The sequence below is a fragment of the Shinella zoogloeoides genome (genome assembly GCF_033705735.1).
GTDB classification, from domain to species: Bacteria; Pseudomonadota; Alphaproteobacteria; order Rhizobiales; family Rhizobiaceae; genus Shinella; species Shinella zoogloeoides_A.
Map to the genome: position 1 here is coordinate 1,298,795 of NZ_CP131130.1, position 220,796 is coordinate 1,519,590.

Consider the following 220,796-nt stretch of genomic DNA (forward strand, 5'->3'; position numbering starts at 1 on the left):
CGGCCCCGCTTCCTTTTCTGGCGTCATGGTCGGATCAGGCCCGACCATGACGAAGGAGAAGTGAGCGGACCTGCGACAGGCCCGGATTTACTCGGCCGCTTCTGCGTAATCCTCCAGCGGCGGGCAGGAGCAGACGAGGTTGCGGTCGCCGTAGACATTGTCCACGCGGTTGACCGGCGACCAGTACTTGTCGACCCGGAAGGCGCCCGGCGGGTAGCAGGCCTGTTCGCGCGAATAGGGGCGATCCCATTCGCCGACGAGGTCTTCCACCGTGTGTGGCGCGTTCTTCAGCGGGTTGTTGACCGGATCCATGCGGCCTTCCTCGATGGCGCGCGCTTCCTCGCGGATCGCCAGCATCGCCTCGCAGAAGCGGTCGATCTCGGCCTTGGTCTCCGATTCCGTCGGCTCGATCATCAGCGTGCCGGCGACCGGCCAGCTCATGGTCGGGGCATGGAAACCGCTGTCGATCAGGCGCTTGGCGACGTCGTCGACGGTCACGCCCGCGCTCTCGGCGAGCGGGCGCGTGTCGATGATGCATTCATGCGCCACGCGGCCCTTTACGGACTTGTAGAGCACGTCATAGGCGCCCTTGAGCCGGGCGGCGATGTAGTTGGCGTTGAGAATCGCCACCTTCGTCGCCTGCGTCAGCCCTTCGCCGCCCATCATCAGGCAATAGCTCCAGGAGATCGGCAGGATGGAGGCCGAGCCGAAGGGCGCTGCCGAGACGGCGCCGGCCTCGCCGGTTGTCGGATTTGCCGGCAGGAAGGGCGCAAGATGCGCCTTGACGCCGATCGGTCCCATGCCGGGACCACCGCCGCCATGCGGGATGCAGAACGTCTTGTGGAGGTTGAGGTGCGAAACGTCACCGCCGATATCGCCGGGACGGGCAAGGCCGACCATGGCGTTCATATTGGCGCCGTCGATGTAGACCTGTCCGCCGTGCCTGTGCACGATCTCGCAGACCTCGCGCACGTTCTCCTCGAAGACGCCGTGCGTGGAGGGATAGGTGATCATGCAGCATGAGAGGCTTTCCGCGTACTGCTCTGCTTTCGCGCGGAAATCCTCCATGTCGATATCGCCGTTGTCCGACACTTTCACGACGACGACCCGCATGCCGGCCATCTGTGCGGAGGCGGGGTTGGTGCCGTGCGCGGAGGTCGGGATCAGGCAGACGTCGCGATGGGTGTCGCCGTTGGCGAGATGGTAGGCGCGGATCGTCAGGAGGCCGGCATATTCGCCCTGCGCGCCGGAATTCGGCTGCATGGAGACGGAGTCATAGCCGGTGATGTCGCAGAGCTTCTGCGACAGGTCTTCGATCAGGTGCCGGTAGCCCAGCGCCTGGTCGGCGGGAACGAAGGGGTGGATCTCCGAAAATTCCGGCCAGGTGATCGGCAGCATTTCCGCCGTGGCGTTGAGCTTCATGGTGCAGGAGCCGAGCGGGATCATGGCGCGGTCGAGCGCGAGGTCCCGGTCGGAGAGCCGGCGGATGTAGCGCACCATCTCGCTTTCGGCGCGGTTCATGTGGAAGATCGGATGCGTCAGGTATTCGCTGGTGCGCAGCAGGTCGCTCGGCAGGCGGTAGTCCGGCTCGAAGGCCGACACTTCGAAATCGCCGCCAAAGGCGCGCCAGACGGATTCCAGCGTGATCGGCCGCGAGCGCTCGTCGAGGCTGATGCCGATGCGGTCGTCGCCGATCCTGCGCAGGTTCACGCCTTCCGCGACGGCCGTCTTCAGGATGATGCCTTGCAGCTTGCCGACATGGACGGTGATCGTGTCGAAGAACACCTCCGGCTCGACGGTATAGCCGAGCTTTTCGAGGCCCTTGGCAAGAAGCACGGTCTTCTGGTGCACGCTCTGGGCAATCGCCTTCAGGCCCTGCGGACCGTGGAAGACGGCATACATCGAGGCCATGACGGCGAGCAGCACCTGCGCGGTGCAGATGTTCGACGTCGCCTTCTCGCGGCGGATGTGCTGTTCGCGCGTCTGAAGCGACAGGCGATAGGCGCGATTGCCGCGGGCGTCGATGGAGACGCCGACGAGGCGGCCGGGCATGGAGCGCTTGTAGGCGTCTTTCACGGCCATATAGGCCGCATGCGGGCCACCATAGCCGACCGGCACGCCGAAGCGCTGGGTGCAGCCGATAGCGATATCCGCATCCATGTCGCCGGGCGACTTGAGCAGGGCGAGCGCCAGCGGATCGGCCGCCATGACGGCGATGGCGCCGGTCTGGTGCAGGCGGGCGATGAGGCCCGTGAAGTCACGCACATGGCCGTAGGTGCCCGGATACTGGAAGATTGCGCCGAAGACGTCGACCGGATCGAGATCGGTGAAGGGATCGCCCACGACGATGCTCCAGCCGAGCGGCTCGGAACGGGTCTTCAGCAGCGCGATCGTCTGCGGATGGCAGTTCTCGTCGACGAAGAAGGCGGTCGCCTTGGATTTCGCCACGCGCTGCGCCATGGCCATCGCCTCGGCGGCGGCGGTCGCCTCGTCGAGCAGCGAGGCATTGGCGACGTCGAGGCCCGTCAGGTCGCAGACCAGGGTCTGGTAATTGATGAGCGCTTCCAGGCGCCCCTGGCTGATTTCCGGCTGGTAGGGCGTATAGGCCGTGTACCAGGCGGGGTTTTCCAGGATATTGCGCTGGATGACCGGCGGCGTGATCGTGCCGTAATAGCCCTGGCCGATCAGCGAGACGAGCTTCTTGTTGCGATTGGCGGTCTCGCGCAGCTTGTCGAGCGCTTCACGCTCGGTCATCGGCGCGCCCCATTCGAGCGGCTTGGTCTGGCGGATCGATTTCGGCACGGTGTCGTCGATCAGCGCGTCGAGGCTCGGATAGCCGATCACCTTCAGCATCGCCTCCATCTCCTTCGGCGAAGGGCCGATATGGCGACGGTTGGCGAAGTCGTAGGGCTGGTAATCGGTAAAGGCGAAATCCTTGGGCAGGTTCATCAGCCGACAAGCTCCTTGTAGGCGGCTTCATCCATCAGCGCATCCGCATCGGCCGGGTTGGCGAGCTTCAGCTTGAAGAACCAGCCGGCGCCCTGCGGGTCGCTGTTGACGAGGGAAGGATCGGCCGTGATGGCCTCGTTGACTTCAACGATCTCGCCGTCGAGCGGACAATAGACGTCGGAAGCAGCCTTCACGGATTCGACCGTGGATGCATCGCCGCCCTTGGAGAAGGTCGCGCCGACTTCCGGCAGTTCGACGAAGACGAGGTCGCCGAGCTGTTCGGCCGCATGCGTCGTGATGCCGACGGTGGCAACGCCGCCTTCGATCTTCAGCCACTCGTGTTCTTCGGTGAATTTCAGCATGTGTGTTCCTCTCAATGAAGTTGTAGTTGGCGGCTGTTGTCAGCGTTTGAAGGTGTTCTTGACGAAGGGCATGGCCGATACGGTGACCGGCAGGAATTTTCCGCGCACGCCTGCATAAAGCTGCGTGCCGGGGGCGATGGCGGATTTGGTGACGTAGCCCATGGCGACCGGGCCATCGACATTCGGGCCGAAGCCGCCCGAGGTGACCGTGCCGACGACGTCCGCGCCCTCGGGGTCTGTCGCCAGCACCGCGCCGGCGCGCACGGGCGCACGGCCTTCGGGCTTCAGGCCGACACGACGGCGGCCGGCGCCGTTTTCGAGCTGGTCGAGAATGACGGAAGCGCCGGGGAAGCCGCCTTCGCGCTCGCCGCCCTTGCGGCGAACCTTCTGCATGGCCCATTCGAGCCCGGCCTCCACCGGCGTCGTGCCGGTGTCGATGTCGTTACCATAGAGGCAGAGCCCAGCCTCGAGGCGCAGCGAATCGCGGGCGCCAAGGCCGATCGGCAGCACGTCCGGATGGTCGAGCAGGCGGCGACAGACAGATTCCGCAAGGTCGGCCGGGATGGAGATCTCGAAGCCGTCCTCGCCGGTATAGCCGGAGCGCGAGACAATGCAGTCGGCATCGTGCAGGTCGCAGGCGCGCACGTCCATGAAGCGCATGGAGGAGACGTCGGCCCACAGTTCCGCAAGCACTGCCTCGGCATGGGGGCCTTGAAGCGCAACCAGCGCGCGGTCGTCGTGCAGCGTCAATTCGCAAGCCTCGCCGATCTTCGCCTGCATATGAGCGAAATCCGCATCCTTGCAGGCCGCGTTGACGACGACGTAGAAATGGTCGCCGCGGTTGGCGATCATCAGGTCGTCGAGGATGCCGCCTTCGTCATTGGTGAAGAGCGCATAGCGCTGGCGGCCTTCGCCAAGGCCGACGATATCGACCGGCACGAGCGTTTCGAGCGCCCGGGCCGCATCGGCATTGTCGCCGGAGCGGGCGCGCACGGTGACCTGTCCCATATGGGACACGTCGAAAAGGCCGGCGGCGGTGCGGGTGTGCAGGTGTTCCTTCATCACGCCGGCCGCATATTGCACCGGCATCTCGTAGCCGGCGAACGGCACCATGCGGGCGCCGAGCGAAAGGTTCAGCGCGTGAAGCGGGGTTTTCTTGAGTTCAGACGTTCCGTCCAAAAGGCGCCCTCCAGTCCTTGGGCGCCCCTGTTGCGTCGGGCGCCGGCTCATAAATCCAGGCGCATATGCGCCGTTCTCCTGAGCCCCCTCTGTCCCTTCGCCTGAGATTGTTATCCCTTCGGCGAGCGCTCTCGCGCTTCTCTCCAGAGTTCCGACGGCACCTTGCTGGTCCTTTTGCCTGAGAGTTTCCGGGGCGGTTGCTCCTTCGGCACCGGCCATCCCCTGAGGGGCGGCCGGTTTCTCCCAGCGAGGTCGGCTCCAGATAACGACCTTGTCTGCGCTTTGGCAAGAGGCGGCGTCGCTGCCGAGCAAATTTTTGTCGTAGGCCACGGCGGGCAAGAAAAAGGCCCCGGGGCGGGGCCTGAGAGGATGGAGGATATGTGTCCGGAGAGATCAGACCGCTTCGGCCGGGAGCGGCTCGCCATTCTCGTCGTAGTGGCGCTGCACCTCGGCGACCGTGAGCTGCGGCGTGCTGACCGGGGCGGTGAGGAGGGCGAGGGCAAGCGCCGGAGGCTGGATGACGTTGAGCATGGCGAGCGTGCGCGCATCGCCGTGGACCTTGGCATCTTCGCTCCAGTGATGGATGCGCTGCTCGAAGAGCGTGCCCGTGCGGGTCTGCATCTTCATGCCCTGCGAGGCGTAGGCGGCGGTGGTTGGCGAGACTGTCACGATCTGGGTCATGGCGTTTCAACGTGGTTGGTCGATTGACCGAATCTAGCAGTTGCGCCTTTCTCATGCGTAAAACGTCATGGTTGCATTTTCATCGAGTTTTAACGATCTGTACGAAATTCGGGCGGCCTTGCCTTTGCCGTGAAAATTCCGTCATAAGGAGCCTAGGATGCCGCCGGAATCGGGCGGCTCGCGTGGTCCGGGCGCAGGCGTGCCCGACACGGCACCAGGACGACAAGCATGCCGCCGATGGCGCGGGAGGACCGATGAAGCCGATTTTCGTGCAATTGCAATGCGCTCCGGGCAAGACTTACGAGGTCGCCGATGCGCTTTACGCTACGGAACTCATCTCGGAGCTCTATTCCACCAGCGGCGACTACGATCTCCTCCTGAAGATCTATGTCGACAGCGAGGAGGACATCGGCAAGTTCATCAACGATCACGTCGCCTCCATTCCCGGCATCGTGCGTTCGCTGACGACGCTGACCTTCCGCGCTTTCTAGGCTGTTTCCCTCCGGGCCTTCTTGCGCTAAGAGCGGCGCAACGAAAGAAGGCGAAGATGGCAGGCATCGAACACAAGCAGGTGGACAACGACGAGGCGGGCATGCGCCTCGACCGGTGGTTCAAGGTCCACTATCCGGGCCTCGGCTTCGGCCCGCTCCAGAAGTTGCTGCGCTCCGGCCAGGTGCGCGTCGACGGCGGCCGCGCCAAGAGCGATACGCGCCTGCAGCCGGGCCAGACCGTGCGCATCCCGCCGATGGACATCGACGCCAAGGGCGTCAAGGCCGGTCCCATCGCCGGCCGCGACCTGAAACATTCTCCCGACGGCGAGCTGCTCGCCCGCATGCTGCTGCATGAGGACGACAAGGTCTTCGTGCTCAACAAGCCGGCCGGCATCGCCGTGCAGGGCGGCTCGGGCGTCACCCGGCACATCGACAAGATGCTGGAGGCCTGGACGAGCCAGAAGGGCGAGAAGCCGCGCCTCGTGCACCGCCTCGATCGCGACACGTCGGGCGTCCTCGTCATCGCCCGCACGCGCGGTGCGGCGCAGAAGCTGACCGCCGCCTTTCGCGAGCGCGACACCAAGAAGACCTACTGGTCCGTGGTCAAGGGCGTGCCGAAGAAGCGGGAGGACAAGATCTCCACCTGGCTCGTCAAGGAGCAGACGCCGGACGGCGACCGCATGCGCATCGCCAGGCACGGCGAGGATGGCGCCGATCACGCCGTTTCCTTCTACCGCGTGGTAGAGCAGGCCGGGCAGAATTTCGCCTGGCTGGAGATGGAGCCCTATACCGGCCGCACCCACCAGCTTCGCGTCCACGCGGCCCATATCGGCCACCCGATCCTCGGCGATCCGAAATATTTCGATGCGGACACCAACTGGAGCTTCCCGGGCGGCGTGCAGAACCGCCTGCACCTCCATGCCCGCCACATCGACATTCCGCATCCCTCCGGCGGGCGCCTGCGCGTCACCGCGCCGCTGCCGCCGCACATGGTGCAGACCTGGAACCTCTTCGGCTTCGACCAGAGCGCGGCGGACGGGGAAGACGACTGATGCGGCTCGTTCTTTTCGATTGCGACGGCACGCTGGTCGACAGCGTGAAGCTGATCCACGAGGTGATGGCGCGCACCTTCGTCGATTTCGGCCATGCCCGGCCGGACGTCTCCGAGACCAAGGCGATCATCGGCCTGACGCTCGACATCGCGATCGCCCGCATGCAGGGCAAGCCGCATGTCGACGACGAGGCGCTGGCGATGACCGCGCATTACAAGGCGATCTTTACCGGCGTGCGCGCCGAGGCGGGCTTCCAGGAGCCGCTGTTTCCCGGCATAGCCGAGATGATGGCGCGGCTGGAGCGGGAGGACGCGCTTCTCCTCGGCGCCGTCACCGGCAAGTCGCGCCGCGGCCTCGACCTCATCCGCGCCACGCATGGCTTCGAAAAGACCTTCTTCGTCTCGCGCACGGCGGATGACTGCCCCTCCAAGCCGCACCCCGCCATGGTGACGGAATGCTGCAGCGAAGCGGGCATTGATGCGGCCGATACGGTTGTCATCGGCGATGCGATTTACGATATGCAGATGGCGAAGGCGGCCGGCGCCAGGGCGATCGGCGTTTCCTGGGGCTATGCCTCCGTGCCCGAACTGGTCGAGGCCGGCGCGGATTACATCCTGCGTACGCCCGCAGACCTTCTCGAATGGCTGGAGATTTCCGATGCGTGACATTCTGAGCGATCTTTCCGATGCGATGAGCGATCCCGATCCGGTTCGCCGCGCGCAGATCCAGATGAAGCGGCCGCTGCCGAAGCGGTTCTACAAGGAGGTCTCGACCGACAGCACGGACGAGGGCCACCGCATCCTGCTCGACGGCCGCCCCCTGCGCACGCCCGGCAAGAAGGTGCTCGCCGTGCCGGCCCCCGCTATCGCCGAGCGCCTGCGCGCCGAATGGGACGGTCAGGGCGAGGAGATCGACCCCGCGAAGATGCCGGTGACGCGCCTTATCAACACGGCCGTCGACGGCGTCGCGGACAATCTCGACGCCGTCTTCGAGGAGATCGTGCGCTTCGCCGGCACGGACATGCTCTGCTACCGCGCGGATTCGCCGACCGGCCTCGTCGAGCGTCAGCGCGACGGCTGGGACCCGATCATCCGCTGGGCGGCGGACGCCAAGGGCGCGCGCTTCATCCTCGTCGAAGGCGTCATGCACCAGGAGCAGCCGGCACCGACCATCGCCGCCTTCTCGGACGCGCTGTCCGCCTGGCGCGATCCGCTGGCGCTTGCCTGCCTGCATACCGTGACGACGCTGACGGGCTCGGCGCTTCTCGCGCTGGCGCTCGCCGAAGGCGTGATCGATGCCGACCGGGTATGGTCGCTCGCCCATGTCGACGAGGACTGGCAGATCGAGCAATGGGGCACCGACGAGGAGGCCTTCCGCCGCCGCGAATTGCGGCGCGGGGAGATGGACGTCGCCGCCGCCGTGCTTGCCGATATCCCGCGCTGATCCTTCCCTAAGACCATCTATGTAGGGCGATCCCCTTCAAGCCCCCGGTTCCGCATGCTAATCCGTTGTCACAAACGGGAGGAACCGAGGGATCATGAAGGAAATTCTCCACGAACTCGAAGTCCGGCGCGAGCGCGCCCGCATGGGCGGCGGCAAGGCGCGCATCGATGCGCAGCACAAGCGCGGCAAGCTGACGGCCCGCGAGCGCATCGAGGTCTTTCTCGACGAGGGCTCATTCGAGGAGTTCGACATGTTCGTCGAGCACCGCTCGACGGATTTCGGCATGGAGAAGAGCAAGATCGCCGGCGACGGCGTCGTCACCGGCTGGGGCACGGTCAACGGCCGCACGGTCTTCGTCTTCGCCAAGGACTTCACCGTCTTCGGCGGCTCGCTTTCCGAGACCCATGCCCAGAAGATCATGAAGGTCCAGGACATGGCGCTCAAGAACCGCGCGCCTATCGTCGGCCTCTACGATGCGGGCGGCGCGCGCATCCAGGAAGGCGTCGCGGCGCTCGGCGGCTATGCCGAGGTGTTCCAGCGCAACGTGCTCGCCTCCGGCGTCATCCCGCAGATCTCGGTGATCATGGGGCCGTGCGCCGGCGGCGACGTCTATTCGCCGGCCATGACCGACTTCATCTTCATGGTGCGCGACACGTCCTACATGTTCGTGACCGGTCCCGACGTCGTGAAGACCGTGACGAACGAGACGGTGACGGCGGAAGAGCTCGGCGGAGCCTCCGTCCACACGACGAAATCCTCGATTGCCGACGGCGCCTACGACAACGACGTCGATGCGCTGCTTCAGGTGCGCCGGCTCATCGATTTCCTGCCGCAGTCCAACACCTCGCCCGTGCCGGAGATCGATTGCTTCCAGTCGGTCGAGGCGGTGGACGATTCGCTCGACACGCTCGTGCCGGCCAATGCCAACAAGCCCTATGACATCAAGGAACTGATCGCCAAGACCGTCGACGAGGGCGATTTCTTCGAGATACAGGAAAGCTTCGCCCGCAATATCGTCTGCGGTTTCGGCCGCATCGAGGGCGCGACGGTCGGCTTCGTCGCCAACCAGCCGATGGTGCTGGCGGGCGTGCTCGATTCGGATGCCAGCCGCAAGGCGGCGCGCTTCGTGCGCTTCTGCGACTGCTTCAGCATCCCGGTCGTCACCTTCGTCGACGTGCCGGGCTTCCTGCCGGGAACGGCGCAGGAATATGGCGGCCTCATCAAGCACGGCGCCAAGCTGCTCTTCGCCTTCGCCGAGGCGACCGTGCCGAAGGTGACGCTCATCACGCGCAAGGCCTATGGCGGCGCCTATGACGTCATGGCATCGAAGCACCTGCGCGGCGATATCAATTATGCATGGCCGACGGCGCAGATCGCGGTGATGGGCGCGAAAGGGGCGGTCGAGATCATCTTCCGCAAGGACATCGAGGATCCCGAAAAGATCGCCGCGCATACGAAGATGTACGAGGATCGCTTCCTCTCGCCCTTCGTGGCGGCCGAGCGCGGCTATATCGACGAGGTGATCATGCCGCATTCGACGCGCAAGCGCATCGCCCGGGCGCTACGGCTGCTGCGGAACAAGGATCTGGAAAATCCGTGGAAGAAGCACGATAACATTCCACTTTGAACAGAAAGGGAGTGCATCGCATGTTCGACCGTTTGTCCGCCTGGCGGCCGCAGGCGCTGGCCGCGCTTCGCATCATGACCGCTCTGCTCCTCATCGAGCACGGCACGCAGAAGTTCTTCAACTTTCCGCCCGCCGAGCAGCCGTTCGGCGATCTCATGAACCTGATCGGCCTTGCCGGTGTTCTCGAGGTGGTCGGCGGCCTGCTGATCCTGGTGGGGCTCTTTACCCGGCCGGTGGCCTTCGTGCTCTGCGGCTTCACGGCGGTCGCCTATTTCATGGCCCATGCGCCGCAGAGCTTCTTCCCGGTGAACAATCGCGGCGACGCCGCGATCCTCTTCTGCTTCGTCTTCCTCTACCTGACGGTCGCGGGACCTGGGGCCTTCGCGCTCGACAACCGCCGGGGTTAGGCGACGAACTTCAGGCCGAGGATGCCGGTGATGATGAGGGCGATGCAGCCGAGGCGCATGGCCGTTGCCGGTTCGGCAAAGAGGACGATGCCGAGAATGACGGTGCCGACCGTACCGATGCCGGTCCAGATGGCATAGGCCGTGCCCATGGGCAGCGTCTTCACGGCAAGGCCGAGCAGCACGATGCTGACAAGCATGGAAGCGGCGGTCAGGACGGTGGGGACGAACCGCGTGAAGCCGTCGGTGTATTTGAGACCGATGGCCCAGCCGATTTCGAAGAGACCTGCAAGGGTAAGAAGGATCCAGGGCATTGTGCCTACTCCGTTTCAAAGGAGCGAGGCCGTCCCCGCGTTCGTGACCGAATCTTTCCGGCGGTAGCCGTCTACCGGCGCGGAATATTGCCTATCGGCGCGGGGAGGGCAAGGGCAGGGGCGGCATGTCAGCCATGCGCCCCCGCCATGTCTGTGTCAGCCGAGCCGCTCGGCGTGCCACTTCAGGTGATCGTCCATGAAGGTCGAGATGAAGTAGTAGGAATGGTCGTAGCGCTCGTGCATGCGCAGCGTCAGCTTGATGTCCGTATCCTTGACCGCTTCCTCGAAGAGCCAGGGCCGCAGGCCGTTTTCCAGGAAGCCGTCCGCCTTGCCCTGGTCGATCAGGAATTCCGGGAAGCGGGCGCCGTCGGCCACCAGCGCGCAGGCATCGTATTCCCGCCATTTCGCCTTGTCGGCGCCGAGATACTTCTCGAAGGCCGGGGCCGACCAGTCGGCGGTGGAGGGCTCGACGATCGGCGCGAAGGCCGAGCAGCTCCTGAAGCGGTCGGGGTGCTTCAGCGCGATCGTCATGGCGCCGTGCCCGCCCATCGAATGGCCGAAGATGCCCTGCCGGCTCATGTCCATGCGGAAGTGCTGGCTGAGGAAGTTCGGCAGCTCTTCCGTGACGTAGCTGTACATCTGGAAGTTCTCGGCCCAGGGCTCCTCGGTGGCGTCGAGGTAGAAGCCTGCGCCCTTGCCCATCTGCCAGTTGGTCATCTCGTCCGGCACGTCGTTGCCGCGCGGACTGGTGTCGGGGCAGACGATGATGAGGCCGAGCTCGGCGGCCATGCGGCGGTATTCGCCCTTTTCCATCACATTGGCATGGGTGCAGGTGAGGCCGGAGAGATACCAGAGCACCGGGCGCGGCTCGTGGATCGCCTGCGGCGGCACGAAGACGGCAAAGGTCATCTCGCCTTTGCAGGCTTCCGAATCATGGGTGAAGACGCCCTGCATGCCGCCGAAGGCCGTGTTCTGGGAAAGCACTTTCATGGAAAACTCCGATCGGTTTCAGGAGGCGAGCGCCACGGCCGCGTTGACGGCGGCGGCGACCAGCACCGTGTTGAAGAAGAACGAGACGACCGCATGCAGCAGGTTGACCTTGCGCATCGCCGTGGAGGTGATCGCGGTATCCGAGGTCTGCGCCGTCATGCCGATGACGAAGGCGAAATAGAGGAAATCATAGGCGCCGGGCTCGCTGTCGCCGGGAAAATCGAGGCCGCGCCCGGTTTCCCCGCCCGTCTTGGCACTGCCCGGCCGCCAGTACACATGGGCGTAATGAAGGGCTGCCATGGTATGGATGGTGAGCCAGCCGAGCGCGACCGAGGCGAAGGCCAGCGCCAGTTCGGTGCCGGTGGCCGGCTTGCGGTTGAGGACGACGAAGAGCGAGCCGATCGAGACGGCGACCGTGGCGAAGGTCACGGCGAAGATGATGGCGACCGGCTCGTCGGCATCCGTCGCATAGTGCTCGAGATAGCGCGCCGTCAGGCGCGGCAGGCGCCAGGCCGTGAGCAGGAGATAGCAGAGGAAGAAGCACGTCGCCGCGGCGGCGATGGCGAAATCCGGCTTCAGCCAGAGGGCCGCCGCAAGGCCGAGCGCGGCAGCGCCGATGCCGGCATAGAAGGGTACGTGACGGCCATAGACCTTGGGTCCGGGTTTTGCCGTCATGATGGCGACCCCGTGCGCGCGTTCTTCGCCCGGCGGCAGAGACGGTCGAGCGTTTCGAGGAAGGCGGAGCGGTCGCGCGGCGAAAAGGCGGCGTTGTAGCCCTTGCTCTCGCCGGTCTCGCGAAGATGCGCGCCGAGGTCACGCATCGCGCTCGCCATGCCTATATTCGATTTGTCGAAGAGCCGGCCGGTCGGGCCGGTGACATGCGCGCCCTTGGCGACGGTGCGCCCCGCCAGCGGCACGTCGGCCGTGATCACGATATCGCCTTCCTGCACATTCTCCGCGATCCAGTCGTCCGCTGCGTCGAAGGCGCCCGAAACGATGACGTTGCGCACCATTGGATCGCGCGACGGCCGCAGCCCCGAATTGGCAACGAAGGTCACCGGCAGCCCATGCCGCTCCGCTACCTTGAGAATCTCCGGCTTCACCGGGCAGGCATCCGCATCGACATAGATGGTGGGCAGATCCTCGCTCATGCGATCGTTCTTTCCTTGGACACGGGGCTCCGCCGTCGGTCAGGCGCGTTGCGCAACGCCTGCGCCGGCCCGGCGCATGTCGATATGCGGGATGCCGTCCTCGACATATTCCTCCGATGTCGGAGAAAAGCCGAGGGAATGGTAGAACTGCTGCAGATAGCTCTGCGCGGACAGCTCGATCGGCGTGCCGGGGAAATGGGTCTCGCAGGCGCGGATCGCTTCCCGCATGAGGGCCGCGCCGAGCCTTTTGCCGCGATGGTCCGGCGAAACGAGGACGCGGCCGATGCGTGGCGCGCCGTTCTCGGGACGCCAGATCCGGGCATAGGCGGCGGTTTCACCGTCGATCAGCAGGCGAAGATGGAGGGCGTCCGCATCCTTGCCGTCCAGCTCCGGATAGGGGCAGGCCTGCTCGACGACGAAGACGTCGACGCGCAGTTTCAGCAGGGCATAAAGCTCGGCGGCGGAGAACGTTTCCATTCTCCGCACGTCGACGCTATAGGCGGTTGCCGGCATCAGTATACCACGACGCCGCGGATGGACTCGCCGGAATGCATCAGCTCGAAGCCCTTGTTGATGTCTTCCAGCGGCATGGTGTGGGTGATCATCGGGTCGATCTGGATCTTGCCGTCCATGTACCAGTCGACGATCTTCGGTACGTCCGTGCGCCCGCGTGCGCCGCCGAAGGCGGTGCCCATCCACTGGCGGCCGGTGACGAGCTGGAACGGACGGGTGGAGATTTCCTGCCCCGCGCCGGCAACCCCGATGATGACCGACTTGCCCCAGCCGCGATGGGCCGATTCCAGTGCCTGACGCATCACCTTCGTGTTGCCCGTGCAGTCGAACGTGTAGTCCGCGCCGCCGATCAGATCGCCGTTGCGCTTCGTCATGTTGACGAGGTACGGCACGATGTCCTCGCCGACTTCCTTCGGATTGACGAAGTGCGTCATGCCGAATTTTTCGCCCCATTCCTTGCGGTCAGGGTTGATGTCGACGCCGATGATCATGTCGGCACCCGCAAGGCGCAGGCCCTGCAGCACGTTGAGGCCGATGCCGCCGAGGCCGAAGACCACGGCCGTCGAGCCGATCTCCACCTTGGCCGTGTTGATGACCGCGCCGATGCCGGTGGTCACGCCGCAGCCGATGTAGCAGATCTTGTCGAAGGGCGCGTCCGGATTGACCTTGGCGACGGCGATCTCGGGCAGGACCGTGTAGTTCGCGAAAGTCGAGCAGCCCATATAGTGGTGGATCTTGTCCTTGCCGATGGAGAAGCGGGACGTGCCGTCCGGCATCAGGCCCTGGCCCTGCGTCGAACGGATGGCGGTGCACAGGTTCGTCTTGCGGGAGAGACAGGAATAGCACTCGCGGCATTCCGGCGTGTAGAGCGGGATGACGTGGTCGCCCTTCTTGACCGAGGTGACGCCCGGGCCGACATCGACGACGATACCCGCACCCTCATGGCCGAGGATCGCGGGGAAGAGGCCTTCCGGGTCGGCGCCCGACAGTGTGAAATCGTCGGTGTGGCAGATGCCCGTCGCCTTCACCTCGATAAGCACTTCGCCGGCGCGCGGGCCCTCGAGCTGCACGGTCATGATTTCAAGCGGTTTTCCGGCCTGAACGGCAACGGCGGCGCGTACGTCCATGTTCGTCTCCCTTATGCGGATTCTGTGTCGGGCCGACCATTGCAGAGCCGGTCCGGCGTCTCAAGTGCGGCGAATGTAAAAAAGTCAGCCTTGATCTTTTTTGATCAATCTTGCGACCTCGGTTTCGAGCGCGGCGAGGGCCTTGCCCGTCCTGTCGAAAAGCTGACGCACCTCGCCGAGCTGGTGCATGAGCTGTTCGACGGGATTATCGTCCATGGGGACGGCCGGCGCCGTGCCGACACCGGCGACGAGCCAGGCGGGGGAGACGGCAAGCAGGCCGGCCAGCATGGAAAGCGCCCGGCTGTCCGGCTCCGACCGGTCGCGCTCCCAGCCGGTGACCGTCTCTTCCGGCAGGCCGAGCCGCGCCGCGATGATCTCGATGGAAAGGCCGAGCGCATCGCGCGCTCGCCAGAGGCGCCCGCCGAGCGTATCGCTGTCGTTGCGGACGAGAGGGAAGGGGATCGTATTGTTTTCGCCGGGAAAGGTCATCACGGCCTCCATTGTCTCGCCCGTGAGCTTACAGGCAAGAGGGGATGGCCCTCTACCTCAATTGCGCCGCTTTGCGCCGCCCGCGCGAAGAGAGATTTCCGCATTGCCAGCCGGCCGAAAACCGCTATGCAGAGGCGAGCAAGGGAGATGCGCATGAACGCCACAGCCGGCAGCACCACCGATCAAGAGGGCGGCAGCACCATGCAGGGCGTCGTGCTGATGGCCGTCGCCATGCTGATGCTGCCGTGCATGGACGCCATCGCCAAATACATGGCGACCTTTGCCGGCATGTCGCCGGGGCAGGTGACGTTCTACCGGTTCTTCTTCCAGGTCGTCTGCACCATCCCGCTGATCTTCACCGCGCAGGGCAGCGCCATGCTGCGGCCGAAGCGCCCGTGGCTGAACCTCCTGCGCGGTGCGATCCACGGCGCAGCGAGCCTGTTCTTCTTCGCGGCCGTCAAATACATGCCGCTGGCAGACGTCTTCGCGATCTATTTCGTCGAGCCCTTCATCCTGACGGCGATGTCGGCCGCGTTCCTCGGCGAGCGGGTGGGCTGGCGGCGGTGGCTCGCCATCATCGTCGGCTTCGGCGGCGCGCTTATCGTCATCCAGCCGAGCTTCATTCTCTTCGGCTGGACGGCGCTGCTGCCGGTTGCCTGCGCCTTCCTCTATTCCGTCTACCTCTTCATGAACCGCGCCATCGGCAATGCCGATTCGCCCGTCACGATGCAGACGATCGCCGGCTTTGGCGGCATGGTGTTCATGGGGGCGGCGGTGTTCGCCGGCGATATGGCCGGCATTGCCGATTTTGCGCCCTCGCTGCCACAGTCGCTCTTCACCCTCGTGCTGCTCCTCATCCTCGGCGCGCTGTCCGGCTATGCGCATATCCTGGTGGTGCGCGCCTTCCGCATGGCGCCGCTCTCGCTGCTGGCGCCGTTCCAGTATTTCGAGATCATTTCGGCGACCATTCTCGGCTATGCGATCTTCGGGGATTTCCCGACGCCTTCCAAATGGCTCGGCATCGGCATCATCGTCGCCTCGGGCCTCTTCATCATCTGGCGCGAGCACAAGAACCGCAAGGCGAACGCCGACATCGCCTTCGACTAAAGTGCGCTCCATCCTGCCGTTGTACGGGCGTGCCGTTTATGGCTAAAACTCCGATGCAGACTGCCGGGAGGAAAGCATGTTCAAGAAGATCCTGATTGCCAATCGCGGCGAGATCGCCTGCCGCGTGATCAAGACGGCACGCAGGATGGGCATCGCCACCGTCGCCGTCTATTCCGATGCGGACCAAGATGCGCTGCATGTCGAGATGGCCGACGAGGCCGTGCATATCGGCCCGGCTCCTGCTGCGGAAAGCTACCTCATCGCCGAGAAGATCATCGCCGCCTGCAAGGAGACGGGCGCCGAGGCCGTGCATCCGGGCTACGGGTTCCTGTCCGAGCGGGCGAGCTTCTGCGAGGCGCTGGAGGCCGAGGGCATCGTCTTCATTGGCCCCAAGCCGAAGGCGATCCGCGCCATGGGCGACAAGATCGAATCGAAGAAATTCGCCAATGCGGCGAAGGTCTCGACCGTTCCGGGTTTCCTCGGCGTCATCGAGGATGCGGGCCATGCCGAGCGTATCGCCGGCGAGATCGGCTATCCGGTGATGATCAAGGCCTCGGCCGGCGGCGGCGGCAAGGGCATGCGCATCGCCTGGAGCGAGGCGGAGGTGCGCGACGGTTTCGAGCGGGCCCGCTCGGAGGCGAAGAGCTCCTTCGGCGACGACCGCGTCTTCATCGAGAAATACATCGTCGATCCGCGCCATATCGAGATCCAGGTTCTCGCCGATGCCCATGGCAACGCGCTCTATCTCGGCGAGCGCGAATGCTCGATCCAGCGGCGGAACCAGAAGGTCGTGGAAGAGGCGCCGTCGCCCTTCCTAGACGAGGCGACGCGGCGCGCCATGGGCGAGCAGTCGGTGGCGCTCGCAAAGGCGGTGGACTACCAGAGCGCCGGCACGGTGGAATTCATCGTCGACCGCGAGCGCAACTTCTATTTCCTCGAAATGAACACCCGTCTGCAGGTCGAGCATCCCGTGACCGAGCTGGTGACCGACATCGACCTCGTCGAGCAGATGATCCGCGTCGCGGCCGGCGAGAAACTGGCGCTGACGCAGGCCGATATAAAGCTGAACGGCTGGGCTGTCGAAAGCCGCCTTTATGCCGAGGATCCCTATCGCAACTTCCTGCCGTCCATCGGCCGGCTGACGCGCTACCGGCCGCCGGCGGAGGGCCGGAGCGGCGATACGGTCGTGCGCAACGATACCGGCGTCTATGAGGGCGCCGAGATTTCCATGTATTACGACCCCATGGTCGCCAAGCTCTGCACCTTCGCGCCAACGCGCCTTCAGGCCATCGATGCGATGAGCGATGCGCTGGACGGCTTCGTGGTCGACGGCATCGAGCACAATGTCCCGTTCCTCGCCGCGCTGATGCGCCATCCGCGCTGGCGGGAAGGACGGCTGTCCACCGGCTTCATCGCCGAGGAATATCCCGAAGGCTTCGCCCCCATGGAGCCGACGGCGGAGGAGGCCGGCATTCTGGCGCGGGTCGCGCTTTCCGCCCATCTCGTTGATGCCGAGCGGCGGCCGCATCACCTCGACCGGCTCCGCCCGGCCACCGTGCAGAACAAGGACTGGGTCGTGAAGATCGGCGATGCCTATCATGCACTCACGGCGGACGACGCCGTGCGGAGCGACTGGCTGCCGGGCGAGGCGGTCTGGCGCGGCGCGGTCGACGGACGCGGCGTGACCGCACAGCTTCGCCCGTTCCTCAATGGCATGCGTATCGACTGGCAGGGGCTTTCCGTGCGCACGCGCGTCTTCACGCCGCGGCTGGCCGAACTCGACGCGCTGATGCCGGTCAAGCTGCCGCCGGATACCTCGAAGATGCTGCTCTGCCCGATGCCGGGCCTTGTCGTCTCGATTGCCGTCAGCGAAGGGCAGGAGGTCAAGGCGGGCGAGACGCTGGCCGTGGTCGAGGCCATGAAGATGGAAAACGTGCTGCGCGCCGAGCGCGACCTGACGGTCGGTTCGATCAAGGCAAAGCCCGGCGAGAGCCTCGCCGTCGACGCCGTGATCATGGAATTCGCCTGAGGCCGGGACCGGTCAGGCCTGCGGAAGGCTTTCGGACGGACAGTCCGCCTCGTTGGCGGTGGGGCCGAAGACGCGTTCGAAGGAATCGCGGATGCGGACATCTACATCGCTCATCATCACCGGAAGGCCGAGATCCACGAGGCTCGTGACCCCGTAGCCGCGGATGCCGCAGGGCACGATGCCGGAAAAATGCTCGAGGTCCGGATCGACGTTGAGCGAGAAGCCGTGGAAGCTCACCCAGCGGCGCAGGCGGATGCCGATCGCGGCGATCTTGTCTTCGGCGGGCGAGCCGTCCGGCAGCGGCGGACGCTCCGGCCGGCGCACCCAGACGCCGACGCGATCCTCGCGCCGCTCGCCGCGGATGTTCATGGAATCGAGCGCATCGATCACCACCGCCTCCAGCGCCGCCACGAAGGCGCGCACGTCCTGCCGGCGGCGCTTCAGGTCGAGCATCACATAGACGACCCGCTGGCCGGGGCCATGATAGGTATATTCGCCGCCGCGGCCCGTGGAAAACACCGGGAACCGGTCCGGCGCCACGAGGTCGTCCGCAACGGCGCTGGTGCCGGCCGTATAGAGCGGCGGGTGCTCGACCAGCCAGACGAGCTCGTCGGCCTCGCCGCGAGCGATGGCCGCAGCCTCGTTTTCCATGGTCTCGACGGCGACGTCATAGGGAACGAGATCCCGCGCGATGCGCCAGCGCACCGGCGGCGAACCGGGGAGCGCGAGAAGGGAGGTGGAAATGTCCTGACGCTGCATGATGGCCGTCCTTTTGCTTTCCGTTGTGCCAGATATAGGGGCGATCATGCAAGGATTTCAGGGGTTTCCGGGCTTTCCCACAGGTCGTGTTGAAATTGTTTCGCTTTCCGTCATTTTTCTTGTCGCGCGGCCTTGTGCACCCCAAATCCTTTTGCTACATGCACCCCCGTCGCCGCAAGACGACACCTACCACGATGCGGTCGTGGCGGAATTGGTAGACGCGCAGCGTTGAGGTCGCTGTGGGGCAACCCGTGGAAGTTCGAGTCTTCTCGACCGCACCAAAAGAACCCGGCCTAGTGCCGGGTTTTTTGTTTTTGCGGTGCCTGAAGACGGCCGGGGAGGTTTGGGGAATGCGCTTTCTTGTCCTTTGCCCGCTGCTTCTGCTGGCCTCCTGCATGCCGCACATTCCCGAGCATGTTCTCGATGCCGAATGGTGCCGGAACATGGAGGCGGCGAAGGCCGATGCCGACGAGCGGGGACGGCGAAACCTCTCGACCGCCATGAAGAAGCATCATTGCGAGGCAAAGCTTGCGGCCGCCGCGCGCGGCGACTGACCGCGGAAGCATTTTTCCAAAAAGAAACCCGCCTTTCGGCGGGCCCCTTGTTCAAGCCGTTCGCGATCAGTTCATCGACGACCACTGCTGGCGGACTTCGTCGGCATCCTTGTTCAGGTGAACATGGGCGTCGACATGGTCCACCCAGTCGAGCGGAATGAGGTGGTGCTGACCATCGCTGGAATCGCTCTTGGTGAGCTTGATGCGGCTGTCGCCTTCCATGTGGTCGACCGTGCCGACATGGTGGCCGTCGGCTGCCTTGACTTCCATATGTTCGCGAATCTGGGTTGCTGCGACCATCGGGTTTCTCCTTTCGGGTTGGGGTGCTTCCTCAACGCCGAAGGCCGCGGCTGGTTCCCTATTCGCCTGCCTTGCGGAATTTCTTGACGATCCGCTCCCGCTTGAGGCGCGACAGGCGGTCGATCCAGAAAATGCCGTCGAGCTGGTCGATCTCATGCTGGAGACAGACGGCGAGAAGGCCGTCGGCTTCCTCCGAATGCGTCTTCCCCGTGAGGTCCTGGTAGGTGAAGCGGATGCGGGCAGGGCGCTCCACCTCGTCCGTGACGCCCGGCATCGAGACGCTGCCTTCCGCATGGCGCTGCAGTTCGGGCGAGAACCACGTCACGGCGGGGTTCACATAGACGCGCTGCGAGGCGGGGCCGTCCAGCTCGATGACCGTCAGCCGCTCGAGGATGCCGACATGCGCCGCCGTGATGCCGATGCCGGGCGCCGCGCGCATCGTCGCCGCCAGATCGGCCGCGCATTCGGCAAGGTGCGCGTCGAAGGCTTCGACCGGCTTGCAGGGAAGGCGCAGCCGCGGATCGGGAAAGCGCAGGATGGGAAGGATCGCCATGGACGGCTCCGGCTGGTGGATCGGACAGGCTTTCCTAGCGCGTTTGTAGCGGGCGGAAAACGCCGCCGAGCCAAATCGTTCGATTTGCGTGAAATTGCAACAGGTTGCGAATTTTTCGCATCGACCCCGCTTTTGCCGCCCCTCGGCGATGGACCGGCCGCGCGCTTTGGGCTAGCAGAAAACAGGCAAGGCCCTGAAAGACGGCGTCTTGCGAGGAACCCTGCAAGCAATCCCTGTCGTTATCCGCCCGCGCCGCGTGCCGGGCCTGACGAGCCCGATACAAGGAGCGGCCCGATGGAAGACACCGGCGACGACGACCGTATCCATGAGGGCCAGGCAGAGCACAGTACCTTCGATGGCGAGGACATCTATGCCGAGGACGGTTCCGTCCGCTCGGATTTCCTCATGCATGTCGGTGCGGCCATCGCCGACCGCGATCTTCTGTTCCTGCGCCGCCATGTCGCGCGGCTGCACGAATCGGAAATGGGCGACCTTCTGGAGGCGATCCAGCCGGAGCAGCGCCGCCAGCTCGTCTCGCTGCTCGGCGCCGACTTCGACCTTGCCGCGCTGACGGAAGTCGACGAGGCGATCCGCCTCGACATCGTCGAGCACCTGCCGAACGAGCAGATCGCCGCCGCCCTCGGCGAGATGGATTCGGACGACGCCGTCTACATCCTGGAAGACCTCGACCAGGAGGACCAGGACGAGATCCTCGCCAAGCTGCCGTTCACCGAACGGATTCGCCTGCGCCGCTCTCTGGACTATCCGGAAAGCACGGCCGGCCGGCGCATGCAGACCGAGTTCGTCGCCGTGCCGCCGTTCTGGACGGTCGGGCAGACGATCGACTACCTGCGCGAGGATGCCGACCTGCCGGAAAGCTTCTCGCAGATCTTCGTCATCGACCCGACCTTCCGCCTGCTCGGCGCCATCGATCTCGACCGCATCCTGCGCATGCCGCGCGGCACGAAGATCGAAGCCATCATGCGGGAGACGAACCATCCGATCCCGGCGGAGATGGACCAGGAAGAGGCGGCCCAGCTCTTCGAGCAATACGACCTTCTCTCCGCCGCCGTCGTCGACGAGAACGGCCGGCTCGTCGGCGTGCTCACCATTGACGACGTGGTCGACGTCATCCAGGAAGAAGCGGAGGAGGACTTGATGCGCCTCGGCGGCGTCGGCGACGAAGAGCTCTCCGACACCACCATCGAGACGGTCCGCTCGCGCGCGCCGTGGCTGCTCGTCAACCTCCTGACTGCTTTTCTTGCCGCTTCCGTGATCTCGCTGTTCGAGGGGACGATCGAGGAGATCGTGGCGCTCGCCGTGCTGATGCCGATCGTCGCCGGCATGGGCGGCAATGCGGGATCGCAAACCATGACCGTGACCGTGCGGGCGCTCGCCACCCGCAATCTCGATATTCACAACGCCTGGCGCGTCGTGCGCCGCGAAGCCGGCGTCGGCCTGCTGCATGGCGTCGCCTTCGGCGTGATGATCGGCCTCGTCGCCGGGGTCTGGTTCCACGACGCCAATATCGGCGGCGTGATCGCCGCGGCCATGCTGATCAACATGACGGCGGCGGCGCTCGCCGGCATCGCCATTCCGCTCTTCCTCGACCGGGCAGGGGCCGACCCGGCGGTGTCGTCGGCCGTCTTCGTCACGGCCGTCACCGACATCGTCGGCTTCCTCGCGTTTCTCGGCCTTGCGACCTGGTGGTTCGCCATCCGCTAGGGAAAAATTGACTTATACGTAAAAGTCAATAGAATGCGCCGGTAGAAGAGATCGGAGCAGGCGTGGACAAGTTTTATAGCATAACCGAGCTGACGCGCGAATTCGGGGTTTCCACCCGCACCCTGCGCTTCTACGAGGACGAGGGGCTGATCAACCCCGAGCGCCGGGGCCGCACGCGTCTGTTCCGCCCCGCGGACCGCCGCCTCATCCAGGAAATCCTGCGCGGGCGCCGCATCGGCTTCACCATCGCGGAAATCCGCGACATCATCCGCGTCTACAAGGACCCGCCGGGCGAAGTCGGCCAGCTCGAGATGCTGATGAACAAGGTCAACGAGAAGCGCGACGAGTTGCGCCAGAAGCGCCGCGACATCGAGGAGACGCTGGCCGAGCTCGACAATGTCGAGGAAGCCTGTCTCACGCGCCTTGCCGAGATCGGCGTCGGCACCTGAAGGGCCGGCCGCTCAGATCCAGCGCGCCGTGCCGTTGCAATAGCGTTCGAAATCGATGCCGAAGCGCGAGAGGAGATGCAGCTCCTCCCGGCGGATTGCGACGAGACTCGTCACGGCCGCGGCGACGATGGCCGTGACGATGCACCACGGATTGAGCAGGGCGAGGCCGATTCCGGCGGTGGTCAGCGTATAGCCGAGATAGATGGGATTGCGCGTGAAGCGATAGGGCCCGGACGTGACCAGATAGGTCGAGCAGCGGTTCGGCAGGATGGTCGTGTGGCAGTCGAGCAGCGTGCGCATCGCCCAGACATCCAGCACCACGGCCGCGACCACGAACAGGCCGCCGCCCACCCACGCATACCACATGTTCGTCTCCGCGACCTCCAGCGGAAAATACGCCTGGAGCAGGAAGGCCGCCGCTATGGCCACGCCGTAGATCAGCGGCGGCCAGGGAAAGGCGAGTGGCTTCATGCGATAGGCGTTCATGATCCTACTCCTGGGGCTCGCTCCTCGCATCGGCATCCGCCGTGCATTGCGAGGAGATCGTTGCAATGCGTTGGTCCGTAATATCGATTGCGCCGCGGTTCAGGTCGGCGAAGAGGTTCTCGCCCATCAGCCTGTCCAGCGTGCAGCCGCAGAAGCTCTGGCAGAAGCCGGCGTCGCGCTCGTTGATGCAGGCGCGCATGCAGCTCTTCGTGTAGCTGACGGTCGGGTCGGCCGCGGGAGCGGGCATGACCAGCGAGAAGCCGTAGACCAGCGCGATCAGCACCGGCTGATGGATAAGGTAGATGGCGAGACTGTGGCGGCCGGCCTGCTCCAGCAGGGTTTTCCACCGGCTTCTGGATGTATTGCCGAACCCGGCCAGCCGCTCGGGCAGCGCGCTTGCGACGAAGAGCCGGGCGGCCGCGATGCCGAGCAGCACAGGGGCGAGCCAGGGCAGCAGCGGCACATAGTCGTTGGAACGCGGCGGCGTGACGGAAAGGCCGACCCACCAGAGCGCCGGATGATCGAAGATCGGCGCACGAAGATAAAGCGGCGCGACGGCGACGGCCGCGGCGGCCAGCAGGGTCACGGCGACCGGCAGGCGCAGGAAGAGAAGCCCTATCAGGCTTGCCGCCGCGATGGCGTGCAGGATGCCGAAGAAGATGAAGGTCTGCGGGAAGGCGAACCAGGTGGCGACCGTGATCGCCGCCGCCGCCAGCACGATCTTGCCGAGCCGCATGAAGTAAGGCTTCGGCCGGAAGCCGCGCTGATGGCCGAGGACGAGGCTAAAGCCGACGAGGAAGAGGAAGCTGCCGGCGATCAGCCGCGCATAGAGGCGCCAGCCGCCGGTGGTGGCCGTTTCCGGCTCGATATAGCCGAAGAAGCCGAGGTCCCAGGTGAAATGGTAGCTCGCCATGGCGATCAGCGCGACGCCGCGGGCCTGGTCGATCAAAGGAATGCGCGGCAGGCGGCGCGTGGCGCCGCCGTCTCCTTCCACATTGCCGTCAATCACCGTCGTCGTCATGGTTCGGGGTCGCTGCATTGCTTTGGTCCATGGGAATATGCCACGCCAAGCTTGCGCCGGGCGGATGGCCGAAAGGAGGCCGGGGAAGGGATCAGTCGAGGCTTTCGAGCACGCCGAGGCGTGCCTCGGAGTAGAACTGCCGGCGGACGAGCACGACGATGATGCCCATCGTCGTCAGGATGAAGAGATAGGGGCTGACGAACCAGCCGAGATAGCCGATCGACAGGAAGATCGCCCGCAGCCCCTTGTTGAAGTGCTTGGCGGCCAGGATGTTCATGCGGATGACCTTGTCGGCGGCAAGGTCGGCGCCGGCCGGGTCCTTGTGGATGTCGCCGCTCATCGGCATCGCGCCGAGCAGGATGGTGCAGTAGTTGAAGAGGCGATAGGACCAGCCGAACTTGAAGAAGGCATAGCCGAAGATGATGGCAAGCCCGCCGACCTTCATCTCGAAGCCGGAGCGGCTGCCTCGGAATACTTCCGGCAGGTCGTTGAAAAGGCTGAACACCTTGTCCGTCGCCCCGAGCAGCGCGAAGCAGCTGCCGAGCGCCAGGAGCGAGGTGGAGGCGAAGAAGGCCGTGCCGTTCTGCAGCCCGGCCATGATCTGCGTGTCGATCATGCGCAGGTCGCGGTGCATGGCGTTGCGGATCCAGATCGCGCGCTGCGAGCTCATCGCCCGCGTCAGGCTCACGCGGTCGAACAGCTTCGCCCGGTCGGTAAGCCAGGAATACCCGACCCACAGGACGATGAAGACGGCAAGGGCGGCGATATCCGGACTGGTCATGCCTGGGTTTGTGCCACGGATTCGGCATTTTGCAAGGGGCTGGCGCCGCCGTCCGAAGCCCGTTCAGACTTGCGGCGGAAAGGCGGCGGCAAGCGCGCCGGGCTTGCCGCCCGCAACTGTCTGATTTTGCGACATGTCATGCGCGCCATGCAGGTCACCCATGAAGCATTCGCCTTGGTTTCGCCATTTTTCGCGATTGCGGTTTCATGAATTCTTCATTAAACAGGGCCCATGCAGCGCCGATCACGGCTGCTGCGCCGGCATGTTCCATCGGGGAAATCATGGAAAGCACAGTTCAGAAATCCTGCTGGGGCGTGACCGCCCGGGCAGTTCTCGGTTTTGGCGCGGTTCTGGTCATCGCCTATCTTTTTGGCGGCATCTGAAAATACCCGGCCACAGCCCTTACATTAACAGCGCGTTCCCTCGGGACGCGCTGTTTTTGTTTCCCGGCATGTCGCGTTGGTAAAACCCGATGTCGGGAGATCGCCATGGGCGCGGTCCGTGATAACGTAGCTTTGCGGATCAAAGCATGCAGCCTGCCGCGGCAAGGAGAAGTCCGGGAATGTTTCTTTCGGTTTTTGATGTCTTCAAGATCGGTATCGGTCCGTCGAGCTCGCACACGATGGGGCCGATGTCTGCGGCGAACCGTTTTCTCGACCTGATCCTGTCGAATGACTGGCCGCGCCCCGCCGGCGCACATGTCGCCGCCATCCGCATGAGCCTGCACGGTTCGCTCGCCTATACCGGCGTCGGCCACGGTTCGGACCGCGCGGTGATCCTCGGCCTGATGGGCGAGCGGCCCGATTCCGTCGATCCCGACCGGATGGATGCGATCGTCGAGGAAGTCGAGCGCACCGGGCGCATCACGCCGCCCGGCCATCCCGGCTATGCCTTCCAGCCGAAGAACGATCTGATCTTCGACAAGAAGAACCCGCTGCCCGGCCATGCCAACGGCATGACCTTCTCCGCCTATGACCGCGACGACCGGCTGCTCCTGAAACGCATCTACTATTCCGTCGGCGGCGGTTTCGTCGTCACCGATACCGAGCTCGAACAGATGCGCACCGCCAAGGCGCGCTCCAGCGACAGGAAAGTGCCGTTCCCCTTCGCCTCGGCGAAGCAGATGCTGGAAATGGCCGAGCGCTCCGGCATGACGATCGCGCAGATGAAGCGCGCGAACGAGGAAGCCACAATGTCGCGCGAGGAGCTGAATGCCGGCCTCGACCGCATCTGGGAGGCGATGAAGAGCTGCATCGACCGCGGCCTCAAGAACGAGGGCATCATGCCGGGCGGGCTGAAAGTCCGCCGCCGCGCCCGCTCGATCCATGACAAGCTGCAGGAGGAGTGGCGCTCCAACAAGGCCAACCCGCTGCTCGCCAACGACTGGCTCTCGGTCTACGCCATGGCCGTCAACGAGGAGAATGCCGCGGGCGGCCGCGTCGTCACCTCGCCGACCAACGGCGCTGCCGGCGTCGTGCCCGCCACGATCCGCTACTACCTGCATTTCCATGAGGACGCCGACCAGGACGGCATCCGCGACTACCTGCTGACGGCCGCCGCCGTCGGCGGCATCATCAAGCACAATGCCTCGATCTCCGGCGCCGAAGTCGGCTGTCAGGGGGAGGTGGGTTCCGCCTCCGCCATGGCCGCCGCCGGTCTTGCCGCCGTGATGGGCGGCACGCCCGAACAGGTGGAGAATGCCGCCGAAATCGCGCTGGAGCACCATCTCGGCATGACCTGCGATCCCATCGCCGGCCTCGTCCAGGTGCCCTGCATCGAGCGCAATGCGCTCGGCGCGGTCAAGGCGGTGACGGCGGCCTCGCTCGCCATCAAGGGCGACGGCCAGCATTTCGTGCCGCTCGACGCCTGCATCGAGACGATGCGCCAGACCGGCGTCGACATGAACGAGAAGTACAAGGAAACCTCCACCGGCGGCCTCGCCGTCAACGTGGTGGAGTGCTGAGCGAAGGCCCTTGCCTGTGGAGTGCGACACGGCGGCCCCTTGACCGGGCCGCCGCAAGGGCGTTCAAAGGGGCATGGCCCTTCATCTCATCAAACTCTGTGTCGGCGCGGACTCGATCGAGGACCTGCGCGAATGGGTGTCCGAACGTTCGCTGATCGCGATGGCGGCGGGCATGGAGCCCCATTCCAGCCATATCACCCGCATGATCCCCAAGCGTGACCGGGAACTGCTTGACGGCGGTTCGCTCTACTGGGTGATCAAGGGACAGGTGCAGGCGCGCCAGCAATTGCTGGACATTAAGACCTTTACGGATGTCGACGGGATTTCGCGCTGCGAGCTCGTGCTCGGGCCGGAGGTCGTCGAAACCGCGCTCCAGCCGCGCCGCGCCTTTCAGGGATGGCGCTACCTTACCGAAGAGGATGCCCCGCGCGACCTGACGAATATGGGCGAGGGCACTGCCGACCTGCCGATGGAACTTCGCCGGGAGCTTGCCGAACTCGGCCTTCTCTGACGATCATCAGCGAAGGCGCAGGCGAACCGGGTGGCGGTGCTCGCTGACGCCGACATGAAGATGGATCCCGGCAACCGGCTGGCCCGAGCGCCAGGCGCGGGCGCCGTGGGCGAGCAGCATGCCGACGAGATCCTTCGTCCGGTTGCGTGAACGGCCGAGCCCGATATCCGCGATCCGCATCGCCGCCTCGTGCAGCGGATGGAGCGTTCCCTTCAGCGAGCGGCGCTTTTCGTCGCGCGCTGCGAGTGGGACATCGAAGAGGTTCTCGTTCATCGCCATGATCTGCCTCGTACGCATTACCTTATCGAGGATGGCATAGCCGTCGTGACGGCCTGCCTGCCTTCCCCCGCAGCCTCCGGTACGCAATACCTTTCCGGCGGCCGTTGCGGGTGCAAGGCGGTATTTCAGGGACCGCGCCGCGGTTTGGCGCAGTCCGATCGTGCTACTGCTGGCTTGCCCAGCAGGCGAAGCCCTTGCGCTTCAAGACCTTGCAGGCGGCCGTCGCGCGGTCCTGATTGTCGAAACCGCCGAAGCGGGCACGGTAGAGCTGTTCGCTGCCGCTGTTGACGGCGACCGTGAAGGGCTTTGCGCTGGAGAGCGCCTTGCCGCCCTGGTCCTGGGCCTTGGACAGAAGCTTCTGCGCCTGGCCGCGGTCCGGCGTCGCACCGATCTGGATCACCCAGCCCGAAGGCGTGGTTTCGGCGACGGCGGAGGTGGTCAGATTATCGACATTGCCGCCGGTGTCGCCCTGTTCCGTCAGGTCTTCCTGCGGAACGGCGGCTTTACGCTGCAGTTTCAGGGTTGCGGCGAGCGCACGCTTGCCGACGACCTGCGAGCTGTCGGCCGATGCGGCATAGGCCGTTTCGAGATGGCTTTCGGTGTAGCGGTAGGACGGGACCGGGCCGTTTTCCGGCAGGTCGAGGCCGCGACCGGAGACAGATGCGGTGGCCGCATTGCTTGCGACTTCGGCGCTGAGCGTCGGGGCATCCTTGGTCTGGGCGATCAGATCGCCGCCGCCGCGGCGCGAGGCCTTCGGCATATAGGTGGCGATTAGCTTGCGCATCTGCTGGTCGCGGGCACCGCCCGAGCGGCCACCCATGACGACGCCGACCACGCTGCGGCCATCGGCGACGGCCGAGGTCACGAGGTTGTAGCCGGAAGCGCGGGTATAGCCGGTCTTGATGCCGTCGACGCCGCGAACGCTGCCCAGCAGGCGGTTGTGACCGTTGATGACCTGCTTGCCGAGGCGGAAGCTGCGAACGGAGAAATAGGAATAATACTGCGGGAAGTGCTGGCGCAGCGCGATACCGAGACGGGCCTGGTCACGCGCGGTGGTGACCTGCGCCGTATTCGGAAGGCCGTTGGCATTGCGATAGACGGTGCGCGTCATGCCGAGCGCGCGGGCCTTCTGCGTCATGATGCGGGTGAAGCGCTCTTCCGAGCCGCCGAGGAATTCGGCCAGCGCCGTCGAGGCGTCGTTCGCCGAGCGCGTGATGAGGCCGAGGATGGCCTGTTCGACGGTGATGGACTTGCCGGTCCCGACGCCGAGCTTTGTCGGCGGCTCGCTGGCGGCATTCTTGGAGAAGGGGACGCGCGAATCGAGGCGGATCTTGCCGGCTTCCAGCGCCTCGAAGGTGAGGTAGAGCGTCATCATCTTGGTGAGCGATGCCGGATAGCGCAGCTCGTCCGCGTCCTCGCTATAGAGTACCTTGCCCGTCTTGGCGTCGATGACGATGCCCGAGTATTTCGGATTTGCGGCGGCCGGGGTCGCGAAGGCGAGGGTGGCGACCGTGCCGATCATCACCAGACCTTTCGCCGCATTGGCAATCGCCTGGAAAGAGCGGGGGAGAAAATCGAGGAATACGGAACGGGACACTACGTTACTCTTCATTCTCGGATTGCATATGCCGTCCGCTTGCGAGCTGCCGCGACGACCGTTTGAGGCACAATAGCCACACAGCGTTACCAATCGGTTTATGATGAATTATTGGTTTCACAGGTTGGCCGTGTTTTATCGGGTGCGGGTGGTCGAGGCAGGGCGGCCGTTTTCGACGAGGGATGCGGCGAGATAATCGCGTACGCGCGCCTCCATCGCCTGCCACTGCGGCAAAAGTCTGCTCGAAAAACGGTAAAGCACAGAAAGATCGCGGCCGATGTGGATATCGCGCTGACAATCCGCGCTGGTCGATTGCGATTCGTCCGCCGGCATCATGCAGCGCACTGCATAGTCGGAGCCGTCGGGCAGAGTCCCGGTGAAGAACACCTCGCCGCCATAGCCGGAATTCTCCCGCAGCGGCTGCATCGTCAGGCCGGCCGGACCGGGTTCCGTCCGGTCGTCGAACAGGTGGCTGTAGATCGGCGCCAGCCGGCCGGACATGTCGCGCGACATGGTACTTTGCGAAAGATTGAGGAAAATCAGGCTCTCGGGCCGCGTCGCATCGTTGAAGCGGATGCGCTCGGCGTTGGAATAGCCGTTCATCTCCGGCCAGGTGAGGTAGAGATCGACGCGTTCCGTGCGGCCCGGCCGGCGCTGCTCCTCGAAGCGGATCGTATTGGCGGGAAGGCGGATCTGGTCCTGGCCGATCACGACATCCACGGCCTCAGCACTTTCGGTATGGCCGGCAAGCGCGATGCGCTCACCCAATGCGCGGCCGGCGACGCTGATGGCGAGCGTCAGCCCGGCGAGAACCGCGATGCCGACGGTCAGGCGCGTCAGCAGGCGATTGGAGATGAGCGGGGCATGGTCCTCGTTGCCGGTTGCCATCGCAGCCATGTCGCCTCGCGCTCCTTCGACCCGTCCATTGCGGGACACCTGGGCGGAGGGTCTGCCAACATGGTTAATTTTCGGTTGAGGATTTGGGCGGGCATGCCCTCAAAAAGGGAGCGGCCGGTTCCGGGACAGGAGAACCGGCCGCAGGGCCAAGGTCGGGGACGGGGATTGGGGGACTGACCGGGCCCTTTCTGTTGCCCGGCGAAGCCGCCGGGCAGTCTCTTCGCGCGCCCTCGGGCGCCGGTCGTTACCTGACGCTACCGACAGCTTCGGCGCGGCCATCCTGCAGCTTGACCCACTTGCCGGCATTGGCCGACGACTGGCGCTTGAGGAAGCGGTATTCGGTCTCCGACCAGAGCAGGACCTTGTTGCGCATGTTGTCGAGCACGAAGTCGCCGCGGTCGGTGCGCACGGTCAGGACCGCGTGGCCTTCGCCGTTCGGCTGGAGGACGACGGTGATCAGGAGGTTCGCGGGCGAGATGCCGGCTTCCATCAGGCGCTTGCGCTTGATGAGGACATAGTCCTCGCAGTCGGCGGCATATTCCGGATAGGCCCACTTCTCCTCGACGCCGTAGATTTCCATGTCGGTCATCGGCGCGAATTCGGTGTTGGCGGCGTAGTTGACGTTGAGGATCGTCTTCCAGTTTTCCTGCGTCAGCTTGAGCGGGCCGTCGTCACGGCCGTTCGGGCCGCATTCGCTGGCATTGAGCTTGCAGAATTCATAGTGGCCGATCGGCTGGTTGGTCGCGCCTGCAAGCGGCGTGTTGGCCGGCAGCGCCATGGCGGCCTGTGCCGCAACCAGGGAAAGGAGGAATGCAAACGTCCCTGTCTTGATGATTTTTGTCATTGCTATGTCCCCGTTCGATGAGGCGACAATGACAGCTATGTTTTGAGCTTGCGCGAAAAGCCGAAGTAGAACTTAGTTCAAATCAAGATAGCATAAGCATAAAACAAGAATAGAATTTGAGATTGATTTGAACTGTATTTGAAGCGAATTTGATTAAAATTGTAGCGAATACCCTCGCGGTTGCGGGCTTTCATCTTCCAGCCATGCTGCTGATTCATAATCGTTTTTCGATTTAAGCAGGTGATATTGGGCTGGGTTCGGCTTATTGGAAGCCGGAATTTCCATGCGGATGAGCGCTGGCACAACGTAGTCGTCGGGCATAATGCAAACCTGCATCGCTGCGTTTTTCCCGATGATGGACGCGCGCGGCAGAATTTTTTTTGATTTTCTCTTTCGAGAATGTGCCTCGATCCGGGCTGAAACAGCAAAGGGCCCCACGGGGCCCTTTTTGAAACAATATCGGCTTTCGGCTGTGCCGGAATGCTACAGGAATGCGGTGAGGGCTTCCCGCGACTGGACGGACGAGAACTCGATGGCGACGCCTTCCTGGAAGTGGCGCACGACTCGCCCCTTCATGTTGCCGAGCTGGACGGGCGTGCCGAGGGCAGGGCGGACGTCGATGTCGACGGCGGCGCCCGAAAGCGAAAGGTCGATGATGCGGCAGGGATAGCGCCGGCCGTCGTCGAGCGTCAGGTCCGTGCGTGTATTGCGCGGCGTGAGGCGGTCGTGGCGACGATCTTCCGGCAGGCCGAGTTCGTGCCGGTTGGCGATCCAGGTGAGCTGAGCCGCGAGCTTTTCCCGCTTGCGGTCCGTCGCGTTCAACTGGATGACGAAGCCGTCTTCGCGCAGGATCGCGACGGAGCCCTCGATGCGGCCGACATGGTCGATATAGGCGATGATGCGCTCGCCCATCCGCGGGCGCGCGCTGCAGACGAAGCTGGCGTCGCCCGGCGACATGTCGAGGGCGGTGCAGTCGAATTCGTCATGGCTGGCTAGCATCAGGCGGCCGGGCAGGTTCACCGAGACGCGCTGGAAGTTGCGCTGGTCGGGTTGCGCTGCTCTGGTTGCCGGCGATGCTTGCTGGAAAGAGTACATGAGCGCGCGTGCCTGATCGTCCTATCTCTTTCCAACCCTTAACCTTTCGGGGTTAACAGAAGGTTTGCCGGAGCGGGAAAATGTCGCCTCGGGTTGTGGTTTCAACAACCTTTGGGCGATGTTGGTTGCGTTTCCGCCAATCCGCCGTCCTTCCGCCCGCCTTCGAAAATGCGCAGGTGCATGACCCGGCTGATCTTCTGGCCGAAGCCGGCCGGTCGCATGGCCATGACGGATGTCGGCATGGGGATCGGCGGGCGGTTGCCGGCCAGATCGTCCTTGCGCGCGGGGTCGATGACCGAAAGCGCATCGAGCGTGGCATAGCGGAAGGCCGAGAGCGGCTGGCGCTGGCCGGGCAGGGGGGCGAAGGTGCCGATGATACGGTCGGCCGCCCGGCCGGCGGTCGCAAGCGGCAGCAGCACGATTTCCGCCTCGGTATTTTCCAGCGCGCCGTCGACGAGCCGGATCCGCATGATCGCGGGCACGGCCTCGGCCATGACGTTTTCCGCCATGCGGGCCACGCGGCTGCGCTGGTCCGGGGCAAACAGCGCGTCGAAATCCATGCCCTTCAGCTCGCGGGCGAACTGGGCGCACATGCGCGTGCCGGCGAGGCGAAAGCGCGGCGCATGCAGTCGTCCATACTCCAGCATGAAGACGTCCGGCAGGATCGCCGCGATGTCGGCGGGTTCGATGGTGCTCCGCAATGGCACGGCGCGCTCGCCGCGCTGGCGCGTCCAGTAATCGTAAAGCGTGGTTGCAGCTCTGGTATGCATGCTCGTTCTTCCGTCTGCTCTGTCCCGCTACGGCACGCCGAAGGCGGTGCAGGGGGCATTTGTGAGAGACTGTGCGAGTTTCGTGCCAGACGGATATTAAGGTTAACGATTGGTTTCCATTGCGCGACCGGCCGGCTTGAGGGAACATCCGGCATCCCTTCACGAGGGAATGGTTTACTGCACATCTGTTTCGCCCCGGGGATTGGGGGCACCGGCCGTCGGCGAAAGCTGTACGGCCTTTCTTTTCTCGATATAAGCACGAATCGATTTTTGAGTTGGGTGGTTCGGTCATGAGTAACGACGGCATCGAAGTGCAGGGTGACGGGTTCGAGGCCCGCAAGCGGGAGCCGGCGTTCAACCTGCCCGGAAGCCTCGTCTTCGTTCTCGGGCTGCTGACGCTCGTCCATCTGGTGCGCACCTATGTCCTGTCGCCGTCGGCCGACGAATACGTGCTGCTGGAATTCGCCTTCATCCCGGGACGCTATGCCGTTCCGTTCTCCGAATGGGACCTGAGCTGGCTGTGGAGCCCGGTCACCTATTCGCTGCTGCATGGCGGCTGGGAGCACCTGATCTTCAATGCGTTCTGGATGGTCGCCTTCGGGGCGCCCGTCGTGCGGCGCATCGGCACTGTGCGGTTCTTCCTCTTCTGGTGCCTTTCGGCCATCGCGGCCGTCGCTTTCCACACAGCCCTGCACTGGGGCGCGATGATCCTCGTCGTGGGGGCCTCCGGCGTCGTGTCGGGCCTGATGGGCGCAGCGGCGCGCTTCGTCTTTTCGCCGAGCGGGCGCGTCAGCCGGCAGTTTGCGCATCTCAACCGCCGACTCACCATCCCCGAAGCACTCTCCAACCGGTCCGTGCTGGTCTTTTCCGGGATCTGGTTCCTCACGAACTTCCTGATCGGCTTCGGCCAGATATTCGGTTCGGTGGCCGCCGGCGGGGCGGTGGCGTGGGAAGCGCATATCGGCGGCTTCCTGTTCGGCTTCCTGTTCTTCCCGATCTTCGACGTTTCCGTGGCCGAGAGCCGGCGGGATTAACGATAGTCTATTAGCCGTCTTGCAATCGCCTCTTTCGTGGCGCACCATGACATCGTTCCGGTTCGCACATGCACACCGGAACAGGGTAGCATCCGCAAGGAGGAAGGGATGCCGCCCCGTACTGGCAGGGCATCCCTGCGCGGATGTCCCGCCTCTCAGCGTCATGATGCACACGGGAGGTACGCATGTATGTAAGGACTATACTGGACGAAAAAGGCCGCAACGTCGTAACCGGCGGCCCGCAGCTCACCGTAAGGCAGGCTGCCGTCTATCTGCATGAAAATCATATCGGCGCCATCGTCATCGTGGATCGAAATGACCGAATCGCGGGCATTCTGACCGAGCGCGATATCGTGGCCGCCATCGCCCGCAGCGGCGGCGAATGCCTGGACAAGCCCATTTCCTCCATCATGTGGGGCAATGTCCATCGTTGCGGCGAAAACCAGACGGTCGAGGAGCTCATGGAAATGATGAGCACGCTGCGCGCCCGCCACATCCCCGTGGAAAAGGACGGCCGCCTGGTGGGCATCATCTCGATCGGCGACGTGGTGAAATCCCACATCCGCGCGATCCAGCACGAAGCCGAAGCCATCAAGGCCTATATCGCAAGCTGATACGGCACCGAACGGGTTCGGGCGGAACGATCTCCATCGCTCCGCCCGCCGCCCATTTCGTCTTTCCCGTGCAAGAACCGGTCGCTTCTTCCGGAAAGCCCGCATTCAGCGGGCCATCACCACTTCCAGCATCCGCTTGATCTCGAAAATCCGCGCCTTGCCCTCGAGATAGCCGCGTTCGATGGATTCACCGGCGCGATGGAATTCCGAAAGGCCGATATCGGCCAGCTTCGGATGCAGCGCGAGGTCCGGCGGATCGCCGGCTAGGCGCGCGCGGGAAATCCGGTCCTGGATGATGTTGAACGACTGCACCATGACGCTCGTCAGCCCGAGCCGGGCGGCGCCGTCCTCCTGCTTCTGTTCTTCGATCTTCTGCGGGCCCGCGCTGTGCTTGATCACGGCCGAGCGGCCGTAGAGGTCGTAGTTGAGGTTGACGGCGACGACCAGAAGCTCCTCATGCGCCCGGCAGACGGAAACGGGCACCGGATTCACCAGAGCGCCATCCACCAGCGTGCGGTTGTTGCACTTGATCGGCTCGAAGATGCCGGGCAGGGCATAGGACGCGCGCAATGCCGTGATCAGCGAGCCGCTGTTGATCCAGACTTCGTGGCCGCTGTTGACCTCCGTCGCCACCGCGACGAAGGGCCGGTCGAGATCCTCGATCGACAGGTTCTCGATATGCTCCTGCATGCGCCTGGTCAGCCGCATGCCGCCGAAGAGGCCGGAGCCGCGAATGGTGAAATCGAGGAGGCTCGCAATGCGGCGCATGGTGAGCGAGCGGGCGAAGGCCTCCAGCTCGTCGAGCTTGCCGGCCAGATAACAGCCGCCGACGAGGGAGCCGATGGAGGTGCCGGCGATCATGCCCACCTCGATGCCTTCTTCTTCCAGCGCCCGGAGCACGCCGATATGGGCCCAGCCGCGGGCAGCGCCGCCGCCGAGGGCAAGGGCGATCTTCGGCTTGCGCGGCGGGGCCGGCGCGGGAATGTGGGAAACGTCGTTCATGGAAGGTCCGCCGGGATCCGAGGCATCCGCCGTTACGAGGCTACGATTGAAACTCCAGTTCAACATTCCGGACCTCCGTTCCCTAAAGGAATTCGCGGTAAAGCAAACGGTTCCGCCAATTGGCTGCCCTCGGAAGCACAATAAATGGCAGAATAGTTGCAATCTGTGACGCGGGGAACTTTCGGGACAAAAAATCCCGGAAAGAGCACTTTTCTCGAGGCGAAAGACGGGGGCCTGCCCCGGATACCGCTACCCCTTTTAGGGTGGCGTCGGAAACCTTTCGAAGCGCATGCGAGCGATGGGGTTCCATATCCTGATCCGCATGGCGGGGATAAGGTCCGCCATGCTTGGATTAGGCGACCCGACAGGTTGCCAAATGGTAAATCCGTGCCGGAACGGGACGCTATTCGTAGAGATGCTTAATTTTTGCTGTAGACGGCCGCCGGGTCGAATTGCGGCTCGCCGCCGGTGATCGTCAGCACCGCGCCGTCCGGGCCGCCCGAGACCGTGCGGTAGAAGCAGGAGCGGCGGCCGGTATGGCAGGTGGCGTCGTGGCCGGCGACGGAGACCTTCAGCCAGACGGCGTCCTGGTCGCAGTCGGTCCTGAGTTCCACGACGGTCTGGAGATTGCCAGAGGTCTCGCCCTTCTTCCAGAGTGAATTGCGCGAGCGGCTCCAGTAATGCGCGATGCCGGTCTCGATGGTGAGCGCCAGCGCTTCGGCGTTCATATGGGCGACCATCAGCAGTTCGCCGTCCTTCGCATCCGTCACGACGGCGGTCACGAGGCCGTTGCCGTCGAAGCGGGGAGTGAAGGCCGGGCCTGTCTCCAGCTCGGCCTTGTCCCTGGAGGGGGCTTGGAAGGTGATCGGCATGGCGGTCGGCTCCGTCGGGCGGAGCCGGCTGTCACCTAGCTCCGGATCATCGTCATGAACCGGACCTGTTCGGCCGGCTCGGTCTTGAAGGCACCGGTAAAGGTGGTGGTGAGCGTTGTCGAGCCCTGTTTCTGGATGCCGCGCATGGCCATGCACATATGCTCGGCCTCGATCATCACGGCGACGCCCCGCGGGTTCAGCGTTTCGTCGATGGATTTGGCGATTTGCGCCGTCATCGTCTCCTGCGTCTGCAGGCGGCGGCCGAAGATCTCCACCACGCGGGCGATCTTGGAAAGGCCCAGCACCCGGCCGTTCGGCAGATAGGCGACATGCGCCTTGCCGATGATCGGCACCATATGGTGCTCGCAATGAGAGAAGAACGGAATGTCCTTCACCAGCACCATGTCGTCATAGCCGGCGACCTCCTCGAAGGTGCGGCCGAGCACATCCTCGGCGGCAAGGTCGTAGCCGGAAAAGAGCTCGCGATAGGCTTTCGCGACGCGCTTGGGCGTGTCGAGCAGGCCCTCGCGCTGCGGATCGTCGCCGGCCCAGCGAAGCAGAACGCGAACCGCGTCTTCCGCCTCTTTCTGCGTGGGGCGGCCGGCATCATCCTCGACGCGGGGAAAATTGGTGACTATGGCGTCCATGGACCCATTGACCTTTCTGCAGGTTACCTGACGTGTTTATCGGACTCGCCACTGGCCATTCGCCTAACCCTGCAGGCTTGGGTTCCGTTGGCGGGCTCCGGGGCTTTCAGGTCATCGCTCATCAGTGCGATCGACCGTCCGGCACGGTTTCCCAAACAACAGGTGATGGTTCGACACTTGTAAAACCCTCACCCCAATACGAGTTATCATATAGTATCGAACAACCACTGCGAAAGAGGCCTGAGGCGACACGCCGTGCTTTTTTCCCGACGAGGCCGGAATAATCTCCTCGGATCATTGAAGATTCCGCAAAAAGCGCGGAAAACAGGGCCATGATGGACGATATCTATAACAGCCGTATCCTCGAATTCGCCGGCAACATTCCGCGCATTGGCACCCTGCCGGATGCGGACGCCGAGGCCGGCGCCCATTCCAAGCTCTGCGGCTCGCGCGTGAAGGTCTATCTGAAACTCGACGGCGATACCGTCAGCGATTTCGCCCACGAGGTGAAGGCCTGCGCGCTCGGCCAGGCGTCGTCCTCGGTCATGGCGCGCCATGTGATCGGCGCGACGGTGGCGGAAATCCGCAAGGCGCGCGAGGACATGCTCGCCATGCTGAAGGCCGACGGCGAGGGACCGACCGGCCGCTTCGAAGACATGCGTTTCCTCAAGCCCGTCAAGGATTACAAGGCCCGCCACGCCTCCACCATGCTGACCTTCGACGCCGTGGTCGACGCCATCGGCCAGATCGAGGCGAAGCGGCTGGAAAAGGCCGGGTGAGGGCGGTGTTTGCCGCCTGCCCCTCATCCCGCCGCCACGACCTTCTCCCCGCGAGCGGGGAGAAGGGAAATGCCGCGCCGTTTTCCCCTCAAGCCGCACGGTCGATGGGGCACCGGACGCTCCCGCGAGTCCCTTCTCTCCGCTTGCGGGGAGAAGGTGCCGGCAGGCGGGCGAGGGGCATCCTTCCCCCAGGCCGCAAAGCCGATGTGTAACGCCCCCGACTGCCACCACGCTCCCGAACGGCCGCGTCACAAGGGCCGCAACTGGAACGGCCCGTTCCGCAAGACGCCGGGGCGGCTGTTCGGCATGGCCTTCATCCGCCTTTACCAGCTCACACTCTCCGGTTTCATCGGCAATTCCTGCCGCCACCTGCCGACCTGCTCGGAATACGGCTACGAGGCCGTCGCCCGCCACGGCCTGTGGCGCGGCGGGTTCATGACGCTCTTCCGCGTCGCCCGCTGTGGTCCCGGCGGCACGCATGGCTTCGATCCCGTACCGGAGACGCTGGAAGCGCGCCTTGCCTGGTGGGCGCCATGGCGGCTGTGGCGCGTCTCGAAGGCGGAGCGCGGCTGAGCAGTGGAAACCTATGTCGCCCTCCTGCATTCCATCGTGCTTTCGCCCGGGAAAAGGGTGGTGATGGCGGACCTCAAGGCGATGGCCGAAGGCCTCGGCTTCCGCAACGCCCGCACGCTGGTCGCCACCGGCAATCTCGTCTTCGACGGCGAGGCCGCGCCGCTCGCCGAAATCGAGGCGCGGCTGGAAACGGGGTTTCGCGCCCGCTTCGGCAAGCATGTCGACATCATCGCCCGCACCGCCGAAGGCTGGAAGCGCCTTGCCGCCGGCAATCCCTTCCCTGAAGGCAATGGCGCCGACGTCGTGGTGCGCGCCATGCGCGCGCCGCTCGACGGGAAAGCGCTGGCAAGGCTCGAAAGCAACGCGACACCCGGCATCCGCCTTGCCCTTTCGCACGGCGACCTCTGGATCGATTTCGCCGCGAAGCCGAGCGAAACGAAGCTGCTTGCGCATCTGACGACGAAGAAGCTCGGCATCGGCACGCTGCGCAACGCCAACACGGTCAACGGCCTTTGCGCGCTACTGGCCCGATAGGCGGCGCGAGCGCGCTCTCCCATCCCACGGGCACCGTGGGGTCGTCGTCCAGCGCCTCCGCTTCCTCTTCCCACCTGTCCAGGTCCTCCTGGCTGTAGCCGGCGATGAGCCATTCCCGCTGCTGGCGTTCTTCGAGTTCCCGCGACGCGCAGTTGATCGCGGACTGCGTGGCATCGTCCACCACGCAGGGCGGAAACTGCTTGTAATGGGTGGTGGCGATTTCTTCTGCCGGCCAGCAGCCGGTGCAGCGCTTCGCCCGACGGCATTTCGGCAGGCGGCAGGCAAGGTGAAGGCCGGCAAAGGTGGCCGCCTGACGAAAATACGGCTGGAGCCGCTGCGTGCGCCTCTGGTGCCGCTTGTCCTTGAAAAGTTCCTGACCGTAAGACATTGCGCTCTCCTCTCCGCGCAGGCCTTCGCCACCGACGGGGCGCGCCAAGACCGCCCGCATGGCGATCCACCGGGTTTTCGAAACTGTCCGGAGAACCGCGCGAAAGCGTTGCCTCTCTGGTTTATGGATGGTGGCTTCGCTTTCGCGCGGCCCAGGCGTTCTTCGGAGGCGGTCCGGCCTCCTTCAGGCGGGGAGCTGCTTCGCTGCACGCTGCCTCCGCATGAACCTTGTCCGAAAACCGCTTTCGCGGCTTTGGCGGGCATGCATCGGCCAGCGCTTGCATGGCGGACCCAAACCGACCCCGCAAGACCCGGGGAAGGGGGAAGCCTGTTGCGACGGAAGCTTTCGCCCCCGCAGCGCTCCTCGCCTCTTCCGCCCCTGCCGTACGTTTCGACAGAACACGAAAGCGCCTCCTCCCGCCCGCATCGACACGTTACGCGATCCGTCCGGCGGCGGAAGGAGGTTCAGGATACGGCAGGTTTTTGGGGTGGGGAAAAAAAATTCTAGGCTTGATGCTCGAAGCATTGCCGCGGCTTCACGAAAGTGCAGCTAATGCTTCAAATAGCCGTTTCAATCCATCGTCTTTCAGCCACTGGTAAGCGAAAGGAACAGCCGCCAAAATACCTGCTCCTAGTAGCAAGGTGGCTAGTTCGGTTAAATCTATGAGACGTGTTTCCTTTCGTTCGGAACGCAAGAAAATTCTGAGAGCTGTAGTTTTATTGTGGAGCCATTTAAAAGAAAGGACAACAAATGCTAGAGTTAAAATTAGAAATGCACGTGACGGAAGATCGAGGCTTGGAAGTAATACTAAAACTACTAGAAAGAATATCCCATTAATATTAAGTGCATGTTTCTCGTAGATTTTTCTCCACAGGGAATGGTGTCGCCTGAGTATGGATTCGATCTGGTGAAATGCTCCATCAACCCAAACGGCGCTTGATCCGGAAATAGAAAAGGAGCACTCTACAGAGCCAAGAACAATATTTATATTCCTTTGGATTCCGTCTGGGGGTTCTGTAAGTGAAAGGCTTAGGAATTCCGCGCGGTCGGGGAGGGTGGCATTATCCCAAAAGCTGGCCGCAAGACGTCTAATATCTTTTGCGTCGGCGTTAGCCGATATCACAACGTCGTATGAGGATGGCAATAATTCGCGCATCGCATGAACGAGGGTATGTATCTCGTCTTTGTAAATCGTAATCTTAGGTATTTGCCCTGTTCTTTGTATCACTTGAAGCGGCTCAACGCTTGATGGTGTTGGGTTTTTTTGTATTTCGAAATTAGCGCGCTCTAATTGGAGGACGCCCGCATGACCTCCGGGCATTGACCATTTGCCACCGAGGTGTTGATCTCCATTTCTTTGAAAAATGAAATCTACGGTAACTTCAGGTTGCTCTGGATCGTTTCCTGCAGTTAGAAGCGTGGAAGATATTATGTTGTTCAACTCGGAAATGGGCCCGTGAAGGACAACGGCTCTCCCTTGTATGTTTATTCTAAGGGTAATTAATACGTCGTCGCCTTCCCGGATAATTTCCGCAAAAGCATTTCCCGCGTACGTTCCGAAAATGTTACCAATCCAGTTCCCTTGAAGATCGTCCAAGTTATTCCCCATCTCCGTACTTAAGCTGTCAAATTATTTTGCCCGAACTAATTGTTGATGCAATTCCTATTTGCATTTCATTTAACGTAGCTAATCGCGAGATGGCCGCGGCTTCAACTCGTCCCCCTTCCAATCCCTCCGTTTTCCCCTTATATCGCACACGCTACATGCCGGAATCCCGGCCTTTTCACTCGCATACCACCCGCATTCGTTGGCGGGACTGGATAGGAGATTTTTGAATGTCTGCACCTGTTTCCCTGACTTTTCCCGATGGTTCCGTCCGCGAATATCCCGCGGGCTCGACCGGGCGTGACGTGGCCGAGGCGATTTCCAAGTCGCTGGCCAAGAAGGCGGTCGCGATTGCGCTCGACGGCGAGCTGCGCGATCTCTCCGATCCCGTTTCCAACGGGCGGATCGAGATCGTCACCCGCGAGGACGACCGCGCGCTGGAACTCATTCGCCACGACGCCGCCCATGTGATGGCCGAGGCCGTGCAGGAGCTTTGGCCCGGCACGCAGGTGACGATCGGCCCGGTCATCGACAACGGCTTCTACTACGACTTCGCCAAGGACGAGCCCTTCACGCCCGACGATCTGCCCAAGATCGAAAAGCGCATGAAGGAGATCATCCAGCGCAACAAGCCCTTCACCAAGGAAGTCTGGTCGCGCGAAAAGGCCAAGGAGGTCTTCTCCTCCAAGGGCGAGAAGTACAAGGTCGAGCTGGTCGATGCGATCCCCGAGGGGCAGGACCTCAAGATCTACTACCAGGGCGACTGGTTCGACCTGTGTCGCGGCCCGCACATGGCCGCGACCGGCCAGATCGGCACGGCCTTCAAGCTGATGAAGGTCGCGGGCGCCTATTGGCGCGGCGATTCGAACAATCCGATGCTGACGCGCATCTACGGCACCGCCTGGCGCACGCAGGAGGAGCTCGATACCTATCTCAACATCCTCGCCGAAGCCGAGAAGCGCGACCATCGCCGCCTCGGACGCGAAATGGACCTGTTCCATTTCCAGGAGGAGGGGCCGGGCGTCGTCTTCTGGCACGGCAAGGGCTGGCGCATGTTCCAGACGCTCGTCGCCTATATGCGCCGTCGTCTCGCCGGCACCTATGAAGAGGTGAACGCGCCGCAGGTGCTCGACAAGTCGTTGTGGGAAACCTCGGGGCACTGGGGCTGGTACCGCGACAACATGTTCAAGGTGACCGTTGCCGGCGACGAGACCGACGACGAGCGCGTCTTCGCGCTGAAGCCGATGAACTGCCCGGGCCATGTGCAGATCTTCAAGCACGGCTTGAAGTCTTATCGCGAACTGCCCGTCCGTCTTGCGGAATTTGGCAACGTGCATCGCTATGAGCCCTCGGGCGCACTGCACGGGCTGATGCGCGTGCGCGGCTTCACGCAGGACGACGCGCATGTCTTCTGCACCGACGAGCAGATGGCGGCCGAATGCCTGCGCATCAACGACCTGATCCTCTCGGTCTACAAGGACTTCGGCTTCGAGGAGATCACCATCAAGCTCTCCACCCGGCCGGACAAGCGCGTCGGCTCGGACGAGCTCTGGGATCGCGCCGAGAGCGTTATGAAGCAGGTGCTCGACACGATCCAGCAGCAGTCGAACAACATCAAGACCGGCATCCTGCCGGGCGAGGGCGCGTTCTACGGGCCGAAGTTTGAATATACGCTGAAGGACGCCATCGGCCGCGAATGGCAGTGCGGCACCACACAGGTCGACTTCAACCTGCCGGAACGCTTCGGCGCCTTCTACATCGACCAGGCCTCGGAAAAGCGCCAGCCGGTGATGATCCACCGCGCTATCTGCGGTTCGATGGAGCGCTTCCTCGGCATCCTCATCGAGAACTTCGCAGGGCATATGCCGCTGTGGATCGCGCCGATGCAGGTGGTCGTGGCGACCATCACCTCGGAGGCGGACGATTATGCCCGCGAGGTGGCCGACAAGCTGCGCGAGGCGGGCCTGACCGTCGAGACGGATCTTCGCAACGAGAAGATCAACTACAAGGTCCGCGAGCATTCGGTGACCAAGGTCCCGGTCATCATCGTCTGCGGCAAGCGCGAGGCGGAGGAACGCTCCGTCAACATCCGCCGCCTCGGTTCGCAGAACCAGACGGCCATGTCGCTCGACGAGGCGATCGAAGCCCTGTCGCTGGAAGCGATGCCGCCGGACCTGAAGCGCAAGCTCGGCAAGGCTTGAGCGAGGGGCGCTTGCCCCTCATCCGCCTGCCGGCACCTTTGTAACTTCCCTTTATCCGCGAAAGCCGGTGTATTTGGCATTGCGGTGGCGGATGGCATCCCGCAGCACTTTTGGGACACCAAGCCCGCGGGAGAGCCCGGGTCTCCATCCGCCGTTCCATCGAACCCGAACAGTCGCCAGGGCCGCTCGACATTGCGAAGCCCGCTTAGGCAAGGATGGGATCGGATGGACAAGGTTGTCGTCGGTATCGACGTATCGAAGGACTGGCTCGACGTGCATGTCGCACCGTCGGGTGAACATTTCCGGGTCGGCAACGATCATGCCGGCGTGGAGGCGCTGATAGCCCGGCTGTCGTCGCACGGCCCCGCTCTGGTGGCGCTGGAGGCGACGGGCGGCTACGAGCATGTGGCGGTGGCGGCGCTTTCGGCGGCGGGGCTTGCCGTGGTGGTCGTCAATCCGGCACAGGTTCGCGCCTATGCGAATGCTCTGGGCAAACATGCCAAGACCGATCCGATCGACGCGGCAGTGATCGCGGCCTTCGTCGAAGCGGCCAAGCCCGACATACGTCCCTTGAAGGACGAGGCGGCGCGGGCCTTCGGCGAACTGGTGACACGGCGGCGCCAGATCGTGCAGATGATGGTGGCGGAAGAGAACCGCGAGCGGATGGCCGCATCCCCGCCCGCCCGCAAGAGCATCCGGCGCGTCCTGACGGCGCTGCGGCGCGAGCTGGAGAGCCTTGATGCCGATATGGACGACCGGATCCGCAAATCACCGTTGTGGCGGGTGCGCGAGAGGCTGTTGACCTCGGTGCCGGGCGTGGGACCGGCGGTGGCGCGCACGCTTTTGGCACATATGCCGGAACTGGGCAGCCTCGACCGGCGACAGATCGCGGCGCTGGCCGGGCTTGCACCGTGGACGCGGCAATCGGGCAAGTGGAAGGGCAGGAGCTTCATCGGCGGAGGCCGGAGCAACGTGCGGTCCGTGCTGTTCATGGCAGCCCTCGTGGCCAGTCGCCACAATGCGGTGCTCAAGGCCTTCCGCGATCATCTCGTGGCGGCCGGCAAGCCGAAGATCGTCGCCATCGTCGCAACCATGCGGAAGCTGCTGACCATGCTCAACGCCATCATCAGGGACCAAAGGCCATGGCAAAACACTTGACAACAAAGACAGTCGCTCTCCCCGCAAGCGGGGAGAAGGGACTTGTGGCAAGGCGGTGCAACATCTTCCTTCTCCCCGCTTGCGGGGAGAAGGTCGCGGCAGCGGGATGAGCGGCTTTTCCGCCTAGTCCACCACGTCCTCGGCAGCGGCCTTCTGGTCGTTCGCCTTCTCGTCGAGCAGCACCTCGACATCGGTGTTCACGCCGGCTTTCACCTGGAAATCGCGCTGGTAGATCCTGTTCTTGTTGCGGGCGACGGCGATATAGCTGCCTTCCGCCAGAACGAGCGTCGGGAACGCGCCGACGCTTTCGGAGACCGTGTCGCCGGAGGAGGTGAGGATCGACCAGGCGGTGTCGGCGATGGCCTCGCCGCCGGGCTCGGAGACGAGCTTCAGCGTCAGCTTGGCGGCGCGGTGCTGGATGGTGGCGCGCGTCAGCTTGCCGGCTTCCACCTGGATATCCGCGCGGATGACGGCGTTGACGTCGCCATAGTCGGAAACGACGTGATAGGTGCCGGCATTGAGCCGCACGACGGAATTCGGCTTCACGTCGTCCATCACGAGGTTGCGCTCGCCATCCTCGCGCACTTCGGCGGAATAGATCGCAAAGCTCAGCTCCTTCGGCGGAATGCGCACATCCGCGCCGGAAACGGCGTTCAGCATGATGCCGCCGGCATCGAGCACCATGACCTGCTTGTCGACGGAGCCCTGTTCGGGCACCACGAGCTTCTTCGTCGCGCCGGCCCGGCCGAAGGCGACATTGACGAAATATTCCCCGGGAACGAGGTGGAAGGCGGCCGTGCCGCCCTCGGAGGTGGCGAGCAGCGGCAGCTTGCCGTCAGCGGCCGGAATGGGCGAGAAGACGCGCCAGGTCAGGCCATGCTGCATCGGCTGGCCGTCCTTGGTCAGCAGCGCCTCGCAGGTGACGTCACGCAGGTTCGCCGGCGTCGCCTCGCCGGTGACGACGGGGTTGAAGGACATCAGCTTGCTGCCCTTGAGTGGCGTCGGAATCTGCGAAAAGCTCTCGAGCGAATCCTGCGCGCGTGCCGGCACGAAAGAGGCGGCAAGGCTCGCGAAGGCGATGCCTGCGGCGGCGACGGGATGGATTCGCATGCGCATGGGAACGGTTGACTTCCTGACTGTAAGGCTCCACTTGAAGGCCCGGCAAATGGCATTTTCAAGGCCGCGCCGGCGGCACGATATTGGAACTCCCCCGCAATGAAAACCGAAATAAAGCTGATCGATTATCTTTCGACCCGCCGGTCGATCCCCGCCTTCCAGATGAGCGCGCCCGGCCCCTCGAAAAGCGAGGTGGAGGAGATGCTGAAGCTTGCGTCGCGCGTGCCGGACCACGGCAAGCTCGCGCCCTGGCGCTTCATCGTCTATCGCGGCGAGGACCGCCGGCGGATCAGTGAGGCGCTGGCGAAGATCGCGTTCGCCGACAAGCCGGACCTTTCGGAAGAAATGGTGAAGGTGGAGAACACGCGGCTCACCCGCGCGCCGGTGGTGATCGCCGTTGTCAGCCGCGCGGCGCCGCATTTCAAGATTCCGGAATGGGAACAGGTCATGTCCGCCGGCGCCGTCTGCCTCAACCTCGTAATGGCGGCGAATGCGCATGGCTTCGCCTCGAACTGGCTGACGGAATGGTATGCCTTCGACGAGCGCGCCTATCCCATCCTCGGCGTCGAGCCGGGCGAGAAGGTCGCCGGCTTCATCCATATCGGCACGCCCACCGTTCCGCCGACCGAGCGGCCGCGGCCGGAGCTTGCCGAAATCGTCACATGGGTCGGCGATGACGCCTGACGCGCTGTTCTACGAGACGGCGGAAAACGCCCACGGCCTGAAGCACGATCCCTTCAAGGCGATCGTCGCGCCGCGCCCGATCGGCTGGATCGGCACGAAGGCGGCGGACGGGCGGCGCAACCTGTCGCCCTATTCGTTCTTCAGCGCGGTGAGCGACAGGCCGAAGCTCGTAATGTTCTCCTCCAGCGGTCACAAGGACAGCGTGACGAATATCGAGGCGACCGGCGTCTTCACCTGCTCGCTGGCCAGCCGGCATCTCGCCGCGGAGATGAATGCGAGCTCGGTCGCCGTGCCCTACGGTGTCGACGAATTCGATATCGCGAAACTGACGCCGGTGGCCGGCCGGCTCGTCGATGCGCCCTATGTCGGCGAGGCCCATGCGGCGCTCGAATGCCGGGCGACGCAGATCCTGCGGCCGCTCGGCCTCGACGGGCGTGAATCGGACAACTGGGTGGTATTCGGTGAGGTCGTCGGCATCCATATAAGCCGGGAAATCCTGAAAGACGGCATGATCGACATGGCCGTCGCCCGGCCGCTCGGGCGGATGGGCTACATGGATTATTGCGACGGCGGAGCGGATGTCTTCGCCATGACGCGGCCGAAGGCCGGGTGAGGGTGGATCCTCGGGCTCGACCCGAGGATCCACTCGCTGGGCAACATTCTTCGCCTCACCGTCCGGTTAACGGATATGGTGAACCAATCTTAAACACTTTGGCGATACCTTGGCCTCCGTAGCGTATACAGGCGTTTGGGGCGTCCATTGATCGTTCATGCATTTCTCCGTTGGGTCGAGACCGCGCGGGCAGCCGACAGGGCGAAGGCCGCCAGCGTGCTGGCGCGGGCCTATAGCCGTTCGCGCATCGCGCCGGACGACCGGCATGCGGCGGAGATGGCGATGATCTTCCTGCTCGACGACCCGGCGCCGAAGGTGCGGCTCGCACTGGCGGAGGCCCTTGCCGAGAGCGAGGACGCGCCGCGCGCCGTCGTTCTGCCGCTGGCGGAAGACCAGCCGGAAATCGCCGCGCATATCATTCTGTGTTCGCCCGTGCTGACGGATGCCGATCTGGTCGACCTTGCCGCTAAAGGCGGCGACATGACGCGCATGCTGATCGCACACCGCGCCATCGTCTCGCGGCCGGTTTCGGCGGCGCTTGCGGAAGTCGGCGCGGCGCCGGACATACTGGCGCTTCTCGAAAACGAGGGCGCGGCGATCTCCCGCCGCAGCCTGACGCGCATCGCCGACCGGCTCGGGCACGACGCGGAAATCCGCGCGCTCCTGCTCGACCGGACGGACCTGCCGAGCGATGCCCGCCATGCGCTGGTCGAGAAGATCGGCTCGGCGCTTGCCGGCTTCGGGCTGATCCAGGCCGCCGTCGGCACGAGCCGGGTGGAGCGCATCACGCGCGAGGCCTGCGACGTCGCGACGATCGGCATGGCCGCCGAAGTGGGAGCGGGCGAAATGCCGGCGCTCGTCGAGCACCTGCGCATCGCCGGCCGCCTGACGCCGGTCTTCCTCATGCATGCGCTGTGCACCGGCCGCGTCGAGTTCTTCGCGGCGGCCATCACCAATCTTTCGGGGCAGGCGGAACGGCGCGTCCGCTCGATCCTTTCCGACGGCCGCGAGGCGGCGGTGCGTGCGCTCTACGAGACGGCCGGCCTCGGCCGCGATATCAGCGCGCTCTTCGCCGAGGCGACGATGCTCTGGCGTAGCGAGGCCAAGGGCGGCGACGGCCTGCTCTCGGTCTGCGAACGGTTGCTCACCCGCGCCCGCGCCACGGGCAACGCCTCCTGCCAGTCCATGCTTGAACTGGTCGAGCGGCTGGCCATCGCCGAGCAGCGCCAGACGGCGCGAAGCTACGCGCTCATCGCGACGCGGGAAGCGGCGTAAGGACGCCTCCGACTATACTTCCGATCAATCGGCGAAGCGCTTCACGACCCAGGAATACCCGCCTTCCGCATAGCGGACCGGCGTGGTGACGGCGGCCTTCAGGGAGGCGGCGTCGGGGATGGCCTTTTTCACGAAGGCGAGCGTGCGGGCGGCAAGGCCCTGCCGCGCCTGTTCGGTTTCGACAGGGGCAGGGACTTCCATGCCCGTCGCCGGCTCGGCCGGCTTCGGATCGGGCACTGTTACCTCGGCCGTCATGCGGTCGCCCGAGGTCTCGCAGACGGCGACGATGACGGGATAGTTCTTGTCCTGATGCCGGTTGATATAGGTCTCGGCCTGTGCGTCGCAAAGCGCCACGGTCTGCCAGCTCCGGTCGACCGTATCGATGTAGTGGCACTGGGTCGCGCTGTCGTCGCAGCCCATGATCGTCATGACGATGAGCGCAGCTTTCATGGCCGTCCTTTCCGCGTTGGATGGCCCCGGTTAGAGGCCGGCATTGCCGCGAAAATATGGCGGCAAGGCCTCAGATATCGAGGTTGTCGGCGAAGACGGCGCGCTCCTGGATGAAGCGGAAGCGGGCCTCCGGCTTGGTGCCCATCAGGTCGTCCACCGCCGTGCGCGTGCCTTCGAAATCGACGTCGTCTATCGCCACCTTCAGGAGCGTGCGCTTGGACGGGTCCATCGTCGTTTCCTTGAGCTGCGCCGGCAGCATCTCGCCGAGGCCCTTGAAGCGGCCGATCTCCACCTTGCCGCGCCCGTTGAACTCGGTGCGCATCAGCTCCTCGCGGTGCGCGTCGTCGCGCGCATAGAGCGTCTTGCCACCCTGGCTGATGCGGTAGAGCGGCGGCACGGCGAGGTAGAGGTGCCCGCCGCGGATGAGATCCGGCATCTCCTGGTAGAAGAAGGTGATGAGCAGCGAGGCGATATGCGCGCCATCGACGTCGGCGTCGGTCATGACGATGACGCGTTCGTAGCGCAGGTCCTCGTCGCGGTATTTCGAGCGCGTGCCGCAGCCGAGCGCCTGCACCAGATCGGAAATCTGCTGGTTGGCGCCGAGCTTTTCCCGCCCGGCGCTGGCGACGTTGAGAATCTTGCCGCGCAGCGGAAGGATGGCCTGGTTGGCGCGGTTGCGCGCCTGCTTGGCCGAGCCGCCGGCCGAATCGCCCTCGACGATGAAGAGTTCGACACCGTCGGCCGAACTCTGCGAGCAGTCGGCGAGCTTGCCGGGAAGGCGCAGCTTGCGCACGGCCGTCTTGCGGCTCACTTCCTTTTCCTTGCGGCGGCGCATGCGCTCTTCCGCCCGCTCGATCACCCATTCGAGCAGCTTGGCGGCTTCAGCGGGGTTGTCGGCAAGGTAATGGTCGAAGGGGTCGCGCAGCGCGTTCTCGACAATGCGCTGGGCCTCGACGGTGGCGAGCTTGTCCTTGGTCTGGCCGACGAATTCCGGCTCGCGGATGAAGACCGAGAGCATGCCGACCGCCGAGATCATCACGTCGTCGGTGGTGATGGCGGCCGCGCGCTTGTTCTGCGTCAGCTCGGCGTAGTTCTTCAGGCCCTTGGTGAGGGCGATGCGCAGGCCCGCCTCATGCGTGCCACCATCGGCCGTCGGGATGGTGTTGCAGTAGGAGTGGATCAGCGAATCGCCGCCGTACCAGGTGACGGCCCATTCCAGCGAGCCGTGACCGCCCGACTTCTCGCTCTTGCCGGCGAAGATCTCGCGGGTGACGGTGTAGTCCTTGCCGAGCGTCGCCTGCAGGTAGTCCTTCAGGCCGCCGGGGAAGTGGAAGACGGCCTTTTCCGGCGTCTCGGAGCCTTCCGGCAGCAGCGAGGGATCGCAGCTCCAGCGGATTTCCACGCCGCCGAAGAGATAGGCCTTGGAGCGGGCCATGCGGAAGACGCGGCCGGGATCGAAACGGGCATGCGCGCCGAAGATCTCCGGGTCGGGATGGAAGCGCACCCGCGTGCCGCGACGGTTGTGTACGTCGCCGAGGTCTTCCAGCGGCCCGAGCGGCTTGCCGCGCGAAAAGCGCTGGCGGTAGAGCTTGCGGTTGCGCGCGACCTCGACTTCGAGGAGGTCGGACAGCGCATTGACCACCGAAACGCCGACGCCGTGCAGGCCGCCCGAGGTCTCGTAGGCCTTGCCGTCGAACTTGCCGCCGGCATGGAGCACGGTGAGGATGACCTCCAGCGTCGACTTGCCGGGCATCTGCGGATGGTTCTCGACCGGGATGCCGCGGCCGTTGTCGGTGACGGTCAGGCAGCCGTCCGCATCGAGATTGACCTCGATGAAATTGGCATGGCCCGCGACGGCCTCGTCCATCGAGTTGTCGATGACTTCGGCGAAGAGATGGTGCAGCGCCTTTTCGTCCGTGCCGCCGATATACATGCCGGGGCGCATGCGCACGGGCTCGAGGCCCTCCAGCACGCGGATGGCCGAGGCGTCGTAGCCGCCGGAGCCTTCGGCCGGGGCGGCGGGCGCCGGCGCGCTCTCGGCGGCGGGGGCCGGAGCGGGCGTGGGCACGGGCTTTTCCTCCGCCGCGGCGGGCTGCCGGGCGGGCTCGGAAGGCATGTTGGCGAAAAGGTCGTTATTGTCGTCTTGCATGGGCCGTTCAGAGTTTGTTCCGTTTGCCGGTTCTTCCCGCCGATCCATGGGGATCAGGGCCGGCAAGGATGAGGTCGTCAGCGAATCACTGGCGACTCTGCCAGATTCCGTGGGTTTTCGCGATGTCCGGACGCGCCAACCGCCGGGCGAGGATTGCTTTGCGCGCGGACGGATGGCAAGTATCGCCAGCCCAGGGGAGCCTCACTTCATGCGTCAGTCCACAGTTCATTCTCTCCGCCGGCTGATTCTGGCCGCGCTCTTCGCCGGTTTTACGGCCGACAGTGCCGCCGCGCTGACGCTCAAGCCCTGGAAGGACGAGCTCTTCGGCTATCCCGCCGTGGTCGAGACGACGGATAACGGCGCGCTCCGCGTTGTCGATTACCAGGAGATGCGCGACATCAACGGCCGCGACCAGGTGCCCGAGCGGCGCGTCAGATCGGCCTATGTCTCGACGGCGGTGAAGAAGGCGCAGCAGAACCTGACGGTGGATACGCCCGCCGGGCCGATCGACGTGGCGATGACCGGCAAGGGCGAGGGGGCGTCCTTCACCGTCATCTTCATCCACGGCCGGGGCGGCGACCGGCGGCTCGGCAACAACGACTGGAACTTCGGCGGCAATTTCAACCGCATCAAGAACCTCGCCGTGCAGAACGGCGGCGTCTACTACGCGCCGAGCGTGCCCTCCTTCGACGATGCGGGCGCGGCGCGCATCTCCGGCCTGATCCTGCGCGCCAAGGCGCTTTCGCCGGACAGGCCAGTCATCCTCGCCTGCGCCTCGATGGGCAGCTTCATCTGCGCCCGCGTCGTGCGCGATGCGACGGCGGTCAGGAGCCTTTCCGGCATGGTGCTGATGGGCGGGGCGGCGGATGGCGACTATGCCAAGACCCCGGCCTTCAAGGCGAAGCTGCCGGTCTTCTTCACCCATGGCGACAGCGACAGCGTCTATGCGGCCAACGACCAGATCGCCGTCTTCCGCAAATTGCTGAAGGCCGGCATTCCGACGCGCTTCGTGCTGTTCCAGACCGGAGGCCACGGTACGCCGGTGCGCATGACCGACTGGCGCGAGACGCTGAACTGGATCTTCGCGCAGTAAGCGTTCCCGCTCAGATCGAGCGTAGCAGGACCTTGGTCGAGCCGACGGCGGCGGCAATATCACGGTAGTGGCTGGCGCGCTTCTCCGAATTTTCCGAGGCGCGCAGGAGCTGCGTCTGCGCCTCCTCGATGACCTGCCGGGCCGCCTCCATAGCCTTTTCGAGATTGCGCTTGCGGACGGCCGTATAGGTCTTCGTCTCCTTCATGCGCGCATTGCCGCGCGAGCGCATGCGCGGGGCCTTTGCGTCGAGATTGGCGGCCTGGATGCGCCCGAGCCGGCCGGCGGCGCGCTGGACGATCTGCCGGGCCTCGTCATAGGCCTTGCCCTTCGGGATGCGCCGGGCGATGTCGAGGAGGCGCTGGCGCAGGCAATCGATACGGTAGACCGGCTCGTAGGCCGCGCATTCGGCGCTGGCGGCGTTGATGTTCCTGACGATGGAGCGGGTGAGGTAGTCGGTCGGCGTCGGCGTATCCATGAGGCCGCCGCCCGACCCTGTGGCGATTCCCGTGTTCGTGCCGCCGCCCGGCGCCGGGGCTGCCTGTCCGTAGGCCTCCGGCATGGAGCCGAGGGCGAGCGTCGTTGCAAGGAAGGCGGCTGCGAGCGTGCGCACCGTTTCAGGCTTTCCCATCGTCCTTCCGCCTCCCGCTACTGTGTCTGCCCGAAGGCCATGCGCATGCTGCGCTGGGTGCCCGCGCCGAGATCGCCGTCTATCGCGCCGGTATAGAACCTGTTGCGCCGGAGTTCGGCCTGCAGGGCGCGCCGTGTTTCCGGCTTGAACATGGTCGGGCGGTTGGTGAGCTGCGCCAGCACGTCGTCGACGCCCGCGCGTAGCGCTTGGTAGAGATAGGCCGCGGCATCCTCGGGCGTCTTGCCGGGAACGATGCCGTCGTCGATGAGGGCGGCGACGTTGAACATGGCCTGCGGATGGCGCAGGTCCGCCGCCCTGATGAAAAGCTCCACCGCCTTCTTCGGATCGCGCGGCAGGCCCTCCGTTCCCTGGTAATAGAGGAAGCCGAGATCGTTGATGGCATCGGCAAAGCCGAGATCGGCGGACCTGCGGTAGAGCTTCAGCGCCTCGGGCACGTTCTGCGGCGTGCCGATGCCCTTTTCATGGAGCTTGCCGAGCTCGAACATGGCCTCCGCATCGCCGGCCTCCGCCGCCTTGCCGAAGAGCCTGAAGGCCTCGGACGGCTGGAACTTGGCCGAATCCGGCGAGAGCGCCATATAGCCGAGGCCGATCATTGCGCGGGTGTTGCCTTCCTCGGCAAGGCTTGCGAGTTGTGCCGCCTGATCGGGTTTCAGCGCCTGCCACTGGCCGGCCTTGTCGGCGATATCGGCGACCTTCGCGTCCCCGCCGGCGAGGAAAAAGGGCGCGCCCGAGAGCGAGCCGTAGAAATGCGGCTGCTGGCGATTGGCCGTCAGGCTCATCACCCTGTCGCGGACCTGTCGGAAGACGAGGCCGATCTCGACATCGGGACGCGGCAGGCTTTCGAGGATGGCGCTGGTGAAGGGGCTGTGCTCGCCTTCGCCGTCGAGCGCCACCTTGCCGCCCTCCGCGGCATAGACGACCAGCATGCCCTGCGCGGGATCGGGCGCGGCGAGCCCGTCGCCCGTCGCCGAGGCGCCGGCCATGCCGGCCGTCGCGGCGAGATCGTAGGAGGCGGGGAACGGGTTATTGCGGCAGGAATCGAGAATGACGATGCGCAGCTTGCGGGCCCTGGCGACGCTGCCGAGCACCGAGCGCAGGCTGACCGCCTGCTCGGGAATCTTTCCGGGATCGTCGACATGGATGTCGACGGGAATGAGATAGTTCTCGCCCGCCGCCTCGACGCCATGGCCGGCATAGTAGACCATGGCGATATCCGCCGTTTCGGACTTGCGCGAGAAGGCGGATATCGCGTCCTTCATCTGCGCGAGCGGCACGTCGATTGCAAGGTCGACCGTGAAGCCGAGCTTTTCGAGCATGGCGCCGACCGCGCGGGCATCGGCCTCGGTGTTGCGCAGCGGCGAGATGGAGGTATAGGCGGACATGCCGACGACGAGCGCGACACGCCGTGCGCTGACTTCACGCGAAGCCAGCGTCTCCTCGGCCGTCACGCGGCCGACCGGGGATTTTATCGGCATCAGGCCGCGCGTCTGCGCCGGGCCGTCCTGTGCCGCCGCGCCGCCGGCAAGCAGGAGCACGGCCATGGCGACGGCTATGCGGCGTCGTGAAGGAAGCATGCGCCCCGTCCATCCTGCATCGATCGATCTCGGCCTTGCTCCATTACGTTTCACGAACGCGGAATATTCAAGCCCGCGCGCGGCAGAACGCACCTTTTCTTGGCGGCCCCGATTTGCTACGCCCCATGCCAACGCTTTATGGAGGGGATGCTCATGACACCGGACGTTACACCGCTCGTCGCCGGAAACTGGAAGATGAACGGCACGCGCGCATCGCTCGACCAGATCAAGGCGATGGCCGAAGGCGTGAAGGGGCCGCTCTCGCAGAAGGTGGAAACGCTGATCTGCCCGCCGGCGACCCTGCTCTATGTCGCGACCGCGCTCTGCGACGACAGCCCGCTCCAGATCGGCGCGCAGGATTGCCATGAGAAGGCCTCCGGCGCGCATACCGGCGACATCTCGGCCGAGATGATCGCCGACTGCTTCGGTACCCATGTCATCGTCGGCCATTCCGAGCGCCGCACGGACCACGAGGAGAGCGACGCGCTGGTGCGCGCCAAGGCCGGGATCGCCCACCAGAACGAGCTCATCGCCATCGTCTGCATCGGCGAGACCGGCGACGAGCGCAAGGCCGGCAAGACGCTGGACGTGCTCAAGACCCAGCTCGCCGCCTCCGTGCCGGACGGCGCGACGGCGGCAAACACCGTGATCGCCTATGAGCCGGTCTGGGCCATCGGCACGGGCCTGACGCCGACGGCGGCGGACGTGGAGGAGGCCCATGCCTTCATGCGCGCCGAGCTGACCGCGCGCTTTGCCGGCGAGGGCGCGAAGATGCGCATTCTCTATGGCGGCTCGGTCAAGCCGGGCAATGCGAAGGAACTGATGGGCGTCGCCAATGTCGACGGCGCGCTGATCGGCGGGGCGAGCTTGAAATCGGACGACTTCCTTGCCATCTACCGCGCATATGAAGCGCTGACGGCCTGAGGCCCGTCCGCCGGCCCGCAAAAGGGCGGGCGGAACGACGGGAAGGGCTTGGAATGCCGCGCGGCTTGGTATATTGAGCCGCAAACCTGAAATTTGGCCGTCTGGCCGGGATCTTGGAAAACATGCAGACCATCTTGCTCGTCATCTATCTCATGGTCGTCGTCGCGCTGATCGGCGTCGTGCTGATCCAGCGGTCTGAAGGCGGCGGCCTCGGCATCGGCGGCGGCTCCGGTTTCATGTCCGCCCGCGGCACGGCCAATGCGCTGACGCGCACGACCGCGATCCTCGCGACGCTGTTCTTCGTTCTGGCGATCGGCATGGGTATTCTCGCCCGCTACGAGACGCAGCCGACGGACATTCTCGACCGCATTCCGGGCACGACCGGCACGGGCGGCGTTCTCGACGCGCTCGGCGGCGCCCAGCAGAACCAGGGCACGCAGAACAACACGAACCAGATCCCCGCGACGACCGGCACGCAAACCGTTCCGAGCGAAGGCGGCGCGGCCACCGGCACGGGCAACTCGTCGACAACGACGACGGGCACCGGCACGGGTACCGCCACGGGCGAGGGCGGCAACGCCGGCGTCCCGAGCGGCCAGTAAGCCGCAAAAGCGAAAACAAACCGGCCGGTTGGCGCAAACCAACCGGCCTTCTTCTGTGTAAAACGCCGATTGCGACTTCCGAAATCACGCCCAAGGTGATTTTTCGGTAGCGGAATCGATTTTGAAAAGGTATCCGGTGACTCCCATGGCGCGATATGTATTCATCACTGGCGGCGTGGTTTCTTCCCTCGGAAAAGGCATCGCGGCCGCTGCACTCGGAGCTCTCCTTCAGGCCCGCGGTTACCGCGTGCGCCTCAGGAAGCTGGACCCCTATCTCAATGTCGACCCGGGCACCATGAGCCCGACGCAGCACGGCGAGGTGTTCGTCACCGACGACGGCGCGGAGACCGACCTCGACCTCGGCCACTATGAGCGCTTCACCGGCCGCTCGGCGACCAAGACCGACAACATCACCACCGGCCGCATCTACAAGAACATCATCGACAAGGAACGCCGCGGCGACTATCTCGGCGCGACCGTGCAGGTCATCCCGCACGTCACCAACGAGATCAAGAACTTCGTCACCGAAGGCAATGACGACTACGACTTCGTGCTCTGCGAGATCGGCGGCACGGTGGGCGACATCGAGGCCATGCCCTTCATGGAGGCGATCCGCCAGCTCGGCAACGACCTGCCGCGCGGCACCGCCGTCTATGTCCACCTGACGCTGATGCCCTATATCCCGGCCGCCGGCGAGTTGAAGACCAAGCCGACGCAGCATTCCGTCAAGGAGCTGCAGGCCATGGGTATCCACCCGGACATCCTGCTGGTGCGCGCCGACCGCGAAATCCCGGAAGCCGAGCGCAAGAAGCTCTCGCTGTTCTGCAACGTGCGCCCGACCGCCGTGATCCAGGCGCTCGACGTCGCGTCGATCTACGACGTGCCGCTCGCCTATCACAAGGAAGGCCTCGACGACGAGGTGCTGGCCGCCTTCGGCATAGAGCCGGCGCCCAAGCCCCGCCTTGAGGCCTGGCAGAAGGTTTCCGACCGCATCAAGACGCCGGAAGGCGAGGTGACCATCGCCATCGTCGGCAAGTACACCGGCCTCAAGGACGCCTACAAGTCGCTGATAGAGGCGCTCTATCACGGCGGCATCGCCAATCACGTCAAGGTCAAGCTCGAGTGGATCGAGTCGGAAGTCTTCGAGAAGGAAGACCCGGCGCCTTACCTCGAGAAGGTGCACGGCATCCTCGTTCCCGGCGGTTTCGGCGAGCGCGGCTCGGAAGGCAAGATCAATGCGGCGCGCTTCGCCCGCGAGCGCAAGGTGCCCTATTTCGGCATCTGCTTCGGCATGCAAATGGCCGTGGTCGAGGCCGCGCGCAACCTCGCCGGCATCGAGAAGGCATCCTCCACCGAGTTCGGCAAGACGGCCGAGCCGGTCGTCGGCCTGATGACCGAATGGGTGAAGGGCAACGACCTGGAGAAGCGCTCCGCTTCCGGCGATCTCGGCGGCACGATGCGCCTCGGTGCCTACCGCGCCTCGCTCAAGGGCGGCACGAAGATCGCCGACATCTACGGCTCGACGGACATTTCCGAGCGTCACCGCCATCGCTACGAGGTCAATGTCGACTATAAGGGCAAGCTGGAAAGCTGCGGCCTCGTCTTCTCCGGCATGTCGCCGGACGGCCTTCTGCCGGAAACGGTCGAATATGCCGACCATCCGTGGTTCATCGGCGTTCAGTATCATCCGGAACTGAAGAGCCGTCCGCTCGATCCGCATCCGCTCTTCGCAAGCTTCGTGGAAGCGGCGCTGGAACAGAGCCGCCTCGTCTGAGAACAGCGTTCAAACGAAAAGCCCGGCATTTCCGCCGGGCTTTTTGCATTTCAGGGCACTCAGCGCGAATAGGGCGAGAAGCACTGCTTGCGCGGGCCGTTGTTCGGCTGGAACGTGTTGTCATAGGCCCGGTACGTGCGGTAGCGATTGGCGCACCAGTTCACATGAGCGCTTCCGCCGGCGCGTGGCTGGTTGGCGACCGCGCCGCCGATGGCAGCACCGAGGCCGAAGGCGGCCAGCGGATACCACCAGCCGTCCGAATGGCGGCGGTAGCCCGGGCGATAATGGTTATAGCCGCGATGGCCATGCCAGCGGCGCTGGTGGCGGTACTGTACCTGTTCCACCGCGGAGGCCGAGGGGACGGGAACCTGAGGAAAAGTGACCGCCTGGGCAGGCACGAAGGAGGTGAGGGCAACGGCGACCGAAAGGGCGCCGGCGGCAAGGCCGGACTTCATCTTCAGCATGGGATAACCTTTCCTGCTTGTTTGGCGCCAGAACGTCCTCAGGCCGGATTCGGTTCCATTTCTGCCGCACGCGCAGATGGTTTTTGCGCGAAATGTCAAAAAAAACGGGCTGGTCCGCCTTTCGGCTCGCCAACCCGTTCCGGTAAGTTTGCGGATCAGGGTGTTCGGGGTACAGGGGCTTTCGCCGCAATCCGGCTGCATCTCCAGATCTCCTGTAAGGCCGATCATGCCCGAACGCCTTTTTGCCGATTGACATAAGGCGCAGCTTTTTTGACAATTTCCACATGATCAGGCAAGCGCCGCGGCAGGGGCCGCTCGACGTGACCATCCTTCTTTTGCCGGAGTCGTCGATCATGTCGCTCGCCTCCGTGCTCGATCCCATGCGCGCGGCCAATCGCGTCATGCCGGAACCGGTGTTCCGCTGGACGATCCTGTCGCCCGGCGGCAAGCCCGTGGTGCTGACCTGCGGCGTGGAAATCCGCGTCGACGGCAGCTTCGACGACGCCATGAGCGGCGATGCGCTGCTCGTCATCGCCGGCTTCAACCAGGATCGCCACGCGAACCGCAGTTTCATTAGCCGGCTTAAGAAAGTGACGCGCCGGTTCGGCATCGTCGCGGGTATCGAATCGGGTTGCTGGCTGCTGGCGCGTTCGGGCCTCCTGGACGGGCGCGATGCCACAGCGCATTGGGAGGAGCTGGAGGATTTCGCCGCCGCCTTTCCGGCCCTCAACGTGCGGGCGGACCGCTTCGTCACCGACGGGCCGCTCTGGACCTCGGGCGGCGCCTCGCCGACCTTCGACATGATGCTGCATCTGGTGCGTGAGCGCTTCGGCTCGGCCGTCGCGCTCGATGTGGCGAGCGTCTTCGTCTATGACGAGACCCATGCGGCGACGGACGCCCAGCCGCTCGTCTCGCTCGGCCGGCTTGCCGAACACCAGCCGGATCTTGCCGCCGCCATCCGCTTGATGGAGCGCACCATCGACCGGCCGCTGACCATCGCGGCGCTGGCGCGCCGGCTCGGCTTCTCGACGCGCAAGCTGGAGACGCTGTTTGCGGGCGGGCTCGGCATCGGACCGGGGAAATATTACCTGCGCCTACGGCTGACCGCCGCGCAGCGCCTCGTGCGCGACACGCCGCTGTCGATGCAGGATGTGGCGCTGCGCAGCGGCTTCGACAGCCTCTCCGCCTTTTCCCGCGCCTTCCGCAATCATTTCGGCGCGAGCCCGCTGAAGCTGCGGGCGGAGGTTCGGGTGAAGGGGTGATGCCGGTAAGGAAGTGTTTGACGCGCGGATCCTCGGGGCGAGCCCGAGGATGACCGAGGGGAGGAGACGGTTTCCCACCCGTTCAACGGTGCGCAATGCAGTACTCTTCCATCGCGCGCATCTTCTCTTCTGTCGTCATCCTCGGATTCAACCCGAGGATACACGCCGCACGGCGCGCACTCACTCCAAACAAAAAGGCGGGCCTGAGGCCCGCCTTTTCTGTCTCGCTGCCGATCCTAGTGCAGGATCTGGCTGAGGAAGAGCTTGGTGCGCTCGTGCTGCGGGTTGTCGAAGAACTCGGCCGGCGAGTTCTGCTCGACGATCTGGCCCTGGTCCATGAAGATGACGCGGTTGGCGACCTGACGGGCAAAGCCCATTTCATGCGTCACGCACAGCATGGTCATGCCTTCCTCGGCCAGCGACACCATCGTGTCGAGCACTTCCTTGACCATTTCCGGGTCGAGCGCCGAGGTCGGCTCGTCGAACAGCATGATCTTCGGCTTCATGCACAGCGAGCGGGCGATCGCCACGCGCTGCTGCTGGCCGCCCGAGAGCTGGCCGGGATATTTGTGCGCCTGTTCCGGGATCTTGACGCGCTTGAGGTAGTGCATCGCCACTTCCTCGGCGTCCTTCTTCGGCATCTTGCGCACCCAGATCGGGGCCAGCGTGCAGTTTTCCAGGATCGTCAGGTGCGGGAAGAGGTTGAAGTGCTGGAACACCATGCCGACCTCGCGGCGCACCTCGTCGATCTTCTTCAGGTCGTTGGTCAGTTCGATGCCGTCGACGACGATCTGGCCCTTCTGGTGCTCTTCGAGGCGGTTGATGCAGCGGATCATCGTCGACTTGCCGGACCCCGAGGGGCCGGCGATGACGATGCGCTCGCCCTTCATGACCTTCTGATTGATGTCGCGCAGAACGTGGAAGTCGCCGTACCACTTGTTCATGTTGGTGATCTCGACGGCGACGTCCGTTGCGGACACTTCCATCTTTTGCGCCTGGGCCTGGTTAGCCATTGTTGTTTCCTCTCAGTTATCTTTTGTGGCTCGTGTCGAGCCGGCGTTCCACGAAGGCCGAGTAGCGCGACATGCCGAAGCAGAAAATCCAGAACACGAAGCCGGCGAAGATCAGGCCCGTCAGCGGCGTGACGGGGGTGATCCAGCCCGAATCCCCAAAACTCGCCTTCACGATGCCCAGCAGGTCGTACATCGAGATGATCGTGACGAGGGACGTATCCTTGAACATGCCGATGAAGGTATTCACGATGCCCGGTATCACGAGTTTGATGGCCTGCGGTAGCACGACGAAGGTCATTTTGTGGAAGTAGTTTAGACCAAGAGCGTCGGCCGCTTCATATTGCCCTTTCGGAATGGCTTGAAGACCACCGCGAATAACCTCCGCCATATAGGCGGACGCGAAGATCGACACGCCGACGAGGGCACGCAGGAACTTGTCGATATTGTTGCCCGGCGTCAGGAAGAGCGGCAGCAGCACGCTCGCCATGAAGAGGACGGTGATCAGCGGCACGCCGCGGATCAGCTCGATGAAGACGACGCTGACCGTCTTCATCACCGGCATGCGCGAGCGCCGCCCGAGCGCCAGCAGGATGCCCGCCGGCAGCGAGACGACGATGCCGACGAAGGAGAGGATGAGCGTCACCATCAGTCCGCCCCACAGCGACGTCTCCACATGCCGCAGGCCGAACGAGCCACCGAGCAGCAGGAAGAAGGAAACGAGCGGGAAGGCGATGAGCAGCAGGAGAGCGTTCAGTCCCTTGCGCGGCACCTTCGGCATCAGGAACGGCACGAGCAGCGCCACGAACAGCGCGACCACCAGGAGCGGCCGCCACAGCTCGTCGCGAGGATAGGAGCCGAACATGAACTGCACGAAGCGATCGTTCACATAGGCCCAGCAGGCGCCGCTCCAGCCGGTCGGCAACTGGCCGCCCTGGTCGGTGGTGAGGCAGACCGTGCGGTCCGCCCCGGTCCAGACCGCGGAGACGAAAAGCCAGTTGAGCGCCTTCGGCACGTAGTAGAGGATCGCCGTGATGGCGAGGATGGACAGGATGCTGTCCTTCCACGAGGCGAACAGGTTGTTGCGGATCCAGGCGAAGGCCGATGCCTCGGAGGCCGGCGGCTTTTCCGCTTCGAGGAACCGCTCGCGGACATAGGTCGTGGTCTCGGTCATCTCAGCGCTCCACCAGGGCCATCTTGGCATTGAACCAGTTCATGAACAGCGAGGTGATGAGGCTGATCGAGACATAGATCAGCATCCAGATCGAGATGATCTCGATCGACTTGCCGGACTGGTTGAGGATGGTGCCGCCGACCGCGACGAGGTCGGCATAGCCGACGGCCACCGCGAGCGAGGAGTTCTTGATGAGGTTGAGATATTGCGAGGTGAGCGGCGGGATGATGATCCGCAGCGCCTGCGGCAGCACGACGAGCCGCGTTGCCTGCCCGGCACGAAGGCCGAGCGCATAGGACGCCTCCGACTGGCCCTTCGACACGCCGCGAATGCCGGCGCGCACGATCTCGGCGATGAACGAGGCCGTGTAGAGCGAGAGCGCGAGATAGAGCGCCAGGAATTCCGGCCCGATCACCATGCCGCCCTTCATGTTGAAGGAGCCGGGGACCGGATAGTCGAGCGAGAGCGGCATGCCCATCAGCACATGCACGACGAGCGGCAGGAGCACGATCAGGCCGAGATTGACCCAGAGCACCGGCGGGCGCTTGCCCGTGGCGCGCTGGCGCCCATTCGCCCAGATCGTGAAAGCGATCGCCGTGACGATGCCAAGGAGGAAGGCGCCGAACACGATCCCGAAACCTTCGCCGAAGACCGGCGCAGGCATATAGATGCCGCGGTTCGAGATGAAGAATGCGGCGTCGGGGTTTTCCTGCACATGCTGGAAGATGCTGCGGATCGACGGCAGCAGGGCGAGAACGCCGAGATACCAGAAGAAGATGACCAGCAGCGGCGGGATGTTGCGGAAGATTTCCACATAGACCGTGCAGAGCCTGGCGATCAGCCAGTTGTGCGACAGGCGCCCGATGCCGACGAGAAGGCCGACGATCGTCGCGGTGACGATGCCGGCGGCGGCGATGACGAGCGTGTTGATGAGGCCGACCTGCAGCGCGCGGAAATAGGTGGAATCGCTGGAATAGGCGATCAGCGTCTGCGCGATGTCGAAGCCGGCGCGGCTGTTGAGGAAGCCAAAGCCCGCCGACATGTTGGCGCGGGCGAGGTTCTGGATGACGTTGTGCCACGCATACCAGACGGCGGCGACGATTATCACGAACGTCACGATCTGATAGACGACGCTTCTCAGCGCTGGATTGTAGAGTAGAGATACCTTCGGCGGTTCGCCGGACCCTGTTCGGGCATCCGCAAGAGCCATGCATTTCCCCTGACGTTGTTTTCGCCCTGTTTTCCGGGCGTTTCATTAAAGGGGAGGGCAGTTTTCTGCCCTCCCGATGCGGTCGATCCGGTTAGCGGATCGGCGGAGCGTACTGCAGGCCGCCCTTCGTCCACAGCCCGTTCAGGCCGCGGGCGATCTTGAGCGGGGAGCCTTCGCCGATATTGCGTTCGAAGGATTCGCCGTAATTGCCGACGGCCTTGATGATCTGCACGGCCCAGTCCTTCGGCACGCCGAGGTCGGCGCCGATGGTGCTGTCGGCTTCTTCACCGAGGAAGCGCTTGATGTCCGGGTTTTCGGACTTCTTCATCTCTTCGACATTCGCCTGCGTGATGCCGAATTCCTCGGCGGCCACCATCGCGTAGTGCGACCAGGTCACGATGTCGAACCACTTGGAATCGTTCTGGCGGACGGCCGGGCCGAGCGGCTCCTTGGAGATGATTTCCGGCAGGACCATGTGGTCGTCCGGATTGGTCATCTTCAGGCGGATCGAGTAGAGACCCGAGGCGTCGGTCGTGTAGGCATCGCAGCGGCCGGCATTGTAGGCGGCGTCCGCCTCATCCTGCGCTTCGAAGACGACCGGCTTGAAATCCATGTTGTTGGCACGGAAATAGTCGGCAAGGTTGAGTTCGGTGGTCGTGCCGGACTGCACGCAGACGGATGCGCCGGAAAGCTCCAGCGCGGACTTCACGCCGAGTTCCTTCTTCACCATGAAGCCCTGGCCGTCATAGTAGTTGACTGCGCGGAAATCGAAGCCGAGCTGCGTATCGCGGCTGATGCTCCAGGTGGTGTTGCGGGAAAGGATATCGACTTCGCCGGACTGCAGGGCCGGGAAGCGGTCCTTGGCCGAGAGGGGCGTGTACTTCACCTTCGTGGCATCGCCGAAGACGGCGGCGGCCACGGCCTTGCAGAGATCGACGTCGAGACCGGACCAGTTGCCCGCCGAATCCTGCGCGCCGAAACCGGCGAGATTCGAGCCGTTCACGCCGCACTGGACGAAGCCCTTGGCCTTCACATCGGAAAGCGTGTCAGCCTGAGATGCCGTTGCGCCAAGCCCCAGTACGGCGGCGCCGACGAGCGCCGTCACGATTTTTTTTGCCATTTTTTACAACCTTTTTCTGTTGTCTTGTTTTATCCGCCGGCCCCTCTTCCCTCAAAGGGCACGCCTGCGGAACTCGCTACCCTCCCGGTGCGAGGTTGCTTATCTCATGCTCAAAATGACGCAGGGTCAAGGGAGGGTCGCCATTTTCCGGCCACGATTCCGATTTTGCCGTCGAATGGCGGAATTTTGGGCGGAAAAGCGTGGATTTGTGCAGTAAATCGCTCAAAAAATCACGCAATCGGCCTTCACGGGCGGGTTTTCGCGTCTTTATCCTTTCGTATTGGGGTTGACCTCAGAGGTCCTCTGGCGAAAAGTCGGCGCCTCCACATTTCTCGCAATTCCCGGACCGAACCCATGAAAAACAGAGACGAAATCCTCGCCGGCGCCGGCGTGAACACCCGCCTTGCCCATGCCGGAAACGACCCGGCCGAGTTTCACGGTTTCGTCAATCCGCCGGTGGTCCACGCCTCGACCGTGCTCTTCCCGAATGCCGCGACCATGGAAAACCGCGGGCAGAAATACACCTACGGCACCCGCGGCACGCCGACGACCGATGCGCTCTGCGCGGCGATCGACGAGCTGGAAGGGTCGGCCGGAACGATTCTCGTGCCCTCGGGCCTTGCCGCCGTCACCGTGCCGTTCCTCGCCTATCTTTCGGCCGGCGACCACGCGCTCATCGTCGATTCGGTCTATCACCCGACCCGCCATTTCTGCGACACGATGCTGAAGCGCCTCGGCGTGACGGTGGAATATTACGATCCGATGATCGGCGCGGGCATCGAGGCGCTGATCCGGCCGAACACGAAGCTGGTGCATACCGAGGCGCCGGGCTCCAACACCTTCGAGATGCAGGATATCCCGGCCATCGCCGCCGCCGCCCACAAGCACGGCGCGGTCGTGACGATGGACAATACCTGGGCGACGCCGCTCTATTTCCGCCCGCTCGATTTCGGCGTGGATGTTTCCATCCATGCGGCGACGAAATATCCGGCCGGGCACTCGGACGTGCTGTTCGGCACCGTCTCGGCCAACGCCGCCCATTGGGAGCAGCTGCACGAGACCCAGATCACGCTCGGCACCTGCGCCTCGCCGGACGATGCCTACCAGGTGCTGCGCGGCCTTCGCACCATGGGCGTGCGGCTGGAGCGGCACCAGGAAAGCGCGCTGGAGCTCGCCCGCTGGCTGGAGGGCGTCGACGACGTTTCGCGCGTTCTGCATCCGGCCCTACCGAGCTTCCAGGGCCATGATCTCTGGAAGCGCGACTTCAAGGGTGCGAGCGGCATCTTCTCCATCGTGCTGAAGGGCGGCTCGCCGGAACGCTACAAGGCCAAGGCCCATGCCTTCCTCGATGCGCTCGGCATTTTCGGCCTCGGCTATTCCTGGGGCGGCTTTGAGTGCCTTGCCGTGCACGTGTATCTTGGTGACCGCCGGGTGGCCAAGGGGCCGGAGGAGGGGCCGGTGCTGCGGTTGCAGATCGGCCTCGAGGACGTGAAGGATATCAAGGCGGATATCGAGCGCGGGCTGGCCGCGGCGCGGGCGGTATAGGGCAGGATTGCCCCTCATCCGGCCTGCCGGCACCTTTGTAACTTCCCTTTATCCGCGAAAGCCGGTGTATTTGGCATTGCGGTGGCGGATGGCATCCCGCAGCACTTTTGGGACACCAAGCCCGCGGGAGAGCCCGGGTCTCCATCCGCCGTTCCATCGAACCCGAACAGTCGCCAGGGCCGCTCGACATTGCGAAGCCCGCTTAGGCAAGGATGGGATCGGATGGACAAGGTTGTCGTCGGTATCGACGTATCGAAGGACTGGCTCGACGTGCATGTCGCACCGTCGGGTGAACATTTCCGGGTCGGCAACGATCATGCCGGCGTGGAGGCGCTGATAGCCCGGCTGTCGTCGCACGGCCCCGCTCTGGTGGCGCTGGAGGCGACGGGCGGCTACGAGCATGTGGCGGTGGCGGCGCTTTCGGCGGCGGGGCTTGCCGTGGTGGTCGTCAATCCGGCACAGGTTCGCGCCTATGCGAATGCTCTGGGCAAACATGCCAAGACCGATCCGATCGACGCGGCAGTGATCGCGGCCTTCGTCGAAGCGGCCAAGCCCGACATACGTCCCTTGAAGGACGAGGCGGCGCGGGCCTTCGGCGAACTGGTGACACGGCGGCGCCAGATCGTGCAGATGATGGTGGCGGAAGAGAACCGCGAGCGGATGGCCGCATCCCCGCCCGCCCGCAAGAGCATCCGGCGCGTCCTGACGGCGCTGCGGCGCGAGCTGGAGAGCCTTGATGCCGATATGGACGACCGGATCCGCAAATCACCGTTGTGGCGGGTGCGCGAGAGGCTGTTGACCTCGGTGCCGGGCGTGGGACCGGCGGTGGCGCGCACGCTTTTGGCACATATGCCGGAACTGGGCAGCCTCGACCGGCGACAGATCGCGGCGCTGGCCGGGCTTGCACCGTGGACGCGGCAATCGGGCAAGTGGAAGGGCAGGAGCTTCATCGGCGGAGGCCGGAGCAACGTGCGGTCCGTGCTGTTCATGGCAGCCCTCGTGGCCAGTCGCCACAATGCGGTGCTCAAGGCCTTCCGCGATCATCTCGTGGCGGCCGGCAAGCCGAAGATCGTCGCCATCGTCGCAACCATGCGGAAGCTGCTGACCATGCTCAACGCCATCATCAGGGACCAAAGGCTATGGCAAAACACTTGACAACAAAGACAGTCGCTCTCCCCGCAAGCGGGGAGAAGGAGAGGATGTGATACCTCGCCAATCTTGATCATAGCACTTCAGGAAACCGGTTCCGGCGAACGGGAAACCAGTGCGACAAAGTCCCTTCTCCCCGCCTGTGGGGAGAAGGTGCCGGCAGGCGGATGAGGGGCTCTCCCCGCAAGCGGGGAGAAGGAGAGGATGTGATACCTCGCCAATCTTGATCATAGCACTTCAGGAAACCGGTTCCGGCGAACGGGAAACCAGTGCGACAAAGTCCCTTCTCCCCGCCTGTGGGGAGAAGGTGCCGGCAGGCGGATGAGGGGCTCTTTCACTCCGGCGTGCGATATCCGTAAAGCCAGTCGAAATCCGCCGCGAGGCTTTCCGGCTTGCGCAGCGACAGGACCAGATTTCGCGCGAGCGCGACCGGGCCTCGGGCATGATAGGCGAAGCGGTTGAACGCACCGCGGCTGCGCACGCGCGAAACACGCGCACGGCGAGTCTTCTCGAAGCCGTCGAGGGCCGCTCCGATGTCCGTGGCCCTTGCCAGCCTTTCGGCAAGCAAGGCGGCATCCTCGATCGCCATCGCCGCGCCCTGCGCCGCGAAGGGCGTCATGGCGTGGGCGGCATCGCCGATCAGCACCGTTTTCCCGCCATCCGTCCATGCGCCGTCCGGGCAGCCGAAGAGCGGCCAGACGAGCGGATTCTGCGCATCCGGTAGGAGGCCGCGGATATCCGGGTGCCAGCCCTTGAAGGCATCCAGCAGGCGGCCGCGCGTCCGCGCATCGCCCTTGCGCAACCAGCCCTCGGCCGGCGCGTCCGGCTGGGCATGGATCGCGACGATGTTGAAGACGTCCGTTTCGGCGAGCGGATAGGCGACGAGATGGGCATTCGGCCCGAGGAAGGCCGCGACCGTGCGCGGATCGAGAAAGGACGGCGCGGCTTCATAGGGCACGAGGAAGCGCCAGGCGACATTGCCGGAGTAGCGGGCGGGCAGGGCGCCCGGCACCGCGCTCCGCAGGCGCGACCAGACGCCGTCCGCCGCGATCAGGACATCGGCCGGCGCGAGGGAAAGAGCAGCCTCGGCATTTGCGATATGCTCGTCGATCGTCAGCGTGCATAGCGGTTCGGCGCGAACGGCCTCGATGAGGACCTTTTGCAGCGAGGCGCGGTGGAGGACGCCATAGGGCGCGCCCCAGCGGCTCTCGGCCGCCGTACCGGCGGGAACGGAGGCGAGGGGCGCAAGCGAGAGGCCGGAGGAGAGGAGAATATGGTCCGGCTCGGTCCAGCGGGCGCGCAGCGCATCGAGAAGGCCGAGATCGGCGAGGATGCGCGAGGCATTCGGCGAGAGCTGCAGGCCGGCGCCGACCTCTGCAAGCGCCGGGGCCTGTTCAAGAACATGCGAGACGATGCCCTTGCGGGCGAGCGCAAGGGCCGTCGTCAGGCCGGCAATGCCGGCGCCGACGATCGTTACGGATTTGACGGAAGACATGGGAGTGCCGGCCTTCCGGCCGTCACGCCGCCACCTGGTTGGTGAAGGTGCAGCCGACCGGATCGGTCTGGGTGGCCTTCAGCGCCGGGTTGTAGCGGTAGAGCGTCGAGCAGTAGGGGCAGACCTTCTCGTTGTCGTCGCCCATGTCGAGGAAGACGTGCGGATGGTCGTAGGGCACGGAAGCGCCGACGCACATGAATTCCTTCACGCCGATCTCGATCGTGCGGTGGCCGCCGTCGTTCTGGAAATGGGGAATGCTGTGCCCAGCCATGTGATGCTCCGTGGAAATGCGTCTTTTCTGGCGCGGACCATAGTCGCCTTCGGCTTAAATGTGTAGATGCAAAACCGTCGCGCCGGAGGAGAAATCCGCAGCCGCCGTTTTCCTTTCGGCCGATCGGCATTATGAGCGTGGACAGAAACGAAAGACGGACCGCGATGAACCTCGACAACCCGCCCTTTTCCCGCTTCACCCATGACGGCCTCGAGCTCGCCTTCTTCGACGAGGGCGATCCGTCCGGGTATCCGGTGCTACTGATCCACGGCTTTGCCTCCAGCGCGAATGTCAACTGGGTGTTTCCCGGCTGGCTGAAGACGCTGGGCGATGCCGGCTACCGGGTGATCGCCATCGACAATCGCGGCCATGGCGCGAGCGACAAGCCGCACGACCCGGCGCTCTACACGCCCCCGCTGATGGCGGGCGATGCCGCGGCGCTCCTCGACCATCTCGGCATTTCCGAGGCGCATGTCTTCGGCTATTCCATGGGCGCGCGCCTCACCGCCTTCCTGGCGCTCGCTCATCCGGACCGGGTGCGCTCCGTCGTCTTCGGCGGGCTCGGCATCGGCATGGTGGAGGGCGTCGGCGACTGGGATCCCATCGCGGATGCGCTGCTGGCTCCCTCTCTCGACGTGGTGACGCATGAGCGCGGCCGCATGTTCCGCGCCTTCGCCGACCAGACGAAATCCGACCGTCAGGCGCTCGCCGCCTGCATCATGACCTCGCGCGACCTCCTGACGGTTGAGGATATGGCGCGCATAGACATGCCGGCGCTGATCGGCGTCGGCACGAAGGACGACATTGCCGGCGCGCCCGAGCCGCTCGCCGCGCTGATGCCGGATGCCCGCGCGCTCGACATTCCGGGCCGCGACCACATGCTCGCCGTCGGCGACAAGGTGTTCAAGCGCGCCGTCCTCGATTTCTACGCGGAGATTGGCGGCCGCTGAGGCGGACGTTCACGACAACCTGCGGGCGGCCATTCCGCTTGGGCATGCTTTGCACTATATTCGGGCGGAACGACACCAAGGAGTGCGGCGATGGTCGCGACGAACGAACTGAGGGCCGGCGAGAAGCTCAAGGCCATGGATCCGATCTGGGACAGCCTGCGCGAGGAAGCGCGCGTGGCCGCCCAGGCCGAGCCGCTGCTGGCGGCCTTCCTCTATTCGACGGTGCTCAACCACCGCTCGCTCGAGGAAAGCGTGATCCACCGCGTCTGCGAGCGCCTCGACCATCCGGACCTCCAAGCGAACCTCCTGCACCAGATCTTCGACGAGATGCTCGAGGACTGGCCGGAATGGGGCAGCATCCTGCGCGTCGACATCCAGGCCGTCTACGACCGCGACCCGGCCTGCCTGCGCTTCCTCGACGCGGTGCTCTACTTCAAGGGCTTCCACGCCATCCAGACCCATCGCCTGGCGCACTGGCTGCATGAGAAGGGCCGGCGCGACCTTTCGCTCTATGTGCAGAGCCGGTCCTCCAGCGTCTTCCAGACGGACATCAACCCGGCCGCGCGCATCGGCAAGGGCTTCTTCCTCGACCATGCGACGGGCCTCGTCGTCGGCGAGACGGCGGTCATCGGCGATAACGTCTCGATCCTCCACAACGTCACGCTCGGCGGCACCGGCAAGGAGGGCGGCGACCGCCATCCGAAGATCGGCGACGGCGTGATGATCGGGGCGGGCGCGAAGATTCTCGGCAATATCCATATCGGCCGTTGCTCGCGCATCGCGGCCGGTTCCGTGGTGCTGAAGGCCGTGCCGCCGAAATCGACGGTCGCGGGCGTGCCGGCCAGGGTCATCGGCGAGGCTGGCTGCAACGAGCCGTCACGCGCCATGGACCAGCTCCTCGCCGCCTTCGACTACGATCTCTGACCGGACCCGGATGCCCTGCGACGCGGTTTTCATCCGTGTTGCCTGAAGGCGGCAGGGCGGGAAAAGTCGCTTTCGTGGGTTTACAGGCCAGAGGGCAGGTGCGAGAAGCGCGGCAAATCAACCGTTACGGAGACATATCGTGAAGCCGGAAGAAATCAGGAAGCTCGAGGCCTACTTCAAGCGCAATCTCAACAAGGAGATCGTCGTGAAGGCCCGCCCGCGCAAGGATGAATCCGCCGAAGTCTACCTCGCCGACGAATTCCTGGGCGTCATCTTCCGCGACGACGAGGACGGGGAACTGTCCTACAACTTCTCCATGGCGATCCTCGACATCGACCTCTGATCCATCGGAAGTTTCGCAGTGACAAAGGCCCGGCTGCCCTTGGCGCCGGGCTTTTTCGTTTGGGGCGCTGCCGGCCCATTTCATGATCGTTTTGCGACAAAATCGCCGTTTGCGAAGCGCAATGATCATACCTATCGCGCAACATCTTGCTTTGCTTATGGAATATTGCATTGCAGCATCGATATTGACTTTTTTGTGCGCTGCATATAGTTTTCAGGCCACTCACCGGGATCCAAAGGAGACTTCGATGTTCAATTTCGACGAGGCAAGCAAGAAGAACAAGGAAGCGGTTGACACGATCGTCAAGAGCTACACGACCGTTGCCAAGGGCATGCAGGCCATCGCAACCGAAACCGCGGACTATTCCAAGAAGTCCTTCGAGGACGGCCTCGCTCACTTCGAGAAGCTCAGCGGCGTCAAGAGCGTCGAAGCCGCTCTCGAACTGCAGACCGCCTTTGTGAAGTCCTCCTACGAAGGCTTCGTCGCCGAAGCCACCAAGCTCGGCGAAATGTATGCCGATCTCGCCAAGGGCGCCTACAAGCCCTACGAGGCGCCGGTTGCCAAGGCGACCGCCGCTGCCAAGGCCGCCGTCGCGGCCTGATCGACCGGTAAAGTCTTACGCGCATAGCGTTTATGGGCCGGCTGCGGGCAACCGCGGCCGGCCTTTCCGCGTTCCGGGATTGCGCGAGGCTGACGCAGTGAAGCCAAATTTCGCTATTTCCTTCGGATGGCCGGCGATTATGATTGCAGTGCGAAGCAGGGGTCTTACAATCGTGTGTCGAGACATTAGATAACAGTTCCAGATGGCAGCCTCGGGCGAACGCACCGGAGCAAGCGACTGTAATCAAGGGAATGAACACGCATGGAAGTGAGACGGGTTCGGATGCAGGATGGCGATGAGGGCGGCGACACTCCCGGTCGCAGCACCTCGGTCATTACCCGCACGAAGCCAAAGACCAAGAAGCCGAGCCTCTACCGCGTCCTGCTGCTGAACGATGATTATACTCCCATGGAGTTCGTGATCCACATTCTGGAGCGTTTCTTCCAGAAGGACCGGGAAGCGGCCACGCGGATCATGCTGCATGTGCACAATCACGGCGTAGGCGAGTGTGGCGTGTTCACCTACGAGGTTGCCGAAACCAAAGTGACACAGGTGATGGATTTCTCCCGCCAGCACCAGCACCCGCTGCAATGTGTCATGGAAAAGAAATGAGGAACGAACGTGCCAACATTTTCTGCCAGCCTTGAAAAGGCCCTCCATCAGGCACTGACCTACGCGAACGAGCGCCATCACGAATATGCGACGCTCGAACACCTTCTGCTCGCGCTGATCGACGACGCCGATGCGGCCGCCGTGATGGGCGCCTGCAACGTCAATCTCGATGTCCTGCGCAAGACCGTCACCGACTATGTCGACCATGACCTCGCAAACCTCGTGACGGGCTACGAGGAGGATTCCAAGCCGACCTCCGGCTTCCAGCGCGTCATCCAGCGCGCGGTGATCCATGTCCAGTCGTCCGGCCGCGAGGAAGTGACCGGCGCCAATGTGCTCGTCGCGATCTTCGCCGAGCGCGAGAGCCATGCCGCCTATTTCCTGCAGGAGCAGGAGATGACGCGCTACGACGCCGTCAATTTCATCTCGCACGGCATCGGCAAGCGGCCCGGCTCCACCGAGCAGCGGACGGTCCGCGGCAGCGAGGAGGCCGACAGCGAGCCGAAGCAGCAGCGGGGTGGTAATGAGCAGGAGGAGTCCGCCAAGAAGCAGGACGCCCTCACGGCCTATTGCGTGAACCTCAACGAGAAGGCGAAGAACGGCAAGATCGACCCGCTGATCGGCCGTCATGCCGAGGTCAACCGCACGATCCAGGTGCTCTGCCGCCGCTCCAAGAACAACCCGCTCTATGTGGGCGATCCCGGCGTCGGCAAGACGGCCATCGCCGAGGGCCTCGCCAAGCGCATCGTCGAGGGCAAGGTGCCGGAAGCGCTGGCCGATGCCACGATCTTCTCGCTCGACATGGGCACGCTGCTTGCCGGCACGCGCTATCGCGGCGACTTCGAGGAGCGCCTGAAGCAGGTCGTCAAGGAACTCGAAGAGTATCCGGGCGCCGTGCTGTTCATCGATGAGATTCATACCGTCATCGGCGCAGGGGCAACCTCCGGCGGTGCGATGGATGCGTCGAACCTCCTGAAGCCCGCGCTCTCCTCCGGCGCGATCCGCTGCATCGGCTCGACGACCTACAAGGAATACCGCCAGTTCTTCGAGAAGGACCGGGCGCTCGTCCGCCGCTTCCAGAAGATCGACGTGAACGAGCCGACCATCGACGACACGATCGAGATCATGAAGGGCCTCAAGCCCTATTTCGAGGAATATCACAAGCTTCGCTATTCCAACGAGGCGATCAAGACGGCCGTCGAGCTTTCGGCGCGCTACATCAACGACCGCAAGCTGCCGGACAAGGCGATCGACGTGATCGACGAGACCGGCGCGGCCCAGATGCTGCTGCCCGCCGGAAAACGCCGCAAGCTGATCACCGAGAAGGAGATCGAGGCGACGATCGCCACCATGGCCCGCATTCCGCCGAAGACCGTCTCGAAGGACGACGAGCAGGTGCTCGCCAATCTCGAGAAGGAGCTGCGCTCGGTCGTCTACGGCCAGGACCTCGCCATCGAGGCGTTGGCCTCGGCAATCAAGCTGTCGCGTGCCGGCCTTCGCGAGCCGAACAAGCCGATCGGCTGCTACCTGTTCTCCGGCCCCACGGGCGTCGGCAAGACGGAAGTCGCCAAGCAGCTTGCAAGCTCGCTCGGCGTCGAGCTCCTGCGCTTCGACATGTCGGAATACATGGAGCGGCACACGGTCTCGCGCCTGCTCGGGGCACCTCCCGGCTATGTCGGCTTCGACCAGGGCGGCCTTTTGACCGACGGCGTCGACCAGCATCCGCATTGCGTGCTGCTGCTCGACGAGATCGAGAAGGCGCATCCGGACCTCTACAACATCCTGTTGCAGGTCATGGACCACGGCTCTCTGACCGATCATAACGGCAAGAAGATCGACTTCCGCAACGTCATCCTGATCATGACGACCAATGCGGGCGCATCGGACATGGCCAAGGCCGCCATCGGCTTCGGCTCGTCCAAGCGCGAGGGCGAGGACATGGAGGCGATCAACCGCCTGTTCACGCCGGAATTCCGCAACCGCCTCGATGCGATCATCCCGTTCGGCTCGCTGCCGACGCCGGTCATCCATCAGGTCGTGCAGAAGTTCGTCATGCAACTGGAAACCCAGCTTGCCGAGCGCAACGTCACCTTCGACCTTCAGTCCGAGGCGATAGCCTGGCTGGCAGAGAAGGGTTACGACGAGAAGATGGGCGCTCGTCCGCTGGCTCGCGTCATCCAGGAGAACATCAAGAAGAAGCTCGCCGACGAAATCCTCTTCGGCAAGCTCAAGAAGGGCGGCGTCGTCCGCGTCTCGGTCGGTACCAAGGAAGACGGCTCGAAGGGCCTGATCCTCGACGCCGTGCCGGAGACCGCGCCGATCAAGCCGAAGGCCGAGATCGAGGAGGCCGCAGCCAAGAAGGCGAAGCCGCGCAAGGCGAAGGAAACCGTCGCCGCCGAGGCAGCGCCGGCCAAAGCGCGGTCGCCGAAGAAGGCGACCGAGGCCAAGGCCACGGAGCCCAAGGACGAGCCGCCGCGCAAGTCCGGCACGGTTCCGAAGGTGCCGCGCAAGAAATAACGGCTTTACAAATCGTACCGGCCGGGCAGGAAACTGCCCGGCTTTCTTTTTGCAGCAAGAGATTCGAATGACCGCCGGGGCAGAACCTCAATCCCAGATGCACTGGTTTCTTCTCGGCATGCGCGGCCTTTTCAGCCTGCCGGCCATCATCCTGATGCTCTCCTTCGTCGGCTTCGCCGCCTTCACGGCGGAGGCGAAGATCCCGGTCGGGCAGGTGATGTTCATGACGGGCATCATCTGGGCGCTGCCAGCCAAGGTCATCCTCGTCGGCTCGATGTTGTCGGGCGCGCATATCGCGACGGCCTTCATCGCCGTCACGCTCTCTTCCGTGCGGATGATGCCGATGGTGGCCTCGCTGGTGCCGGAGATCCGCACCAGTCGCACGCCGACCTGGCTTCTGCTGCTCGTTTCCCATTTCGTCGCCATCACGGCCTGGGTCTTTGCGATGGAAAGGGTGCGCGACGTGCCGCGCGCCGGCCGGCTCGCCTTCTTCGCCGGCTTCGGCATCACGCTGACCACCACCAATATCGTGCTCGTCGGCCTCGTCTATGGCGCCGTGTCGGAATTTCCTCCGCTCGTCTCCGGCTGCCTGTTCTTCCTGACGCCGGTCTATTTCCTCACCTCGATCTGGATTTCCGCACGCCATCGCGTGATCTACTGGGCGCTCGGCATCGGTCTTGCGCTCGGCTGGCTCTTCGCGGTGATTGCGCCGGAATATGACATCCTGCTTGCCGGCATCGTGGGCGGCACGCTGGCATGGTGGGGCGAGCGCATGTTGCGCCGGCGGGAGGCGGTCCGATGAGTTTCGAGGGATATTGGCCCTATGTCTACATCGCCGTCGCCGGCTGGCTCGCGACCGATTTCTGGCGCTGGGCCGGCGTTCTCGTCGGCAACCGCATCGACGAGCGTTCGGAGCTTTTGAACTGGGTGCGGGCGGTGGCGACGGCGCTGGTGGCGGCCGTCATCGCCAAGATGATCTTCTTTCCGACCGGCACGCTCACGAGCTCGCCGCTCTGGCTGCGGCTGGGCGCGGTGGCCTTCGGTGCGGCCGCATTTTTCTTCGGCGGCCGCTTCCGGCAGATCCTCGGCATCGCCGCGGCCATGGCCTTCCTGGCCGCGGGGCTCGCACTTCTCGGCGCCTGACGGCGCGGACGGTCACGTCAGCGCGTTGCGCAGCTTTTCCGCATTGGCGGCCAGCACGCCCTGGTCTTCCATCGTGCCGGAATGGGGCTTGAGCGGCAGGCCCTCGATGCGCGGGATGACGTGGAAATGCAGGTGATAGACGGTCTGGCCGGCGGCCGGCTCGTTGAACTGGATGACCGTCACGCCATCCGCCTCGAATGCCTCCTTCGCGGCGACCGCCACCTTCTGCACCACCGGCATGAGGCGGGCGAGGGTCTGCGGGTCCGCATCGAGGATGTTGCGCGAAGGCGTCTTGGGGATGACGAGCGTGTGGCCGTTGGCCTGCGGCATGACATCCATGAAGGCGACGGCATTCTCGTCCTCATAGACGCGGTGCGAGGGAATCTCGCCGCGCAGGATCTTCGCGAAGATATTGTTGGGGTCGTAGGCGGTCATGCTTGTCTCCCGGTCAGGTCAGTCGGTGTCGTCGTGGTTTTCGCCACGGCGGAAAGGGCCGTGTTCGGCAAGATAGTCGCCCATCATCTCGACATCTTGCCGCTCGCGTTCGAGATAGTCGGCAACGGCGCGGCGAAGGCCGGCATGAGCGATGTAATGGGCGGAATGGGTGGTGACGGGCAGGTAGCCGCGCGCCAGCTTGTGCTCACCCTGCGCCCCGGCCTCGACGCGCGTGAGCCGCTTCTCGATCGCGAAGTCGATGGCCTGGTGGTAGCAGACCTCGAAATGCAGGAAGGGATGATCCTCGATGCAGCCCCAGTGGCGGCCGAAGAGCGTGTCGCCGCCGATGAAGTTGATCGCGCCGGCGATGTAGCGGCCCTCGCGCCGTGCCATGACGAGGAGGATGTCGTCCGCCATGCGCTCGCCGATCAGGCTGTAGAAGCGGCGGTTGAGATAGGGCCGGCCCCATTTGCGGCTGCCGGTGTCCATGTAGAAGGCGAAGAACTGGTCCCAGATATCTTCGGTCAGGTCGCTGCCGGTCAGCCAGTCGATCTCGATGCCGTGCTCCAGCGCCGCCCGGCGCTCCTTCTTCAGCGCCTTGCGCTTGCGGGAGGCGAGCGTTTCGAGGAAACCCTCATAGGCGCCGTAGCCGGCATTGATGAAATGGAACTGCTGGTCGGTGCGGTGCAAATAGCCCGCAGCCTCGAAGACCGGCATTTCCGTCTCCGGCACGAAGGTCGCGTGGGCGGAGGAGGCGCCGTGCCGCCGGGTCAGTTCCTTCAGGCCTTCGGCAAGTGCGGCCTGCGTTTCCACGACGGGTTCGCCCGTGCGGTGAAGCAGGCGAGGGCCGGTCGCAGGCGTGAAGGGTACGGACGCCTGGAGTTTCGGATAGTAGCGCCCGCCGGCGCGCTCGAAGGCGTCGGCCCAGCCGTGGTCGAAAACATATTCGCCCTGGCTGTGGCTCTTGAGATAGACGGGCAGGGCGCCGCGCAGCGCGCCGTCCTCGCCCTCCAGCAGCAGGTGCTGGCCGAGCCAGCCGGTCTCGGCGACGGCGCAGCCCGATTCTTCCAGTGAAGACAGGAAGGCATGGCTGACGAAGGGATTGTAGGGTTCGCGCGCATCGCCCCTAGAGGCGCCGGCAAGGCGCCCCCAGTCCTCCGCCGGGATATCGGCGAAGCTCGTTTCGACACGGATGCGCACCGCCTCCGTCATGTCAGGCGGTCAGCGGCTCGCGCGGATCGAAGCCCTCGAAGGTCATCTGGTCCGCGTTGTTGGCCGTGATCGTGCGCGCTTCGTCGTCGTGCACGGTCCAGGTGATGATCTTCACGCCGAGGTCGCGCTGGCGGCTGATGAAGGCGTTCGGCAGGTGGCCATAGTAATAGGAGATGAAGTCGAGTCCGAGCTGCATTGCCTCCTCGTGCACGGCGAAATTCTCCGGGCGCTGGCCTTCCGCCGTCAGGCCGACGGGCCGGTTGGTGCCGATCGCTTTGAGGTCCTGCAGCAGCCATTGGTCGAAGCTCATCAGGGCGATGGGGCCTTCGTAGTCCTCGATGGCGTCGAGCACGGCCATGGCGAAGCCGTCGTCGTCGCCCTTGCGGCCCTTCAGCTCCAGCACGATGGGCACGCGGCCCTTCACAAGGTCGAGGAGCTGGCGGAGCGTCGGGATGCGATCCGCCGTGCCGCCGATGGTCAGCAGGCCGAGCTCGGCGGCGGTGCGCTGGCGCACGTCGCCATCGATGCCGCAGAGGCGCTTGAGGTTGTCGTCATGGAAGACGACTGGAATGGCATCGGCCGAATATTGCAGGTCGCATTCGATGGAAAAGCCGGCATCGGCGGCGCGGGCGAAGGCCGAGAGCGTGTTTTCCCAGACGTTCCGGTTGAGATCGTGATAACCGCGGTGGGCGATGGGCCGTTCGGTCAGCCAGTTGAACTTGGACATCAGGCGATTTCCATGATCGCGTCGATCTCGACGGCGGCGTTGAGGGGGAGGGAGGCCATGCCGACGGCGGCGCGGGCATGTTTGCCGGCATCGCCGAGCGCGCCGACGAGGAAGTTGGATGCGCCGTTGATGACGAGGTGCTGCTCGACGAAATCGGGCGCGGAGGCGACGAAGCCGTTGATCTTGATGATGCGCCTGATGCGCGAGAGGTCGCCGAGCGCGGCCTTGGCTTGCGCGAGGAGGCCGAGGGCGCACAGTTCCGCCGCCTTCTGGCCGGCCGGGACGTCGACATTCCTGCCGAGATGGCCGGTATAGGCGAGCTTGCCTTCCAGCATCGGCAACTGGCCGGAAATATGAAGGATATTGCCGCTGATGACGAAGGGCACGTAGTTGGCCGCGGGCGCCGCCGCAACGGGGATGTCGTAGCCCAGTTCCTTGACGCGGTTTTCGATTTCAGCGGACATTGCGGTCTCCGTTCCGGGCTCTTGAGGGGCGTTGCGGCGGGGTATGCCGCACTGTGGGAAATGAATATGGCAAGGCGTGGATATTGCCTCGCTTTTGCCGGAAGAGTTCTTATAACATCGCCGTCGGTTTCAACAGGAGGAAACGGATGTTTCGTTCAGCCTTTGTCGCGGCGCTCACAGCCGGGGCATGCTTCGCCGGCAGCGGCATTACCGACGCCCTTGCCAATCCGGCGAGCGGGCTTGCGCCGCACCGCGCCGTCTACGACCTCCAGCTCAAGGATGCGACCGAGCGCTCGGGCATCGCCGGCATGTACGGCCGCATGGTCTATGAGTTCAACGGCAGCCCCTGCGACGGCTATACGGTGAGCTTCCGCTTCGTCACGCAGGTCAATACCGGCGACGAGACGCGGCTCACCGACCAGCAGACGACCACCTATGAGGACCTGAAGAACGGCAGCTTCCGCTTCCTCACCCGCTCCTTCACCGACGAGAAGCTGGACAAGGAAGTGCGGGGCACGGCGCGCGAGGACAAGAAGGGCGTCAGCGTCGACCTGACCGCACCGGACGCGAGAAAACTGGAGCTCGCCGCCAGCCGCTTTCCGACCGAACACATGGTGGAGGTGATCGCGCATGCGAGGAAAGGCGAGCATTTCTTCGAATCGCGCATCTATGACGGTTCGGATTCGGGCGACAAGACGCTGATGACCACCTCCGTCGTCGGCAAGAAGGAGATGCCGAAGGCCGGCGATCCGGACGCCGACAAGGCGGGCGTCTTCGCCAGGGAAGCCTTCTGGCCGGTCTCCATCGCCTATTACAACGACACCAGCGAGGGCGATGCGCTGCCTGTCTACCGCATGTCCTTCAAGCTCTACGAGAACGGCATCACGCGCGACCTCACCATGGATTACGGCGAGTTCTCGCTGACCGGCAAGCTCGCAAAGCTGGAGCTGTTCAAGCAGCAGGAGTGCAAGTAAGGCCGGCGACGCTAGGTTGCCCCTCACCCTAACCCTCTCCCCGCAAACGGGGAGAGGGGACTTGTCCCACCAATGGGAATCGTTCGGCGAAACGGGTGAGGCATATCTCCTTCTCCCCGCTTGCGGGGAGAAGGTGCCGGCAGGCGGATGAGGGGCGAAACCGCGCAGGAAGTGTCTTTTTTACCTCGCGGCCCTTGATTTGCCGGGAAACTGCGGTTAAAGGGCCGCTCATTCCACACGTGAGGCATGGGATCGTCCGGGAGAAATCCGGGCCTTTCCGCCCGGTGGCATTTCCGAAGGAAGTGCTGTTCGCCTTGCGGAGGTTCAACCGGAAAAGGATAACTAGGCATGGCATTGCCCGATTTCTCTATGCGCCAGCTTCTGGAAGCCGGCGTTCACTTCGGCCACCAGACCCACCGCTGGAACCCGAAGATGAAGCCGTACATCTTCGGCGACCGCAACAACGTTCACATCATCGACCTGGCACAGACCGTTCCGCTGCTGTCGCGCGCCCTTCAGGTCGTGTCCGACACGGTAGCCGGCGGCGGCCGCGTTCTCTTCGTCGGCACGAAGCGCCAGGCATCCGAGATCATCGCCGATGCTGCCAAGCGTTCGGCCCAGTACTACGTCAACTCCCGCTGGCTCGGCGGCATGCTGACGAACTGGAAGACGATCTCCAACTCGATCCAGCGCCTGCGCAAGCTCGACGAGATCCTGTCCTCGGAAGGCTCCGGCTATTCCAAGAAGGAACGCCTGACCCTCGAGCGCGAGCGCGAGAAGCTTGAAAAGGCTCTCGGCGGTATCCGCGACATGGGCGGCACCCCGGACCTGATGTTCATCATCGACACCAACAAGGAATCGATCGCGATCCAGGAAGCCAAGCGTCTCGGCATCCCGGTCGTCGCCATCATCGACTCGAACTGCGACCCGGACCCGATCGACTTCCCGATCCCCGGCAACGACGACGCCTCGCGCGCCATCGCCCTCTACTGCGACCTGATCGCCCGCGCTGCCATCGACGGCATCGCTCGCCAGCAGGGCGCTTCGGGCCGTGACCTCGGCGCCTCCGCCGAAGCTCCGGTCGAGCCGGCTCTCGAAGCCGAAGCTTAAGGCCAAGGGCGGAGCGAAGCCTTTCGCTCCCGCTTTCCTGTTCGACCGAGGCCAGAGAGACGATCCCTGGCCTCGGCCTGTTTGAAGGGCCTGTCCGCGCCGATCCATCGGGTCGCGGTCACGCGGCAGGCCGGCGGTGATCTTCATCACCCTGTCATATTTCCGGGTACATTCGTTCCCAAAACCTTGAGTTCGCCGAGGTTTTCCGGCGATACGCAACAAGAACCGACAAGAGGCTCACAATGGCTGAAATCACCGCTGCACTGGTGAAGGAACTGCGCGAAAAGTCCGGCGCAGGCATGATGGACTGCAAGAAGGCGCTGGCTGAAAACAACGGCGACATCGAAGCGGCAATCGACTGGCTGCGCGCCAAGGGCATCGCCAAGGCCGACAAGAAGTCGGGCCGTACGGCTGCCGAAGGCCTCATCGGCGTTGCAAGCGCCGGCACCAAGGCCGTCGTCGTCGAAGTCAACTCCGAGACCGACTTCGTCGCCCGCAACGATGCCTTCCAGGGCATGGTTCGCGGCGTTGCCGACGTTGCGCTCGGCACCGACGGCACCGTCGAAGCCGTTGGCGCCGCCATCTACCCGGCAACCGGCAAGTCGGTTACCGACACCATCAAGGACGCCGTCGCCACCATCGGCGAGAACATGAACCTGCGCCGCTCGGCTGCCCTGTCGGTCGAAGACGGCGTCGTCGCGACCTACATCCACAATGCCGCCGCTGACGGCCTCGGCAAGCTCGGCGTTCTCGTCGCGCTGAAGTCGACCGGCGACAAGGAAGCCCTGAACGCCGTCGGCCGCCAGGTCGCCATGCACATTGCTGCAACGGCTCCGCTCGCCATCCGCGCCGAGGAAGTCGATGCCGCCGTTGCCGAACGCGAACGCAACGTCTTCATCGAGCAGTCCCGCGCTTCCGGCAAGCCGGACAACATCATCGAGAAGATGGTCGAAGGCCGCATGCGCAAGTTCTTCGAGGAAGTCGCCCTGCTGTCGCAGGCCTTCGTCATGAACCCCGACCTCACGGTCGGCGCTGCCGTCAAGGAAGCTGAAAAGACCGTCGGCGCGCCGATCGAAGTCACGGGCATGGCCCGCCTCCTGCTCGGCGAAGGCGTCGAGAAGGAAGAGTCGGACTTCGCCGCCGAAGTCGCAGCCGCCGCCAAGGGCTGATTTCCTTAATCCCGTTTGGGAAAAGGTGAGGGCGCCGCGTGACAACGCGGCGCCCTTCGTGTATCCGGCTTGCCGAAATGCCTGCCCCGAAATTTCTCTGCGGCCAAGGCTGCCCTGCGCGGACCCTCCCTCGGTTCCCGCCCGGCGGCCGGATCGGGCGAGCAGGCGCACGAGTTCAGGAGCGACAATGACTGCCAAGCCAATCTACAAACGTGTTCTGCTGAAAGCCTCCGGCGAGGCGCTGATGGGATCGCAGGGCTTCGGCATCGACGTCGCCGTCGCCGACCGCATCGCCTCCGACATCGCGGAAGCCCGCGCCCTCGGCGTCGAAGTCGGCGTCGTCGTCGGCGGGGGCAATATCTTCCGCGGCGTTGCCGTTGCTTCCAAGGGCGGCGACCGCGTCACCGGTGACCACATGGGCATGCTGGCGACCGTCATCAACGCGCTGGCGCTGGCGACCTCTCTGCGCAAGCTCGACATCGACACCGTCGTCCTCTCGGCCATCGCCATGCCGGAGATCTGCGAGAGCTTTTCGCAGCGCGCGACGCTCCATCACCTCTCGCTCGGCCGCGTGGTGATCTTCGCCGGCGGCACGGGCAACCCGTTCTTCACGACCGACTCGGCCGCCGCGCTCCGCGCCGCCGAAATGGGCGCCGAGGCGATCTTCAAGGGCACGCAGGTCGACGGCATCTATTCCGCCGACCCGAAGAAGGACCCGAACGCCACCCGCTTCGATCGTCTGACCCACAGCGAAGTGTTGGAAAAGGGCCTTGCCGTCATGGACGTCGCCGCCGTCGCGCTGGCGCGGGAGAATTCCATTCCGATCATCGTGTTCTCCATCCATGAAAAGGGCGGATTTGCCGAAATATTGACCGGCGGCGGACGCGGTACCATCGTAACCGACAACTGATTCTGGAAGCGTGCACGCCCATTGCGTGCAGCCAAGACTGAAAACGGGAGTATTCCGATGAGTGAAGGTATCGACCTTAAAGAGCTGAAGCGCCGCATGGACGGTGCGATCAGCGCGTTCAAGAACGACATCGCATCGCTGCGCACCGGCCGCGCCTCGGCTAACGTGCTCGACCCGGTGCAGGTCGAGGCCTACGGTTCGCGCGTGCCGCTGAACCAGGTCGCCAACATTTCCGTTCCCGAGCCCCGCATGTTGTCGGTCTCCGTCTGGGACAAGGGCATGGTCGGCGCCGTCGAGCGCGGCATCCGCGAATCCAATCTCGGCCTCAATCCGATCATCGACGGCCAGAACCTGCGCATTCCGCTGCCCGAACTCAACGAAGAGCGCCGCAAGTCGCTCGTCAAGGTCGCGCATGACTATGCCGAGAAGGCCAAGGTCGCGATCCGTCACGTCCGCCGCGACGGCATGGACGACCTCAAGAAAGCCGAAAAGGATGGCGATATCGGCCAGGATATGAGCCGCAGCCAGTCGGAAAAGGTGCAGAAGATGACGGACGAGGTGATTTTGGACGTCGATCGCTTGCTTGCCGAGAAGGAAAAGGAAATCATGCAGGTATAAGGCCGCCGGCCACCTGCATTCGTTTCTTTTCACCGGATTGCCCATGAACCAGCTTTCGCCCAGCACCGTACCGGCACACGTCGCCATCATCATGGATGGCAACGGACGCTGGGCGAATGCGCGCGGTCTGCCGCGCGCCATGGGACATCGCAAGGGCGTGGAAGCCGTGCGCGAGGCCGTGAAGACGGCGGCCGAATGCGGCATTTCCTATCTCACGCTCTTCGCCTTCTCCTCGGAGAACTGGAGCCGTCCGCAAAGCGAGGTCTCCGACCTCATGGGGCTGCTGAAGACCTTCATCCGGCGTGACCTTGCCACCCTGCACAAGCAGAATGTGCGCATCCGCGTCATCGGCGACCGGACGAACCTTTCCGGTGATATCCTGCCGCTTCTCCTGGAGGCGGAGGAGACCACACGCGCCAATACCGGCATCACGCTGGTGATCGCCTTCAACTACGGTGCGCGCGACGAGATTGCCCGCGCCGTGCAGCACCTTGCCGGCGAGGTCGCGGCCGGCCGGCTCGATGCGGCGGCGATCACGCCCGAGCGCATCGGCGCCTCCCTCGATACCGTCGGCATTCCCGATCCCGACCTCGTCATCCGTACCAGCGGGGAGGAGCGGCTGTCGAATTTCCTGCTCTGGCAGGCCGCCTATGCCGAGCTCATGTTCGTTCCCGAATTCTGGCCCGATTTTTCGCGCGAGACCTTCATCGCCGCGCTTTCCCGCTATGCCATGCGGGAGCGCCGGTTCGGCGGGCTCCAGCCTGCCGCCACCCTTGCAGTAGGTTCCTGATGCAGAGTGAACTGCGCCTGCGCATCCTTTCCGGCATCGTCCTTGCCATCGTCGTGCTCGCTGCAACCTGGCTCGGTGGGCTTGCCTTCCGCGTGCTGGCGGCCGCCATCGGGCTTCTCGTCTACTACGAATGGTCGACGATGACGCGGCTCGCCGAAAGGGATTTCCGCGCCAACGCCTTCGGCTGGCTCTCCGTCGCGCTTGTCGCCGCGCTTGTCGTCTTCGCCTTCGATGAGCTGGCGCTGCCGGTGCTTCTCGGGGCGGCCGTGCTCGCGATCGTCTATGCGCTGGCAAGCCAGGGAAGCAACTGGCTCGCGGGCGGTGTCGCCTATTCCGGCCTTACGGTGATTTCTCTCGCCGCGATCCGCGGCGATACCGCGCATGGCTTTGCGGCGATGCTCTTCATCTTCGCCGTCGTGTGGGCGACGGATATCCTTGCCTATTTCGTCGGCCGGGCCATCGGCGGGCCGAAGCTCGCGCCATCGATCTCACCGGGCAAGACCTGGTCGGGCGCCATCGGCGGGGCGATTTCGGCCGTAATCGCCGGCACGTTGCTGCATATGGCCTTCTTCTCGCTGGACGGGCTCTGGGTGCCGGTCATCGCGCTGGTGCTTTCGGTCTTCAGCCAGATCGGCGACCTCTTCGAATCCTTCATCAAGCGCCGCTTCGGCGTGAAGGACTCGAGCCGCCTCATTCCGGGACATGGCGGCGTCATGGACCGGGTCGACGGCCTTGTTTTCGCCTGCTTCGCCGCGTTCCTCATTGCGCTCGGCGATGCCATCGTTTCGAGCGCCGCGAACACGCCGGCGGGCGTCATTCTTTTCGGCCCGTGACGGCCAGGGACTTGGGACTGGAACAATGGAAATGCTGGCTGGCTCCCTTGGTTTTTTGACGGGCTATATCGTTCCGTTCCTGCTCGTGCTGACGCTGATCGTCTTCGTGCACGAGATGGGGCACTATCTTGCCGGCCGCTGGTCGGGCATCGGCATCACCGCCTTTTCCGTGGGCTTCGGGCCGGAGCTCCTCGGCTTCACCGACCGGCACGGCACGCGCTGGAAACTCTCTGCCATTCCGCTCGGCGGCTATGTGAAGTTCCTCGGCGACGACGATCCGGCATCGATCCCCGATTACAAGTCGGTTGCCGGCCTGCCGGAAGAGGTGCGCAAGCGCACCTTCCTCGGCGCGGCCCTGTGGAAAAGGGCGGTAACCGTCGCCGCCGGCCCGATCGCCAATTTCGTCCTCGCCATCGCCATCTTTGCGGTGATGTTCGCCATCTACGGCCGCCAGGTCGCCGACCCGGTCGTCGCGGAAGTCCGTCCCGACAGCGCGGCGGCGGAGGCGGGTGTGCAGCCCGGCGACCTTCTCGTCGCGCTGGACGGAATGCCGGTCACCACCTTCGATGACGTCCGCCGCTATGTCAGCGTGCGTCCCGAGCTGAAGATCACCGTCACCGTGCGCCGGGCCGGCGCAGACCTCGACCTGCCGATGGTGCCCAAGCGCACCGAGATCACCGACCAGTTCGGCAACAAGGTCGAGCTGGGCCTGATCGGCATCGTCACCAACCAGGAAGCCGGCAATTTCCGGATCGTGGAGTACGGGCCGATCGAGGCGGTCGGGCAGGGCGTCGTGCAGAGCTGGCATATCGTGACGGGCACGTTCGACTACATCTCGAACCTCGTGACGGGGCGCATGAAGGCCGATCAGCTCGGCGGGCCGATCCGCGTGGCGCAGGCTTCGGGCCAGATGGCGACGCTCGGTGTTGCCGCATTGCTGCAGCTGGCCGCGGTTCTCTCTGTTTCCATTGGACTTTTGAACCTGATGCCCGTGCCGGTACTTGATGGCGGCCATCTGATGTTCTATGCGGTGGAGGCTGTCCGAGGCAGGCCTGTCGGCCCCGGGGCGCAGGAGATCGCATTCCGCATCGGCATGGCGCTGGTGCTCATGCTGATGGTCTTTGCGACCTGGAACGACATATCCATGCTGCTCGGCTGAGGAGCCGGCGCCGCCGGACGGGACTGGAATCAAGGGGAGCCGCATCGTAGAGGCAGTCGCGCTAACGGTCTGTTTACCGTGTTCAAAAGCATTTAGTGGCCTTCGGGCCACGGTTTGAATTGAAGTAAACAGAAATTAACGCGTGACCTTGCTTGTATGGCAAAAGCGGTTAAAACGGCAAACGTGTCCGGAATCGGGCATGCCTGCCGGGCGATAAAACGAAGGTAAGTTGTGAAGATGAAAGCTGGTTCAAACTTCTTGAACGCCGTGTCTGCCGTTGCACTGTCGGCGAGTCTGGTTGTCACGGGCGGCTCTGTTGCCACGCTGGTTTCTGCCACTGCTGCCCAGGCGGCCGTCGTCCGGAACGTTCAGGTCCAGGGTGCCGATCGCGTCAGCGCCGAGACGGTCAAGGCAAACCTTGCGATCAAGCCCGGCAAGGCCTTCTCCAATGCCGACATCGACGACTCGGTGCGCCGCCTCTATGCGACCGGCTACTTCTCGGATGTTCGGATCTCGGTTTCCGGCGGCACGCTCGTCGTGGTCGTCAACGAAAACCAGCTGATCAACGAAGTCGTCATCAACGGCAACCGCAAGATCAAGGACGACAAGCTGCAGGGCGTTATCCGCTCGCGCTCGCTCGGCCCGTACAACGAGACGACGATCGAAGCCGACAAGCAGGCGATCCGCGATGCCTATGCCGCGATCGGCCGCAGCGATGCCACCGTCACGACGCAGACCTATCCGCTCGGCAATGGCCGCGTGAACCTTGCCTTCGTCGTCGATGAAGGTGATCGCACGAAGATCTCCCAGATCAATTTCGTTGGCAATCAGGCCTACAGCAATGGCCGCCTGCGTTCCGTCATCCTGACCAAGAAGTCGAACTTCCTGTCGTTCCTGACCCGCAAGGACGTCTACAGCCAGGAGAAGCTGCGCGCCGACGAAGAGGCGCTGCGCCAGTTCTACTTCAACAACGGCTATGCCGACTTCCGTGTCGTTTCCTCGGAAGCCGTTCTCGATGAAGCGTCGAACGAATATGTCGTGACCTTCACGGTCGAGGAAGGTCAGCGCTACAACTTCGGCGACGTGAACGTCGAATCGACGGTCGAAGGCCTCGACTCCGACGAGCTGAAGGGTCTCATCGAATCCCGTCCGGGCAAGGTCTACCGCGCCAAGGACGTCCAGGACACGATGTCCGAAATTTCGCAGCGTGTTGCGGCGAAGGGCTATCCGTTCGCTCGCGTCACGCCGCGCGGCAACCGCGACCTCGGCAACGGCACGATCGCCGTCGACTATCTCGTCGACCAGGGTGAGCGCGCCTATGTCGAGCGCATCGAGATTCGCGGCAACACCCGCACGCGCGACTACGTCATCCGCCGCGAGTTCGATATCGGTGAAGGCGACGCCTTCAACCAGGAAGTCGTCACGCGCGCCAAGCGTCGCCTCGAGGCTCTCGGTTACTTCTCCTCCGTCAACGTCACCACGGCGCCCGGCAGCGAAGCTGACCGCGTCGTTCTGATCGTCGATGTTCAGGACCAGTCGACCGGTTCGTTCGGCATCGGCGCCGGTTACGAGACGGGCAATGACGGCGGCTTCAAGCTCGAAGCCTCCATCGAGGAGAAGAACTTCCTCGGCCGCGGTCAGTATATCCGTATTGCCGCTGGCGGCGGTGCGGATTCGCGCGACTACAGCCTGTCCTTCACGGAGCCGTATTTCCTCGGCTACCGCCTTGCTGCGGGCTTCGACATATTCAAACATGAAGACAAGAGCGAAGATTTTTATGATCTGGATTCGCAGGGGTTCACCCTTCGCGTAACGGCTCCGATCACCGAAGATCTGTCGACGACGTTCAAGTACAACTATACGAAGCTGGATTACAGCGCGGACGCGGGCTTGCCAGTTGATGATCCGAGGCTTTCGTCGCCTTATTGGGATGTTGTTAAGGGTGGCCCATGGGTTCGTTCTTCGCTCTCCCATACTCTGACTTTCGACACGATCGATGATCGCACGTTGCCGCGCGACGGTATCTTTGCGCAGGTTACGCAGGAATTTGCTGGCCTCGGCGGGGATTCGGAATTTTACAAGATCACGGGTAAGGCGCGCTATTTCCATACCCTGTTGGAAGATGCGGACGTGATCGGCTCGATCGCTGTCGGCGGCGGCCATATGTGGGGCTTCGGCGACACGAAGGTCTACGACCAGTTCACGCTTTCGGCAGCTGACGTTCGTGGCTTTGAATCCGCTGGTATAGGCCCGAGGGCAAGGCAGACCACTGGTACGGGGAACAGGGATTCGATTGGCGGCACGACCTATTTCACGGTCTCCGCGGAAGCCTCATTCCCGTTGCCGCTGGTTCCGCGTGACTCCGGTTTCCGTGGCGCAGTCTTCGCGGATGCGGGCACGCTTTACGGTAACGATGTGAAGACGGGCGGCGATAATGTCTGGGGCACCAGCATGAGCCTCCGCGCTTCCGTCGGCGCCAGCATCATCTGGGCTTCGCCGTTCGGTCCGCTGCGTTTCGACTATGCGGTCCCGATCAAGAAGGAAGAGTTCGACGAGGTCCAGCGCTTCAAGTTCGGCATCGCGACCCAGTTCTGACGTATCGCGTCCAGAACCGTGAGACCATGAACGTTCTGGAGTGCCACGATGGAGCATAGCTGGTTCTTTCCGCCCCATGACGGCATTCGTCTGGGAGACCTGGCGGTAGCGCTTGGGGCGGAGCTTGCCGATGCTGCGCATGCCGACCGTGTCGTGCGCAGCGTATCGCCTGTTGCCCGGGCGAAGGACGGCGATCTCTGCTATATCCTTTCCCGCAAGATGCGCGCCGAGCTGGAGACGAGCGAGGCGACGGCGATCCTTTGTGATCGCGCGCTGGTATCGCTGATACCGGCGCATATTGCCGTCCTGGTTTCTGCGCGCCCGCATACCGCCTTCGCTATTGCCGGTGAGCTGCTGCATCCGGTCGCCATGCGTCCGGAGGCAATGACCTCGGCTGCGAGCGGCGTTGCCGCTGGTGCCTATGTCGATCCGACGGCGCGGCTTGAAGCCGATGTGACGGTCGAGCCCATGGCGGTGATCGGCAAGGGGGCGGAGATCGGCGAGGGTACGCAGATCGGACCGGGGGCCATCATCGGGCCGGGCGTCAGGATCGGCCGCAACTGTACGATTGCCGCCGGCGCGACACTCCAGTGCGCGCTCGTCGGTAACAATGTCATCATCCATCCGGGCGCCCGCATCGGCCAGGACGGCTTCGGCTACGCGCCGGGCCTCAAGCCGGGCATGATCAAGATCGTTCAGATCGGCCGCGTCATCATCCAGGATCATGTCGAGATCGGCGCGAACACGACGATCGACCGCGGCACGATGGACGATACGGTGATCGGCGAGGGCACCAAGATCGACAATCAGGTCCAGGTCGGTCACAATGTGCGCATCGGCCGGCATTGCGGCATCGTCAGCAAGGTTGGCATCGCCGGCAGCACGCGGATCGGCGACGGTGTGATGATCGGCGGCGCCTCCGGTATCAATGGCCATATCAGCATCGGCGACGGCGTGCAGATCGCCGCGATGAGCGGCGTGGTGGGCGACATTCCCCCCGGCGAGAAATATGGCGGCATTCCCGCGCGTCCCATGCGCGATTTCCTGCGCGACGTGGCGGAGATGGCCATGCGTGCCAATGCCCGTGAAAAGGGCGCTCGTGAAAAGAAGAAGGGTGGCAAGGATGAGTGACGAGACCAAGACAACGCTCGGCGTGGCCGACCTGCGCGAGATCCTGAAGCTTCTTCCCCATCGCTATCCTTTTCTGATGGTCGACAAGATCATCGAGATCGATGGGGACGATTCGGCTGTCGGCATCAAGAACGTCACGGTGAACGAGCCGCATTTCATGGGCCATTTCCCCGACCATCCGATCATGCCCGGCGTGCTGCTCGTCGAGGGCATGGCCCAGACGGCCGGCGCGATCTGCGCGCGCAAGGCCGGTACCGGCTCGAACCTCGTCTACTTCATGACGATCGACAATGCCCGCTTCCGCAAGCCGGTCGTGCCGGGGGACCGCGTGGAATTCCACGTCACCAAGCAGAAGCAGCGCGGCAATATCTGGAAGTTTCACTGCGACGCAAAAGTTGACGGGCAACTTGCCGCCGAAGCTGATATCGGCGCGATGATCGTGAAAAAGGAAGATGCCTGAAAATGATTGCCGCCAGTGCGAAGATCCATCCGCTCTCCGTCATCGAGGACGGAGCGGTCATCGGTGAGAACGTCGTCGTCGGTCCCTTCTGCCATGTCGGGCCCAAGGTCGTTCTCAAGGATGATGTGGAGCTTCTGACGCATGTGGTGGTGACGGGACGCACCGTCATCGGCCGCGGCACGCGCATCTTCCCCAATGCCGTCATCGGCGGCGATCCGCAGAGCGTGCACCACGACGGCGCGGAGACAACGCTCGATGTGGGCGAGATGTGCGTGATCCGCGAAGGCGTGACGATGAATGCCGGCACGACCGAAGGTGGCGGTAAAACGATCGTCGGCAATCACAATCTCTTCTTGGCCAATTCGCATGTCGCGCATGACTGCATTCTCGGCGACCACATCATCCTGTCGAACAACGTCATGCTGGCGGGCCATGTGAAGGTCGAGGATCGCGTCATTCTCGGCGGCGGCTCGGCCGTGCACCAGTTCACCCGCATCGGCCGCCAGGCCTTCATCGGCGGCCTTTCGGCCGTATCCTACGACGTCATCCCCTATGGCATGCTGAACGGCAATCCCGGAATTCTGGGCGGCCTCAATGTCGTCGGCATGGCGCGTGCGGGCATGGAAAAGGCGACGATCCACGAGGTCCGCCGCGCCTTCAAGCAGATTTTCGAAGGCGAGGGCTCCATCCGCGTCAATGCGGCGGCCATCCGCGATGAATACGCGAACAGCGTTCCCGTCATGCAGATCCTCGATTTCATCGCGGCTGAAAGCGACCGCGCGCTTTCTTCTCCCAACCGAGGCAAGGGCTGACCGGCATGGTTGAGAGCCGGCCCGAAGTGCGCGACCGGCTGGCCATCATCGCTGGCGGCGGCATGCTGCCGCGCTATGTCGCGGATGCGGCCCGCGCGCGGGGGGAAAGCCCCTATATCCTCGCTCTCACCAACGAATCGGGCGAGGACTGGTCGGGCTTCGACCATGAGGTCATTTCCATCGGGAACTATGCCGGCATCGGCAATGCCTTTCGCCGGCACGGCATCGGCCGCGCCGTGCTGTCGGGCTGGGTGCGCCGCCGGCCGGAATGGCGCGATATCCATGCGCCCTTCAAGGCGCTGCTCGCCGTGCCGTCCGTCGTCCGCACGCTGCTGAAGGGCGGCGACGACGCCGTTCTGAAGATGGTCATCCGGCTGATCGAGTCGGAAGGGGTGCGGGTCGTCGGCGCGCATGAAATCGTGCCCGATCTTCTCGGCAGCGAGGGGCCGCTCGGCGGCATTAAGCCGGATGCGGCGGCCGAGGCGGACATCACGGCCGCGGCCATGGCGGCGCTGGCGCTCGGCCGGCTCGACGTGGGGCAGGGCGCTGTCGCTGTGGGCGGCCGCGTGGTGGCCTTGGAAGGTGCTGAGGGCACGGACGGCATGCTGGAGCGCGTGGCGCAGCTTCGCGCCGCCGGCCGCATTTCGCAGCGCCGCAGGGGCGTTCTCGTCAAGCTCTGCAAGCCGGGGCAGGATCTGAGGGCCGACCTGCCGTCGATCGGCCTTGAAACGCTGCGGCGGGCAAAGGAGGCCGGGCTTGCCGGCATCGCCGTCGAGGCGGGCCGCTCGCTGATCCTGGAGCGCGAGGCGCTTGTCGCGGAGGCGGATGCCGGCGGTCTCTTCGTGACGGGCATCCTGCCGGAAAGATCGGAGTGAAGGCAATGACCGCGGAAACGATCAAGGTCGGCATCATCGCCGGGGAAGTCTCCGGAGACCTGCTCGGCGGCGACCTGATCGCGGCGCTGCGCACGGCCCATGACGGCAGGATCGAGCTCGTCGGCGTCGGCGGGGAGGCGCTGGAGCGGCAGGGGCTAAAGTCGCTGTTCGATTTCTCCGAGCTCTCCATCATGGGCATTTCCCAAGTATTGAAACGCCTGCCGTCGTTGCTGCGCCGCATCCGCCAGACGGCGGACGCGCTTGTCGCAGCCCGGCCGGATCTGCTGGTCATCATCGACAGCCCGGATTTCACCCATCGTGTCGCACGGCGCGTGCGCAAGGCCCTGCCGGATCTTGCTGTGGTCAACTACGTCTGCCCCAGCGTCTGGGCCTGGAAGGAAGAGCGGGCGCCGCGCATGCGCGCCTATGTCGACCGCGTGCTGGCGCTGCTGCCTTTCGAGCCGGCGGCGATGGAGCAGCTCGGCGGCCCGGTAACCACCTATGTCGGCCACCGGCTGATCGCCGACGCGGATATCCAGCGGGTACGCGCGGCGCGCCTTGCGCGCAGCACCGGTGAAGCCGGCGGGAAGACCTGCCTGTTGCTGCCTGGCTCGCGCAGCACGGAGATCAGCCGGCTGCTGCCGGTCTTCGGGGAGATGGCGGCGGAGCTTTCGGCGCGGCACGCCGGCATGCGCTTTCTCCTGCCCACTGTGCCGCGGCAGGAGGCGCTCGTCCGGCGCCTGACGGCGGACTGGCCGAACCCGCCGCAGATCACAATAACGACGGAAGAGAAATGGCAGGCCTTCTCCGACGCCGATGCGGCGATCGCCGCGTCGGGAACGGTCATCCTGGAGCTCGCGCTGGCCCGCGTGCCGGTCGTGTCCACCTACCGTTTCGACTGGATTGCCAATATCTTCCTGCGCAGGGTGAAGGTCTGGACGGCCGCCATTCCCAACCTCATCGCCGACTATGCCGTCGTGCCGGAATATCTCAACGAGCAGGTGCGCCCCGGCGTCCTGACGCGCTGGTTCGAGCGGCTTTCGGCCGACACGACGGAGCGGCGCGCCATGCTGGAGGGCTACGACCTCGTCCACGCGCGCATGCAGACGGAGCGGCCGCCCGGAGAGACCGGCGCGGCGGTGATCCTCGATCTTCTCGCAACAAAAAAGCCCGGTCGAAACTGACCGGGCTTTTTTGTCTGGCTTTCGCTGCGATCAGCGCTTGGAGACCGGCACGTAATCGCGCTTGGGCTCGCCGATATAGAGCTGGCGCGGACGGCCGATGCGCTGTTCCGGGTCCTCGATCATCTCGTTCCACTGGGCGATCCAGCCGACCGTGCGGGCGAGGGCGAAGAGCACCGTGAACATGGTGGTGGGGAAGCCGAGCGCCTTCAGCGTGATGCCGGAATAGAAGTCGATGTTCGGATAGAGCTTCTTCTCGACGAAGTAGTCGTCCGTCAGCGCGATGCGCTCGAGCTCCATGGCGACTTCCAGCATCGGGTCGTCCTTGATGCCGAGCTCGCCGAGAACCTCGTGCGTGGTCTTCTGCATGATGCGGGCGCGCGGGTCGTAGTTCTTGTAGACGCGGTGGCCGAAGCCCATCAGGCGGAACGGGTCGTTCTTGTCCTTGGCCTTGGCGATATATTCCGGGATGCGATCCACGGAGCCGATTTCGGCCAGCATGTTGAGCGCCGCTTCGTTCGCGCCGCCATGGGCCGGGCCCCAGAGGCAGGCGATGCCGGCCGCGATACAGGCGAAGGGATTGGCGCCCGAGGAGCCGGCGAGGCGAACGGTCGAGGTCGAGGCGTTCTGCTCGTGGTCGGCATGCAGGATGAAGATGCGGTCCATCGCGCGCGAGAGAACCGGGTTCGCGGTATATTCCTCGCACGGAACGGCAAAGCACATGCGCAGGAAGTTCGACGCATAGTCGAGGTCGTTCTTCGGGTAAACGAAGGGCTGGCCGATATGGTACTTGAAGGCCATGGCGGCGATGGTCGGCATCTTGGCGATCATGCGCAGCGAAGCGACCATGCGCTGGTGCGGATCGGTGATGTCGGTCGAGTCGTGGTAGAAGGCCGAGAGCGCGCCGACGACGCCGCACATGACGGCCATCGGATGGGCGTCGCGGCGGAAGCCGGTGAAGAACTTCGACATCTGCTCATGAACCATGGTGTGGTGCGTGACGCGGTAGTCGAAATCGTCCTTCTGCGCCTTGGTCGGCAGTTCGCCGTAGAGCAGCAGGTAGCAGACTTCGAGGAAGTCGCCGTGCTCGGCGAGCTGCTCGATCGGGTAGCCGCGGTGCAGCAGCACGCCTTCGTCACCGTCGATATAGGTGATCTTCGATTCGCAGGATGCCGTGGAGGTGAAACCGGGGTCGTAGGTGAAGGTACCGGTATTCTTGTACAGCGTGCCGATGTCGATCACATCGGGGCCGATCGTACCGGACCGGGTGGGCAACTCGACTGACTTGCCACCGACCGATACATCCGCGCTTGTTCCTGTCATAACGATCCTCCGTTGTTTCCAATGGTGGCACGAGGTCCGTGCCGACCCATGAACATGCTCGTTTTGCTAGCCCATTCCACCGCCTCTGCCAAGCACGACGAAAGGCAAATTGTGCATTGCGGAAACAGGCTTTCCGGCAACGCAATATCTACCCTTTCCATGAAGTTGCAAGCAACTTTTGAGGGTGCTTTGCAGATTATGGAGGGGGCATCCTTTCTGTCTTGCTTAGCATTTGGCAAGCCTACTGCCGATTGAAGATTTCCCTGTTCGATTGCATGATGGGCGAGGGGAAGCGGGGCCGATGCCATGGCCGAGGGGAAAGTCGCGGAACGGAAGGAGACGTCGGAGGCCTACGCCTTTCGCGTGGCCATCGACGACGGCGCCTTGCCGGTATCGGTGGCGGAAAGGCCACGCCTTCGTCTGCGGCTTGCTTCCTTCTTCCGAAAGATGCGCCGGTTTCTGGTGGAACTGGGCGGCGAGCGGGCCATCACGGAAGCCTTCGCCGCCGAGCGGGCCTACGGGCACTTCTTCCTCTTCGTTCCCGTCTTTCTCGGGATAGGGGCGGCGCTCTGGTATGTGGCCGCAACCGATCCGCCGCTGCATGCCATGGTCCTTTCGGCCTGCGTCACGATCTGGCCCGCCTGGCGACTGCGGCATCGGGAGGATTGGGCGGCGCTCGCCGCCGCGGCTGCCTTCCTCGTCCCCGCGGGCATGCTCTTTGCGGCCATCGAAAGCGCCCGGCTCGACACGGTCATGCTGGATGCGCCGGTGACGACGGATGTCGTTGGCCGGGTGCTGTCGCGTGAGAGCGACGAGCGCGGCGCGATCCGCTATCGCATCGCGGTCGAAGCCACCCGCGATCCGGCATTGAAGCGCGCGCCCGGCGTCGTGACCATGCTGGCGCGGATGAAGCATGCGCCGATCCCGATCGGCAGCGGCATCGAGGGGCGGGGACGGATCAGTCCGCCGTCGGGGCCGGCGCTTGTCGGCCTCAACGATTTCGCCTTCGATGCCTATTTCGCCGGCAACGGCGCCGTCGGTTATTTCTATCGCGCGCCGATCGCCGTGGCGGGCGGCGAGGCCGGATGGGACGTCAGGATCCTGCAGGAGATCGCGATCTGGCGGGACAACCTGACCGAGCATATTCGGGGCCGTATCGGCGGCGATGCGGGGGCGATCGCCGCGGCGCTGGTGACGGCCGAGCAGCGGGCGATCAGCCCGGATACGGTGGAGGCGCTGCGGCAGGCCGGGCTTGCCCATGTGCTTGCCATTTCCGGCCTGAACATGGTGCTCGCGGCCGGCACCTTCCTTGTCGGCGCGCGCATGGCGATGGCGCTCGTTCCGGGCTTTGCCGAGCGCTATCCGGCAAAGAAGATCGCCGCCGTCGGGGCGCTTGTCATGGTGACGCTCTATATCCTCGTCTCGGGCGGCGCGATCTCGGCGGTACGCTCATGGATCATGATCTGCGTGATGCTCATCGCCGTGCTTTTCGGCCGCTCGGCGATCAGCCTGCGCAATGTGGCGATCTCGGCGATCCTCATCCTGGCGGTGACGCCCTCGGCCGTCACCAATCCGGGCTTCCAGATGTCCTATGCGGCAACGCTCGGCCTCGTCGCAGGCTATGCGGCCTGGCGCGAGCGGCCGGTCCGGCGTGAGCGACGGGGAGGGCCGTTCCAGCTCTTCGGCGGTTCGGTCGGGCGCTTCCTCGGCGGGCTGCTTCTCTCCTCGATGATCGGCAGCCTTTCCACGCTGATCTATTCCATCGGTCATTTCCATCGCATTCCCGCCTACGGGCTCGCCGGAAACCTGCTCGCCATGCCGGTGATCAGCGCCATCGTCATGCCGTTCGGCATGATGGCGGTGCTGCTCATGCCCTTCGGGCTCGACGCCATTCCCTTCGCCATCATGGGCAAGGGCATCGACTGGATGATCGCGCTGTCGAAATGGGTGGCCGGCTGGGAAGGGGAGATCGTCATCGGCCGCATCCCGGCGCTCGCCTTCCTGCTGATCGGCGTCGGCGGCGGCCTGCTCTGCATCCTGCGCACGCGGCTGCGCCATGCCGGAACGGCGCTCGTCCTCGTCGGGATCGGCGTTGCCTGCTGGCCGGAGGGGCGCCCGCACCCGGAGGTCCTGGTATCGGAGGACGGCCGCCTCGTCGCCTTCCTCAGTGACGGCAGGGTGGCGGCGAACCGCACGCGCCCGCCCGGCTTCATCTACGACCAGTGGCGAAGGGCGCTCCGGCTCGGCGAGATCGTGAAACCGGACATGCGGACGACGGCCGGCCTGACGATCGAACAGGTGAAAGAAGAACCGGCCGATACGTCACCGCAAAAGCGCCCGCGCCGGAAGGCCGACCGCGGGAAGGCAGAGGCCGCCCTGATCGCGGCGCTGGAGACGGCAGAACGGAAAAACGGCTTCGTCTGCGAAAGGAAGGCTTTCTGCGCCGCCGTCTCGCCGAGTGGCTGGCGGATCGTTACGCTGGAGGACACCGCCTTTCTGGGGCTTGCCTGCGACGGGGCCGACCTAGTCGTCGTGCCCTTCGCCCTCCGGCTCGATGCCTGCCGCTCCGGCGCAAGGCTCGTCACCGCGCGGCACCTGAGAAGGACCGGTGCCCTCGAAATCAGGCCGGCGACGGATTCCGTCTCCCAGGCGCTCGGCGATGCGGCGTTCACGGGAGCCGTCGAAACGCTCGACCGCCCCTGGTCACGGCACCGAACCTACGACTGGCGCACCGACCGTTTCGAAACGGTCGCGCTGCTCAGTGATAGCGGCGGATGAGGCCGACCAGCTTGCCCTGGACCTTGACGCGGTCAGGGCCGAAGATGCGGGTCTCGTAGGCCGGATTGGCGGCTTCGAGTGCGATGGAGGCACCCTTGCGGCGGAAGCGCTTCAACGTCGCCTCCTCGTCGTCGACCAGCGCCACGATGATCTCGCCCGGATTGGCGCTGGTAGTGCTGCGGATGATGACCGTGTCGCCGTCCAGAATGCCGGCCTCGATCATCGAATCGCCCTTGACCTCCAGCGCATAGTGATCGCCGCTGCCGATCATCTCGGCCGGGACGGTGACGTCATGCGTGTTGTTCTGGATGGCGGAGATCGGCACGCCGGCGGCGATGCGGCCCATGACGGGCACCGAGACGGAAGAGGCCATTTCGGCCTGCGGCGAGGTGCGTTGTGGCGGGGCGGCGGCCGGCGCAGGCTGCTTGCCGCGGCTGCCCTCGATGACGGCGGGGGAAAAGCCGCGCCGGGGCTGGAGGCTCGGCGAATAGGCTTCCGGCAGCTTGATGACCTCAAGCGCGCGCGCCCGGTTCGGCAGGCGGCGGATGAAGCCGCGCTCCTCGAGCGCCGTGATGAGACGGTGGATGCCGGACTTGGAAGCAAGGTCCAGCGCATCCTTCATCTCGTCGAAGGATGGCGGAATGCCCGATTCCTTCATACGCTCATGGATGAACAGCAGGAGTTCCTGTTGTTTGCGCGTCAGCATGGCATCCCCATCGAGAATCGTGAAACAAATCCAGAACAGACACTATCTGTTCCATATGTGTTCCGCAAGGGGCCGCTGAAACAATAATGCCGCTCAGGCGGCAGGCTCGCGCAGGAGGAGGACGTCGCAAGGGGTGCCGGCGTCCGCGGCGGGCGCGTGCGGCGCGCGGATCAGCAGCCCCTCGGATTCGGCGAAGATCTTCATCATCGAGGAATCCTGCTTGTCGAAGGGCGTGACGAGGAGTTCGCCGGCCGGGCCGCGGGCGATGCGGGCGCGGACATAGTCCTGCCGGTGGTCGTTCTCGCGGAGCGGCACGGCGGCGATCGCCTTGTGCAGGCGGCTCTTCGGCGGCAGGTGGGCGAGGCGGCGGACCAGCGGCTCCAGGAAGAGCAGCGAGCAGACCATGCTGGAGACGGGATTGCCGGGCAGGCCGACGAACTGGACCGGGCCGAGCCGGCCGACCATCAGCGGCTTTCCGGGCCGCATGGCGATGCGCCAGAAGTCGAGTTCCATGCCGGCCTCGCCGAGCACCGGCTGGACGAGGTCGAAATCGCCGACGGAGGCGCCGCCCAGTGTCACCAGCACGTCGATATCGAGCGACAGGGCATTGCGCACCGCTTCGAGGATAGCCTGCTTGTCGTCACCGACGATGCCGAGATCGACGATCTCCGCGCCGGCCTCGCAGGCGATGGCCGAGACGCCGTAGGTGTTGGAGGCGATGATCTGGCTTGCGCCGGGGGATGCGCCGGGCGGCACGAGCTCGTCGCCGGTCGCCAGGACCGCGATGCGCGGGCGGGCATAGACGGCGAGCGTTGCATGGTTCATCGCGGCGGCGACGGTCAGGCGGCCGGGATCGAGCACGTCGCCGGCGCGCAGCACGATATCGCCCTCGAAGAAATCCTGGCCCCGCGGACGGATGTGGCGGCCCTTCGGCGTGAGGAAAGTGGTACGGATGCGGCCGTCTTCCAGCCGTTCCGCGTCTTCCTGCAGGAGAACCGTGTCAGCGAAAGCGGGCAAAGGGGCGCCGGTGAAGATGCGCACGGCCTCGCCCGGACCTGCCGCCCCCTCGAAGGCATGGCCGGCGGCGGAGGTGCCGACGACCTTGAGGACGGAACCGAGTTCGGCGATGTCCTCATGGCGGACGGCGTAGCCGTCCATGGCGGAATTGTCGAAGGGCGGCTGGGTGAGGCGAGCGGCGACGTCCTCGGCGAGCACACGGCCCGCAGCCTCGTGCAGACGCACCGTCTCCGTCCGTTGCACGGGCCTTGCCGCGGAAAGCAGACGGTCGAGGGCATCGGAAACGGGCAGGAGGGACATCAGGCATCTCCGCGTTTGTAATCGCCCGAGCGTCCGCCGGATTTTTCGCGCAGGCGCACGCCGCCGATCTCCATCTCCCTGTCAGCGGCCTTGGCCATGTCGTAGATGGTGAGGCAGGCGACGCTGACGGCCGTCAGCGCCTCCATCTCGACGCCCGTGCGGCCGGTGAGCTTCGCCATGGCCTCGACGCGCAGGCCCGGCAGCGTGCGGTCCTCGCGAATGTCCACGGCGACCTTTGTCAGCATCAGCGGGTGGCAGAGGGGAATGAGGTTCGACGTCTGCTTGGCGGCCATGATGCCGGCAAGGCGCGCCGTGCCGATCACGTCACCCTTCTTCGCGTCACCCTTGAGGATGAGGTCGAGGGTGGCCGGCGCCATGCGCACGAAGCCTTCGGCGACGGCGACGCGCACCGTCTCGGCCTTGTCGCCGACATCCACCATGTTGGCCTCGCCGGAAGCGTCGATATGGGTGAGCGTCCGGCCGTCCCCAGCCATCATTCGGCTGCCAGCATGCCGGCCTTGCCGGTCAGCAGCTCGCGGGTGGCGGCGGTCACGTCGTCCTTGCGCATCAGGCTTTCGCCGACGAGGAAGGTTGAGATGCCGACCTTGCCGAGGCGTTCGCAATCGGCATGGGTGAAGATGCCGCTTTCGCCGACGAGCAGCCGGTCGTCCGGCACCATGCCGGCGAGTTTCTCCGAAACGGCGAGGTCGACCTCGAAGGTGCGCAGGTTGCGGTTGTTGACGCCGACGAGCTTGGATTTCAGCTTCAGCGCCCTTTCCATTTCAGCTTCGTCATGCACCTCGATCAGCACGTCCATGCCGAGCGAGAAGGCGGCGTCCTCCAGCATCTTCGCGGCATCGTCGCTGAGCGAGGCCATGATGATGAGGATGCAGTCCGCGCCCCAGGCGCGCGCTTCCAGCACCTGGTAGGTGTCGAACATGAAATCCTTGCGCAGAGCGGGCAGGGCGCAGGCCTGACGGGCGGCCGTCAGGAATTCCGGAGCGCCCTGGAAACTCGGCGTGTCGGTGAGCACGGAAAGGCAGGCCGCGCCGCCGGCCTCATAGGCCCGGGCGAGCGCCGGCGGATCGAAATCCGGCCGGATGAGGCCCTTGGAGGGGCTTGCCTTCTTGATCTCGGCGATGAGGCCGAAGCGGCCTTCGGCCTTCCGGTCCCTGAGGCTGGCGAAGAAGCCGCGCGGCGGCTCCTGGTCGCGGATGCGGGCGCGAAGCTCGGCGGGGGCGACACGCGCCTTGGCGGCGGCGATCTCTTCCAGCTTGTAGGCTTCGATCTTCTTGAGGATGTCGGTCATGGCCAATCCTACTCCGCCTGTCCCTCGTTGGAAACCGCGACGAGGCGTTCCAGTGCGGCGCTGGCGCGGCCGCTTTCCAGCGATTGCGTGGCGAGCTTCATGCCCTCCGCCAGCGTCTCCGCCTTGCCGGCAATGACCAGCGAAGCGGCGGCATTGGCGAGCGAGATGTCCCGGTAGGGCATGTGCGCGCCGCCGAGCACGGAGAGGAGGGCGGCGGCATTGTGCATGCCGTCGCCGCCGCGAAGGTCGTCAAGTTTCACCTGCGCGAGGCCGAAATCGGCGGGCGTCAGCTCGAAGGTGCGGATCTTGCCGTTTTCGAGGGCGGCAACCTGCGTGGTGCCGGTCGTGGTGATCTCGTCGAGGCCCTCGCCATGCACGACCCAGATGCTTTCCGAGCCGAGATCGCGCATCACCTCGGCGATCGGCACCAGCCATTGCGGCGAGAAGACGCCGAGGAGCTGGCGCTTGACGCCGCCGGGATTGGAGAGCGGGCCGAGCAGGTTGAAGATGGTGCGCGTACCGAGCTCGACGCGCGAGGGACCGACATGCTTCATCGCCGAATGATGCAGCTGGGCGAACATGAAGCCGAGGCCGGCATCGTGCACGCAACGGGCGATCTCGGCCGGGCCGATATCAAGCTTCACGCCGAGGCAGGAGAGGGCGTCCGCGGTGCCCGACTTCGAGCTGAGCGCCCGATTGCCGTGCTTGGCGACGGGAACGCCGGCGCCCGCGACGATGATCGCCGCGAGCGTCGAGATATTGTAGGTGCCAGCGCCGTCGCCGCCCGTGCCGACGATGTCGATGGCGTCCGCCGGCACGTCGACCGGCAGCATGCGGGCACGCATGGAGCCGACGGCGCCGTAGATCTCGTCCACGGTCTCGCCGCGCACGCGCAGCGCCATCAGGAAGCCGCCGATCTGCGAGGGCGTGGCGGCGCCCGACATGATGATCTCGAAGGCGCCGCGCGCCTCCTCGCGATCGAGCGCGGCGCCGGTGGCGACCTTGGCGATATAGGGTTTCAGATCGGACATGCGGTGCCTTTCTGCCTTATCGCGCGATGCTCTGCTCGGCGAGCGTGCGGTTGATGGAGACGCCGTAGGCCGATTGCAGCGAGCTGACCATCTGGTCGAGGATGTCGTCGCCGCTGGTGCGGGCGACGGCGACGATCTGCTGCTCGTCGTTCGAGAGCGCGTCGGTCGCGGCGTCCGCGTTCACCTCGGTGACCTTCAGCAGGATCTGGCCCTCGCCGTCGACGCCGGGCGCGGCGGCGACCTGGCCGAGCGGGCCGGCAAAGGCGGCAGCGACGGCCGCCGGGCTCAGCACCGGATCCTGCGCGCCGCGATGAAGGCCTACCTTGTTTTCGACGACCATGCCGAGCTCGGCGGCGATGGCGGCAAGATCGCCGCCCTTGCGCACGCGCTCGGCCAGTTCCTCTGCCTTTTTGGCGAGGGTCTGGCGCTGCTGCTCGGCCGTCCAGTCGGCGACGACGCGCTCACGCACCTCGTCGAGCGTGCGGTCGCGTTCCGGGATCACGTCGAGCACCTCGAACCAGGCATAGCCTTCGCGGCCAACATTGATCGGCTGGGTCTCCATGCCGACATCCGTCTTGAAGACTTCGCCGAGCAGGGAGGATTCTTCCGGCAGTCCGGCGATCTCGTCGCCCTTCTGGTCGTTGCCCTGGGCGTCGGCGGCCTCGACAGTCACGGCCTTCAGGTTGTTCTTGGCGGCGGCTTCCTCGAGGGTGAGGCCGTCCGCGCGGCTGTCCTCGAGGCGGTCGTGGACGGCGAGGATGCCGTCGGCGGCTTCCGAAAGGGCAAGCTCGCTGCGCAGCTCTTCCTTGACGTCATCGAAGGTCTTCATCGTTTCCGGGCGGATATTGGTCACGCGCAGGATGATGGGGCCGAAGGTGCCGTCGATCACCGGCGTCGTGCCGCCGTTCTCGGCCACGGCGAAGGCGGGGTCGGCCAGCTTCTGGTCCGGCATGTTCTCTTTGGTGAAATCGCCGAGCAGGACGTCAGCGGCGGTCTTGCCTTCCTCCGTGACGAGTGCGTCGAAGGTCGTGCCGGAAGCGAGCTTGACAGCGGCGGCATCCGCGCCGGCGCGATCCTTGAAGGTCAGCTGCTCGACGGTGCGCGTGGCGGGCGTGCGGTACTTTTCCTTGACGCGCTCGTATTCGGCCTTCAGCGCGTCATCGGTGATGGTGGAGGCGTCCGCGATGTCCTTCGGCTCCAGCGAGACATAGACGAACTTGCGGTATTCCGGCGCGCGGTACTTCGCCTTGTTCTGCTCGAACCAGGGGGCGAGCACGTCGTCGCCCGGTGCCTTCACGGGGTCGATATTGGCGTTGCTGAGCAGCAGGTAATCGATGGTGCGCGCTTCGTTGCGGTACTGGCGCAGCGCATTGGTCAGCACGTCGGGCGCTTTGTAACCGTCGGAAACGGCTTCCACGACCTGGGTGCGGATGGCGACCTGGCTGCGGTTGCTGATATAGTCGTTCTCGCGCAGGCCGGCATTGCGCAGGATGGCGGAGAAGGCCGTGCGGTCGAACTGGCCGTTGACGCCGCGGAAGGCCGGGTCGTCGGCGATCAGGCGGGCGAGACGGCCTTCGGACAGGCCGAGATTCATGTCGCGCGAAAGCTGGTCGAGCGAGGCGCCCGCGACGAGTTCGGCGAAGACCTGATTCTCGACGCCGAAGGCACGGGCCTGCTCGGCGTTCAGCCGCATGCCGAAGCGCTGCGACATGGTGGCGACCTGGCGCTCGTAGGCGAGGCGGAAGTCGGTGGGCGAAACCTTGACGTCGCCGACGGTGACGACGGCGTTCGAACCGCCGGTGACGATCGTGTTCGAAACACCCCAGACAGCGAACGAACCGACCAGAACGATCATCAGGGCTTTTGCCACCCAGGTCTGGGCGGCGTGTCTCAGGGCGTCGAGCATCGTCTAAACTTCCTCATAGCGGCGGCCATGCGGCCGGAGATCGTCTCTTAACGGAAAGTTTGCGGGAATTGAAGTCCGCGGAACATGCGGAATGATGGGGTGGAATAGCGGGCAAAATGCGCGATGCCGCAAATCGGTCAGGCATCGCCGATTTTGTTTGCCGGCAAATCAAAATTTTCTGAAATTATTGGCATATTCCGGCTGAATTCCCCTGTCATAATTTGAGAATTCGTGGTCGGATACAGGATCGCTGCAGTGAGTCAGCGCGCTGGCCCTTGCAGGAAGGAGTGCAGACGTGGAATCCACGATCGTCATGATCAACCTTTTCGGCGCGGTCGCGCTGCTGCTTTTCGGCCTCGCGCTGGTCAAGGACGGCATGACGCGGGCCTTCGGCGTCAAGTTGCGATCGGGGCTGGCGCTCGGCACGCGCGGGCCGTTCCGCTCCTTCTTCGCCGGTTTCGTCGCCACCGTCGCGCTGCAGAGTTCGACGGCGACGGCGCTGATGATCGCCTCCTTCGTGGAAAAGAACCTCGTGCGGGCCCGCATGGCGCAGATCGTGCTGCTCGGCGCCAATATCGGCACCGCCGTCACCGCCTGGCTGGTGGCGACCGGCATCGAATCGATCTCGCCGCTGATCATCCTCGTCGGCGTCGTGTTCTACAAATCGTCCGGCTCCTCGGCGCGGCAGGGCCTAGGCTCGGCCCTCGTCGGCATCGGCCTGATGCTGCTTTCGCTGCATCTCCTCAGCCTCGCGACGGAGCCGATGCGCCAGTCGCCGGCGCTTGCCGCCTTCCTGACGCTGCTGGGCGACGCCTGGCCCGCCGCGCTCGCCTTTTCCACCGTGCTCGCCATCATCTCCTCGTCCAGCCTTGCGGTGGTCGTGCTCATCCTGTCGCTGGCGGCGATGGGCATCCTGTCGCCGGCGCTGACGGTGATCCTCGTGCTCGGCGCCAATCTCGGCGGGGCCGTGCCGCCGGTCATCGCGACGCTCAAGGCGGCCGCCTCCGCCCGGCGCGTGACGCTCGGCAACCTCCTCGTGCGCGGCATCGGCTGTCTGGTCGTACTGCCTTTCGCCGGGCAGGTCGCCGATCTTCTGGCGGCGCTGCCGCTTCCGGCGACGAAGCTGCCGGTCGACGTGCACCTTGCCTTCAACATCGTCGTCGCGCTGGTGTTCTGGCCGCTCTCCAGTCCGCTGTCGCGCCTTATGGAGAAGCTGGTGCCGGAGGAGAAGCCGGAAGATACCGGGCCGAAATATCTCGACGATTCGGCGCTCTCGACCCCGGTCGTCGCGCTGTCCGGCGCGACGCGCGAGGTGCTGCGCGTCGGCGACCTCATCGAGGCCATGCTCATCCGCACCATGCGCGCCTTCAACGAGAACAACCTTTCGCCGCTGAAGGACGTCGGCGAGCTGGAGCACCAGGTCGATGCCCTGCAGCAGGAGGTGAAGATCTATCTCTCCCGGCTCGGCCGGCAGGGTGTCAGCGGCGAGAGCGCGGCGCGCTCGATCATCATCATCGACTATGCCATCAATCTCGAACATGTCGGCGACATCATCGAAAAGGGATTGCAGGAGCAGGTGCGCAAGAAGATCGTCAACGGGCTGAAATTCTCCGAGGACGGCTACAAGGAGCTTGCCAACCTCTTCAACCTGACCATCGAGAACCTGCGCATCGCCCAGACGATCTTCGTCACGCGCGACACGGGCCTTGCCCGCCAGTTGATGGAAGTGAAGGTCGATGTGCGGCGCATGGAGAAGCAGTCGTCCGAGCGCCACCTCGAACGGCTGCGCGACGGCCGGCTCGACAGCCTCCAGACGAGCTCGCTGCATCTCGACATGCTGCGCGACTTGAAGCGCGTCAACGCGCATCTCGTCTCCGTCGCCTATCCGATTCTCGACGAGAGCGGCCAGCTCACGGAAAGCCGCCTGCGTAGCAACGCGAATTGAAGCGCGGAGGAATCCCTTTGTCTCCCGCTGTACCTTTTTGCTAAGGAACGGCGTCGAATACGGGTGAACGAGGGATTCCCATGACCGCAGACCGGACGAAGCGCAACTGCCTGGCCGTCATCCTGGCCGCCGGCGAAAGCACGCGGATGAAGTCCGCGCAGTCCAAGGTGCTGCATCCGGTTGCCGGCCGGCCGATGATCGCGCATGTCGTCGACGCGCTGGCAAAGGCCGGCATCGCCGATATAGCGCTGGTGCTCGGGCGCGATGCGGAAAAGGTCGAGATCGCCGCCCGGAACGAGGCGGTCAGCAGCTCCGTCCATATCCAGACCGAACGGCTCGGCACCGCCCATGCCGTGCTCGCGGCGCGCGAGGCGATCGCCAGGGGCTACGACGATGTGCTCGTCGTCTTCGGCGACACGCCGCTCATCACCGAGGCACCGCTAGTCGCCGCGCGGGACGGGCTTGCCAATGGCGCGGATGTTGTCGTCATCGGCTTCGAGACGGCCGATCCGACCGGTTACGGTCGCCTGATCGTCGAGAACGGCGAGCTTCTGGCGATCCGCGAGCACAAGGATGCCAGCGAGGCCGAACGCGCCATCACCTATTGCAACGGCGGCCTGATGGCCATCGACGGGCGCAAGGCGCTCGACCTGATCGGCCGGATCGGTAACAGCAACGCCAAGGGCGAATACTATCTCACCGATATCGTCGAGGTGGTGCGCGCTGCCGGCGGCCGGGCAATCGCCGTGGAAGCGCCCGAGGAGGAGCTGACCGGCTGCAACACGCGCGCCGAGTTGGCGGTGATCGAACGCCTCTGGCAGCAGCGGCGCCGCCACGAGATGATGCTCGACGGCGTGTCGATGATCGCGCCGGAAACGGTGTTCCTCGCCTATGACACGAAGATCGGCCGCGACGTGACCATCGAGCCGAACGTGGTCTTCGGGCCGGGCGTGAGCATCGAAAGCGGCGCTCTCATCCATTCCTTCTCGCATATCGAGGGCGCGCATGTCTCGGCCGGGGCCGAGGTCGGCCCCTATGCGCGCCTGCGGCCGGGCGCCAATCTCGGCGAGGGCTCGAAGGTCGGCAATTTCTGCGAGGTGAAGAAGGCGGAGATCGGGGCGGGCGCCAAGGTCAACCACCTCACCTATATCGGCGATGCCTTCATCGGCGGGCGCACGAATATCGGCGCCGGCACCATCACCTGCAATTACGACGGCATCAACAAGCATGTGACGCGCATCGGCACGGATGCCTTCATCGGCTCCAATTCGGCGCTCGTCGCCCCGATTTCCATCGGCAACGGGGCCTATGTCGCCTCCGGCAGCGTGGTCACCGCGGACGTGCCGGACGATGCCGTCGCCTTCGGCCGGGCGCGGCAGGAAAACAAGGAGGGCAGGGCCGTCCTCATCCGCGAGCGCAACAAGGCGCTCAAGGATGCGAAAAAGAAGGCGGCGACGTAATTCGCCGATTGGGCGCGCCCACGTTAACGATTGCAATCGAAAGTGAGCGCGGCCGTGTTGCGCCGCAGGAAAAAAACTCTACGAAAAGAACGCAATGAAATGCGTCGGATAGAGATTGGAGCGCGCAATGTGCGGAATTGTCGGTATCGTCGGAAACCAGCCTGTCGCCGGTCGGCTTGTCGATGCCCTGAAGCGCCTCGAATACCGGGGCTATGATTCCGCGGGCGTTGCCACCATCGTCGACGGCAGGCTCGCCCGCCGCCGCGCCGAGGGCAAGCTGTTCAATCTCGAAAAGCGTCTTTCGGAAGAGCCGCTGGACGGCACCATCGGCATCGCCCATACGCGCTGGGCGACGCATGGCGCACCGACGGAAGGCAATGCCCATCCGCATTTCGTCGATGGCGTCGCCGTCGTGCACAATGGCATCATCGAGAATTTCTCCGAGATCAAGGACGAGCTGATCGCCGGCGGCGCGACCTTCACCACGCAGACGGACACCGAAGTCGTCGCGCAGCTTGTCGCGAAGTTCCGCCGCGAGGGGCTCGGCCGCCGCGAGGCGATGCATGCCATGCTGCGGCGCGTCACCGGAGCTTACGCCCTTGCCGTAATCTTCGAGGACGACCCGTCGACCATCATGGCCGCGCGCAGCGGCCCGCCGCTCGCCATCGGCCACGGCCGGGGCGAGATGTTCCTCGGCTCCGACGCCATTGCGCTCGCGCCCTTCACCAGCGAGATCAGCTATCTCGTCGACGGCGACTGGGCGGTGATCGGCCGCGACGGCGCCTTCATCTTCGATATGGACGGCAACCGCGTCGAGCGTCCGAAGCAGGTTTCCTCGGCCGCCGCCTATCTCATCGACAAGGGCAACCATCGGCACTTCATGGAAAAGGAAATCCATGAGCAGCCGGAGGCGATTTCCCACGCCCTCAGCCACTATGTCGATTTCCTTGCGCATACGGTGCGCCCGGTCGCCGGCGGCATCGACTTCGCCAAGGTGCCGAGCCTTGCCATTTCGGCCTGCGGCACGGCCTATCTCGCCGGCCTGGTCGGCAAATACTGGTTCGAGCGCTATGCCCGCCTGCCGGTCGAAATCGACGTCGCCTCCGAGTTCCGCTACCGCGAGATCCCGCTGAACCCAGCCTCCGCCGCGCTGTTCATCTCGCAGTCCGGCGAGACGGCCGATACGCTCGCCTCGCTGCGCTACTGCAAGGAGAACGGCCTGAAGATCGGTGCGGTGGTCAATGCGAAGGAATCGACCATCGCCCGCGAATCGGATGCCGTCTTCCCGATCCTTGCCGGTCCGGAGATCGGTGTTGCCTCCACCAAGGCCTTCACCTGCCAGCTCGCCGTCCTCGCGGCGCTTGCCATCGGCGCGGGCCGGGCACGCGGCACGATCAGCGAAGCCGAGGAGAAGGAGCTGGTGCGCCACCTTGCCGAGATGCCGCGCATCATGGCGAGCGTGCTCAACACCATCCAGCCCGCCATCGAGCAGCTTTCGCGCGACCTCTCCAAGTGCAAGGACGTGCTCTATCTCGGCCGCGGCACCAGCTATCCGCTCGCCATGGAAGGTGCGCTGAAACTCAAGGAGATCTCCTATATCCACGCCGAGGGCTATGCCGCCGGCGAACTGAAGCATGGCCCCATCGCACTGATCGACGAGAACATGCCGGTCATCGTCATCGCCCCGCACGACCGCTTCTTCGAGAAGACCGTCTCGAACATGCAGGAAGTGGCGGCCCGCGGCGGCCGGATCGTCTTCATCACCGACGAGAAGGGCGCGACCGCCTCCAGGCTGCCGACCATGGCGACCATCGTGCTGCCAGACGTCAACGAGATCATCTCGCCGATGATCTACTCGCTGCCGATCCAGCTTCTCGCCTACCACACCGCCGTCTTCATGGGCACGGACGTCGACCAGCCGCGCAATCTCGCCAAGTCGGTCACGGTCGAATGATCCTCCGGCCGGAGCGGGACGGCGATATCGACGCCATCCGCGCGCTGACGGAAAGAGCCTTCAGGACCGCACCCCATGCCGACGGCACGGAGCACCTGATCATAGACCGCCTGCGCGCGGCCGGCGCCCTGACGCTTTCGCTGGTGGCGGAGGAGGGCGGGGCCGTCGTCGGCCATGTCGCATTTTCCCCGGTTTCGGTGTCCGACGGCAGCGCGGGCTGGTACGGGCTCGGGCCGATATCGGTCGATCCCTCCCGGCAGGGCGGGGGGATAGGCGGCAGGCTGGTGCGCGATGGACTTGCGCGGCTGGAAGCGCTCGGTGCGGCGGGCTGCGTGCTGCTCGGCGATCCCGCCTATTACGGCCGTTTCGGCTTCGAGCCGGATCCGAGGCTGACGCTCGACGGGGTACCCCCCGAGTATTTCATGCGTGTGGCGTTTTCTCCGGTTTACGGCGAGGGAACCGTTTCCTATCATCCGGGTTTCTACGGCTGAGCGCCCTCCCACGCCCGCCCTACGCTGGACATCAGATGACCGACCTCGTTCCGAGACAGTCGCTTGCCATGCGGCTGCGCAACAATTTCCTGACCGGCCTCGTCATCTGCGCGCCGATCGCCATCACCATCTGGCTGACCTGGACCTTCATCCGCTGGGCCGATAGCTGGGTGAAGCCCTATATTCCGGCGCGCTACAACCCGGAAAGCTACCTGCAATTCGCCATTCCCGGCTTCGGCCTGCTGATCGCGCTCGTGCTGATCACGCTTATCGGCTTCCTCGGCAAGAACCTGATCGGCCGCACCATCGTGGAATTCGGCGATTCGCTCTTCAACCGCACGCCGCTGGTGCGCACGGTGCACAAGAGCCTGAAGCAGATCTTCGAGACGGTGCTGAAGGACAAGGGCAATTCCTTCAACAAGGCGGCGATGATCGAATATCCGAGCGCCGGCCTCTGGTCCGTCGTCTTCGTGGCGACAGATACGCGCGGCGAGATCGCGACGAAGTTCAAGTCCATGGGCAAGGACATGGTCGCCTGCTTCCTGCCGCCGACGCCGTTCCCGACGGCCGGTTTCCTCGTCTATGTGCCGCGGGAAAAGCTCGTGCCGCTCGACATGAGCGCCGAGGATGCCGCCAAGCTGATCATCTCGGTTGGCCTCGTCACGCCGCCGGAAAAGACGCTGCAGCTCCTCGAAAGCGAAGAGCAGCGCAAGGCCAAGGCAAAAGCCCGCAAGAAGGGATAAGGGCGAGCCGCCCCGAAAGGCGAGACGGCTCGAAACGCATTATTCCTCGACGACAGGCTTCTTCTGGTCGTTCGGAACGATCATATCCGCATCCGCCGGAAGGCGGGACTGCTTTTCCGTCGTGGTGACACTTGCGGTCGTGATCGTCTTGTCGACCTTGGCTTCCGCCGAGACCTTGTTGTGCCAGGCGCAATCCGCAAGGGCCGCGGATGCCGAGAGGCCAAGCATGACTGCGACTGCGAGAACTGTCTTCATGGCATTTCTCCTCTTTCGCTGATGCATCGGAGAGTATGCCTTCACGCGCGCTCTCGGCGAAATCACGTTTGCGTGGGCGTCAGCCGGCGCGGAGGAACCGGATCGCCTCGTCGCGGCGGTAGAGATAGAGCAGGGTGCGGATCGCTTCGCCGCGCTCGCTCGTCAGGTCCGGGTCGCGTTCGAGAAGATAGGCGGCGTCCTTGCGGGCGATCTCCAGAAGATCGCCATGCGCCTCGAGGCTGGCGACGAGGAAGCCCGGCGTGCCGGACTGCCTTGTGCCGAGAAGCTCGCCTTCGCCGCGCAGCTTCAGATCCTCCTCCGCGATGCGGAAACCGTCCTCCGTCTCCCGCAGGATCGAAAGCCGCGCCCGGCCGTTCTCGCTGAGCGGTCCCTTGTAGAGCAGGATGCAGCTCGACGCCTCCTCGCCGCGCCCGACGCGTCCGCGCAACTGATGGAGCTGGGCAAGGCCGAAGCGCTCGGCATGTTCGATGACCATGATGGAAGCATCCGGCACGTCGACGCCGACTTCCACCACCGTCGTCGCCACCAAGAGCCGTGTCTCGCCATTCTTGAAGGCGAGCATGGCGGCGTCCTTCTCCGGCCCGCTCATGCGGCCGTGCACGAGGCCGGCGGCCGGGCCGAAGATGCTCGCCAGCGTCGCATGCCGCTCCTCGACGGACATCAGCTCGCTCTCTTCCGTTTCCTCGACCAGCGGGCAGATCCAGTAGGCCTTCTTGCCTTCGGCAAGCGCGGCGCGCAGGCGCTCGACGATATCGCCCACGCGCTCCTGCGGCACGACGACGGTCTGGATCGGCTTGCGGCCGGCGGGCTTTTCCGTCAGCTTGGAGACGTCCATATCGCCGAAGGCGGCAAGGACGAGGGTGCGCGGAATGGGCGTCGCGGTCATGACAAGCATATGGGGCGAGATGCCCTTGGCCGTCAGCCGCAGGCGCTGGTGCACGCCGAAACGATGCTGCTCGTCCACCACGGCGAGCACAAGGTCCTTGTAGGCGACGTTATCCTGGAAGAGCGCATGGGTGCCGATGACGATCTGCGTCTCGCCGGAGGCGATGCGTTCGAGGATGGCGTCGCGCTCGCGGCCCTTGGTGCGGCCGGTGAGGACGTCGATGGTGACGCCGGCCGGAGCGGCCATGCGGGCGAGGGTCGCGAAATGCTGGCGGGCGAGGATTTCTGTCGGGGCCATCAGCACGGCCTGCCCGCCGGATTCGACGGCGGCCAGCATCGCCATCAGCGCCACGGCCGTCTTGCCCGCGCCGACATCGCCCTGGAGCAGCCGCAGCATGCGCTGCTCGCCGGCCATGTCCTTCAGCACTTCGGCAATCGCCGTCTGCTGGCTGTTTGTCAGCGAAAAGGGCAGGGCGTCGATGACAGGGCGGCTCAGCACGCCCGTCGCAGTCACCGGCCGGCCGGCCACCTTGCGCAGACGCTGGCGCACGAGGGCGAGCGAAATCTGGCCGGCTAGGAATTCATCATAGGCAAGGCGTCGACGGGCGGGGACCTGCGGGTCGAGGTCTGTTTCGTCGCGCGGATCGTGCATACGATGGAAGGCGTCGAAGGCCGAGGAAAAACCCTGCCGCTGCATCAGCGTGGCGTCGATCCATTCCGGCAGGTGCGGCACGCGGGCAAGCGCCGCTTCCACCGACTTGCGCAGCACGCGCGAGGTAAGGCCGGCCGTGAGGCCATGCACCGGCTCGACCAGCGGCACGCTGTCGGCCTCGCCGAGCCGCGCCATGTAATCGGGATGCACCATGGAAGGACGGCCGTTGAACCAGTCGACCTTGCCGCTCACCACCACCGTCTCGTCGATGGGCAGCGCCTTTTCCAGCCAGTTGCCCTTGACCCGGAAGAAGGTGAGCGCCAGTTCCCCCGTTTCGTCGTGCAGGAACACGCGGTAGGGCTGGTTGGACCGGCCGGGCGGCGGCTGGTGGCGGTCGACGCGGCCGGTAATGGTGACGATGACGCCGGGCGGCGCGTTCGCAATGCCCGGCTGGTTGCGCCGGTCGACGATCGAATGCGGAAAATGGAAGACGAGATCGACGACCCGGCAATCCTCGATGCTCTCCTGCCCGAAGAGGCGCGCGTAGAGATCGCCAAGCTTCGGGCCGATGCCGGGAAGCGAGGAGAGGGGAGCGAAGAGCGGATCGAGCAGGGCGGGTCTCATGGCCGGCAAAATCGCCGGAGATCATGCCTTTGGCAAGGCTGACAAGCGGCTTTTGCCGGTTTATAGAAACGCCGACAAAGCAATTCCAGGAAAAGAGCAGGCGGTTTTCCGCCCGGAATTGCGAATAGCAACATTGCGGGTTGGAATGCGAGGACGATCATGACGGGAACGACACGCTCGAGCGCCGAGATCGACCCGCGCCGCAAGCGCATCCTCTTCCGCTGCTGGCACCGGGGCATCCGCGAGATGGACCTTGTGCTCGGCGCCTTCGCCGATGCCGAGATCGCCACGCTTTCCGAGGCCGAGCTGGACGAGCTGGAGCGCATCATGGCCGAGGAAGACAACGACCTCGTGAAATGGGTGACCGGCGAAAAGCCCGTGCCCGAAGAATTCCAGCGCGGCCTCTTCCCGCGCATCGCCGCCTACCGCCCCGATTTTTCGCCGCTCTTCAAAGACGACCGCGCATGATCCCCGGATTTTCTCCCGAACGCATAGCCGGCGCCGGCCGGCCGATGACCATCGGCGCCGTGCCCTCCGGCGTCGAACCGTTGATCCTCGCCGATCTCGCCCGCAAGACCGGCCCGGTCGCCTATGTGCTCTCGGACGGCCAGCGCATTTCCGATCTGGAACAGATGCTCGGCTTCGTCGCGCCCGATATCCCGGTGCTGACGCTGCCCGGCTGGGACTGCCTTCCCTATGACCGCGTGTCGCCGAGCGCCGAAGTTTCCGCACGCCGGCTTTCCGCGCTCTCGGCGCTGATCGCCCACCAGAAGAAGCCGCATGCGGCCATCGTGCTCGTCACCGTCAACGCCATGCTGCAGAAGACGGCGCCGCGGCCAACCATCGAAAGCCTCGCCTTCTCGGCAAAGCCTGGCAACCAGATTCGCATGGACGACATAGCCGCACGGCTGGAGCGCAATGGCTTCGAGCGCGTGGCGACCGTGCGCGAGGTCGGCGAATTCGCCGTGCGCGGCGGCATCCTCGACGTCTTCGTGCCCGGCAGCCTGGAGCCGCTGCGCCTCGATTTCTTCGGCGACACGCTGGAATCGATCCGCTCCTTCGATCCCGCCAGCCAGCGCACGACCGGACAGGCGCGCTCCCTCGACCTCAACCCGATGAGCGAGGTGACGCTGACGCCGGAGACGATCTCGCATTTCCGCAAGCAATATCTCTCCTCCTTCGGCGCGGCGACGCGCGACGACGCGCTCTACCAGGCCGTCTCCGAGGGCCGGCGCTATGCCGGTATGGAGCATTGGCTGCCGCTGTTCTATGGCGAGCTGGAAACCGCCTTCGACTACCTTCAAGGCTTCCGTATCGTCACGGACCATACGGTACGTGAGGCGGCCGTCGAGCGCTCCCGCCTCGTGCGCGACTATTACGACGCGCGCCTCGCCTCCGCGACGCCCGGCAAGGGGCAGGTGGCGCAGGCGACGCCCTACAAGCCCGTACCGCCGGGCCTTCTCTATCTAGACGCCGAGCGCTTCGCCCGCGAACTCGACGAACGCGATGCCATCCGCCTCTCGCCCTTCAACGAGCATGAGGGCGAGGCGCGTCATGTCGAGACCATTGCGGCACGGCCCGGCATGCGCTGGGCGCGGCCGGCCGGCAGCGAGGATGCCGACGGCGCGCGCGTCAACGTCTTCGATCAGGCGGTGAAACATATCGCCGAAAAACGGGCCTCCGGCGCGAAGGTGCTGGTGACGGGCTGGTCGGAAGGCTCGCTCGACCGTCTTTTGCAGGTGCTTGCCGAACATGGCCTTGGCAATGTCGTGCCCGTCGAGAAATTCGGCGATCTCCGCAAGCTGAAGCCGGGCGAGGCAGGGTCGACCGTGCTCAGTCTCGAAAGCGGCTTCGAGGCGGGCGATATCGTCGTCATCGGCGAGCAGGACATCCTCGGCGACCGCATGGTGCGCCGCGCCAAGCGCCGCAAGCGCGGCGCGGATTTCATAACCGAGGTCGCCGGCCTCGACGAAGGCTCCATCGTGGTCCATGCCGAGCACGGCATCGGCCGCTTCGTCGGCCTGCGCACCATCGAGGCCGCCGGCGCGCCGCATGCCTGTCTCGAACTCGTTTATGCGGACGACGCAAAACTCTTCCTGCCCGTCGAGAATATCGACCTCCTCTCGCGCTATGGCGGCGAGGGGACCGATGCACTGCTCGACAAGCTCGGCGGCGTCGCCTGGCAGGCGCGCAAGGCCAAGCTCAAGAAGCGCCTGCTCGACATGGCGAGCGGCCTCATCCAGATCGCCGCCGCGCGGCTCGTGCGCCATGCGCCGGTGCTGGCCGCGCCGGACGGCGTCTACGACGAATTCGCCGCCCGCTTCCCCTATGACGAGACGGACGACCAGGCGAACGCCATCGACGCCGTGCGCGAAGATCTCGGCGCGGGCCGGCCGATGGACCGGCTCGTCTGCGGCGACGTCGGCTTCGGCAAGACGGAGGTGGCGCTGCGCGCGGCCTTCATCGCCGCGATGAACGGCGTTCAAGTCGCCGTTGTTGTGCCGACGACGCTGCTCGCCCGCCAGCATTTCAAAACCTTCTCCGAGCGTTTCCGGGGGCTGCCGATCCGCGTGCAGCAGGCCTCCCGCCTCGTCGGCTCGAAGGAGCTGGCGCTGACGAAGAAGGAGCTGACCGAGGGCAAGACGGATATCGTCGTCGGCACGCATGCGTTGCTCGGCTCGTCGATCAAGTTCGCCAATCTCGGCCTCCTCATCATCGACGAGGAGCAGCATTTCGGCGTGAAGCACAAGGAGCGGCTGAAGGAGCTGAAGAGCGACGTGCACGTGCTGACGCTCTCGGCGACGCCCATTCCGCGCACCCTCCAGCTCGCCATGACGGGCGTTCGCGAGCTCTCGTTGATCGCCACGCCGCCGGTCGACCGCATGGCGGTGCGCACCTTCATCTCGCCCTTCGATCCGCTCGTCATCCGCGAGACCTTGATGCGCGAGCACTATCGCGGCGGCCAGAGTTTCTATGTCTGCCCGCGCCTCAGCGACCTTTCGGAAATCCACGATTTCCTGCGCCAGGACGTGCCGGAGCTGAAGGTTGCCGTCGCGCATGGCCAGATGCCGGCGACGGAACTCGAAGACATCATGAACGCCTTCTACGAAGGTCGCTACGACGTGCTGCTCTCGACTACCATCGTCGAATCAGGCCTCGACGTTCCGACGGCGAACACGATGATCATCCACCGCGCCGACATGTTCGGCCTCGCCCAGCTCTACCAGCTGCGCGGCCGCGTCGGCCGGTCGAAGGTCCGCGCCTTCGCGCTCCTGACCCTGCCGGTCAACCGCACGCTGACGGGCACCGCCGAACGCCGTCTCAAGGTGCTGCAATCGCTCGACACGCTCGGCGCCGGCTTCCAGCTCGCCAGCCACGACCTCGATATCCGTGGGGCCGGCAATCTGCTCGGCGAGGAACAGTCCGGCCATATCAAGGAAGTCGGCTTTGAGCTCTACCAGCAGATGCTCGAAGAGGCCGTCGCGGAGATCAAGGGCGACGAGGAAGTCGCCGACAGCGGCTGGTCGCCGCAGATTTCCGTCGGCACGCCGGTCATGATCCCGGACGACTACGTGCCGGACCTGCACCTGCGCCTCGGCCTCTATCGCCGCCTCGGCGAGATCACCGAGCTTGGCGATATCGACGCCTTCGGCGCGGAACTGATCGACCGCTTCGGCCCGCTGCCGATCGAGGTCCAGCATCTCTTGAAGATCGTCTATATCAAGTCGCTTTGCCGCGTGGCCAATGTCGAGAAGCTCGATGCCGGCCCGAAGGGCGTCGTTGTGCAGTTCCGCAACAAGGAATTCCCGAACCCGACGGCACTGGTCGGCTACATCGCCAGGCAGGGCGCGCTGGTCAAGATCAGGCCGGACCAGAGTTTGTTCCTCGCCCGCGACTACCCGACGCCGGAAAAGCGCCTGACGGGCGCGGCGCAGGTGATGACGCAGCTTGCGGGGCTGGCGAAGCAGGGCAACTGATCGAAACATCCGAGCCGAGAGGATTGCGAAATGCCGGAAATGCATCCATCGGTCACGGTCTACGGCGCAAGCTACAGTGTCTACGTTCGGATCGTGCGCATCGCACTCCATGAAAAGGGAGTGCCTTACGATCTCGTGCCAGTGGACGTGTTTGCAGACGAGGGCGTGCCGCCGGAGCATCTTGCGCGCCACCCCTTCGGCCGTATCCCCGCCTTCGAGCACGACGGGTTCGCCCTTTACGAAACAAGCGCGATAACCCGCTACGTGGATGAGGCATTTTCCGGACCGCCGCTGCAACCGAGCGCTCTTCGTAATCGCGCACGCATGAACCAGATCGTCGCGATGCTGGACAATTATGCCTATCTGCCGATGGTGTGGGATGTCTATGTACAGCGGATGGAAGCATCCGGGGCCGGCGCGGTAGACGAAGCGCGCATTGCCGGCGGCCTTGAAAAGGCCCGCCTCTTCCTGGGGGCGCTTTCGAACTTGCTGGGGGCCGAAAACTGGCTCTCCGGGCCGGAGCCATCATTGGCCGATTTTCATGCCGCTCCGATGTTCGGCCTGTTTGCGCAAGCGCCGGAGGGCGCCGCGCTCATTCGCGAATTTCCGTCCATTCAGGCATGGTGGGAGCGGACCAGGGCCCGCCCCTCCGTTCTTGCAGCGAGCAAATAACCGCTCAGTTCTTCCCGATGCGCTCCTGCGCCTTCATCGCCGCGATCTTGCGGAAGGCGTCGGTCAGCACGTCGACGGATTGCGCGCCCATCACGGCGTATTTGTTGTCGATGATGAAGCAGGGCACACCCGTCACGCCCATGTCGCGGGCCATGCCGATCTCCTCCTTGACGGAATCGACGTCCGCGCCGGCGGAGAAGAGGGCGGAGACGACGGCGCGGTCCATGCCCGACGCTTCCGCGATGTCGAGCAGCACGGCGCGGTCGCCGACATTGCGGCCTTCCTCGAAATAGGCCTTGAAGAGGGCGAGGGCGACGCGGTTCTGGACCTCCGGGCCCTCGATCATCGCCCAGCGCAGCAGGCGGTGCGCGTCGAGCGTGTTGGGACTGATCTTCACGGCCGGAAAGTCGAACTCGATGCCGTCTTCTTCGCCCAGTCCCGTCAGCATTTCATGCGCGCGGTTGACGGCGTCAGTACCGCCGAGCTTTTCGGCGAGATGCTGCTTGTGGTCGACGCCTTCCGGCGGCATGTCGGGGTTGAGCTGGTAGGGCCGGAACGTCACCGCGACGGCAAGCTCGTCCTTCACGGTGTCGATCGCCTTGTCGAGCCGCTTCTTGCCCAGATAGCACCAGGGGCAGACGACGTCCGAGACGACATCGATCGTAATGGCTTCCATCTGGTTTTCCTTTCGAGATGCCGGGACATTCCGGACAGGACGCCGAGATAGGCCGGCGTGCTGCGGCTTTCAACAGGTTACCTCGAGGTAACCCGAGTTCTGGGGATAACCCCTTTACTGCGCCCGCGCGTCCCACCATGTCGGAAACTGGAAACCGTAGAGCGGAACCGCCTGCGGCCGGGCGATATGCTTCGAATGCGCGACCCACTGTTCGCCGAGATGGTAGAGCGGCACGACATAGTAGCCCGAAAGGAGCATCCTGTCGTGCAGGCGCACGGCCGAGCGGAAATCCTCCGCCGTGCGTGCGGTCAGGATGGCATCGAGGATGCGGTCGACGTCGGGATCGGCGAGGCCGGCGAAGTTGGAGCTGCCGGGCCGGTCGCGCATGGTCGAGCTCCAGTAGCTGATCTGGTCCCGCCCCGGCGAGAGCGAGGAGGGGAACGCCTTGACGATGACGTCATAGTCGAAGGTCTGCGTCCGGCTCTGATACTGCGAATCGTCCACCGTGCGGATCGTCGCCTTCACGCCGAGCGCGGTGAGGAAGCGCTGATAGGCGAGCGCCAGCTTCTCCTGGTCCGCGTTCTGCGTCATGATCTCGAAGGTCAGCGGCTTGCCCGCGCCATCGACCATCTGCCCGCCCTTGATGACGTAGCCGGCCTTCTCGAAGGAATCCATCGCCTGGCGCAGCACCTTGCGGTCGCGGCCCGACGCATCGGTGGTGGGCAGCAGATGCGTGCCGTCGAGAATATCCGCGTCGATGCGCGACAACGCGGGGCCTGCGATCTCGCGCTCACGCGCATCGGCCGCAACTCCCATCGAGCTCAGCTCGGAATTCTGCCAGTAGCTCTGCGTGCGCTTGTAGGCGTTCTCGAAGAGGCTGCGGTTCACCCATTCGAAATCGAAGACCAGTGTCAGCCCCTTGCGCAGGTCGCGGTTCTGGAAGAGCGGCCGGCGGGTGTTGAAGACGAAGCCGAACATGCCCGAGGGCGTCTTCGGCTTGATGGCGTCCTTGACGACCGCGCCGGAGAGGGCGGCCGGGAAATCGTAGCCGCGCGTCCACTTCGTCGGGTTACCCTCCTGGTAGAGGTCGATCTCGCCCTTCTTGAACGCCTCGAAAAGCGAGTTGTCCTGCAGGAAATACTCGACGGAGATCTCGTCGTAATTGTCGAAGCCGACTTTCGAGGGAAGATCCTTTGCCCAATAGTTCGGATCGCGGGCATAGACGATCTTCTCGCCGGGCTTGACCTCCTTCACCTTGTAGGGGCCGGAGCCGAGCGGGAAGGCGAGGGACGTGCGGTCGAACGTCTCGACGTCGATGGCGTGCTTCGGCAGAATCGGCGAATAGCCGGCGATCAAGAGGGGCGTCTCGCGGTCGGCCTTGTCGTTGAAGGTGAAGCGCACGCTGCGCTCGCCGACCTTCTCGACTTTCTCGACCCCGTCAAGCCGGAGGCTGAAGGGCGTGCGGCCCTTGTCGCGCAGCAACTCGAAACTGAAGATGACGTCTTCCGGCGTGATCGGCACGCCGTCGGCCCAGCGCGCCCTGGGATTGAGGTTGAACTGGATGAAGGTGCGGTCGTCGTCCCATTCCGCCGTTTCGGCGATGAGGCCGTACATGGTGAAGGCCTCATCGCGCGAGCGCTGCATCAGTGATTCGTAGACGAGATTGCCGAATTCCGGATCCCACATGCCGCGCGCGGTGGTGCGCATGCTCTTCAGGATGAAGGGATTGAGGTTGTCGAACGTGCCGACCACGCCATAGGCGATGCGGCCGCCCTTCTTCACATCCGGATTGACGTAGCCGAAGTGCTTGTAGTCGGGCGGCAGCGCCGGATCGCCGTGCATGGCGATGCCGTGCACCGGGGCTGCGTGGCCAAGCGTGGCCGGCAGGCCGAACAGGCAGGCGGCGAAGGCCATCAGAAAGGGACGCAAGCGTATCTCCTCGTCGGTCCGGATGATTCTCGTGCATTATAGCCGCCAGAAACAGGACGGCACCGTGGCGAGGCGGAAATAGAAGCAACGCGGGATTTTCGCAAGGAAAGGCTGGATATCCGGCGCGGCCCATTGTAACAGGTTACGCCGAAGCGGGTCATGCAAATGCCTCATTTCGCCGACAGGAGAGCGCACGGCTGACCAAATGCCCGAGAGGGGCTTGCGGAGGGGCGCTGTCGCTCCGGCACCGATTTTCAGGAGACCGAACTCGTCATGATCTTCACATCGAATCTCATCAAGCGGACCGTGCTTTCCGCCTTTGCCGCCTCGGTCGCACTCGCGGCGGCTCCGTCGGCATCGCTCGCGCAGCAGACCGCTCCGCCGAAGGGCTGGTTCAAGGTCTGCACCAAGCAGGAAGACAACGACGTCTGCATCGTGCAGAACCTTCTGACCGCCACCAGCGGCCAGCTTATCACCGCCGTCGGCCTCATCACCGTCACCGGCAAGGCCAACCGCAAGATCATGCAGGTCTCGGTTCCGAGCGCCCGCCTCATTCCCGTCGGCGTGCAGATGCAGATCGACGGCGGCAAGGCCCAGAAGCTCGACTACGCCATCTGCATGCCCGACAAGTGCGTGGCCGAAGTGCCGCTCACCGACCAGGTCCTCGCAAGCCTCAAGAAGGGCGGCGAACTGGTTCTGACCTCGGTCAATTTCCAGCGCGCGCCGAACCCGATCAAGATCTCGCTCGAAGGCTTCACCGGCGTCTTCGACGGCGAGCCGATCGAACAGTCGCAGCTCGAAGAGCGCCAGCGCCTGCTGCAGGAAGAAATGCAGAAGAAGGCCGAGGAAGCCCGCAAGAAGCTCGAAGACGCCCAGAAGGCCGCCAAGAGCCAGTAAGCGGCCCTATCGCCAGATACGAAAAACCCGGCCGTCGACCGGGTTTTTTATTGCCTGCCATCGGGGTCCGCCGGTCAGTGGAAGAGGCTGCTCTGCTCCTTCCAGCGGTAATGGCCCTTGTCGACATCCATCAGCGCGCGGACCTGCGGGTGGCGGATCGGCTGGCCGCTGTCGTCGGCGACAAGGTTCTGCTCGGAAACATAGGCGACATATTCCGTGTCGTCGTTCTCCGCGAAGAGGTGGTAGAAGGGCTGATCCTTCGAAGGCCGTATCTCGGCCGGAATGGAATTCCACCATTCTTCGGTATTGGCGAATTCGGGATCGACGTCGAAGATCACGCCGCGGAACGGGAAGACCCGGTGGCGGACCACGTCGCCGATGGCAAATTTTGCGTCACGCATCTTCATGGCGTACCTACCTTTCCACTTATATTTGGGTAATTTCGCTGAAACATCAATAGTTCCGCCGCGGGGCGCCTTCCCCCTCGGCGCTTGCACCTCCGGCGGTTTCGGCGTACCTCGGGAAAAGATGTTTCAGGCGGATCGGACGGCATGAACAACCAGTGGGGCAGGAGCGGCAACGGAACGACGGCAGGTGGCGGCTCCGGGGCGGGCGGCATCCTGTTCGCCTCCGTGGTGAGCCTGGCGCTGGGCGCGGCAGCCGGCTACGGCGGCCTGCGCATGATGAGCGGCGCCGTTCCGGCCGGCGAGATCGAGCAGCGGGACCAGCGCATCGCCGAGCTTGCAAGGGAGCTCGACGCCCGCACCGCGCAGGTCGAGGACGGCAGCCAGCGGTCTCAAGCCCTAGCCGACGAGAACCGCACCCTCAAGCAGCAGATGGAGGCCCTTCGCAACGGCATAGGGAGCTCCGATAACGCTGCCGTTGCGGAAAATGCGCGGCTGACGCAGGAAGTCATCCCGGGGCTGAAGAGCGATCTGCAACGCGCCTCCCGGCGCGCCGCGGATGCGGAAGCCTCGAAGACGAAGGCCGAGAACGCCCTGCAGGAGCGCGAGCGCCGCCTTTCCCTCGGCGCCGACCAGATCGCGCGGCTGGAAAAGGCCCTGGACCAGGCCCGTGGCGCGCAGGCGGGCGCGCAGAGCGCCGAGGCGAAGCGTCTCGCGGCAGAGGCCGCCACGCTGCGCCGGCAGCTCGAGGACGCACAGCGCGCCGCAGAGACCATGCGGGCGAAGGACCTGCCTGCATTGCGCAAGGAGATCGCTGGCAGGGATCGGGAGATTGCCGATCTCAAGGCCAGCAATTATACGCTCACGGCACGGATCGGCGCGCTGGAGGCGGCAGCGCGTTCAGTGCAGCAGGATGGTCCCGGGAATGTCGGAGACGGTCCGGCGCGCGACAATGCGAAGCCGGCCGATAGCCGAAATCCGCGCGATGCGTCGCTCGTGGCCGATGCGATGCGCGATGCGCCCGGTCTCGATCGTCTCACCGGCACGCAGCGCGACCAGCTGGAACGCACGCTGGTTTCCGGCGAGTGCGTCACCAATTCGCTCGGCGGCGTCTTCAAGCGCGTACCGGTGCTGACGCTTCGCAACCTGATGCGCGATCTCGACAGCGACTGCTAGTTTCCATGGCGGCCTTGCCGCCGGCCTGTATTTCCGCGATTCCCGATGCAAAGCCGCGGCGCTTTCTCCGGAATTGCCCAAGGGAGGGATTTCGATGAAGCGATCTGTTCTTGCGGCCGCACTCGGCCTTGCACTTTCCGTCGGCACCGCATCGGCCGAGGGGATCGAGCGCAACATCATGACCGGCGGCCCGCAGGGCACCTATATCAAGATCGGCCACGACATCGCCGCGCTCGGCGCCGAATGCGGCCTGAAGCTGAACGTGGTCGAAAGCGCCGGCTCGCTGGAAAACTTCGTCGGCGTGCGCAACCGCCGCAACACCCAGTTCGGCATCGTGCAGAGCGACGTGCTCGAATATCTGAAGACCTTCGAGGCGAACGACCCGGAGGTGCAGAAGGCGGTGAAGGGCGTGCGCATCATGTTCCCGCTCTACAACGAGGAAATCCATGTCCTCGCCCGCAAGGACATTGCCGGCATGAAGGACCTCGCGGGCAAGAAGATCGCCGTCGGCAAGAAGGACAGCGGCACCTTCCTGACGGCGACGCTGATCATGGACATCCTGCAGGTCAAGCCCGGCGAGCGCATCGACATCAACCCGGACGATGCGCTGCCCAAGCTGCTCTCCGGCGAGATCGATGCCTTCTTCTACGTCGCGGGCGCGCCCGCCGCGCTCTTCGCCGGCAATACGATCGACAAGGCGAAATTCCACCTTCTGCCGATCACCGAAGCGCCGCTGCTCGCCACCTACACGCCGTCGCGGATCGAGGCCGGCACCTATTCGTTCCAGGACCAGCCGGTCGATCTCGTCGCGGTGAAGGCCGTGATGATGACCTATGACTACGACGTCAAGCGCAACGCCTATCACCGCGACAGCTGCAAGACGGTCTCGGATTTCTCCAGCCTCATCCTCACGGGTCTCGACAAGCTGAAGGCCACTGGCCATCCGAAATGGAAGACGGTGGACCTCACCGCCCTGCCGCCCGGCTGGCAGGTAGGCGTCTGCGTCAAGGCCGGCATGGCGATCAACTACAAGCCCTCCTGCAAGGCCCCGGCCGAAAAGGCGGGGAGCGGCGCGGATGACTCGAACGAGGAATATCTGAACCTCCTCAAGCAGCGGCTGCAGCAGTAACGCTATGAGAGGGTGTTCCTGTCGCTGGCCGAATGCCCGGCCTGAATCCTCGGGTCGAGCCCGAGAATCGCGCGACACCCGCGACCCGACCGGCACGCTACCCTGCCGGCAAAAAAAACCCGGCCGATGGCCGGGTTTCCCATATGGAGCACCTCCCGCCCGAAGGCGGGAGGAAATGCCGCCGGTCAGGCGGAGTAGTACATGTCGAACTCGACCGGGTGCGGGGTCATTTCGAAGCGCATGACTTCCGCCATCTTCAGCTCGATGTAGGAATCGATCTGGTCGTCGTCGAACACGCCGCCGGCGGTCAGGAACTTGCGGTCCTTGTCGAGGTTTTCGAGGGCCTCGCGCAGCGAGCCGCAGACGGTCGGGATCTTCTTCAGTTCCTTCGGCGGCAGGTCGTAGAGGTCCTTGTCCATGGCCTTGCCGGGATGGATCTTGTTCTTGATGCCGTCGAGGCCGGCCATCAGCATGGCGGCGAAGCCGAGATAGGGGTTGCCGAGCGGGTCGGGGAAGCGGATTTCGACGCGCTTGGACTTCGGACCCGTGCCGAACGGAATGCGGCAGGAAGCCGAACGGTTGCGGGCCGAATAGGCGAGCAGGACCGGCGCTTCATAGCCCGGGACGAGACGCTTGTAGGAGTTCGTCGTCGGGTTGGTGAAGGCGTTGATGGCCTTGGCATGCTTGATGATGCCGCCGATGAAGTAGAGGCAGCTCTCGGAAAGGCCGGCATATTCGTCGCCGGCGAAGGTCGGCTTCGAGTCCTTCCAGATCGACAGGTGGACGTGCATGCCCGAGCCGTTGTCGCCGAAGATCGGCTTCGGCATGAAGGTTGCCGTCTTGCCATAGGCATTGGCGACCTGATGCACGGCGTATTTGTAGATCTGCACCTTGTCGGCGCTGCGAACCAGCGTGTCGAACTTGACGCCGAGTTCGTGCTGGGCGGCAGCCACTTCATGGTGCTGCTTTTCGACGGTGACGCCCATTTCGGTGAGGACCGTCAGCATCTCGGAGCGCATGTCCTGGCAGCTGTCGACCGGCGGGACCGGCAGGTAGCCGCCCTTGACGCGCGGACGATGGCCGAGATTGCCGGTTTCGTAGGCGGTGTCGTCGTTGGAGGGCAGCTCCGAGCTGTCGAGCTTGAAGCCGGTATTGTACGGGTCGGCCTTGTACTTGACGTCGTCGAAGACGAAGAATTCCGGCTCCGGACCGGCATAGACGGTGTCGCCGATGCCCGAGGCCTTGAGGAAGGCTTCGGCCTTCTTGGCGGTGCCGCGCGGGTCGCGGTTATAGGCTTCGCCCGAAACCGGCTCGAGGATGTCGCAGAAGATGACCATGGTGGACTGCGCGAAGAACGGGTCCATATGGGCGGTTGCCGGATCGGGCATCATCACCATGTCGGACTCGTTGATGGCCTTCCAGCCGCCGATCGAGGAGCCGTCGAACATGACGCCGTCGGCGAACATGTCCTCATCGACGCAGCTGACGTCCATCGTGATGTGGTGCAGCTTGCCACGGGGGTCCGTGTAGCGCAGGTCGACGAACTTTACGTCGTTTTCCTTGATTTGCTTGAGGATGTCATTGGCAGTCGTCATGTGTTGGTTCCTGTGTGAGATGACGAGATGGAAAGCCTTGGCCGGAAGGCGCGGCGGGATCAGATGGCGTCGATGCCGGTTTCGCCGGTACGGATGCGGATGACTTCTTCGACGTTGGAGACAAAGATCTTGCCGTCGCCGATGCGGCCGGTCTGGGCCGCGTTGCGGATCGCCTCGATCACGGCTTCCGCATTCTCATCCGCCAGGACGACCTCGACCTTCACCTTGGGCAGGAAGTCGACGACATATTCGGCGCCACGGTAGAGTTCCGTATGGCCCTTCTGGCGTCCAAAACCCTTCGCCTCGGTGACGGTGATGCCCTGGAGACCGACTTCCTGGAGGGCCTCCTTCACCTCATCGAGTTTGAAGGGCTTGATGATCGCTTCGATCTTTTTCATGAGAAGATGTCTCTCCGCTTCTCCCGTTTGCGCAGCAGGACGGCGCCCGCTGCTCACTCCGAATGCATGTAGCATGCCAAGTCGAAGCAGGATGCATGCCAGACCGGAGGAAATCCGTTTCTTTCACCATCCCGCTCGTCCTCACGCGGCGATGATGCGGCTTTCCGGGCAAAAGGGCTAGGGGTTCCTGCCTAAAAATTGTCTCTTTGCTTTCCGGATGGCCGAAGGAGGCGGAGTGCCGGGCAACGCTGCCTGAGAAAGCTGCAAATTTGAGCATATCGAATATGCAGATGCATAAAATTCAGGCTTTTGGCGAAGATGGCCGACGACCTTGCCCCGGCGGCGTCTTTGCAGGCATGGTGGGGCATGCACCAGGAAATAGACACCTTGATCATCACGCCCAGGGACATGGGCCGCATCGATGCCGCCGCCGCGGCATCGGGCCTTGCGAGCTACGGCCTGATGGAGCGGGCCGGGCAGGCGGTCGCGGCGGCAGCGCTGCGGCGCTTTCCCGGAGCGCACCGCTTCGTCGTGCTCTGCGGCCCCGGCAACAATGGCGGCGATGGATATGTCGCCGCGCGGGCGCTGGAGGCGGCCGGCGCGGAGGTCGCCGTCCACGCCCTCGGCGATCCATCCGCGCTCAGGGGCGACGCGGCCATTGCCTTGCGGCATTTCGGCGGCGCACCGAGGGCGCTTGCGGAATATGGGCCGCGCCCGGGCGACGTGGTCGTCGATGCGCTGTTCGGCGCAGGCCTGTCGCGCGACCTGCCGGACGAGGCCGTGCAGGTCGTCGAGGCCGTGCGCCGGCATGCGCTGCCGGTCCTTGCGGTGGACCTGCCGTCCGGTATCGACGGACGGACCGGAGAGGTGAGGGGCGCGGCCTTCGAGGCCGTCGCGACCGTCACCTTCATGTGCCGCAAGCCGGGCCACCTGCTCCTGCCCGGCAGGACGCTCTCCGGCGACGTGGAGGTTTTCGACATCGGCATTCCCGGCCGTATCCTCGCAGTTCATGCCGGCCATGTCCGGGTGAACACACCTTATGTCTGGCGGCTTGCCGAACCGCAGCAGACCGGCGCGACGCACAAATATGTCCGCGGCCATCTCGCCGTCTTCTCCGGCCCGGCCACCGCCACCGGCGCGGCGCGGCTTTCCGCGGCGGCCGGCCTTCGCGCCGGCGCCGGCCTCGTCACCGTGCTTTCTCCCACGGACGCGCTTTTCGCCAATGCCGCCCGTCTGACCGGCGTGATGCTGAAGGACGTGGACGGGGAAGCCGACCTCGCCGCCCTGCTCGAAGACGAGCGCCTCAAAACCTTCGTTCTCGGCCCCGGCTTCGGAGACGCCGGGAGGGCGAGGGCCTATGCCGGCCTGATCGCCGCAAAAGGCCGCCGCCTCGTGCTCGACGCCGACGGTATCAGCGCCTTCCGCGATACGCCGGACGCACTCTTCGGGCTTTTCGCCGGCGGCGATACGCGGCTGGTGCTGACGCCGCATGACGGGGAATTCGCGCGGCTCTTTCCCGACCTTGCCGGCGACGGGACGCTTTCCAAGATCGATCGCGCGCAGAAGGCCGCCGCCCGAAGCCATGCGGCCGTGATCCTCAAGGGCGCCGATACGGTGATCGCCGCGCCCGACGGCCGCGCGCTCGTCAACGAGAATGCGCCGCCATGGCTCGCCACCGCCGGCTCGGGCGACGTGCTGGCGGGCATCGTCGGCGCGCATCTGACGCAGGGCATGCCCGCCTTCGAAGCCGCGGCCAGTGCCGTCTGGCGCCACGGCGAGGCTGGAAGCATCGCGGGCAAGGGGCTGACGGCGGAGGATCTTCCAGAAGCTATCCCGCCCTGGCCCGCGGCATGAGCCTCTCGATTCTGTCGAGAAGACTCGAACCTTGCCTCAGCCCGTCCGCTTCTTCAGTTCGCGAGCGCCGTTCGGCGCATTGACCTTGCCGGAGGTGATGAAGAAGGCGAAGACGTCGCGGGCCTTGCCGGCGGGCCTCGTCTCTGGATCGACCTTCGGCAGGTCGGACGGCTCGCCGCCGCCGGCCCAGTCCTTGAGCCGTCCCGCCCATTCGTCCAGCGCCTTTGCGGGATAGCAGGTCTCGATGTCGTCCGAGCCACGCTGCAGGCGGGCATAGACGAAATCCGCCGTCACGTCGGCGATTTCGGGATAGTCCTCATGCTGCGCATAGACGATCGCCATGTTGTGCTTGCGGGCAAGCGCGGCGAATTCCGGCACCTTGAAGCTGTCATGGCGCACTTCGAGCGCATGCTTGAGCCTGAGCCCGTCCAGCTTTTCCGGCAGCAGCTTCAGGAACCCCTCGAAATCCTCCGGTTCGAATTTCTTCGTCGGCGGAAACTGCCAGAGGATCGGGCCGAGATGGTCGCCGAGTTCGGTCAGCCCCTGTGTCAGGAACTTTTCGACGGATTCGCCGCCATCGGCGAGGACCTTGCGGTTCGTCGTGAAGCGGCTCGCCTTGAGCGAGAAGATGAAACCGTCCGGCACTTCCGAGGCCCATTTGGCGAAGGTCTCCGGCTTCTGCGAGCCGTAATAGGTGCCGTTCACCTCGATGGCCGACAATTCGCGGCTGGCGAATTCGAGCTGCCGTTTCTTCGGCAGCTTTTCGGGATAGAAGGTTCCCTCCCACGGCTCGAAGGTCCAGCCGCCGATGCCGGTTCTGATGGTGCCGGATGTGCTCATGGTCTCCTCCCGTGTGATTATTCCGCCGCCACCCGCTTCATCGGCCGACGCTCCAGCAACTCTTTCAGGAAGTGGCCAGTATAGGAACGCTCGACCTTGACCACATCCTCGGGCGTGCCCTCGGCGATCACCTCGCCGCCGCCGTCGCCGCCCTCGGGGCCGAAGTCGATGATCCAGTCGGCGGTCTTGATGACCTCCAGATTGTGCTCGATGACGACGACCGAATTGCCCTGGTTGACCAGCTCGTGCAGCACTTCCAGCAGCTTGGCCACGTCGTGGAAATGCAGGCCGGTCGTCGGCTCGTCGAGGATATAGAGCGTGCGGCCGGTCGAGCGCTTGGACAGTTCCTTGGCGAGCTTGACGCGCTGCGCCTCGCCACCCGACAGGGTGTTCGCCTGCTGGCCGACCTTGATATAGCCGAGACCGACCTGGTTCAGCGTCGTGAGCTTGTCGCGCACGGCGGGAACGGCGGCGAAGAACTCGACGCCTTCCTCGACGGTCATGTCCAGCACGTCGGCGATCGACTTGCCCTTGAAGGTGACGTCGAGCGTCTCGCGATTGTAGCGCTTGCCGTGGCAGACGTCGCAGGTGACGTAGACATCCGGCAGGAAGTGCATCTCGATCTTGATGACGCCGTCGCCCTGGCAGGCCTCGCAGCGCCCGCCCTTGACATTGAAGGAGAAGCGGCCCGGCTGGTAGCCGCGCGCCTTCGCTTCGGGAAGGCCGGCGAACCAGTCGCGGATCGGCGTGAAGGCACCGGTATAGGTCGCCGGGTTCGAGCGCGGCGTGCGGCCGATGGGCGACTGGTCGATGTCGATGACCTTGTCGATATATTCGAAGCCGTCGATGCGCTCGTGCTCGGCCGGGATCTCGCGCGCGCCCATGACGCGGCGGGCGGCGGACTTGTAGAGCGTCTCGATCAGGAAGGTCGATTTGCCGCCGCCGGAAACGCCCGTGACCGCCGTGAAGACGCCGAGCGGGATCGAGGCCGTGACATTCTTTAGATTGTTAGCTTTCGCCCCGACGACCTTGATTTCCTTTTTCTTCTTCGGCTTGCGCCGCTCGGCGGGAACGGCCACGGAAAGCTCGCCGGAAAGATATTTTCCGGTCAGCGACGCCGGGTTGGCGATGACCTCGTCTGGCGTGCCCTGCGCGATCACCTGGCCGCCATGGATGCCGGCGGCAGGGCCGATATCGACCACATAGTCCGCCGTCAGGATCGCGTCCTCGTCATGCTCGACGACGATCACGGTATTGCCGATGTCGCGAAGGTGCCGCAGCGTTTCGAGGAGGCGCGCATTGTCGCGCTGGTGGAGGCCGATGGACGGCTCGTCCAGCACGTAGAGCACGCCCGTCAGGCCGGAACCGATCTGCGAGGCGAGGCGGATGCGCTGGCTTTCGCCGCCCGACAGCGTGCCGGAATTGCGCGACAGCGAGAGATATTCGAGGCCGACATCGTTGAGGAAGCGCAGGCGCTCGCGGATCTCCTTGAGGATGCGGACGGCGATCTCGTTCTGCTTGGCGTTGAGGTGCTCCGGCAGCGCCTCGAACCAGTCGCGCGCCACGCGGATCGACATTTCCGTCGTCTCGCCGATATGCAGCTTGTTGATCTTCACCGCCAGCGCCTCGGGCTTCAGGCGATAGCCGTTGCAGGCCGGGCAGGGGGCGGCCGACATGTAGCGCTCGATCTCCTCGCGCGACCAGGCCGAATCCGTTTCCTTCCAGCGGCGCTCGAGGTTCGGCACGATGCCCTCGAAGGTCTTCACTGTCTTGTAGGAGCGCGCGCCGTCCTTGTAGTTGAACTCGATCTTCTCCCTCGTGCCGTTGAGGATGGCGTTCTGCGCCTCCTGCGACAGTTCCGACCAGCGATTGGAGAGCTTGAAGCCATAGGCCGCGCCGAGCGCTTCCAGCGTCTGGTTGTAATAGGGCGAGGAGGACTTGGCCCAGGGCGCGATGGCGCCGTCGCGCAGCGTGCGCTCGCTTTCCGGCACGATCAGGTCCGGATCGATCTTCTGCTGGCTGCCGAGGCCGTCACAGGTCGGGCAGGCGCCGAAGGGATTGTTGAACGAGAAGAGCCGCGGCTCGATTTCCGGGATTGTGAAGCCGGAGACCGGGCAGGCGAATTTTTCCGAGAACAGCACGCGCTCATGCGTCTCGTTCAACGATTTGTTGGCCGAGCCGCCGGCCGCCGTTTCCTCGACCGGCAGCGGCTTGTCGGCGAATTCGGCGATGGCAAGGCCCTCGGCGAGCTTGAGGCAGGTTTCGAGACTGTCCGCGAGGCGCGAGGCGAGGTCCGGGCGCACGACGACGCGGTCGACCACCACGTCGATATCGTGCTTGTACTTCTTGTCGAGCGCGGGAACGTCGGCGATCTCGTAGAACTGGCCGTCCACCTTGACGCGCTGAAAACCCTTCTTCATCAGCTCGGCGAGTTCCTTCTTGTACTCGCCCTTGCGGCCGCGCACGACGGGCGCGAGGATATAGAGGCGCGTGCCTTCGCCGAATTCCAGCACGCGGTCGACCATCTGGCTGACCGTCTGGCTCTCGATCGGCAGGCCCGTCGCCGGCGAATAGGGCACGCCGACGCGTGCGAAGAGAAGGCGCATGTAGTCGTAGATCTCGGTGACCGTGCCGACGGTCGAGCGCGGGTTCTTCGAGGTCGTCTTCTGCTCGATGGAGATGGCGGGCGACAGGCCGTCGATCTGGTCGACATCCGGCTTCTGCATCATCTCCAGGAACTGGCGTGCGTAAGCCGAAAGGCTCTCGACATAACGGCGCTGGCCCTCGGCATAGATCGTGTCGAAGGCGAGCGACGATTTGCCCGAACCCGAAAGACCGGTCATCACGATCAGCTTGTTGCGGGGCAGATCGAGGTCGATGCCCTTGAGATTGTGTTCGCGTGCGCCGCGAATGGAAATTGTCTTGAGTTCGCTCATGGTATCCAGCGTCAGAAGGTCGTTGCGCATTGCAGAAGGGGTCGGCCCCTATGTAGGCATTGGTTGGAGCCTGTCCATGCGCGGTCAGAAGATTCCGTGCCCGTTTCCGATTCGGTTGACAAGAGTGTAGGGAATTATTAGAACAAAAAAAGAACGAATTTTCGCAATTGATCTGTGGATTATCGCTTGCACGGGGCGGCGCTGGCGCGCGGCAGCCGATAAGATGCCGCATTCGTGTAGTGATAATGATGCCGGCGCCTTTCGTCCGGCGCGACAACGGGAAGTACGGGCATGGCTGGTAGCGTCAACAAGGTGATCTTGATCGGGAATGTCGGGGCTGACCCGGAAATCCGCCGGACGCAGGACGGTCGGCCGATCGCCAACCTGCGCATCGCCACCTCCGAGACCTGGCGCGACCGCAACAGCGGCGAACGCCGCGAGAAGACGGAATGGCACAATGTCGTCGTCTTCAACGAGGGCCTGTGCAAGGTCGTCGAGCAATATGTGAAGAAGGGCGCCAAGCTCTATATCGAGGGCGCGCTGCAGACCCGCAAGTGGCAGGACCAGACCGGCAACGATCGTTATTCGACGGAAATCGTGCTGCAGGGCTTCAACTCCACGCTGACCATGCTCGACGGTCGCGGCGAGGGCGGCGGCGAGCGCCGCGGCGGCGGTGATTTCGGTGGCAGCAGCAATTACGGCGGCGGCGCGCCGAGCTACGACGACTACGGTTCGCGCCCGGCCTCTGGCGGTGGCGGCAGCGGCAGCCGCTCGGGTGGCGGCGGCTCCATGGCCCGCGACATGGATGACGACATTCCGTTCTGAGAACGGGAACAACGAAAGGCCGGCCTGAGCGCCGGCCTTTTGCTTTGAAGAAGGCTTTGGGAACGGTGGCGGCCCGCTATCGCGAGCGGTACATTCGACCTTCGGGCCGCGTCAGCCGATGAATACCGATTTCACCCCATCCACCACGAACTGCACCGCCAGCGCGGCGAGGATCACGCCGAGCAGGCGCGTCAGGATCGCGCGGCCGGTATTGCCGAGGAAGCGGTCGATGCGCTCGGCGATGACCAGCGAGAGGAAGAGGACGACGAGGCAGAGCGCGAGGACGCCGATGAGGGCGGTGCGCTCCAGGACGGAGGGGAATGAACCGGAGAGGAGGATCGTCGCGGAGATCGCGCCGGGACCGGCGATGAGCGGCAGGGCGAGCGGGAAGACCGCGATATTGTGGATGTGATCGCGGGTGATCGCCACTTCGCTGGTTCTTTCCTTCCGCTCGTTGCGGCGCTCGAAGATCATCTCGAAGGCGATCCAGAACAGCAGCAGGCCGCCGGCGATGCGGAAGGCGCCGATGGAGATGCCGAGCAGCGAGAGCACGCCGGCGCCCGTCAAGGCGAAGACGGCGAGGATGCAGAAGGCGATCAGCGAGCCGCGCAGCGCCACCTGCTTGCGCTGCGGTCGCGTCATGCCGACAGTGAGCCCCAGGAAGATCGGCGCAAGGCCCGGCGGGTCGAGGGTTACGAGCAGCGTCGTGACGGCATTGACCAGAAGATCGATGTTCAGCATTGCGGCGTTCCCCTCGCCTTGAACGGGCCGTTTCGACGGCCTTGTGCCCGCATTGTTAGGCGAGGGCGGCGCATTAGGGAAGGGCGGCCACGAAAATGCGCAAATTGGCGGATTTTCTGGGAAAAGCCTGTTCAAAACCCTTGGCGAAATTGGCGCTTCGGGTGCCGGTAGGCTATAAAATCAGCACTGATTCTGAACAAAGATCGTGACCGAAATTGACAGAACAATCGACACCCGGCGGCAAGAACCCTCCCGGCATTGAGCCGATCTCCATCATCGAGGAAATGCAGCGCTCCTATCTCGATTACGCGATGAGCGTGATCGTGTCCCGCGCGCTTCCCGATGTGCGCGACGGCCTGAAGCCCGTGCACCGGCGCATCCTCTACTCGATGAGCGAGATGGGCGTCGACTGGAACAAGAAATACGTCAAGTCGGCCCGCGTGACCGGTGACGTGATGGGTAAATACCATCCGCACGGCGACGCCGCGATCTACGATGCCTTGGCGCGCATGGCGCAGGACTGGTCGCTCCGCCTGCCGCTGATCGACGGCCAGGGCAACTTCGGCTCCATCGACGGCGACCCGCCGGCAGCGCAGCGCTACACGGAATGCCGTCTCGAAAAGGCCGCGCATTCCCTGCTGGACGACCTGGACAAGGAAACGGTCAACTTCCGCGACAACTACGACGGCACGATGAGCGAGCCGGTCGTCGTTCCCGCCAAGTTCCCGAACCTTCTGGTCAACGGCGCCGGCGGCATCGCCGTCGGCATGGCGACGAACATCCCGCCGCACAACCTCTCGGAAGTCATCAACGGCTGTATCGCGCTGATCGACAATCCGGCGATCGAGCTGCTCGACCTGATGCAGCACATCCCGGGGCCGGACTTCCCGACGGGTGCGCTGATCCTCGGCCGCGCCGGTATCCGCCAGGCCTATGAGACCGGCCGCGGTTCGGTCGTCATGCGCGGCCGAGCCCATATCGAGCCGATGCGCGGCGACCGCGAGCAGATCATCATCACGGAAGTTCCCTACCAGGTGAACAAGGCGACGATGATCGAGAAGATGGCCGAACTGGTGCGCGACAAGCGCATCGAGGGCATCTCGGACCTACGCGACGAATCCGACCGCCAAGGCTACCGCGTCGTCATCGAGTTGAAGCGCGACGCCAATGCCGACGTCATCCTGAACCAGCTCTACCGCTACACCCCGCTGCAGACCTCCTTCGGCTGCAACATGGTGGCGCTGAACGGCGGCAAGCCGGAGCAGATGACGCTGCTCGACATGCTGCGCGCCTTCGTCGCCTTCCGCGAGGAAGTCGTCAGCCGCCGTACAAAGTACCTGCTGCGCAAGGCGCGCGATCGCGCCCATGTCTTGGTGGGCCTCGCCATCGCCGTCGCCAATATCGACGAAGTGATCAACCTCATCCGCCGCGCGCCCGATCCGCAGACGGCGCGCGAGCAGTTGATGGAGCGCCGCTGGCCGGCCAAGGACGTCGATGCGCTGATCCGTCTCATCGACGATCCGCGCCACCGCATCAACGAGGACCTCACCTACAATCTCTCCGAGGAACAGGCCCGCGCCATCTTGGAGCTGCGCCTTGCCCGCCTCACGGCGCTCGGCCGCGACGAGATTGACGAGGAACTCAACAAGATCGGCGAGGAGATCAAGGACTATCTCGATATCCTCTCCTCGCGCCTGCGCATGATGAACATCGTCAAGGAAGAGCTCGCCGCCGTGCGCGACGAGTTCGGCACGCCGCGCCGTACCGAGATCGCCGAGGGTGGTCCCGATATGGACGACGAGGACCTGATCGCCCGCGAGGACATGGTCGTGACGGTGTCGCATGCCGGCTACGTCAAGCGCGTGCCGCTCGCGACCTATCGCGCGCAGCGCCGCGGCGGCAAGGGCCGCTCCGGCATGGCCATGAAGGACGAGGATTTCGCAACCCGCCTCTTCGTTGCCAACACGCATACGCCGGTGCTGTTCTTCTCCTCGCGCGGCATCGTCTACAAGGAAAAGGTCTGGCGCCTGCCGATCGGTACGCCGCAGTCGAAGGGCAAGGCCCTCATCAACATGCTGCCCATCGAGCCCGGCGAGCGCATCACGACCATCATGCCGCTGCCCGAGGACGAGACGACGTGGGAAAACCTCGACGTCATGTTCTCGACGACCCGCGGCACGGTTCGCCGCAACAAGCTGTCGGACTTCGTCCAGGTCAACCGCAACGGCAAGATCGCGATGAAGCTCGAGGAAGAGGGCGACGAGATCCTCAACGTCGAGACCTGCACGGAGCGGGACGACGTGCTGCTGACGACGGCGCTCGGCCAGTGCATCCGCTTCCCGGTCGATGACGTGCGCGTCTTCGCCGGCCGCAATTCGGTGGGCGTGCGCGGCATCACGCTGGGCAACGGCGACCGTATCATCTCGATGGCGATCGTCGGCCATGTCGACGCCGAGCCGTGGGAGCGGGCTGCCTATCTCAAGCGTTCCGCCGCCGAACGCCGCGCCAGCGGCGTCGACGAGGAGGATATCGCGCTGGTGGGCGAGGAGGTCGGCGAAGTCGGCGATCTCTCCGACGAGCGTTATCTGGAGCTGGGCAGCCAGGAGCAGTTCGTGCTGACGGTCTCGCAGAAGGGCTACGGCAAGCGGTCGTCCTCCTACGATTTCCGCACCTCCGGCCGCGGCGGCAAGGGCATCCGCGCCACCGACACCTCCAAGACGGGCGAGATCGGCGAACTGGTCGCCGCCTTCCCGGTCGAGGAGAAGGACCAGCTCATGCTCGTCTCCGACGGCGGCCAGCTTATCCGCGTGCCGGTCGACGGTATCCGCATCGCCAGCCGCGCGACGAAGGGCGTCACGATCTTCTCGACCGCCAAGGATGAGAAGGTGGTCTCGGTCGAGCGCATCAGCGAGCCGGAAGGCGACGAGGATGCCGAGGACGTCGCCGAAGAAGGCGATATCGAATCCGGGGACGCTGTTGAGGGAGGCGAGGAATAGTCCTCGCCCAAATTCAGGACATGAAAAAGCCGGACGGGCAGGGAACGACCGTCCGGCTTTTCATTTGGAGCGGGCAGCCTGGAGGGAAGACTGCCCGCTTTGACGGCGGCAAGGGGGCGCTATCAGACGCCGAAGCCGCCTGCTTTCGTTCTCAGCCGGACGGCCTTCAGAACCGCGCGCTCACGCTTGATCTCAAGGATCGTGCGGGCAAAGTCCATCGTGAAGACCGTGCTGATGAAGACCATGGAAAGGATGCTGATCGCGGCCATGGGAAACGCCTCAGCGCAGCCACTTGCCGCGGCCGGCGACCTTGGGCGCTGCCGGGCGATCCTCTTCCCGCAGCGCATGGATCGTTGCTGCGGTCAGCGCGATGAACATGGTCATGCAAAGTAGAGCGAGTGCCATTTTCGTGTTCCTTCCAGCCTAAGGAAACGCGTTACTTGTTCCGTTGGGTTCGGCCGGTAAAATGCGCCACCGCGCATATTGTTCCCGACCCCTATGCTGTCATTTAGACATGCGGCGCCTGAAATGGTCTTGAACGGCCCGTTCATGCGCGGTTCATGTTCTTCAACAGGGGACAGCGCGTGCCGCGACCTTGCGGAAAGAGGCGGTCCGTGACAAAAGGCGGCAAACGGGACCCCGCCGATGACAGTCGCCTTCTACCCTGGCTCCTTCGATCCGATCACCAACGGCCACATCGACGTGCTGGTCCAGGCGCTGAACGTGGCGCCCAAGGTCATCGTCGCCATCGGCATCCATCCCGGCAAGGTACCGCTCTTTTCGTTCGAGGAGCGCGCCGACCTCATCCGCCAGTCCATTGCCGAGGCCTTGCCGGAGCGGGCAGGGGACGTCAGCGTCGTCTCCTTCTCCAACCTGGTCGTCGATGCCGCGCGCAGCCACAAGGCGCATCTCCTCATCCGGGGCCTGCGCGACGGGACGGACCTCGATTACGAGATGCAGATGGCCGGCATGAACCGGCAATTGGCGCCCGATGTGCAGACGATCTTTCTGCCGGCGGGCGTTGCCTCGCGGCCCATTACCGCCACATTGGTCCGCCAGATCGCGGCCATGGGCGGCGATGTCGGCGCCTTCGTTCCGGCGCCCGTCCTTGCGGCCCTCAAAGCCCGTCGGAAGGGCTGAGCCCAATCATCCTGAACCCCTCAAGGGAGCTATCATGAACATCCTCCGTCACGCCTTTGCAGGAGCCCTGTTCCTTGCGACCGCAACCGGCGCCTTCGTTGCCCAGGCCGCCGATTTCATCACGATCCAGCTCAAGGACGGCCCGGTCGTCATCGAGCTGAACGACAAGGCACCGAAGCATGCCGAGCGCATCAAGGCGCTCGCCGCCGGTGGCGAATACGACAATGTCGCCTTCCACCGCGTGATCGAGGGCTTCATGGCGCAGACCGGCGACGTGCAGTATGGCGACATGGAGAACGGCTACCAGCCGCAGGCGGCCGGCACGGGCGGCTCCAGCCTGCCGGACCTTCCGGCCGAATTCTCCGACATTCCCTTCGAGCGCGGCACGGTCGGCATGGCCCGCGCTCAGGACCCGAACTCGGCGAATTCCCAGTTCTTCATCATGTTCGCGCCGGGCGACTTCCTCAACGGCCAGTACACGGTCGTCGGCAAGGTGGTTTCCGGCATGGAGAACGTCGACAAGATCAAGCGCGGCGACGACGCCAATAACGGCTCCGTGACCGATCCCGACCGGATGATCAAGGTCACCGTCGGCAAGTAAGCCACTTTATGACTGGCCGCATGTTGCAATCGCGATGCGGCGCCCCACTTCTGCGCAACAGGCTTTAGAAGGAGAAAGACCATGGCCGAGATCAAGGATCCGGAAAACACCATCATCATGGAGACCACGAAGGGAAAGGTGGTCATCCAGCTTCTTCCGGATCTCGCACCGGGCCACGTCGCACGCGTCAAGGAACTGGCGCGCGAAGGCGCCTATGACGGCGTCGTCTTCCACCGCGTGATCGAGGACTTCATGGCCCAGACGGGCGATGTGAAGTTCGGCAAGCAGGGCGGCGCCGACTTCAACCCGGCCCGCGCCGGCATGGGCGGCTCGGAAAAGCCGGACCTCAAGGCCGAATTCTCCAACATGAGCCATGTGCGCGGCACCTGCTCCATGGCGCGCAGCCAGATGCCGAACTCCGCCAACTCGCAGTTCTTCATCTGCTTCACGGATGCTCCCTGGCTGAACAAGCAGTATTCCGTCTGGGGCCAGGTCATCGAAGGCATGGAAAACATCGACAAGATCAAGCGCGGCGAGCCGGTGCGCGATCCCGACTCGATCGTTTCCATGAAGGTTGCCGCCGACGTGGCAGCCTGATAGAAAGCCGTCGTTTTCGACCGCGCTCGCCCCGGCGGGCGCGGTTTTTCTTTGTGCGCTTTTCAAGAGACAAGTCGATATGACCGCTTTCCTCTGGGCGCTGCTCGGCATTGCGGCCGGCGCGTGCATCGCAATCCAGGCCCCCGTCAACGCCCTGCTCGGACGCGGTCTCAGCATGCCGGTCGCGGCAGCCTGCGTCTCGTTTCTCTCCGGGGCGATCATCCTCGGCATCGTGATGCTCGCCACGGCGTCGTTCGAGGGGCGGGCGCCAGACTGGCGCGGACCGGACCTCTGGCTCTATGTCGCCGGCGGCGCGCTCGGCACCATCTATGTCACCACCGCGATCTACCTGACGCCGCGCATTGGCGCGGCCGCCGTCATGGCCTTCGCCGTCTCCGGCCAGCTTCTCGCGGGCATCCTGCTCGACCGCATCGGCTTCCTCGGCATGGCCGTTCGCGAAATCTCCGTCGGCCGCATCGCCGGCGCCCTCCTGCTTGTTGCCGGGGCGCTGATGATCCGCTTCCTCTGAGGCTCGCCATGCGCGTCGACCTTTTCGATTTCGACCTGCCGGAGGAGAACATCGCGCTTCGTCCGGTCACCCCGCGCGAAGCGGCAAGGCTGCTCGTCGTGCGGCCCGGCACGGATACGCCCTATGAGGACCGCACCGTCGGCGACCTGCCGTCGCTGCTGCGCCCGGGCGACGCACTGGTCTTCAACGATACGCGCGTCATTCCCGCCCAGCTCGAAGGCATCCGCCACCGGGAAGGGGCGGGCGGCCAGAAGGTCTCCGCGACGCTGCACATGCGCATTGCCGGCGACCGCTGGAAGGCCTTCGCCAAGCCGGGCAAGCGCATCAAGCTTGGCGACCGCATCACCTTCGGCGCGGCGGAGAACCTGTCGGCAATCGTCGAGGAGAAGGGCGAGGGCGGCGAGGTCACCCTGCATTTCGACGCCTCCGGCCCGGCGCTCGACCGCGCCATCGCCACGGTCGGCCATATCCCGCTGCCGCCCTATATCGCCTCCAAACGCGCCGACGACGAGGCCGACCGCAAGGATTACCAGACGATCTATGCCAGGGAGGAGGGCGCCGTCGCCGCGCCCACGGCTGGGCTGCACTTCACCGATGCGCTTTTCGAAAAGTTCGATGCGCTCGGCGTGGAGCGGCATTTCGTGACGCTGCATGTCGGCGCCGGCACCTTCCTGCCGGTCAAGGCGGACGATACGACGGACCATGTCATGCACGAGGAGATCGGCTATGTCTCGGAAGAGACCGCCGCGGCCCTCAATGCCGTCCGCGCGAGGGGCGGGCGCATCGTCTCCGTCGGCACGACATCGCTGCGCCTCCTCGAAAGCGCCGCCGGCGAAGACGGCACGATCAGGCCCTGGTCCGGCGCGACGGGCATCTTCATCACGCCCGGCTACCGCTTCCGCACGGCCGATATCCTGATGACCAATTTCCACCTGCCGAAATCGACGCTCTTCATGCTCGTCTCGGCCTTTTCCGGCCTGGAGACGATGCGCGGCGCCTATGGCCATGCGATTTCGGCCGGCTACCGCTTCTATTCCTACGGCGACTCCAGCCTGCTTTTCCGGGACGACCGATGACCGAGACCTTCCAGTTCAAACTCCTCGCCACCGATGGCAAGGCCCGCCGCGGCGAGGTCTCCATGCCGCGCGGCACCATTCGCACGCCGGCCTTCATGCCCGTCGGCACGGTGGGCACTGTCAAGGCGATGTATCTCGACCAGGTGCGCGAACTCGGCGCCGACATCATCCTCGGCAACACCTATCACCTGATGCTGCGGCCCGGCCCGGAGCGTGTCGCGCGGCTCGGCGGCCTGCACGAGCTGATCCGCTGGCCCTATCCGATCCTTACCGACTCCGGCGGCTTCCAGGTCATGTCGCTCTCCGGCCTGCGCAAGCTCGACGAGCAGGGCGTCACCTTCAAGAGCCATGTCGACGGCGCATTGCATCACATGTCGCCGGAGCGCTCCATCGAAATCCAGGGCCTGCTCGACAGCGATATCCAGATGCAGCTCGACGAATGCGTGGCGCTGCCGGCCTCGCCGAAGGAAATCGAGCGCGCCATGGAAATGTCGCTGCGCTGGGCCGAGCGTTGCAAGGTGGCCTTCGGCGACCAGCCGGGCAAGGCGATGTTCGGCATCGTGCAGGGCGGCGATATTCCGCATCTACGCGTGCGGTCCGCGCAGGCGCTGGCCGAGCTGAACCTCAAGGGTTACGCCATCGGCGGCCTTGCCGTGGGCGAGCCGCAGGAGGTCATGCTCGACATGATCGACACGACCGTCCCGCACATGCCCTTCGAGAAGCCGCGCTACCTGATGGGCGTCGGCACGCCGGACGACATGCTGAAATCCGTCGCCCGAGGCATCGACATGTTCGACTGCGTGATGCCGACCCGCTCGGGCCGCCACGGCCTTGCCTTCACCCGCCGCGGCCGCATCAACCTGCGCAATGCCCGCCACGCCGAGGACATGCGCCCGCTCGACGAGGAATCGAGCTGCCCGGCCGCCCGCGATTATTCGCGCGCCTATCTGCACCACCTCATCCGCGCCAACGAGTCGCTCGGCGGCATGCTGCTGACCTGGAACAATCTTTCCTATTATCAGGACCTGATGGCCGGCATCCGCAAGGCGATAGAGGAGGGGCGTTTCGCCGATTTCATGGCGGAAACGCAGGAGAACTGGGCGAGGGGCGATCTCGCCCCTCTCTGAGACGCAGGACTAGATTTCAGGCCCCGGCGCCGCATGCACCATGTGCACGCCGTTGATCTTGTAGCTGCCGTCCGGCTGCTTCACGAGCTGGTAGAAGGCCGTCCAGTCCTTGCCGCCCGGCCCCGAAATCAGCACTTCCTGCACCACCGTATCGCCCTGTACCTTCGAGCGGCCGAAGGCGACATGGCCCGGCCGGAAGACTGGCGCATAGTTCTTCTTCACCATGTCGAAGAAGGCGTCCTCGGTCGGAAACCGGTCGCGGACGGAGGGCGAGGCGAAGGCATAGGCGCTCTTCGCATCGTGGTTCAGGAACGCCGCGATCTGGCTCTGGATGATGCTTTGCACCGTGTCGATCGGCTCTTCCGCCCATGTGGGAGAAGCAGCGAGCATGGGCAATGATAGACCGAGGAACATGGCGGCAGAGAGCTTCATGGCGATAACGTCTCCCGAAGCGGCGCGAAGCTTCCGGCCACGAGACGGCGGCCTTCGAAGATCATACCTTCGCCGGGCTCCGGCTGGATGCGGGGATCTGCCAGCGCGTTCCGCAATCCGCTATCGCGGACGTCCTTGCTGGGCCATTCGGTCCAGGCGAGAATGACCGTTTCGCCGGGCCGCGCATCGGCTGCGAGGATGAAGTCCCGCAAGGGAGCGGCATCGGCAAGCGCATCCCGCGCGCCGTCCGCATGGAATTCCTCGCCGCCGGGCGTCTCTGGATCGAGCCGGAAATCGACGATGCGCGTCGCGCCGTATTCCCGATAAATGTCGGCGACCTTCCGCGAGAAAGCCTCGTAGGCAGCAAGCTTGTCGATGGCGACCGGTATCAGATAGGCGTCGATGTACATTGTCCCGTTCTCCGGCAAGGCAAGCGACATCGCGGATGGTACTCCAGAGCGTCGCCGCAGGCGAGGTGCATCGGAACAACAGGTTCGTCAAAGCGGAGGGCGGTAAAGCTCATAGCGCCGAAAATGCCGGCATGCAGGGCGCTTCGTCCTTGCCCACCTAGCTCCATATAAAAGTCGCATAAGATAGATTATGGAACTAACAAATAGGCCTGAATATCCCGAAAGCGCTGGAAACCCGGTTTTCGCCTTGACCGGAATGCTTCCCCGGCCTTAAGCGAAACGGCAGACGGAACCAACAGCGAAAGCCTGCCACGATGAGCGATTTGCGCATTCTCTCCGACGCCCATATCCCGGAACTGCCGAACCGCTACAAGGGCAAGGTTCGCGAGAACTACGACCTGCCGGACGGCAGCCGCATCATCATCGCGACGGACCGCCTCAGCGCCTTCGACGTCATCCTGACATCCATTCCCTTCAAGGGCCAGGTGCTGACGCAGACGGCGCGCTACTGGTTCGAGGAAACCGCCGATATCTGCCCGAACCATGTCCTGGCCTATCCGGACCCGAATGTCGTCATCGGCACGCGGCTCGACATCCTGCCGGTCGAGGTCGTCGTGCGCGGCTATCTCGCCGGCACCACCAGCACGTCGATCCTGACGAAATACCGCAAGGGCGAGCGCGACATGTACGGCATCACGCTGCCGGACGGGCTCAGGGACAACGAAAAGCTTCCCCAGCCGATCATCACGCCCACCAGCAAGGCCTTCGACGGCGGCCATGACGAGCCGCTTTCCGGCGTGGAAATCCTCGCCCAGGGCCTGCTGACGGCCGAACAATGGGAAACCGTCTCGCGCTATGCGCTTTCGCTCTTCGCGCGCGGACAGGCCCGCGCGGCCGAGCGCGGCCTGATCCTCGTCGACACGAAATACGAATTCGGCACGGACAAGGACGGCCGCATCGTGCTGGCCGACGAGATCCACACACCGGATTCGAGCCGCTACTGGATCGCCGACAGCTACGAGGAAAGCTTCGCCAAGGGCGGCCGGCCGGCCAGCTTCGACAAGGATTTCGTGCGCTCCTGGGTCACCGAACGCTGCGACCCGTACAAGGATCCGATCCCGGAAATCCCGCGCGAACTCGTCGAGCAGACCTCGAAGGTTTACATACAAGCCTTTGAACAGATTACCGGAAAGACCTTCATGCCCGACCTTTCCGGCGCCACGGTCCTCGACCGCATCCGCAAAAATCTGGCGCCCTATTTCGCCTGATCGTCGGAAAGCGAGACCTCGAAGCTGAGGCCATCATACGCCGGCTCCACATGGGCCGGCGTTTCCTTCTGCACCGTGTCATAATCGAGCGGCACATGCATGTGCGTCAGGATCGCCCGGGCCGGCTTCAGCCGCTCGATCCATTCCAGCGCCTGGCCGATGGACAGATGGCTTGAATGGAAGCGATATTGCAGTGCGTCGATCACCAGCATGTCGAGGCCGGCAAGATGCGGCAGGGTCTCGTCCGGAAAGTCGCTGATATCGCTGCAATAGGCGACATCGCCGATGCGGAAGCCGAGCGAATGGATCGAGCCATGCACTTGGAGGAGGGGCTGGAAAGTGATCGCGCCCCCTGCCCCTTCGATGGTCACCGGCGCATCCATCGGGTCGATCAGGTTCTCCGTCACGATGGGCGGATACATGCTGCCGGGCGGCGTCCTGAGACAATAGCCGAAGCCTTCGCGGATGCGGTCCATCGTCTCGACATCGGCCCAGATCGGCACCTGCCGGTGGTTCTGCAGCACGAAGCCGCGGATATCGTCGATGCCGTGGATATGGTCGGCATGGGCGTGGGTATAGAGCACGGCGTCGATGCTCTCGACGCCGGCCGAAATCATCTGCGTGCGGAAATCCGGCCCCGTGTCGATGACGACGGTCGTCTTGCCCTCCGGGCCGACCTGCTCGACGAGGAAAGCGGCGCGGGTGCGGCGGTTCTTCGGATTGGCGGGATCGCAGGCGCCCCAGTCACCGGTGATGCGCGGCACGCCGGGAGACGAGCCGCAGCCGAGAATGGTGAAGCGACGCATATAGGCCACGGCTACACCCGCGGCATCTTCGAGAAGATGCGGAAGGCGTTTTCCGTGGTGATGCGGGCGATCTCTTCCGTGCTGACCCCGACGGTATCGGCCAGAACGGCTGCCGTGTGGGCCGTATAGGCCGGCTCGTTGCGCTTGCCGCGGAACGGCTTCGGCGCAAGATAGGGCGCGTCCGTTTCCACCAGCATGCGCTCCAGCGGCACGGTCCTGGCGATCTCGCGCAGCTCTTCCGATTTCGGGAAGGTCAGGATGCCGGAGAAGGAAACGTAGCCGCCAAGCTCGACGCCGACGCGCGCCAACTCGGCGCCGGAGGAGAAGCAGTGCAGCAGGAAGGGGAAGGCCCCCTTCCCCGTTTCCTCGGTCAGGATCGCCGCCATGTCCTCGTCGGCCGAGCGGCTGTGGATGACGAGCGGCAGGCCCGTCTGCCGGGCGGCCGCGATATGATTGCGCAGGCCGATGGCCTGTGCGTCGCGCGGCGCGTTGTCGTAGTAGTAATCGAGCCCCGCCTCACCGATCGCCACCACGCGCGGATGGTTCGACAGCTCGACCAGCTCCGAAACCGGAATGTCCAGCTCCTCGTCCGCATTGTGCGGATGCGTGCCCACCGAGCAGAAGACCGACGGATACTTTTCGGCGATCGCCAGGATCGTCGGGAATTTTCGCACCCGCGTCGAGATCGTGATCATCTGCTTCACGCCGGCCGCGTGCGCCCGCGCGACGATATCGTCGCGCTCCGCCTCGAAGTCGGGAAAATCCAGGTGGCAGTGCGTGTCGATCAGCATCGCGGTCTCAAGCCTCGGGCGCGACGTAGCGCGGGAAGACCGGCGTCGGCGCTTCCAGCGGCGTGCCGCTGACGAGACAGCCGGCCTCGCCGAGCGCCGCGAAGTCGCGCTTGTCGACGGGCGCGGCGACGAGGTCGAGCAGCTTGCGGCCGGACTTCGGCATGAAGGGCTGCAGCAGGATCGCGATCTGGCGCACGACTTCCGCCGTCACATAGAGCACGGTACCCATGCGGACGGGATCGGTCTTCTTCAGCGCCCAGGGCGCCTCGCCGGCGAAATAGCGGTCGGCTTCCGAGACCACGGCGATGATCGCGGCCAGCGCCCTGTGGATCTGCTGCTTGCCCATCTCCTCGCGAGTGACGGCGTGCAGCGCGTCGACGGAGGCGAGCATCGCCCGGTCCGCCTCGGACAGTTCCCCGCATTCCGGCACCTTGCCGTCGCAGTTCTTGACGATCATCGACAGCGAGCGGCTTGCAAGGTTGCCGATGCCGTTGGCGAGGTCGGAGTTGATGCGCGTCGCGATCCCCTCCTCGCTATAGCTGCCGTCCTGGCCGAAGGAGACCTCGCGCAGGAAGAAATAGCGGATCTGGTCGAGGCCGAAATGGTTCACCAGATTGACCGGATCGACCACGTTGCCGAGCGACTTCGACATCTTCTCGCCCTTGTTGAGCAGGAAGCCGTGGGCGAAGACGCGTCCGGGCAGCGGCAGGCCGGCGGACATCAGGAAGGCCGGCCAGTAGACGGCATGGAAGCGGATGATATCCTTGCCGATGATGTGGATGTTCGCCGGCCAGTATTTCGCACGATCCCCTTGCGGATCAGTGAGATAGCCGGTCGCGGTAATGTAGTTTGTCAGCGCGTCGACCCACACATACATGACATGCGCCGGGTCGTCCGGAACCGGAATGCCCCAGTCGAAGGTCGTGCGCGAGACGGAGAGGTCCTTGAGGCCGGACTTGACGAAGGAGATCACCTCGTTGCGGCGCTCGGCCGGGCCGATGAAATCCGGGTTGTCCTCGTAGTGCTTCAGGAGCTTCTCCTGATAGGCGGAAAGGCGGAAGAAGTAGCTCTCCTCCTCCACCCATTCGACGGGCGTGCCCTGCGGACCGTAGCGAACACCGTCGTCGCGCTTCTCGGTCTCGTTTTCCTGGTAATAGGCTTCGTCACGAACGGAATACCAGCCGGCATAACCGCCCTTGTAGATGTCGCCATTGGCGGCCATGCGGCGCCAGATTTCGGCGCAGGCCTCATAGTGGCGTTCTTCGGTCGTGCGGATGAAGTCATCGTTCGACGCATTAAGAAGAATAGCCATATCCTTGAATTCTTTTGAATTCCGATCCGCCAGTTCGCGCGGCGAAATGCCTTCCTTGCGCGCCGTCTGCTGCATTTTCTGGCCGTGCTCGTCCGTGCCCGTCAGGAAGAAGACGTCGCGCCCGTCGAGCCGCTGGTAGCGCGCCATGGCATCCGTCGCGATCAGCTCATAGGCATGGCCGATATGCGGCTTGCCGTTCGGATAGGAAATGGCGGTGGTGATGTAGAAGCGGGACGTGTCGGTCATCTGGGGTGCGTTCTGTCTTCGGTTGTGCAATGCCGCAAGGTATTAGACCATGCGGACGCAGAGGGAAACAGCAAGTTTCCGCTTTGAACTAGAGCGCGGCGCGGACGTCGTCGAGGACGGTGATGATCGTCTGCTTGCGATCGAGATTGTAGGCCTGCGCGATGGTGATGCGCTCGCCGAGCTGCGAGGAAAGGTGGGCAAGCCGGTCGGCGCGGGCGATGTCGCCGGAAAGCGCCGCGCTACGGGCCGCGTCGGTGACGAAGTCCGAGACGTGCTGGCAGAAGAAGGAGAAGACCGTGTCGCTGTCCTTGGCCGACAGCACGTCGGCGAGCCTGTGCACGTCGCGGCGTGGCGGCTCGCCCGGCGCTGTGACGATGGCACGGAAGGCTTCCACGATGTCGAAGCCGCCGTAGTTCACGAGCTTCAACGCTTCGGAGACGCTGCCATGGGCCGCGGACAGCACCTCCCCTGCCCGTGCGCCGGACGGCGCCGCGCCGAGGCTTTCCAGCGCGGCGGCAAGATCGTTCTCCGACAGCGGAGACAGGGACAGCGGCAGGCAGCGCGAGCGGATGGTCGGCAGCAGCTTGCCGGGCGCGTGGGTCAGAACGAGGAAGAGCGAACGCTTCGGCGGCTCTTCGAGGATCTTCAGGATGGCGTTGGCGGCGTTGCGGTTGAGGTCGTCCGCCGGGTCGATGATGACGATGCGCCAGTTGCCCGTGCCGGACGTCTGCGCCAGGAACTTTCCGGCCTTGCGCACCTCGTCGACGGTGATGGCGGATTTCACCTTGCCGGTCTTCTCATCGACCGGGCGGGTGAGATGCAAGAGATTGTGCGAGGCGCCGGCGGCGAGCTGGCGGGTGATGGGCGACGCGGGCGACGGGTCGGCCATCGTTTCGGGCGCGTCCGCCGGTTCCGGATGGTGCAGCACATGGTTGGCGAAGCGGAAGGCGAGCGTCGCCTTGCCGATGCCCTCCTGCCCCTCGATGAGGATCGCGTGATGGCCCTTGCCGGAGCGATAGGAGCGCGCCAGGAACGCGGCCGCCTCGGCATGGCCGAAGAGCTTCGTCTGCTCGGCGGGATGCACCGCTCCGTCGAGGATGCCGGGGCGCTCCTCGCTCACGAGACATGCTCCGGATGGCCATGCGCATTGATCGGCAGCAGCGGCTCGATAATGGCGAGCACCTCCGCGGCAATCGTCTCCTGCGCCTTGGTGGCATCGACCACGCGGCAGCGCAGCGGCTCGCGCTCGGCGATGTCGAGGAAGGCCTCGCGGCGCTTCTCGTGGGTCTCCAGCTCTTCCTTCTCGAAGCGGTCGGGTTGCTCCTCCGGCCCTGTGGCGCGCTTGCGGGCACGCTCCAGCCCGATGGAGGCGGGGAGATCGAAGATGATCGTGCAGTCCGGCACGACGCCGTTGATCGCCACCCGCTCGAGCGTCTCGACGAAGGATTGCTCCAGATTGCCGGTTATGCCCTGGTAGACGCGGGAGGAGTCCATGAAGCGGTCACAGAGGACGACCGTGCCGACTGCCAGCGCCGGGCGGATGACCTGCTCGACATGGTCGCTGCGCGCCGCGGCAAAGAGGATCGCCTCCATGCGGATGCCGTAGGGTTCGGCCGCGCCGGACAGCAGCACATGGCGCACCGCCTCCGCGCCCTTCGAGCCGCCAGGCTCGCGCGTCATGAGCACGGTCAGGCCGCGCTCGCGCAAGGCATTCGCCAGAAGCCGGATCTGCGTCGACTTTCCGGCGCCTTCGCCGCCTTCGAACGTGACAAACAAACCGGGTGCGGCAGACAAATCCTAGTTCCGTTGCAGCGGCCGCCGCGGCGGCCATTTGACATTTTCCAGTGAGGCGGAGGCGAGTCGGACCACTACTAACCCATGTTTCCGGCGGACGAAACGCTTTTCGCCCTGCCCCACCCCGTCAAATCCAGAAGAAGAACAGTTCGATCAGCGCATCCAGCGCGCGCGAGCGCAAGGTGCCGACGGCCACCGTTCCCGCGGTCTTCACCGGCACCTCGCGCAGGAGCTGCTTGTCGTTCCATATCTTCAGCGTGCCGACGTCCTGCCCGGGCTCCACCGGCGCGCGCACGGGCCAGTTATAGACGACGCGGGCGACGAGCCGCTGAGAATTGTCCTTGGGCAGGAACACGTCGACCTCGTCGCCCGCAACGAGCGGCACGGTCGAGGCGCTGCCGCCATAGACGCTCGCATCGGCGATCGTCTCGCCTTCCTTGAACAGCGTGCGCCGCTCGAAGGTCGCCAGCGCCCATTCGATGATGCGGCGGGATTCCTCCGTGCGGACCTTGTCGCTTTCCATGCCGCCCATCGCCAGCAGCAGATGCTTGCCGTCACGGTTGACGGCGGCGACGATGGAATAGCCGCCCTCCTCCGAAAATCCGGTGACGAAGCCGGTCACGCCGATATTGAGCGCCAGGAGAGGATTGCGGTTGCGCTGCTTGATCTTGTTCCACTCGAATTCCGGTTCGAGATAGTAATGCATATAGGCCGGATAGGCCGTTTCGAGATGCCGGGCGAGCAGCACCATCTCGCGCATCGTCACCTTGTTGCCGGGATCCGGCAGGCCGGTGGCATTGGCGAAGGCGGATTTCTCCAGCCCGAGCGCCCTCGCCTCCGCATTCATCCGCTCGACGAAGGCGGCTTCCGAACCGGCGATGCCCTCGCCCAGAATGATGCAGGCATCGTTGGCGAACTGGACGGTGACGCCGCGCACGAGATCCTCGACGCGCACGCTGGATTTCAGCGCCGCGAACATGGTGGAGGTGCGCGACGGCGCGCCGCCGGTCCGCCAGGCATGCTCCGTGACGGGATATTGCGTATCGAGCGTGATCTCGCCGGCCGACAGCGCCTTGAAGACGCTCGCCATGGTCATGAGCTTGGCAAGGGAGGCCGCAGGAACAACCTCGTCTTCCGCCCGGGCGAAAAGCACCGTGCCGGTCTCCGCCTCAACCATATAGACCTGTCTTGCCTTGACGTCGAAGCCGGCCTGCGCCTGCGGCGCCGGGGACTGGGCGTGCGCAACCGTCAGCAGGGACAGGAAAAGAACGAGGCAGACAGAAAGGCGGCGATGCATGGCGACTCCGGGTGCCGTCACCCTCCCACAGCCGGACGCGTTGCGCAAACGGCTTTGCGGGAAGAAGGCGCCATGCCGCCCGTCACGCCCTTCCCTCAACCCGCCTTGTCGGCGAGCGCGGAAAGCGGCGTCAACTGGCCGTCGAGCGTGAGGATGGCGTCGAAGGCGCCGGAGGCATCCCGCACCCGCTCATCCGCATAGGCGGCCGCATAGCTGCCGCCGGAAAGCTGCGGAACGAAATCCGGCCGCTCCATCGGCACCGGGCCGATTTCGGGCAGGAGCACGAATTCCTGCTCCATGACCTGGAAGGGAATGGCCTGCGGCGCGGTCTTGGTGAGCGCCGTCATCGCGCTCTGCTCCGGCATGGAGAACGTATCTTCGCCTGTCGAAGGCATCGCACGCGTATCGGCGGAAGCCACCATGACGCCGGTCGCGATCTGGCCGCCCGGATCGACCGCCGGAATGCGCGATCCCTTCTGTACGTAGGAGGCCATGAGATAGGGCATGTCGTTGCCCTCGAGCGGCGCCTTGCCGACATATTGCACGCGCACCTTGGCCGTGCCGGTGCGCTTCATGTCGAGGAGGTCGGCCGTCTTGGACGAGACGTCGATCAGGCGGTTTTCGTGGAACGGGCCGCGGTCGTTGACGCGCACGATGACCGACGTGCCGTTTTCGAGATTGGTGACGCGGGCGTAGCTCGGCAGCGGGAAGGTCGGATGGGCGGCGGAAAGATGGTAGCGGTCGTAGACCTCGCCGTTCGCCGTCTTGCGGCCGTGGAAGGCCGAACCGTACCAGGAAGCAAGACCGGTCTTGCTGTAGCCCATCTCTTCCTTCGGCTGATACCACTTGCCGCGGACCTGATAGGCCTTGCCGAGCTGGTAGCGCCCGCCGCCCTTCGGCACGGGCTGGCCATCCTCGACGATACGGGGGCTCGCCTTCACGCCATATTCGGATTCGGAGAAGAATTCCTTGCTGCGGACCTTCTTCTTGGGAGCTTGAGCCGTCGTCGCACAGGCGGCAAGGCCTGCGCAGACCAGCGGAATTGCGATGAACCGAAGGCCTTGGCCAAGACGGTTCGCACTCTTCTTCAAGTTATTATGTCCCACGCCGCTATTGTCCCCGACAGTGTGCCAGCCAACTGCCTTGCCCCTGCAAGTCGGCCGTCAATGCCATTCAGTAAATAACAGTGTGTTAATCATGCCAGTAAGATGGCGAAATTGCGAATGAACGCCGCAATGGGCGCGAAGATTGATAAGTTATGGTTTATGTATGATTAAGGCGCCCGCCGGACCTGGCGAGCGCCGGCTCTGCATTTCGTCAGGTCGCCTCGACCTGGAGGACATCGAAAAGCCGATCGGGATCGCGCACGCCATGACGATAGAGCGTGATGATCGAGCGTGCCAGGGAACGCGCCCCGGCCTCGTCGAGGCGAAGGCTGCCCGAGGCGGTCAGGCGGGTGAATACGCCTTTCAGGATATCGAGGTCCTGCGGTTCAAACATGCCGATATGCGTGGGGTCTCGAAGCACGTCCATTGCGGCCTCCCCTTGCTTGGCACCGAGCCGGCAGTATCGCTTTCCGGTGCCGTTAAACTCTAGGGCCACAATGCGTCCGCAACAAGTCGGGAAAAGTTATATGGCGTTTTACGTCCTGTGCCATCGCGGCACGGCGGGCGTGATGCCGGCCTCCGGCGGGTGAGCCCTGCCCTGGGTCGAAGCGCTTGTCCACCGGCGAACCCGCCCGCCCGCTTGTCTCCCCCAGGCCCCCTGCCTATCTTGCGGCCGACGGAATCAGCAGGAAAATCAAAGATGTCGAATACCAGAAACCTGATCGCCTCCGCCCTTGCAGCCATCGTCGTCGGTGGCGGCGTCATGGCCTATGACACCTGGAAGGGTGCCGAATGGGTCGTCTCGCCCGAGCAGATCGCCGCCGCCAAGGCGGAAGGCAAAGCCGGCTACGAATCCTCGCCCGGCACCGTCACCGTCCTGCCGATCCGCAGCGAGACGGCTGACATACTGCCGTTCAAATGGGGCCTCTACGGACTTGCCGCCGGAGCCCTGACCTTCCTTTCCCTGCGAAAGAAGAAGGCGGCCGCCTGACATTGCCGAGATGCCGGATTTCGTATTGCCTCGCGAAATCCGGTACCACCCGCGCCTGCGGCCCATTTTTCATCGCATTGCGCGTTACAGTCGGGTCATGGACAAGTCAGGCCTGCTCTTCCTCTTCCTCCTCGGCGCCCTCGCGGCCCTCGTCGTCAGCGTGCTCCTCATCGAAACGGAACAGCCGACAGCACGGCAGGACGACGGATCCCTGATCCCGCCCGAAATGACGGACCACGCCCGCTGAACCGATGAAAACGGAAGGATGGCGGAAGAATCGACCATCCTATAGGCAGCTTGCTCCGGCTTTGCTTTTTTTGACCTGAGTATCCGGTAATCCAGCCATATGCCCACAGATTTCCTAGGACATGCCCACGTATCTGCCCGCAAATGAGCGGGATAGGGCGGGAACATATGGGAAACGATAGGAACAGAAAGCACAAACAGCCCGCCAATTTTAAGGGGCTATGGGTAGGCGCGGGAAAAGAAGGGAACGGTCAATGGCGGAAGAGGTGGGATTCGAACCCACGGTAGACTCTCGCCTACGCCGGTTTTCAAGACCGGTGCCTTAAACCGCTCGGCCACTCTTCCGTTGATGAAAGGCATTGCCGCCCCTCGAGCGATGCGGCTTTTTAGCAGCTTTGCTTGGCGCGTCAACTTGCTCCGCCGCGTCCGGCCCGGCGATCTGGTGAAAGTGACGAAGGCTGCCTGAAGCCTGCATCGTGAGGTTGTCTTGGCAAGGTCCCGGGATTCAACGAATCTTAAGGCAGACGCCCCTATCGTCTGCGCCATGCGACAGGGAGGCCGGCCGCGCGCCGTGCTTAGAGGGGCCATGATTTCCGAAGACGTTCTCAACTCGGCATTGCGCGACCTGTTCGACGTTTCCCCTGTTCCGTTCTCGATCTCGACGACCGACTTCAACTCCCGCTACATCAAGGTCAATCCGGCATATCTGCGGCTGGTCGGCCGTTCCTGGGAGGAACTGGCGGAAAAGCCGCTCGCCATCGATCTTCCCTACCCGATAGATCTTCCCGCCAGGCTCGAGCGGATGCATCTCCTCGAAACGCAGGGCTTCTACGACCTCACGGAAGTGGAGATGCTGAGAAGCGACGGGCAGATATTCCCGACGCTGATCACCGCGCAGCGTCGAAGGATCGCCGGCGAAAGCCTGGACATCGAGATCGTGATCGACAATTCGGAGCGCAAGGCGCTGGAGAACGCAATCCTCCATGCCGCCCGAACCGACGCGATGACGGGCCTTCACAACCGGGCCTCCTTCGAGGCCCATCTTGTCGAAGCCCTTTCCGTGACCTCCGACGAGCGCCGCCTGTCGCTGGCATATATAGACCTGAACCGCTTCAAGCAGGTGAACGACAGGTTCGGCCATTCCATCGGCGACCGTGTGTTGAAGGAGGTCGCCCGGCGGATACGCGAATGGAGCGCCGATGGCGATTTCGTCGCCCGGCTGGGCGGCGACGAGTTTGCCGTCGTTTCCTCGTTCAGCTCCGCTCGACCGATTACGCTCGCGCGCTATCTCGGCCTCGCGGCACGGATAGCGGATCTCATGCAGATCGATGGCCAGCCCATTCAGGTCGGCGCGGCCATCGGCATAGCGCAAGCCACGCACGATATGGGCTTCAGCGCCTTCCTCGATAATGCCGACAGGGCGATGTATGAGGCGAAGGCGACCGGCAGCCTGATCGAGGTCCGCTTCGATAAACCTGTCCATGCGCGCGAAATGAAGCTTAGCTGCGGCTAGCACGTGGACCCCGGCAGCGGAATTTCCGCTTTTGCCGAACCGCCCTTGTTTTCGACACATTGGCCTCCTATATCACGGTCAACGGCATTGCTGATGAGCGCTGGAACGTTTCTGCCGCTCGCAATCGCCGCCATCGCCTGATGCTTTTGACCACGGATGTACTGGCACGGGTGAACAGGTGATGATGAGGAAGGTCGGTGCGTTTTCGCCCCGGCCTTTTTTGTTGCCCGGAACAATCGGGCGGCCTGCCGGTTTCGCCTACGCACCAGAGGAGGCCGGCCATGGAACGGACATCCACCGCAAAGCTTGCCGCTGAATATCTTCGCCTGGGCGGCGGGCGGCTCGCCAAGATCGACGACAATCTTCTCAGCACCCGCAAGTGGGAGCATGAAAGCCGGCTGGCCGAGGCGTTCTGGAACGATCACATCGCTCCCCTCGACGAGCAGAGCCGCAACGAGGTAATCTCGCACCTGCCGACGATAAACCAGGTGTAACAGAAAAGTCGCTGGCGCTTAAGTTGCTGTTGGCGGCCCTTCGCGTGCCCACACTCCGCCACGATCTTGGCCATGAGATGACGGGCAACCGGGAACCAATGCACCGGATTCGCCATTATCGTGCCAGTTAGAAGGAGTGCACAGATGAACAAGAAGCTTGCAACTGCCCTGGCGTTGACCCTTGCGCAGGTTTTCGCGACGACGGCCGGCGCGGCGGACATGGTCATTCGCGAGGAAGCCCCCGCCTATGTCGATCCCGGCGCACGCGACGGGGTGAAAATCGGCATGCTGACCTGCGATGTCGGCGGCGGCGTCGGTTATGTGCTGGGCTCCGCCAAGAGCGTCGATTGCGTGTTCAAGGCGACGAACGGCGAGCACGACACCTATAGCGGCGTCATCCGCAAGATGGGCGTGGACCTCGGCTTCACGACGCAAGGCCGCATCATCTGGGCCGTGTTCGCCCCGACCGCCGGCTATCACCAGGGCTCGCTCGGTGGCCTCTACCAGGGCGCCACGGCGGAAGCGACCGTCGGTGTCGGGATCGGCACCAATGTGCTCATCGGCGGCACTTCCGGCTCGATCCATCTGCAGACGATCAGCGTCAGCGGACAGATCGGCCTCAACCTCGCCGCGACCGGTACTTCCGTAACGCTGACGCCGCAAGGCTGACGCGAACGACGGGCGGCTTCGGCCGCCCGTTTCGCATGGCGCGCAATCTGCTAGAATGCGCGTGGAGGATTCTTCCATGTTCCGTATCGCCCTGCCCCTTATGACCGCCCTTGCCCTCACCGCCTGCACCATGGCGGATGGCCCCGGCATCGAGCCCATTCCCGGAAGCATCACTTATGGCGGCCACCAGCCGCGCACGAAGCTGACGAAATCGCCCATCGGCAGCACGTTCGATCACCGGTTCTATGACGATCGTGGCCGGCAGGTGATCGAAACCTACCGCATTCAGCCAGACCGGTCGCTTCTCCTGATTCGCCGCCGCATACGCTTCGACTATCTTTGACGCAGGAGACGATCATGCTGGAAAGCACCGACATCGAACTTGAGGACGAGCGCCTGAAACAGCTCGACATCCTTGCGGAAGAGCGCGCAATGACGCCGCCCGAGCTGATGGCGCACTACGCCTCCGGCTCCTTCGGCTTCCACGAGGCGGTGCACACGGCTTCCATCGTGCTCGACCTCGTCGACGACCAGCTGCTTCAGCATCCGGCGATTGCCGGCAACAGCGAATGGTTCCGTCTCGCGGCACGCGCCAGCGAAGCGCTCTTCAATCTCTACCAGGCAATGGGAGCCGCACAGGTTGCCGGCCACACCGCCGACGAAGGCAAGCGGCCGGAAGACCTCAACGCCAGCAACGACGACTAAGCCGGTTCCGCCCTGCGCCTGCGGGGCGGAAATCCACCTGTCCTCTTACATTATCAAACGAAAGGCGCGTTGCTCCACGCAATGCTGCCGATCAGGACTCCGATCGCTGCTATCCGTCTACCTGCTGCCCCTCGCGCAGGGCCTGAACGACACGTTCGCGGCCGACGCGGATGACATTCTCCATCGCCCGGCGCGCGCCCTCCTCGTCCCGCCGGTCGATCTCCTCGACGATGCGGATATGCGTTGCCGCCACATCCCCCCTCTTGCCGCGGTCGGCGGCGGGGGAGCTGAGCTTGAAGGCACCGACGAGCGCCGCCTCGATCAGGCTGCCCACGGTGCGCAGGAACGGGTTGCGCGAGGCTTCCAGAACCGAGAGGTGGAATTTCAGGTCCGCCATGGCGAGCGTCTCGGCAGTATGCTCCGAATCGCCCATGGCGACGGCCAGCCGCATCATCTGGCTGATGTCGGCTTCCGTGGCATGGCGGGCGGCAAGCGCGGCGGCATGCGGCTCGAAGGCGAGGCGCACTTCCGAAAGGTGCAGCAGGAAGTCCTCGTTGATGCCGACGGCAAAGTACCAGGTGAGGATATCGCTGTCGAAAAGGTTCCATTGCGTGTTCGGCGTCACGCGCGTGCCGATGCGCGCACGCGGTACGATGAGGCCCTTGGCGGCCAGCGTCTTCATCGCCTCGCGCAGCACCGTGCGCGAAACCTTGAAGCGGGCGGCAAGCTCGGCATCGCCCGGCAACGTCGCCCCGACGGGGTATTCGCCCGCGATGATGGCCCGGCCCAGCTCGTTGACCACCTGCGCATGACTGGTGCGCGTGTTCATCCCGCTGATGACCGTTTCAAGCAAACCCTTGCGCAAGAACCTTCCCCTCCTCCGTTCCGAAGAACCCCTTCTTCCGCGGAACCATCCGGCAGGTATAGAGCAATTCCAGCAAAAGTGCGAAGCGGTTTTGCACGCGGAATTGCGCACAAACAAGGAGATAGGACTTTCGCGGGCGCAAACGGAAAAGGCGCCCGCAAGGGGCGCCTTTCCTTTGGTCGGTGCGTTGCCGCTTACTGCGGCAGCTTGTCGTCGACGCCGGCGACGTAGAAGTTCATACCGAGCAGCGTGCCGTCGTCCGAAACCTGGCCGGCGGCCAGCCAGTCGGAGCCGTCCTGCTTCTTGACCGGACCGGTGAAGGGGTGCAGCTCGCCGGAGCGGATCTTCGCTTCGACGTCTTCCGCGGCCTTCTTCACGTCGTCCGGCATGTTGGTATAGGGCGCCATGGTGAGGATGCCGTCCTTCAGGCCGTCCCAGATCTGCTCGGACTTCCAGGTGCCGTCGAGAACGGCCTTGGTGCGCTTGACGTAATAGGCGCCCCAGGTGTCGACGATGGCGGTGAGCTGGGTTTTCGGGCCGGCCGCGATCATGTCGGAGGCCTGGCCGAAGGCGTGGATGCCGCGCTCGGCGGCGACCTGCATCGGCGCGGTGGAGTCGGTGTGCTGCGTCAGGATGTCGACGCCCTGGTCGGCGAGCGCCTTGGCGGCATCGGCTTCCTTGCCCGGGTCGGCCCAGGTATTGGCCCAGACGACCTTGACCTTGAAGTCCGGGTTGACGGACTGCGCGCCGAGCATGAAGGCGTTGATGCCCATCACGACTTCCGGAATCGGGAAGGAGGCGATGTAGCCAGCGACGCCCTTCTTGGACATCTTGGCGGCGATCACGCCCTGGATGTAGCGGCCTTCATAGAAGCGGGCATTGTAGGTGCCGACGTTTTCCGCGCTCTTGAAGCCGGTCGCGTGCTCGAACTTCACGTCCGGGAACTTCTGCGCAACCTTGATCGTCGCATCCATGAAGCCGAAGGACGTGGTGAAGACGAGCGCGCAGCCCGAGCGCGCCATGCGCTCGACGGCGCGTTCGGCATCCGGGCCTTCCGGCACGTTTTCGAGGAAGGCGGTCTCGATCTTGTCGCCCATCTCCTTCTCGAGTTCCTGGCGGCCGCGGTCGTGGCCTTCCGAATAGCCGCCGTCCGTCTTGGAGCCGACATAGATGAAGCAGATCTTCGTCTTGTCCTGGGCGCTGGCGGCGACGGCGAAGCCGAGAACGGCGGCCGACGTTGCGAGAGCGAGAATGATTTTCTTCATTTTATCCTCTGAGGGTTGGAGTGGTTGTTTCCCGTCTTCTTGTTCTCGTCACCGATCCGGCACGAACGGCTTGCCGAGCGAGGCAGGCGTGTTGATCAGCGTCATGCGCCGGTTGTGCGATATCAGGATTAGTACGATAACAGTGGCGGCATAGGGAAGAGCCGACAGGAACTGCGACGGAATGCCGATGCCGAAGGCCTGCGCATGCAACTGGCTGATCGACACCGCGCCGAAGAGATAGCCGCCGAGCAGCACCCGCCAGGGCCTCCACGAGGCGAAGACGACGAGCGCCAGCGCGATCCAGCCGCGCCCGGCCGACATGTTCTCCACCCATTGCGGCGTATAGACCAGCGAGAGCTGCGCGCCGGCAAGGCCCGCGCAGGCGCCGCCGAACATCACGGCGAGATAGCGCGTGCGGATGACATGGATGCCGAGCGCATGGGCGGAGGCATGGTTGTCGCCGATCGCCCGGACCTTCAGGCCCGCGCGGCTCTTGAACAGGAACCAGTTGACGCCGATGACGATGGCGATCGACAGGTAGAAGATGATGTCCTGCTTGAAGAGCAGCGGGCCGATGAAGGGAATGTCGGCGAGCAGCGGGATCGCGATCGGCTCGAGCTTGGCGCCCGACATGCCGACATAGGGCTCGCCGATCTGGCCGGAAACGCCGAGGCCCAGGATGGTGAGCGCAAGACCGGTCGCCACCTGGTTGGCGACGAGCGTCAGCGTCAGGAAGCCGAAGAGCAGCGAGAACAGCGCGCCGCCGGCAATGCCGGCGAGAATGCCGATATAGGGCGATCCGGTGACCTGCGTGGCGGCGAAGGCGATGGCCGCCCCCATCACCATCATGCCCTCGACGCCGAGATTGAGCACGCCGGTGCGCTCCGTGACGAGCTCGCCGATGGAGGCGAGCACGAGCGGCGTCGCCGCGGTGATCACGGTCAGGAGAATGGCCTCGATCATGCCCATCAGAGCGCTCCCTCGTTTCCACGGGTAAGGCGGGAGAAGACCAGCCGGATCTTGTACTGGATGAGCGTATCGCAGGAGAGCACGAAGAAGAGCAGCAGCCCCTGGAAGACGCGCGTGACCTTGTCGGAGACGGTAAGCGTCAGTTGCACCGCCTCGCCGCCGACATAGGTGAGCGCCAGGAACAGGCCCGCCGCGATGATGCCGAGCGGATTGAGGCGTCCGAGGAAGGCGACGATGATCGCCGTGAAGCCATAGCCGGGCGAGATGATCGGCTGCAGTTTGCCGATGGTGCCGCTGACCTCGGAAATGCCGGCAAGGCCGGCAAGCGCGCCGGACAGCAGCATGGAGAACCAGATCATGCGCTTTGACGAGAAGCCGGCAAAGCGCCCTGCCCGCTCCGACTGGCCGAGCACGGTGATCTCGAAGCCCTTCAGCGTGTAGCGCATCATGACCCAGAGCGCGACAGCCGCGATGACGGCAAAGGCGAAACCGAGATTGGCCCTACCGGAGGAAACGAGCTCGGGAAGGATCGCCTCCGGCGCGAAATCGCGCGTCACCGGGAAGTTGTAGGCATCGGGACTGCGCCAGGGGCCACGCACGAGCCAGTCGAGGAAGAGCTGGGCGATATAGACCAGCATCAGGCTCGTCAGGATCTCGTTGGTGTTCATATGTGCCTTGAGGAAGGCGGGCACGCCGGCATAGAGCGCGCCGCCGACCATGCCGAAGATCAGCATCAGCGGCAGGACGAGCGAGGAATGCCAGTCGTGGAAGACGACCGGCACGATGGAGCCCGCAATCGCCCCGGCGATGAACTGCCCCTCGGCGCCGATGTTCCAGTTGTTCGAGCGGTAGCAGACGGAAAGGCCGACGCCGATCAGGATCAGCGGCGCAGCCTTGATCGCGATCTCGTGCAGCGACCAGACGTCTAGCAGCGGCTCAATGAAGAAGCTGTAGAGCGCCGATCCCGGGCTCTTGCCGAGCAGCGCGAACATGATGCCGCCGGCAATGACCGTCAGGCCAAGCGCCAGGAAGGGCGAGAGGATGGAATAGAATGTCGAGGGATTGGCGCGCTTTTCGAGTTCAATGCGCATGAGCCGCCTCCTCGGTCTTGCCGTACATGCCGCCCATCAGGAGGCCGATCTTCTCGCGCGTCAACTCGCGGGTCGGATAGGCATCGGAAAGCCGCCCCTCGCTGATGACGGCGATCTCCGTCGCCACCTCGAAGATCTCATCGAGGTCCTGGCTGATCACCAGCACCGCCGAGCCCGATTTCGCAAGGTCCACGAGCGCCTGCCGGATACGGCTCGCCGCCCCCGCATCGACGCCCCAGGTCGGCTGGTTGACGATCAGCACGGCCGGCTGGCGGTCGAGCTCGCGGCCGACGATATATTTCTGCAGGTTGCCGCCGGAAAGCGAGCCGGCGGCCGGGTCCTCGCCGCTCTTGCGCACGTCCATCGTCTCGGAAATGCGCCGCGAGGCGATGTGCACGACGGCGCGGCGGATGATGCCGAGGATGCCGCCGGAAAGGAACGTTCGGCGATCCGACTGGTTGCGCGCCAGAACGAGGTTGTCGGAAAGCGGCAGGCCCGGCACGGCGGCATGGCCATGGCGCTCCTCAGGCACGAAGCCCGCGCCCATCAAGCGGCGGGCGGTGATGCCGAGATTGCCGGCGGCCCTGCCGCGGACCGAGACGGCCGACGCATCGGCGACCGGATATTCGCCGGAGAGCGCATCGAAAAGCTCGCCCTGCCCGTTGCCGGCGACGCCGGCGATGGCCAGCACCTCGCCGCCACGCACCTTGAGACAGACGTTCTTCAGCGCGACGGCGAAGGGCGTGCGCGCCGGAACGCTGAGATGCCTTGCCTCGAGCAGCACGTCGCCCTTGGTGTTCGTGCCTGCCGCACTGACGGAGGCGACATCGCTGCCGACCATCATGCGGGCGAGCGACGCGGGCGTCTCCTTGCGCGGGTCGCAGGCGCCGGTGACCTTGCCGTGGCGAAGAACGGTGGCGCGGTCGCAGATGCGCTGCACTTCCTCCAGCCGGTGGCTGATATAGAGAACCGAACGGCCCTCGGCCTTCAGCTTGGCGAGCGTTTCGAACAGGCGGTCGGCCTCCTGCGGCGTCAGCACCGAGGTCGGCTCGTCGAGGATGATGAGTTCGGGGTTCTGCAGCAGCGCGCGCACGATCTCGATGCGCTGGCGCTCGCCGACGGAAAGGTCGGCGACATGAGCCTTCGGATCGAGCGGCAGGCCGTAGAGATGGGAAAGGCGCGAGGCTTCCTCGGCCACCTTCGAGAGCGAGATGCCGGGGCTCAGCGACAGCGCAATGTTCTCGGCGACCGTCAGCGCCTCGAACAGCGAGAAATGCTGGAAGACCATGCCGATGCCGAGGCGGCGAGCCGCGCCGGGGCTTGGAATGCGAACGGATTCGCCCTTCCACAGAATCTCGCCGCTGGTCGGCGCCAGGACGCCGAACAGCATCTTGACCAGGGTGGACTTGCCGGCGCCGTTCTCGCCCAGAAGGGCATGGATCTCGCCGGGCTGGATATCGAGGTCGATGCCGTTACAGGCGGCAAACGAACCGAATAGCTTTGTCAGGCTGCGGACAGCCAGCAACGGACGGCCCCCAGACGCTCCAACGGCTGACACTATGCCCCTCTTTCCTGCAATCCCGTTCCCAGCGCCCCTTCGGGTCGTTTTCAGGGAATGAGCAATGTCGTTCCACTCGTTTTTCTTGATTCCAGATCCGTGTGGGCGCGTCCCGCGTCCGCCAGCGAATAAGTCTGATGAATATTGATACGCACTTTGTTGCTGCGCACAACATCAAAGAGCGAATTTGCACATGCATCGAGCGCCGCGCGTGTCGCGATGTAATGGAAGAGCGTCGGGCGGGTGGCGAAGAGCGAGCCCTTCTGGGCGAGAAGCCCCATATTGAACGCATCGACCGGGCCGGAGGAATTGCCGAAGCTGACGAAGAGGCCGCGCGGCTTGAGACAGTCCAGCGATTTGGGGAACGTGTCCTTGCCGACGGAATCGTAGACGACATCGACGCCGGCCCCATCGGTCAGCTCCCGCACGCGGGCGGCAAAATCCTCCCTGCCGTAGTCGATGACATGGTCGTAGCCGTGCGCGAGCGCAAGATCGATCTTCGCCTGCGAACCGGCCGTGCCGATCACCGTCGCGCCAAGCGCCTTTGCCCACTGGCCGGCGATGAGGCCGACGCCGCCCGCCGCCGCGTGAAACAGGATCACGCTGCCGGGCTTCACAGGGTAAGTCTGGAGCAACAGATACTGCGCCGTCATGCCCTTCAGCATCATGGCGGCGGCAGTTTCCAGGGAAATGCCCTCCGGCACCTTCACCAGATGCTTCGTCGCGACATTGCGCTCGGCCGCGTAGGCGCCGTCCGCCGAGGCATAGGCGACGCGGTCGCCGACGGCAAAATCCGACACACCTTCGCCGACTGCCGTCACCGTTCCCGCCCCTTCCTTGCCGGGGATGAACGGCAGGTCGGCCTTGTAGAGGCCGGTGCGGAAATAGACGTCGATGAAGTTGAGGCCGATGGCCGCCTGCCGGATCTGCACCTCGCCCGGCCCCGGCGGGCCGAGCGGCACGTCTTCGAGTTTCAGGACGTCCGGCCCGCCGAGACTGCGAACGACGATCGCCTTGGTCATGTCATGCTCCTCCGGGTTCTAGAGCATTTCCAGCAAAAGTGCGAAGCGGTTTTGCGTCCGGAAATGCGACAAAACAATGAGTTAGAGCGTTTTCGTGATTCGGAGAAAAGCGAAATGCTCTAGCGCCGGCCCAGGCTGGGAAAGACCTGCAGCACGCCGCCGATGACATAGAGATAGAGACCGGTGCCGACCACGCCCCAGACCACCCAGGCCGGCGATGCGAAATGCAGGAGCAGCGCATAGATGCCGAGGAACGACCAGAGGAAGAAGATCGCCAGATTGAGCGGCCGCAGCCGCTGGACGCGCACCGGATGCAGGAAATTGATCGGCATGAAGGTGAGGAAGACGGAAACGAAGACGACGACTGACGCCGTCACCTCGCTCGCCTGTATGACGAAGAGCGTGAAGACCACCATGTTCCACACGACCGGGAAGCCCGAGAAGAAATACTCGTCCGTCTTCATGCCCATGTCGGCATAGTAGATGGCGCTCGACACCACGATGGCGCCGGCCGCCACGAAGGACCAGGGCTCGCCGATCATGCCGCTCTGGTAGAGCGCGAAGGCCGGCAGCAATACGTAGGTCACGTAGTCGATGACATTGTCCAGCGTATCGCCGGACCAGTTCGGCAGCACTTCCTTGACGCGCACCTTGCGCGCGATGGGCCCATCAATGCCGTCGACGAGGAGCGCAAGGCCGAGCCACCAGAACATGTCGACGAAACGGTGCTCGGCCGCGGCCACGACGCCGAGAAAGGCGAGAAACGAGCCGGACGCCGTCAGGATATGGACGGAAAAGGCGCGGATTTCCGCATAGGGCACGCGCTTGTAGTTGAAGAATTTCATTGCGGTTCGCCGTCCATCCCTTGGGGCTTTTTCCCGGCCGCGATCCGCCGAACGCGCCCTCTTCGTGTCTTGCCGTAATATGCATTGATTGCCGGCCATCGCCAGTGAAAATCCGCGGCCCGCCGGTGCGTATCCAGCCCTGCGCGGATTCATCCCATGGAAATTGCCTCTTTGCGGCCCTACTCTTGCTCGCTACAAGCATCGCAAATCTGTGGGAAACGTTTCCCATTCCGGAGGTCGGTCATGAGACAATTCGATATCGCGATCGTCGGCGCGGGCCTTGCCGGCAGCCTCGCGGCCCTCGCGCTTTCCGATTCGGGCCGCACCGTCGCGCTGATCGCCCCGCCGACCCGCGCCGCCGACGGCCGCACGACGGCGCTCATGGACCAGTCCATCGCCTTCCTAAAGACGCTCGCGCTTTGGGATGCGATCGCCCCGCACGCCGCCGCGCTCGAGACCATGCAGATCCTCGACGGCACGACGCGCCTTCTGCGCGCGCCGCCGGTCGCCTTCCGCTCCGGCGAAGTGGGGCTCGATGCGTTCGGCTACAACATCCCCAATGCGCCCTTCCTCAAGGTGCTGGACGAGCGCATCGCGGCGCAGGGCAATATCGCGCGGCTGGAAAACGGCGTGACGGCCGCCAACAGCTTCGAGAACGGCGTGGAGCTGGTGCTGGACGATGGCGAGCGTGTCCTCGTCTCATTGGTCGTCGGCGCGGATGGCAAGAAGTCGCGCATCCGCGACAGCGCCGGCATCGGCGTTCGTGCCTGGTCCTATCCGCAATCCGCGCTGGTGCTGAACTTTGCGCATGAGCGGCCGCACGGCAATATCTCGACGGAGTTCCACACGGAAAGCGGGCCGTTCACGCAGGTCCCCCTGCCCGGCCGGCGCTCCAGCCTCGTCTGGGTCCTGCCGCCGAAGGAAGCGGCGCGGCTGCGGGACCTGCCCGTTTCCGACCTCGGCCAGTCAGTGGAAGAGCGCATGCAGTCCATGCTCGGCAAGGTCACCGTCGAAGCCGGCGCCCAGAGCTTCCCGCTTTCCGGAATGACGGCCGACCATTTCGGCAAGGAACGCTTCGTGCTGCTCGGCGAGGCCGCCCACGCCTTCCCGCCAATCGGCGCGCAGGGGCTCAACCTCAGCCTGCGCGACATCATGGCGCTCAGGGATTTGATCGGCGATAGCGAGCCGGCGAACTATTCCACGCTCGGCGAGCGTTTCGACCGCAGGCGACAGGCCGACATCCGCTCGCGCACGCTCAGCGTCGATCTCCTCAACCGTTCGCTGCTTTCCGATTTCCTGCCCGTACAGTTCCTGCGATCCGCCGGCCTGCATCTGCTGTCTGCCCTCGGACCGCTGCGCAGCATCGTCATGCGCGAGGGCATCGAACCGCTCGGCTCGCTGAAGGCCTTTCGCGAGGGCCTAAGGGAACGGGTCGCCCGGAAGCAGGCCTGACTTGATGAGGTAGAGCACGATCGTCACCGTCGCGACGGAAAGGACCGTCGTGATGAGGATCGTCGCCGACGCCCTCTCCTGCCACACGCCATATTGCTGGCCGATGACGAAGACATTCGTCGCCGTCGGCAGCGCCGCGAGCAGCACGGCCGTATAGACCCAGACCGGATCGAAATTGCCCGCAAGGCCGAGCACCAGATACATGACGACCGGCAGCAGCAGGAGCTTTGCCGGCACGATATAGCCGATCTCCACCGGCACGCGCTTCAGGGGCCTGAGCGCCAGCGTGACGCCCATGGCGAAGAGCGCGCAGGGCGCGGCCGCCTGCGCCAGGTAATCGATCAGCCGCTGCAGGGATTGCGGCGGCTCGAAACCGGCAAAGGCGGCGGCGAAACCGGCTGCCGTCGCGATGATGAACGGATGCGTGACGATCTTGTGGAGGATACCGCCGACGACCTGATGGGCCGGCCGCTTCTCGCCGCCGGCAAGTGCCATCAGCGCGGGTGCCACCATGAAATGCAGCATGTTCTCGAAGCAGAAGACCAGTGCCACAGGCACGGCCGCCGGCTCGCCGAAGGCGAGCAGCGCAAGGCCCGGCCCCATATAGCCGATATTGCCATAGGCCGCGGCAAGCCCCTGCATGGTCGCCTCGCCGACGCTCGCGCGGCGCAGCCACAGCCCGAGGGCGAAGATCAGGCAGAAGACGAGATAGGTCGCCCCGACATCGGCGACGATGAAATCGACGCGGGTCAGTTGCTCGATCGGCGTCTTCGCCACCAGCTTGAAGAACAGGGCCGGCAGCGCGATGTAGATGATGAAAGTATTGAGCCAGCCGAGCGCCTCGACCGGCTGCTTCGTGATCTTCGCGACCACGTAGCCGAGGAGAATCATGCCGAAGAACGGCAGGACCAGTCCGATGATATCCGCCATGGGCTAAGGTCTGCTTCCGCTTGCCGAGGATGATGTTTCCGACTAGCCGATTTGCGAGAGAATGGGAAACGTTTGCTGGAACCAGATCGCAACGGCGCTGACATAGCCGAAGATGAAGGCTAGGCCGGTGAGGATCAGCAACCCTCCCATGACCTTCTCCACCGTGCCGAGATGGCGGCGGAAGCGCACGAGGAAGCGCATGAAGGCGCCGGAAAAGCCGGCCGCGATCCAGAACGGAATGGCAAGGCCGAGCGAATAGACGGCCAGCAGCACCGCGCCGTCGCCGACGGTCTCGCGCGCCGCGGCGATGCCGAGGATCGCCCCCAGCACCGGACCGATGCAGGGCGTCCAGCCGAAGGCGAAGGCAAGGCCCATTATATAGGCGCCGGAGGCGGTCGCCGGCTTGCCGCCGCCCTGGAAGCGCGCCTCGCGGGCAAAGAGCCCGATGCGCAGCACGCCGAGGAAATGCAGGCCCATAAGAATGATGATGACGCCGCCGATCTGGGCGAGCACGTCGAGATGCTTGCGCAGCACCATGCCGATCGTCGAGGCCCCGGCGCCGAGCGCGACGAACACCGTCGCAAAGCCGAGCGTGAAGAAGAAGGCCGCCAGCAGCACAGCGCCCCGCGTATCGCGCCGCACCGCCACCGCCTCGCTGCCGCGGAACTGGTCCACCGAAATGCCCGCCATATAGCACAGATAGGGCGGCACAAGCGGCAGCACACAGGGCGACAGGAAGGACAGCGCCCCGGCAAGAAGCGCGCTCAGAAGGGAAATATCGGCAATCGACAAGGGGCTACTCCACGACGGCCGGAGAAAGCGGCTCCAGCCCGCAACCGGCCCGCCCGCATCTCCGTTTGCGCCTCTGATAGCCGCCGCACCCCGCTCCTGCCAATCACCTTTTGGAGAACGCGGCGATATGTCGTGTGCGAGCGGCGACGTCGGGAAGGAGCAAAGCAGATATGAGAATCAGACCACCGCAACAAGGACGCTTGTGGTGAGCGCGCAGGGATTCGAACCCTGGACCTACTGATTAAAAGTCAGTTGCTCTACCGGCTGAGCTACGCGCTCCCGAGCGTGGAGCATACGCCCCGCGGAAGTGCGCGGAACATATGCAGGAGGTTCTGCCGGGTCAACCCGGAAAATGCACCGAAAACAGCTTTTGCAACTGCCGTTTGGCAAAGCGGCAGGCCGCCGGAATACGGTAGCGGCAGCGCTCAGTGAACCGCATATTTCAGCAGTCCCAGCGACCAGTTCACGCTGCGGTTCTCCGTGTCGCGCGTCCAGGTCTGCTTCAGCGTGCCCGCTATATCGGCGATGGTGGTGCGGGCGTCGAGTTCCTTCGTCAGGCCATAGTCGTTCGGGGCGACCCTGGTGAGGTCGACGTCGTCGGCGATGACGATGGCGACGAGAACGTTTTCGCCCGGCCCGTCGGCCTCGAAATCGAAGCCGTAATAGTCGTCTGGAATGGTGAGCGGCATGTTGGCGGTCAGCGGCGTGATCTTGCGGGCCGCCTCGTTGGGGAAGATCTGCGTCGCCTTGCCGTCCTTGTCGACGTCGTAGAGGATGAGGTGCCCGCTCGTGGCGCTCGTCACCGTGATGCGGAAGGCATCGCCGGTCTTCAGATAGTCCGAGGAGAGCGCCACCTTGACGTCGCCGGTCTCGGCCTTGCCGAGGATATCGCCGACGGCCTCGACCGGGTCGGCGGCGACATAGGCCGTCTGCTGGGTGTTCTCGACCTTCACCTCCTCGATCTTGCCGTAATCGGGCGTCGGCTGCTGCGCGGTCTCGCCGCCTGCCTGCTGCGCCTGCCCGCCGGTATCTGCCGGCGCGACGGCGCTGGCGCCGAGCAGCGCGTAGTTCACTTCCAACTGCGGATCGAGGCCCTGGCATTCCGACTGCGCGGCGCAATAGGACTGCGACTGCTTCTTCACATATTCCAGCAATTCGGCATTGGAGACGATGCCGTTGCCATTGCTGTCGGCGGCGGCGGTCTCGTGGCCATTGACATAGGAGAGCGTGAAGACGCCGTGCCGCTCCTCCGGCGGCAGGCGCGTATCGTCCCAGGCGACCTGATAGGACGAGGCAGCGCTCCACGCTTCCACGCCGTTCTGCCTGGCGATCTCCGGCTTGTCGACCACGGCGACATCGATGCGCAGGCCGCGCGTCTTCACCACCTCGCCTGGCTTTGCATGGGGGCGCGGCAGGAAGCGCGCGCTTTCCATCGCCTCGGCGACCTCCGTCGAGAGCGAGCGGGAGATGGTGCCGGAGTGGCAGGCGTCGATGACGATGGTGACGGCGCGATCCTTGAGCTTCGCCAGCATCGCATCGATCTCGTCGTCGAGAATCACATTGGTCCAGTCGCCGTCGCCGGCGGCAATGTCATAGGTGGAAAGCGCCTCGTCGAGCCCGTCCTCCTCGTCGCCGCTCACGTCCTTCACCTGCAGGCCATGGCCCGAAAAGTAGAAATAGACCCGGTCCCCCGGCTGCGTGCCGTTGACCAGCCAGTCGTCGATGCTGGCGAGGATCGCGGCTCGGCTGGCATCCTGATCGCGCAGGACGCGGATCGAATCGGCCGGATAGCCGAGCTTTTCCTTCAACAGCGTCTCGATCAGCGGCGCGTCGTTCTTCGGCCCTTCGAGGAACATCTTTTCCGGCAGGTTGGCATAGGTGCCGATGCCGACGATCAGCGCCCGGTCGGCGGCGGAGGCCATGGAGCCAAGACCGAGCGAAAGCAGAAGGGCTGCGGCATACCGGATCATCAGAGCGCTTCCCGCGTGTAAAGGGGTTGGATAGCGACGCTCGCTTCCTTGCCGTCGAGGCGCGTCATCAGGGCCTGGAGCAAGGCGGCGGCGGTCACGTTGCGGTCGGCGAGCACCGCGCCGATGGCGTCCACCGGCTCGGCGGTCCAGATCGTGATCAGGTGATCGGCGCCGAAGGGCTTGACCACCTCGACATCGGTCAGCTTGAACTCGGAACTCGCCGTTCCCGCCGCCTGCATGTCGAGGAACTGCACCTCGCCCGTATTGGCAAGGTTGAAGACCAGCATGTTGGGATAGCGCCCGGGCGGGGCGTCGAAGCGCAGGCGATCACCGGCGGCATAAATATCCCGTGTCGGCCTCAGGGAGACGGATCCGGGATTCTGGCTAGCCATGGCCTTCAGGAAATCGAGCAGCACGAATTTGTCGACCACCGCCTGGATGCGGTCCGGACCGATATTTTCCGCGGCGACATCGCCGTTCGGCGTATAGAAGACGCCATTGGCGACATCCCAGCGGAAGGGCGTGCCCGTGCCGTCCGTATTCTCCGGCTTTTCGGCATCGCCGTCGATCTCAAGGGCGATCTTGCCGGTCCAGCCGAGCTCCCGCGCCGGTTTGAAGGCGTGCGGCATCGCATTGTCGCCGGCGACCTCGCCATTGCCGGGAAGGCCGCGCGTGAGGCGCACGACGACCTCGCTCTCCGAGCGCGCCACCTGCGGCGTGAAATTCGGCACCTGCAGCGCTTCCGAGCGGTTCTTCACATTCGAGAAGACGTAGTCCTCCAGTTCGATGCGGGTGATGATGCCGTCGCCGTTGCGGTCTGCGCTGCCCTCCACCGCGCGGGCGAAGCTCCAGCTCAGCGCACCGCGCGGTTCGCCGTCGATGATGACTTCAGGCGTCGGCTGGCTCTCCAGCGATGCGGCGAGCACCGTCACCTGCTTGAAGTCGATTTCCTTGAGGTTCGCGCCGTCGATCGCCTCCTGCGAGGGCGCGGCGAGCTTGACCTTGACCGCAGGCGCAAGGCGCGACTTGCCCTTGATGGACCGGCTCATGCCGCCGGAAAAGCAGCTGTCGGAGACGAAGAGCACATGCACCCCCTTGCCTTCCGCCTCCGCGAACCAGGCATTCATCTCGTTGTCGACGATGATCTCCCTGGTGGTCTCCTCGTAGCGGTTGCGGTCGAAGCCCGGAAGCTGGAGGAATTCGTCGAGCCCGTCCGCTTCGTCGCCCGCGATGAGCTCCGGCATCTGCGCGCCGTGGCCGGCATAAGTGAAGATGATGGTGTCGCCCGCCGCCGCCTCGGCCACCATGTCCGTCCAGGCCTTGCGGATATCGTCCTTGCGCGCCTCGGAATTGGTGAATTTCACCACCTTGAAGCCGGCGGCGCTCATCGAGCGGTAGACGTCCTCCGCGTCACGCACCGCGCCGTCGAGGCTGACATCGTTCGGATACTGGTCGACGCCGACGACGAGCCCGTAGGTCTGCGCCGCAAGGGCGGCGCCCGGAAAGGCGGCGGTGAGGAAAAGCGCCAGGAGGCGCGGCAGCAGTGCCCTCATTTGAGATCTACCTCGACCCGGCGGTGCAGCTGGTTCAGCGTCTCCGTGTCATAGGCGCTGGCATCGTCCGGCTTGAAGGGCTCGTCCTCGCCCTTGCCGACGGTCGTGATCGTGCCGGCATAGCCGGCATCGTAAAGGTAGGTCTTCAGCGTTTCGGCGCGCGCCAGCGAGAGCTTGTAATTGGCCTCGGCGGTGCCGACCGGGTCGGTGTGGCCGATGAGCTTGATGGCGGCCGGCTTCACGGCCTTCAGGCATTCGGCGAGGTCCTTCGCCGCCTCGACGCCCTCCGGCGTGAAATCCGCCGTGCCGAACACGTAGCGCACCGGCGTCGACTTCTTCTTGATCGTGACCCCGCGGAACGCGATCTTGCAGCCGCCGCGCATGGAGAGCTTGACCGGGCACGGGGCGGCAAGGCGCATTTCGCCGGCAAGCCGGTCGAGGCGCAGGATGTACGCCTCGTCGGGCGCCATCCAGTCCGGCGTCAGCGTCTTGTTGGAGCCATCCTCCAGCGCGATCTGGTAGAGCCGCGCGGCCTCCTCGTAATCCTTGCGCTCGCGGGCAAGGTCGCCGAGCGCGTCATAGACCTGCCAGGGACCGCCATATTTCTCCTTCAGTTCCTCCAGCACCTGTCGGTGATCGGCAAGCTTGCCGCCATTGCCGACATCGACGGCGACGCGGTTGAAGGCGGTCAGCGCAGCGACGCGGCCGACGAGCGTGCGCTCGTTGGCGCTGCAATTGGCCGTGCCCGCCGTCTCTGCGGCGGCAAACGCCTTCTGCTCGTCACCGGCGTTGAAGGCATCGACGACACCGTTGAACGCCTCGCAGGAGGCCGATGCCGGCGCCGTGTCCGCGAGGACGAAAGCGGCCGTCGCAAGCGCGATCCCGATGAAGGCCCGCAACGGTGCCCTCGCGAGGTCGGGGGCAGGACCGCCTTGGCGCGCCGAAGAAATGCGAAAATGCTCCCGGTATCGCATCAGCATGGTCCGTCCAGTCCCCTCATGTCTTCATCGAATCGGCAGGCAGGAGCCGGAAGGCCCCTGCCCTTGCTATCATTGGATTTCGAACGTCACCATCTGCAAGCCGCTCGCACCGTTATCCTGTTCGGCCTGCCTGGCGAGGTTGATGGCAAGGCCGCGCGTGGTCGGCTGCCTGGAGCCCGCAACGATCTGCTTGGCCTTCTCCGCCGTGAGCTTCTGGTCGCCGAGGCCGCCGATCTTGCAGACGGCGATCATCGTCTCGCCGGGCGACGGCGAATCGAAGGTCAGGTTGCCGCTGCCGGGTTGCGGAATGACGCGCCGCTCGCCGGGATGCAGCGTCGTGTCGCCGATCATCACGTCCGGGATGATCTCGACATTTCCGGTATCCTCCACATAGACCACCTGGAGTTCGCAGTCGTGGTTCGTGCTGAGCTCGAAGCTCAGATAGTCCCCGACCTTCGCGCTCGTCGACGGCACATGCAGGGCGAGCTTCACCTTGTCGGCCTGCGCCTTGTCGTCCTGCTTGTAGGCCGGAACGGCGTGGGCGGTGTTCGTCGCCGCCTGATACTGATCGTCGCCGGTTGCCTGCTCCGGCTGCTGGGGGGTCGCGGTATCGACGGCGACCGCGTCGTGGTTGACGCCGCGCTTCAACGGTTCGAGCTGCAGAAGCGGCTGAAGCATGAAGGCATATTGCTCCTCCAGCTCGACGCGCGGAACGGTGGCGCCCGCCTCCAGCGTCGCGACCCAGTCGAGGCCGATGCGCAGCGCGTCGGCATCCGTCAGGCGGCGGATATCGGAGGCGAACTGCTCGGGCGTCATGTCGAACTCGGCGGCAAGCTGCTCGAAGTTCAGCTCGTCCTCGTACTTGTCGGCGAAGTAGGTGAAGATCTCCGCCCCGCCGGGCGCCTTGAGACTGGTCTTGCCGCCGCCGGCCGTCGCCTCTGTGATGCCGAGGCGGTCGAGCGCCGAGACGAAGCGGTCGGTATCGCGCTTGTAGACCTCGTTCAGCTCCTCCTGCGGCACATAGAGGGCAAGCAGCTCGTCCTGCTGGTCCTTGGAGAACAGCGTGGAGGTCTCGATATGCTCGCGCAACTGGTCGCGCTTCGACAGGATGCCGTCGAAATGGCAATCGAAGCACGAGCGGGCATTGATGATCTCGACGCCCTTGCCGATCGGCCGCTTGCGGAAGGACACGATCTTCGCCGGGCCGACATCGAGCTGGTCGCCCTTGTTGGTCGACAGGTAATATCCCTGCATGCCGTTCGGCAGCGAGAAGATCATTTCACCGCCATCGTGCTCGAAGGGCAGCAGGCCGGCTTTCAGGCGGATACCGTCCGGACCGGCCGGGAAGCGCTTGAGCACCTGCCGCCCGACGTCGCCGGCAAAATCGTAGGATTTCCAGTAATAGCCGCCGAAAGGCATGTCGTGCCGCTCCAGCATGCGGTTATGGTCGGAAACCCCCGACGAGCCGTCGGCGAAGCCGGCGCGGACGACGCGGCGGCGCTCGATGTTCTGCGCGACGTTGACGCCGAAGCGCTGCTCCAGCTCGATGATGTTGGTCGGCAACTTCATGAGACGGTTATAGACCTTCGGCCGCGCGCCGTTGCTCATGAACCAGTCTATCCGCATGATGGGAAGCTGCGTTTCCGTCGCCTTGGCCAGCGCCTGCAGCGAGGCGTTGCTGGCCGGATCGACGCCGTAGAAATATTCGTTGACCAGGAAATCGTAGTCTTCCTGGCTCCATTCGAGATCGCGCAGGTCGATGCGCACCAGAAGGCCGTCTGAGCCTTCCACCTCCTCGGGAACGACGAGCTCCGGCCCGTAGGACAGCGAATTGAGGAGCTTCTTGAAGCCGCCGGCGAGCACCTTCATGCGCTTGAGGAAGGTCTCGTGCGTTTCGCAGCTCATCATGCCGTTATACTGGTCGCGATAACTGAAATAACGCATGAACGGCTGGTCGTGCGCATCGACCTTGGAAATATCACGCAGCGCCAGATCGACGAAATCGAGATATTTCAGCATCGGCCGGGAGCGCTCGGTCTTCGTCGCCGAAACCGCGGTGGGGATCGCCGACTTGCTCAGCGAATTGATCCAGTCGGCAAGGCCCTGCACCTCGGCATCCGAGGGACGCTTGCCGAGCGGCATGCGGCCGCTGGTGACACTCGTGTAAAGCAGGGACTTGGAGGCGTCGCCGGGTGTGACGAAGGCCGGGTTCGCGGCAATCGAGCCCAGTTCGCCCGAGGGGAACGAGCCCTGCGAGCTTTCGCCCGGCCCGTGGCAGTTGCGGCAATATTTGCCGATGAAGGCATCGGCCGCCGATGCGAATTCCGTGCTGCCGCCACCGGCGCCGAGCGCGCTTTCCGCCGTCGCCTCGCTGCACACCGGCGTCGGGCTCGTCTCGACCGGCGTCACCTTGACCTCGCGGTCGGCGAGGAAGGCGTACATCGCCTGCCTGTCCTCATCGGAAAGGGTGGAAAGGCCCTCGGCGATGCGGCGCATGACCGGATCGGAAAGCGGCGAGCCCGAGAGCTTCTTGCCCTCCTCGATCAGCCTCTTGGTGAAGACCTCGTGCGAGGCCAGGCCGGCCATGCGCGCCTTGGTGATATCCGGCGCGACGGCGCCGGTCAGGCCTTTCTCGCCCTCGTAGGCGCGGGCAAGGTCGAGGCCATAGGTGGTCGTGCGCGGCGTATGGCAATCGCCGCAGCCGCCGACATTCTCGACGAGGTAGCGGCCGCGTTCCATCTGCGTCTCTTCGCGCTTCTGGTAGGCCTGCACGACGAAGTGGCTGCGCTTCCAGAGCGTGATCGTCGTCTGGCGGCTGAAGGGGAAGGCGATCTCGTGTTCCTTCGAGGCGGCATCCGATTGCGGCAGCGTCTCGATATAGGCCTTGATGTCCAGGACGTCCTCCGGCTTCATGCCGCCATAGGACGTGTAGGGCATGACCGGATAGAGGTTGTCGCCGTCCTTCTTGAGGCCGACCATCACGGCGTTGAGGAAGTCCGCATTCGACCAGCCGCCGATGCCGTTCGGATGGGCCGAGATGTTCGGCGCGAAGAACTTGCCGATCGCCGTCTGCATCTCCATGCCGCCGGAAAGCAATCCGGTATTGTCGCCGGAGCCGTGGCAGGCGCCGCAACCGGCGGCGCTGAACATGATCTTGCCGTTCTCGACATTCGCCTGATAGCTGCCGTAGGCGTCCGGCGCGAACTGGTCGATGGCAAAGGCCCCGGCCGGACAGAGAACCGCCACGGCAAGGCCGAGCGCCGCGGCGAGCCGCGCGCCGGGCCGGATGAATGACTTGCTGAACACGCGCATGGCTTGTTCCCTTCGCTCCAGAACGCCGGCTCGCCGGCTGGAAATCCTCAACGGAATTCGAAACGTTCGAACTCGACGCGGCGTGGCGGCTTGCCGAGTTCCCTCAATCCCTTCTCGATGGCCATGCGCAGGGGCGGCGGACCGCAGAACCAGAGGTCCGCTTCCGCCGGGTCCATGCTGGTGCCGGCAACGAGCTTGGAAGCGTCGAAGCGGCCGTCGGTCGTCGAGTTGTGCAGCACGAAGCTGAAATTGCCGAGCTTTTCCGCCTGCGCCCTGAAGGTGTCGACGCCGATGGCTTCGGCGCCGTCGCGCACGCAGTAGACCATGTGGATATCCTGCCCCTCGTCGCCCTTCAGCCGGCTCGCCATGGCGAGGAACGGCGTGACGCCGATGCCGCCGGCAAGCCAGATCTGCTTCTTGCCGCCGCGCCTGTGGTTGAAATGGCCGTATCCGCCCTCCAGCGTCAGCGGATCCCCCACCGCCACAGCTTCCCGCAGCGCCTTGGTATAATCGCCGAGCGGCTTGATGGCGAAGCGGACGGTACCGTCGTCCTCGATGCCGGCGATGGTGAAGGGATGCGGCTCGCGAAGGCCGGACTTGTTGACCCGGAAGAAGCCGAACTGGCCGGGCAAGGCCCGAAGCTTGCCGCCGGTCGGCCGTGCCGTGATGATCGTCGCGCCGTCGTGACGGTCGACGTCGACCACCTCGTATCTGCGCGTGCGGAGCCAGGGCAGCAGTTGCGTATAGGCATAGCTGACGACGCCAAGGAGGGCGAAGAGGTTGAGATAGGCCGCCAGCAGCGCCGTGCCGTCATAGGGGCGCTTGATGAACATCTGGTGGAAGGCGACCAGCAGGAAGAGCAGGCCGATGAACCGATGCGTGAAGCGCCAGTACTGGTAGGGAATCTGGAAGCGCGTCTTCGGAACGACCTTCACGATGGAGAGGACGAGCAGGAAGACGAAACCGTAGAAGGCCCACTCGCCCGCCGTCTTGGCGAGCTTGTTGAGATCGCCCGTCAGCGAGAGTCCCTGGAAATCCGGCGCCACGAAATAGTGCACGAGGATCAGACAGAGCACCGCGATGCCGATCTTGCGGTGGAACTGGTAGATGCGGTCGAGGCCGCCAAAGAGCCGCTCGATGAAGGGCGGACGCGTCGCCATGAACTGCGCGATGCCCATGGCGACGAAGGCCATGGAGGAAGCCATCAGGGAGAAGGTGGTGCCCGCATTCGTATGGCTGACGGCCGGCACGGCGAGAAGGCCGGCGAGAACGATCAGGATCGTCGCGATGATGGAACCCGCAGTCAACCTATGCCCCCACAATGCAACTGGACGGTCCGAGTGGCGGGCATGCTGGCAAGGCCCATGACATTCGTCAACCGCAATCCTCCTATCGACGGGCGGGCCGGCGGCTTTATTCGGGGGCTTTTGGGCTGGTCCGCGAAACGGCTGGGGAAAACCTAATATGACAACGGAACAAGGCACATAGAAATGGACTTGGCCGGTTTTCCTTTAAGCCAGCGGGCAAGCCTTCGCGCCCGGAGAGGTCTGGACGGCAGGCGAATCCCCACCTCTACCCGGATCCTTTCGGACCTCGCGCCAACCCATCACCGCAACGCTCGTGATATATCAGTCGCCTTGCCATTCATTTTGCGACATGCCACCATGTGATATATCAACCGGGACAACGGAATGACGGAAACCGCGGCATCGCAAGCCCACCTCGCCTATCTCGCCCTCGAAGGCCTCATCGTCACGCTCAAGCTGAAGCCCGGCTCGCTCGTCACGGAAAGAGAGCTCATCGAGCTTGCCGGCCACGGCCGCACGCCGGTGCGCGAGGCGATCCAGAAGCTGGAATGGCAGGGACTGATCGCCGTGCGCCCCCGCGCCGGCCTGCAGATCACCGCGATCCGCCCCGAGGACCATGCGGAAGTGATGACCACGCGCCGGCAGCTGGAACCCCTTGCCGCCGACCTCGTCGCGCGCCATGCCGGCGAGGAGCACCGCGAACAGCTCGTCGCCTGCGCGCAGGAGATGACCGCCTGCTCCATCCGCTCCGACATGGAAGGCTTCCTGGCGGCCGACAAGGTGTTCGACGAGATCATGGAGGCGGCCTGCCCCAACCGCTTCCTGACGTCCGCCCTCGCCCCACTCCAGACCCATTCGCGCCGCCTGTGGTTCGCCCGCGCCGATCACCGGCACATGGACCGGTCGGTAGACCTGCACGTGAAGGTCATCCGCGCCATCCGCAACGGCGACGGCCTGGCTGCGGCGGCCGCGATGACGGATCTGCTTGATCACCTCTCCGACTGACGGAAAAGCGTCCACAAAAAAGGCGCCCGAAGGCGCCTTTTCCAAGGAACCAGCCCTTCGCTTAGTCGACGAAGGCGCGCTCGATCACGAATTCGGCGGGCTTGCTGTTGGCGCCCTCGGTAAGGCCGGCCTGCTCCAGCAGCGCCTTGGTTTCCTTCAGCATCGCGGCAGAGCCGCAGATCATGCCGCGGTCGATCGCCGGATCGAAACGCGGCACGCCGAGATCGGCGAACATCTTGCCGTTGGAGATGAGGTCCGTGATGCGGCCCTGGAACGGATAATCCTCGCGCGTCACCGTCGCATAGTGGCGCAGCTTGTCGCCGACGACTTCGGCGAGGAATTCGTGGTTGCGGATTTCCTCGACGAGGTCGAAGCCGTATTTCAGCTCGGCGACCTCGCGGCAGGTATGCGTCAGGATGACCTCGTCGAACTTCTCGTAGGTCTCCGGGTCGCGGATGAGGCTCGCGAAGGGCGCGATGCCGGTGCCGGTGGAGAACATGTAGAGCCGCTTGCCGGGCGTCAGCGCGTCGAGGACGAGCGTGCCGGTCGGCTTCTTGCGCATCAGCACGGTATCGCCGGGCTTGATCTGCTGGAGATGCGAGGTCAGCGGGCCGTCCGGCACCTTGATCGAGAAGAATTCCAGCTCCTCGTCCCAGGCGGGGCTCGCGATGGAATAGGCGCGATAGACCGGCTTGTCGCCGACCATCAGGCCGATCATCGCGAATTCGCCGGAACGGAAGCGGAAGCTTTCCGGGCGCGTCATGCGGAAGCGGAACAGGCGATCCGTGTAGTGCTGCACGCTCGTCACCGTCTCGGCGAATACGCCGGCGGGAATGGCGGGCACGAACTCTTCGGTCTTGGCAGGTGCGTTCATTTCGGGATCGATCCTGGCTTGCGTCGGAAAAAATTGACGATAGGCAGATATTACATCTTGAGCGGCAAAGGAAGGTATTCCGTTCCAATGCGCCGATTGGCCGCGCAATAGTTTGCCGCCTGCCTCTTTTCGCGCGGCGCGCGGCCGTTGTCCTTGATCTTGCTCAAGACTATACCACGATTACGGCCATTCGCCGGCCCCGATGTCAGGCCCGGCGGCGCCAGCTGTAGGAACCGACGTCCTGCGAGGGGCGCGCGGCCGGCTGGTAGTGGTTGTCGATGCCCGGCAGGCGGTTTTCCGCAAGCCGCTTCAGCGCCGTCGCATTGCTGACGGCAAAGCTGTCGATGCCGCAGCGAAGCATCAGCGGGATCTGGTCGATCAGCACGTCGCCGACCGCCCTCACCTCGCCCGTGAAGCCGAGCCGCGAGCGCAGCAGCGAGGCATGGCTGAAGGCGCGTCCGTCGCTGAAGGCCGGGAACGCGACCGCGACCAGCGCCAGCCGGCCCTGATGCCCTTCCAGCCTGCGCACGTCGTCGGCCGGGGCGATCAGCACGCCGAGGTCCTTCTCGTCGCTCTCCGCGACCTTCGCGAGGAAGGCGTCGAGGCCGAGGATCGCCTTCTCGTTCGAGCCGGCCTTGGTCTCCTCCGTTTCGACGATCCAGGGATCGTCCGCCAGGAAACCGGCTTCGTTCCAGATTTTCGTCATGACCGTCCTCCTCAGGCCGCTTCGGCCGTCTTGCCGCCGTAGAGCGCATCCTTGAAAGGCTGCGGCCCGACACGGCGATAGGCGTCGAGGAAGATTTCAGACGGATCGAGGCGGAGGCCGAGATAAGTGTCGACGATCACCTCGATGGCATCCGTCACCTTCTCCGGCTCGAAGCCGCGGCCGATGATCTCGCCAATCGACGTGTTCTCGTCGCCCGAGCCGCCGAGCGTGATCTGATAGAGTTCCTCGCCCTTCTTTTCCACGCCCAGAAGGCCGATATGGCCGACGTGGTGGTGGCCGCAGGCATTGATGCAGCCGGAGATCTTGATCTTCAGCTCGCCGATCTCGGCCTGCCGTTCCGGAGCGCCGAAGCGGGTGGAAATCTCCTGCGCGACCGGGATCGAGCGGGCATTGGCCAGCGCGCAGTAGTCCAGCCCCGGACAGGCGATGATATCGGTGATGAGGCCCGCATTGGCGGTCGCAAGGCCTGCCGCGACGAGGCCGCGGTAGACCGCTTCGAGATCGGCCAGCGCCACATGCGGCAGGATGAGGTTCTGCTCGTGGCTGACGCGGATCTCGTCGAAGGCATATTCCGCGGCGATGTCGGCGACGGCCTCCATCTGCGCATCGGTCGCATCGCCCGGAATGCCGCCGATGGGCTTCAGGGAGATCGTCACCATGCCGTAGTCGGGATGCTTGTGCGGCTGCACGTTCTGATGCACCCAGCGGGCGAAGTCCGGGTCGGCCTTCTTCCATTGGGCAAGGCTTGCCCAGCCTTCGGCACGGGGCGCAAGCTCCGGCGGCGCGAAATAGGCGGAAATGGCGGCGACGTCCTGCTCGGGCAGCTTCAGCTCGCTGTCCTTGAGTTCGGCGAACTCGACTTCCACCTGCCGCGCCAGTTCTTCCGCGCCCGTCTCATGCACGAGGATCTTGATGCGCGCCTTGTACTTGTTGTCGCGGCGGCCGTGGAGGTTGTAAACACGCATGATCGCGGTCGTATAGGACAGAAGGTCCTCTTCCGGCAGGAAGTCGCGGATCTTCTTGGCAACCAGCGGCGTGCGGCCCTGCCCGCCGCCGACATAGACGGCAAAGCCGATCTCGCCCTTTTCGTTCTTCTTCAGGTGCAGGCCGATGTCATGCACCTGGATGGCGGCACGGTCGCGCTCGGCGCCGGTGACGGCGATCTTGAACTTGCGCGGCAGGAAGGAGAATTCCGGATGGACGGAGGACCACTGGCGCAGGATTTCCGCATAGGGCCGCGGATCGGCGACCTCGTCGGCCGCAGCGCCCGCGAAATGGTCCGCCGTGACGTTGCGGATGCAGTTGCCGGAGGTCTGCAGCGCATGCATCTCGACCGTCGCGAGCTCGGCCAGCGCATCGGGCAACTCGGAAAGCTTCGGCCAGTTGTACTGGATGTTCTGGCGCGTGGTGAAATGGCCGTAGCCGCGGTCGTATTTGCGGGCGATATGGGCCAGCATGCGCATCTGGCGCGAATTCAGCGTGCCGTAGGGAATGGCGACGCGCAGCATGTAGGCGTGAAGCTGGAGATAGACGCCGTTCATCAGGCGCAACGGCTTGAACGCATCCTCGGCCAGCTCGCCGGAAAGGCGGCGCGCGACCTGGTCGCGGAACTGTTCCACGCGGCCGGAGACAAAGGCGTGATCGAATTCGTCGTAACGGTACATGCAATATCCTCAGGCGGCCGTGGCGGCGAGGCCGACATAGCCGGCGGCATAGGCGATGGTCGGGCCCTGCGCGCGGATGCGCTCGCGCATGCGCAGCGGACGCAGCACGCCGTCGACTTCCTCGACGTCGACCACGTTCACGTCGACCACCTTGTTGTCGGCGAAAGCCTGCTTGCCGGTGGCTTCCAGCGCCTCGACGGCCTCCTTGTGGCGCGCGACGAAGGCGGCCTGGAGGTGTTCGTTCCACGTGCCGGCGGCGTCGAGCCAGACGGAGATGCCGTCGGAAAGGCGATTGGCTGTCAGAACCTTGTCGGCCATGTCATGCTCCCAGTGCTGCTGTGGCGCGAACCGGATCGCGGGCGGCGAGCGGTTCGGAATGTTCGAAATTGGCGCCGGCGACGGCTTCGCCGATGATCACCATGACCGGGCCGGAAAGCTCGTCGCGATGTTCGAGGCCCGGAAGATCCTTCAGCGTGCCGTGCAGCAGCCGCTTCTCGCGGCGGCTGGCATTCTCCACGACGGCGACGGTCGTGTCGGCCGGAAGGCCGGCATCCATCAGCCGCGCGGCGACGGAAGCGGCGACCGTGCGGCCCATATAGACGGCGACGGTGGCGCCGGAAATGGCAAGCCGCGCCCAGTCCGGCAGCACGGCGCCCATCAGGTCATGACCGGTGGTGAAGACGAGCGAGGAGGCAACGCCGCGCAGCGTCAGCGGCAGCTCGAAATCGGCGGCGGCGGCGAAGGCTGAGGTGATGCCCGGCACGACCTCGTAGGTGACGCCGGCCTGGCGGAGCGCGGCCATTTCCTCGCCGGCACGGCCATAGACGAGCGGATCGCCGGACTTCAGGCGCACGACGCGCTTGCCTGCCTTGCCGAGCTCGACCAGGAGGTCGTTGATCTCTTCCTGCGACTTGGAATGGCAGCCCTTGCGCTTGCCGACGGACAGGCGCTCGGCATCGCGCCGGCCCATGTCGACGATGGCCTGCGGCACGAGCGCATCGAAAACGATGACATCGGCATTCATCATCACGCGCTGGGCGCGCAGCGTCAGCAGGTCTTCCGCGCCCGGGCCGGCGCCGACGAGCCAGACATGGCCGGCGGCCCTGTCCTGCGAATTCAGCAGCGCGTTTGCGGAGCGGCGGGCGAGCTCGATATCGCCATTGTCGACGGCATCGGCGACGACGCCCTGGAAGAAGCGGCGCCAGAAGACGCGGCGGGTGACGCCGCGCGGCAGCACGCGGTCGACGGCCTCGCGGTAGCCGTTGGCAAGGCTAGCAAGGCGGCCGAGCGAGGGCGAAAGGATCTGGTCGACCTGCGCGCGGATCATCTGCGCGAGGACGGGACCGGCACCCTCCGTGCCGATGGCGACGGCGACGGGCGCGCGGTTGACGAGCGCCGGCGTGAAAAAATCGCAATAGTCGGGCTGGTCCACGGCATTGACCGGGATGCGCAGTTCGCGGGCGGCCGTGGCGATGGCGCGGTCGGTGCCCGCATCGCCGGTCGCGGCGAAGACGAGCGTCGCATCCGCGATGGCGTCCTTCGAGAAGGGCGCGCGGACGAGGTCGAGACCCTTCTCGGCGATGAAGCGGGCGAAATCGGCCTCCGGCGCCTCGGCCAGAACGACGATCCGGGCATCCGTGTTGAAAAGCAGGCGGGTCTTGGCGAAAGCCTCGTCGCCCTCGCCCACGACGACGACCGTCCTGCCGCTGACGCGGAAGAACGCCGGGAATGTCGAGAGCTTGGCCTGTGCTTCGGTCATGGTCGGGTCCGGTTGAAGTATGCGCAATATCGCGAAAATCGGCCAGCAACAAAAGAAACAGAAATTCCAATGGCCTTGGAGGGGCGTATTGTTTTGCTCATAGGCCCCGCATTTTGAGCATAAGTCACCGGCCGCCCTTGCCTGCCCGCGCTCGCGGCCGCTAAGGATGCCGGGAAAAGCCAATCGGGATTCCCATCATGGACCAGGCTACGCTCGTAAAGCGCCTCCTCGACGTCATAGAATTCGACATCCTGCCGCTGACGCGCGAGGGCGTTCGCGCCGGCAACAAGGTGTTCGGCGCGGCGATCCTGCGCAAATCCGATCTCTCGCTGGTCATCGCCGAAACGAACAACGAGACGGAAAATCCGCTCTGGCATGGCGAGGTGCACACGCTGAAGCGCCTCTACGAGCGCGTCGAGAAGCCGGACACGAAGGACTACGTCTTCCTCTCGACGCACGAGCCCTGCTCCATGTGCCTTTCGGCCATCACCTGGGCCGGCTTCGACAATTTCTACTATTTCTTCAGCCACGAGGATTCGCGCGACAGCTTCGCGATCCCGCATGACCTGCGCATCCTCAAGGAGGTCTTCCGGCTCGATCCCGGCGGCTATGCGAAGACCAACGCCTTCTGGCATTCCGCCGCCATCGCCGACCTCGTAGTCACGTCCGACGAGGCGGCGAAAGCCGATCTCAAGAGGCAGGGCGCCGAGATCCGCGCCGCCTATGACGCGCTTTCCGAGAGCTACCAGTCCGGCAAGGCCGGCAACACCATTCCGCTGAACTGAGGGCCGCCATGCAGCCGAGCCGCGACATCGACCGCCTGATCGAAATCATGGCCGCCCTGCGCCAGCCCGAGACCGGCTGCCCCTGGGACGTCGTCCAGACCTTCGAGACGATCAAGCCCTACACGATCGAGGAAGCCTACGAGGTCGCCGACGCCATCGAGCGGAACGACATGGACGACCTCTGCGAGGAGCTGGGCGACCTCCTGCTCCAGGTCGTCTTCCATGCGCGCATGGCCGAGGAACGCGGCGAATTCGATTTCGGCAGCGTGGTCGAGGCCGTGACCCGCAAGATGATTCGCCGCCATCCGCATGTCTTCGCCCGCTCGGATGCCGGCACGCCCGAAGCGGTGAAGCTGCAATGGGACGAGATCAAGCAGGCGGAGAAGCGCGAGCGCAAGGAGCGCCGCGCCAAGCGTGGCCTGCCGGAGGATCCGCTGCGCGGCCATCTCGGCTCGGTGCAGCGCTCGTTCCCGGCGCTCGTAGAGGCGCTGAAGCTTCAGGAGCGGGCGGCGAAGGTCGGCTTCGACTGGTCGGAGCCCGCGCCGATCCTCGACAAGATCGAGGAGGAGATCGGCGAATTGCGCGAGGCCCTTCGCGACGACGACAAGAAGGCCGTTGCCGACGAGCTCGGCGACCTGATCTTCGCGCTGGTCAATATCGGCCGCCATGTCGGCGCCGACCCGGAAATGGCGCTGCGTGGCACCAACACCAAGTTCCGCAACCGGTTCTCGCATATCGAGGACAGCCTTGCGGCCAATGGCGAAAGCCTCGAAGAAGCCACGCTGGAGCGGATGGAAGAGCTGTGGCAGGCGGCGAAGGGGATCGAGCGGCAGTTGGCGAAGTAGGCCGGGGCCGCCCCTCATCCGCCTGCCGGCACCTTCTCCCCGCAAGCGGGGAGAAGGCCTATGCCGGTCCGGTTTCCCGAACTATCGGCGCCCGCAAGAGAACGGGACCTCTCCACATCTCCCTTCTCCCCGCTTGCGGGGAGAAGGTCGCGGCAGCGGGATGAGGGGCCGAGACGTTGTTCTCAGCGCTCCCAATCTTCCCGCACCGGCTTGCCGCCGATACCGAGCCGGCGGTCGAGCTCCGCGGCCTCCGTTTCCGTCAGCCGCAGTTCCAGCCGCACATTGCCGTCCTCGAGGTCCTCGCGGGCATCGACGATCGAATGGTCGTAGATCCACGGCAGAAGCTGCAACTGCATCACCGGCACGACGACGTCCCGATCGACCAGCACGCCGGAAAGGCGCTGGTTGATCTCGGCCAGCAGCCTGTCGACGCCCTCGCCGGAAATCGCCGATACGGCGATGACGTTGGGCTGGCTTTCCGCCTTCTGCACCAGCGCCTCGCGCGCCTCCGGCTCCAGCCGGTCGATCTTGTTCCAGACTTCGAGGATGCGTTCCGCGCCGTCCTTCTCGTCGATGCCGAGATCGGCGAGGATGCGCAGTACGTCGGACGACTGCGCGCCGTTGTCCGGGTCGGACATGTCGCGCACATGCAGGATCAGGTCCGCCTCCAGCACCTCTTCCAGCGTCGCGCGGAAGGCGGCGACGAGGTGGGTCGGCAGGTCGGAGATGAAGCCCACCGTATCGGAGAGGATGACGGTGCGGCCCTGCGGCAGCTTCATGCGGCGCAAGGTCGGGTCGAGCGTGGCGAAGAGCATGTCCTCGGCCAGCACCCCTGCCCCGGTAATGCGGTTGAACAGCGTCGACTTGCCGGCATTGGTATAGCCGACGAGCGCGACGATGGGATGCGGCACCTTCTTGCGCTTGGAGCGGTGAAGCTGGCGGGTGCGGCGCACCTGCTCCAGCTCGCGCTCCAGCTTGACGATCTTGTCCTGCAAGAGGCGGCGGTCGGCCTCGATCTGCGTTTCGCCGGGGCCGCCCATGAAGCCCGCGCCGCCGCGCTGGCGCTCAAGGTGGGTCCAGCTGCGCACCAGACGACCGCGCTGGTAGTTGAGATGGGCAAGCTCGACCTGAAGCGTGCCTTCCTTGGTGGAGGCCCGGCGGCCGAAGATTTCGAGAATGAGGCCGGTTCGGTCGATGACCTTGGCGTTCCATTCCTTCTCGAGATTGCGCTGCTGCACGGGCGTCAGGGGATGGTCGACGATGACGAGGCCGGCATCGTGCTCGTCGAGGGCCGCCTTGATCTCCTCGATCTTGCCGCTGCCGAGCAGCGTGCCGGGCTTCGGCTGGCTGACGGGCACGATGGCCGAGAAGGCGACGGTGAGGTCGATGGCGCGGGCAAGGCCGATCGCCTCTTCCAGACGCGCCTCGTCGGACCGCGGCGCGGGGGCTGCCGGATCGGGCTTGGCCCGCGCGGCCTTCAGCACCGGCACGATGACGACGGCGCGCATGTCGTCCCGGTGCTTTTCGGCTTCCGGGACGATGGAGTCCTTGCTTGTATCGGATTTGCTAATGTTCTTGGGTCCTGTCAGGAGCCGCTTTCCTCGGTCTCGAACATCTGCAGCGGCTGGCCGGGCATGATGGTGGAGATCGCGTGCTTGTAGACGAGCTGCGAGTGGCCGTCGCGACGAAGCAGCACACAGAAGTTGTCGAAGGAGGTGACAACCCCGGTCAGCTTGACCCCGTTGATGAGGAAGATCGTCAGGGAAATCTTTTGCTTGCGAACGGTATTAAGGAAGAGATCCTGAAGGTTCTGAGAACGTTCCGCCATGGCGCCGCTTCTTTCTGATTGCCGGCCCTCAAGACCGGATTGACTGAAAATAAATATCCCCAGGCCCGGAAGAAACTCCCGGACCGTCGGGTTTGGTATCAAATCACGGTCTTCTCCGCAACGGCGAAAAAAGCGTCCCGAAGTTTCTGCGCGGTCAGGCCGGGATGGCCGTTGGCGATGGCGTGCCCGTCGATGGCGACGACCGGCAGGCAGATCGTCGTCGCGCCGGTGACGAAGACTTCCCGCGCTTCCAGCATTTCCGCGACGGAAAAGCGCCGCTCCTCCACCGCAATGCCGAGTTTTGCGGCGACGTCCATCAACGTCGTGCGGGTGATGCCGCGCAGGATCGCGCGGTCGGCCGGGCGCGTCACGAGCCGGCCCGCCTTGTCGACGATCCACAGGTTCGTCGCGCCGCCCTCCGTCACATTGCCCTCGGCATCGACGAAGATCGCTTCCTGCGCGCCCGCCTCCTTCGCCTGCTGGCGGGCAAGCACGTTCGGCAGCAGGCCGACCGTCTTGATGTCCACCCGTTCCCAGCGATTGTCCGGAACGGTCACCGCCTTGATGCCGGAGGCATATTTCTCGGCGGCCACCGATGCACTCAGGGATTTCGCGGTGACGACCAGCGAGGCCCGCACCTCCGGCGACGGGAAGACATGGTCCCGGCGGGCCGTGCCGCGCGTCACCTGGAGATAGACCATGCCGTCGCTCACGCGGTTGCGGCGAAGCACTTCCTTCATGATTCCAACCAGCGCCGCGCGAGGCATCGGCGGGCGGATGCGGATTTCGCCCAGCGAGCGGTCGAGCCGGTCGAGGTGGCGCGTCAGGTCCACGATGAAGCCGTGCCGGATCTGGCAGACCTCGTAGACCGCATCGGCGAAGAGGAAGCCGCGGTCGTCGATATGCACGGCGGCATCGGCATGGCGAACGTAGCGGCCGTTGACATAGGCGAAACGGGGCATGGGAAATCCTAGAAATACTGGATGCTGACGCGGAAGAGCTGTTCGACATGGCGCACGGCCGCCGCCGCGGCGAAGAGCACGACCCGATCCTTCGCCTTGATCTTCGTGTTGCCGTCCGGCCGGATCACCGTCTGGTCGCGATAGACCGCGCCGATGCGGATGCCCGGCGGCAGCTCGATCTCGCGCAGCGGGCGGCCGACCAGCGGCGAGGTCTCCAGCGCCTCGGCCTCGATCACCTCGGCCGAGCCCTTCTGCACGGCATAGACCGCGCGGATGCGGCCCTTGCGGACATGTTGCAGGATGCCGGAGATCGTGACGGCGCGCGGATTGATATGCGCGTCGATGCCGAGGGTCTTGGTGAAATCCTCATAGGCCGGATCGTTGATCAGGACGAGGTTCTGCTTGCAGCCGAGGCGCTTGGCCATGACGCTGCCGAGAATGTTGATCTGGTCGTTGTTGGTGAGCGCGACGATCAGGTCCGCATCCTGGATATCGGCTTGCAGCAGCATCCGCTGGTCGAGCGCGGAGCCATGCAGCACGACGGCATTGCGCAGCTTGTCGGCAACCGCCACGGCACGCTCGCGGTCGCTCTCGATGATCTTGAGCCGCGTCTTCGGCTGGTAATCCTCGATGGCCTTGGCGACGAAATAGCCGATATTGCCGCCGCCGGCGATGACGATGCGGGCCGCCTCCTGCTCCTCGTGGCCGAAGAGCGCGAGCGTGCGCCGCACATGGCCCTTGTCGCAGACGACATAGGCGAGATCGCCGGAATGGAGCTGGTCGGAGGAATTGGGAACGAAGAGCCTGCCGTTGGAATAGATGCCGGTGACGGTGGCGTTGAGGTCCGGGAAAAGCTCGCTGAGCTGTTTCAGCGGCGTCTCGACGACCGGGCAATCCTCCATGCACTCGATCGCCACCATGACGATGCGGTCGTCGGCAAAGCGAACGACATCCGTCGCGCCGGGGAAGGAGATGCGCCGCAGCACCATCTTGCCCACCTCCACCTCCGGCGAGATGGTGACGTCGATGGGCATGTTCTCGCGCGAGAAGAGGTCGGAATATTCCGGCGCCAGATAGTTCTGCGAGCGGATGCGGGCGATCTTGGTCGGCACGTTGAAGAGCGAATGCGCCACCTGGCAGGCGACCATGTTGATCTCGTCGAACAGCGTGACGGCGATGATCATGTCCGCCTGGTCCGCGCCGGCCTTCGCCAGCACCTCGGGATGCGCGCCGTGGCCGACGACGCCGCTGACGTCGAGCGTCTCGGTGATGGCCGCTATCAGCGAGGGCTGATTGTCGATCACCGAGACGTCGTTACCCTCTTCGGACAACCGTTCTGCGATACCGTAGCCGACGCGTCCGGCGCCGCAGATGATGACCTTCATGACGTCGAATCCCTCAAATCCCCGAGGGCCTTATACGCCAAGCGACTTCAGTTTGCGATGGAGCGCGGAGCGTTCCATGCCGACGAATTCGGCCGTGCGGGAGATGTTGCCGCCGAAACGGTTGATCTGGGCGATGAGATAGTCCCGCTCGAACATTTCGCGCGCCTCGCGCAGCGGCAGTGTCATGATGTGCTGGTCGCCCTGGGTCGAGATCTTCGGCAGCATGTCGCCCACTTCCGTCGGCAGCATGTCGGCGTTGATCGGCGTATCGGGACCGTCGCTGCGGGCAAGGATCATCAGCCGCTCGATATTGTTGCGGAGCTGGCGGATATTGCCCGGCCAGTCGTGCGCCTGGAGCACGGCGAGCGCATCGTCGCCGATCTTGCGTGCCCGGATGCCGGCCTGCTCGCTGACCTGGCGCATGAACATGTCAACGAGGAAGGGAATGTCCTCGCGCCGCTCGGCAAGCGGCGGCACGCGCACCGGCACCACCGCGAGGCGATGGTAGAGATCTTCCCGGAAGCCGCCCTCGGCGATCAGGCTTTCGAGATTGTAGGCCGTGGACGAGATGATGCGCACATCCACCTTGACCCGCTTGGAGCCGCCGACGCGCTCGAACTGCTGGTCGACGAGCACGCGCAGGATCTTGTTCTGCGTCTCGCGCGGCATCTCGCCGATCTCGTCGAGATAGAGGATGCCGCCATGGGCCTCCTCCAGCGCGCCGGTGCGGCGCGGCTGGCCGGGTGTGCCTTCGGTGCCGAACAGCGCGATCTCCATGCGCTCCGGCGTGATGGCCGCCGCGTTCAATACGACGAACGGGCCGTTCGCACGGCTCGACTTGCGGTGGATCATGCGCGCCACCAGCTCCTTGCCGGAGCCTGAGGGGCCAAGGATCATGATGCGGCTGTTGGTCGGGGAAACCTTCTCGATGTTCTGGCGAAGCTGCGAGACGGCGACGGAGGTGCCGATCAGCTCGGCCGGATCGCCGGAGCGCTTCTTCAGCTCGGTGACCTCGCGGCGCAGCTTGGAATTCTCCAGCGCCCGCTCGGCGATCAGGATCAGCCGGTCTGCCTTGAAGGGCTTCTCGATGAAATCGTAGGCGCCGCGGCGGATCGCCGAGACGGCGGTCTCGATATTGCCGTGGCCGGAGATCATCACCACCGGCAGGTCCGGGTGGCGGCTCTTGATCTCGTCGAGCAGCGCGAGGCCGTCGAGCTTGCTGCCCTGCATCCAGATATCGAGGAAGACGAGGCGCGGCACGCGGTCGCTGATGGCGGCAAGCGCGCTGTCGCTGTCGAAGGCGGTACGCGTCTCGTGCCCCTCGTCCGAAAGAATGCCGGAGACGATCTCGCGGATGTCCTCTTCGTCGTCCACTACGAGAATATCAGACGCCATGGCTCATTTCCTTGCTCTTATTATCCGCATCGGCGGCCACCGTTTCCTCGTAGGGCAGGATCACGCGGATCATCGCCCCGTGGCCGTGGTCGAAGTCCGCAGGCGCATCGTGCAGCTCGAGCTGCCCGCCATGGTCTTCGATGATCTTCTTGACGATTGCGAGGCCGAGCCCCGTGCCCTTCTCGCGCATCGTCATGTAGGGTTCGAGAATACGATGCCGGTTCTCGGTCGGAAGGCCCTTGCCGTTGTCGACGACATCGACGACGAAGCGGCGGCCCGCATCGTCCGGCCGGGCACGCACGAGGATCTTGCGTTCGTCGCGCGAGGCATCCGGCGGCAGCGCTTCGATGGCCTCGACCGCGTTCTTGATGAGATTGCCGAAGGCCTGGCCGAGCATGCGCGCATCGAACAGCCCCGTCAGCGGCACCTCTCCGAGGTCCTTGTGGAAGGCGACGTGGTTGTTGCCCATCTCGCGCAGGAACACCGCATCCTTGAGGATGCCGCGCAGGTCGGAACGTTCCTTGGTCGGCTTCGGCATGCGCGCGAAGGCGGAGAATTCGTCCACCATGCGGCCGATGTCCTCGACCTGACGTACGATGGTGTCCGTACACTGGTCGAAGACCGCGCGATCCTCCTGGTCGATCTGCTTGCCGTAGCGGCGGCGGATGCGTTCGGCGGAAAGCTGGATGGGCGTCAGCGGGTTCTTGATCTCGTGGGCGATGCGACGCGCGACGTCCGCCCAGGCAGTCGAGCGCTGGGCGATGACGAGGTCCGTAATGTCATCGATGGTGACGACGTAGGATTCCTGCGCGTCCTTGGCCTCTTCGCGCGTCACCTGCACGTTCAGCGTCCGCTCCTTGCCGCCGTGCATGATGTTGACCTGCCGGCGGTAATCGTTGCGGTGGCGGTGCGACCCTTCCGCCAGCACGGCGGCGATCTCCGGCGCCACCTCGGCAAGCGGCTGGCCGATCAGGTCGTTCACCTGCCGGCCGAGCAGGATTTCCGCGGAAAGATTGGCGATGGTCACGCGGCCATCGCCCTCCACGCCGATGACGGCGGCCGTCACGCCCGACAGCACCGCCTCGATGAAGCGGCGGCGATGGTCGACCTCGTCCTTCGCGTCGAGGATCTGGTCCTGCTGCGCACGAATCTCGGCGATCATCTTGTTGAAGGTGCGCGAGAGATTGCCGACGTCGCCATCGGCGACGCGCACCGGCACGCTGACGTCGAGATTGCCGGAGGCGACGCTGTCGGCCGCGCCGATCAATTGTCGGATCGGCCGCACGATACGGTCCGCCACAGCGATGGCGGTCCAGATGGCGGCGAGAAGCACGATCAGCGCGAAGCCGATATAGAGCACGCCGAAGGCGATCTGCAGCGTGGTGCGCCCGGCCTCGAGTGCGCGGTATTCGGCGGTGTTCTCCTCCATCAGCCGCATCGAGCGCATCACCTCGGGATCGACCGTGCGGATCGTGTAGAGGAAGGCGTCCGGTATGTTTTCCAGCTTGATGATCGCGCCGACGAGGTTCGTCGCACCCGGCGGGATGAGCGTCGGCTGGCCGGCGGCCGATGCCTTCAGGGCATCCTCGGGGATTGGCGGCAGGGGATTCTCGGTCGGGATATTGGCTTGCAGGATGGTCGATCCGTCGGCGCGCATCAGGAAGGCGCCGAGCATCCCGCGCCCGCGCGCCTGCCGCGTCATCAGTTCGATGAAGCCGGTGCGGTCGAGGCTGTAGAGCTGGCGGTTGCGGTCGAGGTCGTTGGCCATGGAGACCGTCTGGCCTTGCAGATAGCTGGCATTTTCCAGCACATAGGCCTGCGCCACGTTCAACGACGAGCTGACGATCGACTGGGTGCGGATGGAAAACCACCGGTCGAGCCCGACATCGAGCGTGATGGACGCGAAGATGGCGACGAGCACCGCGGGCGTGATCGCCACGATCGAGAACAGCGCGACGATGCGCACGTGAAGCCGTGCGGCGGCACGGCCGCGGCTGCGGGCGCGCAGCAGCCGCAGGATCTCGCGGCCGATCAGGAACATCAGGCCGACGACGAAGAGCGCGTTGATCGACGCCGAGGCGATGACGACGTTGGCTTCCGGCTTGATCGGCGTCAGGCCGAGCAGAATGAACAGCGAGATGGTCGCAGCGACGAGCGCGCCGCCGGCCAGGAGAAGGCCCGGCAAGGCGAAGGAGGCGCGCCGGTCGGCGACCGCCCCGTTTTCCTGTCCTTCCGAAAGCAGGCTCACGCCTTCCGTCATCTGCCGCATCGCTCCCCGGCCGTGCACTTTTGGGGCACCGGCGTTCTATCTTGTTTTCCGGGATGGCGCCGGCCGCGTGGAACCGGGTGCCACGCGCCCATGGTTCCTACGGCCGGGCATGCGGGCCTATTCGGCCGCAAACCCCTCTGTTACCCTCAAGCAACAGATTGTGGCCAAAATGCAACGCCCCCTGCCGGCAAGTCAAGCGGAACGGGAACTTCTATACACAGATACACCCAGTTCGCGAATTTTCTTGCGCAGCGTGTTGCGGTTGAGACCGAGGAGGTCGGCGGCCTTGATCTGGTTGCCGCGCGTGGCGGTGAGCGCGGCGAGGATCAGCGGATATTCCATTTCGGCCAGCACGCGCTCATAGAGGCCCGAAGGCGGCAGGCTGTCGCCGAAGCTTGCGAAATACTGCCGCATGTTCTCTTCCACGGCCTGCGAGATCGACAGCGATCCGCTGCGCGGCACGGCCTTTTCGATGGGGCTGTCGGGAATGTCGGCGCGCAGCTCCGCCTCGATGATCTCGCGGGTGATGATGTCCTGCGGATAGAGCGCGGTCAGCCGGCGCACGACGTTTTCCAGTTCGCGCACGTTGCCCGGCCAGGGATGCGCCTTCATCAGCTCCAGCGCCTCCTGGTCGAAGCGCTTGGCATCCAGCCCCTCCTTCTCCGCCTGCTGCACGAAATGGCGCACGAGATCGGGAATGTCCTCCGCCCTGTCGCGCAGCGGCGGCAGGCGCAGCGGCACGACGTTGAGGCGGTAATAGAGGTCTTCGCGGAAGAGGCCCTGGTTGATCGACTGCTTCAGATCCTTGTTGGTCGCGGCGACGATGCGGACATCGGTGCGGATCGGCGTGCGGCCACCGACGGTGGTATATTCGCCCTGCTGGAGAACGCGCAGAAGCCGGGTCTGCGCGTCCATCGGCATGTCGCCGATCTCGTCGAGGAAGAGCGTGCCGCCCTCGGCCTGCTCGAAACGGCCGGTGGAGCGGGTCTGCGCGCCGGTGAAGGCGCCCTTCTCGTGGCCGAAGAGTTCCGATTCGATGAGGTCGCGCGGGATGGCCGCCATGTTGATGGCGACGAAGGGACCGTTGCGGCGTTTGCCGTAGTCGTGCAGCGCGCGGGCGACGAGTTCCTTGCCGGTGCCCGATTCGCCGGTGATCATCAGCGTCAGGTCCGTCTGCATCAGGCGGGCGAGCACGCGGTAGATCTCCTGCATGGCCGCCGAGCGGCCGACGAGCGGCATGCCGTCCTGCGCGTCGTCGTCGAGGCGGGCCGGCTTGCGCTTCGGCTCGGAGAGCGCCCGGCCGATGATGGCGATCAGTTCTGTGAGGTCGAAGGGTTTCGGCAGGTAGTCGTAGGCGCCCTTCTCCGAGGCCTTGATCGCCGTCATGAAGGTGTTCTGCGCGCTCATGACGAGCACCGGCAGGTCGGGCCGCGCTTTCTTGATGCGCGGCAGCAGGTCGAAGGCGTTCTCGTCCGGCATGACGACGTCGGTCACGACGATGTCGCCCTCGCCGGCGGCGATCCAGCGCCACAGGGTCGCTGCATTGGAGGTAATCCTCACGTCATAACCCGCGCGGCTCAGGGCCTGGTTGAGCACGGTGCGGATCGCGGCATCGTCATCGGCAACGAGGACTGTGGCGCCTGTCATCAATCATGTCCTTTGGTCTTGGGATAGTCGTCGTCTTCACTGACGCCGCGGGAGGCCGGCATCAGCACGCGGAAAGTGGTTCGGGTGCCCTGGCTGTCGCATTCGACGATGCCGCCGTGGCCGCCGATGATCTTGGCGACCAGCGCAAGGCCGAGGCCGGAGCCGTTGGTCTTGGTGGTGATGAAGGGATCGAAGAGATGTGGCAGCAGGTCCGCCGGAACGCCGGGCCCGTTGTCGTGCACGCAGAACTCCAGCGGCAGCGAGATCTTCTCCCGCGTGCCGGCGACGGAGAGCCGGATGCCCGGCCGGTAGGCGGTGGTAAGCAGTATCTCCCCTTCCGGCCGGTCGCCGATGGCCTCCGAGGCGTTCTTGATGAGGTTCAGGAAGACCTGAACGAGCTGGTCGCGATTGGCATAGACCGGCGGCAGCGAGGGGTCGTAAAGCTCGCTGATCTTGATATTGCGCGCAAAGCCGGCCTTCGCGACGGCCTTTACATGGTCGAGCACGGAATGGATGTTGACGGGTACGCGATCGACCGGGCGCTCGTCGGAAAACACCTCCATGCGGTCGACCAGCGAGACGATGCGGTCGGTCTCGTCGCAGATGAGGCGCGTCAGCGCCCGGTCCTCGTCGATGACGGAGGTTTCCAGAAGCTGCGCCGCGCCGCGGATGCCCGAGAGCGGATTCTTGATCTCATGCGCCAGCATCGAGGCAAGGCCCGTCACCGAGCGGGCGGCGGCGCGGTGGGTAAGCTGGCGGTCGATCTTGTCCGCCATCGAGCGCTCCTGGATCACCACGACCACGGAGCCCGGATCGGTGGTGACCGGCGCCACATAGATATCGACGAGCTTTTCCGCGCCAAGACGCGGGGAGCTGAGGTCCACACGATATTCGCTGACCGGCGCCTTGCGCTCGCGCACCTGGTCGATCAGCGTCAGGAGCGGACTGCCGAAGGGGATGAAGGCCGAGATGTCGTGGCGCGCGAGATGGCTCGCGCTCGCCCCGAAGAAGGATTCGGCCTCCCAATTGGCGAAGGCGATCAGCCCGCCTGCATCGACGAGGATCACCGGGTTCTGGATGGCGTTGAGCACGGCGAGCGCAAGCTCGGGCGCGCGTGCCGCATTGGGATCTGCCGGCTTGCCGGTCATGCGGCCTCTCCGAGCTTCGCTGTCCCGGCCGAAAGCAGGGCCTCGGCCAGCCGTCCGGCGACGAAATCACTGTCGCGCGCCGTCATGATCTCGGCCTTCGCCGCGCCGGGCAGGCCGGGCGCGAAGCGCTCCAGATACCAGCCGACATGTTTTCGCGCATGGCGCAGGCCCGCCTCGACGCCGTAAAAGTCGAGCATCATGCGGTAGTGCTCGACCGCGAGCGCAGAAACCTCTTCCGCGGAGGGGTGCCCGCATGCTCCCGCCAGCACGGCCGGATGCCAGGGCCGGCCTTGCGCGGAACGGCCGACCATCACGGCATCCGCCCCGGAGCGGCGGAGGATTTCTAGTGCGTCCTCGGCCGTATCGACATCGCCATTGGCAATGAGCGGAATGGAGAGGACATCGCGCACGGCGCGGATCGCATCCCAATCGGCCCTACCCTCATAGAACTGCATGCGTGTGCGCCCGTGCACGGTGATCATCGCCGCGCCCGCCGCTTCGGCGCGGGCCGCGATATGCGGGGCGTTCAGCGAATCATGGTCCCAGCCGAGCCGCATCTTCACCGTCACCGGCACCTTCACGGCGTCGACGGTCGCCTCGATCAGGCCGAGCGCATGGTCGGGATCGCGCATCAGCGCGGAGCCGGAATAGCCGCCGATCACCTTCTTGGCCGGGCAGCCCATATTGATGTCGATAATGTCGGCACCCTCGCCTTCCGCGATGCGCGCCGCCTCCGCCATCCAGTGCGCCTCACGACCGGCAAGCTGCACCATATGCGGACGGATGCCGCAATTGCGGATGCGCGACCAGCTTTCCCGCGCGTTCAGCGCCAGCTCGCGGCTCGCCACCATCTCCGTAACCACCAGCCCCGCGCCAAAACGCCAGGCGAGATCGCGGAACGGCAGGTCCGTGACGCCGGACATCGGCGCCAGCACCACACGGTTGCGCAGGGTCTGCGGACCGATCGCCAGCGGTGCGGAAAGTTGGGGGGGCGTCAATTGCTTATCTTTCAAGCAGGTCATGTCTTTGCATTATTTTTAGCCACTGTTCTCGTTCTTGCCAAGCCGCAATCACGCCCCGGCGCAATTTTCCGCGCGGCGCTGGCATTGCCGCATCCTTCCGGCTAAACCACCCCGAACGCTTTGAAACGGAGGTGTGGAACCGAGATGCTGGCGGAAAATGCGCTATCCTGCGGTGTTGTGATCGTTGCCGCCGGGCGCGGCGAGCGGGCGGGCAGCCATGCCGAAGGCCCCAAGCAATACCGCCGCATCGGCGGAAGGCCGGTCATCTCCCATACGCTCGATCTCTTTGTCAATTGGCCGCATGCCAAGCGTATCGTCGTCGTGATTCATCCCGATGACGAGGCACTGTTCGAAACCGCCCGCGCCGCCGCCCTGCCCGCCGGCGAGCGCCTGACGGTCGTGCAGGGCGGCTCGACGCGCCAGCAGTCCGTGCTTGCCGGTCTCGAAGCGCTGGCGGCGGACGAGATCAGCCATGTGCTGATCCAGGATGCCGTGCGCCCCTTCGTCGAGCCGGCCATTCTGGAGCGCACGCTCACCGCCTTCCATCATGGCGCGCGCGCAGTCCTGCCCGCCGTCGCGGTGGCGGACACGCTGAAGCGCGCGGATGCCAACGGCAATGTCGCCGAAACGGTCTCCCGCTCCGGCCTTTTCGCGGCGCAGACGCCGCAGTCCTTCCACTTCCAGACCATTCTGGAAGCCCATCGCCGCGCGAGCGCCTCCGGCCGCACGGATTTCACCGACGACGCCTCGATCGCCGAATGGGCCGGGGTGCGCGTGCATCTCGTCGAAGGCAGTGCCGGCAACGTCAAGCTCACGCTACAGAAGGATATCGCCATGGCCGACCAGCGCCTTTCCCATGGATTGCCCGACGTGCGCACCGGCAACGGCTATGACGTGCACCAGCTCGTAGACGGCAACGGCGTGACGCTCTGCGGCCTCTTCATCCCGCACGACCAGAAGCTTTCCGGCCATTCCGACGCGGATGTCGCCCTGCACGCCCTGACCGACGCCCTGCTCGCCACCTGCGGCGCGGGCGATATCGGCGACCATTTCCCGCCGTCCGATCCGCAATGGAAGGGTGCCGCCTCGCGCATCTTCCTCGAACATGCGGCGGCCATCGTGCGCGCCAACGGCGGCACGATCATGAATGCCGACGTCTCGCTGATCGCCGAGGCGCCGAAGGTCGGCCCGCACCGCGAGGCGATGCGGCGGAACCTTGCGGAATTCCTCGGCATTTCGCAGGATCGCTGCTCGGTGAAGGCGACGACGAACGAGAAGATCGGCTTCGTCGGGCGGCGCGAGGGCATCGCTGCCATCGCCACGGCCACCGTGGTCTACAGGGGGAGCGAGGCATGAGCATCTGGCCGGAGGACATCGAGGAGACCGCGCAGCACATCGTCACCGATTTTTCCGCGCGCGGGCTGATGATCGCCACCGCCGAATCCTGCACGGCGGGCCTCATTGCCGGCGTGATCACCGAGATCGCCGGCTCGTCCAACGCCTTCGATCGCGGCTTCGTCACCTATTCCAACGAGGCGAAGCAGCAGATGATCGGCGTTTCGGCCGAAACGCTGAAAGCGCATGGCGCCGTCTCGCGCCCGACAGCGCTGGAGATGGCGGAAGGCGCCATTCGGCATTCGAACGCGGACATCTCGGTCGCAGTCACCGGCATTGCCGGCCCCGGCGGCGGTTCGGACGAAAAGCCGGTCGGCCTCGTCCATCTCGCCGCCGCGCGCAAGGGCCGCGAAACGCTGCATCGGGAAATGCGCTACGGCGATATCGGCCGCAGCGCTGTGCGGCTTGCGACGGTCCGCACCGCCCTTGAAATGCTGGTCGAACTTTCAGCCGATTGACGGACCGCCATAGATCGCCGCCGCGCGCTTCTCGAAGGCGTCGGTGAACATGCGGAAGGCGCGGTCGAACATCGAGCCCATCAGCGCGCCGAGGATGCGGCTCTTGAACTCGTAGTCGATGAAGAAATGCACCGAACAGCCGCCGTCCGGCGTCGCCTCGAAGCGCCAGCGATTGTCGAGATAGCGGAAAGGCCCATCGATATATTTCACGTCGATGGCCCGCTCGGCCCGGTTCAGCAGCACCTGCGTCGTGAAAGTCTCGCGGATCGCCTTGTAGCCGACCGTCATGTCCGCGATCAGCAGCTCCTTGCCGTCCCGCTCCTTGCGCGAACGCACCGCCAGCCCCTCGCAGAGCGGCAGGAATTCCGGGTAGCGCTCGACATCGGCGACGAGGTCGTACATCTGCTCGGGCGTATGGGGAACGGGTCTGCGGGTTTCGAACTGGGGCATGGCCGAGAGCTAATGAACCGCGGCAAGTCTTGCAAGTAGCCGGTTGTTCTCGCGCCGCGATTTCAACACGCAAACCGGCACTTCGGGTCCAAATGCCGCAAGATTCTCCTCGATCTCGGGGCTTTCCGTCTTCTCGAAATTCCAGACATAGGCAAGGAATTCACGGTCGATCTTCTCCGGGCAATCGTCGGCCATTTCCGGCCGCGAGCGCCCGCGATAGCGCAGCCAGCGCGAAATCACGCCGTAAAGCGACATCAGGTGCGGCGGGCGAAGCCAGAGTACCAGATGGGTGCGCGGCAGGCGCAGCGGCAGAGTGCCCGGGCTGGTGCCGTCGATGATCCAGCGCTCGCCTGCGACGATCCCCTGAAGACGCGCCAGCGCCTCGGCGCGCGGCCGCGTCTGCCAGCCCGGCAGCCAGAAGATCTCGCGGTCCATCGAGACGTAAGGCAGCGCAAGCCGGCCGGCGAGCCTCAGCGCCAGCGTGCTCTTGCCGCTGCCCGAACAGCCGATCACCAGCACGCGCTCCGCGGTCTTCAACCGCTCCGCCGCTTCCTCGATCGTGATCGTCATCGCCGCCTCCGAAATGAAAAACCCCGCCGTCGGGCAGGACGGCGGGGCTTAAAGGAGGCCGGCGGAAAAGTCTATTCCGCGGCGGCGAGAAGTTTTTTCTCGCGCGCGGCGCGCAGGCGGGCGAAGTCGTCGCCGGCATGGTGCGAGGAGCGCGTCAGCGGGCTGGAGGAGACCATCAGGAAGCCCTTGGTATAGGCGACGGTCTCGTAGGACTTGAACTCTTCCGGCGTGACGAACTTTTCCACCTTGTGGTGCTTGCGCGTCGGCTGGAGGTACTGGCCGATGGTCAGGAAGTCCACGTCGGCGGTGCGCAGGTCGTCCATGAGCTGGAGCACTTCGTTGCGCTCCTCGCCAAGGCCAACCATGATGCCCGACTTGGTGAACATGGTCGGATCCAGTTCCTTCACGCGCTGCAGGAGGCGGACGGAGTGGAAGTAGCGCGCGCCGGGGCGAACCGTGAGGTAATTGCCGGGCACGGTTTCCATGTTGTGGTTGAAGACGTCGGGCTTTGCGGCGACGACACGTTCCAGCGCACCCGGCTTCTTCAGGAAGTCCGGCGTCAGGATCTCGATGGTCGTCTCGGGGGAAGCCGCGCGGATCGCCCAGATCACCTTTTCAAAGTGCTCGGCGCCGCCGTCTTCCAGATCGTCGCGGTCGACGGAGGTGATGACGACATGCGACAGACCCATCTGCTTGACGGCCTTGGCGACGTTTTCCGGCTCCGCCATGTCGAGTGCATTGGGCTTGCCCGTCGCCACGTTGCAGAAGGCGCAGGCGCGGGTACAGATCTCGCCCATGATCATGAAGGTCGCGTGCTTCTTGTCCCAGCACTCGCCGATATTCGGGCAGCCCGCTTCCTCGCAGACCGTTACCAGCTTGTGCGAGCGCACGAGATCGCGCGTTTCCTGATAGCCCTTGGAGACCGGCGCCTTGACGCGGATCCATTCCGGCTTGCGCAGCACCTCGGTATCCGGCCGATGGGCCTTTTCCGGGTGGCGAACGCGCGGGGCGTTCGGATCAGGATTGGTGCGGTCGAGAATGGTGACCATGTCTATCCACTTCCTAGCGGGCTTCTGCGCCCGTCTTGCGGACCGAAATTCGAAAGCCCGCCTCATGTGGAGGCGGGCTTTAGCACGTTCAAGCGTTCAGTGCACGTCCATAGGCGTCGAGCACGCTTTCCTTCATCGTTTCCGAGATCGTCGGATGCGGGAAGATTGTGTGCATCAGCTCTTCCTCGGTCGTCTCCAGGTTCATGGCGACGACGAAGCCCTGGATCATCTCGGTCACTTCCGCGCCCACCATATGCGCGCCGAGAAGCTCGCCGGTCTTCTTGTCGAAGACCGTCTTGACCATGCCCTGGTCCTCGCCGAGCGCTACGGCCTTGCCGTTGCCGGCGAAGGTGAAGCGGCCGACGCGGATGTCGCGGCCCTGTTCCTTGGCCTTGGCTTCCGTGAGGCCGACGGAGGCGACCTGCGGGTGGCAATAGGTACAGCCCGGGATCTTGGACTTGTCCATCGGATGGACATTCGGCAGGCCGGCAATCTTCTCGATGCAGATGACAGCCTCGTGCTCGGCCTTGTGGGCAAGCATCGGGGGACCGGCGACGTCACCGATGGCGTAGATACCGGGAACGTTGGTCTTGCCGTAGCCGTCGATGGCAATGAAACCGCGGTCGGTCTTCACACCAAGCGCTTCCAGGCCGATATTCTCGATATTGGCCTGCACGCCGACGGCGGAGATCATGCGGTCGGCCGTGATCTTCTCGATCTTGCCATCCTTCATCTCGACATGGGCGGTGATGGAGTTGGCGCCCTTCTCCACCTTGGCGACCTTGGCCTCCAGATGAATCTTCATGCCCTGCTTCTCGAACTGCTTCTTGGCGAGCGCCGAGATTTCGACATCCTCGACCGGCATGACGGACTTCATCACCTCGACGACGGTCACATCGACGCCGAGCGTGCGGTAGAAGGAAGCGAACTCGATACCGATGGCGCCCGAGCCCATGACGAGCAGCGACTTCGGCATTTCTTCCGGCTTCATCGCCTCGAAATAGGTCCAGATCAGCTTGCCATCAGGCTCGATGCCCGGCAGTGCGCGCGGGCGGGCGCCGGTGGCGATGACGATGTGCTTGGCGGTGTAGGTGCCTTCGGGAAGGACGTTCTTCGGAACCGGCGCCTGCGGCTGCTGGATCGCCTTGATCGTCTTGGAAACGACGATCTCGCCCGGCTTGGTCAGCTTGGCCTCGCCCCAGATGACGTCGACCTTGTTCTTCTTCATCAGGAAGCCGACGCCGCCGTTCATGCGCTGGGCGATGCCGCGCGAGCGGGCGACGATGGCCTTGAGGTCCGGCGTCACCGAACCTTCGATCTTCACGCCATAATCGCCCGGATGCTGGGCGTAATGGAATATCTCGGCCGAGCGCAGCAGCGCCTTGGTCGGGATGCAACCCCAGTTGGAGCAGATGCCGGCGAGGTGCTCGCGCTCCACGATGGCCGTCTTCAGGCCCAATTGCGCGGCGCGGATCGCGGCGATGTAGCCGCCCGGACCCGAACCGATAACGATGACGTCGTAGGCATTCGACATGAGCGCTTCCACTCCTCTGTTGTTCGCATGCGCCGCGGCCGGAGGGTCACCCCGGCGCGGCATGACGAGGAGCGGGAAGCCCGTTCCTCAGGGAATGTCTTCGACCTTTTCCGGCCGGATGAGCATCCCGTAGATTTCGTCCTTGAGCCGCATCCGCACCTTCCGCATGTCGGCCATGTGGAAGTCGTCGACCGGCTCGATGTCAGTCTCGGCACGGTGAATGGCGAGATTCACCGTCTGGTATTCCTCGCAGATCCGGTGGAAGTGGCCGTCGGTCTCGCGAAGATGGCGGATCGCGGCAACGTGCTCCGGAAATTCCTCTGCCAGTTGGTGCGGGGTGTTCGGCATGTCCATCTCCTTAACCGGGGTTGATGGTGACAGCCTAGCTCTCCCGCGCCTTCACTCCTTGATCCCGGTCAAAGCCCGAGCATCATGCGCACGATCGGCTCGAGGCCCTTGCCGATCGCCCGCGTGTTCTTCGCATCGAGATGCACGCCGTCGAGCGGCGTCGTCCCGGCCACGGAACCCGCGTCGAAGAAGCCGCAGCCGATCTCGTCCGCAAGGTCCGAATAGAGCGTCGCCAGCATGGCCGATTGCTCCACGCCACCGGCGAACATCGCCGCAAAGGCGGTGTTCGCGGTCTCGCAGAGCGGCGGCGGCGAGACGATCAGTACTTCCGGGCTCTCCTCCGCATTGAACGACCAGGCATGATGGCGCACCAGCGACACCAGCCGCTCCACGCCCTGCACCGCACCGAACGCCGTTCCGCAGACGGCCGGCTTCATGTCGTTGGTGCCGAGCAGGATGATGACCAGGTCGATCGGATCGTGGCTGTGCAGGATGGTCGGCAGGATGCGCGCGCCGTTGCGGTCGCAGTCCGCCATATGGTCGTCATAGGCGGTGGTGCGGCCGTTAAGACCTTCCGCGATCACGGTGACCTCGGGTCCCAGAGCCTTGGCGAGCACGCTCGGCCAGCGATCCTCGAAGGAATGCCGGTCGAGCGCTTCCGCGTTGTAACCCCAGGTCAGGCTATCGCCGTAGCAGAGAACCGTCTTCATGGCCGCACCCTGCTATCAGACGAGCATCCCCATCGGGTTCTCGATATAGCGCTTGAAGGCGCCGAGAAGCTCGGCCCCGAGCGCGCCGTCGACGCAACGGTGGTCGGTGGAGAGCGTGACGGTCATCGCGTTGACGATCACCATTTCGCCCTTCTTGACCACGACCCGCTCCTCGCCCGCGCCGACCGCCAGGATCGTCGCATGCGGCGGGTTCACGACGGCCGCGAAGTTCTTCACGCCCATCATGCCCATGTTGGAGACCGCCGTGGTGCCGCCCTGGTATTCCTCGGGCTTCAGCTTGCGTTCCTTGGCGCGTTTGCCGAGGTCCTTCATCTCGTTGGAGATGGCGGACAGCGTCTTCAGCTCGGCGCTGCGGATGATCGGGGTGATCAGGCCGCCCGGAATGGAGACGGCGACGCCGACATCCGCGTGCTTGTGCTTGACCATGTTCGTATCGGTCCAGGAGACGTTGGCGTCCGGCACGTCGCGCAGCGCGAGCGCCATGGCCTTGATCACCATGTCGTTGACCGAGAGCTTGTAGGCCGGCTTGTCTTCCTTGCGCGGCGCGCTGTCGTTGAGCTGGGCGCGCAGCGCGAGCAGCGCGTCGAGTTCCACGTCGACCGACACGTAGAAGTGCGGGATCGTCTGCTTGGATTCCTGCAGGCGCTTGGCGATGGTCTTGCGCATGCCGTCATGCGGCACGAGCTCGTAGGAGCCCGGCTCGAAGAGCTTGAGCACGGCGTCCTCGGACATCCCCTTCGGCGCGGCGGCAGGGGCCGCGGAAGCGGCCGGGGCTGCTGCGGCAGCAGGCTTTGCGCCACCGGAAGCGACGGCCTTCTCGACGTCGCTCTTGACCACCCGGCCATGCGGGCCGGAGCCGGTGATCGCCTTGATGTCGATGCCGGCATCCTTGGCGATACGACGAGCGAGCGGCGAGGAGAACAAGCCGTTGCCGACGCGTTCGCCATTGTCGCCAGCCGATGCGGGCGTGGATACCGAGGCGGCAGCGGCAGGAGCAGCAGCAGCCGGCTTTTCCGCTTCCTTCGGCGCCTCGGCCTTGGCCTCGGCCTTCGGGGCGGAGCCGCCGCCGCCGGCAGCGGCAGCAGCCACGTCCTCGCCGTCGGCGGCGAGGATGGCGATCAGGCTGTTGACCTTCACGCCTTCCGTGCCGGCCGGCACGACGATCCTGGCGACCGTGCCCTCGTCGACGGCTTCGACTTCCATCGTCGCCTTGTCGGTCTCGATCTCGGCGATGACGTCACCGGATTTCACGGTGTCGCCTTCCTTGACGAGCCACTTGGCGAGATTGCCCTCTTCCATGGTGGGCGAAAGGGCCGGCATCGTGATGTTGATCGGCATATCCCAGCCCTCCCCTTACTTGTAGCAGACGGCCTTCACCGCCTGGACGACTTCATCGACGTTCGGCAGCGCCAGCTTCTCGAGGTTCGCGGCATAGGGCATCGGGACGTCCTTGCCGGCGATCGTCAGGATCGGCGCGTCGAGATAGTCGAAGGCCTGCTGCATGACGCGGGTCGCGATCTCGGTGCCGACGGAAGACTGCGGATAGCCCTCTTCCACGGTGACGAGGCGGCCGGTCTTCTTGACCGATTCGATGACGGTCGGCAGGTCCATCGGGCGGATGGTGCGAAGGTCGATCAACTCGACGTCGATGCCGTCCTTCTCCAGTTCCGCGATCGCCTTCAGCGCATAGGTCATGCCGATGCCGAAGGAGACGACGGTGACGTCGTTGCCCTTCTTGTGGATGCGGGCCTTGCCGATCGGCAGCACGAAATCGTCCATCTTCGGCACTTCGAAGCTCTGGCCGTAGAGGATTTCGTTCTCAAGGAAGATGACCGGGTTCGGATCGCGGATGGCGGCCTTGAGCAGGCCCTTGGCGTCGGCTGCCGTGTAGGGCATGACGACCTTGAGGCCCGGGATGTGGCTGTACCAGGCCGCATAGCACTGCGAGTGCTGGGCGGCGACGCGGGCCGCAGCACCGTTCGGGCCGCGGAAGACCATCGGCGCGCCCATCTGGCCGCCCGACATGTAGAGCGTCTTGGCCGCGGAGTTGATGATCTGGTCGATCGCCTGCATGGCGAAGTTGAAGGTCATGAACTCGACGACGGGCTTGAGACCCGTCATGGCCGCGCCGACGCCGACGCCGGCAAAGCCGTGCTCGGTGATCGGCGTATCGATGACGCGGCGGGCGCCGAATTCCTGGAGCAGGCCCTGCGTGATCTTGTAGGCGCCCTGGTATTCGGCGACTTCCTCGCCCATGACGAAGACGTCCTCGTCGCGGCGCATTTCTTCCGCCATGGCGTCGCGCAGCGCTTCACGCACCGTCGTCATCACCATTTCGGTGCCGGCCGGGATATCCGGATCGGCGGCGATCTCGCCCTTCGGCGCGGCCGGAACCGGCGCTGCGGCAGCAGGAGCAGGCGCAGGTGCGGCGGCTTCGGCCGGCTTGTCGGCGGCGGCAGCCTTCGGCGCGGCGACGGCATCGGCGCTTTCGCCGTCCTGCAGCAGCACGGCGATGGCCGTATTGACCTTGACGCCCTCGGTGCCGGCGGCGATCAGGATCTTGCCGATAACGCCCTCGTCGACGGCCTCGACTTCCATCGTGGCCTTGTCGGTTTCGATTTCGGCAATGACGTCACCGGACTTGACGGTGTCGCCCTCGTTCTTGACCCACTTGGACAGCGTGCCCTCTTCCATCGTCGGAGACAGGGCGGGCATGAGAATTTCGATTGGCATAGGTATCCCTCCCCGGATTACAGCAGGATGTCGGTGTAGAGTTCGGATACATCCGGCTCCGGATCGGACTGCGCGAAATCGGCGCTGTCGGCGACGATGTCACGGACGTCCTTGTCGATCTGCTTGAGATCGTCCTCGCTGGCCCAGCCCTTTTCGAGAAGGCGCGCGCGCACCTGCTCGATCGGGTCGTGCTCCGAGCGCATCTTCTGCACCTCGTCCTTCGAGCGGTACTTCGCCGGGTCGGACATGGAGTGGCCGCGATAGCGGTAGGTCTGCATTTCGAGGATGACCGGGCCCTTGCCGGCGCGGCAATGCTCGACCGCCTCGTCGGCGGCGGCCTTCACGGCGCGCACATCCATGCCGTCCACCTGGAAGCCGGGAATGTTGAAGGAAGCGCCGCGATGCGAGAAGTCGGTCTGGGCGGAGGCGCGCGAGACGGCCGTGCCCATGGCGTAGCGGTTGTTCTCGATCACGTAGATCACCGGCAGCTTCCAGAGCGCCGCCATGTTGAAGCTTTCGTAGACCTGGCCCTGGTTGGCCGCGCCGTCACCGAAATAGGCGAGCGAGACATTGTCGTTGCCGCGGTAGCGGTTGGCGAAGGCGAGGCCCGTGCCGAGCGAGACCTGGGCGCCGACGATGCCGTGGCCTCCGTAGAAATGCTTCTCCTTCGAGAACATATGCATGGAGCCGCCCTTGCCCTTGGAAAGGCCGCCGCGGCGTCCGGTCAGTTCCGCCATCACGCCCCGCGCACTCATGCCGCAGGCCAGCATGTGGCCGTGGTCGCGATAGCCGGTGATGACCTGGTCGCCTTCCTTCAGCGCCAGCTGCATGCCGACGACGACCGCTTCCTGGCCGATATAAAGGTGACAGAAGCCGCCGATGAAGCCCATGCCGTAGAGCTGGCCGGCCTTTTCCTCGAAACGCCGGATCAGCAGCATCTCGCGATAGGCCTTGAGGTCGTCTTCCTTGGAGAAGTCGGCGATGGTGCCGCCGAGGAAATCTTTCTTCGCAGGCTTTGCCGCAGGCTTGCGGCTGGACGTGGACGCGTTTTTGCGCGGAGCCATTCGTTCCTCCCTATGTTTGCCTTCTTGGCGAAAACCATAGGGGAGAAATCCGGCCGCAGCAATGCCATAATTGCATGGCTTATATTCTGAACAAGCCCCTGAATAATAAGGCTGATTTACGATTAACCAGATTTCAGTTAATCGACACCTTCAGTGGAAAATGACGATTTCGTCGGCGCGCGACATGTTCAGGTACGAGCGCGCTTTTTCGTCGAGCATGTCCCGCTCGAGCGAGCCGTCGCTCATCAGGGCGACCTCTTTTTCCAGGATCTGGCGCTGGCGCACGAGCACGTCGAGACGCGCCTGGCGCTCCACTCTCTGCCGCTCAAACTCCTCCATTCCCCTGAGGCCGAGATCGCCATGGACGGAATGGTAACCGAAATAGGAAAGGAATGCGACCGTAATTACCGGCAGAGTAAGCCGGCCGAACTTCCGCTTCTTGTGATGTTTGGTCCACATGCAAGTGCCCCGATACGCAGTACGGATTGTACACTAGCACCAAGGGGTTAACCGATCATTGACCATGACGGGCGCGGTGGCAGGGAAGCATGTGACGGGTGCGCGCTCCCTCGTGGCGCCATAATGAAGCGTGGTTCGGCGCGGTGTCATCCCCGGTCGAGCCCGGGGATGACGACAGAAGAGAAACCGCCGGCTGAAGCAGCGGCACGCCATGCCGCACCACCCGACGCGACACCATACATCGACGGATGGACCAGGAGCCCAATCCCTCGCCGCAGCCTCGCCCTTTGCCGCCGTCATTCTCGGGGATCGCCCCAAGGACAATGCCACACGCCACAGCCGGACAGGTCAAAGAAAGAAGGCTGACCAGGGAGAAAACCGCACACCTCCCCGGCCCTAAAAAAACAAAACCCGCGTCGCGAGACGCGGGTTTCATCATTTCGGATAAACTGTTTTTCCGATCAGCCGCGCAGGATGCTGCGGCCTGCGAACCGTGCCTGCGCGCCGAGCTGCTCCTCGATGCGGATGAGCTGGTTATACTTGGCGGTACGGTCGGAGCGGGCCAGCGAGCCGGTCTTGATCTGACCGCAGTTGGTGGCGACGGCGAGGTCGGCGATGGTGGAGTCTTCCGTCTCGCCCGAGCGATGCGACATGACGGCGGTGTAGCTCGCCTTGTGTGCGGTCTCGACGGCGTCGAGCGTCTCGGAGAGCGAGCCGATCTGGTTGACCTTGACGAGGATCGAGTTGGCGACGCCCATCTTGATGCCGTCGCGAAGGCGCGCGGAGTTGGTGACGAACAGGTCGTCGCCGACGAGCTGCACCTTCTTGCCGATCTTGTCGGTCAGGAGCTTCCAGCCGTCCCAGTCGTCTTCCGCCATGCCGTCCTCGATGGAGAAGATCGGATACCTGGCCGCGAGTTCCGCGAGGTAATCGGCCATGGCGCCGGGCTCCAGCGTGCGGCCTTCGCCTTCCAGGACATACTTGCCATCCTTGAAGAACTCGGTCGAAGCGCAGTCGAGCGCGATGAACATGTCCTCGCCCGGACGATAGCCGGCCTTCTCGATGGACTTCATGATGAAGTCGAGCGCGGCGGGCGCCGAAGCGAGGCCCGGCGCGAAGCCGCCTTCGTCGCCGACATTGGTGTTGTGGCCGTCGGCGGCGAGCTGCTTCTTCAGCGTGTGGAAGACTTCCGAGCCCATGCGCACGGCGTCACGGATCGTTTCCGCACCGACAGGCACGATCATGAATTCCTGGAAGTCGATCGGATTGTCGGCATGGGCGCCGCCGTTGATGATGTTCATCATCGGCACCGGCAGGACGCGGGCGTTCGGGCCGCCGACATAGCGGTAGAGCGGCAGGTTGGCGGCTTCCGCGGCGGCCTTGGCGACGGCGAGCGAGACGCCGAGAATGGCGTTGGCGCCGAGGCGGGCCTTGTTCGGCGTGCCATCGAGCTCGATCATGGTCTGGTCGATCTGGATCTGGTCTTCCGCATCGAGGCCGCCGATGGCTTCGAAGATCTCGCCGTTGACGGCGGCGACGGCGCTCTCGACGCCCTTGCCGAGGTAGCGCTTGCCGCCGTCGCGCAGTTCGACGGCCTCATGCGCGCCGGTCGAGGCGCCCGAGGGAACGGCCGCGCGGCCGAAACTGCCATCTTCGAGGTGCACGTCCACTTCGACGGTGGGATTGCCGCGGCTGTCGAGAATCTCGCGGCCGATGATGTCGATGATAGCAGTCATGGATATCGTCCTGTTTCGGGGTTCGTAAATCGATTAAAATCCACTTTTAATCGACCATTCGGAAATTACAATGGCACGATGGCGCCGAAAAACGGATGGCACGTCTTCGTGTCATCCGTTTGAAATCTCAGGCCTTGGCGATGGCGTCGAAGGCGAGCAGCTTTTCGAGCAGCCGCGACATGTCCTTGAGATGCACCATGTTCGGCCCGTCGGAGGGCGCATTGTCCGGGTCCTCGTGCGTCTCGACGAAGAGGCCGGCAATGCCGACGGCGACGGCGGCGCGCGCCAGCGTCTCGACGAATTCGCGCTGGCCGCCGGTCGAACCGCCCTGCCCGCCCGGCTGCTGCACCGAATGGGTGGCATCGAACACGACGGGCGCGCCGAGCGCGGCCATGATCGGCAGCGAACGCATGTCGGAGACCAGCGTGTTGTAGCCGAAGGACGCGCCGCGCTCGCAAAGCAGCACGTTCGGATTGCCGCTCTCGGTGAATTTCGCCAGCACGTTCTTCATGTCCCAGGGCGCAAGGAACTGGCCCTTCTTGACGTTGATCGTGCGGCCGGTCCTGGCGGCGGCGACGAGAAGGTCCGTCTGGCGCGACAGGAAGGCGGGAATTTGCAGGATGTCGACCGTCTCGGCGACGACGGCGCATTGCTCTTCCGTGTGGATATCGGTCAGGACCGGGAAGCCGAAATCCTTCTTGAGGTCGGCGAAGATTTCCATCGCCTTGTCAAGCCCGATGCCGCGCTTGCCGGAAAGCGAGGTGCGGTTCGCCTTGTCGAAGGACGACTTGTAGACGAGGCCGATGCCGAGCTTGTCGCAGAGTTCGACGAGCGTGCCGGCGATCATGTAGGCATGGTCGCGGCTTTCCATCTGGCAGGGGCCGGCGATCAGCGAGAAGCGCTTGTCCTGGGCGAAGGTGACCTTCCTGGTGCCTTCGCCGACGATGACGGTGGAATTGGTTTTCATCTCATTCTCCAAAGACGAAGAGGACGCCCTGTCCCGGCGCCGGCGGCACCAGAAGGCGGTTGTCCCGCTCGCGGAAGGCGACGCCGCGCTGCACCAGCAGGCGGCGACAATCGGACAGGCTGGAAACCCTGAAGACGACCGCCTGCCCCTTGAGGCCACGGTCCGCGCCGGCGACCGGCGCAATGCCGTAGAACCCTTCGAGGCCGGCATCGTTCAGCACGGTGATGCGGCCGCGCGGCGTCTCGACCGACATGCCGAAGGACATGGCCTCGATCTCGCGCTCGTCGGCGGCTTCCTGCACGAGATACTGGAAGTCCGTCGGGTTCTGTTCGGACAGCACGACCTCGGCGAGCGCCACGACGCCGTTCCCGTGCGTCTCCAGCGCCTTGCGGTCGGAGGGCAGCGGCAGGATGCGCTGGGAGGCGAAGAAGAAGAAATCGGGACTGCGCAGGTCGGCGGCGAAGGCAAGGCGGAAGCTGCCGGTCGCGGACGTGCCGTCCGGCAGCAGCATGTCGCGGGAAAACTCCAGGATCTCGCCGCCGGAAATCCCCGCCGACCGGTAGCGCCGGTCGTCGTCCCAGGCATCGCCTGTCGCCATGGCGATGCCGGAAAAGCCCTCTTGCCCGCGGCGGAAGCGGAAAGCCTGGTCGCGGGCGATGAACGTATTGCCGCTGCGCGCCGCTTCCTCGCATTCCTCGCGGTTGGCGATGCCGAGCGGCTCCAGATAACTGCCGTCCGCAAGGAAGACGCAACAGTTTTCCGTGCCGAACGGATGGCGCGCGTCCTTGGCGACAGTGAAACCGAGCTGCGTCAGGCGCTCGCGGGCAATTCCAAGCTCGGACACCGGCAGCACCAGATGGTCGATCGGGCGGGGCGTTCTCGAACTCACGGTCATGGCAAAATCCGGTCGTGTTTCAGGCGCCCCGTGCTTTGCATGCTTTCGGCCCGCAATGCAAGCACCACCACCTTGCGCTGCGGCCGGCCGGAACTTTTCCGCGCCTTGCCCGTTTGGGAAGACTTTTCGCATGGAGGGGCACCATTCCGAAATCCCGCGACATCACGCGCCAGCGCGACCTGCACGAATCCCATCCCCTCTGGGCCGACTCGCCGCGCATTACCCTGCGCGTGCGCGGCAGGCCGTCGCGGACGGACTACGACTGCATCGTCGTCGGCGCCGGCATTTCGAGCGCCCTCGCGGCCCATGCGCTCGCCGACGGCAAGCGGTCCGTGCTCGTCGTCGACCGCCGGCAGCCCGTCCATGGCAGCACGCTCGCCAGCACGGCGATGATCCAGCACGAGATCGACATCCCCCTGCACAGGCTCGCCGGCATGATCGGCGAGGAAAAGGCCCGGCGCGCCTGGCGGCGCTCCGCCCGCGCCGTGGAACAGTTGACGCGGATCGTCGCGGATACCGGCATATCCTGCGGCTTCGAGCGCAAGAAGACACTCTTCCTTGCCGGCGATGCCTATGGCCGGCGGGCCTTGCAAAACGAACTGGACGCCCGCAGCGCGGCAGGCATCGCGGCGGACTTCCTCGATGCCGCCACCCTCGCCGAGCGCTTTTCCATCCAGCGCACCGGCGCACTTCTCAGCGATATCTCTGCCTCCGCCAATCCGGCGCAGATGGCGGCCGGCATCCTGCGGGCCGCCGCCGCGCGCGGCGTGGAGATCGTCAGCCCGCTGGAGATCACCGACATGCGCGCCACAGCGGACGGCGTGTTCCTCGCCACGGAAGAAGGCAGGATCCTCTCGGCGCGGCACGCTGCCTTCTGCTCCGGTTACGAATTCCTCGAAGCGGTCGCCGACCGGGATCATGCCATCGTCTCCACCTGGGCGCTCTCGACGCCGCCCGGCACGGCGCTGCCCGACTGGCTGAAGCACTGCATCGTCTGGGAGGGCGCCGATCCCTATCTCTATCTGCGCCGCTCCCGCGACGGCCGGCTGATCGCGGGCGGCGAGGACGAGGAGAGCGAGGACGCCTATGCCTCGCCGCAAAAGCTTCGGCAGAAGGCGAAGACCATCCACCGCAAGGTCGAGGCCCTGCTCGGCCTTTCCCTGCCGCAGCCGGACCATGTCTGGGCTGCCCCCTTCGGCACCACCCGCACCGGCCTGCCACTCATCGGCCGCGTTCCCGGCCTGCCGAACGTCTTCGCCGTGATGGGTTTCGGCGGCAACGGCATCACCTTCAGCCAGATCGCGGCCGAGATCGTCGCCGCCGATATTGCCGGCCATGGCGATGCGGATGCCGATCTTTTCGCCTTCCGCGCCCGCGATTCCTGACGAAACGCCAGTCCGCGCGGGCGATATTCCCCTTCCGTCGAATGGTTGCGGCCGGCAAGGCGCGTTATGCTCGTCATCGACCTTGAAAGACCGGACCGCCATGCTGCTCGCCATCCTTTCCGATATCCACGCCAACCGCGAGGCCTTCGAGGCCGTGCTGGCGGCCGCGGAAGCGGCCGGGGCGGAGCGCTTCGTGCTGCTCGGCGATATCGTCGGCTATGGCGCGGATCCCGAATGGTGCACGGAACAGGCGATGCGGCTTGCCGCGGGCGGCGCCATCGTGCTGCGCGGCAACCACGACGACGCGGTCGGCAATCCTTCCGTCTCAATGAATGCCACGGCGACGCTGGCGCTCGAATGGACGCGCCGCCAGCTTGGCGGCGCCACCCGCGCCTTTCTCGCCGCCCTGCCCTTCAAGGCACGTGAGGGCGACTGTCTCTTCGTCCATGCCGATGCCAGCGCGCCGGCCGACTGGAACTATGTGCTCGACGCCAGCGATGCCGGCCAGCATCTCGCCGCCTGCGAGGCGCGCGTCAGCTTCTGCGGCCATGTGCACAAGCCGGCGCTCTACTGCACCGCGCCGGGCGGCAAGGTCACGCATTTTGCCCCCGTCGCCGCGACGCCGGTGCCACTCCTGCCGCAGCGCCGCTGGCTTGCCGTCATGGGCTCGGTCGGCCAGCCGCGCGACGGCAACCCGGCCGCCGCCTTCGCCCTTTACGATACCGGGAGCGCGGAGCTCCGCTTCATGCGCGCCGCCTACGACGTGGAGAAGGCGGCCGACAAGATTCGCGCGGCGGGCCTTCCGGCCTCGCTCGCCGACCGCCTGCTGCGGGGACGCTAGATGGTCAAGGCAAGGCTGAAACCCGGCGACGTGATCGACGGCTTCGTCATCGAGGATATCGCCCACAATGGCGGCATGGCGCGCATCTGGAAGGTCAGCCGGCCGGATATCGACTTCCCGATCCTGATGAAGGTGCCGGTCATCGGCGAGGGCGACGATCCGGCGGCGATCGTCGGCTTCGAGATGGAGCAGATGATCTTGCCGCGCCTTTCCGGCCCGCATGTGCCGCGCTTCGTCGCAAACGGCGATTTCGCCACGCTCCCCTATATCGTCATGGAGCGCCTGCCCGGCACCTCGCTCTATCCACTGCTCGAACGCCTGCCGCTGCCGCCGGAAGAGGTGGCGGCCATCGGCACCAAGGTGGCGGTGGCGCTCGATTCGCTGCATCGCCAGCATGTCGTCCATCTCGACCTGAAGCCCTCCAACGTCATGTTCCGCGAGACCGGCGAGGCCGTGCTGATCGACTACGGGCTCGCCCGCCATATCCACCTGCCGGACCTGATGGACGAACAGTTCCGCCTGCCCTACGGCACCGCGCCCTACATGGCACCCGAGCAGGTGCTCGGCACGCGTAGCGATTTCCGCAGCGATCTCTTCGCGCTCGGCGTCATGCTCTATTTCTTCGCGACCGGCGAGCGCCCGTTCGGCGATCCGCAGCGACTGAAAGGCCTGAAGCGCCGGCTCTGGCGCGATCCGCTGCCGCCGCGCGCCCGCAACGCCGCGATCCCGCCCGCCTTGCAGGAAATCATCCTGCGATGCCTGGAGGTGAACCCCGCCTGGCGCTATCCGAGCGCCGCCCAGCTCGCCCTCGACCTTCAGGATCTTTCCGCCGTCAAGCTGACGGCGCGGGCGGAGAAAATGAAGCGCGACCCGCTCGGCATGGTGCTGCGCCGCCGCTTCAATCCCGTGCCCATCGAAGCCGCGAGGCCCCGGACGGCGGAGGCCCAGCTTGCGGGCGCCCCCATCGTCGCCGTCGCCATCGACCTTGCAGGCGAGACACCGGGCCTTGCCGACGCCATCCGCAAGACCGTCGCCCGCATCATCGAGAACACGCCGGATGCCCGCATCGCCTTCATCAACGTGCTGAAGATCAACCGCATCGCCATAGACACCTCGCTGGACGAGGAAGGCCGAAACAAGCATGTCCTGCGCCTCGTGCAGCTTCGCAACTGGTCGACCGACCTGCCGGCGCCCGGCGGGGGAATCACCTTCCATGTGCTGGAGGCCGTCTCGCCCGCCGATGCCATTCTCGAATATGCCCGCGAAAACTACGTCGACCACATAGTCATGGGCGCGCGCGCCGAATCGGCCATGCGCTCCATGCTCGGCAGCGTTTCCGGCGGCGTCGCCGCCCATGCGCCCTGCACGGTGACCGTCGTGCGCAACCGCCTGCCGCCGGAATAGACGGGGCCGGACGCCCCGTCATTCCCCTGTCATGTGACAGTGCTGTCTCTTCCCGCGTGAATGCACCCCGGCAGCCGCCCGTTGAGGGCCGGCGCCCATCGGAGTTTGCGTGAATGGACATGGCTCAGGCCCTCGCCCTTGCCTCGGGCGCCCTCGTTGCGACCAACCTTGCGAGCATCCTCGTCGCCGGAAGACGGCTTGACCCGGCCGGCGCGCCGCCGCCCGAGGTTCGCAAGAAGCCGCCGGTCTCCATCGTCGTTCCCGTGCGCGGCATCGAAAATTTCTCGGCGGAGACGCTGGACCGCGCCTTCCGCCTCACCTGGCCGAAATACGAGCTTCTCTTCTGCGTCGCCCACGGCAACGATCCGATCGTTCCCGAAATCGAACGGACCGCAGCTGCCCACCCGCATGTCGAGGCCCGCATCCTCGTCGGCGACGACCGCATCGGCGCCAATCCCAAGCTCAACAATTGCGTCAAGGGCTGGCAGGCTGCGCGTCACGACTGGGTCATCCTTGCCGATTCGAACGTGCTGATGCCGCCGGACTATATCCAGCACCTCATGGCCGCCTGGCGCAGCGACACCGGCGTCGTCTGCTCGACGCCGCTCGGCTCGCGCCCGGACGGCTTCTGGGCCGAGGTGGAATGCATGTTCCTCAACACCCAGCAGGCGCGCTGGCAATATGCCGGCGAGGCGCTTGGCTTCGGCTTCGCCCAGGGAAAAAGCATGCTCTGGTACAAGCCGATGCTGGACGAGAACGGCGGCATCCACGCGCTGAATGCCGAGATCGCCGAGGATGCCGCCTCGACGAAGCTGGTGAACCGGCTTGGTTTCAAGGTGCACCTCGTCTCCTCGCCCTTCGAGCAGCCGCTCGGGCACCGCACCGGCCGCGAGATCTGGTCGCGCCAGAGCCGCTGGTCGCGCCTTCGCCGCGTCACCTTCCCCGGCTTCTTCGCGCCGGAGATCCTGCTCGGCGTCCTGCCGCCGCTCCTTCTCGCACTCGCCGCCGCCCTCCTTGCCGGAACCCCGCTGACGCCCGCCCTCCTGCTGGTGCTCGCCGGCATCTACCTGCCGGAAGCCGGCCTCGCGCTCGCCAAGGGCTGGCGCCTCTCGCTCTGGTCGCTTCCCGCGATGATGCTGCGCGACACGATGATGCCCGCCATCTGGCTGCGCGCCTGGCTCGGCGGCAACATCGACTGGCGCGGCAATACGATGACGATCGGCACCGCCGCCTGCGAACTCAAGGAAGCGCCGGCAGGGCCATAGTCCCCGAACGGAGCGCCGCTACGACTTGCCGACCTGAATGCGCAGATAGGGATTCCTCGGATCATAGCTGGTGCGGGGTTTCCCCTTGCCCGTCTTGATCAATCCGGCGGCAAGGTGCCCCTGCGGGCCGAAAAGATAGTCGCTTCCCGCGCACAGATGCGCGAGCATCCGGTAGTCGAAATATTTCAGGCTGTGCTGCGTGAGAAAGACCGCGTTATCGTAGGATTTCCCTTTGATACCGGCGTAGTTCGCGCTCTTCATGAAGGCCTTCAACGCCTTCTTGTTGACCGAAGCGCCCCGGCATTCCTTTCCGAGCACTTTCACGAGCGTAACGATCCGCATCGTCTCGGCGTCATGGTCCGGCAGGGGCTTGGAGGTCCGGGCGAGATAGGAATTGGTCGCCGGATCGTTCGTCATCGACTTCGCCCAGAAAGCGGGCATTTCATCCGCGATGCAAAGGCCTGCCGATCCCAGCAGTCCCAATGCCAGCATGCCAAGAAATCGACCCATTCGCATTCACTTGCCCTCCCTCGCGACGACCCGATGCTTTGGGCCAGAACGCAACTGTAGCGATAAAGGCGAGGGTGGAAAAGAAAATTAGGGGTAGATTATGCAGGGTATATCGCGAACCCCGCCTATTGGTGGGCCTCCGCAGGAAGCACATCAAAAGTTGCCGGAAATCGTTGATTTCACTTGCATATTTGGCGACCCCTGCAGGACTCGAACCTGCGACCTACTGCTTAGAAGGCAGTTGCTCTATCCAGTTGAGCTAAGGGGCCGTCGGGACCTCAGTGGGTCCAGGGCTGCATGCGGTTGAAGCGGAAGTTGTCCGGATAGGCAACGCGCTTGCGGGTCGCTTCCTTCGGCTCGATCACGCGGTATTCGATGCCGTTGCGCGTGGCATAGGCAATCGCTTCCTCACAGGTTTCGAATGTCAGCTTGACCTGCTGGTACATGTCGCCAGAGCTCGTATACCCCATGATCGGATCGATCGTCCGCGGCTTTTCGGCATCGAACTCCAGAACCCAGAGATTAGTCTTGGCCTTGCCCGACTGCATGGCGGTCTTGGCGGGACGATAGATCTTCGCGGTCATCGAAACGGCTCCAGAATTCTCGCATAAGGGCACGCTCCGACGTGCGCCCGGCCATGCATAGCCCAGATTCCGTAAAGGGGAAATGATTGGACATGCATTTACCACCGAAACGCCCGCCACGCACCGGCTCGAAGAGCCCGAACCCGGTGGCGCCCGTTCATTCTCGTTAAACTCCTGCGCTCCACCTGCGGCACCCGCCGACGAAGCGTCCGAGCAATGGCCGCAGGTCCGTGGAGAGTCAAGGGCTTTTGCCGGGTTGCGCGCGCAACTCCCGGCACCGCCATCACGGCGACCCGTTCGCAAATCACGGAACTTTCACAGGATATAATACGGGGAATGGATAAGCCTCGGAGAAACGCCTGTTTCCTTGGCTTTTGCCGGTGGTCGGAGTGGAGAGATTCGAACTCCCGACCCTCTGGTCCCAAACCAGATGCGCTACCAGACTGCGCTACACTCCGTCCGTTCCGGCGATGGGGAGATACACGGATCGCGCCGCCGCCGCAACAGCAAAGGGCGAGTTTTTCAGCCCTGATCGGGGAAGTCCGTTTTGGCTGCGGGTCTTATCCCTTGCGCAGCTTTTCCATCAGCGCGTTCTGCACGCGGTTGCCAGTGCGAATGCCGAGGCGTTTGACGGTACCGCCGTTCAGTTCCAGCACATAGTCGATCGGGCCCTTCGAATCGATGATCGATTCGTCGAGCGGCCTGGCATTCTCCTTGATGGAGCGGACCTTGCCGTCCTTGCCGATGAACAGCATGTCGAGCGGCAGGTAGGTGTTCTTCATCCACATGAAGACCTGGCGCGTCTCGCCGAAGGCGAAGAGCATGCCGTGGTCCGGCGCCATCTCGCGGCGGTTCATCAGGCCCTGCTCGCGCTGGCGGGGCGTCACGGCCAGTTCCACGGTGAAGGCATGGCTCTTGCCGTTCTTCGTGACGATGGTCAGCGGCTGGGTATCGAATTTCTCGCCCGCGCCGGCGACGGATGCAAGGCAAAGAAAAAGCGCCATGAAGGCGCTTGCCAGACGTGTGACGCCCAAAATCCGTGAAAAGACAGCCATCAATGTGCCCTATTGCCCGGAACCGGAATGTCGGGATGGATCTCCGCGGCCATCAGGCCCTTCTCGCCGTCGCCGAACCGCACCAGCACGACCTGACCGGGGCGCAGCTCGGTGAGGCCGAAGCGCCGCAGGGTCTCCATGTGGATGAAGATATCTTCCGTGCCCTCGCCGCGCGTCAGGAAGCCGAAGCCCTTGGTGCGGTTGAACCACTTGACCAGCACGCGCTCCAGCCCGCTCGAAGGCGTGACCTGCACATGGGTCTTCACCGGCGGCAGCTGCGAGGGATGCACGGCGGTGGTCTGGTCCATGGAAAGGATGCGGAAGGCCTGGTAGCCGCGGTCGCGCTTGTGGATGAGCGCCACGACGCGCGTGCCTTCGAGAACCGTCTGGTAGCCATCACGGCGCAGGCACGTGACGTGCAGCAGCACGTCCTGCATGCCATTGTCCGGCACGATGAAGCCGAAGCCCTTGGCGACGTCGAACCACTTGATGACGCCGGTGATCTCGATCAGGTCGACGGCGTCGCTGCCCTGGTCATCACGCATCGTGATTTCCTTTGAAGACATCCTGTCCGCCATGACCTGCCAGCCCCTCGTTTACGCGTCACATGAGTTACGGTTAACTGATTCTTGAGAACCAGAATAACATTGTCCCGATGCGAATGCGCAAGCCCCTTTGAAAGTTTTGCCGGCTCCCTTGATAGGCTGCAAGGCTTGCCCGAGGCTGACAAAACCCTAACCTTTCAGCGATTCCAATTTGAAGGACATTGCAATGCGTTATCTTCACACGATGGTCCGCGTCAAAGACGTCGACAAGTCCCTGCACTTCTACTGCACGCTCTTCGGCCTTGAGGAAGTGCGCCGGATCGAGAACGAGAAGGGCCGCTTCACGCTGATCTTCCTGGCGGCGTCCGGAGACCTCGCCGCGGCGCGCGAGAACGCCGCGCCCTGCCTGGAACTGACCTATAACTGGGACAGCGAGGACTATACGGGCGGTCGCAATTTCGGCCACCTCGCCTACGAGGTCGACGATATCTACGCCTTCTGCCAGAAGCTGATGGACAATGGCGTCACCATCAACCGCCCGCCGCGCGACGGCCACATGGCCTTCGTGCGCTCGCCCGACGGCATTTCCATCGAGATCCTGCAGAAGGGCGCAAGCCTCGCCCCGGCCGAGCCCTGGGCCTCGATGGGCAATACGGGCGCCTGGTAATTCGTCCCGGACGCAAGCTCCGGGCAAAGCTTGCGTCCTAAACCTTCAGCGACGAACCATCGTTTTGCCGTATTTGACCGGAAGCTTCTTGTCGTTCCGGTCGATCGCCAGCGTGAGGGGGCGTTTGGCCGTTTTCTGGCCGGATTGCTCCCGTTCTGCGTTTCACGGCTTCATCGTTCCGGTCTTCCTGCAATGGCCGGGCGATACATCGCGGCAACCGCAGCATGGCCCCCTGGCCTTTTCGATTGCGGTTGCGACTGTCTGAAGAAATGGCCCCACCGTCGGCAAGACCGGGGCATGAACGTCGAAAGCGGGGGAAAGCCTTTGCAGACCATGCAAGGAAAGTGGCCGAGCCTGAAGACGCTGCGGTATGGATTGCTGCTGGCCGTCTCGGTTGCCACGCTCTCGGGCTGCGTATCCGCAGTCTCCACCGATCTGCGCGCCGACAACACGACCGCGCAGGACAAGGAAGAAACGGCCGCCGCAAGCGGGGAAGAGACCACCACGCCGGTCATCGCCGCCGAAGGCGCGGCGCAGGGCTCCCAAGCCACCGCGGCCGTCGATCAGCAGGGCCAGGGCGAAGCGGGCCGCGACATGGCGGGCGCCGTCATGCAGCCGGCCAATCTGGATGCGGGCAAGGCCAGCATCTATTCCAATGGCGGCCAGGCGCCGGTCGGCACGGCCTATGCGGCGCAGGCCACGAACACCTCCAACGGCGGCCTCTTTGCAAGCGCCGGCGCGGCGCAGGGCGCCGGCAAGACAGGGCGCCTGCCCGTCGAGGACATGCCGCAGCTCAATACCGCCGGCGGCGAGGAAGTCGCGATGCTCGGCGATAGCGACGCCATGCCGGAGAACATCCCGATCCCGACTTCGGCCCGCGCCGCACTCGTCGAGGAGCCGGCAAGGGTGAATGCCGCCGAAAAGGCGCTTGCCGCGCTGCCGGATGACGCCCAGAACGGCCAGAACAAGCGGGTGACGGTCGCCTCGCTCTTTGCCGACAAGGCAACGGCGAACGACGGCGGCGACGGCCTTGCAACGCAGCAGCAGCGCCGCGTGCTCAACCGCGACAGCGCAGGCGCCACCCAGAAAGCGTCCCTTGGCGTCCTGCCCGGCGTCGCCACGGCGAATTCCATGTTCTCGACGGATCATTCCGAATCGGACGAGGTCGAGGACGATGCGCCGCAATTCAAGGAAGTGGCCTCCATCGCCGGTCTCGCACGCCTTGCGCCGAACGGCCTGTGGCTGCAGACCGAGAAGGTGAAGACCGGCTGCTTCAAGCCGGAACTGCTGCAGGTGCTGAAGACGATCGAAAAGCACTACGACAAGCCCATCATCGTCACCTCCGGCCTTCGCGACGTGAAGCCCAATCGGGAGAAGCAGTCGCTGCACACGCGCTGCGAGGCGGCCGACATCCAGATTTCGGGTGTCAGCAAGTGGGAGCTGGCCGAATATCTCCGCAGCATGCCCGGCCGCGGCGGCGTCGGCACCTATTGCCACACCGAATCCGTGCATATCGACATCGGCCCCGAGCGCGACTGGAACTGGCGCTGCCGCGCACGGAAATAGAACATGGGGCTAAGCCCCCGGGATCAAAGCCCTTTTACCTTCGCAAAGCCGCCTTCCGGGCGGCTTTTCATTTTTTTGTCACGAGCGCCTTTTCCCGCTTGCGGAATAAAAAACGCCCTTCTATAAGACGCCCACCGCACGCGCCCTTCGTCTATCGGTTAGGACGCCAGATTTTCATTCTGGAAAGAGGGGTTCGACTCCCCTAGGGCGTGCCACGGTCCCTCCCCTTGAAGCCACCTGTTTTGAGCGCGCCGGAGCCCTCCGCTTCGCTGTTGAAAAAGTTGCGCCGAACGCGATTTTTCGTCTTGCGCATCCGCCGCGTCCCGACTAGAAGACGCCCACCGCACGCGCCCTTCGTCTATCGGTTAGGACGCCAGATTTTCATTCTGGAAAGAGGGGTTCGACTCCCCTAGGGCGTGCCACGGGTCCCTCTCCCATCATCGTTGAAATCATGCCTTCGAGCGTTCCCGCACGCCTGCTTTCACGGCTGGGAAAAAACTGAAATTTCCTGCATTTAGGGCTTGCGCGAATCCGCACCCCCGACTAGAAGACGCCCACCGCACGCGCCCTTCGTCTATCGGTTAGGACGCCAGATTTTCATTCTGGAAAGAGGGGTTCGACTCCCCTAGGGCGTGCCATTCCCGAACAAATAGAGAGAACCGCAGGCGGCGTTTTGTCGAGGCCTTGCGATGCGACCTTCGCCAGGATGGATTTTGATCCGCTGATCCTGATCTCTTCATCGTTTACGGTGACTTCGCGCATGATCATCCGGGCATAGGCTTGTCGGAACTCCAGCGTGCCACTAACGAGCCTTTCGCGAAGAAGTTTGGCGAGGCGCTCAATCTCCTCCGGCGTAATCTCCGGTTCACCGGATGACAGACGTTGCTGAAGCTCAGCAATTTCCACAGCCAATTCGTCGCGTTGCAGTTTCAACCCAAGCAGACGCTCCTTGAGTGTCGGATCCTCAGCTTCCATCAGCCCGTTTTCGACCAGGGACAGCAATCTTGCGAGGGCCGCGCGTATCGCGATGCCTGTCGCGCAACCGTCCAATCTCGTGCTTGTTCTTGTCAGCACGCTCACCTGTGAATTTCAGATAGGTATCGAGCAGCGCGGCCAGATGTTCAAGTCTCAGGATACGCTCAAGGATTTCGCCCACGACGATATCGTCCAGACGATCCATCCGCATCCGGATGCCCCGGCATGAAAGCGCCCCCTCCTTGAGCTTTCGGGAACAGCAATAATAGGCGTATGTGCCACCCTTGCCGGTATTCTTGATCATGGCCACTCCATAATAACCGCAGCGCGCCACGCCAGCCAGCAAGGTGGGGCCATTCACAACCCTTGGCGCCACACGCAAGGGGCTGCGGCTCCGGAGAAGTCCCTGAACAGACGTAAACATCTGTTCGCTGACAATTGCGGGAACGGAAAGCTCGATCCACTGCGACGGCGGACGGGGCTTTTTGTTGCGGCTATCGTATTTGTTGAAGAAGTGCCGACCGGCATATGTCGTCGACGTGAGAATATCGTGAATGCTTCCGGTCGAGAAGCGGACGCCACGACGCGTGATGGCGCGTTCGTTCAGATGGGTTGCAATTGCCTTGACGCCCATCGACCGCCCACGTTCCCCCAAAGCGAGGTTGAATACGAGACGAACGGTGCTTGCCTCTTCCTCGCTGATGACAAGGATCTTCTTCTCTTTGGTCCCGCGTGTTTCCTTCACGGCAATATCATAGCCGAAGGGCGGCGGCGCACCGTTCCAGAAGCCCTGCCGGGCGTTCTCAAGCATTGCCCGATGTACGTGTTTGGCGTTCTCCCTGGATTGATGCTCGTCGAATACGCTCAAAATCTTGCGGATGAACTCGCCGCTGCCGTCCTGGCCAATATCCTGGGTGATCGAAACGAGCTCGACGCTCGCCTTGCGCAACTGCCGGACATAGAGTTCGGAATGCAGGCTGTCGCGGGAGAAGCGGCTCAGGGAATGGACGACAACGAAATCGTATGGACGGTCGGAGCGTGTCGCCTTGAAGATCATCTCCTGGAAGGCAGGCCGGTCTTCATCGAGCGCGGAGGCGCCCGGCTCGGTGAAAATGTCCACAACCTTCCAGCCCTGGCGATCGCAATAGGCACGGCACTGGGCAACCTAGTCGGGGATCGACAGATCGCTCTCGGCCTGACGGGCCGTTGAGACGCGGACGTAGACTGCCGCTCTTGTCCCGCTCATTGGCCACCACCTCCTTCAGTCGTCACCGCGCAGGATGGCAGAAATCTCGTCATGAAGGAATGCACGAAGGATACCGACTTCCTCAGCCGTGACCGGAAGCCGGCCGGGAACATCACTGACGGTGGCAACACCATCCCGCCGGCGCCGAGCTTGCTGGCCATCGAAAGACACCCGGCCGGCATCGACAGGCGGGCTTTCGATCCGGTCCGTTTCGGCTCTGGTGTTTCGTATGCGATGTTCCGTCTCCGATCTTGTATGGCCGGACGGAAAACACCACCAGACATGCAGGCCGCCCGTGGCTCACCCCGCGCACCGCCTGTTTCGAGCCATCGGCGTGCATTGCGGAAATGGACGATGTTTCAAAGCGTTGCCTGCCATTCCTTCCATGCGACATCTGCTTGAGCGCCGCCTGATCGTTAACTTTGATGAAAATTTGCAATTAATTGCAACATCATCCCTTATCCTCACCCTCTCCTGTCAGGCGGCCGATCGCTTTGGCCCGGGCCGATGTGAACGCATCCTGCACCATTGCGCGCGCCCGGTTGCCTCTGGTGAGGATGTAGTGCTTGCGCGTGGTCTGCGAGGTGGCGTGGCCGAGAAGATCCGGCGCGATGGCGATCTGGTCGGGTGCCCGGTCCACCAGCCCTGTGACCGCGCAATTGCGGAACAGGTGCGGCCAGACATTGTAACCGAATGCATCGATGGTGCGCTTGTTGATCTGGTTACGAACAGAATGCTCGGCCATCGGCTTACTCCAACGGTCGATCCAAAGGCGTGCCGTCCTGTGGCCCTCCCCTTGCCCAAGCAACCGTCGGCGATGGACTTGGAGATACCACTCGATCCACGGCGTGAGACCGGGAGGCAACTCTCCCTCCGAGATGCGCCTCGTCTTGGTTTCCTCCGCTTCGAAGCGCAACCGGTAACGATCCCCATCGGGCAGCAGATGCCGGCCGATCTCGATCACATGGAAATTGGCGATCCTGTCGGGCTGGCAGATCAGCATGGCGATCACCAGGCCGTCCCGCGCCATCGTCGAGACGAGATGACTGTTGCGTTCAGCTTCCTCCGCGCGCCTCAGCAAGGAAAGGCCAAGGTCCATCAGGGCGGCCGGCGGCACGATATGCGCAAACCTGTTGCGCTGGGGACGGGCGTTCCTCTTCAGGCTGGCGCTCCATGTCGACAGCCAGGACAGATCGATTTCGGGCGCGAGCATATCCAGCATGCGCTTCAAGGCCCCGACCATCATGGACACACTGACCGGAGAGACCCGGTCCTGTAACTCCTCAATGAACTGCCTCATCCTCTCGGCGGTTACGCGCGCACCGGGAGGGCCGGCATCGAGCACGCCGTTGCGGGCAAGCCATGACAGCCACTGCCCGTAGGCCTGTTCCACGATCCGGCGGCGGCGCACGCTCCATCTGCTGGCGGGATGGGACGGCTTCAGAAAGCCCGCCGGCTTGCAGGCCGCCGCCCAGAGGCGGCGGTCCGGCTCCGG

217 protein-coding genes, 8 tRNA genes, 1 pseudogene and 1 riboswitch are annotated in these 220,796 nt (G+C 64.5%); of the genes and pseudogenes, 101 read left to right on the forward strand and 125 right to left on the reverse strand.

Translation table 11 applies throughout. From position 1 onward, the window contains the following. Positions 1–87 precede the first annotated feature (87 nt). The 4 genes from gcvP to ShzoTeo12_RS06770 all read right to left on the reverse strand — a co-directional run bounded on the left by gcvP (position 88) and on the right by ShzoTeo12_RS06770 (position 5,171). Complete coding sequence (gene gcvP, locus ShzoTeo12_RS06755) at positions 88–2,949, reverse strand: aminomethyl-transferring glycine dehydrogenase (protein WP_318911794.1); 2,862 nt, start codon at positions 2,947–2,949, stop codon at positions 88–90. Then, a complete protein-coding gene (gcvH, locus tag ShzoTeo12_RS06760) occupies positions 2,949–3,311 on the reverse strand; it encodes a glycine cleavage system protein GcvH (RefSeq protein WP_119258291.1) in 363 nt (120 codons plus the stop codon). Before gcvH ends, gcvP begins: the two co-directional genes overlap by 1 nt. A gap of 39 nt (positions 3,312–3,350) precedes the next feature. Continuing rightward, positions 3,351–4,490, reverse strand: a complete 1,140-nt coding sequence (gene gcvT, locus ShzoTeo12_RS06765; protein ID WP_318911796.1) for a glycine cleavage system aminomethyltransferase GcvT — start codon at positions 4,488–4,490, stop codon at positions 3,351–3,353. Between the two features lie 156 nt (positions 4,491–4,646). Then, positions 4,647–4,746: riboswitch (glycine riboswitch) on the reverse strand. Between the two features lie 137 nt (positions 4,747–4,883). Beyond that, on the reverse strand, positions 4,884–5,171 hold the full coding sequence (locus ShzoTeo12_RS06770; RefSeq protein WP_318911797.1) for a hypothetical protein: 288 nt from the start codon (positions 5,169–5,171) through the stop codon (positions 4,884–4,886). A 254-nt stretch (positions 5,172–5,425) separates the two neighbouring features. Between ShzoTeo12_RS06770 and ShzoTeo12_RS06775 the strand changes: the two genes are divergently transcribed. The 6 genes from ShzoTeo12_RS06775 (at position 5,426) to ShzoTeo12_RS06800 (ending at position 10,191) form a co-directional block, all read left to right on the forward strand. Next, positions 5,426–5,662 (forward strand): Lrp/AsnC ligand binding domain-containing protein, encoded by a 237-nt coding sequence (locus ShzoTeo12_RS06775; protein WP_024271053.1) that lies wholly within the window; start codon positions 5,426–5,428, stop codon positions 5,660–5,662. Between the two features lie 56 nt (positions 5,663–5,718). Beyond that, positions 5,719–6,714, forward strand: coding sequence for an RluA family pseudouridine synthase (locus ShzoTeo12_RS06780; RefSeq protein WP_119258288.1), 996 nt, complete (start codon positions 5,719–5,721; stop codon positions 6,712–6,714). Then, positions 6,714–7,379, forward strand: a complete 666-nt coding sequence (locus tag ShzoTeo12_RS06785) for an HAD-IA family hydrolase (RefSeq protein ID WP_119258287.1) — start codon at positions 6,714–6,716, stop codon at positions 7,377–7,379. The genes ShzoTeo12_RS06780 and ShzoTeo12_RS06785 overlap by 1 nt, the downstream gene beginning before the upstream one ends. Further along, positions 7,372–8,157, forward strand: a complete 786-nt coding sequence (locus tag ShzoTeo12_RS06790) for an ATP12 family chaperone protein (protein WP_318911802.1) — start codon at positions 7,372–7,374, stop codon at positions 8,155–8,157. The genes ShzoTeo12_RS06785 and ShzoTeo12_RS06790 overlap by 8 nt, the downstream gene beginning before the upstream one ends. A gap of 94 nt (positions 8,158–8,251) precedes the next feature. Next, entirely contained in the window at positions 8,252–9,784 is a 1,533-nt protein-coding gene (locus ShzoTeo12_RS06795; protein ID WP_318911803.1) for an acyl-CoA carboxylase subunit beta, read from the forward strand. A gap of 20 nt (positions 9,785–9,804) precedes the next feature. Next, positions 9,805–10,191, forward strand: a complete 387-nt coding sequence (locus ShzoTeo12_RS06800) for a DoxX family protein (RefSeq protein ID WP_119258284.1) — start codon at positions 9,805–9,807, stop codon at positions 10,189–10,191. Here ShzoTeo12_RS06800 and sugE read toward each other — a convergent pair. From sugE to ShzoTeo12_RS06835, 7 genes are all read right to left on the reverse strand, one after another. After that, positions 10,188–10,502 carry a quaternary ammonium compound efflux SMR transporter SugE gene (gene sugE, locus ShzoTeo12_RS06805; RefSeq protein WP_119258283.1) on the reverse strand — a complete coding sequence of 105 codons (315 nt, stop codon included), beginning with the start codon at positions 10,500–10,502 and terminating at the stop codon, positions 10,188–10,190. The genes ShzoTeo12_RS06800 and sugE overlap by 4 nt on opposite strands. Positions 10,503–10,658: 156 nt before the next feature. After that, a complete protein-coding gene (fghA, locus tag ShzoTeo12_RS06810) occupies positions 10,659–11,492 on the reverse strand; it encodes an S-formylglutathione hydrolase (protein ID WP_318911805.1) in 834 nt (277 codons plus the stop codon). An 18-nt stretch (positions 11,493–11,510) separates the two neighbouring features. Next, positions 11,511–12,167 (reverse strand): DUF1345 domain-containing protein, encoded by a 657-nt coding sequence (locus ShzoTeo12_RS06815; protein ID WP_119258281.1) that lies wholly within the window; start codon positions 12,165–12,167, stop codon positions 11,511–11,513. Further along, complete coding sequence (locus ShzoTeo12_RS06820) at positions 12,164–12,643, reverse strand: YaiI/YqxD family protein (protein ID WP_119258280.1); 480 nt, start codon at positions 12,641–12,643, stop codon at positions 12,164–12,166. The genes ShzoTeo12_RS06815 and ShzoTeo12_RS06820 overlap by 4 nt, the downstream gene beginning before the upstream one ends. Positions 12,644–12,682: 39 nt before the next feature. After that, entirely contained in the window at positions 12,683–13,156 is a 474-nt protein-coding gene (locus tag ShzoTeo12_RS06825; RefSeq protein ID WP_318911806.1) for a GNAT family N-acetyltransferase, read from the reverse strand. Beyond that, the gene (locus ShzoTeo12_RS06830; protein WP_119258278.1) at positions 13,156–14,283 is read right to left on the reverse strand and encodes an S-(hydroxymethyl)glutathione dehydrogenase/class III alcohol dehydrogenase; all 1,128 of its coding nucleotides are present in this window, start codon (positions 14,281–14,283) and stop codon (positions 13,156–13,158) included. The genes ShzoTeo12_RS06825 and ShzoTeo12_RS06830 overlap by 1 nt, the downstream gene beginning before the upstream one ends. 84 nt (positions 14,284–14,367) lie before the next feature. Next, positions 14,368–14,772, reverse strand: a complete 405-nt coding sequence (locus ShzoTeo12_RS06835; RefSeq protein WP_119258437.1) for a helix-turn-helix domain-containing protein — start codon at positions 14,770–14,772, stop codon at positions 14,368–14,370. A gap of 201 nt (positions 14,773–14,973) precedes the next feature. On the opposite strand from ShzoTeo12_RS06835, the gene ShzoTeo12_RS06840 reads away from it, so the two are divergent. From ShzoTeo12_RS06840 to ShzoTeo12_RS28235, 3 genes and pseudogenes are all read left to right on the forward strand, one after another. Next, the gene (locus ShzoTeo12_RS06840) at positions 14,974–15,879 is read left to right on the forward strand and encodes a DMT family transporter (RefSeq protein ID WP_119258436.1); all 906 of its coding nucleotides are present in this window, start codon (positions 14,974–14,976) and stop codon (positions 15,877–15,879) included. A gap of 76 nt (positions 15,880–15,955) precedes the next feature. Continuing rightward, positions 15,956–17,620, forward strand: a pseudogene (locus ShzoTeo12_RS06845) (acetyl-CoA carboxylase biotin carboxylase subunit); the annotation flags it as partial. Between the two features lie 96 nt (positions 17,621–17,716). Continuing rightward, positions 17,717–17,908 (forward strand): biotin/lipoyl-containing protein, encoded by a 192-nt coding sequence (locus ShzoTeo12_RS28235; protein ID WP_413251143.1) that lies wholly within the window; start codon positions 17,717–17,719, stop codon positions 17,906–17,908. A gap of 12 nt (positions 17,909–17,920) precedes the next feature. Here the strand turns inward: ShzoTeo12_RS28235 and lipB are convergent, their stop codons facing one another. Beyond that, positions 17,921–18,667, reverse strand: a complete 747-nt coding sequence (gene lipB, locus ShzoTeo12_RS06850) for a lipoyl(octanoyl) transferase LipB (protein ID WP_318911810.1) — start codon at positions 18,665–18,667, stop codon at positions 17,921–17,923. Here lipB and ShzoTeo12_RS06855 point away from each other — a divergent pair. From ShzoTeo12_RS06855 to ShzoTeo12_RS06865, 3 genes are all read left to right on the forward strand, one after another. Continuing rightward, on the forward strand, positions 18,666–18,899 hold the full coding sequence (locus tag ShzoTeo12_RS06855; protein ID WP_318911812.1) for a hypothetical protein: 234 nt from the start codon (positions 18,666–18,668) through the stop codon (positions 18,897–18,899). The two genes, lipB and ShzoTeo12_RS06855, sit on opposite strands and share 2 nt — an antisense overlap. Then, positions 18,864–18,948, forward strand: a tRNA-Leu gene (locus ShzoTeo12_RS06860). The genes ShzoTeo12_RS06855 and ShzoTeo12_RS06860 overlap by 36 nt, the downstream gene beginning before the upstream one ends. A 69-nt stretch (positions 18,949–19,017) precedes the next feature. Then, positions 19,018–19,221 carry a hypothetical protein gene (locus ShzoTeo12_RS06865; RefSeq protein ID WP_119258275.1) on the forward strand — a complete coding sequence of 68 codons (204 nt, stop codon included), beginning with the start codon at positions 19,018–19,020 and terminating at the stop codon, positions 19,219–19,221. 66 nt (positions 19,222–19,287) lie between these two features. Here ShzoTeo12_RS06865 and ShzoTeo12_RS06870 read toward each other — a convergent pair whose 3' ends face one another. Both ShzoTeo12_RS06870 and ShzoTeo12_RS06875 read right to left on the reverse strand, forming a co-directional pair. Continuing rightward, positions 19,288–19,521, reverse strand: coding sequence for a DUF2171 domain-containing protein (locus ShzoTeo12_RS06870; RefSeq protein ID WP_318911815.1), 234 nt, complete (start codon positions 19,519–19,521; stop codon positions 19,288–19,290). A 58-nt stretch (positions 19,522–19,579) separates the two neighbouring features. Further along, a complete protein-coding gene (locus ShzoTeo12_RS06875; protein ID WP_318911816.1) occupies positions 19,580–20,074 on the reverse strand; it encodes a peptide deformylase in 495 nt (164 codons plus the stop codon). 294 nt (positions 20,075–20,368) lie between these two features. On the opposite strand from ShzoTeo12_RS06875, the gene mgtE reads away from it, so the two are divergent. Further along, complete coding sequence (mgtE, locus tag ShzoTeo12_RS06880; protein ID WP_318911817.1) at positions 20,369–21,799, forward strand: magnesium transporter; 1,431 nt, start codon at positions 20,369–20,371, stop codon at positions 21,797–21,799. A 62-nt stretch (positions 21,800–21,861) separates the two neighbouring features. After that, positions 21,862–22,248: a MerR family transcriptional regulator gene (locus tag ShzoTeo12_RS06885; RefSeq protein WP_119258271.1), complete on the forward strand. Its 387-nt coding sequence runs from the start codon at positions 21,862–21,864 to the stop codon at positions 22,246–22,248. A 12-nt stretch (positions 22,249–22,260) separates the two neighbouring features. On the opposite strand, the gene ShzoTeo12_RS06890 is transcribed toward ShzoTeo12_RS06885, so the two are convergent. From ShzoTeo12_RS06890 to ShzoTeo12_RS06900, 3 genes are all read right to left on the reverse strand, one after another. Further along, on the reverse strand, positions 22,261–22,734 hold the full coding sequence (locus ShzoTeo12_RS06890; RefSeq protein ID WP_318911819.1) for an isoprenylcysteine carboxylmethyltransferase family protein: 474 nt from the start codon (positions 22,732–22,734) through the stop codon (positions 22,261–22,263). A 4-nt stretch (positions 22,735–22,738) separates the two neighbouring features. Then, positions 22,739–23,773 carry a DUF1624 domain-containing protein gene (locus ShzoTeo12_RS06895; RefSeq protein WP_318911821.1) on the reverse strand — a complete coding sequence of 345 codons (1,035 nt, stop codon included), beginning with the start codon at positions 23,771–23,773 and terminating at the stop codon, positions 22,739–22,741. A 73-nt stretch (positions 23,774–23,846) separates the two neighbouring features. Then, on the reverse strand, positions 23,847–24,536 hold the full coding sequence (locus ShzoTeo12_RS06900) for a DUF599 domain-containing protein (protein ID WP_318911822.1): 690 nt from the start codon (positions 24,534–24,536) through the stop codon (positions 23,847–23,849). Positions 24,537–25,098: 562 nt separating this feature from the next. Here ShzoTeo12_RS06900 and ShzoTeo12_RS06905 point away from each other — a divergent pair. Next, the gene (locus tag ShzoTeo12_RS06905; RefSeq protein WP_318911824.1) at positions 25,099–26,499 is read left to right on the forward strand and encodes an L-serine ammonia-lyase; all 1,401 of its coding nucleotides are present in this window, start codon (positions 25,099–25,101) and stop codon (positions 26,497–26,499) included. 73 nt (positions 26,500–26,572) lie between these two features. Continuing rightward, complete coding sequence (locus ShzoTeo12_RS06910; RefSeq protein ID WP_318911825.1) at positions 26,573–27,010, forward strand: DUF1489 family protein; 438 nt, start codon at positions 26,573–26,575, stop codon at positions 27,008–27,010. Positions 27,011–27,016: 6 nt separating this feature from the next. On the opposite strand, the gene ShzoTeo12_RS06915 is transcribed toward ShzoTeo12_RS06910, so the two are convergent. The 7 genes from ShzoTeo12_RS06915 to ShzoTeo12_RS06945 form a co-directional block, all read right to left on the reverse strand. Next, positions 27,017–27,289, reverse strand: coding sequence for a hypothetical protein (locus ShzoTeo12_RS06915; RefSeq protein WP_119258435.1), 273 nt, complete (start codon positions 27,287–27,289; stop codon positions 27,017–27,019). Positions 27,290–27,452: 163 nt separating this feature from the next. Further along, complete coding sequence (locus tag ShzoTeo12_RS06920; protein ID WP_318911826.1) at positions 27,453–28,901, reverse strand: D-alanyl-D-alanine carboxypeptidase; 1,449 nt, start codon at positions 28,899–28,901, stop codon at positions 27,453–27,455. 120 nt (positions 28,902–29,021) lie between these two features. Next, the gene (locus ShzoTeo12_RS06925) at positions 29,022–29,783 is read right to left on the reverse strand and encodes a hypothetical protein (RefSeq protein ID WP_318911827.1); all 762 of its coding nucleotides are present in this window, start codon (positions 29,781–29,783) and stop codon (positions 29,022–29,024) included. Between the two features lie 244 nt (positions 29,784–30,027). Further along, the gene (locus tag ShzoTeo12_RS06930) at positions 30,028–30,627 is read right to left on the reverse strand and encodes a transglutaminase-like cysteine peptidase (RefSeq protein ID WP_318911828.1); all 600 of its coding nucleotides are present in this window, start codon (positions 30,625–30,627) and stop codon (positions 30,028–30,030) included. Positions 30,628–30,780: 153 nt separating this feature from the next. Beyond that, complete coding sequence (locus tag ShzoTeo12_RS06935) at positions 30,781–31,065, reverse strand: hypothetical protein (protein WP_318911829.1); 285 nt, start codon at positions 31,063–31,065, stop codon at positions 30,781–30,783. A 45-nt stretch (positions 31,066–31,110) separates the two neighbouring features. Continuing rightward, the gene (locus ShzoTeo12_RS06940; protein ID WP_119258262.1) at positions 31,111–31,722 is read right to left on the reverse strand and encodes a PilZ domain-containing protein; all 612 of its coding nucleotides are present in this window, start codon (positions 31,720–31,722) and stop codon (positions 31,111–31,113) included. A gap of 101 nt (positions 31,723–31,823) precedes the next feature. Next, entirely contained in the window at positions 31,824–32,492 is a 669-nt protein-coding gene (locus tag ShzoTeo12_RS06945) for a PAS domain-containing protein (RefSeq protein WP_318911831.1), read from the reverse strand. A gap of 290 nt (positions 32,493–32,782) precedes the next feature. Here ShzoTeo12_RS06945 and ShzoTeo12_RS06950 point away from each other — a divergent pair, with 290 nt between their 5' ends. After that, the gene (locus ShzoTeo12_RS06950) at positions 32,783–33,526 is read left to right on the forward strand and encodes a rhomboid family intramembrane serine protease (protein WP_119258260.1); all 744 of its coding nucleotides are present in this window, start codon (positions 32,783–32,785) and stop codon (positions 33,524–33,526) included. A 185-nt stretch (positions 33,527–33,711) separates the two neighbouring features. After that, complete coding sequence (locus ShzoTeo12_RS06955) at positions 33,712–34,140, forward strand: CBS domain-containing protein (RefSeq protein WP_119258259.1); 429 nt, start codon at positions 33,712–33,714, stop codon at positions 34,138–34,140. A gap of 105 nt (positions 34,141–34,245) precedes the next feature. Here ShzoTeo12_RS06955 and ShzoTeo12_RS06960 read toward each other — a convergent pair whose 3' ends face one another. The 3 genes from ShzoTeo12_RS06960 to folE form a co-directional block, all read right to left on the reverse strand. Then, positions 34,246–35,208 carry a patatin-like phospholipase family protein gene (locus ShzoTeo12_RS06960; RefSeq protein ID WP_318911833.1) on the reverse strand — a complete coding sequence of 321 codons (963 nt, stop codon included), beginning with the start codon at positions 35,206–35,208 and terminating at the stop codon, positions 34,246–34,248. A gap of 353 nt (positions 35,209–35,561) precedes the next feature. Then, the gene (hisI, locus tag ShzoTeo12_RS06965) at positions 35,562–36,014 is read right to left on the reverse strand and encodes a phosphoribosyl-AMP cyclohydrolase (protein WP_318911834.1); all 453 of its coding nucleotides are present in this window, start codon (positions 36,012–36,014) and stop codon (positions 35,562–35,564) included. 35 nt (positions 36,015–36,049) lie between these two features. Continuing rightward, positions 36,050–36,661 (reverse strand): GTP cyclohydrolase I FolE, encoded by a 612-nt coding sequence (folE, locus tag ShzoTeo12_RS06970; RefSeq protein WP_318911835.1) that lies wholly within the window; start codon positions 36,659–36,661, stop codon positions 36,050–36,052. A gap of 332 nt (positions 36,662–36,993) precedes the next feature. Between folE and ShzoTeo12_RS06975 the strand changes: the two genes are divergently transcribed. The 3 genes from ShzoTeo12_RS06975 (at position 36,994) to ShzoTeo12_RS06985 (ending at position 38,547) form a co-directional block, all read left to right on the forward strand. After that, positions 36,994–37,440 carry an iron-sulfur cluster assembly scaffold protein gene (locus ShzoTeo12_RS06975; protein ID WP_318911836.1) on the forward strand — a complete coding sequence of 149 codons (447 nt, stop codon included), beginning with the start codon at positions 36,994–36,996 and terminating at the stop codon, positions 37,438–37,440. A gap of 204 nt (positions 37,441–37,644) precedes the next feature. Then, a complete protein-coding gene (yidD, locus tag ShzoTeo12_RS06980) occupies positions 37,645–38,013 on the forward strand; it encodes a membrane protein insertion efficiency factor YidD (protein ID WP_318911838.1) in 369 nt (122 codons plus the stop codon). A gap of 3 nt (positions 38,014–38,016) precedes the next feature. Continuing rightward, positions 38,017–38,547 carry a DUF1697 domain-containing protein gene (locus ShzoTeo12_RS06985; protein ID WP_318911840.1) on the forward strand — a complete coding sequence of 177 codons (531 nt, stop codon included), beginning with the start codon at positions 38,017–38,019 and terminating at the stop codon, positions 38,545–38,547. Here ShzoTeo12_RS06985 and ShzoTeo12_RS06990 read toward each other — a convergent pair. Together ShzoTeo12_RS06990 and ShzoTeo12_RS06995 are read right to left on the reverse strand one after the other, a co-directional pair. Further along, a complete protein-coding gene (locus ShzoTeo12_RS06990; protein ID WP_318911841.1) occupies positions 38,516–38,935 on the reverse strand; it encodes a hypothetical protein in 420 nt (139 codons plus the stop codon). The two genes, ShzoTeo12_RS06985 and ShzoTeo12_RS06990, sit on opposite strands and share 32 nt — an antisense overlap. A gap of 535 nt (positions 38,936–39,470) precedes the next feature. Next, positions 39,471–40,532, reverse strand: coding sequence for a hypothetical protein (locus tag ShzoTeo12_RS06995; RefSeq protein ID WP_318911842.1), 1,062 nt, complete (start codon positions 40,530–40,532; stop codon positions 39,471–39,473). 239 nt (positions 40,533–40,771) lie between these two features. Here ShzoTeo12_RS06995 and thrS point away from each other — a divergent pair, with 239 nt between their 5' ends. Next, a complete protein-coding gene (gene thrS, locus ShzoTeo12_RS07000; RefSeq protein WP_318911843.1) occupies positions 40,772–42,742 on the forward strand; it encodes a threonine--tRNA ligase in 1,971 nt (656 codons plus the stop codon). Positions 42,743–42,967: 225 nt separating this feature from the next. Continuing rightward, a complete protein-coding gene (locus ShzoTeo12_RS07005; RefSeq protein WP_318909409.1) occupies positions 42,968–43,900 on the forward strand; it encodes an IS110 family transposase in 933 nt (310 codons plus the stop codon). Positions 43,901–44,023: 123 nt separating this feature from the next. On the opposite strand, the gene ShzoTeo12_RS07010 is transcribed toward ShzoTeo12_RS07005, so the two are convergent. Further along, positions 44,024–45,010, reverse strand: coding sequence for a hypothetical protein (locus ShzoTeo12_RS07010; protein WP_413251144.1), 987 nt, complete (start codon positions 45,008–45,010; stop codon positions 44,024–44,026). Positions 45,011–45,115: 105 nt separating this feature from the next. Between ShzoTeo12_RS07010 and ShzoTeo12_RS07015 the strand changes: the two genes are divergently transcribed. The 3 genes from ShzoTeo12_RS07015 to ShzoTeo12_RS07025 all read left to right on the forward strand — a co-directional run bounded on the left by ShzoTeo12_RS07015 (position 45,116) and on the right by ShzoTeo12_RS07025 (position 47,588). After that, on the forward strand, positions 45,116–45,700 hold the full coding sequence (locus tag ShzoTeo12_RS07015; RefSeq protein WP_318911847.1) for a nitroreductase: 585 nt from the start codon (positions 45,116–45,118) through the stop codon (positions 45,698–45,700). Positions 45,701–45,704: 4 nt separating this feature from the next. Further along, the gene (locus ShzoTeo12_RS07020) at positions 45,705–46,313 is read left to right on the forward strand and encodes a flavin reductase family protein (RefSeq protein ID WP_318912393.1); all 609 of its coding nucleotides are present in this window, start codon (positions 45,705–45,707) and stop codon (positions 46,311–46,313) included. A gap of 147 nt (positions 46,314–46,460) precedes the next feature. Next, entirely contained in the window at positions 46,461–47,588 is a 1,128-nt protein-coding gene (locus ShzoTeo12_RS07025; RefSeq protein ID WP_318911848.1) for a DUF2336 domain-containing protein, read from the forward strand. Between the two features lie 24 nt (positions 47,589–47,612). Here the strand turns inward: ShzoTeo12_RS07025 and ShzoTeo12_RS07030 are convergent, their stop codons facing one another. Together ShzoTeo12_RS07030 and parE are read right to left on the reverse strand one after the other, a co-directional pair. Next, the gene (locus ShzoTeo12_RS07030; RefSeq protein ID WP_318911849.1) at positions 47,613–48,038 is read right to left on the reverse strand and encodes a hypothetical protein; all 426 of its coding nucleotides are present in this window, start codon (positions 48,036–48,038) and stop codon (positions 47,613–47,615) included. A gap of 70 nt (positions 48,039–48,108) precedes the next feature. Beyond that, entirely contained in the window at positions 48,109–50,187 is a 2,079-nt protein-coding gene (gene parE / locus ShzoTeo12_RS07035) for a DNA topoisomerase IV subunit B (protein WP_318911851.1), read from the reverse strand. Between the two features lie 208 nt (positions 50,188–50,395). Between parE and ShzoTeo12_RS07040 the strand changes: the two genes are divergently transcribed. Then, the gene (locus tag ShzoTeo12_RS07040) at positions 50,396–51,280 is read left to right on the forward strand and encodes an alpha/beta hydrolase (RefSeq protein ID WP_318911852.1); all 885 of its coding nucleotides are present in this window, start codon (positions 50,396–50,398) and stop codon (positions 51,278–51,280) included. A 10-nt stretch (positions 51,281–51,290) separates the two neighbouring features. Here the strand turns inward: ShzoTeo12_RS07040 and ShzoTeo12_RS07045 are convergent, their stop codons facing one another. Both ShzoTeo12_RS07045 and ShzoTeo12_RS07050 read right to left on the reverse strand, forming a co-directional pair. Further along, positions 51,291–51,908 (reverse strand): hypothetical protein, encoded by a 618-nt coding sequence (locus tag ShzoTeo12_RS07045; RefSeq protein WP_318911854.1) that lies wholly within the window; start codon positions 51,906–51,908, stop codon positions 51,291–51,293. A gap of 17 nt (positions 51,909–51,925) precedes the next feature. Then, positions 51,926–53,503, reverse strand: a complete 1,578-nt coding sequence (locus ShzoTeo12_RS07050; protein ID WP_318911855.1) for a caspase family protein — start codon at positions 53,501–53,503, stop codon at positions 51,926–51,928. Positions 53,504–53,656: 153 nt separating this feature from the next. Between ShzoTeo12_RS07050 and tpiA the strand changes: the two genes are divergently transcribed. The 3 genes from tpiA (at position 53,657) to ShzoTeo12_RS07065 (ending at position 56,803) form a co-directional block, all read left to right on the forward strand. Further along, positions 53,657–54,427 (forward strand): triose-phosphate isomerase, encoded by a 771-nt coding sequence (tpiA, locus tag ShzoTeo12_RS07055; protein WP_318911856.1) that lies wholly within the window; start codon positions 53,657–53,659, stop codon positions 54,425–54,427. A 122-nt stretch (positions 54,428–54,549) separates the two neighbouring features. After that, the gene (secG, locus tag ShzoTeo12_RS07060; RefSeq protein WP_318911858.1) at positions 54,550–55,029 is read left to right on the forward strand and encodes a preprotein translocase subunit SecG; all 480 of its coding nucleotides are present in this window, start codon (positions 54,550–54,552) and stop codon (positions 55,027–55,029) included. A gap of 136 nt (positions 55,030–55,165) precedes the next feature. Further along, positions 55,166–56,803, forward strand: coding sequence for a CTP synthase (locus ShzoTeo12_RS07065; RefSeq protein ID WP_162911485.1), 1,638 nt, complete (start codon positions 55,166–55,168; stop codon positions 56,801–56,803). A gap of 59 nt (positions 56,804–56,862) precedes the next feature. Here ShzoTeo12_RS07065 and ShzoTeo12_RS07070 read toward each other — a convergent pair whose 3' ends face one another. Beyond that, positions 56,863–57,267, reverse strand: a complete 405-nt coding sequence (locus tag ShzoTeo12_RS07070) for a BA14K family protein (protein WP_318911859.1) — start codon at positions 57,265–57,267, stop codon at positions 56,863–56,865. Positions 57,268–57,551: 284 nt separating this feature from the next. On the opposite strand from ShzoTeo12_RS07070, the gene ShzoTeo12_RS07075 reads away from it, so the two are divergent. After that, entirely contained in the window at positions 57,552–58,529 is a 978-nt protein-coding gene (locus tag ShzoTeo12_RS07075; protein WP_318911860.1) for a GlxA family transcriptional regulator, read from the forward strand. 236 nt (positions 58,530–58,765) lie between these two features. Here the strand turns inward: ShzoTeo12_RS07075 and ShzoTeo12_RS07080 are convergent, their stop codons facing one another. From ShzoTeo12_RS07080 to ShzoTeo12_RS07095, 4 genes are all read right to left on the reverse strand, one after another. After that, positions 58,766–59,542 (reverse strand): amino acid ABC transporter ATP-binding protein, encoded by a 777-nt coding sequence (locus tag ShzoTeo12_RS07080; RefSeq protein WP_318911862.1) that lies wholly within the window; start codon positions 59,540–59,542, stop codon positions 58,766–58,768. A 16-nt stretch (positions 59,543–59,558) separates the two neighbouring features. Continuing rightward, entirely contained in the window at positions 59,559–60,713 is a 1,155-nt protein-coding gene (locus ShzoTeo12_RS07085) for an amino acid ABC transporter permease (protein WP_119259246.1), read from the reverse strand. Position 60,714: 1 nt separating this feature from the next. Further along, positions 60,715–61,923, reverse strand: coding sequence for an amino acid ABC transporter permease (locus ShzoTeo12_RS07090; protein ID WP_318911864.1), 1,209 nt, complete (start codon positions 61,921–61,923; stop codon positions 60,715–60,717). A 91-nt stretch (positions 61,924–62,014) separates the two neighbouring features. Then, a complete protein-coding gene (locus ShzoTeo12_RS07095) occupies positions 62,015–63,043 on the reverse strand; it encodes an amino acid ABC transporter substrate-binding protein (protein WP_318911866.1) in 1,029 nt (342 codons plus the stop codon). Positions 63,044–63,397: 354 nt separating this feature from the next. On the opposite strand from ShzoTeo12_RS07095, the gene ShzoTeo12_RS07100 reads away from it, so the two are divergent. Together ShzoTeo12_RS07100 and ShzoTeo12_RS07105 are read left to right on the forward strand one after the other, a co-directional pair. Further along, positions 63,398–64,588, forward strand: coding sequence for a cystathionine beta-lyase (locus ShzoTeo12_RS07100; RefSeq protein ID WP_318911867.1), 1,191 nt, complete (start codon positions 63,398–63,400; stop codon positions 64,586–64,588). A gap of 222 nt (positions 64,589–64,810) precedes the next feature. Beyond that, positions 64,811–65,743, forward strand: coding sequence for an IS110 family transposase (locus ShzoTeo12_RS07105; RefSeq protein ID WP_318911869.1), 933 nt, complete (start codon positions 64,811–64,813; stop codon positions 65,741–65,743). Between the two features lie 328 nt (positions 65,744–66,071). Here the strand turns inward: ShzoTeo12_RS07105 and ShzoTeo12_RS07110 are convergent, their stop codons facing one another. Continuing rightward, positions 66,072–67,232, reverse strand: coding sequence for an FAD-dependent monooxygenase (locus tag ShzoTeo12_RS07110; protein ID WP_318911871.1), 1,161 nt, complete (start codon positions 67,230–67,232; stop codon positions 66,072–66,074). Positions 67,233–67,254: 22 nt separating this feature from the next. Then, positions 67,255–67,503, reverse strand: a complete 249-nt coding sequence (locus tag ShzoTeo12_RS07115; RefSeq protein ID WP_119259241.1) for a zinc-finger domain-containing protein — start codon at positions 67,501–67,503, stop codon at positions 67,255–67,257. Positions 67,504–67,667: 164 nt separating this feature from the next. Here ShzoTeo12_RS07115 and ShzoTeo12_RS07120 point away from each other — a divergent pair, with 164 nt between their 5' ends. From ShzoTeo12_RS07120 to ShzoTeo12_RS07155, 8 genes are all read left to right on the forward strand, one after another. After that, positions 67,668–68,453, forward strand: a complete 786-nt coding sequence (locus ShzoTeo12_RS07120) for an alpha/beta fold hydrolase (RefSeq protein ID WP_318911873.1) — start codon at positions 67,668–67,670, stop codon at positions 68,451–68,453. Positions 68,454–68,543: 90 nt separating this feature from the next. After that, a complete protein-coding gene (gene cysE / locus ShzoTeo12_RS07125) occupies positions 68,544–69,377 on the forward strand; it encodes a serine O-acetyltransferase (protein ID WP_119259239.1) in 834 nt (277 codons plus the stop codon). A 139-nt stretch (positions 69,378–69,516) separates the two neighbouring features. Continuing rightward, the gene (locus ShzoTeo12_RS07130) at positions 69,517–69,720 is read left to right on the forward strand and encodes a DUF3126 family protein (RefSeq protein WP_119259238.1); all 204 of its coding nucleotides are present in this window, start codon (positions 69,517–69,519) and stop codon (positions 69,718–69,720) included. A gap of 247 nt (positions 69,721–69,967) precedes the next feature. Further along, positions 69,968–70,321: a phasin family protein gene (locus ShzoTeo12_RS07135; protein WP_119259237.1), complete on the forward strand. Its 354-nt coding sequence runs from the start codon at positions 69,968–69,970 to the stop codon at positions 70,319–70,321. Positions 70,322–70,582: 261 nt separating this feature from the next. After that, positions 70,583–70,933: an ATP-dependent Clp protease adapter ClpS gene (clpS, locus tag ShzoTeo12_RS07140; RefSeq protein ID WP_119259236.1), complete on the forward strand. Its 351-nt coding sequence runs from the start codon at positions 70,583–70,585 to the stop codon at positions 70,931–70,933. Between the two features lie 9 nt (positions 70,934–70,942). Further along, positions 70,943–73,450 (forward strand): ATP-dependent Clp protease ATP-binding subunit ClpA, encoded by a 2,508-nt coding sequence (gene clpA / locus ShzoTeo12_RS07145; RefSeq protein ID WP_318911877.1) that lies wholly within the window; start codon positions 70,943–70,945, stop codon positions 73,448–73,450. 67 nt (positions 73,451–73,517) lie between these two features. After that, positions 73,518–74,252, forward strand: a complete 735-nt coding sequence (locus ShzoTeo12_RS07150) for an AzlC family ABC transporter permease (RefSeq protein ID WP_318911879.1) — start codon at positions 73,518–73,520, stop codon at positions 74,250–74,252. Next, positions 74,249–74,593 (forward strand): AzlD domain-containing protein, encoded by a 345-nt coding sequence (locus tag ShzoTeo12_RS07155; RefSeq protein ID WP_119259233.1) that lies wholly within the window; start codon positions 74,249–74,251, stop codon positions 74,591–74,593. Before ShzoTeo12_RS07150 ends, ShzoTeo12_RS07155 begins: the two co-directional genes overlap by 4 nt. 12 nt (positions 74,594–74,605) lie before the next feature. Here the strand turns inward: ShzoTeo12_RS07155 and ShzoTeo12_RS07160 are convergent, their stop codons facing one another. From ShzoTeo12_RS07160 to ShzoTeo12_RS07175, 4 genes are read right to left on the reverse strand one after another with little or no spacing between them, the layout of a single operon-like run. After that, positions 74,606–75,028: an HIT family protein gene (locus ShzoTeo12_RS07160; protein WP_318911882.1), complete on the reverse strand. Its 423-nt coding sequence runs from the start codon at positions 75,026–75,028 to the stop codon at positions 74,606–74,608. An 18-nt stretch (positions 75,029–75,046) separates the two neighbouring features. Then, positions 75,047–76,240, reverse strand: a complete 1,194-nt coding sequence (locus ShzoTeo12_RS07165; protein ID WP_318911883.1) for a GNAT family N-acetyltransferase — start codon at positions 76,238–76,240, stop codon at positions 75,047–75,049. 1 nt (position 76,241) lies between these two features. Beyond that, complete coding sequence (locus ShzoTeo12_RS07170; RefSeq protein ID WP_318911884.1) at positions 76,242–76,967, reverse strand: glycerophosphodiester phosphodiesterase; 726 nt, start codon at positions 76,965–76,967, stop codon at positions 76,242–76,244. Beyond that, the gene (locus ShzoTeo12_RS07175; RefSeq protein WP_318911886.1) at positions 76,967–77,431 is read right to left on the reverse strand and encodes a RidA family protein; all 465 of its coding nucleotides are present in this window, start codon (positions 77,429–77,431) and stop codon (positions 76,967–76,969) included. Before ShzoTeo12_RS07175 ends, ShzoTeo12_RS07170 begins: the two co-directional genes overlap by 1 nt. Before the next feature lie 146 nt (positions 77,432–77,577). Between ShzoTeo12_RS07175 and ShzoTeo12_RS07180 the strand changes: the two genes are divergently transcribed. The 14 genes from ShzoTeo12_RS07180 to lpxB all read left to right on the forward strand — a co-directional run bounded on the left by ShzoTeo12_RS07180 (position 77,578) and on the right by lpxB (position 92,051). Further along, positions 77,578–78,405, forward strand: coding sequence for a cell envelope integrity EipB family protein (locus tag ShzoTeo12_RS07180; protein ID WP_119259228.1), 828 nt, complete (start codon positions 77,578–77,580; stop codon positions 78,403–78,405). Between the two features lie 348 nt (positions 78,406–78,753). After that, entirely contained in the window at positions 78,754–79,515 is a 762-nt protein-coding gene (gene rpsB, locus ShzoTeo12_RS07185; RefSeq protein WP_119259227.1) for a 30S ribosomal protein S2, read from the forward strand. 242 nt (positions 79,516–79,757) lie between these two features. Next, positions 79,758–80,684, forward strand: coding sequence for a translation elongation factor Ts (tsf, locus tag ShzoTeo12_RS07190; protein ID WP_318911889.1), 927 nt, complete (start codon positions 79,758–79,760; stop codon positions 80,682–80,684). A 187-nt stretch (positions 80,685–80,871) separates the two neighbouring features. Beyond that, complete coding sequence (gene pyrH, locus ShzoTeo12_RS07195; protein WP_119259225.1) at positions 80,872–81,594, forward strand: UMP kinase; 723 nt, start codon at positions 80,872–80,874, stop codon at positions 81,592–81,594. 57 nt (positions 81,595–81,651) lie between these two features. Continuing rightward, on the forward strand, positions 81,652–82,212 hold the full coding sequence (gene frr / locus ShzoTeo12_RS07200; RefSeq protein ID WP_119259224.1) for a ribosome recycling factor: 561 nt from the start codon (positions 81,652–81,654) through the stop codon (positions 82,210–82,212). 43 nt (positions 82,213–82,255) lie between these two features. Further along, positions 82,256–83,002: an isoprenyl transferase gene (locus ShzoTeo12_RS07205; protein WP_119259223.1), complete on the forward strand. Its 747-nt coding sequence runs from the start codon at positions 82,256–82,258 to the stop codon at positions 83,000–83,002. Continuing rightward, entirely contained in the window at positions 83,002–83,835 is an 834-nt protein-coding gene (locus ShzoTeo12_RS07210; RefSeq protein ID WP_119259222.1) for a phosphatidate cytidylyltransferase, read from the forward strand. The genes ShzoTeo12_RS07205 and ShzoTeo12_RS07210 overlap by 1 nt, the downstream gene beginning before the upstream one ends. A gap of 25 nt (positions 83,836–83,860) precedes the next feature. Continuing rightward, the gene (gene rseP / locus ShzoTeo12_RS07215) at positions 83,861–84,994 is read left to right on the forward strand and encodes an RIP metalloprotease RseP (RefSeq protein WP_318911892.1); all 1,134 of its coding nucleotides are present in this window, start codon (positions 83,861–83,863) and stop codon (positions 84,992–84,994) included. Between the two features lie 237 nt (positions 84,995–85,231). Beyond that, a complete protein-coding gene (bamA, locus tag ShzoTeo12_RS07220; RefSeq protein ID WP_318911894.1) occupies positions 85,232–87,589 on the forward strand; it encodes an outer membrane protein assembly factor BamA in 2,358 nt (785 codons plus the stop codon). A gap of 48 nt (positions 87,590–87,637) precedes the next feature. Further along, positions 87,638–88,720: a UDP-3-O-(3-hydroxymyristoyl)glucosamine N-acyltransferase gene (gene lpxD, locus ShzoTeo12_RS07225; protein WP_318911895.1), complete on the forward strand. Its 1,083-nt coding sequence runs from the start codon at positions 87,638–87,640 to the stop codon at positions 88,718–88,720. Continuing rightward, positions 88,713–89,180, forward strand: coding sequence for a 3-hydroxyacyl-ACP dehydratase FabZ (gene fabZ / locus ShzoTeo12_RS07230; RefSeq protein WP_119259219.1), 468 nt, complete (start codon positions 88,713–88,715; stop codon positions 89,178–89,180). Before lpxD ends, fabZ begins: the two co-directional genes overlap by 8 nt. Further along, positions 89,177–89,992, forward strand: coding sequence for an acyl-ACP--UDP-N-acetylglucosamine O-acyltransferase (gene lpxA / locus ShzoTeo12_RS07235; RefSeq protein WP_318912394.1), 816 nt, complete (start codon positions 89,177–89,179; stop codon positions 89,990–89,992). Before fabZ ends, lpxA begins: the two co-directional genes overlap by 4 nt. Before the next feature lie 5 nt (positions 89,993–89,997). Further along, positions 89,998–90,867 carry an LpxI family protein gene (locus ShzoTeo12_RS07240; RefSeq protein WP_318911897.1) on the forward strand — a complete coding sequence of 290 codons (870 nt, stop codon included), beginning with the start codon at positions 89,998–90,000 and terminating at the stop codon, positions 90,865–90,867. A 5-nt stretch (positions 90,868–90,872) separates the two neighbouring features. After that, entirely contained in the window at positions 90,873–92,051 is a 1,179-nt protein-coding gene (gene lpxB, locus ShzoTeo12_RS07245) for a lipid-A-disaccharide synthase (RefSeq protein ID WP_318911899.1), read from the forward strand. A 30-nt stretch (positions 92,052–92,081) separates the two neighbouring features. On the opposite strand, the gene gltA is transcribed toward lpxB, so the two are convergent. After that, a complete protein-coding gene (gene gltA / locus ShzoTeo12_RS07250) occupies positions 92,082–93,371 on the reverse strand; it encodes a citrate synthase (protein WP_119256371.1) in 1,290 nt (429 codons plus the stop codon). A gap of 48 nt (positions 93,372–93,419) precedes the next feature. Here gltA and ShzoTeo12_RS07255 point away from each other — a divergent pair, with 48 nt between their 5' ends. Together ShzoTeo12_RS07255 and ShzoTeo12_RS07260 are read left to right on the forward strand one after the other, a co-directional pair. Continuing rightward, entirely contained in the window at positions 93,420–93,626 is a 207-nt protein-coding gene (locus ShzoTeo12_RS07255) for a hypothetical protein (RefSeq protein ID WP_318911903.1), read from the forward strand. A gap of 51 nt (positions 93,627–93,677) precedes the next feature. Next, positions 93,678–96,149: a ComEC/Rec2 family competence protein gene (locus ShzoTeo12_RS07260; protein ID WP_318911905.1), complete on the forward strand. Its 2,472-nt coding sequence runs from the start codon at positions 93,678–93,680 to the stop codon at positions 96,147–96,149. Here ShzoTeo12_RS07260 and lexA read toward each other — a convergent pair. The 6 genes from lexA to ShzoTeo12_RS07290 form a co-directional block, all read right to left on the reverse strand. Next, positions 96,130–96,855 carry a transcriptional repressor LexA gene (lexA, locus tag ShzoTeo12_RS07265; protein ID WP_318911907.1) on the reverse strand — a complete coding sequence of 242 codons (726 nt, stop codon included), beginning with the start codon at positions 96,853–96,855 and terminating at the stop codon, positions 96,130–96,132. The genes ShzoTeo12_RS07260 and lexA overlap by 20 nt on opposite strands. 93 nt (positions 96,856–96,948) lie before the next feature. Continuing rightward, on the reverse strand, positions 96,949–98,172 hold the full coding sequence (glp, locus tag ShzoTeo12_RS07270) for a gephyrin-like molybdotransferase Glp (RefSeq protein ID WP_318911908.1): 1,224 nt from the start codon (positions 98,170–98,172) through the stop codon (positions 96,949–96,951). After that, positions 98,172–98,666 carry a cyclic pyranopterin monophosphate synthase MoaC gene (gene moaC / locus ShzoTeo12_RS07275; protein WP_413251145.1) on the reverse strand — a complete coding sequence of 165 codons (495 nt, stop codon included), beginning with the start codon at positions 98,664–98,666 and terminating at the stop codon, positions 98,172–98,174. Before moaC ends, glp begins: the two co-directional genes overlap by 1 nt. After that, the gene (gene trpC, locus ShzoTeo12_RS07280; protein WP_318911911.1) at positions 98,666–99,481 is read right to left on the reverse strand and encodes an indole-3-glycerol phosphate synthase TrpC; all 816 of its coding nucleotides are present in this window, start codon (positions 99,479–99,481) and stop codon (positions 98,666–98,668) included. The genes moaC and trpC overlap by 1 nt, the downstream gene beginning before the upstream one ends. 8 nt (positions 99,482–99,489) lie before the next feature. Next, positions 99,490–100,512 carry an anthranilate phosphoribosyltransferase gene (trpD, locus tag ShzoTeo12_RS07285; protein ID WP_318911913.1) on the reverse strand — a complete coding sequence of 341 codons (1,023 nt, stop codon included), beginning with the start codon at positions 100,510–100,512 and terminating at the stop codon, positions 99,490–99,492. Between the two features lie 16 nt (positions 100,513–100,528). Continuing rightward, positions 100,529–102,418, reverse strand: a complete 1,890-nt coding sequence (locus tag ShzoTeo12_RS07290) for a peptidylprolyl isomerase (RefSeq protein ID WP_318911915.1) — start codon at positions 102,416–102,418, stop codon at positions 100,529–100,531. A 295-nt stretch (positions 102,419–102,713) separates the two neighbouring features. On the opposite strand from ShzoTeo12_RS07290, the gene ShzoTeo12_RS07295 reads away from it, so the two are divergent. The 5 genes from ShzoTeo12_RS07295 to ShzoTeo12_RS07315 all read left to right on the forward strand — a co-directional run bounded on the left by ShzoTeo12_RS07295 (position 102,714) and on the right by ShzoTeo12_RS07315 (position 109,011). Next, on the forward strand, positions 102,714–104,363 hold the full coding sequence (locus ShzoTeo12_RS07295; protein ID WP_119256365.1) for a Na/Pi cotransporter family protein: 1,650 nt from the start codon (positions 102,714–102,716) through the stop codon (positions 104,361–104,363). Between the two features lie 80 nt (positions 104,364–104,443). After that, entirely contained in the window at positions 104,444–105,823 is a 1,380-nt protein-coding gene (gene glmU, locus ShzoTeo12_RS07300) for a bifunctional UDP-N-acetylglucosamine diphosphorylase/glucosamine-1-phosphate N-acetyltransferase GlmU (protein WP_318911916.1), read from the forward strand. Positions 105,824–105,950: 127 nt separating this feature from the next. Further along, a complete protein-coding gene (gene glmS, locus ShzoTeo12_RS07305; RefSeq protein WP_318911918.1) occupies positions 105,951–107,777 on the forward strand; it encodes a glutamine--fructose-6-phosphate transaminase (isomerizing) in 1,827 nt (608 codons plus the stop codon). After that, positions 107,774–108,268, forward strand: a complete 495-nt coding sequence (locus ShzoTeo12_RS07310) for an N-acetyltransferase (protein ID WP_318911920.1) — start codon at positions 107,774–107,776, stop codon at positions 108,266–108,268. The genes glmS and ShzoTeo12_RS07310 overlap by 4 nt, the downstream gene beginning before the upstream one ends. 35 nt (positions 108,269–108,303) lie before the next feature. Further along, positions 108,304–109,011 carry a DUF502 domain-containing protein gene (locus tag ShzoTeo12_RS07315; protein WP_318911922.1) on the forward strand — a complete coding sequence of 236 codons (708 nt, stop codon included), beginning with the start codon at positions 108,304–108,306 and terminating at the stop codon, positions 109,009–109,011. Positions 109,012–109,050: 39 nt separating this feature from the next. Here the strand turns inward: ShzoTeo12_RS07315 and ShzoTeo12_RS07320 are convergent, their stop codons facing one another. Both ShzoTeo12_RS07320 and recG read right to left on the reverse strand, forming a co-directional pair. Then, on the reverse strand, positions 109,051–109,266 hold the full coding sequence (locus tag ShzoTeo12_RS07320) for a hypothetical protein (protein ID WP_318911924.1): 216 nt from the start codon (positions 109,264–109,266) through the stop codon (positions 109,051–109,053). Between the two features lie 79 nt (positions 109,267–109,345). Beyond that, positions 109,346–111,448 (reverse strand): ATP-dependent DNA helicase RecG, encoded by a 2,103-nt coding sequence (gene recG / locus ShzoTeo12_RS07325; protein ID WP_318911925.1) that lies wholly within the window; start codon positions 111,446–111,448, stop codon positions 109,346–109,348. On the opposite strand from recG, the gene ShzoTeo12_RS07330 reads away from it, so the two are divergent. The 4 genes from ShzoTeo12_RS07330 to ShzoTeo12_RS07345 are packed head-to-tail and all read left to right on the forward strand — an operon-like array spanning position 111,447 to position 116,097. Next, positions 111,447–111,611, forward strand: coding sequence for a hypothetical protein (locus ShzoTeo12_RS07330; protein ID WP_318911927.1), 165 nt, complete (start codon positions 111,447–111,449; stop codon positions 111,609–111,611). The two genes, recG and ShzoTeo12_RS07330, sit on opposite strands and share 2 nt — an antisense overlap. Beyond that, on the forward strand, positions 111,608–111,916 hold the full coding sequence (locus ShzoTeo12_RS07335; RefSeq protein ID WP_242222928.1) for a succinate dehydrogenase assembly factor 2: 309 nt from the start codon (positions 111,608–111,610) through the stop codon (positions 111,914–111,916). The genes ShzoTeo12_RS07330 and ShzoTeo12_RS07335 overlap by 4 nt, the downstream gene beginning before the upstream one ends. Beyond that, complete coding sequence (gene mfd, locus ShzoTeo12_RS07340) at positions 111,913–115,425, forward strand: transcription-repair coupling factor (RefSeq protein WP_318911930.1); 3,513 nt, start codon at positions 111,913–111,915, stop codon at positions 115,423–115,425. The genes ShzoTeo12_RS07335 and mfd overlap by 4 nt, the downstream gene beginning before the upstream one ends. A gap of 30 nt (positions 115,426–115,455) precedes the next feature. Then, positions 115,456–116,097 carry a glutathione S-transferase family protein gene (locus ShzoTeo12_RS07345; RefSeq protein WP_318911932.1) on the forward strand — a complete coding sequence of 214 codons (642 nt, stop codon included), beginning with the start codon at positions 115,456–115,458 and terminating at the stop codon, positions 116,095–116,097. A gap of 4 nt (positions 116,098–116,101) precedes the next feature. On the opposite strand, the gene ShzoTeo12_RS07350 is transcribed toward ShzoTeo12_RS07345, so the two are convergent. Beyond that, entirely contained in the window at positions 116,102–116,773 is a 672-nt protein-coding gene (locus ShzoTeo12_RS07350; RefSeq protein WP_318911934.1) for a DsbA family oxidoreductase, read from the reverse strand. A gap of 114 nt (positions 116,774–116,887) precedes the next feature. After that, positions 116,888–118,687 carry an extracellular solute-binding protein gene (locus ShzoTeo12_RS07355; protein ID WP_318912395.1) on the reverse strand — a complete coding sequence of 600 codons (1,800 nt, stop codon included), beginning with the start codon at positions 118,685–118,687 and terminating at the stop codon, positions 116,888–116,890. 288 nt (positions 118,688–118,975) lie between these two features. On the opposite strand from ShzoTeo12_RS07355, the gene ShzoTeo12_RS07360 reads away from it, so the two are divergent. Then, complete coding sequence (locus tag ShzoTeo12_RS07360) at positions 118,976–119,599, forward strand: invasion associated locus B family protein (RefSeq protein WP_318911936.1); 624 nt, start codon at positions 118,976–118,978, stop codon at positions 119,597–119,599. A gap of 74 nt (positions 119,600–119,673) precedes the next feature. Here the strand turns inward: ShzoTeo12_RS07360 and hspQ are convergent, their stop codons facing one another. Then, positions 119,674–120,006, reverse strand: coding sequence for a heat shock protein HspQ (hspQ, locus tag ShzoTeo12_RS07365; RefSeq protein ID WP_119256353.1), 333 nt, complete (start codon positions 120,004–120,006; stop codon positions 119,674–119,676). 144 nt (positions 120,007–120,150) lie between these two features. On the opposite strand from hspQ, the gene ShzoTeo12_RS07370 reads away from it, so the two are divergent. Together ShzoTeo12_RS07370 and ShzoTeo12_RS07375 are read left to right on the forward strand one after the other, a co-directional pair. Continuing rightward, positions 120,151–121,179, forward strand: a complete 1,029-nt coding sequence (locus ShzoTeo12_RS07370; RefSeq protein WP_318911937.1) for a hypothetical protein — start codon at positions 120,151–120,153, stop codon at positions 121,177–121,179. 94 nt (positions 121,180–121,273) lie between these two features. Beyond that, a complete protein-coding gene (locus ShzoTeo12_RS07375) occupies positions 121,274–122,308 on the forward strand; it encodes a TAXI family TRAP transporter solute-binding subunit (protein ID WP_318911939.1) in 1,035 nt (344 codons plus the stop codon). Positions 122,309–122,493: 185 nt separating this feature from the next. On the opposite strand, the gene glnA is transcribed toward ShzoTeo12_RS07375, so the two are convergent. After that, positions 122,494–123,903 carry a type I glutamate--ammonia ligase gene (glnA, locus tag ShzoTeo12_RS07380; RefSeq protein ID WP_119256350.1) on the reverse strand — a complete coding sequence of 470 codons (1,410 nt, stop codon included), beginning with the start codon at positions 123,901–123,903 and terminating at the stop codon, positions 122,494–122,496. A gap of 59 nt (positions 123,904–123,962) precedes the next feature. Beyond that, positions 123,963–124,301: a P-II family nitrogen regulator gene (locus ShzoTeo12_RS07385; protein WP_011975544.1), complete on the reverse strand. Its 339-nt coding sequence runs from the start codon at positions 124,299–124,301 to the stop codon at positions 123,963–123,965. A 366-nt stretch (positions 124,302–124,667) separates the two neighbouring features. On the opposite strand from ShzoTeo12_RS07385, the gene ShzoTeo12_RS07390 reads away from it, so the two are divergent. Continuing rightward, the gene (locus ShzoTeo12_RS07390; protein ID WP_318911940.1) at positions 124,668–126,155 is read left to right on the forward strand and encodes an NAD(P)H-hydrate dehydratase; all 1,488 of its coding nucleotides are present in this window, start codon (positions 124,668–124,670) and stop codon (positions 126,153–126,155) included. Positions 126,156–126,191: 36 nt separating this feature from the next. Here the strand turns inward: ShzoTeo12_RS07390 and ShzoTeo12_RS07395 are convergent, their stop codons facing one another. Further along, a complete protein-coding gene (locus ShzoTeo12_RS07395) occupies positions 126,192–126,995 on the reverse strand; it encodes a DUF72 domain-containing protein (protein WP_318911941.1) in 804 nt (267 codons plus the stop codon). A gap of 17 nt (positions 126,996–127,012) precedes the next feature. Next, positions 127,013–129,931, reverse strand: coding sequence for an excinuclease ABC subunit UvrA (uvrA, locus tag ShzoTeo12_RS07400; protein WP_318912397.1), 2,919 nt, complete (start codon positions 129,929–129,931; stop codon positions 127,013–127,015). Positions 129,932–130,222: 291 nt separating this feature from the next. Between uvrA and ShzoTeo12_RS07405 the strand changes: the two genes are divergently transcribed. Beyond that, positions 130,223–130,756 carry a single-stranded DNA-binding protein gene (locus tag ShzoTeo12_RS07405; RefSeq protein WP_119256348.1) on the forward strand — a complete coding sequence of 178 codons (534 nt, stop codon included), beginning with the start codon at positions 130,223–130,225 and terminating at the stop codon, positions 130,754–130,756. Between the two features lie 111 nt (positions 130,757–130,867). Here ShzoTeo12_RS07405 and ShzoTeo12_RS07410 read toward each other — a convergent pair whose 3' ends face one another. Continuing rightward, the gene (locus ShzoTeo12_RS07410) at positions 130,868–131,497 is read right to left on the reverse strand and encodes a MarC family protein (protein WP_318911944.1); all 630 of its coding nucleotides are present in this window, start codon (positions 131,495–131,497) and stop codon (positions 130,868–130,870) included. A gap of 215 nt (positions 131,498–131,712) precedes the next feature. On the opposite strand from ShzoTeo12_RS07410, the gene gyrA reads away from it, so the two are divergent. Beyond that, positions 131,713–134,493, forward strand: a complete 2,781-nt coding sequence (gene gyrA / locus ShzoTeo12_RS07415; protein WP_318911945.1) for a DNA gyrase subunit A — start codon at positions 131,713–131,715, stop codon at positions 134,491–134,493. 122 nt (positions 134,494–134,615) lie between these two features. On the opposite strand, the gene ShzoTeo12_RS07420 is transcribed toward gyrA, so the two are convergent. Further along, on the reverse strand, positions 134,616–134,762 hold the full coding sequence (locus ShzoTeo12_RS07420; RefSeq protein WP_162911344.1) for a hypothetical protein: 147 nt from the start codon (positions 134,760–134,762) through the stop codon (positions 134,616–134,618). 10 nt (positions 134,763–134,772) lie between these two features. Then, complete coding sequence (locus ShzoTeo12_RS07425; protein WP_281048098.1) at positions 134,773–134,898, reverse strand: hypothetical protein; 126 nt, start codon at positions 134,896–134,898, stop codon at positions 134,773–134,775. A gap of 240 nt (positions 134,899–135,138) precedes the next feature. Between ShzoTeo12_RS07425 and coaD the strand changes: the two genes are divergently transcribed. From coaD to tgt, 6 genes are all read left to right on the forward strand, one after another. Beyond that, positions 135,139–135,633: a pantetheine-phosphate adenylyltransferase gene (gene coaD, locus ShzoTeo12_RS07430; protein ID WP_318911948.1), complete on the forward strand. Its 495-nt coding sequence runs from the start codon at positions 135,139–135,141 to the stop codon at positions 135,631–135,633. Positions 135,634–135,667: 34 nt separating this feature from the next. Then, positions 135,668–136,234: a peptidylprolyl isomerase gene (locus ShzoTeo12_RS07435; RefSeq protein ID WP_119256344.1), complete on the forward strand. Its 567-nt coding sequence runs from the start codon at positions 135,668–135,670 to the stop codon at positions 136,232–136,234. Between the two features lie 81 nt (positions 136,235–136,315). Continuing rightward, entirely contained in the window at positions 136,316–136,831 is a 516-nt protein-coding gene (locus tag ShzoTeo12_RS07440) for a peptidylprolyl isomerase (protein ID WP_119256343.1), read from the forward strand. Positions 136,832–136,910: 79 nt separating this feature from the next. Next, positions 136,911–137,360, forward strand: a complete 450-nt coding sequence (locus ShzoTeo12_RS07445) for a DMT family transporter (protein WP_119256342.1) — start codon at positions 136,911–136,913, stop codon at positions 137,358–137,360. An 8-nt stretch (positions 137,361–137,368) separates the two neighbouring features. After that, complete coding sequence (gene queA / locus ShzoTeo12_RS07450; protein ID WP_318911950.1) at positions 137,369–138,436, forward strand: tRNA preQ1(34) S-adenosylmethionine ribosyltransferase-isomerase QueA; 1,068 nt, start codon at positions 137,369–137,371, stop codon at positions 138,434–138,436. Further along, positions 138,433–139,563 carry a tRNA guanosine(34) transglycosylase Tgt gene (gene tgt, locus ShzoTeo12_RS07455; RefSeq protein ID WP_313194927.1) on the forward strand — a complete coding sequence of 377 codons (1,131 nt, stop codon included), beginning with the start codon at positions 138,433–138,435 and terminating at the stop codon, positions 139,561–139,563. Before queA ends, tgt begins: the two co-directional genes overlap by 4 nt. 9 nt (positions 139,564–139,572) lie before the next feature. On the opposite strand, the gene ShzoTeo12_RS07460 is transcribed toward tgt, so the two are convergent. Both ShzoTeo12_RS07460 and ShzoTeo12_RS07465 read right to left on the reverse strand, forming a co-directional pair. Next, complete coding sequence (locus tag ShzoTeo12_RS07460) at positions 139,573–139,995, reverse strand: DUF4864 domain-containing protein (RefSeq protein ID WP_413251122.1); 423 nt, start codon at positions 139,993–139,995, stop codon at positions 139,573–139,575. After that, positions 139,992–140,405, reverse strand: coding sequence for a DUF1428 domain-containing protein (locus ShzoTeo12_RS07465; protein WP_318911952.1), 414 nt, complete (start codon positions 140,403–140,405; stop codon positions 139,992–139,994). Before ShzoTeo12_RS07465 ends, ShzoTeo12_RS07460 begins: the two co-directional genes overlap by 4 nt. A 323-nt stretch (positions 140,406–140,728) precedes the next feature. Between ShzoTeo12_RS07465 and ShzoTeo12_RS07470 the strand changes: the two genes are divergently transcribed. Beyond that, positions 140,729–141,673, forward strand: coding sequence for a phosphoribosylaminoimidazolesuccinocarboxamide synthase (locus ShzoTeo12_RS07470; RefSeq protein WP_318912400.1), 945 nt, complete (start codon positions 140,729–140,731; stop codon positions 141,671–141,673). On the opposite strand, the gene ShzoTeo12_RS07475 is transcribed toward ShzoTeo12_RS07470, so the two are convergent. The 8 genes from ShzoTeo12_RS07475 to ShzoTeo12_RS07510 all read right to left on the reverse strand — a co-directional run bounded on the left by ShzoTeo12_RS07475 (position 141,661) and on the right by ShzoTeo12_RS07510 (position 149,452). Next, positions 141,661–142,479, reverse strand: a complete 819-nt coding sequence (locus ShzoTeo12_RS07475) for an MBL fold metallo-hydrolase (protein ID WP_318912402.1) — start codon at positions 142,477–142,479, stop codon at positions 141,661–141,663. The two genes, ShzoTeo12_RS07470 and ShzoTeo12_RS07475, sit on opposite strands and share 13 nt — an antisense overlap. 11 nt (positions 142,480–142,490) lie before the next feature. Further along, entirely contained in the window at positions 142,491–143,270 is a 780-nt protein-coding gene (locus tag ShzoTeo12_RS07480; RefSeq protein WP_318911953.1) for a TatD family hydrolase, read from the reverse strand. A gap of 7 nt (positions 143,271–143,277) precedes the next feature. Continuing rightward, a complete protein-coding gene (gene metG, locus ShzoTeo12_RS07485) occupies positions 143,278–144,828 on the reverse strand; it encodes a methionine--tRNA ligase (protein ID WP_318911955.1) in 1,551 nt (516 codons plus the stop codon). An 88-nt stretch (positions 144,829–144,916) separates the two neighbouring features. Next, positions 144,917–145,948, reverse strand: a complete 1,032-nt coding sequence (locus ShzoTeo12_RS07490) for a DNA polymerase III subunit delta' (RefSeq protein WP_318911957.1) — start codon at positions 145,946–145,948, stop codon at positions 144,917–144,919. Next, the gene (gene tmk / locus ShzoTeo12_RS07495; RefSeq protein WP_318911959.1) at positions 145,945–146,622 is read right to left on the reverse strand and encodes a dTMP kinase; all 678 of its coding nucleotides are present in this window, start codon (positions 146,620–146,622) and stop codon (positions 145,945–145,947) included. The genes ShzoTeo12_RS07490 and tmk overlap by 4 nt, the downstream gene beginning before the upstream one ends. Before the next feature lie 127 nt (positions 146,623–146,749). Then, entirely contained in the window at positions 146,750–147,919 is a 1,170-nt protein-coding gene (locus ShzoTeo12_RS07500; RefSeq protein ID WP_318911960.1) for a D-alanyl-D-alanine carboxypeptidase family protein, read from the reverse strand. A 95-nt stretch (positions 147,920–148,014) separates the two neighbouring features. Then, a complete protein-coding gene (locus ShzoTeo12_RS07505; RefSeq protein ID WP_318911961.1) occupies positions 148,015–149,010 on the reverse strand; it encodes a septal ring lytic transglycosylase RlpA family protein in 996 nt (331 codons plus the stop codon). A 226-nt stretch (positions 149,011–149,236) separates the two neighbouring features. After that, positions 149,237–149,452 (reverse strand): hypothetical protein, encoded by a 216-nt coding sequence (locus ShzoTeo12_RS07510; RefSeq protein ID WP_119256330.1) that lies wholly within the window; start codon positions 149,450–149,452, stop codon positions 149,237–149,239. A 273-nt stretch (positions 149,453–149,725) separates the two neighbouring features. Between ShzoTeo12_RS07510 and ShzoTeo12_RS07515 the strand changes: the two genes are divergently transcribed. Next, positions 149,726–150,016 carry a hypothetical protein gene (locus ShzoTeo12_RS07515; protein WP_318911962.1) on the forward strand — a complete coding sequence of 97 codons (291 nt, stop codon included), beginning with the start codon at positions 149,726–149,728 and terminating at the stop codon, positions 150,014–150,016. 97 nt (positions 150,017–150,113) lie between these two features. Next, a complete protein-coding gene (locus ShzoTeo12_RS07520) occupies positions 150,114–150,263 on the forward strand; it encodes a hypothetical protein (protein WP_318911964.1) in 150 nt (49 codons plus the stop codon). Between the two features lie 254 nt (positions 150,264–150,517). Here ShzoTeo12_RS07520 and ShzoTeo12_RS07525 read toward each other — a convergent pair. Continuing rightward, positions 150,518–150,607 (reverse strand) — tRNA-Ser (locus ShzoTeo12_RS07525). 241 nt (positions 150,608–150,848) lie between these two features. Between ShzoTeo12_RS07525 and ShzoTeo12_RS07530 the strand changes: the two genes are divergently transcribed. The 5 genes from ShzoTeo12_RS07530 to ShzoTeo12_RS07550 all read left to right on the forward strand — a co-directional run bounded on the left by ShzoTeo12_RS07530 (position 150,849) and on the right by ShzoTeo12_RS07550 (position 153,643). Then, complete coding sequence (locus ShzoTeo12_RS07530; RefSeq protein WP_318911965.1) at positions 150,849–151,775, forward strand: sensor domain-containing diguanylate cyclase; 927 nt, start codon at positions 150,849–150,851, stop codon at positions 151,773–151,775. A 281-nt stretch (positions 151,776–152,056) separates the two neighbouring features. Next, complete coding sequence (locus ShzoTeo12_RS07535) at positions 152,057–152,269, forward strand: hypothetical protein (RefSeq protein ID WP_119256327.1); 213 nt, start codon at positions 152,057–152,059, stop codon at positions 152,267–152,269. Positions 152,270–152,413: 144 nt separating this feature from the next. Next, positions 152,414–152,938, forward strand: coding sequence for a DUF992 domain-containing protein (locus ShzoTeo12_RS07540; RefSeq protein ID WP_318911967.1), 525 nt, complete (start codon positions 152,414–152,416; stop codon positions 152,936–152,938). A gap of 76 nt (positions 152,939–153,014) precedes the next feature. Next, positions 153,015–153,281: a hypothetical protein gene (locus tag ShzoTeo12_RS07545; RefSeq protein ID WP_119256325.1), complete on the forward strand. Its 267-nt coding sequence runs from the start codon at positions 153,015–153,017 to the stop codon at positions 153,279–153,281. Between the two features lie 14 nt (positions 153,282–153,295). Next, positions 153,296–153,643 (forward strand): hypothetical protein, encoded by a 348-nt coding sequence (locus ShzoTeo12_RS07550; RefSeq protein ID WP_318911969.1) that lies wholly within the window; start codon positions 153,296–153,298, stop codon positions 153,641–153,643. Positions 153,644–153,752: 109 nt separating this feature from the next. On the opposite strand, the gene ShzoTeo12_RS07555 is transcribed toward ShzoTeo12_RS07550, so the two are convergent. From ShzoTeo12_RS07555 to pcsA, 7 genes are all read right to left on the reverse strand, one after another. After that, positions 153,753–154,472 (reverse strand): FadR/GntR family transcriptional regulator, encoded by a 720-nt coding sequence (locus ShzoTeo12_RS07555; protein ID WP_162911351.1) that lies wholly within the window; start codon positions 154,470–154,472, stop codon positions 153,753–153,755. A gap of 230 nt (positions 154,473–154,702) precedes the next feature. Further along, complete coding sequence (locus tag ShzoTeo12_RS07560; RefSeq protein ID WP_318911970.1) at positions 154,703–155,773, reverse strand: BMP family ABC transporter substrate-binding protein; 1,071 nt, start codon at positions 155,771–155,773, stop codon at positions 154,703–154,705. A 48-nt stretch (positions 155,774–155,821) separates the two neighbouring features. Beyond that, positions 155,822–156,742 carry an ABC transporter permease gene (locus ShzoTeo12_RS07565; RefSeq protein ID WP_318911971.1) on the reverse strand — a complete coding sequence of 307 codons (921 nt, stop codon included), beginning with the start codon at positions 156,740–156,742 and terminating at the stop codon, positions 155,822–155,824. Further along, a complete protein-coding gene (locus tag ShzoTeo12_RS07570; protein ID WP_318911972.1) occupies positions 156,742–157,833 on the reverse strand; it encodes an ABC transporter permease in 1,092 nt (363 codons plus the stop codon). Before ShzoTeo12_RS07570 ends, ShzoTeo12_RS07565 begins: the two co-directional genes overlap by 1 nt. Continuing rightward, positions 157,823–159,391 carry an ABC transporter ATP-binding protein gene (locus tag ShzoTeo12_RS07575; RefSeq protein WP_318911974.1) on the reverse strand — a complete coding sequence of 523 codons (1,569 nt, stop codon included), beginning with the start codon at positions 159,389–159,391 and terminating at the stop codon, positions 157,823–157,825. The genes ShzoTeo12_RS07570 and ShzoTeo12_RS07575 overlap by 11 nt, the downstream gene beginning before the upstream one ends. Before the next feature lie 50 nt (positions 159,392–159,441). Beyond that, complete coding sequence (locus ShzoTeo12_RS07580; protein ID WP_318911975.1) at positions 159,442–160,413, reverse strand: quinone oxidoreductase; 972 nt, start codon at positions 160,411–160,413, stop codon at positions 159,442–159,444. A 119-nt stretch (positions 160,414–160,532) separates the two neighbouring features. After that, positions 160,533–161,258 carry a phosphatidylcholine synthase gene (gene pcsA, locus ShzoTeo12_RS07585; RefSeq protein WP_119256317.1) on the reverse strand — a complete coding sequence of 242 codons (726 nt, stop codon included), beginning with the start codon at positions 161,256–161,258 and terminating at the stop codon, positions 160,533–160,535. A 243-nt stretch (positions 161,259–161,501) separates the two neighbouring features. On the opposite strand from pcsA, the gene ShzoTeo12_RS07590 reads away from it, so the two are divergent. Continuing rightward, positions 161,502–162,710 (forward strand): UbiH/UbiF family hydroxylase, encoded by a 1,209-nt coding sequence (locus ShzoTeo12_RS07590; protein WP_318911977.1) that lies wholly within the window; start codon positions 161,502–161,504, stop codon positions 162,708–162,710. Here the strand turns inward: ShzoTeo12_RS07590 and ShzoTeo12_RS07595 are convergent. The 8 genes from ShzoTeo12_RS07595 to ShzoTeo12_RS07630 form a co-directional block, all read right to left on the reverse strand. Next, on the reverse strand, positions 162,678–163,640 hold the full coding sequence (locus tag ShzoTeo12_RS07595; protein WP_318911978.1) for an AEC family transporter: 963 nt from the start codon (positions 163,638–163,640) through the stop codon (positions 162,678–162,680). The genes ShzoTeo12_RS07590 and ShzoTeo12_RS07595 overlap by 33 nt on opposite strands. Positions 163,641–163,682: 42 nt before the next feature. After that, a complete protein-coding gene (locus tag ShzoTeo12_RS07600) occupies positions 163,683–164,432 on the reverse strand; it encodes a cytochrome c biogenesis CcdA family protein (protein ID WP_318911979.1) in 750 nt (249 codons plus the stop codon). A gap of 203 nt (positions 164,433–164,635) precedes the next feature. Next, positions 164,636–164,711 (reverse strand) — tRNA-Lys (locus ShzoTeo12_RS07605). Positions 164,712–164,857: 146 nt separating this feature from the next. Continuing rightward, on the reverse strand, positions 164,858–166,402 hold the full coding sequence (locus ShzoTeo12_RS07610) for a caspase family protein (protein ID WP_318911981.1): 1,545 nt from the start codon (positions 166,400–166,402) through the stop codon (positions 164,858–164,860). Further along, positions 166,402–167,955 (reverse strand): caspase family protein, encoded by a 1,554-nt coding sequence (locus ShzoTeo12_RS07615; protein WP_318911982.1) that lies wholly within the window; start codon positions 167,953–167,955, stop codon positions 166,402–166,404. The genes ShzoTeo12_RS07610 and ShzoTeo12_RS07615 overlap by 1 nt, the downstream gene beginning before the upstream one ends. Then, entirely contained in the window at positions 167,952–168,854 is a 903-nt protein-coding gene (locus tag ShzoTeo12_RS07620) for an OmpA family protein (protein ID WP_318911984.1), read from the reverse strand. Before ShzoTeo12_RS07620 ends, ShzoTeo12_RS07615 begins: the two co-directional genes overlap by 4 nt. A gap of 150 nt (positions 168,855–169,004) precedes the next feature. Next, the gene (locus ShzoTeo12_RS07625; RefSeq protein WP_318911986.1) at positions 169,005–172,247 is read right to left on the reverse strand and encodes a c-type cytochrome; all 3,243 of its coding nucleotides are present in this window, start codon (positions 172,245–172,247) and stop codon (positions 169,005–169,007) included. A 47-nt stretch (positions 172,248–172,294) separates the two neighbouring features. Continuing rightward, positions 172,295–173,554 (reverse strand): ferric reductase-like transmembrane domain-containing protein, encoded by a 1,260-nt coding sequence (locus tag ShzoTeo12_RS07630; RefSeq protein WP_318911987.1) that lies wholly within the window; start codon positions 173,552–173,554, stop codon positions 172,295–172,297. 384 nt (positions 173,555–173,938) lie between these two features. Here ShzoTeo12_RS07630 and ShzoTeo12_RS07635 point away from each other — a divergent pair, with 384 nt between their 5' ends. Then, entirely contained in the window at positions 173,939–174,559 is a 621-nt protein-coding gene (locus ShzoTeo12_RS07635) for a GntR family transcriptional regulator (RefSeq protein ID WP_318911989.1), read from the forward strand. A 61-nt stretch (positions 174,560–174,620) separates the two neighbouring features. Here ShzoTeo12_RS07635 and ShzoTeo12_RS07640 read toward each other — a convergent pair whose 3' ends face one another. From ShzoTeo12_RS07640 to cysG, 5 genes are all read right to left on the reverse strand, one after another. Further along, on the reverse strand, positions 174,621–175,433 hold the full coding sequence (locus tag ShzoTeo12_RS07640; RefSeq protein ID WP_119256307.1) for a ferredoxin--NADP reductase: 813 nt from the start codon (positions 175,431–175,433) through the stop codon (positions 174,621–174,623). Between the two features lie 205 nt (positions 175,434–175,638). After that, positions 175,639–176,139, reverse strand: coding sequence for a DUF934 domain-containing protein (locus ShzoTeo12_RS07645; RefSeq protein WP_318911991.1), 501 nt, complete (start codon positions 176,137–176,139; stop codon positions 175,639–175,641). An 11-nt stretch (positions 176,140–176,150) separates the two neighbouring features. Continuing rightward, the gene (locus ShzoTeo12_RS07650) at positions 176,151–177,824 is read right to left on the reverse strand and encodes a nitrite/sulfite reductase (protein ID WP_318911993.1); all 1,674 of its coding nucleotides are present in this window, start codon (positions 177,822–177,824) and stop codon (positions 176,151–176,153) included. A 9-nt stretch (positions 177,825–177,833) separates the two neighbouring features. Continuing rightward, positions 177,834–178,142, reverse strand: a complete 309-nt coding sequence (locus tag ShzoTeo12_RS07655) for a DUF2849 domain-containing protein (protein WP_313193048.1) — start codon at positions 178,140–178,142, stop codon at positions 177,834–177,836. A gap of 1 nt (position 178,143) precedes the next feature. Beyond that, positions 178,144–179,583, reverse strand: a complete 1,440-nt coding sequence (gene cysG, locus ShzoTeo12_RS07660; RefSeq protein WP_318911996.1) for a siroheme synthase CysG — start codon at positions 179,581–179,583, stop codon at positions 178,144–178,146. Positions 179,584–179,780: 197 nt separating this feature from the next. On the opposite strand from cysG, the gene ShzoTeo12_RS07665 reads away from it, so the two are divergent. After that, on the forward strand, positions 179,781–180,368 hold the full coding sequence (locus ShzoTeo12_RS07665; protein ID WP_318911997.1) for a nucleoside deaminase: 588 nt from the start codon (positions 179,781–179,783) through the stop codon (positions 180,366–180,368). An 8-nt stretch (positions 180,369–180,376) separates the two neighbouring features. After that, positions 180,377–181,213 carry a nucleoside triphosphate pyrophosphohydrolase gene (gene mazG, locus ShzoTeo12_RS07670; protein ID WP_318911999.1) on the forward strand — a complete coding sequence of 279 codons (837 nt, stop codon included), beginning with the start codon at positions 180,377–180,379 and terminating at the stop codon, positions 181,211–181,213. Positions 181,214–181,395: 182 nt separating this feature from the next. Here the strand turns inward: mazG and hflX are convergent, their stop codons facing one another. From hflX to dusB, 9 genes are all read right to left on the reverse strand, one after another. Further along, positions 181,396–182,721 (reverse strand): GTPase HflX, encoded by a 1,326-nt coding sequence (hflX, locus tag ShzoTeo12_RS07675; protein WP_318912001.1) that lies wholly within the window; start codon positions 182,719–182,721, stop codon positions 181,396–181,398. Positions 182,722–182,798: 77 nt separating this feature from the next. Next, complete coding sequence (gene hfq / locus ShzoTeo12_RS07680) at positions 182,799–183,041, reverse strand: RNA chaperone Hfq (RefSeq protein WP_023514954.1); 243 nt, start codon at positions 183,039–183,041, stop codon at positions 182,799–182,801. Positions 183,042–183,139: 98 nt separating this feature from the next. Next, entirely contained in the window at positions 183,140–184,003 is an 864-nt protein-coding gene (locus ShzoTeo12_RS07685; protein WP_318912012.1) for a D-amino-acid transaminase, read from the reverse strand. Positions 184,004–184,011: 8 nt separating this feature from the next. Next, complete coding sequence (gene trkA / locus ShzoTeo12_RS07690) at positions 184,012–185,388, reverse strand: Trk system potassium transporter TrkA (protein WP_119256298.1); 1,377 nt, start codon at positions 185,386–185,388, stop codon at positions 184,012–184,014. 30 nt (positions 185,389–185,418) lie between these two features. Continuing rightward, entirely contained in the window at positions 185,419–186,783 is a 1,365-nt protein-coding gene (locus tag ShzoTeo12_RS07695) for a sigma-54 dependent transcriptional regulator (protein ID WP_318912014.1), read from the reverse strand. Beyond that, positions 186,773–189,043, reverse strand: a complete 2,271-nt coding sequence (locus ShzoTeo12_RS07700) for a PAS domain-containing sensor histidine kinase (protein WP_318912016.1) — start codon at positions 189,041–189,043, stop codon at positions 186,773–186,775. Before ShzoTeo12_RS07700 ends, ShzoTeo12_RS07695 begins: the two co-directional genes overlap by 11 nt. Before the next feature lie 201 nt (positions 189,044–189,244). Then, positions 189,245–190,699 (reverse strand): nitrogen regulation protein NR(I), encoded by a 1,455-nt coding sequence (gene ntrC / locus ShzoTeo12_RS07705; RefSeq protein WP_119256296.1) that lies wholly within the window; start codon positions 190,697–190,699, stop codon positions 189,245–189,247. Continuing rightward, positions 190,699–191,847 carry a nitrogen regulation protein NR(II) gene (locus tag ShzoTeo12_RS07710; RefSeq protein WP_318912018.1) on the reverse strand — a complete coding sequence of 383 codons (1,149 nt, stop codon included), beginning with the start codon at positions 191,845–191,847 and terminating at the stop codon, positions 190,699–190,701. The genes ntrC and ShzoTeo12_RS07710 overlap by 1 nt, the downstream gene beginning before the upstream one ends. Continuing rightward, positions 191,844–192,869, reverse strand: coding sequence for a tRNA dihydrouridine synthase DusB (dusB, locus tag ShzoTeo12_RS07715; RefSeq protein WP_318912020.1), 1,026 nt, complete (start codon positions 192,867–192,869; stop codon positions 191,844–191,846). Before dusB ends, ShzoTeo12_RS07710 begins: the two co-directional genes overlap by 4 nt. Before the next feature lie 144 nt (positions 192,870–193,013). Here dusB and ShzoTeo12_RS07720 point away from each other — a divergent pair, with 144 nt between their 5' ends. Both ShzoTeo12_RS07720 and ShzoTeo12_RS07725 read left to right on the forward strand, forming a co-directional pair. Continuing rightward, a complete protein-coding gene (locus ShzoTeo12_RS07720; protein ID WP_318912022.1) occupies positions 193,014–194,225 on the forward strand; it encodes a bifunctional 2-C-methyl-D-erythritol 4-phosphate cytidylyltransferase/2-C-methyl-D-erythritol 2,4-cyclodiphosphate synthase in 1,212 nt (403 codons plus the stop codon). After that, a complete protein-coding gene (locus ShzoTeo12_RS07725; protein WP_318912024.1) occupies positions 194,222–194,722 on the forward strand; it encodes a CinA family protein in 501 nt (166 codons plus the stop codon). The genes ShzoTeo12_RS07720 and ShzoTeo12_RS07725 overlap by 4 nt, the downstream gene beginning before the upstream one ends. Here ShzoTeo12_RS07725 and ShzoTeo12_RS07730 read toward each other — a convergent pair. The 13 genes from ShzoTeo12_RS07730 to ShzoTeo12_RS07790 form a co-directional block, all read right to left on the reverse strand. Continuing rightward, positions 194,711–195,172 (reverse strand): type II toxin-antitoxin system RatA family toxin, encoded by a 462-nt coding sequence (locus tag ShzoTeo12_RS07730; protein WP_313193035.1) that lies wholly within the window; start codon positions 195,170–195,172, stop codon positions 194,711–194,713. The genes ShzoTeo12_RS07725 and ShzoTeo12_RS07730 overlap by 12 nt on opposite strands. A gap of 9 nt (positions 195,173–195,181) precedes the next feature. Beyond that, complete coding sequence (locus ShzoTeo12_RS07735; RefSeq protein ID WP_318912026.1) at positions 195,182–195,742, reverse strand: AAA family ATPase; 561 nt, start codon at positions 195,740–195,742, stop codon at positions 195,182–195,184. A 71-nt stretch (positions 195,743–195,813) separates the two neighbouring features. Continuing rightward, positions 195,814–196,791 carry a lipoyl synthase gene (gene lipA, locus ShzoTeo12_RS07740; protein WP_318912028.1) on the reverse strand — a complete coding sequence of 326 codons (978 nt, stop codon included), beginning with the start codon at positions 196,789–196,791 and terminating at the stop codon, positions 195,814–195,816. Between the two features lie 88 nt (positions 196,792–196,879). Continuing rightward, positions 196,880–198,325 carry a dihydrolipoyl dehydrogenase gene (gene lpdA, locus ShzoTeo12_RS07745; RefSeq protein WP_318912030.1) on the reverse strand — a complete coding sequence of 482 codons (1,446 nt, stop codon included), beginning with the start codon at positions 198,323–198,325 and terminating at the stop codon, positions 196,880–196,882. An 87-nt stretch (positions 198,326–198,412) separates the two neighbouring features. After that, positions 198,413–198,673, reverse strand: coding sequence for a YdcH family protein (locus ShzoTeo12_RS07750; RefSeq protein ID WP_119256405.1), 261 nt, complete (start codon positions 198,671–198,673; stop codon positions 198,413–198,415). Between the two features lie 68 nt (positions 198,674–198,741). Continuing rightward, positions 198,742–199,383 carry an SGNH/GDSL hydrolase family protein gene (locus tag ShzoTeo12_RS07755; protein WP_318912032.1) on the reverse strand — a complete coding sequence of 214 codons (642 nt, stop codon included), beginning with the start codon at positions 199,381–199,383 and terminating at the stop codon, positions 198,742–198,744. A gap of 15 nt (positions 199,384–199,398) precedes the next feature. Continuing rightward, positions 199,399–200,742: a pyruvate dehydrogenase complex dihydrolipoamide acetyltransferase gene (locus tag ShzoTeo12_RS07760; RefSeq protein ID WP_318912034.1), complete on the reverse strand. Its 1,344-nt coding sequence runs from the start codon at positions 200,740–200,742 to the stop codon at positions 199,399–199,401. Between the two features lie 15 nt (positions 200,743–200,757). Continuing rightward, positions 200,758–202,137: a pyruvate dehydrogenase complex E1 component subunit beta gene (locus ShzoTeo12_RS07765; RefSeq protein ID WP_318912035.1), complete on the reverse strand. Its 1,380-nt coding sequence runs from the start codon at positions 202,135–202,137 to the stop codon at positions 200,758–200,760. 17 nt (positions 202,138–202,154) lie between these two features. Continuing rightward, on the reverse strand, positions 202,155–203,201 hold the full coding sequence (gene pdhA / locus ShzoTeo12_RS07770; RefSeq protein WP_119256284.1) for a pyruvate dehydrogenase (acetyl-transferring) E1 component subunit alpha: 1,047 nt from the start codon (positions 203,199–203,201) through the stop codon (positions 202,155–202,157). A gap of 150 nt (positions 203,202–203,351) precedes the next feature. Beyond that, on the reverse strand, positions 203,352–203,660 hold the full coding sequence (locus ShzoTeo12_RS07775; RefSeq protein ID WP_119256283.1) for an FtsB family cell division protein: 309 nt from the start codon (positions 203,658–203,660) through the stop codon (positions 203,352–203,354). A gap of 461 nt (positions 203,661–204,121) precedes the next feature. Beyond that, positions 204,122–205,396, reverse strand: a complete 1,275-nt coding sequence (gene eno, locus ShzoTeo12_RS07780) for a phosphopyruvate hydratase (RefSeq protein WP_318912039.1) — start codon at positions 205,394–205,396, stop codon at positions 204,122–204,124. Between the two features lie 127 nt (positions 205,397–205,523). After that, positions 205,524–206,363 carry a 3-deoxy-8-phosphooctulonate synthase gene (gene kdsA, locus ShzoTeo12_RS07785; RefSeq protein ID WP_318912041.1) on the reverse strand — a complete coding sequence of 280 codons (840 nt, stop codon included), beginning with the start codon at positions 206,361–206,363 and terminating at the stop codon, positions 205,524–205,526. A 1-nt stretch (position 206,364) separates the two neighbouring features. Then, a complete protein-coding gene (locus tag ShzoTeo12_RS07790; protein WP_318912043.1) occupies positions 206,365–207,258 on the reverse strand; it encodes a VOC family protein in 894 nt (297 codons plus the stop codon). Positions 207,259–207,401: 143 nt separating this feature from the next. On the opposite strand from ShzoTeo12_RS07790, the gene ShzoTeo12_RS07795 reads away from it, so the two are divergent. The 4 genes from ShzoTeo12_RS07795 to ShzoTeo12_RS07810 all read left to right on the forward strand — a co-directional run bounded on the left by ShzoTeo12_RS07795 (position 207,402) and on the right by ShzoTeo12_RS07810 (position 212,153). Next, positions 207,402–208,643 (forward strand): FAD-binding oxidoreductase, encoded by a 1,242-nt coding sequence (locus ShzoTeo12_RS07795; RefSeq protein ID WP_318912404.1) that lies wholly within the window; start codon positions 207,402–207,404, stop codon positions 208,641–208,643. A 100-nt stretch (positions 208,644–208,743) separates the two neighbouring features. Further along, complete coding sequence (locus ShzoTeo12_RS07800; RefSeq protein ID WP_318912406.1) at positions 208,744–209,484, forward strand: metallophosphoesterase family protein; 741 nt, start codon at positions 208,744–208,746, stop codon at positions 209,482–209,484. Next, the gene (locus ShzoTeo12_RS07805) at positions 209,485–210,888 is read left to right on the forward strand and encodes a bifunctional serine/threonine-protein kinase/universal stress protein (protein WP_318912045.1); all 1,404 of its coding nucleotides are present in this window, start codon (positions 209,485–209,487) and stop codon (positions 210,886–210,888) included. Between the two features lie 113 nt (positions 210,889–211,001). Further along, a complete protein-coding gene (locus ShzoTeo12_RS07810; protein ID WP_318912047.1) occupies positions 211,002–212,153 on the forward strand; it encodes a ceramide glucosyltransferase in 1,152 nt (383 codons plus the stop codon). A gap of 18 nt (positions 212,154–212,171) precedes the next feature. Here the strand turns inward: ShzoTeo12_RS07810 and ShzoTeo12_RS07815 are convergent, their stop codons facing one another. The 6 genes from ShzoTeo12_RS07815 to ShzoTeo12_RS07840 form a co-directional block, all read right to left on the reverse strand. Next, entirely contained in the window at positions 212,172–212,570 is a 399-nt protein-coding gene (locus ShzoTeo12_RS07815; protein ID WP_318912048.1) for a hypothetical protein, read from the reverse strand. 285 nt (positions 212,571–212,855) lie between these two features. Then, positions 212,856–212,932, reverse strand: a tRNA-Arg gene (locus ShzoTeo12_RS07820). Between the two features lie 9 nt (positions 212,933–212,941). Then, positions 212,942–213,247 carry an ETC complex I subunit gene (locus ShzoTeo12_RS07825; RefSeq protein ID WP_119256251.1) on the reverse strand — a complete coding sequence of 102 codons (306 nt, stop codon included), beginning with the start codon at positions 213,245–213,247 and terminating at the stop codon, positions 212,942–212,944. A gap of 381 nt (positions 213,248–213,628) precedes the next feature. Then, positions 213,629–213,705, reverse strand: a tRNA-Pro gene (locus tag ShzoTeo12_RS07830). 102 nt (positions 213,706–213,807) lie between these two features. Then, a complete protein-coding gene (locus tag ShzoTeo12_RS07835) occupies positions 213,808–214,251 on the reverse strand; it encodes a DUF192 domain-containing protein (protein ID WP_119256250.1) in 444 nt (147 codons plus the stop codon). Between the two features lie 50 nt (positions 214,252–214,301). After that, positions 214,302–214,880: a cold-shock protein gene (locus ShzoTeo12_RS07840; protein ID WP_318912052.1), complete on the reverse strand. Its 579-nt coding sequence runs from the start codon at positions 214,878–214,880 to the stop codon at positions 214,302–214,304. A 193-nt stretch (positions 214,881–215,073) separates the two neighbouring features. Between ShzoTeo12_RS07840 and ShzoTeo12_RS07845 the strand changes: the two genes are divergently transcribed. The 5 genes from ShzoTeo12_RS07845 to ShzoTeo12_RS07865 all read left to right on the forward strand — a co-directional run bounded on the left by ShzoTeo12_RS07845 (position 215,074) and on the right by ShzoTeo12_RS07865 (position 217,718). Then, positions 215,074–215,514 (forward strand): VOC family protein, encoded by a 441-nt coding sequence (locus ShzoTeo12_RS07845; protein WP_318912054.1) that lies wholly within the window; start codon positions 215,074–215,076, stop codon positions 215,512–215,514. A 297-nt stretch (positions 215,515–215,811) separates the two neighbouring features. Beyond that, positions 215,812–217,080 (forward strand): YcbK family protein, encoded by a 1,269-nt coding sequence (locus ShzoTeo12_RS07850; RefSeq protein WP_318912056.1) that lies wholly within the window; start codon positions 215,812–215,814, stop codon positions 217,078–217,080. Positions 217,081–217,220: 140 nt separating this feature from the next. Continuing rightward, positions 217,221–217,295 (forward strand) — tRNA-Glu (locus tag ShzoTeo12_RS07855). 132 nt (positions 217,296–217,427) lie between these two features. Then, positions 217,428–217,502, forward strand: a tRNA-Glu gene (locus ShzoTeo12_RS07860). Between the two features lie 141 nt (positions 217,503–217,643). Then, positions 217,644–217,718, forward strand: a tRNA-Glu gene (locus ShzoTeo12_RS07865). Positions 217,719–218,044: 326 nt separating this feature from the next. Here ShzoTeo12_RS07865 and ShzoTeo12_RS07870 read toward each other — a convergent pair. Next, on the reverse strand, positions 218,045–219,175 hold the full coding sequence (locus ShzoTeo12_RS07870) for a recombinase family protein (protein WP_318912057.1): 1,131 nt from the start codon (positions 219,173–219,175) through the stop codon (positions 218,045–218,047). Between the two features lie 577 nt (positions 219,176–219,752). Continuing rightward, entirely contained in the window at positions 219,753–220,712 is a 960-nt protein-coding gene (locus ShzoTeo12_RS07875) for a site-specific integrase (protein ID WP_318912059.1), read from the reverse strand. Positions 220,713–220,796 lie beyond the last annotated feature (84 nt).

Bases quoted from the DNA above. Each gene is read 5' to 3' on its own strand.
- ShzoTeo12_RS07700 (WP_318912016.1), bottom strand. From the start codon at position 189,043: ATGACGGAAGGCGTGAGCCTGCTTTCGGAAGGACAGGAAAACGGGGCG.
- ShzoTeo12_RS07530 (WP_318911965.1), top strand. From the start codon at position 150,849: ATGATTTCCGAAGACGTTCTCAACTCGGCATTGCGCGACCTGTTCGAC.
- ShzoTeo12_RS06870 (WP_318911815.1), bottom strand. From the start codon at position 19,521: ATGGTCGCAGCAACCCAGATTCGCGAACATATGGAAGTCAAGGCAGCC.
- ShzoTeo12_RS07840 (WP_318912052.1), bottom strand. From the start codon at position 214,880: ATGGCGGACAGGATGTCTTCAAAGGAAATCACGATGCGTGATGACCAG.
- lpdA (WP_318912030.1), bottom strand. From the start codon at position 198,325: ATGTCGAATGCCTACGACGTCATCGTTATCGGTTCGGGTCCGGGCGGC.
- ShzoTeo12_RS07560 (WP_318911970.1), bottom strand. From the start codon at position 155,773: ATGAAGAAAATCATTCTCGCTCTCGCAACGTCGGCCGCCGTTCTCGGC.
- ShzoTeo12_RS07500 (WP_318911960.1), bottom strand. From the start codon at position 147,919: ATGCATCGCCGCCTTTCTGTCTGCCTCGTTCTTTTCCTGTCCCTGCTG.
- ShzoTeo12_RS06825 (WP_318911806.1), bottom strand. From the start codon at position 13,156: ATGCCGGCAACCGCCTATAGCGTCGACGTGCGGAGAATGGAAACGTTC.
- ShzoTeo12_RS07750 (WP_119256405.1), bottom strand. From the start codon at position 198,673: ATGCCGAACACCCCGCACCAACTGGCAGAGGAATTTCCGGAGCACGTT.
- ShzoTeo12_RS07115 (WP_119259241.1), bottom strand. From the start codon at position 67,503: ATGGCTGGGCACAGCATTCCCCATTTCCAGAACGACGGCGGCCACCGC.
- ShzoTeo12_RS07170 (WP_318911884.1), bottom strand. From the start codon at position 76,967: ATGTCCAAGTTCAACTGGCTGACCGAACGGCCCATCGCCCACCGCGGT.
- ShzoTeo12_RS06775 (WP_024271053.1), top strand. From the start codon at position 5,426: ATGAAGCCGATTTTCGTGCAATTGCAATGCGCTCCGGGCAAGACTTAC.
- ShzoTeo12_RS06780 (WP_119258288.1), top strand. From the start codon at position 5,719: ATGGCAGGCATCGAACACAAGCAGGTGGACAACGACGAGGCGGGCATG.
- ShzoTeo12_RS07350 (WP_318911934.1), bottom strand. From the start codon at position 116,773: ATGGAAGCCATTACGATCGATGTCGTCTCGGACGTCGTCTGCCCCTGG.
- ShzoTeo12_RS07435 (WP_119256344.1), top strand. From the start codon at position 135,668: ATGAACATCCTCCGTCACGCCTTTGCAGGAGCCCTGTTCCTTGCGACC.
- ShzoTeo12_RS07330 (WP_318911927.1), top strand. From the start codon at position 111,447: ATGGCCGGCAAAATCGCCGGAGATCATGCCTTTGGCAAGGCTGACAAG.
- ShzoTeo12_RS07030 (WP_318911849.1), bottom strand. From the start codon at position 48,038: ATGAAAGCTGCGCTCATCGTCATGACGATCATGGGCTGCGACGACAGC.
- ShzoTeo12_RS07825 (WP_119256251.1), bottom strand. From the start codon at position 213,247: ATGACCGCGAAGATCTATCGTCCCGCCAAGACCGCCATGCAGTCGGGC.
- ShzoTeo12_RS07520 (WP_318911964.1), top strand. From the start codon at position 150,114: ATGGACAAGTCAGGCCTGCTCTTCCTCTTCCTCCTCGGCGCCCTCGCG.
- ShzoTeo12_RS07625 (WP_318911986.1), bottom strand. From the start codon at position 172,247: ATGCGCGTGTTCAGCAAGTCATTCATCCGGCCCGGCGCGCGGCTCGCC.
- ShzoTeo12_RS07040 (WP_318911852.1), top strand. From the start codon at position 50,396: ATGCGTCAGTCCACAGTTCATTCTCTCCGCCGGCTGATTCTGGCCGCG.
- ShzoTeo12_RS07555 (WP_162911351.1), bottom strand. From the start codon at position 154,472: ATGAACACGCGCACCAGTCATGCGCAGGTGGTCAACGAGCTGGGCCGG.
- ShzoTeo12_RS07650 (WP_318911993.1), bottom strand. From the start codon at position 177,824: ATGTACCGTTACGACGAATTCGATCACGCCTTTGTCTCCGGCCGCGTG.
- yidD (WP_318911838.1), top strand. From the start codon at position 37,645: ATGTGTAACGCCCCCGACTGCCACCACGCTCCCGAACGGCCGCGTCAC.
- ShzoTeo12_RS06800 (WP_119258284.1), top strand. From the start codon at position 9,805: ATGTTCGACCGTTTGTCCGCCTGGCGGCCGCAGGCGCTGGCCGCGCTT.
- kdsA (WP_318912041.1), bottom strand. From the start codon at position 206,363: ATGAAAACCAATTCCACCGTCATCGTCGGCGAAGGCACCAGGAAGGTC.
- ShzoTeo12_RS07070 (WP_318911859.1), bottom strand. From the start codon at position 57,267: ATGCTGAAGATGAAGTCCGGCCTTGCCGCCGGCGCCCTTTCGGTCGCC.
- ShzoTeo12_RS06975 (WP_318911836.1), top strand. From the start codon at position 36,994: ATGATGGACGATATCTATAACAGCCGTATCCTCGAATTCGCCGGCAAC.
- ShzoTeo12_RS07395 (WP_318911941.1), bottom strand. From the start codon at position 126,995: ATGAGCACATCCGGCACCATCAGAACCGGCATCGGCGGCTGGACCTTC.
- ShzoTeo12_RS07210 (WP_119259222.1), top strand. From the start codon at position 83,002: ATGCAGAGTGAACTGCGCCTGCGCATCCTTTCCGGCATCGTCCTTGCC.
- ShzoTeo12_RS07240 (WP_318911897.1), top strand. From the start codon at position 89,998: ATGGTTGAGAGCCGGCCCGAAGTGCGCGACCGGCTGGCCATCATCGCT.
- ShzoTeo12_RS07110 (WP_318911871.1), bottom strand. From the start codon at position 67,232: ATGTCTTCCGTCAAATCCGTAACGATCGTCGGCGCCGGCATTGCCGGC.
- ShzoTeo12_RS07205 (WP_119259223.1), top strand. From the start codon at position 82,256: ATGAACCAGCTTTCGCCCAGCACCGTACCGGCACACGTCGCCATCATC.
- glmU (WP_318911916.1), top strand. From the start codon at position 104,444: ATGACCGCAGACCGGACGAAGCGCAACTGCCTGGCCGTCATCCTGGCC.
- ShzoTeo12_RS07730 (WP_313193035.1), bottom strand. From the start codon at position 195,172: ATGCCCCAGTTCGAAACCCGCAGACCCGTTCCCCATACGCCCGAGCAG.
- ShzoTeo12_RS07085 (WP_119259246.1), bottom strand. From the start codon at position 60,713: ATGACCGAGACCACGACCTATGTCCGCGAGCGGTTCCTCGAAGCGGAA.
- ShzoTeo12_RS07540 (WP_318911967.1), top strand. From the start codon at position 152,414: ATGAACAAGAAGCTTGCAACTGCCCTGGCGTTGACCCTTGCGCAGGTT.
- mfd (WP_318911930.1), top strand. From the start codon at position 111,913: ATGATCCCCGGATTTTCTCCCGAACGCATAGCCGGCGCCGGCCGGCCG.
- ShzoTeo12_RS07420 (WP_162911344.1), bottom strand. From the start codon at position 134,762: ATGGCCGCGATCAGCATCCTTTCCATGGTCTTCATCAGCACGGTCTTC.
- pdhA (WP_119256284.1), bottom strand. From the start codon at position 203,201: ATGGCTCCGCGCAAAAACGCGTCCACGTCCAGCCGCAAGCCTGCGGCA.
- ShzoTeo12_RS07080 (WP_318911862.1), bottom strand. From the start codon at position 59,542: ATGGCTAACCAGGCCCAGGCGCAAAAGATGGAAGTGTCCGCAACGGAC.
- ShzoTeo12_RS07725 (WP_318912024.1), top strand. From the start codon at position 194,222: ATGAGCATCTGGCCGGAGGACATCGAGGAGACCGCGCAGCACATCGTC.
- hfq (WP_023514954.1), bottom strand. From the start codon at position 183,041: ATGGCGGAACGTTCTCAGAACCTTCAGGATCTCTTCCTTAATACCGTT.
- ShzoTeo12_RS07320 (WP_318911924.1), bottom strand. From the start codon at position 109,266: ATGAAGACAGTTCTCGCAGTCGCAGTCATGCTTGGCCTCTCGGCATCC.
- ShzoTeo12_RS07090 (WP_318911864.1), bottom strand. From the start codon at position 61,923: ATGGCTCTTGCGGATGCCCGAACAGGGTCCGGCGAACCGCCGAAGGTA.
- ShzoTeo12_RS06770 (WP_318911797.1), bottom strand. From the start codon at position 5,171: ATGACCCAGATCGTGACAGTCTCGCCAACCACCGCCGCCTACGCCTCG.
- trkA (WP_119256298.1), bottom strand. From the start codon at position 185,388: ATGAAGGTCATCATCTGCGGCGCCGGACGCGTCGGCTACGGTATCGCA.
- ShzoTeo12_RS06950 (WP_119258260.1), top strand. From the start codon at position 32,783: ATGAGTAACGACGGCATCGAAGTGCAGGGTGACGGGTTCGAGGCCCGC.
- ShzoTeo12_RS06940 (WP_119258262.1), bottom strand. From the start codon at position 31,722: ATGTACTCTTTCCAGCAAGCATCGCCGGCAACCAGAGCAGCGCAACCC.
- ShzoTeo12_RS07835 (WP_119256250.1), bottom strand. From the start codon at position 214,251: ATGGCGCTTTTTCTTTGCCTTGCATCCGTCGCCGGCGCGGGCGAGAAA.
- ShzoTeo12_RS06900 (WP_318911822.1), bottom strand. From the start codon at position 24,536: ATGACCAGTCCGGATATCGCCGCCCTTGCCGTCTTCATCGTCCTGTGG.
- ShzoTeo12_RS28235 (WP_413251143.1), top strand. From the start codon at position 17,717: ATGCCGGGCCTTGTCGTCTCGATTGCCGTCAGCGAAGGGCAGGAGGTC.
- ShzoTeo12_RS06790 (WP_318911802.1), top strand. From the start codon at position 7,372: ATGCGTGACATTCTGAGCGATCTTTCCGATGCGATGAGCGATCCCGAT.
- ShzoTeo12_RS07635 (WP_318911989.1), top strand. From the start codon at position 173,939: ATGACGGAAACCGCGGCATCGCAAGCCCACCTCGCCTATCTCGCCCTC.
- fghA (WP_318911805.1), bottom strand. From the start codon at position 11,492: ATGAAAGTGCTTTCCCAGAACACGGCCTTCGGCGGCATGCAGGGCGTC.
- bamA (WP_318911894.1), top strand. From the start codon at position 85,232: ATGAAAGCTGGTTCAAACTTCTTGAACGCCGTGTCTGCCGTTGCACTG.
- queA (WP_318911950.1), top strand. From the start codon at position 137,369: ATGCGCGTCGACCTTTTCGATTTCGACCTGCCGGAGGAGAACATCGCG.
- ShzoTeo12_RS06960 (WP_318911833.1), bottom strand. From the start codon at position 35,208: ATGTTGAACTGGAGTTTCAATCGTAGCCTCGTAACGGCGGATGCCTCG.
- tgt (WP_313194927.1), top strand. From the start codon at position 138,433: ATGACCGAGACCTTCCAGTTCAAACTCCTCGCCACCGATGGCAAGGCC.
- ShzoTeo12_RS06890 (WP_318911819.1), bottom strand. From the start codon at position 22,734: ATGAACGCCTATCGCATGAAGCCACTCGCCTTTCCCTGGCCGCCGCTG.
- rpsB (WP_119259227.1), top strand. From the start codon at position 78,754: ATGGCATTGCCCGATTTCTCTATGCGCCAGCTTCTGGAAGCCGGCGTT.
- ShzoTeo12_RS07405 (WP_119256348.1), top strand. From the start codon at position 130,223: ATGGCTGGTAGCGTCAACAAGGTGATCTTGATCGGGAATGTCGGGGCT.
- ShzoTeo12_RS06955 (WP_119258259.1), top strand. From the start codon at position 33,712: ATGTATGTAAGGACTATACTGGACGAAAAAGGCCGCAACGTCGTAACC.
- ShzoTeo12_RS07610 (WP_318911981.1), bottom strand. From the start codon at position 166,402: ATGATCCGGTATGCCGCAGCCCTTCTGCTTTCGCTCGGTCTTGGCTCC.
- recG (WP_318911925.1), bottom strand. From the start codon at position 111,448: ATGAGACCCGCCCTGCTCGATCCGCTCTTCGCTCCCCTCTCCTCGCTT.
- parE (WP_318911851.1), bottom strand. From the start codon at position 50,187: ATGCAAGACGACAATAACGACCTTTTCGCCAACATGCCTTCCGAGCCC.
- cysG (WP_318911996.1), bottom strand. From the start codon at position 179,583: ATGACCGAAGCACAGGCCAAGCTCTCGACATTCCCGGCGTTCTTCCGC.
- ShzoTeo12_RS07760 (WP_318912034.1), bottom strand. From the start codon at position 200,742: ATGCCGATCAACATCACGATGCCGGCCCTTTCGCCCACCATGGAAGAG.
- ShzoTeo12_RS07765 (WP_318912035.1), bottom strand. From the start codon at position 202,137: ATGCCAATCGAAATTCTCATGCCCGCCCTGTCTCCGACGATGGAAGAG.
- rseP (WP_318911892.1), top strand. From the start codon at position 83,861: ATGGAAATGCTGGCTGGCTCCCTTGGTTTTTTGACGGGCTATATCGTT.
- fabZ (WP_119259219.1), top strand. From the start codon at position 88,713: ATGAGTGACGAGACCAAGACAACGCTCGGCGTGGCCGACCTGCGCGAG.
- hflX (WP_318912001.1), bottom strand. From the start codon at position 182,721: ATGCGCGCCGTCGTCATCGTGCCGGTGCTGAAGGCCGCGCGGGCCAAG.
- ShzoTeo12_RS06895 (WP_318911821.1), bottom strand. From the start codon at position 23,773: ATGCAGCGACCCCGAACCATGACGACGACGGTGATTGACGGCAATGTG.
- ShzoTeo12_RS07580 (WP_318911975.1), bottom strand. From the start codon at position 160,413: ATGACCAAGGCGATCGTCGTTCGCAGTCTCGGCGGGCCGGACGTCCTG.
- metG (WP_318911955.1), bottom strand. From the start codon at position 144,828: ATGACCGACACGTCCCGCTTCTACATCACCACCGCCATTTCCTATCCG.
- ShzoTeo12_RS07150 (WP_318911879.1), top strand. From the start codon at position 73,518: ATGACCGCCGGGGCAGAACCTCAATCCCAGATGCACTGGTTTCTTCTC.
- ShzoTeo12_RS07735 (WP_318912026.1), bottom strand. From the start codon at position 195,742: ATGACGATCACGATCGAGGAAGCGGCGGAGCGGTTGAAGACCGCGGAG.
- ShzoTeo12_RS07565 (WP_318911971.1), bottom strand. From the start codon at position 156,742: ATGGGCATGATCGAGGCCATTCTCCTGACCGTGATCACCGCGGCGACG.
- cysE (WP_119259239.1), top strand. From the start codon at position 68,544: ATGGTCGCGACGAACGAACTGAGGGCCGGCGAGAAGCTCAAGGCCATG.
- mazG (WP_318911999.1), top strand. From the start codon at position 180,377: ATGCAGCCGAGCCGCGACATCGACCGCCTGATCGAAATCATGGCCGCC.
- ShzoTeo12_RS07050 (WP_318911855.1), bottom strand. From the start codon at position 53,503: ATGCTTCCTTCACGACGCCGCATAGCCGTCGCCATGGCCGTGCTCCTG.
- ShzoTeo12_RS07005 (WP_318909409.1), top strand. From the start codon at position 42,968: ATGGACAAGGTTGTCGTCGGTATCGACGTATCGAAGGACTGGCTCGAC.
- ShzoTeo12_RS07845 (WP_318912054.1), top strand. From the start codon at position 215,074: ATGCGTTATCTTCACACGATGGTCCGCGTCAAAGACGTCGACAAGTCC.
- ShzoTeo12_RS07465 (WP_318911952.1), bottom strand. From the start codon at position 140,405: ATGTACATCGACGCCTATCTGATACCGGTCGCCATCGACAAGCTTGCT.
- ShzoTeo12_RS06990 (WP_318911841.1), bottom strand. From the start codon at position 38,935: ATGTCTTACGGTCAGGAACTTTTCAAGGACAAGCGGCACCAGAGGCGC.
- ShzoTeo12_RS07390 (WP_318911940.1), top strand. From the start codon at position 124,668: ATGCACCAGGAAATAGACACCTTGATCATCACGCCCAGGGACATGGGC.
- ShzoTeo12_RS06855 (WP_318911812.1), top strand. From the start codon at position 18,666: ATGATGGCCGTCCTTTTGCTTTCCGTTGTGCCAGATATAGGGGCGATC.
- ShzoTeo12_RS06910 (WP_318911825.1), top strand. From the start codon at position 26,573: ATGGCCCTTCATCTCATCAAACTCTGTGTCGGCGCGGACTCGATCGAG.
- ShzoTeo12_RS07535 (WP_119256327.1), top strand. From the start codon at position 152,057: ATGGAACGGACATCCACCGCAAAGCTTGCCGCTGAATATCTTCGCCTG.
- ShzoTeo12_RS07015 (WP_318911847.1), top strand. From the start codon at position 45,116: ATGAAAACCGAAATAAAGCTGATCGATTATCTTTCGACCCGCCGGTCG.
- mgtE (WP_318911817.1), top strand. From the start codon at position 20,369: ATGGAAGACACCGGCGACGACGACCGTATCCATGAGGGCCAGGCAGAG.
- ShzoTeo12_RS06835 (WP_119258437.1), bottom strand. From the start codon at position 14,772: ATGACCTTTCCCGGCGAAAACAATACGATCCCCTTCCCTCTCGTCCGC.
- lpxD (WP_318911895.1), top strand. From the start codon at position 87,638: ATGGAGCATAGCTGGTTCTTTCCGCCCCATGACGGCATTCGTCTGGGA.
- tsf (WP_318911889.1), top strand. From the start codon at position 79,758: ATGGCTGAAATCACCGCTGCACTGGTGAAGGAACTGCGCGAAAAGTCC.
- gltA (WP_119256371.1), bottom strand. From the start codon at position 93,371: ATGACAGGAACAAGCGCGGATGTATCGGTCGGTGGCAAGTCAGTCGAG.
- ShzoTeo12_RS07290 (WP_318911915.1), bottom strand. From the start codon at position 102,418: ATGCTCGACGCCCTGAGACACGCCGCCCAGACCTGGGTGGCAAAAGCC.
- ShzoTeo12_RS06915 (WP_119258435.1), bottom strand. From the start codon at position 27,289: ATGGCGATGAACGAGAACCTCTTCGATGTCCCACTCGCAGCGCGCGAC.
- ShzoTeo12_RS07640 (WP_119256307.1), bottom strand. From the start codon at position 175,433: ATGAACGCACCTGCCAAGACCGAAGAGTTCGTGCCCGCCATTCCCGCC.
- ShzoTeo12_RS07445 (WP_119256342.1), top strand. From the start codon at position 136,911: ATGACCGCTTTCCTCTGGGCGCTGCTCGGCATTGCGGCCGGCGCGTGC.
- ShzoTeo12_RS07310 (WP_318911920.1), top strand. From the start codon at position 107,774: ATGATCCTCCGGCCGGAGCGGGACGGCGATATCGACGCCATCCGCGCG.
- ShzoTeo12_RS07655 (WP_313193048.1), bottom strand. From the start codon at position 178,142: ATGGCCGACAAGGTTCTGACAGCCAATCGCCTTTCCGACGGCATCTCC.
- ShzoTeo12_RS07695 (WP_318912014.1), bottom strand. From the start codon at position 186,783: ATGGCGTCTGATATTCTCGTAGTGGACGACGAAGAGGACATCCGCGAG.
- ShzoTeo12_RS07775 (WP_119256283.1), bottom strand. From the start codon at position 203,660: ATGTGGACCAAACATCACAAGAAGCGGAAGTTCGGCCGGCTTACTCTG.
- ShzoTeo12_RS07475 (WP_318912402.1), bottom strand. From the start codon at position 142,479: ATGCGTCGCTTCACCATTCTCGGCTGCGGCTCGTCTCCCGGCGTGCCG.
- ShzoTeo12_RS07180 (WP_119259228.1), top strand. From the start codon at position 77,578: ATGTTTCGTTCAGCCTTTGTCGCGGCGCTCACAGCCGGGGCATGCTTC.
- coaD (WP_318911948.1), top strand. From the start codon at position 135,139: ATGACAGTCGCCTTCTACCCTGGCTCCTTCGATCCGATCACCAACGGC.
- ShzoTeo12_RS07595 (WP_318911978.1), bottom strand. From the start codon at position 163,640: ATGGCGGATATCATCGGACTGGTCCTGCCGTTCTTCGGCATGATTCTC.
- lipB (WP_318911810.1), bottom strand. From the start codon at position 18,667: ATGCAGCGTCAGGACATTTCCACCTCCCTTCTCGCGCTCCCCGGTTCG.
- lpxB (WP_318911899.1), top strand. From the start codon at position 90,873: ATGACCGCGGAAACGATCAAGGTCGGCATCATCGCCGGGGAAGTCTCC.
- ShzoTeo12_RS07315 (WP_318911922.1), top strand. From the start codon at position 108,304: ATGACCGACCTCGTTCCGAGACAGTCGCTTGCCATGCGGCTGCGCAAC.
- ShzoTeo12_RS07100 (WP_318911867.1), top strand. From the start codon at position 63,398: ATGAAAAACAGAGACGAAATCCTCGCCGGCGCCGGCGTGAACACCCGC.
- ShzoTeo12_RS07480 (WP_318911953.1), bottom strand. From the start codon at position 143,270: ATGCTGATCGACACGCACTGCCACCTGGATTTTCCCGACTTCGAGGCG.
- moaC (WP_413251145.1), bottom strand. From the start codon at position 98,666: ATGGCTGGGGACGGCCGGACGCTCACCCATATCGACGCTTCCGGCGAG.
- ShzoTeo12_RS06830 (WP_119258278.1), bottom strand. From the start codon at position 14,283: ATGGACGTACGCGCCGCCGTTGCCGTTCAGGCCGGAAAACCGCTTGAA.
- ShzoTeo12_RS07615 (WP_318911982.1), bottom strand. From the start codon at position 167,955: ATGAGGGCACTGCTGCCGCGCCTCCTGGCGCTTTTCCTCACCGCCGCC.
- ShzoTeo12_RS07385 (WP_011975544.1), bottom strand. From the start codon at position 124,301: ATGAAAAAGATCGAAGCGATCATCAAGCCCTTCAAACTCGATGAGGTG.
- ShzoTeo12_RS07590 (WP_318911977.1), top strand. From the start codon at position 161,502: ATGAGACAATTCGATATCGCGATCGTCGGCGCGGGCCTTGCCGGCAGC.
- ShzoTeo12_RS07165 (WP_318911883.1), bottom strand. From the start codon at position 76,240: ATGACGGAGGCGGTGCGCATCCGTGTCGAAACGAGCTTCGCCGATATC.
- hspQ (WP_119256353.1), bottom strand. From the start codon at position 120,006: ATGAAGATGCGTGACGCAAAATTTGCCATCGGCGACGTGGTCCGCCAC.
- ShzoTeo12_RS06820 (WP_119258280.1), bottom strand. From the start codon at position 12,643: ATGAGCGAGGATCTGCCCACCATCTATGTCGATGCGGATGCCTGCCCG.
- ShzoTeo12_RS07510 (WP_119256330.1), bottom strand. From the start codon at position 149,452: ATGGACGTGCTTCGAGACCCCACGCATATCGGCATGTTTGAACCGCAG.
- ShzoTeo12_RS07260 (WP_318911905.1), top strand. From the start codon at position 93,678: ATGGCCGAGGGGAAAGTCGCGGAACGGAAGGAGACGTCGGAGGCCTAC.
- ShzoTeo12_RS06795 (WP_318911803.1), top strand. From the start codon at position 8,252: ATGAAGGAAATTCTCCACGAACTCGAAGTCCGGCGCGAGCGCGCCCGC.
- glmS (WP_318911918.1), top strand. From the start codon at position 105,951: ATGTGCGGAATTGTCGGTATCGTCGGAAACCAGCCTGTCGCCGGTCGG.
- ShzoTeo12_RS07645 (WP_318911991.1), bottom strand. From the start codon at position 176,139: ATGACGAAAATCTGGAACGAAGCCGGTTTCCTGGCGGACGATCCCTGG.
- ShzoTeo12_RS07665 (WP_318911997.1), top strand. From the start codon at position 179,781: ATGGACCAGGCTACGCTCGTAAAGCGCCTCCTCGACGTCATAGAATTC.
- ShzoTeo12_RS07685 (WP_318912012.1), bottom strand. From the start codon at position 184,003: ATGCCCCGTTTCGCCTATGTCAACGGCCGCTACGTTCGCCATGCCGAT.
- ShzoTeo12_RS07815 (WP_318912048.1), bottom strand. From the start codon at position 212,570: ATGACGAACGATCCGGCGACCAATTCCTATCTCGCCCGGACCTCCAAG.
- ntrC (WP_119256296.1), bottom strand. From the start codon at position 190,699: ATGACAGGCGCCACAGTCCTCGTTGCCGATGACGATGCCGCGATCCGC.
- ShzoTeo12_RS06840 (WP_119258436.1), top strand. From the start codon at position 14,974: ATGCAGGGCGTCGTGCTGATGGCCGTCGCCATGCTGATGCTGCCGTGC.
- ShzoTeo12_RS07425 (WP_281048098.1), bottom strand. From the start codon at position 134,898: ATGGCACTCGCTCTACTTTGCATGACCATGTTCATCGCGCTGACCGCA.
- ShzoTeo12_RS07570 (WP_318911972.1), bottom strand. From the start codon at position 157,833: ATGCGCATTGAACTCGAAAAGCGCGCCAATCCCTCGACATTCTATTCC.
- frr (WP_119259224.1), top strand. From the start codon at position 81,652: ATGAGTGAAGGTATCGACCTTAAAGAGCTGAAGCGCCGCATGGACGGT.
- ShzoTeo12_RS07175 (WP_318911886.1), bottom strand. From the start codon at position 77,431: ATGTCCGCTGAAATCGAAAACCGCGTCAAGGAACTGGGCTACGACATC.
- tpiA (WP_318911856.1), top strand. From the start codon at position 53,657: ATGACACCGGACGTTACACCGCTCGTCGCCGGAAACTGGAAGATGAAC.
- lipA (WP_318912028.1), bottom strand. From the start codon at position 196,791: ATGGTCACCATTCTCGACCGCACCAATCCTGATCCGAACGCCCCGCGC.
- ShzoTeo12_RS06865 (WP_119258275.1), top strand. From the start codon at position 19,018: ATGCGCTTTCTTGTCCTTTGCCCGCTGCTTCTGCTGGCCTCCTGCATG.
- dusB (WP_318912020.1), bottom strand. From the start codon at position 192,869: ATGACCTGCTTGAAAGATAAGCAATTGACGCCCCCCCAACTTTCCGCA.
- thrS (WP_318911843.1), top strand. From the start codon at position 40,772: ATGTCTGCACCTGTTTCCCTGACTTTTCCCGATGGTTCCGTCCGCGAA.
- ShzoTeo12_RS07810 (WP_318912047.1), top strand. From the start codon at position 211,002: ATGGACATGGCTCAGGCCCTCGCCCTTGCCTCGGGCGCCCTCGTTGCG.
- trpC (WP_318911911.1), bottom strand. From the start codon at position 99,481: ATGACCGACATCCTCAAGAAGATCGAAGCCTACAAGCTGGAAGAGATC.
- ShzoTeo12_RS07255 (WP_318911903.1), top strand. From the start codon at position 93,420: ATGAACATGCTCGTTTTGCTAGCCCATTCCACCGCCTCTGCCAAGCAC.
- ShzoTeo12_RS06930 (WP_318911828.1), bottom strand. From the start codon at position 30,627: ATGACAAAAATCATCAAGACAGGGACGTTTGCATTCCTCCTTTCCCTG.
- secG (WP_318911858.1), top strand. From the start codon at position 54,550: ATGCAGACCATCTTGCTCGTCATCTATCTCATGGTCGTCGTCGCGCTG.
- ShzoTeo12_RS07360 (WP_318911936.1), top strand. From the start codon at position 118,976: ATGATCTTCACATCGAATCTCATCAAGCGGACCGTGCTTTCCGCCTTT.
- pcsA (WP_119256317.1), bottom strand. From the start codon at position 161,258: ATGAAATTCTTCAACTACAAGCGCGTGCCCTATGCGGAAATCCGCGCC.
- ShzoTeo12_RS07160 (WP_318911882.1), bottom strand. From the start codon at position 75,028: ATGACCGCCTACGACCCCAACAATATCTTCGCGAAGATCCTGCGCGGC.
- ShzoTeo12_RS07850 (WP_318912056.1), top strand. From the start codon at position 215,812: ATGAACGTCGAAAGCGGGGGAAAGCCTTTGCAGACCATGCAAGGAAAG.
- ShzoTeo12_RS07755 (WP_318912032.1), bottom strand. From the start codon at position 199,383: ATGAAGACGGTTCTCTGCTACGGCGATAGCCTGACCTGGGGTTACAAC.
- sugE (WP_119258283.1), bottom strand. From the start codon at position 10,502: ATGCCCTGGATCCTTCTTACCCTTGCAGGTCTCTTCGAAATCGGCTGG.
- ShzoTeo12_RS06925 (WP_318911827.1), bottom strand. From the start codon at position 29,783: ATGGCTGCGATGGCAACCGGCAACGAGGACCATGCCCCGCTCATCTCC.
- ShzoTeo12_RS07120 (WP_318911873.1), top strand. From the start codon at position 67,668: ATGAACCTCGACAACCCGCCCTTTTCCCGCTTCACCCATGACGGCCTC.
- gcvH (WP_119258291.1), bottom strand. From the start codon at position 3,311: ATGCTGAAATTCACCGAAGAACACGAGTGGCTGAAGATCGAAGGCGGC.
- ShzoTeo12_RS07105 (WP_318911869.1), top strand. From the start codon at position 64,811: ATGGACAAGGTTGTCGTCGGTATCGACGTATCGAAGGACTGGCTCGAC.
- folE (WP_318911835.1), bottom strand. From the start codon at position 36,661: ATGGACGCCATAGTCACCAATTTTCCCCGCGTCGAGGATGATGCCGGC.
- pyrH (WP_119259225.1), top strand. From the start codon at position 80,872: ATGACTGCCAAGCCAATCTACAAACGTGTTCTGCTGAAAGCCTCCGGC.
- ShzoTeo12_RS07805 (WP_318912045.1), top strand. From the start codon at position 209,485: ATGGTCAAGGCAAGGCTGAAACCCGGCGACGTGATCGACGGCTTCGTC.
- ShzoTeo12_RS07800 (WP_318912406.1), top strand. From the start codon at position 208,744: ATGCTGCTCGCCATCCTTTCCGATATCCACGCCAACCGCGAGGCCTTC.
- ShzoTeo12_RS06815 (WP_119258281.1), bottom strand. From the start codon at position 12,167: ATGACGGCAAAACCCGGACCCAAGGTCTATGGCCGTCACGTACCCTTC.
- ShzoTeo12_RS07410 (WP_318911944.1), bottom strand. From the start codon at position 131,497: ATGCTGAACATCGATCTTCTGGTCAATGCCGTCACGACGCTGCTCGTA.
- ShzoTeo12_RS07335 (WP_242222928.1), top strand. From the start codon at position 111,608: ATGACGGGAACGACACGCTCGAGCGCCGAGATCGACCCGCGCCGCAAG.
- lexA (WP_318911907.1), bottom strand. From the start codon at position 96,855: ATGCTGACGCGCAAACAACAGGAACTCCTGCTGTTCATCCATGAGCGT.
- ShzoTeo12_RS07355 (WP_318912395.1), bottom strand. From the start codon at position 118,687: ATGGCCTTCGCCGCCTGCCTGTTCGGCCTGCCGGCCACGCTTGGCCAC.
- ShzoTeo12_RS07720 (WP_318912022.1), top strand. From the start codon at position 193,014: ATGCTGGCGGAAAATGCGCTATCCTGCGGTGTTGTGATCGTTGCCGCC.
- ShzoTeo12_RS07370 (WP_318911937.1), top strand. From the start codon at position 120,151: ATGAACAACCAGTGGGGCAGGAGCGGCAACGGAACGACGGCAGGTGGC.
- ShzoTeo12_RS07135 (WP_119259237.1), top strand. From the start codon at position 69,968: ATGTTCAATTTCGACGAGGCAAGCAAGAAGAACAAGGAAGCGGTTGAC.
- ShzoTeo12_RS07095 (WP_318911866.1), bottom strand. From the start codon at position 63,043: ATGGCAAAAAAAATCGTGACGGCGCTCGTCGGCGCCGCCGTACTGGGG.
- ShzoTeo12_RS07460 (WP_413251122.1), bottom strand. From the start codon at position 139,995: ATGAAGCTCTCTGCCGCCATGTTCCTCGGTCTATCATTGCCCATGCTC.
- ShzoTeo12_RS07710 (WP_318912018.1), bottom strand. From the start codon at position 191,847: ATGACCGGCAAGCCGGCAGATCCCAATGCGGCACGCGCGCCCGAGCTT.
- ShzoTeo12_RS06785 (WP_119258287.1), top strand. From the start codon at position 6,714: ATGCGGCTCGTTCTTTTCGATTGCGACGGCACGCTGGTCGACAGCGTG.
- ShzoTeo12_RS07545 (WP_119256325.1), top strand. From the start codon at position 153,015: ATGTTCCGTATCGCCCTGCCCCTTATGACCGCCCTTGCCCTCACCGCC.
- trpD (WP_318911913.1), bottom strand. From the start codon at position 100,512: ATGTCCGATCTGAAACCCTATATCGCCAAGGTCGCCACCGGCGCCGCG.
- glp (WP_318911908.1), bottom strand. From the start codon at position 98,172: ATGTCCCTCCTGCCCGTTTCCGATGCCCTCGACCGTCTGCTTTCCGCG.
- uvrA (WP_318912397.1), bottom strand. From the start codon at position 129,931: ATGAGCGAACTCAAGACAATTTCCATTCGCGGCGCACGCGAACACAAT.
- eno (WP_318912039.1), bottom strand. From the start codon at position 205,396: ATGACTGCTATCATCGACATCATCGGCCGCGAGATTCTCGACAGCCGC.
- ShzoTeo12_RS07550 (WP_318911969.1), top strand. From the start codon at position 153,296: ATGCTGGAAAGCACCGACATCGAACTTGAGGACGAGCGCCTGAAACAG.
- ShzoTeo12_RS06905 (WP_318911824.1), top strand. From the start codon at position 25,099: ATGTTTCTTTCGGTTTTTGATGTCTTCAAGATCGGTATCGGTCCGTCG.
- clpS (WP_119259236.1), top strand. From the start codon at position 70,583: ATGGAAGTGAGACGGGTTCGGATGCAGGATGGCGATGAGGGCGGCGAC.
- ShzoTeo12_RS06945 (WP_318911831.1), bottom strand. From the start codon at position 32,492: ATGCATACCAGAGCTGCAACCACGCTTTACGATTACTGGACGCGCCAG.
- ShzoTeo12_RS07790 (WP_318912043.1), bottom strand. From the start codon at position 207,258: ATGACCGTGAGTTCGAGAACGCCCCGCCCGATCGACCATCTGGTGCTG.
- ShzoTeo12_RS07010 (WP_413251144.1), bottom strand. From the start codon at position 45,010: ATGCGAATCCATCCCGTCGCCGCCGCAGGCATCGCCTTCGCGAGCCTT.
- ShzoTeo12_RS07075 (WP_318911860.1), top strand. From the start codon at position 57,552: ATGATCAGGCAAGCGCCGCGGCAGGGGCCGCTCGACGTGACCATCCTT.
- ShzoTeo12_RS07515 (WP_318911962.1), top strand. From the start codon at position 149,726: ATGTCGAATACCAGAAACCTGATCGCCTCCGCCCTTGCAGCCATCGTC.
- hisI (WP_318911834.1), bottom strand. From the start codon at position 36,014: ATGCCGATCACCTTCCAAGCCCCCTCCAGGGACAAGGCCGAGCTGGAG.
- ShzoTeo12_RS07375 (WP_318911939.1), top strand. From the start codon at position 121,274: ATGAAGCGATCTGTTCTTGCGGCCGCACTCGGCCTTGCACTTTCCGTC.
- ShzoTeo12_RS07155 (WP_119259233.1), top strand. From the start codon at position 74,249: ATGAGTTTCGAGGGATATTGGCCCTATGTCTACATCGCCGTCGCCGGC.
- ShzoTeo12_RS06875 (WP_318911816.1), bottom strand. From the start codon at position 20,074: ATGGCGATCCTTCCCATCCTGCGCTTTCCCGATCCGCGGCTGCGCCTT.
- gcvP (WP_318911794.1), bottom strand. From the start codon at position 2,949: ATGAACCTGCCCAAGGATTTCGCCTTTACCGATTACCAGCCCTACGAC.
- ShzoTeo12_RS07045 (WP_318911854.1), bottom strand. From the start codon at position 51,908: ATGGGAAAGCCTGAAACGGTGCGCACGCTCGCAGCCGCCTTCCTTGCA.
- ShzoTeo12_RS07440 (WP_119256343.1), top strand. From the start codon at position 136,316: ATGGCCGAGATCAAGGATCCGGAAAACACCATCATCATGGAGACCACG.
- ShzoTeo12_RS06920 (WP_318911826.1), bottom strand. From the start codon at position 28,901: ATGAAGAGTAACGTAGTGTCCCGTTCCGTATTCCTCGATTTTCTCCCC.
- ShzoTeo12_RS07345 (WP_318911932.1), top strand. From the start codon at position 115,456: ATGCCGGAAATGCATCCATCGGTCACGGTCTACGGCGCAAGCTACAGT.
- glnA (WP_119256350.1), bottom strand. From the start codon at position 123,903: ATGACGACTGCCAATGACATCCTCAAGCAAATCAAGGAAAACGACGTA.